Below are 230686 nucleotides of genomic sequence, written 5' to 3' on the forward strand. Positions count from 1 at the left end.
ATTTGCCTGGCGGCACTAGCGCGGTGGTCCCACCTGACCCCATGCCGAACTCAGAAGTGAAACGCCGTAGCGCCGATGGTAGTGTGGGGTCTCCCCATGCGAGAGTAGGGAACTGCCAGGCATCAAATTAGTAAGATTTGCTTTAAAGCAAATTGTTATAAGAATAAGCGTGCTGATATGGCTCAGTTGGTAGAGCGCACCCTTGGTAAGGGTGAGGTCCCCAGTTCGACTCTGGGTATCAGCACCAGTAATAAGCGTAGAGTTCGGTAAATTAACAGAATTTGCCTGGCGGCAGTAGCGCGGTGGTCCCACCTGACCCCATGCCGAACTCAGAAGTGAAACGCCGTAGCGCCGATGGTAGTGTGGGGTCTCCCCATGCGAGAGTAGGGAACTGCCAGGCATCAATAAAAGACAAAAGCCCCGTACGCAAGTACGGGGCTTTTGTCTTTTATGTGATCAGGTAATTTACTCCACGATGAGAAAGCTCTGCCATGACTTGCAGTTTTTAGTGTGTGGAAGTTGAAGATATATCTGTAAATAAAAGGCCACCTTGTCGGTGGCCTTTTGTATTTTTACCGCTTATTAAGCATAAATCAGTGATTAGAGCTTTGTGATATGCCGATCCCGGTCTGTGAACGAACAAATTGAGGATAAAAACGCTCCCTTTCTTTCTGTCCTTCCAGAGAATTATCGGTGATCGAGAAGAACCAGGTGCCGACAAATGCAACGATCATGGAGAACAATGCCGGATACTCATAAGGATAAATTGGTTTCGCATGTCCCAAAATCTGTACCCAAATCGTAGGTCCAAGAATCATCAGGATCACTGCCGTCAGTAATCCGAGCCATCCCCCAACCATTGCTCCACGCGTTGTCAGTTTCGCCCAATACATCGAGAGTATGATGATCGGGAAGTTGCAACTTGCTGCAATCGAGAATGCTAATCCCACCATGAAGGCAATATTTTGTTTTTCAAACAAAATACCCAATCCGATAGCGACAATACCCAGAATAATCACGGTTACTTTCGACACACGTAATTCATCTTTCTCCGTTGCTTTACCGTCTTTGATTACGCTCGCATAGAGGTCATGAGATACCGCTGAAGCACCTGCCAGCGTTAAGCCGGCGACTACCGCCAGGATCGTGGCGAATGCGACAGCAGAGATAAAGCCGAGGAAGAAGCTACCACCGACGGCATCTGCCAGATGCACAGCGGCCATGTTGTTCCCGCCAAGCAAGATGCCGCTTGCATCTTTGAAAGCCGGATTAGACCCCACCAGCACTATCGCACCAAAGCCAATAATGAAGGTCAGAATGTAAAAATACCCAATAAATCCAGTGGCATAGAACACGCTTTTACGGGCTTCTTTGGCGTCGTTAACGGTGAAGAAACGCATTAAAATGTGTGGCAGACCTGCGGTCCCGAACATCAGCGCAAGACCCAGCGACAATGCCGATATGGGATCAGAGACTAGCCCTCCAGGGCTCATGATCGCGATACCTTTCGGATGGGCTGCGACCGCCTGGGTGAAGAGCGTATTGAAGTTAAAGTTGACGGACTTCATGACCATGACGGCCATAAATGTGGCACCGGCTAACAGCAGGATCGCTTTGATGATCTGAACCCATGTGGTTGCCAGCATGCCGCCGAAGAGGACGTAGAGCACCATCAGGATCCCAACCAGCACGACAGCCACGTGATAGTTCAGGCCGAACAGGAGTTGAATTAACTTACCGGCACCCACCATCTGAGCAATCAAATACAGAGCGACGACAACCAGTGAACCGCAGGCAGAAAGTACGCGGATAGGCTTCTGTTTAAGGCGGTAAGATGCCACATCTGCGAAGGTATATTTGCCCAAATTACGCAGACGTTCGGCGATCAGGAACAAAATGATCGGCCAGCCAATCAGGAAACCGATGGAGTAAATTAATCCGTCGTAACCTGAGGTATACACCAGCGCGGAGATCCCGAGGAAAGAAGCCGCAGACATAAAGTCCCCGGCAATTGCCATACCGTTCTGCAACCCGGTGATCTTACCGCCTGCAGTGTAATAATCCTGACGAGAACGGGTTCGTTTGGAGGCCCAATAGGTGATGTACAGCGTGGCGCCAACGAAGAGCAGGAACATCACAATCGCTTCAATATTGAGAGGCTGAGCCTTCACTTCGCCGGAAATACCTTCTGCAGCGAATACGCTAAAAGGAAAGGTCAGAGATAACAACAGAAGCAGGGAACCACGACGAGCACTCATGGCTGCACCTCACGGACGATATCTGCTGTCAGCCGGTCAAATTCACCATTTGCGCGAATAACATAAATACCGGTGAGTATGAAAGAAATCACAATCAATCCGACGCCGACAGGAATGCCCCGCGTAATGGTGGCTCCTTCATACAAGGGCGTTCCCAGCCATTGCGGGTCGAATGCGATCAATAAAATAAAGGCGACGTACATGACCAGGGTAATACCTGAAAGCAGCCAGGCAAAACGGCTGCGCTTTTGCACCAACTCCCTGAAACGCGGATTACTTACAACTCTCTGATAAATGAGATCATTCATCTCAGTGACTCCTTTGAGGCATTGATAGAGTTCACCGCGCCAGGGCGGTGAAAATTAGGACGGCACTTTCATTGATTGTTTTTCTTCCAACAGTTTCTCGACAACGCCCGGATCCGCCAGCGTTGAGGTATCTCCCAGATTGCTTGTGTCACCGGCTGCAATTTTGCGCAGAATACGTCGCATAATTTTGCCGGAACGGGTTTTTGGTAAAGAATCCGTCCAGTGAAGAATGTCCGGGGTGGCAATCGAACCAATCTCCTTTCGCACCCAGTTTCTGACTTCCGAATACAGCTCAGGGGAAGGTTCTTCGCCATGATTCAGCGTGATGTATGCGTAAATTGCCTGACCTTTAATGCTGTGCGGAATGCCCACAACTGCGGCTTCTGCAATTTTAGGATGAGAAACAAGCGCAGATTCAATCTCTGCCGTGCCCAAACGGTGGCCAGAAATGTTCAGAACATCATCCACACGGCCAGTTATCCAGTAGTAACCGTCTTCATCACGGCGGGCACCATCTCCGCTGAAATACATGTTTTTGAAGGTGGAAAAGTAGGTTTGCTCGAAGCGTTCATGGTCACCGAACAGAGTGCGTGCCTGACCAGGCCATGAATCGGTGATCACCAGATTGCCTTCGCAAGCGCCTTCCTGAGGCACGCCCTCGTTATCCACCAGCGCAGGTTGAACGCCGAAGAAAGGACGCGTGGCGGAACCGGCTTTCAGTTCAGTCGCGCCAGGCAACGGCGTGATCATGAATCCGCCGGTTTCGGTTTGCCACCAGGTATCGACAATCGGGCACTTACTGTTCCCGATAGTTTTGTAATACCACTCCCATGCCTCCGGATTGATCGGTTCCCCGACGGAGCCCATGATCCTCAGCGATTCGCGGCTGGTGCCTTCAATCGCTTTATCCCCTTCAGCCATCAGTGCACGAATTGCCGTGGGTGCGGTATAAAGAATATTCACTTTATGCTTATCAATAACCTGCGCCATGCGCGCCGGTGTCGGATAATTTGGCACTCCTTCGAACATCAGGCTTATCGCCCCGCAGGCCAGCGGGCCATAGAGTAAATAGCTGTGGCCGGTCACCCAGCCGACATCAGCGGTACACCAGTAAATGTCGCCGTCATGGTAGTCAAAGATGTACCTGAAGGTCAGCGCGGCATAAACAAGGTAACCGCCGGTGGTATGCAGCACGCCTTTCGGTTTGCCGGTGGAACCTGAGGTATAGAGGATGAACAGCGGGTCTTCGGCATTCATTTCTTCGGCCGGGCAGTCTGCCGGCACGCCTGAGATCGCGTCATGCCACCAGATATCACGTCCTTCCTTCCATTCACCCTGTTTGCCGGTGCGTTTGAAAATAACGGAGTGAGTCACCGTCGTGACGGAAGGATTTTTCAGAGCGTCATCTACGTTTTGTTTCAGTGGAATGGTTCTGCCTGCACGCAGGCCTTCATCCGCAGTGATCACGACTTTAGCGCTTGAATCTACAATGCGTCCCGCCACGGCTTCCGGTGAGAAGCCCGCGAAAATCACAGAATGCACGGCACCAATACGGGCACAAGCCAGCATTGCCACCGCCGCTTCCGGCACCATAGGCATATAGATAGCCACGACGTCGCCTTTCTTAACGCCCAGATTTTTCAGCACATTCGCGAACTGACAGACGTCATGATGCAGTTGTTTGTAGGTGACGTGCTTATTTTCAGCGTTGGGGTCATCGCCTTCCCAGATTAATGCGGTCTGATCGCCTTTCTCTGCCAGATGACGATCCAGACAGTTGGCGGCGAGATTCAGAGTACCGTCCTCAAACCAGCGAATATCGATATTTCCCGGCGCGAAAGAGGTGTTCTTCACTTTTGTGAAAGGTTTAATCCAGTCGAGAACTTTCGCCTGTTCTCCCCAGAATGCCTGCGGATCTTCTACAGACTGTTGATAAAACTGCTGATATTTCTCAGGTGTGATCAGGGTACGTTCTGCAACAGAGGCAGGAATAGGATGCTTGTAAACATGGCTCATGGTTTTTCTCCTTTGATTTGTTAATGATATGTCAATCAAAGGTTAAGTGTAGTTTGCGTCAGGCCTTTGTTTGCTTTTTGGGTGTCAGATCACGCAAGTCGCGCTAAACCGGCAAGACATTGGCAAGGCCGCTGCGGTACATGCCACATAAATAGACAATATAAGCGTGATCCTTTAATGGCCGGTGGCAGTAAAAACCACTGAAAAATATCCTTACTCATGAAGTCGCATTAATAATGAAATAAGAAAGAAGCCGAATATGATCTCTGCCGAAATAGGGAATATTCCTGACAAGCGAGTTTTTTGACCTGCATGAAGGTTTTTCCGACATCTGACCCCAAAAATGTATCAATGCCGGTTCGAAAGTGAAAATAATTTAGATTAAAAGTAAATATTTGGTTAAATAAAGCTTAACCTGGCACATTAACCGAAGTGATTTGCCTTCATGGCGTAACATTTAATGTTAATAATTTTTACCTATAAGTTAATTTTCCTTCATAAAGATGAGATTTAAATATTAATGTAAGACTAAAGTTCTTAATATTTGCATTATGCAAATTATTATAACGTTAAAAAGCAAATATCAGTATATTGATCTGGCAAGAGAGGGGTGCTCTCTTCGGTACAGCGAAAAATATCGCTTAATAGCTTATGGCTTAATAACTACCGTTAAAATCTCAAGGACAAATTATGTTTAACGCCAAGAACAAGACACTGATTATTGCTTTATCTGCCTTTATTTCTTCTTCAGCTTTTGCAGAAGATGCGACCGGAACGCCTCCTGTGGGTGCTGACCAGGGCTCAGGCCGTATTCATTTCACCGGAACCGTGATTAATGCGCCATGCTCAATTGCTGCAGGCGATGAAGACATTAATGTCAATATGGGCCAGGTCGCGAATAAAGTATTGGAAAGCGGCAATAAATATTCTCAGAACGTTAACTACACCATCCATCTGCAAGATTGTAACCTGACCGCGCAAACCGCGGGTTCAGTTGAGTATCCGGCTATGTCTAAAGTGGCGGTTTCCTTTGCCGGTACGCCAGACAGCAGTGCCACTGAATTGCTGGCAAACACCGGCAGCGCGAAAGGCGCGGGCATCCGTTTAATTGATGCCAACGGTGACTTGCTGAAAGTGGGTGATACCTCTAAAGACATCAATCTGGTCACCGGTAACAACGAGCTGGTCTTTGCTGCGCGTGTGGAAGCGAATACTCAGCCGGTTTCAACCGGTACGATCGTTTCTCAGGCTACTTACGCGCTGAATTATAAGTAATCGTCTTTTTTATTAAGGGGAGTTTTCTCCCCTTTATTTTCAGGTGCATCGGGGTTCCGTGCTGGATCTATAAAAATAAAAAAGTGGCGTAATTATGTTGTTTGCCTTGGACAGAGCGTCAGCAGTAAAGAGGATCACTTCAGGATGTATTTTCCTCTTCTCAGGATGCCTTATTTCAATCAAAAGCTTCGCGGTAGAGTTTAACGTTAACTTTATTGATTCTGCTGATCGTAATAATGTCGATCTCTCACGCTTTCAGACTGCAAATTACATCGCCCCCGGAGAATACCTGTTAGATGTGGTATTGAATGGCCGTACCCTGGGCGATCAAAGCCTCATAAAATATATTCCGACAGACGATAGTTCTGTTAACAACCAGAACAGCCGTTTGTGCATACCGCTATCACTGGTCGATAAATTCGATCTGACCCCGGCTGCGCGGGAAAAACTTACGCTCTGGCATCAGGGCCAGTGCACTTCTCTGGATCAGCAGAAGGAAGTGGCTGCGCGTTACGATCAGGAAAAACAAACGCTGAATATCAGCATTCCGCAGGCCTGGTTAACCTTTCATGATGAAAACTGGGTGCCACCCTCGCAATGGGATGAGGGCGTGAATGGCGCGTTACTCGATTACAACCTGCTGGGCAGTAAATATATGCCGCAGCAAGGAGACAGCTCGACCAGCGTCAGCAGTTACGGGACCACCGGATTCAATCTGGGGCCGTGGCGGGCACGCGCGGATTATCAATATTCAGCCTCACGCACCTCTGGCAGCCCGGCTAACGATAAATTCACCTGGACGCAGACCTACCTGTTTCGCGCGCTGCCTTCCATCGGTGCACGTCTCACCGCCGGCCAGACTTATTTCAATTCCGACATCTTTGATTCATTTCGTTTTATCGGGGCTTCTGTGAACAGCGATCAGCGAATGCTGCCGCCATCCCTGCGCGGTTATGCACCGCAGGTCACGGGTATTGCAAAAACCAACGCCAAAGTGAGTATCAGTCAGAATGGCCGTGTGATTTATCAGACGAACGTTTCTCCGGGGCCGTTCGTGGTTCAGGATCTGACAGAAGCTGTGCAGGGCGCGCTGGACGTAAAGATTGAAGAGGAAAATGGCAGCGTCACAACCTATCAGGTGACGACCGCGACTATTCCGTTCCTGACCCGTAAGGGCCAGGTGCGCTTCAAGACCGCGATGGGTAAACCAACAACCGGCAACAATAACCGCGTTTTACAGCCAGGCTTTTACAGCGGCGAAATGTCGTGGGGCGCGTTGAATGATTTCTCGTTATACGGCGGGCTGATTTCGACCACCGGTAATTATCAGGCGCAGGCACTGGGCGTCGGGCAAAATCTGCAAAAACTGGGCGCAGTCTCTTTCGACGTGACGCGTTCATCGGCAACGGTTCCGGTGGCGGGCAGGCAGACGGGGTTCAGTTATCGCGCCAACTATTCGAAGCGTTTTGATTCCACGGGCAGCCAGATCACCTTTGCCGGCTATCGTTTCACTGAAAAAACCTTCATGTCGTTCAGTCAGTATCTCGACAAAGTGAATGGCGACGGCTATTCCCGCGACGATAAACAAACCTATACCGTGACTGCCAACCAGTATCTGCCGTGGCCGGCGATCACCCTGTATCTGTCAGCCACGCACAAGGTTTACTGGAACGAAAATCCAAGCAACAACTACAGCGTATCGGTGAGCAAAATTTTTGATATCGGACGTTTCACCGGTATTTCAGCCACCTTCTCGGCCAGTAAGCTGAAATACCGGGATACCGATGAAAACCAGATGTTCCTGTCATTCAGCCTGCCGCTCTCTTCCGGGCAACAGGTCAGCTACGACGCACAACAAGATTCGCAGGGCGGTTTCTCGCAAACCGCGTCGTATTACAACAGTCAGGATCCAAATAACACCTGGCGCGTCGGCGCAGGGGGCAGCAGCCCTGATCTGCAAAAAGGCGATGGCGTCTTCCGGGCCAACTATCAGCACATGTCGCCTTACGGCCAGTTTGGTGTGAACGGCAGCGTCAAAAATAATGATTACCGGTCGGTGAACGCCAACTGGTATGGCTCGATGACGGCGACAGCGGCTGGCGCGGCATTGCATCAAAGCAGCGCGGGCAGTGAACCGCGAATGATGGTGTCCACCGGCGTAAAAGGTATTCCAATCAGCGACGGTGCGTCGATCACCAATGATTACGGCATCGCCGTGGTGAACGGCGTATCCAGTTATCAGACCTCCGATATCCGCGTTGATGTAAACCATTTACCGGATGACGTAGAGGTGTACAGCTCGGTGGTCAGTAAGACACTGACCGAAGGAGCAATTGGTTTTCGCAAAATTCGTGCGATCAAAGGTGAACGTCTGATGGCGGTGATCCGTCTGGCCGACGGCAGTCATCCGCCTCTGGGAGCTTCTGTCACCGACAACAGTTCCGGGTTTGAAGCGGGGCTGATTGGCGATGGCGGGCTGGCCTACCTGGCCGGGGTTTCCGGGGAGAAATCGCTGACCGTACGCTGGGGAGATGAAAACCAGTGCCGCATTCAGGTGCCATCAGACACCGCAACGCAAAGCGGCCAGGTGTTATTACCGTGCACCTGAGCGCGCCAACAACCATGAAACAGAGCTAATCAGCAAAGGAATGACCGGATGAAGAACCTGATATTACGATTCAGTGGCGCACTACTCATGTTAACCGGAGTGCTCCAGCCGGTGCTGGCCGCCGTGAATCTTGACCGGACACGCATCATTTATAACGCCAGTGATAAGTCTGTCAGCGTAATGCTTGAAAACCAGAGCAAGGATTTACCTTATCTGGCGCAGGTCTGGCTGGAGAATGCACAGGGTGAAAAAATCACGTCTCCCCTGGTGGCGCTGCCGCCGATGCAACGCATTGATGCCGGTCAGAAGAGTCAGATCCGTATCTTGCAGTTACCCGAGGCGGCCGCACTCCCTAAAGACCGTGAGTCGTTGTTTTATTTTAACGTGCGAGAAGTGCCGCCAAAGAGCGAGATGGCCAACGTCATGCAGGTGGCGATTCAAAGTCGGGTGAAATTGTTCTTCCGCCCTGCTGAATTACGCAAGTTGGTAAAGGGCAACTGGCAGGAGCAGCTTCAGATAAGCCGTCTCAATGACGGGCTGAAACTGACGAATCCCACTCCGTTCTATATCACCGTCGGGTATTTGGGCAAAGACAACAAAGGCAACGTGCCGGGTTTTGACAGCGTCATGCTGGCGCCGTTTGCCACAGAATCACTCACCGGCAGTCAGTATGTCAGTGCCGCTTACAGCATCGGTTATATGGACGACTACGGCGGCCTGCAGATAAATCAGTACACGTGTACCGCCATGCAATGTCAGCGCATCAGCAAGGATGCCAAAAAATAACCCTAGTGCGAACTCTGTGTGAATGAGCCGGTTTATCTGAAAGGTAGGGAGAGTTATGCCTGAAATTTATAAATTAGTCCGGGTGCGGGTGACGCTATTCCTCCTGCTGTGCCTGTTTTCCGGCAGTGCGCTGGCGCTCGATTGCGTGGAAAAAGGCACCGGCATAGTGGATAAACCGGCCATTCCGGTCGGCCAGCTGGCGATCCCCGCTAACGTACCTGTCGGCACTAAAATTTGGGAATCGAACGACATTAATGTGACGGCCTATTGCGACAATGTGCTCGGCTCGATCATTGACGTCGTCCATTTCTACTTCAACCCAAAATCCCAGTCGATTGGTGAAGGGTTGCTGCTGGGTGTCAGTTATAACGGGCAGGATTTGGAGCAAAACGAGCAGCGCCTGAGCACCAACAGCGCGCCCATCAAAAGAGGGCAGAACGTCACGGTGAATGTCACGTTCCGCTTGTACATCAAAGTCAGCGGTAATGCGCCTTCCAGCGGGCATTATCAGGGGGCCGATCAGTTCACGGTATTCCAGCTCGACGGCAGCAGAGGCATCAACAAATCACCGGGGGCTAAAAACCTCAAATACAACCTCTCGGGATTACAGGGGATCCGTTTTCTGGCCTGCGGTTCAGATTTGAAGGTTTACCCGGAATCGCAGATCGTTGATTTTGGCGCGATTCAAAGCACCACGCTTTCGCGTTCCTCCGGGATTTCTCTGCCCTTTGCTATCAAGGCGGTGAAGCAGGGATGTCTGGATAACTTCTCACTTCAGGCCGAATTCTCAACGGCCAGTCCTTTACTTGATAACACCGCTATTGACCTGTCGAACGGCGCGAAGCTGATGCTTTACAACGAGAAAGAACAGGCGATTACCTTCAATCGCTATGACAACTTTGCTGAACTGAACAACGTCAATGAAGTCACCAAAAACTTCACAGCAAAACTCAGCGCGATACCCGGGAAAACACTTTCACTTGGGCAGTTTGACGCGTCAGTGATCGTCAAGATCAACTATTACTGACCTATTTCAGTACAGGGAGAACGACATGTTTAGAACCGCCAAGCTGCGCGCGCAAGCGCTGGAAGAACCGGTTTACTCAGCACAGGCACCGGAACTCATAGCCGAAACTCAGATTCACGCGATGCTGCAAACCCTGCGGGAAGATGCGGGGTTAAGTAAAACCGAGCTGGCCAGGCGTCTCGGCGTGACGCCTCCGGCGATCACGCGCCTTGAAAAGCGTCCGGCGCAGGCCAGCTTTAACACCCTGACACGTTATGCGCAGGCCTGCGGCTTCCATCTTTACCTGTATTACAAATAACTCAGAGATCGTTTTTAAATACGCACATGGTCAGCGGTGACTGGTTGCTCTCGATCAACATGGTGTTGTCATCGTATTTCTTGAGCACCAGCGTGTCAGTCTGGCCCGCCATAAAAAAACTGTTCATCAATAAAAGCGAGGACATCTTCCAGTCCATATTATCAACGCTGTCGGTATTTATTTGGGTACTGGTAAGTGAGTAGGTGTTAGTGTATTTACTCTCATGCACATAACGATAATAAATATTCCTAAGGATCGTTTTTCGCTCAATCACCTTACCGCTGCGATCATACAAATACCCCGTGCCGCTGAGAGAGATCAAAATTTTATTATTGTCGAGAAAACTAAAGTAGAAGGATGTCGTCATCCGTGCCCGTTGATCATCATAAAGGGCGTCAACAATCATATTTCCCCGGCAGGAGGTGTTGACAGGAAAGGCGGCTTTATCATTCTTCAATGAATTGCCGTATATAACTATGCCAGGCAATAACCCAACCAGTAATAATGTAAGCAGAATGTTCTGCAGACCGGGCGATGGCCATTTTTTAAAACTGATCATGCGTTGTCCTGTCATTTGCATAATAGCTGATGCAAATGTTGATGTTATGCGATTCATTAGTGCTGCACTGCGCCATAAAGTCACGAACTGATCCTGTATCAACAGGCGTAATGAATTGCTCACTTTGAAATATGAAAATATTTCCGGGAGAGCAGAGGATTTTTTGTTTCATCATAAAGGTTTGTGCCAGTTGGAGGAACTCCGCCTTTCTGGCCCCGGAAACTGGCGCGGTGGAGTAAAGTTCACAGGCACCGATGTTAGCTACCAACAGCTTGGCTTTAGGATCAATCATCACGCTGTGTAAAATATACAGCCCCCAGGTTGTCAGAGTGATCAACGTAAAGATACTGATAATTAAGTATATTTTACGATGTTCTTTATGTGTGGCTGCGAATGTTGGCTCCTGAGCTTCTGATGTTTCAGGTACTGAAGGTGCCGTTTCGTGCAGGGTGACAGGGGGTTCAGGCGCACTGAACGCTTCCTCCGGAAGTAAAGTGTCTTTTTCCTGCGGCAGGTCCAGCCCCGACTGCAGCGTAATAGTCGTTTCTTTTTTGATGATAAAACCGACCTTAGGCACAGTGACGATGAATTCATCGACATAACCTAGTGTGGAAATCACTTTACGTAATTTGCTGATGCAATGATTGAGGTTATTATTACTGGCTGTCAAACCATAGTCATCCCATACTTTTTTAAAGAATGTTTCACGCTGTACAACGGTACCCTGTTGCTCAATTAACAGGGATAATATTCTCCGCGCAGGATTGGATACCGTGATGTTACTTTCAGCGTCGCTCAGTAATGAAAGTGAGTTATCCTCCGGATTAAAGACTATTTGATTTTCAATCAGATAAATCATATGCATCCCTTTCTCCCTGTCTTGAATATCCTGAATTTTCACTGCATCAGGTAATTAAGTGCCATTATGCTGTTGTCATTTGCCTTTATATACCGTGAGTACGGCCAGCCAGTATAAACCCGTTCTATTAATGAAATAGAATTGCGTCCGAATAGTTTACACGTGACCTGAGATAAGTCTTAACGACATAACATATTTTTTTGGCGGGACGATATTGTGATAAAAGCTATAAATCACGTACGGAATTTTAGTAGTGCGTGATTTATCAGGACCAGGGAGAGGGCATGACGGGGGGATATGGTGTTGTTACGCAGAGCAAATGCCATAAACCTCAGAAAGCAAAAAACCCGCCACAGGCGGGTTTCTTTAACCAGGATGCGGGACCCGGACAAAGGCGCGCAGCGTCTTTGAGCAGCGCTTGCGCTGACCCCGCAGGGGTGAGTCTCAGTATGAGACGAATAATCGAACGCAGTTCGATGGAGAGTCCGCATCTCAGAAAGCAAAAAACCCGCCACAGGCGGGTTTCTTTAAACAGGGTGCCCGGACTCGGACAAAGGCGCGCAGCGTCTTTGAGCAGCGCTTGCGCTGACCCCGCAGGGGTGAGTCTCAGTATGAGACGAATAATCGAACGAAGTTCGATGGAGAGTCCGCATCACAGAAAGCAAAAAACCCGCCATAGGCGGGTTTCTTTAAATATGGTGCCCGGACTCGGAATCGAACCAAGGACACAGGGATTTTCAATCCCTTGCTCTACCGACTGAGCTATCCGGGCAACGGGGCGCATTAAACCGTATTGGGCATGTGCCGTCAACGGCTTTGTCATCTAAAACACATAAAACGCGTTTGTTTGCTGGCTTTTCATTCAAAAACTATCAAATTCCCTGTTTTGCCGATCAGAAAATCAGGAAAGTGCGCCATGTTCGCGACAACGTGCAATATTCAAAACGTCTTCTGCCAGCCTGCGGGCGACTTCCACGTCGTTCAGCTGACGTTTGACCAGCAGTTTGCTCAGGCAACCCTCCAGGATCAGCTCCATCTGCTGGGCCACCATCTCGGCATCATCGGAGCCCATCTCTTGCAGCAGCGACAGCGTGTACTCATAGGAGGCCAGTTTCTGTTGCTGTGCTAACTGATGAATTGGCATATCGCTGTCAGGAAATAGCGTGCAGGCAGCGATAAACAGGCATCCCGGATAGCGCTGCTGGCGAACTTGCTCATCCAGCACTTTATAACGGGCCAGTAACTTCTGCGATGCGCTGAGAGACTCGTCCAGCATCAGCTGGCGGCGCCAGACGTCAATTTGTTCACCGTGATAGCGCAGGCTGTCGTAGAGCAACGCTTGCGCATCTGGCCAGAAACGGCGTAACTCATTGAGCGGAACATCGACCCTTTCAGCGACGTACTCCAGTGACATGGTTGCAAGGCCACGTTGTTCCAGGATATTTAAGGTTTGATCAAGAACTTGTTCGCGTAGCACGTTTGCCTCCTCGCAATTCGCGTCATTCAAAAACCAGTGTCGTTTAATGACAGGCTTTCTGCAAATGCGCGGTGAATTCCGCTGCATTCATAAATCCGGTAACCCTGGATTGCGGCAATTCTCTGCCATCAGGGCCGAAGAATAAAATCGTAGGCAATCCCAGCACTTCCAGGCGTTTAAGCAACGCCTTTTGTTCCGGCGAATTTTTGGTGACATCTGCCTGAAGCAGTAAGGTATTCGCCAGTTCATGCTGCACGTCTGGCGCAGAGAACGTATATTTTTCAAACTCTTTGCAGGCGACGCACCAGTCCGCATACAAATCCAGCATCACGCGTTTGCCCTGAGCACCCTGAAGAGCCGCATTGAGTTCATCAACGTTGTGGATCTTCTGAAAACTCAGTGCGTGTTGTGGCGCGGAACTGCTTGCGGTGGGGGCAAAAGCCCAGTCCTGTAACGGACGGCTGACCACCAGCGCGGCCGCGAGGAAGACCAGTTGCAGGACCCGGAACACGCCGCGCTGGCTTTTCAGGCAAAGCACAAAGGCCCAGCCAAAGAACGCGATGCCGAGCAGGCTCCATAAACGCAGCCCCCACACATCACCGACCACACGCTCAAGCAGGAAAACGGGCAGCGCCAGAATCACAAAACCAAAGCCTTCTTTGACGTTATTCATCCAGGGGCCGCTGCGTGGCAGCAGTTTGTTGCCAAACAGGGTCACGATAATCAGCGGGATGCCCATGCCCAGCGCATACAGATACAACGTGCCAGCACCGGCCAGAAGATTACCGCTCTGGGCGATATACAACAAAATGGCGCTCAGCGGCGCGGTGGTGCAGGGTGAACAAATCAGCCCGGCCAGCGCACCCATAATAAAGACGCCGGGCAGCGAGCCGCCTTTTTGTTCATTACTCCACAACGCCAGCCGGGTCTGTAATGAAGAAGGAAGTTGCAGGCTGAAGGTGCCAAACATCGACAGTGCCAGCGCGATGAACATCACCGACAGCACAATCAGCACCCACGGACTTTGTAATGCGGCCTGGAATTGCAGACCGGCAGCGGCCACTGCCATGCCGAGCAACGTGTAGGTCAGCGCCATGCCCTGAACGTAAATCAGCGACAGCATGAAAATTCGCTTCATGCTGTGAGGACGCTGTCGGCCAAGAATAATGCCGGAGATCAGCGGATACATCGGTAATACGCAAGGTGTAAAAGCAATGCCGATGCCAATCAACAACGCCCACAGCGGCGAGAACGGCAGTGGTGTGCTGTGCGGCGCGGGCGTGGCGACGACAGGCGCTGCGTCGATCACCGGCGGGCTGGCGGGTGGCGCATCCGTCACCTCGCTGACCGGCACTTCGCGGGTTTCCGGCGGATAACAAAATCCAGCAGCGGCACAGCCCTGATAGGTCACGCGTACCGTGGCGTCGGCGCTGGCCTGTCGCAAAGGGACGGTGATGTGCAGAGCCTTTTCATAGACTTCGCTGTCACCGAAAAACTCATCGTGATGCTCACGCCCTTTCGGCAGGAAGAACGCAGCGAGATCGGCGTTCTTCGGTTCCAGCTCAATTTTGCTGCGGTATAAATAATACCCGTCACGGATTTGCCAGTTCAGCTTGAGGTCGTGACCCTGCTGCTGGAAGTCAAAGCTGAACGCCTGATCCACGGGCACAAACTGCGGTGCTGCGGGCTGACTGAATAATGATGCCTGAGCCTGCAGCGGCGCGATGCACAGGCTGCAGAGCAGGAAAAAAATACGAAAAATGCGGTGATCCATGCGGAATTCAAGTCTCTTTGTCGCGGCGCAGACACTCAGCCGCTGGGTGATTCGACAGAAGATGCGGACGGCTTCATGCCGTGGCGCGATTAGGAGTAATGAGTATACCCCGCGCCATCGTTGAGCAGAAAGTCTTGCGGATATTTTACAAATATCAGAAGGGGAGCGGATGGCGGGGGCCGGAGCCCCCGCTTAAGGTCAGAGGATAACGCTGCCGAGGCCAAATGCGAACAGCACCGACAGGAAGACGCCCACAGTGCCTGGAATAAAGAACGGATGGTTGAACACGAAGCGCCCGATGCGGGTGGTGCCGGTGTCATCCATCTGCACGGCCGCGACGAGCGTCGGGTAGGTCGGCAGAATAAACAGGCCAGAAACGGCTGCAAACGATCCGACGGCAGTCAGCGGAGACACGCTCAGCGCCAGTGCCATCGGCAGCAGGGCTTTGGTGGTCGCCGCCTGAGAATAGAGCAACGCAGAACTGAAGAAGAAAATCACAGCCAGCAGCCACGGGTGTGCCTGAATAATGCTGCCTGCTGTTTCTTTGATCCAGCCAAGATTCGCCTGCACGAAGGTATCGCCCAACCACGCCACGCCGAGGATACAAATACAGGCGCTCATTCCCGCTTTAAACGTGCCGGAAGTCAGGATCGAATCGGTATCAACCCGGCACAGCAGGGTGATTAATGTTGCCACGCTGAGCATGATGATCAGAATCGCGCTGGTGGTGGTCATCAGCGGTGTGGCGACCAGCCCGAGGCTCGGACTGTTAATCACCGCGTAACCGACCACGGATAAAACACCGAGCAGGAACAACATCACAGAGAGTTTTGCCCGTGGTTTGATTTCGACAATGCTGTCGCCACGCAGCGTCACCAGCCCTTCTTCGTAACGCTTCAGATAGACCGGATCGTTAGACAGTTTGGAGTCAAAGCACCAGGTGACCATCAGAGACATCACGATAACGGCCGCCAGTGTCGAAGGGATCATCACCATCAGAAGGTGCAGATAGCTGACGCCATGGTCTTCCATCACCGATGACATATACACCACCGCCGCTGAAATAGGAGACGCCGTGATCGCAATTTGCGCTGCCACCACCGCGGTGGATAAAGGACGTGAAGGTTTGATGCCTTGCTCTTTGGCGACTTCAGAAATTACCGGTAACGCCGAGAGGGAAATGTTGCCTGTTCCTGCGAGGATGGTCAGGAAGTAGGTGACGATGGGGGCGAGCAGAGTGATGTGTTTCGGGTTGCGGCGCAGCAGTTTCTCGGTTTGCTGAACCAGATAATCCATGCCGCCTGCGACCTGCATGGTCGAGATGGCGGCGATAACAGCCATAATGATGGAGATGACGTCGAAGGGGATGGAGCCCGGTTTTACGCCGATCATGGCGAGCACCAGTACGCCGAGTCCACCCGCGAAACCAATCCCGATGCCGCCTAATCGCGCCCCGAGAAAGATCGCCAACAGTACAATAATGAGTTCGATGATTAACATGGTTGTCCGTCCATTTTTCCCGTATTCCTTAAGGAATTGATAATTATTTGTTATGTAATTGTTGTGTCGTGCAAAGTAAAAAGGCCCGCTGTTCCGCAGAACAACGAGCCTTTAAAAGGTCAGTGATGGAGCCTGTTACTGTTCATTTTCATCCGTGTAGCGTTTCGCTTTATAAGCCGGGTGTTTAAGATTCTCTATAGAGAAAATATCGTCCAGCTCTGCTTCTGTCAGCAGGCCACGCTCAAGCACCACTTCCCTGACACTCTTGCCGGTTTCTGCACAAATCTTCCCGACAATATCGCCATTGTGGTGGCCGATGAACGGGTTGAGATAGGTGACGATGCCGATAGAGTTGAATACGTAAAATTCACACACTTCTTTATTTGCGGTAATGCCGTTGATGCATTTTTCCAACAGATTGTAACAGGCGTTAGTCAGAATATGAACTGACTCAAACATCGCCTGGCCGATCACCGGTTCCATCACGTTCAGCTGAAGCTGACCGGCTTCTGCCGCCATAGTGACGCAGACGTCGTTACCGATGACTTTAAAGCACACCTGATTAACGACTTCCGGGATCACCGGGTTGACCTTGGCGGGCATGATTGAAGAACCGGCCTGAAGTTCTGGCAGGTTGATTTCGTTCAGGCCAGCGCGCGGGCCGGAAGAGAGCAGGCGCAGGTCGTTACAGATTTTGGAAAGCTTTACTGCCAGGCGTTTCAGGGAGCTGTGAACCATGACGTAGGCGCCACAGTCAGACGTCGCTTCGATCAGGTCTTCGGCCGGAACGCACGGCAGATTGCTGACTTCCGCCAGTTTCTCCACGGCAAGTTGCTGATACCCTTCCGGCGTATTCAGGCGTGTGCCGATGGCCGTCGCACCGAGGTTCACTTCCAGCAGTAACTCGCCGGTGCGGATCAGGTTGCGGGTTTCTTCTTTCAGCAGCACGTTGAATGCGTGGAATTCCTGACCGAGCGTCATCGGTACCGCATCCTGTAACTGGGTACGGCCCATTTTGATGACGTTCTCGAACTCTTTCGCTTTACGCTCGAAGCCGTCGCCGAGTTGGGAAATGGCATCGACCAGTTTCAGCAATGAGGCATACACGGCGATACGAAAACCGGTCGGATAAGCATCGTTAGTGGACTGGCATTTGTTGAGATGATCGTTGGGATTGAGGAACTGATAATCGCCTTTCTGGTGTCCCATCAGTTCCAGACCGATGTTCGCCAGCACTTCATTCGTGTTCATATTTACCGAGGTTCCCGCGCCGCCCTGATAGACGTCGATAGGGAACTGGTCCATGCATTTACCTTTATCAAGCACTTCGTCACACGCCTGAATAATGATGTCGGCAATGTGACGTGGAATTGTGCGCAGCTCTTTGTTTGCCAGAGCGGCCGCTTTTTTCACCATTACCATGCCACGGACAAATTCAGGTACATCGCTGATCTTGGTGTTGCTGATATAGAAGTTTTCAATCGCCCGCAGGGTATGAATGCCGTAATAAGCGTCTGCAGGGACTTCGCGCGTGCCCAGCAGGTCTTCCTCGATACGAATGGTGTTTGACATGAGAACCTTCTCTTCGGTACTAAACGCGTTATGCGATGTTTAAAATTATGTTACTTACCGTGGTAAATTTAAAACGATCAACCGTTGTTTTGGCAACGAAGGCGATCATATGCTGCTTCAAACGAATTGCACGTACTAAGATCACTATCCTGCCCTATTGTTGTGCATGTATTTTTGTATCTGTGAGAATTCTCACAAATCATTTAGTTGCTCAATTAAATCAGGTCTGGCGCTTGAAATCATTGGGATGGAGCACCATCTCAGTGTAGTCAGCCTGTATGCCTTTGATGGCAAAGTTCGTGAGCGGGCCCTCATTCATGGTTGCGGAATGTTCTCTCTGAGAATTTCCGCAACCTTATTACAAGGAGAACGCGGTGCGCTGGTTACCGTTAATCGTATTATTTCTGCTGGCTTACATTGAGATCACCTTATTTATCAAGGTGGCCGCAATCGTCGGCGTTGCTACCACGCTGCTGCTGGTGGTGTTCACCTCTTGCGTGGGTGTCTCTCTGGTGAAAAACCAGGGTATGAAAACGTTTATGCAGTTACAGCAAAAACTGGCCGTGGGCGAAAGTCCGGCGGCGGAAATGGTGAAAAGCGTGTCACTGGTGATTGCAGGTTTTCTGCTGCTGGTGCCCGGGTTCTTTACGGATTTCCTCGGTTTGCTGCTTTTACTGCCTCCGATCCAGAAACGCCTGACGCTGAAACTGATGCCTCATCTGAATATCGTCCGCTCTGGCGGCAACTGGGGTAACAGCGCGCCAACGGGGAATACCTTTGACGGCGAATTCAAGCGCACTGATGAAACGCCGGAGCGTCTGGTTTCTTTAAAAAAAGATGACGACACAGAGCACCGCGATCGCTAATCTCTGTGGCCTTGATTGTTAAAAAATTGTTTTTGACTAGGAAAAACAGGGGGGAAGGGCATTTTTTGCCGGTCTTAATGGCAGGAATGTGAAAGAAAAAGGGAAATTTTTTTCTCTTCTTCCCCTTGAAGGGCGATGTATCGCCCCCATTAAACAAACCACGAGGCCGGGCAGTGTTCTGCCGGGCATTCAACCCTAAAATTGAGTTAGACCCGCTCACAGGAGAGTTATCAATGAAAATTCGTCCATTGCATGACCGCGTTATCGTCAAGCGTAAAGAAGTAGAATCTAAATCCGCTGGCGGCATCGTGTTGACTGGCTCCGCTGCAGGTAAATCTACCCGCGGTGAAATCCTGGCTGTCGGCCATGGTCGCATTCTGGAAAACGGTGAAGTGAAAGCGCTGGACGTGAAAGTTGGCGATATCGTCATTTTCAACGACGGCTACGGCGTGAAAGCTGAGAAAATCGACAATGAAGAAGTGTTGATTATGTCTGAGAGCGACATCCTGGCAATCGTAGAAGCCTGATCCTCGACCCACTTTTTTCTGAACTGAACGAATTGAAGGGAAATTAACAATGGCAGCTAAAGAAGTTAAATTCGGTAATGACGCACGCGTAAAAATGTTGCGTGGCGTAAACATCCTTGCTGATGCAGTAAAAGTGACCCTGGGCCCTAAAGGCCGCAACGTGGTTTTGGACAAATCTTTCGGCGCACCAACCATCACTAAAGACGGCGTGTCCGTTGCACGTGAAATCGAACTGGAAGACAAGTTCGAGAACATGGGTGCACAGATGGTGAAAGAAGTGGCGTCCAAAGCGAACGATGCAGCAGGTGACGGTACCACTACCGCAACTGTTCTGGCACAAGCCATCATCACCGAAGGCCTGAAAGCTGTGGCTGCGGGCATGAACCCGATGGACCTGAAGCGCGGTATCGACAAAGCTGTGATTCACGCCGTTGAAGAACTGAAAAAACTGTCTGTACCTTGCTCTGACTCTAAAGCCATTGCACAGGTGGGTACCATCTCTGCTAACTCCGATGAAACCGTCGGTAAACTGATCGCTGAAGCGATGGAAAAAGTCGGCAAAGAAGGCGTCATCACTGTTGAAGAAGGCACCGGTCTGCAAGACGAGCTGGACGTTGTTGAAGGTATGCAGTTCGACCGCGGTTACCTGTCTCCGTACTTCATCAACAAACCAGAAACCGGTTCAATCGAACTGGAAAGCCCGTTCATTCTGCTGGCTGACAAAAAGATTTCTAACATCCGCGAAATGCTGCCAGTTCTGGAAGCCGTTGCGAAAGCCGGTAAACCACTGCTGATCATTGCTGAAGACGTTGAAGGCGAAGCCCTGGCGACTCTGGTAGTGAACACCATGCGTGGCATCGTGAAAGTTGCTGCGGTTAAAGCACCAGGCTTCGGCGACCGCCGTAAAGCTATGCTGCAGGACATCGCAACCCTGACTGGCGGTACCGTTATCTCTGAAGAGATCGGTCTGGAGCTGGAAAAAGCGACGCTGGAAGACATGGGTCAGGCTAAGCGTGTTGTGATCAACAAAGACACCACCATCATCATCGACGGTGTTGGCGAAGAAGCGACCATTCAGGGCCGTGTTTCTCAGATCCGTCAGCAGATCGAAGAAGCGACCTCTGATTACGATCGTGAAAAACTGCAAGAGCGTGTGGCTAAACTGGCAGGCGGCGTAGCTGTTCTGAAAGTTGGCGCAGCGACTGAAGTTGAAATGAAAGAGAAGAAAGCCCGCGTTGAAGATGCGCTGCACGCAACCCGTGCTGCTGTTGAAGAAGGCGTGGTTGCCGGTGGTGGTGTTGCGCTGATCCGCGTTGCTCACACCCTGGCTGGCCTGAAAGGCGATAACGAAGACCAGAACGTGGGTATCCGCGTTGCTCTGCGCGCAATGGAATCTCCACTGCGTCAGATCGTTGTCAACGCAGGCGAAGAAGCTTCTGTCATCGCCAACAAAGTGAAAGCAGGCGAAGGCAGCTTCGGCTACAACGCTTATACCGAAGAATACGGCGACATGATCGCAATGGGTATCCTGGATCCAACTAAAGTGACCCGTTCTGCTCTGCAGTACGCGTCTTCTGTAGCTGGCCTGATGATCACCACTGAGTGCATGATCACCGACCTGCCTAAAGACGATAAAGTCGATATGGGCGGCGCTGGCGGTATGGGTGGAATGGGCGGCATGGGCGGCATGATGTAATCATCATCCCCCTGCGCTCATCCGCAGGCAGGCGAAATCAGCAGACGTTTTTGTTTACTGATTAACCTGCTGAAGAAACCCGGTCTGAAAAGGCCGGGTTTTTTTATTTGACCCTTTTTTGTCAGGTTCAGTAAGATAACTCTCATTGTCGCCGGCCTTTAACGTGTAGACTCGTTTCTGCGTGGTTTTCGGATTTTTACCGATAGCGCGAACTTGGGTATGCGTGGCAACGGATGCCTAAGAGAGCCAGGTGTTTTCTGATAGGCTTTATGTGATTACAAAAACAAATGGGGAAAGTGATGCGGATTAAAATGTTACTGGGCCTGTCAGCTATCGCGCTGCTTGCCGGGTGCAGTACCACTCATCAACTGGATGCTGCAGGCCAGCAGGTGAAATTCACCGACGATAAGCCAGGCGCTGAATGTCAGCTGATCGGCCAGGTAACCGGTGCCCAAAGCAACTGGTTCTCAGGTACCGGTGGTGACGGCAGCTCCATGCGTGGTGCAGCCAACGACCTGCGTAACAAAGCAGCAGCCATGGGCGGCAACACCATTTATGGTGCTAACAGCCCGTCTCAGAACTTCCTGTCCAGCTTTGCACCCGTTGACAGCAAAATGGTCGGCCAGGTTTATAAGTGCCCATAATCGCGCCTTGCGCGTTATGATCGCCTAGAAATAATAAAGGGATGCCATCGGGCATCCCTTTTTGCATTCTCTGGTCGTCGTCAGGACTGCTTCAGACGTAAATCCAGAATCGTTTTGCTTGGCTCGCCGCCAATTTCACGCGTCAGTTTCGGCACCATATAACCCGACACCTGACTCATCAGCCCTTTCATAATGACGCGCGCTTCGTCGTCGCTCACCATGAAATGTGCTGCGCCCTGGACTTTATCCAGCACGTGGATGTAGTAAGGCAAAATACCGGCGTCGAACAGCGCATTGCTCAGCGCGGCCAGCACCTCAGCGGAATCATTCACATCACGCAGTAATACGCTTTGATTGAGCAGGGTCACGCCGTGCTTTTTCAGCTTAGCCATACTGGCGCGCAACGCATCATCAATCTCGTTGGCGTGATTGATGTGCGTCACCATCAGCACCTGCAAACGCGATTGTTCAAGACGCTGACAGAAAGCATCGGTAATGCGAGCTGGGATCACGACCGGTAAACGGGTATGAATACGCAGACGTTTAATGTGCGCGATCCCTTCCAGTTCGCCGATCAACCAGTCGAGTTCGTGATCCTTTGCCATCAGCGGATCGCCGCCAGAGAAAATAATTTCATCGAGTTCGGGGCATGTACGGATATAATCCAGCGCCTGAACCCAGTTGGCTTTATTCCCCTGGTTGTCCTGATACGGAAAATGACGGCGGAAACAGTAGCGGCAATTCACCGCGCAGCCGCCTTTCACCAGTAGCAGGGCCCGATTGCTATATTTGTGCAACAGACCCGGAACAACGCTGCGTTGTTCATCAAGCGGGTCAGTGGTAAACCCCGGCGCGGCGATAAACTCTTCGCGGGCGGTTAATACCTGAAGCAATAAAGGATCCTGCGGATCGCCCGGTTTCATTCGTGCCAAAAAGGCGCGGGGCACTCGTAGCGGGAACAAACGACGGGCTTCACGCCCTTTTTGCAGCTCTGCATTATCGTTAAGTGCCAGAAGAGTAAGCAGTTCATCCGGGTCTGTAATAACATCGCCGAGTTGATACAACCAATCTTCTCTAAATGGCGTATTTAGGGTTACAATGTTTGCCATTTTTTGGCTAATACCAGTTTAAAATTAGAGGGCCATCATGGCGACTTATTCTAGCAACGATTTCCGTCCGGGTCTTAAAATCATGTTCGAAAGCGAGCCTTACGCGATCGAAGACAGTGTGTTCGTAAAACCGGGCAAAGGTCAGGCTTTCGCACGCGTGAAAATGCGTCGTCTGCTGACCGGTTCACGTGTAGAAAAAACCTTCAAATCTACTGACTCCTGCGAAGGCGCGGACGTGGTAGATACCAACATGACTTACCTCTACAACGACGGTGAGTTCTACCATTTCATGCACCCTGAGACTTTCGAACAACACGGCGTTGAAGCAAAAACCGTGTCTGACGCGTCTAAATGGCTGCAAGACAATGCGGAATGTATCGTCACTCTGTGGGATGGTCGTCCTATCGCGGTACAGCCACCAAACTTCATCGAAGCAGAAGTGGTGGATACTGATCCAGGCCTGAAAGGTGATACAGCGGGTACCGGCGGCAAGCCTGCAACCCTGAGCACCGGTGCCGTGGTTAAAGTGCCATTGTTCGTACAGATCGGTGAAATTGTTCGTTGTGACACCCGTTCTGGCGAATACGTTTCCCGCGTTAAATAAGTTTCCCTGCTTATTTTGCCGGATGAGAGCTGCCACAGGTAAACGCCTGTTGCAGCTTTCCTGCCTCAACGAATTGAATCGGATGTTATTGATCATGTTGAAAAAGATGATGCTTATCGTGGTTTCAGTGATGGCGCTGGCTTCGTTATCCGGCTGCAACACGGTTCATGGTTTTGGTGAAGACATCCAGCATCTGGGTGGGGCAATTTCACGCGCAGGCTGATCCCTTCAGCCTTGTTAACCTTCCATTTCTTTTTTCCAATTTTCTTAAAAGCCTTCCTGATTTCCTGCATTTCCTAAAAGTTAACTACACTTAAAGGGTTGTACTTTACATACTCCTATAGGAAGGAAATTTATATGCTGAAGAAAAGTATCCTCGCTATCTTATCTGTTCTTGTTCTGTCTTCTGCGTTAACCGCCTGCAATACCACGCGTGGTGTGGGTGAAGATGTGTCTGCCGGCGGGCAAGCGATTCAGAAAAGCGCGCAATAGCGGCTGAACGACCTGAAGTAAACTGAAGTCTGCCTGCACATTGATGCAGGCAGTGTTGTTTCTGAAGGGCGGAAAACTTACGGTTGTTTGACCCACACCAGCTTGCTGGTGTCGAAGCCGTATTGTTGCGCGGTTTTCAGCAACTGCTGTTTCACGCTGTCATCCAGCGTTGGGGTGCGTGAAAGGATCCACAGATAACTCTTGTCCGGGCCGCAGACCAGCGCGTAGCGATAGTCTTTATCCAGCTCGATGACATTATAACCGCCATAAAACGGACCGAAGAAAGAAACCTTGAGCGCGGCACGCGCTGTCGATCCGGTGAAGTATCCTTTCCCTTCACTTTCCTGCCATTTGTTTTTCTTAGGATTAAATCCACGGTTAATGACTTTAACGCCGCCATCATCGCGCAGGCTGTAGTTCGCGGTAACGCGTTCAAGCCCGCTCTCAAAACTGTGATCCAGTCTGGCAACTTCATACCAGGTGCCAAGATAACGGTTGAGTTCGAAATTATTGACGACTTTGACATCTTTCGGTGGGGTAACGCTGCAGGCGACAGAGAGCAGTGCCGTGACGATGACACCCAGTTTTGACCAGATACGCATAAATATTCCTTCCTTAGGTAAGCATCTAAGTGTAGGTAACATTTGAGAAAAAAGGAAAAGAACAGAGAGGAAAAATCAGCGGCCAGAGAGCAGGCCGCTGTGAGGTCAGATCGTCAGGGATCAGAGACGGATCAATACGATAAGGGTGACAATAGTTAAGATCGACGCCAGACCGTAGAACACCCATTTCCCGGCGGGAACGTGGATCTTCAGGTCATGCATGGCGTGATGGATCCTGTGCAGACCGCACCACAAAGGCAGCACGATCATCAGCAGCAGGAACAGACGGCCGATCCAGCTTTGTGCGAAAGCCAGTACGCGCGGGTAGCTCAGTGCTTCACCGGGAAAGAAACCCAGCGGCAGCAGGAAACACACCAGCAAAATCATCACCGGCGCGAAGATTGCGCTCCACATACCCCCGGCGCCAAACAGCCCCCAGAATACCGGTTCATCTGAACGTTTAGGCAGAGTATTTTTCATTTCGCCTCCTCAAAGAAACAGCGCGATGGCAAGGATCACCAGCGTCACAACCACGGTCACGCCCCAAAAACCGGCAATCACCGGCTCCGGCCCCATCTTCCTGTCTTTGATAATCACGATGGAGGCTTTAGGCGCCAGCTCGAACCAGGTTTTGGTGTGCAGCAGCGCCGCCAGCAGGGCGATCAGGTTGATCAACATAACCACCGGATTTTGCAGAAAATGCACAAAACCCGCCCAGCTTTCAGGCCCGTTACGTAGCGAGAAAACGCCAGCCAGCAGCAAAAGGCTGAACCAGACGGCCGGAACCGACGTGCCTTCGCGCAGCATATAAAAACGGTAGAAAGGCAGGCTTTTCCACCAGCTGGCTTTCATCTCACGCACGTAGGGTTTGCGCTTGCTGCCCGTACTTTGAGTCGTCATATTTTCCTCCCTCATTGCGGTCTGAGCCTCGCGATCATGAAGTCTTTAGCGCTTTCGACTTTGCCTTGCTGAATGGCGGCGGCAGGGTCTACGTGCTTTGGACAGACTTCGGAGCAATACCCGACAAACGTACAGCTCCAGACACCGTTCTGACTGTTAAGCTGCGGCATACGCTGCGCTTTACCCTGGTCGCGGTTATCGAGGTTGTAACGGTGTGCCAGCGTGATGGCGGCCGGGCCGATGAACTCCGGATTTAACCCGAACTGCGGGCAGGCGGCATAACACAAACCACAGTTGATACAGCCGGAGAACTGATGATATTTCTCCATCTGCGCCGGTGTCTGATTACCCGGCCCCTGATCGACGGTACGTGAATTACCGATGATGTAAGGCTTAATGGCTTCGAGGCTTTCAATAAAGTGAGTCATATCGACCACCAAATCGCGTTCCACCGGGAAGTTGCCCAGCGCTTCAATCTGCATCCCTTGCGGGTATTCACGCAGGAAGGTTTTACAGGCCAGTTTGGGCACGCGATTGATCATCATGCCGCAGGAGCCACAAATTGCCATGCGGCATGACCAGCGGTACGAAAGGTCTGGCGCAAGGTGATCTTTGATATAACCGAGGGCATCGAGAACGGAGGTTGTCTCATCGAAAGGGACGTCATACACCACCGGATGCGGCGCGCTGTCCGTCTCCGGGTTATAGCGCATGATTTCAACCTTCAGGCTGTGCATTTTAGCCACGGGATTGCTCCTTATCTTTTTTATCCTGAGTGTCGCCTGCACTACCGTAAACGCGTTTGGCTGGCGGCAGCGTGGTGATTTTCACGTCCCCGTATTCCAGACGCGGCGAGGAATCAGGCTGATAAAATGCCAGGGTGTGCTTAAGGAAATTGACGTCATCGCGCTCGGTGCAGCCTTCATCCAGACGCTGATGCGCCCCGCGAGATTCACGACGGTTGATGGCGGAGTGCGCCATACATTCGGCCACTTCCAGGCCGTGGCCAAGCTCAATGGTGTACAGCAGATCGGTGTTGAAGACGCTGGAAGTGTCGTGGATTTTGACCCGTTTAAAGCGCTCTTTCAGCTCTGCCAGCTTGTCGATGGTTTTCTGCATAAGCTCAGTTGTACGGTAAATCCCGCACCCTTCTTCCATCGCCAGACCCATTTCATCACGGAGAGTCGCCCAGTTTTCATCCCCTTCCTGCTGCATCAGCGCTGACAGGCGATTTTCAATATCACGCACCTGAGCATCCAGCGCGGCGGTATTGCCAAAGTCTGTGGCCTGCGCAGCGCGCAGCGCGGCCTGTTCACCGGCCATGCGTCCGAAGACCACCAGTTCTGCCAGTGAGTTGGAACCTAAACGGTTAGCGCCATGCAAGCCGACGGAAGAACATTCGCCGACGGCAAACAGCCCTTTAATCCGGGTTTCGCACTGTGCGTCAGTTTCGATGCCGCCCATGGTGTAGTGGGCGGTAGGGCGTACCGGGATCGGATCCGTGATCGGGTCAACGCCGACGTAGGCTTTTGCCAGCTCGCAGATAAACGGCAGACGTTCGCGTAATTTTTTCTCGCCAAGATGGCGCAAATCCAGATAAACCACGTCACCGCGCGGGGTTTCGATGGTGCGTCCGGCGCGCCATTCGTGCCAGAACGCCTGCGACACTTTGTCGCGAGGGCCGAGTTCCATGTATTTATTTTTCGGCTCACCCAGCGGTGTTTCCGGCCCCATGCCGTAATCCTGCAGATAACGGTAGCCGTCTTTGTTCACCAGAATACCGCCTTCACCACGACAGCCTTCAGTCATCAGGATGCCGGAGCCCGGCAGACCGGTAGGGTGATATTGCACGAATTCCATATCACGCAGCGGCACGCCGTGACGGAATGCCATGCCCATACCATCGCCGGTCACGATACCGCCGTTGGTGTTGTAACGGTAAACACGGCCTGCGCCACCGGTCGCCATGACAACCGCGTTAGCGCGGATCTGCACGCGGGTACCTTCCATCATATTGATGGCGACCACGCCGCGCACCTGACCGTCATCGACCAAAATATCAAGGACGAAATGCTCGTCGAAACGTTTGATTTGTGGGTATTTCAGGGAGGTCTGGAACAGGGTGTGAAGCATGTGGAAGCCGGTTTTATCGGCGGCAAACCAGGTGCGTTCGATCTTCATGCCGCCAAAACGACGGACGTTGACCGAGCCATCTTCTTTGCGGCTCCACGGGCAGCCCCAGATTTCCAGCTGAGCCATTTCTGTCGGACATTGATGAACGAAATGATCCACCACATCTTGTTCACACAGCCAGTCGCCGCCGGAAACGGTATCCTGGAAGTGCAAATCAAAACTGTCATGATCCTGCGTCACCGCGGCAGAACCGCCTTCGGCGGCGACAGTATGGCTGCGCATTGGGTACACTTTCGAAATCAATGCGATGTTCAGGTCAGGATTGGCTTCCGCTGCGGCTATTGCTGCGCGTAAACCCGCCCCACCTGCACCTATAATTGCAATATCGGCGTTAAAGGTTTGCACTGCATTCCTCCACTATCATCAAAAAGATCGGGTTTGAAACACCCGCGAAACGCCTTCGGAATCGAAGGCTTAGTGAACCCTGATGACATACAGGCACTGTCCCAGAGGGTAATATTCTTATTGTTTGTAAGGGAATTAGTATACCTAAGGGGTAGAAGGGGTAATTTGATGTGAACGCGGATTTAGGCTTTCTCTGCGTTGTGCTTCGCAAAATGAGATATTTGTTTGCCCACAGGGATGCAGGTAGACTGCATGACTTTTCTGCATTCGGAGTAAATCACCATGAGCGAAACAGCCAGCTGGCAACCCAGCGCCTCCATCGCCAATCTGTTGAAGCGTGCGACTATCCTCACTGAGATCCGCCGTTTCTTTGCCGATCGCGGCGTGCTGGAAGTGGAAACGCCAGCCATGAGCCAGGCCACGGTGACCGATATTCATCTGGTGCCTTTCGAGACGCGTTTCGTCGGGCCCGGAGCCGCAGAGGGCAAAACGCTGTATCTGATGACCAGCCCGGAATACCACATGAAACGCTTACTGGCGGCGGGCAGCGGTCCTATTTATCAGATGGGGCGCAGTTTTCGCAACGAAGAAGCCGGCATTCATCACAATCCTGAGTTCACGATGCTGGAGTGGTACCGTCCGCGTTATGACATGTACCGGCTGATGAATGAAGTGGATGATTTACTGCAACAGGTACTCGACTGCAACAGTGCAGAAACGCTCTCCTACCAGCAGGCGTTCACCCGCCATCTGAATGTTGATCCGTTGTCTGCCGACAAAGCGGAACTGCGCGAAGCGGCAGCGAAGCTGGATTTGTCGAATATTGCTGACACCGAAGAAGACCGCGACACATTATTACAACTGTTGTTCACCATGGGCGTGGAACCTCACATAGGCCGCGACAAGCCCGCGTTCGTGTATCACTTCCCGGCGACGCAGGCCTCTCTGGCGGAAATCAGCACGGAAGATCATCGCGTGGCCGAGCGTTTCGAGGTGTATTACAAAGGCATTGAACTGGCGAACGGTTTCCGCGAACTGACGGATGGGCGTGAACAGCGTCAGCGTTTCGAACAGGACAACCGCAAGCGAGCAGCGCGCGGCCTGCCGCAGCATCCTATCGATAACAACCTGCTGGATGCGTTAGAACACGGTATGCCGGAGTGTTCCGGTGTGGCGCTGGGCGTTGACCGCCTGATTATGATTGCGCTCGGCGCTACCAGCCTGAGCGACGTGCTGGCGTTCCCGGTGACGCGCGCCTGATCAGTGTTTGAGTCCTGACCGCCCGGTCAGGACTTTTTATCTTCCCTTCCTTTTTCCCTTGCCCTTTTTTTGTGCATAAACCCGTTAACCGCGCATTTCATGAAACAAAAGTACCCAAATGGCGCAACACTGATTTTAAAGTTTCAGTGCGCCTCTTTTTCGGCTGGCCGCAGAAACCGGGCGTTGCAGGACGTTAAGGCAAATTTTTTCGTCACTGGCCTGCTTTATGCATAACAGGGTTATCACTCATTATCCCGGAAACCCGTTATGTCTGAATCCAATGAAAAAGAACTGCTTTATGGACTGGAAGAGCGTATCGCACCGGCGCCGGCATTCCTCACGGCGGTTCAGCACGTGCTTGCCAGTGTGGTGGGGATCATCACTCCGCCGCTGATTATCGGCTCGGTTCTCGGGCTGAACGCCTATTTACCTTATCTGATCAGCATGTCGCTGCTGGCTTCAGGCATCGGAACCTTTCTTCAGGCGCGCCGGTTTATGTCGGTTGGCGCGGGCATGATTTGCCTGCAGGGCACCAGCTTTGCTTTTCTGGGGGTGATCTTGTCCGGAGGGCTGCTGGTGAAAAGCCGTGGCGGATCCCCCGAAGACATTATGGCGATGATATTTGGTGTGAACTTCGTGGCAGCCTTCATTCCGCTGCTGGTCAGCCGATTTATTGGTCAGATGCGCCGGGTTTTCACCCCGCTGGTGAGCGGTACCGTTATCGCGCTGATTGGCATCAGCCTGATTAAAGTCAGCATTACTGACTGGGCTGGCGGACACGGCGCGGCGAATTTCGGCGCACCGGTCAATATTGGCCTTGGGGCGCTGACGCTGCTGGTTATCGTCGCCTGTAACCGAATCAACGTGCGCTGGGTGCGTCTGTCTTCCATCGTATCAGGCATCGTGGTGGGCTGCGTTGCGGCGTACCTGAGCGGGCATCTGCCACTGAAACCGCTACAGGGTGACTGGTTTGCGCTGCCGCAGTTATTCCGCTTCGGCTTCAGGTTTGACTGGATCATCTTCGTTCCCATCGCGCTGGTTTCCTTTATCAGCATTCTGGAAGCGGTTGGGGATCTGACCGCAAACTGCATGCTGTCACAGCAGCCGATTGAAGGGGAAAGCTTCCGTAAACGCCTCAAGGGCGGAATTCTGGCGGACGGCGTCAGTTGTATGATTGCGGCGATGTTTTCGTCATTCCCGAACACCACGTTTGCGCAGAATAACGGCGTGATCCAGATGACCGGCGTCGCCAGTCGCTATGTCGGCATGTACATCGGCGGCGTTTTAGTTGTGCTGGGGTTGTTCCCGTTTATCGGCGGCATTCTGCAGCAAATACCCGCGCCGGTGCTGGGCGGGGCGACGCTGGTGATGTTTGGCAGCGTGGTGGCCGCCGGCATCCGCATCATGACCCAATCGCCGGTAGGACGCCGTGAAATGCTGATTATCGCCATTTCATTCGGTATCGGTCTGGGCATTGAAGCGGTACCCGAAGCGCTGGGGCAATTCCCGCCGATCGTCGGCAATATCTTTGGGCATGCGGTCACCAGCGGCGGTGTTGTCGCCATCCTGCTCAATTTACTGATGCCCGCAGAACGCGTCAGCGTGCTCGCAGAGGAAATGAAAGTTCACTGATATACCGCGCCTGCGCCCCTGGATCAGCAGACAGGGCATAACTGAGCTGACTCACTTTTTGAAGTTACATCCGGACCAAAAAAGGACGTCAGATATGTCAGAGCTACGCACGTGGATCAAAAATCCGCTGGCTGTTTTTACCTCAAACACCCTGGAAGCACGCGGGGGCATTGTCATCGAAGGCGCGAAAATCGTCGAATTGCTGCCCCCCGGCCAGCCACCTTCACAACCGGTGGATCATATTTTTGATGCCTCAGAGAGTGTTTTGCTACCGGGCCTGATTAACACCCACCATCATTTTTATCAGACACTGACCCGGGCCTGGGCGCCCGTGGTCAATGTGCCGTTATTTCCGTGGCTGAAAAAATTGTATCCGGTCTGGGCGCGTTTGCAGCCTGAAGCGCTCGGGCTGGCAAGCCGCGTGGCGATGGCCGAACTGTTGCTGTCTGGCTGCACCACCACCACAGATCACCATTACTTGTTTCCGCAAGGGATGGAAGAGGCTATCGATGTGCAGGTGGACGTGGTCCGGGAACTGGGCATGCGTGCTTTACTGACGCGGGGCTCAATGAGCCTCGGTGAAGCGCAGGGCGGGCTGCCACCGGAACAGACGGTTCAGTCGGGCGAAACCATTTTGCGCGACAGTCAGCGGTTGATTGACCGCTATCACCAGCGCGGCGAAGGGGCATGGATGCAGATTGCGCTGGCGCCGTGCTCGCCTTTTTCCGTCACGACAGAAATTATGCGCGAAAGCGCCCTGATGGCCCGGCGGGAAGATGTCCGTTTACACACGCATCTTGCGGAAACGCTGGATGAAGAGGCGTTCTGCCTGAAGATGTTCGGCCTGCGCACGGTGGATTATCTGGAAAGCGTCGGCTGGCTGAGTGACCGGACGTGGCTGGCGCACGGCATTCACTTTAACGACGATGAAATCCGCCGCCTCGGCGCGGCAGGAACCGGCATCTGTCATTGCCCGGTGTCGAATATGCGGCTGGCGTCCGGCATGTGTCCGACGCGTGACCTGGAGGCCGCAGGCGTGCCGATTGGACTGGGCGTTGATGGTTCTGCATCAAATGACGCCTCGAATCTGATGTACGAAGCGCGGCAGGCACTGTATCTGCAACGGCTGAAATACGGTGCGGAATATGTGACGCCGGAAAGAGTGCTGGGCTGGGCGACGCGGGGTTCGGCGACGCTTATCGGGCGTGATGATATCGGACAGATCGCCGTGGGCAAGCAGGCCGATCTGGCGCTGTTTAAACTTGACGAGTTACGTTTCAGCGGCAGCCATGATCCCATTGCCGCCTTGTTACTGTGCGGCGCGGAGAAAGCCGATCGCGTGATGGTCGGCGGAAAATGGCGCGTCATCGACGGCCAGATTGTGGATATGGATATGGCATCGCTGATATCACGACACCGTAAAGCCGCGGCGGCGCTGATCGCGGATCTGTAAACTCAGGGCGTAAAAAAGGGCAGAGAAATCTGCCCTTTTAGGTTTATAAATCGCCCGGCGAACGCGAGCTTGTACCGCTGCGGCCACTGCCGCTGCTGCTGGTAAAGGTCGCGTTGTTGCCATTTTGCGCGCGGTGCAATGTTTCCATTCGCACCTGGAATGGCGGGAAGGGCAGCGTAATGCCGTGCTCGCGGAATCCGGCCAGAATTAGCTGATGAATTTCGTGGCGCAGGGGCATACGGTGCGCCATTTCAGCGGCATGCATACGCAATTCGAAAATCTGGATCCCCTGCTGCAAATCCACCAGATAGGCTTCCGGCACCGGGGTGTCGAGCACCAGGGAGCAGCGGTGCGCGGCGTTAAGCAGGATTTCAGTCACTTCTTCACTGTTGGCTTCCGACGGAGCCGGTACGGTCAGTACCACACGCGTCACGGAATCCGACAGCGACCAGTTGATGAACTGCTCAGTGATAAAGGCCTTGTTCGGCACGATAATCTCTTTACGGTCCCAGTCGGCAATGGTCGTGGCACGGGTGTTGATCTTAGTGATGCTGCCCGTCAGGTTGCGGATCGTCACGGTATCGCCGATACGGATCGGTTTCTCGAACAAAATGATCAGGCCGGAAATAAAGTTGGCGAAAATCTCCTGCAAACCAAATCCAAGCCCCACACCCAGCGCAGCGACTAACCATTGCAGTTTTGCCCACTCGATGCCAATGAGCGAGAAGCCCACCAGCCCGCCGATCAGCAGCAGCACATATTTGGTGATGGTCAGTACGGCGTAACCGGTACCCGGTGTCAGATCCAGATGTTGCAACAGCGCCAGTTCCAGCAGCGCCGGTAAATTACGCACCAGCTGCGTGGTGATGATCAGCACTAAGATCGCGATCAACACCGATCCCAGCGTGATCGGCTGCATGCTCTCAACGCCCTGAACGGTGGACGCCACCTGCCAGAGATGAATATTTTCCAGGAATGAGAAGGCCGAATGGATCTCCGACCACAGGAAGATCACCGAGATCAGCGCGATAAGCGTCAGCAGCGAACGCACCAGACGAAGTGACTGCGCGGAGATGGCATCCAGATCGACGACCGGCTCTTCAATTTCAACCGTACCTTCGTTACTGCTGTTGGCGTGATTCGCGTCTTCTTCGCCACGGGCGCGCTGATTGAGCATTTCGGCCCGACGCTGTTTGGCGCGTTCAAAGGCAATGCGGCGGCGCTGAATCAGCATCCAGCGGCGGATGATGTGATAAATCACCAGCAGCACAAACCAGATGGCGACCGAGGTTTCCAGACGTGCCAGTAATGCCTGTGAGGTGGCGAGAAAGCCCATCAGGGAGGCGAGTGCCGCGACTATCGGCGCGCCAAGCAGCATCCACCACAGCGTATTGTTGAGCATGTTCTCGCTGTTGCCTTTTTTATCAAGGTACAGCGGGATCCCCGCACGTTTCAGACTGTGAGTGACCAGCGCCACCACCAGACACAGAATGACGAAGCACAGACGGCCCAGGGTGTTGGAGAATTCGCGGTCATTGAGATTATCGAATGTAATCAGCGCCATGATCAGCGGCACTATCACCCAGATAGACAACGCGTAGTAGCGCAACGCGCGGGAAACGGCGCGCTGCGGCCAGCCGAAGTGGGTGACAAACAACCCCTGCGGATGCGCCAGCGCGGCGCTCACCATGAACGCCCACAGAATCGGCAGCGTTGCGGTAACCCCATCGCCAATCGCCACGGCAATCGGATATGGCCAGGCGCTTTGTAGCCCGAAGCCCAGAGCCGCCCACAGCACCGGCAGCGGCATCGCCACCAGAATCGACCAGAATACCGTGCGCATTGTCAGCGAGAAGTGATCCTGCGTGACTTTGCCGACTTTGCTGCTGGCACGCGCCAGAAAGGCGTAATAGTGCTTACGGGAGCTGATGCTGATAATGACCAGAATCAGTGCGCCAAACAGCGGCAGCAAGGTTTCTTTGCTGGTGACCATCATCATCGATGCGCCGCCGAGCTGGCTCAGGGAGTCGAGGGACACCAGGCGTTTCACGTCATGCGCCAGCATGACAGGGTAGGAAAGCCCGACCGGGCTGACGTCGGCCACCCAGAACAGATAACGGTGCGCGGCCTCATGGACGTCGTTCAGCGCTTCCACCAGCTGGCTGTTGGCGACTTTCAGTTTGGTCAGTTCGAGAATCTGCGTATCACAGCCTGAGAGCAGTGAATTGAGTAAATCGCGCTGGGTGCGAAGCTGCGCGTCGAGAATTTTTTGCTGCGCAGCCGTCAGCGGTTTGCCGTCGTCCTGACGCCCCTGGCGGTAAACCGCCTGCTTATCGAGTAAATCTTCATAGTGCAGACGCTGAACGCGCAACTGACCCATGTCGCGGTCGAGCTGTTGCGGTTTTGGCATGTCCGGCAGACGGGAAACCTGCGCCCGCAGCGTTTCACCTAACAGATTGGATGCGCCCAGCCACTGTGCCTGTTCGCGAATGGTATTGATCGCCTGACGCACCTGCTGCGTTTGCGCGGCGGCCTGACGCTGCTGGGAGGAGATCAAATCCATTCGCTGCGCCTGCTGATTTAACGCCAGCGACAGTTCACGGTTGGATTGCAACTGCTGGCTGATGGAGTGGGGCAGTTCGCCGCTCTGTTCCGCCAGCAGCTCGGTTTTTTCAAGCGCCTGTTCCGCTTCACGCTGGCGCTGATTGTTCAGCGTATTGCGCAGAGCCTGCAATTGTTGATCGAGATAATCGGCGCGCTTCTTGTAGAGATCGGCGCGCATCCGCGACAGTTCCTGCCGGTTATTGGAAGAAAGCTGTGCCAGTTCAAGCTCATCCACTTTCGCCTTGCGTGCGGCAGATTCGGCCTGCAGTGCGCTCAGCTGGGCTTGCGCGAGGATGGACGATGTGGCCGCCGCAGTCGCTGACTGGATCCGCTGATCGATGTCGCCGAGCGCGTTACGCGCTTCCGACTGTTGCTGCGGGATTTGGCTGAGCGAGTCGCTGATATCGCGGGAGCGATCCTGCTCCTGGCGGAGCTGGCGGGTTTCTTCCAGTTGCTGGCTGCTGATTTGCAGAATTTGCTGGTCGAGCTCGGCGCTGGATAAATCTGTGCTGATCGCAGGCGGCTTTTCGGGCTGATTTTGCAGTTCCTGACGCAAAGACTGCGTCAGTTTAGGAAAGTCATCGATGACTTTTTGATATTCCGCCGTGCGCCCGGCAGAGACTTTCGCCTCATTCAGCCAGTTGAGGGCACTTTGCAGCGCCTCAACAACCTGCGCCTGGTTGGCCATTTCTTTATTGGCTTCCGCCTGTTTCAGTTCCTGTTTGAGCTGATCTTCAGTCGGTGCGGCACCTGCCATGAGCGGCAGAGACAGCAGTAAACTCATCAGCAAGGCGGGGATCAGGCGCACTCGGTCACATCCTTTTTTCAGTTCTTTTCGTCAGTTCAGGGCGAAATCAGAAGTCTTTAGGGACTTGCGGTTCAGCCGTTGCCACACCTGCAGGTACTTCAGGCACTTCAGTTGCTTGAGTAACTTCAGGTATTTCAGTTACTTCAGGCGCTTCAGGCACTACTGCGGATGCACGCAGCGCTTCGGCGAAAGGTTCGCCCATGCGGGTTACGGTACCGTTGCTCAGGTTCGGCATGAAGCGAATCTGACTGGCGGTAAACAGGTTAATCACGGTGGAGCCCAGTTTGAAACGGCCCATTTCCTGGCCTTTTTCCAGCGCGATGGCGCCTTCTTCACCGGCAGCAGGGTAGGTCCAGCGCTTGATGATGCCTTCGCGCGGTGGCGTAACGCAGCCCGCCCACACGGTTTCGATGCTGCCGACAATGGTCGCACCGACCAAAATCTGTACCATCGGACCAAATTCAGTATCGAACACGCTGATGACGCGTTCATTACGGGCGAACAGGTTAGGGACGTTGGCGGCGGTCAGCGGGTTCACTGAGAACAAATCGCCCGGCACATAAATCATTTCGCGCAGAACGCCGTTGCACGGCATATGCACGCGGTGATAATCACGGGGTGCCAGATAGATTGTGGCGAACTGACCCCCCTGGAACTTCTCAGCCAGCTGATAATTTCCCGCCAGCAACGCTTCGAGACTGTAAAAATGGCCTTTTGCCTGGAACAGCTTGCCGTCAGTGATCGCACCCAACTGGCTGACTGCACCGTCGGCAGGCAGGCAGAGCATGTCCAGACCACTGACAACAGGGCGCGCGCCGTCACGCAGTGGGCGAACAAAGAATTCATTGAACGTCGCGTAAGATTTGATATCCGGATTTTGTGCTTCTTTCATGTCCACGCTGTAAAAGCGCGCAAAGGCTTTAATGACCCAATGGGTCAGCGTGGCTGCACGTTTTTCCGCGCCCCAGCCCGCCAGACGGGTCAGACCTTGTTTAGGAAGTAAGTATTGAAGTTTGATTTTGATACTGTCCAGCACGGGAAAAACCTCTTGGATGGTATGAATGGCCGGCATGACCGGCCATTTTGCAGGGGACCGTCCATCAGCGGGACGGTCACACATTGTATGATTGCGCAGGAGCCTGTTAATCGACGCCGATTGTAACGATGAGAAATCAACGGTTCAACTTCCGTTAATCTCACTCGTTTCTTATTTGCTCATGAACTCAACGGGTTAACGTTAAAGTGCGTCGAAGTTTTTACGCGTTTTTACGTCTTCCATACTTTCCAGAATACGATGGTAGTTGTCGAAACGCTCTTCAGCGATGTCGCCACGGTCTACGGCATCACGGATGGCACAGCCCGGATCGCTGCCATGTTTGCAGTCGCGGAATTTGCAGTAGCCGAGGAAAGGACGGAATTCGACGAACCCCTGAGTGATCTGCTCTGGCGCAAGGTGCCACAAGCCGAATTCACGTACGCCGGGGGAGTCGATGACGTCGCCGCCGCGCTGGAAGTGATACAGGCGCGCCGCGGTGGTGGTGTGCTGGCCCAGACCGGAGTTGTCTGACACTTCATTCACCACGATCTGTTTCTCTTCCGGCGGCAGTAGGGCGTTCAGCAGGCTGGATTTCCCCACACCTGACTGACCGGCGAAAATGCTGATGCGGTCGGTCAGTGCGGTTTCAAATGCAGGCATGCCTTCACCGGTCTGGCTGGAGACTTCGAGTACGCGGTAGTTAATTCTGCGGTAGATATCCATCATACCTTCGACGAACTTGCGGCCTTCGTCGTCAAGCAGATCGATTTTATTGAGCACAATCAGCGGCTCAACTTCAACGGTTTCGCACGCCACCAGATAGCGGTCGATGATGTTCAGCGACAGCTCTGGCAAGATGGCGGAGACAATGACGATCTGGTCAATGTTGGCAGCGATAGGTTTCACGCCGTCGTAGAAATCTGGGCGGGTCAGCACGGATGTGCGTTCATGCACTGCTTCAACGATACCTTTTACGCTGGTGTTCTCGCCGGCGCGCCATACAACGCGGTCACCGGTGACCAGAGAACGAATGGTACGGCGGATATTGCAACGGTGCTGGCTGCCGTCGGCCGCTTCAACGTCCGCATGCATCCCGAAACGGCTGATGACAATGCCGTCCTGCGGTTCGCCGTGCAGAGAATCGTCCAGCTCTTTGCGTTTGTCGGTCTGAGTCAGACGACGCTGGTGGTTAGTCTGAACGCGACGTTGTTGCCCTTTAGACAGTTTTGATTTAGTCACTGCGCCTCACTTAACTGGCTTTAATCGCTCGGTGCGACCAAAAAGACTATGATACCAGCTATTTTATATTAATTGCCCGAATGACGGAGATCTCCGTCAACTCTCTACTTTAACAGGACACATCATGGCTGCTAATGACTCGAACTTAATCTGGATCGACCTCGAAATGACCGGTCTGGATCCTGAACGTGACCGTATTATTGAAATCGCCACGCTGGTGACCGACGCGCATTTAAACATTTTGGCCGAAGGCCCGGTGATGGCTGTGCATCAGTCTGATGCGCAACTGGCGCTGATGGATGACTGGAACGTGCGTACGCACACCGGCAGCGGCCTGGTTGACCGTGTAAAAGCCAGCCCGTTTGATGACAATGCAGCACAGCTGAAAACCATTGAGTTCCTGCGCGAGTGGGTGCCGGAAGGCAAATCGCCTATTTGTGGCAACAGCGTCGGGCAGGATCGCCGTTTCCTGTTTAAGTACATGCCGGAGCTGGAATCCTATTTCCATTACCGTTATCTGGATGTCAGCACGCTGAAAGAGTTGGCGCGTCGCTGGAAACCGGAAATACTGGGCGGCTTTAAAAAGCAAAATACCCACCAGGCTCTGGATGATATTCGTGAATCCGTGGCTGAACTGGCGTATTACCGCGAACATTTTATTAATCTCTAAAATACCTGAAATCTTTTTTATTGCGCCGTGGAACACAAAACCGCCGGGTTTCGCCGCTTAAATCGCCGCTTTGATGGTTTAATCGGCACTTGAACGAAAAATTCATTTTTTTGCTTTCAGGGGGTTGCGGCTAAAAGGATTTCTCGTATAATGCGCACCCCGTACCGATGAAGAATTTCGTTGAGTGCGCAGAGCGGGAATAGCTCAGTTGGTAGAGCACGACCTTGCCAAGGTCGGGGTCGCGAGTTCGAGTCTCGTTTCCCGCTCCAAATTTTTAAGTTGTGCAGTTTTAAAGAGTTAAGACGTAAAAAATGCAGTGCCATGCGACGCGGGAATAGCTCAGTTGGTAGAGCACGACCTTGCCAAGGTCGGGGTCGCGAGTTCGAGTCTCGTTTCCCGCTCCAAAAAATTTCAAATGCTGTAAGTTTACAGCCGATGCACCTAGCATCTCAAAGCGGGAATAGCTCAGTTGGTAGAGCACGACCTTGCCAAGGTCGGGGTCGCGAGTTCGAGTCTCGTTTCCCGCTCCAATTTTCTTCTTCAGTACACAATCATTTCCTGTCAGTTCCCACATGCATAATTCGTGCGTGATTAATACGATCCTTACACGATTTGTAGTAATGTTTTAAACAGACTTATCCACAGGTTTAGCTGTTTTTTTAAACTGTCTGTTTTTTGCACCCTCCATATTGCCAATTTGTAATCACTTGTTTTAAAACAAAATAAATTTATGACGAAACGTTATGGTGATCACTTGCTCTTTTTTTTGCACTTGATTGGCAAAGCATTTTTATTTTTATGCACAGAAAATCTGGCTTTTTAATCTGAGCGCTTCACGACGCGTTATGCATCTCGCGGCAAACCTTTTTCCACCGCGCGGATCAGTCGTTTCTGCTGGGATGTTTGCACTTCGACCCGATGTTCACTTCTTCTTTCCACTTGTTGCCGGATGGCCCAGTCGATATGTTCATCGAGCAACACATTTTCGCCTGCCCGTGACTGCAACGCATTCAACACCTCTTCCGAGTACGGCGCATTGCCCAGCGCCACAGAAATATTACGCAGCCAGCGCAGGTGGCCAATGCGGCGGATGGGTGAACCTTCGGTAATGCGCAAAAATTTCTCTTCCGTCCAGGCGAACAGCGCTATCAGTTCCGGCGCATGCAACGCGGCGCGCGGGCTGAAATCCTCTTCATCTGTCAGCTGCGAATAACGGTTCCACGGACAAATCAGCTGACAGTCGTCACAGCCATAGATGCGGTTGCCCATCATTGGCCGGAATTCCTCCGGTATCGCACCTTCCAGCTCGATGGTCAGATAGGAAATACAGCGACGGGCGTCAATGGTATAAGGCGCGACAATGGCGCCGGTCGGGCAGGTGGTGATGCAGGCGACGCACTTTCCACACTTCTCTTCCTGCGGCTGATCAACGGGCAGGGGCAAATCAATCAGCAGTTCGCCGAGGAAAAACCAGGAACCGGATTCCCGGTTCAAAATAAGTGAGTGTTTACCAACCCAGCCCAGTCCGGCTTTCGCAGCCAGAGGGCGTTCCATCACCGGAGCAGAATCGACAAATGGCCGGAATGCCACCTGATGATCAGATTGTTGTTCCGTGCAGTAGGTCTGAATCATGTCGCCAAGCTTTTTCAGGCGCTGACGAAGCACTTTGTGATAGTCACGGCCCAGCGCATAACGGCTGACGTAGCCGAGTTGCGGGTTATTAAGGGTTTTGGCAAAGGCAGCGTTGGCAGGCAAATAGTTCATGCGCACGCTGATCACCCGCAACGTACCGGGCAGCAGTTCATGTGGACGGGCGCGCAACATGCCGTGGCGCGCCATCCAGTCCATCTCGCCATGATATTGTTTATCAAGCCAGTCCTGCAGTCTGGGCTCTTCTGCAGATAAGTCTGTATCGCAGATGCCAACCTGCTGGAAGCCTAGCGATTGGCCCCATTGCTTGATATGTTGAGCCAGTTGAACGAGATCGAGAGGGAGTGTCATGACGAACCAACGTGAAAAACGAAACGAGGCGAGTTTACCACATTCCGTCTTTTCTGCTGACTGGCTGCGTCAGAATGAAGGTCATGCTGCGCAGGAAACGGGGATTTCTCTGTTTTCGCTGATGCAGCGTGCAGCACGCGCGGCTTTTTCGCTTGCTCAGCGTGAGTTTCCGCAATCGCGACACTGGCTGATTTTATGCGGCCACGGAAATAACGGTGGCGACGGTTTTGAAATGGCGCGTCTGGCGAAAAGCGCGGGTATACGCGTGACGCTGCTGGCCGTCGAAGGCGGTAAGCCCTTGCCTGACGAAGCGGAAACCGCGCGTCAGGGCTGGCTGAAAAGTGGTGGCATGGTTCACCCGGCGGATTCTGCCTGGCCGCACGACGCCGATCTGATTATTGATGGCCTGCTCGGTACCGGTTTATCCTCCGCGCCGCGCGCCCCTTATGACGCGTTGATTGATGCTATCAACGCGTCGTCATTGCCTGTCATCTCTCTGGATATTCCTTCGGGTCTGAATGCGCAAACCGGCCAGGCCGCGGGCAAAGCGGCAGTGGCCACGCACACGATCAGTTTCATTGCCCTGAAGCCGGGTTTACTGACCGGGCAGGCGCGCGATTACACCGGCAAATTACACTGCGATGCCCTGGGGCTGGAAAGCTGGCTGGCCGGACATCGTGCAGTGTTAAAACGGCTTGATGCGTCACAATTAAGCACCTGGTTGCACCCGCGACGCCCGTGTTCTCATAAAGGCGATCACGGGCGTTTGGTGGTGATTGGCGGGGATACCGGCTTTGCGGGCGCGATCCGCATGGCGTCGGAAGCCGCGCTGCGTGCCGGAGCCGGATTGGTGCGAGTGCTTACTCACAAAGAACACGCAGGCCCCTTACTGACCGCCAGACCTGAACTGATGGTGCAGGAACTCAGCGCGGAGTCGCTTGATGAAGCGCTTGAATGGGCCGACGTGGTGGTGATTGGGCCGGGGCTCGGCCAGAAAGCCTGGGGCAAACAGGCGCTGGAGCGGGTGGCAAAATGTGAGAAACCGGCCTTATGGGACGCCGATGCGCTGAACCTGCTGGCAATCACACCGGAGAAACGGCAAAATCGGGTGCTGACGCCTCATCCTGGTGAAGCCAGCCGTCTGCTCGGTTGTACCGTGAAGGAAATTGAGAGTGACCGCTTACTTTCTGCCAGGAAACTGGTTGAGCAATACGGTGGCGTGGTGGTGCTTAAAGGCGCCGGCACACTGATTGCCACGGCGCAGGGTGAGATGGCCATTGCCGATGTAGGAAATGCCGGTATGGCATCAGGCGGTATGGGCGACGTGCTTTCTGGTATTATCGGCGGCCTGCTCGCTCAAAAACTGAATATATTTGATGCGGCCTGCGCGGGAACTGTGGTTCACGGCGCTGCCGCAGACGAAATCGCCCGGCAGCAGGGAACGCGCGGTATGTTGGCGACTGATCTTTTAGCGGTGATTGCCCCGTTAGTTAATCCAGACCTGAAGAAATAGATATCACTGAATGAATCAACTTAATATCTCATTACCCGACGAAGCGGCGACGCTGCAACTAGGTGCTTCACTGGCGAAAGCTTGCGAGGGCTCAACGGTTATCCATCTCTATGGCGATCTGGGTGCCGGTAAAACCACCTTTAGCCGGGGTTTTCTTCAGGCATTAGGGCATCAGGGTAATGTGAAAAGCCCGACTTACACCTTGGTCGAGCCCTATCAGCTGGAAAATATCGCGGTGTATCACTTTGATTTATACCGTCTTGCCGACCCGGAAGAGCTCGAGTTTATGGGCATTCGCGATTATTTCGCGCAAGACGCCATCTGTCTGGTCGAGTGGCCGCAAAAAGGTGAGGGCGTGTTGCCTGAACCTGATATCGAACTGACGCTGGACTATCAGCCTCAGGGGCGTACGGCGACGCTGGTGGCCGTTTCTGAATCTGGCATAAATTTGCTGCATCGTGTTCAACAGCAAGGATGATCACGCGATGAATTCACGTATCACTTCTCTCTTTTCTACAGCGACGATGTTTTTATCGGCGCTGATGCTTTTTGCCGGACTGACGTCCTCCGCCGTTTTTGCGGCCGGCATGAAAAATATCAATGTTTCCAACGGTCCATCGCAATCTACCGTCACCATTACCTTTGACGGTTCGCCTGATTATTCCTTTTTCCCGCTGCATAATCCTGAACGCGTGGTGATGGATATCCGTCAGGATGGCGTGATGAAAGGTTTACCGCTGACCTTTAACGGACAGAATCTGGTGACGCGCGTGCGCGCCAGTACCCCGCCGAACGCGCAAAGTCAGCGTCTGGTGTTTGAACTGAATCAAAAGGTCAGAACCAACGCCACCAAACAGAAAGATGGCAGCCAGTACACCGTGGTGCTGACCATGAATGCGTCGGCTCCGGCACGCCAGAGCGCGCCGGTTACCGTGGCAACGAACACGCCTTCGCCAAACGCAGGCAGAATAGTCACGCCTTCCGCGAAATCAAATCCGTTTACCAATGATAAAACCACGGTCGCTTCGACGGCCGTGGCGTCAGACAACTCGCGATCTTCCACGATTTCCACCAGCGACAGCAAAATCATTGTCGCCATTGATGCCGGACACGGCGGGCAGGATCCGGGCGCTATCGGCGCGGGTGGCCTGAAAGAGAAAAACGTGACCATCGCGATTGCCCGTAAATTACAGGCGATTTTAAATGCTGACCCGATGTTCCAGCCGGTGTTAACCCGCGACGGCGATTACTTTATTTCCGTGATGGGGCGTTCAGATGTGGCGCGTAAGAAAAATGCCAACGTGCTGGTGTCTATTCACGCCGATGCTGCGCCAAGCCGCAGTGCGCGCGGGGCATCCGTCTGGGTGCTGTCTAACCGTCGCGCCAACAGTGAAATGGGTAACTGGCTCGAGCAGCACGAGAAACAATCCGAACTGCTGGGCGGTGCGGGGGATGTGCTGGCGAATACCGCCTCTGACCCGTATCTGAGTCAGGCCGTGCTGGATTTGCAATTCGGCCATTCACAACGCGTCGGTTATGACGTCGCCACCCGCGTATTGCGCGAACTGCGCAGCGTCGGTTCGTTGCATAAAGCGAAACCGGAGCACGCCAGTTTAGGGGTGTTGCGTTCGCCGGATATTCCTTCCCTGCTGGTGGAAACCGGCTTTATCAGTAACTCAACTGAGGAGCGGCTGCTGGGCAGCAGCGCGTACCAGGATAAAATTGCGAGGGCCATTCACGTCGGTCTGCGTAATTATTTCCAGTCGCATCCGATACAAAACGGCCCAAAGGTCGAAAACCGTCCGCTGCTGGCCTCATCAGCAGCGGCGGTAGACAGTAGCGCAAAGACCAGTAATCAGCCGGGCCCGATTGAAGTGACGGCCGGTGCAGCCGGTGCCACGCAGATCCACAAAGTGACCCGTGGCGAAACCCTGACGGGGATTGCGAACAGTTACGGTACGACCAATGCGGCGCTGCGCGATCTCAACAAACTGAAAAAAGACGGTGTCTGGGTCGGCCAGCGATTGAAAGTTCCCGCAGGTACCCGCACATCCTCTGTCACCGGCGCGTCGGCCTCGACGGCGAAAGCCACGAAAAAACCGTCGAAACATACCGTCAAACGCGGCGATACGCTGTCGGCGATTGCCAGCAAATACGGTGTCAGCATGACGGAAATTAAAACGGCGAACCACATGAAGTCTGGCGAGGTACAGCTCGGCCAAACCTTAACTATTCCACAGTCTTAACGGCGGTCTGACAGACCGCTTTCCACTGGAGCCGCTATGCCGATCAAGGTACTGCCCCCGCAACTGGCTAATCAGATAGCCGCGGGTGAAGTTGTCGAAAGGCCGGCTTCCGTGGTGAAAGAGCTGGTGGAAAATAGCCTTGATGCCGGAGCCACGCGCATTGATATCGATATTGATCGCGGTGGCGCCAAGCTCATCCGTATTCGCGATAACGGCTGCGGAATAGGCAAAGATGATTTAGCGCTGGCGCTGGCGCGTCACGCCACCAGCAAAATTACCTGTCTCGACGATCTGGAAGCGATTCTCAGCCTCGGATTTCGTGGCGAAGCGCTGGCGAGTATCAGTTCTGTTTCACGTCTGATTCTGACCTCACGCACCGCAGATCAAAGTGAAGCCTGGCAGGCTTACGCGGAAGGGCGCGATATGGCGGTGACGGTGAAACCGGCGGCGCATCCGCAGGGCTCGACCGTTGAAGTGCTGGATCTGTTTTACAACACGCCCGCCCGACGCAAGTTTATGCGCACCGAGAAAACCGAATTTACCCATATTGATGAAGTCGTCCGCCGGATCGCTCTGGCGCGTTTTGACGTTTCCGTCAATCTGAGTCACAACGGTAAACTCATCCGGCAGTACCGCGCCGTGAAAGATCCCTCCCAGTCATCGCGGCGTCTGGCCAGCATCTGCAGCCCGACGTTTGTTGAACATGCACTGGAAGTCGAATGGACTCACGGTGATTTGGGGATCCGTGGCTGGGTCGCCGATCCTGCCGGATCGCGCAGTCTCACGGATATGCAATATTGTTATGTGAACAACCGCATGATGAAAGATCGCCTGATTAATCATGCGATCCGTCAGGCATACCAGGATCAGTTAAAAGACGATCAGCAGCCTGCGTATGTGCTGTATCTGGATGTCGATCCGCATCAGGTCGATGTGAATGTGCATCCGGCCAAACACGAAGTGCGGTTCCATCAGTCCCGGCTGGTGCACGATTTTATCTACCAGGCGGTGATGTCGGTATTACAACAGGCCGGCAATCCTGTTCTGGCACAACAGCAGACCCAGGAAGACGCACCGCGCTGGCAACCGGAGAATCGTCAGGCCGCCGGCGGTAATCATTTCTCACAACCCGCAGAAAAACCGGCGAACTCGCAACGTGAAAAGCCAGCAGCGCGTGAGAACGTGTTTCCTGAAACGTCCCGTGCCGGCCATCCGCGCGAACCCATTAGCCACAGCAATGAACCGGCATATAACCGCTCAGAAGGTAAAGCCTATCAACGGTTGTTGCAGCCTTCATCGGACGTATTCTCCTTGCAGGAGCCTGCGCCCGACGCGGCACAGGCCGCTAAGCCGGTAGCGCCGGCGGCTCGTACACTCGCTGAACCGGCTCTGGAATCCCATAGCCAAAGTTTCGGGCGCGTCCTGACGGTGTGTGCGGCAGAATATGCGTTGCTCGAAAGAGGCAAACAACTGGTGATGCTGGCGTTACCTGTCGCCGATCGCTGGCTTAAATGGGCACAGATGACGCCACCCGATGAAGGGCTGCGTCCGCAGCCCCTTTTGATTCCGCTGAAGCTGACAGTCAGCAAAGATGAAATTGCCGTGCTGGCAAAAAATCAGCCGCTTTTACAGCATTTTGGTTTAGAAATGTTCAGTGAGTCGCAGCGTGTGACGGTACGCGCAGTACCTTTACCATTACGCCAACAAAATTTACAAAAGTTGATACCCGACCTGTTAGATTACCTTGCTGTTCAGCAGGAGGTGACTTCTGATGCGGTAGCTATGTGGTTTGCCCGCCACTGTGGCTGCGAGCACGAGGTCTGGACCATTTCCCAAGCCATACAATTACTCACGGATGTTGAGCGTCTTTGCCCGCAGTTGGTGAAATCACCTCCGTCCGGACTTCTGCAACCTCTTGATTTACAGCCCGCGCTGGCGGCTTTTAAGCATGACTGATTCTGAAAAACACTCCGCTCCCCCGGCGATCTTTATTATGGGGCCGACCGCATCGGGTAAAACCGCACTGGCGATGTCGCTGATGAAACATCTTCCGGTTGAACTGATCAGTGTCGATTCCGCACTTATCTATCGCGGAATGGACATCGGTACTGCCAAACCCACAGCGGAAGAGCTGGCGGATGCTCCCCATCGTCTGATTGATATCCTTGATCCTACCCAGGCCTATTCGGCGGCAGATTTTCGAGCTGACGCTTTGCGCGAAATGGCAGAAATAACTGCACGCAATAAGATCCCGTTATTGGTGGGTGGGACTATGCTTTATTTCAAGGCGTTGCTCGAAGGGTTGTCACCTTTACCGCAGGCCGATGCCGCGGTGCGTGAGCGCATTGAAAAGCAGGCGGAAGAGCAGGGCTGGAACGCGTTACACGATCAATTAAGCGAGATTGATCCGGTTGCCGCTATGCGAATTCATCCGAATGATCCGCAGAGACTGTCCAGAGCACTGGAAGTTTTTTATATTTCGGGTAAAACTTTAACGGAACTGACTAAAATTTCGGGTGAAACGTTGCCCTACCGCGTTCACCAGTTTGCGATTGCTCCAACGCGCCGTGAATTATTACATTCGCGGATTGAGGAACGTTTTAGTCAGATGTTGTCCAATGGTTTTGAAGACGAAGTCAGAACGCTGTTAGCTCGGGGCGATTTGCATACGGATTTGCCTTCCATTCGCTGTGTCGGCTATCGCCAGATGTGGTCCTATTTATCTGGTGAATTCGATTACGATGAAATGGTTTATCGTGGTGTTTGCGCGACACGACAGCTGGCCAAACGTCAGATGACCTGGTTACGAGGGTGGGATAACGTCGAATGGCTGGATTCCGAAAAGCCGGACGATGCCTTAAGCCGTGTAATTCAGGTTGTTAGTGCATAGGTTGGGTGATTGTGTACAATTGATCAGTACTCAGCGCGCAAATTTTTTATGTGATTTATTTTCGAGCCGATAGGCTCAAAGTTACAAACAACAAACTAATAAGGAAAAGATAGAATGGCTAAGGGGCAATCTTTGCAAGATCCGTTCCTGAACGCATTGCGTCGTGAACGTGTTCCGGTTTCTATTTACTTGGTGAATGGTATTAAGCTGCAAGGCCAGATTGAGTCTTTTGACCAGTTTGTCATTCTGTTAAAAAATACGGTAAGCCAGATGGTGTATAAACACGCTATCTCCACCGTAGTGCCTTCCCGCCCGGTGTCACATCATAGCAATAATCCAGGTACGGGCAGCACCAACAACTATCATCAAGGCAGTACTCCGTCTGCGCAGCAACAGCCGCAGCAGGAAAACGATGACGCTGAATAAAGCGCAACGTTGGTCAACCACGAAGGGGTTCATAAGTATTCCGATTATGCTTATGCACCCCCGGCTGTCGAATTTAATCCAAATGAGAGGTCGCAAGCTTGTTTGACCGTTATGAAGGCGGCGAACAGGCCGTTCTGGTTCATATCTATTTCTCGCAAGACAAAGACACGGAAGACCTGAGCGAATTCGAATCGCTGGTTTCTTCTGCCGGTGTAGAGGCGCTGCAAGTCGTCACCGGGAGCCGTAAGGCACCGCACCCAAAATACTTTGTCGGTGAAGGAAAAGCCCAGGAAATTGCAGACGCAGTCAAAGCAACGGGCGCTTCTGTTATTCTCTTTGATCACTCGTTATCTCCTGCCCAGGAACGTAACCTGGAAGCATTATGCGAATGTCGCGTTGTCGACCGCACAGGATTGATTTTAGATATCTTTGCCCAGCGGGCACGAACACACGAAGGTAAGTTACAAGTAGAACTGGCGCAATTACGCCACATTGCTACCCGACTGGTTCGTGGCTGGACACACCTTGAGCGTCAGGGGGGAGGCATCGGGGCACGTGGCCCGGGTGAAACCCAGCTCGAAACTGACCGCCGTTTACTGCGTGACAGAATTACCCTGATCCTCAGCCGTCTTGAGAAAGTGGCTAAGCAGCGTGAAACAGGTCGTCGTTCGCGCGTCCGTGCGGATATTCCAACGGTGTCTTTGGTGGGGTATACCAACGCCGGAAAATCCACACTCTTTAACCGTATCACTCAGGCCGATGTTTACGTGGCCAATCAGTTGTTTGCTACGCTGGATCCTACGCTGCGACGCATTATGGTTGCAGATGTCGGGGAAACAGTTTTGGCGGACACCGTAGGGTTTATTCGTCACCTGCCCCATGATTTAGTTGCCGCCTTTAAAGCAACATTGCAGGAAACCCAACAGGCATCTCTGTTATTACATGTCATCGATGCAGCGGACATCCGCGTTCAGGAAAATATTGACGCGGTGAATACGGTGCTGGCAGAGATCGAAGCAGATGAAATTCCTGCGCTGTTAGTGATGAACAAAATAGATATGCTGGATGATTTTGTTCCGCGTATCGATCGCAACGAGGAGAATTTGCCGATCAGGGTGTGGCTATCAGCCGTGACCGGGGAAGGTATTCCGTTGCTCTTTCAGGCATTAACGGAGCGACTCTCTGGCGAAATCGCGCAGCATGAATTGTGCCTGCCGCCGGAAGCAGGACGCCTTCGTAGCCGTTTTTACCAGCTTCAGGCGATAGAAAAAGAATGGATTGAAGAGGATGGTAGTTTTGGTCTTATGGTGCGAATGCCCATTGTTGACTGGCACCGCCTCTGCAAACAAGAGCAGGAACTGGCCAGCTATATCCGCAACCAGAGTCTGTCTGATTTGTCCTGAAGAACACCAATCATAGAATAATGGAGCTATAACATGGCGTGGAATCAGCCCGGTAATAACGGACAGGACCGCGACCCCTGGGGCAGCAGCAATAATAATAGCGGCAACTCTGGTGGAAATTCTGGTGGTAATAATGACAACAAAGGCGGCCGAAATCAGGGGCCACCTGACCTGGATGATATCTTCCGTAAACTCAGCAAAAAGCTGGGCGGTTTCGGTGGAAAAGGTTCAGGCAACAACAATAACAACGGCACGCCATCGGGTTCCGGTCACGGAATGAGTGGTAGCCGGATAGCTGGCATCGCGGTCGCCGCGGTAGTGGTTATCTGGGCTGCAACTGGCTTCTATACCATTAAAGAAGCCGAGCGTGGCGTGGTCACCCGTTTTGGTAAGTTCAGCCATCTGGTTGAACCGGGCCTGAACTGGAAGCCAACCTTCATCGATCAGGTCCGCGCAGTGAACGTAGAATCGGTACGTGAACTGGCCGCGTCTGGCGTGATGCTGACGTCTGATGAAAACGTGGTGCGTGTCGAGATGAACGTACAGTACCGCGTGACCGACCCTGAAGCCTATCTGTTCAGCGTCGCCAACCCTGACGACAGCCTGAGCCAGGCAACGGACAGCGCATTGCGTGGTGTTATCGGTAAATACACGATGGATAAAATCCTGACTGAAGGCCGTACCACCGTGCGTAGTGACACCCAACGCGTACTGGAAGAAACCATTCGTCCTTACAAAATGGGTATTACCATTCAGGACGTCAACTTCCAGACGGCGCGTCCGCCTGAAGAAGTCAAAGCCTCCTTCGATAACGCGATTGCTGCCCGTGAAAGGGAACAACAGTCTATTCGTGAAGCAGAAGCTTACGCTAACCAAATCCAGCCTCTGGCAAACGGTGAAGCACAGCGCCTGCTTGAAGACGCGAAAGCTTATAAAGACCGTACCGTGCTTGAAGCGCAGGGTGAAGTTGCCCGCTTTGCAAAACTGTTGCCTGAATATAAAGCCGCGCCGGAAATTACCCGCGAGCGTCTGTATATCGAGACAATGGAAAAAGTTCTCAGTCACACCCGTAAAGTTCTGGTGAGTGACAAAGGGAACAACCTGATGGTGTTACCTCTTGATCAAATGCTGCGTGGCACTAATCCAGCCGCCAATGATACCAAGAGTGACGAAACAGGTTTGTTGCCTTCCGTTCCGGGTTTAACTGGCAATAATGGCAAAAGCAGTGCCGATAACAGCAGTTCCCGTTCGTCTGGCAGTGTCATGGATCAGCGTCGTGTGAATGCACAACGTGACGATACACTTCGCGTAGGGAGAGAATAACAATGCGTAAGTCCATTTTACTTATCGTCGTTGTGGTGCTGGTGGCGCTTTATGCTTCACTGTTCGTCGTTCAGGAAGGCCAGCGTGGCATCGTGCTGCGTTTCGGCAAAGTCCTGCGTGACAACGATAACAAACCTCTGGTGTATGCGCCGGGCCTGCATTTTAAAGTTCCTTTCGTGGAATCCATTAAAATGCTCGACGCACGTATTCAGACCATGGATAACCAGGCTGACCGTTTCGTTACCAGCGAGAAGAAAGACTTAATCGTCGATTCTTACCTGAAATGGCGTATCAGCGATTTCAGCCGTTACTATCTGGCTACGGGCGGCGGTGACGTCTCTCAGGCTGAAATTCTGCTGAAACGTAAATTCAGTGACCGTCTGCGTTCAGAAATCGGTCGTCTTGATGTGAAAGACATCGTGACCGATTCCCGTGGTCGTCTGACGATGGATGTGCGTGATGCACTGAACACCGGTAGCGTCGGCGATGAGCCTGAAGCGACCACAGAAGCCGATGATGCTATCGCTTCTGCAGCAAAACGTGTTGAGCAGGAAACCAAAGGCAAACAGCCTGCGGTGAACCCGAACAGCATGGCCGCGCTGGGTATTGAAGTGGTCGATGTGCGTCTGAAACAGATCAACTTGCCGGAAGAAGTGTCCAGCGCGATTTACGATCGTATGCGTGCTGAGCGTAATGCGGTTGCATTGCGTCACATCTCTCAGGGTAAAGAAGAAGCCACCAAGATTCAGGCTGCGGCAGATTACGAAAGAACCCGTACTGTTGCAGAAGCGGAACGTACCGCACGTATTACCCGCGGTGAAGGCGATGCTGAAGCGGCGAAACTGTTTGCTGATGCATTCAGCCAGGATCCTGACTTCTATGCATTCATTCGTAGCCTGCGTGCTTACGAGGCCAGCTTCAAGAGCGGTAATGATGTCATGGTGTTAAGCCCTGACAGCGATTTCTTCCGTTTCATGAAGTCACCTGAAAAAAATAAATAATTGCTGATGCAATTTCCAAAAGGCCCTGCGGGGCCTTTTGTCTTTTCTAAACCCTGCTGTTTTAAATCAGGGGAAGCACAGAGAAACACTGACCATGAATTCCACTATTTTGCTGGCGCTGGCATTAGTTTTAGTTCTTGAAGGCCTGGGGCCGATGATTTATCCAAAATCATGGAGAAAAATGATCCTGGCTCTGGCAAATCTTCCGGACCCGGTTTTACGCCGTTTTGGAGGGGCACTTGTGGTTGCCGGCTTCGTAATTTACTACATGTTGCGTGGTCGTCTGGGTGGCTGAGCTTTTGTTACACCCCTCGTGTCACTTCTGGCAGAGACGAGTAGCACGCAATTGAAATTTTTCCCGCAAACGTGTGCTAAAAGTACTGGAAAGCACAGAATGAGATGTTAGAATCCTTTTTTAAGCAACCTGGTGATTCTTGAGATGGGTAAGAACGTCGTCGTACTCGGCACTCAATGGGGTGATGAAGGGAAAGGCAAGGTCGTAGACCTGCTTACTGAACGGGCTAAATATGTTGTGCGCTATCAGGGCGGTCACAACGCCGGTCACACTCTGGTTATCAACGGTGAAAAAACCGTTCTTCATTTAATTCCTTCTGGCATTCTGCGTGAAAATGTCACCAGCATCATCGGTAACGGTGTTGTTCTGGCGCCTGACGCCTTAATGAAAGAAATGGGCGAACTTGAAGCTCGTGGCATCCCTGTACGCGAACGTCTGTTACTCTCTGAAGCCTGCCCGCTGATCTTGCCTTACCATGTCGCATTAGACATGGCGCGCGAAAAAGCGCGTGGCGATAAAGCTATCGGTACTACCGGTCGCGGCATCGGTCCTGCTTATGAAGATAAAGTTGCCCGTCGCGGTCTGCGCGTAGGTGATCTCTTCAACAAAGAAACTTTCGCTATCAAGCTGAAAGAAATCATCGATTATCATAACTTCCAGCTGGTCAACTACTACAAAGTAGAAGCCGTTGATTTCCAGAAAACGTTAGACGATGTCATGGCTATCGCCGACATCCTGACCGCAATGGTCGTTGACGTGTCTGAGCTGCTGGATGGCGCGCGTAAGCGTGGCGATCTGATCATGTTTGAAGGCGCGCAAGGCACGCTTCTGGACATCGACCACGGGACTTATCCGTACGTAACCTCTTCCAATACCACCGCGGGCGGCGTCGCTACCGGTTCTGGTATTGGTCCACGTTATGTCGATTATGTCCTGGGTATCGTAAAAGCCTATTCCACCCGCGTGGGTGCAGGTCCGTTCCCGACTGAACTGTTCGATGAAACGGGCGAGTTCCTGCGTAAGCAAGGTAACGAGTTTGGCGCGACCACGGGTCGTAGCCGTCGTTGCGGCTGGCTGGACATCGTTGCTGTGCGTCGTTCTGTGCAGATTAACTCCCTGTCTGGTTTCTGTCTGACCAAACTGGACGTGCTGGACGGTCTGAAAGAAGTGAAGCTGTGTATCGGTTACCGTATGCCTGATGGCCGCGAAATGACCACCACTCCGCTGGCAGCAGAAGGCTGGGAAGGTATCGAGCCAATTTACGAAATCATGCCAGGCTGGACCGAAACGACCTTTGGTGTGAAACAAGTAGATAAACTGCCACAAGCGGCACTTAACTACATCAAACGCATCGAAGAGCTGACCGAAGTGCCGGTTGATATCATTTCAACAGGCCCTGACCGTAGCGAAACCATGATTCTGCGTGACCCGTTTGATGCATAACAGCGCGAGCTGAGTATGTAAAAACGTCATAACCGGGCAAATTTGCCCGGTTTATTTTTTTCTGCCTGTCTGCGCTTGTTTACTTCCCATAAAGCATCCACTATTTAAATGATTAGCCGCAAACTTGCCGGCTGGTTTATCATCATTGTGCTTTCTTAAAAAAATCAATTTTTCCCTTCGTCTCGGTCGACGCGGGAAGAGCGGGTAAAAAACTACCCAGAGGTATGTGTGCAGTTAACGAGTTTTACTGATTATGGTTTGAGAGCGTTGATTTATATGGCGTCGTTGCCTGACGATCAGATGACCAATATCTCGCAGGTTACCGATGTTTACGGTGTGTCGCGAAACCACATGGTGAAAATCATTAATCAGTTAAGCCGCGCAGGTCTGGTCACCGCCGTTCGCGGCAAGAACGGTGGCATAAAGCTGGGTAAACCGGCACAAACAATCCGCATTGGCGATGTGGTTCGCGAACTCGAGCCGCTTTCACTGGTCAACTGTGACAGTGACTTTTGCCACATCACGCCCGCATGCCGGCTAAAACAAGTCCTGCACACTGCTGTAGAACATTTTCTTGATGAGCTGAATCAGTACACTCTGGCCGATATGGTCAAAGATAACTCGCCGCTCTATAAATTATTGCTTGTTGAATGAAAGACTCTCAACAAACTGCTGATGGCAACGGAGGAACCGCTATGTCACAAGATCCATTCCTGGAACGAGAAGCAGAAAAATACGACTCACCTATTCCCAGCCGTGAATTTATTCTGGAACACCTCGCGAAACGTGAAACACCAGCCAGCCGGGAAGAAATCGGTAACGAACTGAATTTGTCTGGTGAAGAGGCGCTGGAAGCCTTGCGCCGTCGACTGCGCGCCATGGAGCGTGATGGTCAGCTGGTCTTTACGCGCCGCCAGTGTTACGCACTGCCTGAACGCCTGGATTTGCTGAAAGGCACGGTCATCGGTCATCGCGACGGTTACGGATTCCTGCGTCTTGAAGGCGTGAAGAAAGATGACGTTTATCTTTCTGCTGAACAAATGAAAATGTGCATCCACGGTGACGTGGTACTGGCACAGCCGGTCGGCACCGATCGTAAAGGCCGCCGCGAAGCGCGCATCGTACGTGTGCTGGTGCCGAAAATGAGCCAGATCGTGGGCCGTTACTTTACTGATGCCGGCGCCGGTTTTGTGGTCCCCGACGACAGCCGTCTGAGCTTCGATATTCTGATCCCGTCCGACGCCATCAATGGTGCGCGCATGGGATATATGGTCGTGGTCGAGCTGACTCAGCGTCCGACCCGCCGTACCAAAGCGGTCGGTAAAATCGTCGAAGTGCTGGGCGATAAAATGGGTACCAGCATGGCGGTGGATATCGCACTGCGCACCCATGAAATTCCGCACGTCTGGCCGCCGCAGGTTCTGAAACAGGTCGAAGATCTGAGTGAACAGGTACCGGAAGAAGCGAAAAAAGGCCGCGTGGATTTACGCAGTCTGCCGCTGGTCACCATCGATGGTGAAGATGCCCGCGATTTCGATGACGCCGTGTACTGTGAGAAAAAACGTGGTGGCGGCTGGCGTCTCTGGGTGGCGATTGCTGACGTCAGTTATTACGTCCGCCACGGCACTGCGCTCGACGATGAAGCACGCAGCCGCGCGACGTCTGTGTATTTCCCGTCGCAGGTTGTCCCGATGCTGCCGGAAGTGCTGTCTAACGGCCTGTGTTCCCTGAACCCGCAAGTGGACCGTCTGTGTATGGTCTGTGAGATGACTATCTCTGCGCAGGGCAAGCTGACCAGTTCTAAATTCTATGAAGCGGTGATGAGTTCTCATGCCCGTCTGACGTACAACAAAGTCTGGCGCATCATTGATGGTGACGAAGAGCTGCGTGAGCAATATTCGCCGCTGGTCAAACATCTGCAAGAACTGCATACCATGTACAAAATGCTCGATCAGGCGCGTGCCGAGCGTGGCGGTATCGCCTTCGAAACCGAAGAGGCGAAGTTCATTTTCAACGCCGAACGCCGTATCGAACGTGTTGAGCCCACCGTGCGTAACGATGCACACAAACTGATTGAAGAGTGCATGATCCTCGCTAACATCGCGGCGGCGCGTTTTGTTGAAAAACATAACGAACCCGCGCTGTTCCGTGTTCATGACCGTCCAAGCGATGATCACATCTCCGCGCTGCGAAGCGTGCTGGGTGAACTGGGTCTGGTGATGGGCGGCGGCCTCAAGCCTGAGCCGAAAGATTATGCCCAGATTATGGATGAACTGGCGGATCGTCCTGACCGCGAAATGCTGCAAACTATGCTGCTGCGTTCCATGAAACAGGCGATTTATGATCCGGAAAACCGGGGTCACTTCGGTCTGGCGCTGGCGTCATACGGCCACTTTACGTCGCCAATCCGCCGTTATCCGGATCTGGCATTGCATCGCGCAATCAAATATCTGCTGGCGAAAGAGCACGGCACGCTGAAAGAACGCTGGACGCCAACCGGTGGCTGGCACAGTGATTACGAAGACATGTTGCAGCTGGGCGAGCATTGTTCGATGGCAGAACGCCGCGCCGACGAAGCCACCCGCAACGTGGCTGACTGGCTGAAATGCGACTTTATGCAAGATCACGTCGGTGAAGTCTTTACCGGCACCATCGCCAGCGTGACCGGTTTTGGTTTCTTCGTGCGTCTGAACGATCTGTTCATCGACGGTCTGGTGCACGTCTCCTCACTGGACAACGATTATTACCGTTACGACAACATCGGACAGCGTCTGGTGGGCGAATCTTCCGGCGCGGTTTACCGCCTGGGTGATACGGTTGAAATTCGTGTTGAAGCCGTGCATATGGACGAGCGTAAAATCGACTTCGCTCTGGTTTCCAGCACCCGCAAAGCACGTGGTGAAGGCAAAACCGCACGCGATCGCGCGAAAAACGGAGGGGAGCGCTCCATGCGTTCCACGGCGCCCGCCAATGCAGGACGTCGTCGCACAGGCAAGAAAGGCGCTAACTTCGAGCCGGACAGCGCGTTCCGTAAAGACGATGCGAAGCCTGCTAAGCCGAAGAAAGAAAAAGCGGTGAGCGCAGTCGGTAAAGACGGCAAGCCGAAGAAAGCTAAAAAGCCTTCTGACCAGACGCAGAAAATCGCTTCCGCGACCAAAGCCAAGCGCGCGAAGAAAAAACCGGCGCAAAGCTGACGGTCACGCGTCTGCACTAACGGGCGGTCATTTATTCACTGATGCTTTTTTCAGTCGATGATAGAATCGCCCGCAATCCTTCGTTAAATTGCGGACAGCATGCTGTCCGCAAGTCTATTTTAAAGAGCATCATGAGCGAAATTATCTACGGTATTCATTCCGTTAAAGCTTTACTCGACAACGATCCGCAACGCTTTCTGGAAGTTTTCATTCTGAAAGGCCGCGATGATAAACGTCTGAAACCGCTGATCGACGAACTGGAAGCCAGCGGGATTGTTATTCAGGTCGCGAACCGTCAGTGGCTGGATGAAAAATCCGAGGGTGCCGTACACCAGGGGATTATCGCGCGCGTTCGTGAAGGCCGTCAGTATCAGGAAAACGACCTGCCAGCGCTGCTGGAAAGTCTCGAATCCCCGTTCCTGCTGGTCCTGGACGGCGTGACTGATCCGCATAACCTCGGTGCATGTCTGCGTACCGCAGATGCGGCAGGTGTTCACGCGGTGATCGTTCCCCGTGACCGTTCTGCCAAACTGAACGCGACCGCCAAAAAAGTCGCCAGCGGTGCGGCTGAAAACGTGCCGTTGATCAACGTGACCAACCTGGCGCGCACGCTTCGCGTTTTACAGGAGCACAATGTCTGGATCGTCGGTACCGCCGGTGAAGCCGATCACGACCTGTATCAGAGCAAAATGACCGGCCCGATGGCGCTGGTGATGGGTGCAGAAGGTGAAGGTATGCGTCGTCTGACCCGTGAACATTGCGATGAGTTGATCAGTATTCCGATGGCGGGCAGCGTGTCTTCACTGAACGTCTCTGTGGCGACCGGCGTTTGTCTGTTTGAAGCCGTGCGCCAGCGCGGTCTGAAGAAGAGCTGATTTCAGTTTCTTTAGCTGTGCCTTCAACGGGAGCCTTCGGGCTCCCGTTTGCATTCCTGTCTTTGTGATCTGCCCGCCTGTTAATTCCCCGATTTTTACCATACTGATGCCATGTCCTTTAAAAGGAGCAGGCGATGAACTGGGAAACACACCGGGTTTTCAATCAGCCCAAACCGTTGAGCAACAGCAATTTATTTTTGTCCGATACTCCGCTTCGTGAGTCTGTTATGCGGCATCAGGCCGGATGGGATGCCGATGTGTTGGCCTCTCTGGGGCAGCAGTTAGGTTCCGCGGAGTCGCTCGAGCTTGGCCGGCTGGCCAATGCCAATCCGCCCGATCTTCTGCGATATGACACCACCGGCGAGCGGATCGATGATGTGCGTTTTCATCCGGCGTGGCATTTACTGATGCAGGGGTTAATCGCTAACCGCGTACACAATCTGCCGTGGCAGGAAGATGCGCGAATCGGTTCGACGGTGTCGCGCGCTGCACGGTTTATTCTCCATGCGCAGGTTGAGGCCGGGACGCTGTGCCCGGTGACCATGACTTACGGCGCTGTCCCGCTGCTACAAGAATATTTACCCGCAGAATTTCGTGGCTGGATGAAACCGTTGTTATCCGACCGCTACGATCCGCATCTGCAATCCGGCGATCAGAAAAAAGGCGTGCTGATCGGCATGGGCATGACGGAAAAACAGGGCGGATCGGATGTGATCAGCAACACCACGCGGGCGAGCGCGCTGGAAGGACGGGGCAGCGGCAAACCCTATCATCTGGTCGGGCATAAATGGTTTTTCTCGGTGCCGCAAAGTGATGCGCATCTGGTGCTGGCGCAGGCCGATGGCGGGCTTTCCTGCTTTTTCCTGCCGCGCGTATTGCCGGACGGCGAGCGCAACGCCGTGCGGATTGAGCGCCTGAAAGACAAACTGGGCAATCGCTCCAACGCCAGCAGCGAAGTGGAGTTTCAGAATGCCACCGGCTGGCTGCTGGGCGAAGAGGGCGAAGGGGTCCGCCATATCCTGAAAATGGGCGGTCATACGCGCTTTGACTGCGCGCTGGGCAGCCACGCCATGATGCGGCGGGCGCTGTCGGTGGCGTTATACCATGCGTTTCAGCGTCAGGTTTTCGGCAAGCCGCTGATCGAACAACCGCTGATGCGCCAGACGCTGAGCCGCATGGCGCTGCAACTGGAAGGGCAAACCTTGTTACTGATGCATCTCGCCGCCGCTTCGGGTGAACAAAATCACTCCGCCGGACAACTGCTTTGCCGGTTGCTGACGCCCGCCGCAAAATTCGAGATCTGTCGTCAGGGCATGCCTTTTGTCGCCGGGGCGATGGAAGTGCTGGGTGGGATTGGGTATTGCGAAGACAGCGAGTTGCCGCGTTTATACCGTGAAATGCCCGTCAACAGCATCTGGGAGGGCTCGGGCAACATTATGTGCCTTGATGTATTACGTACGCTTCGCAAGCTGCCAGCCAGCGGAGAGATGCTGCAACAGCTGCTGCATCATGCGCGGGGACAAAACCGGGTATTTGATCGCGCCGCCCGTCAGTTTCTGCAACGCCTGCGCCAGCCGGAGGAAGCGCAGGGCCGGTGGCTGACCGGCCAGTTATGTCAGTTGCTGACGGCGACGCAGATGCTGGAATTTGCATCACCGCCAATGGCCGATGCTTGGTGCCGGATGGTGCTCGATCCGCGCGGCGAAACGTTGCTGCCGGAGCGGTTGTGTCAGTTGCTGATCAACCGGGCAATTGGCGCAGAGTAGGGCTGAAACCGGCGTCTCAACGGTAAAGCGTGGCCTGGGAATACCAGCGTCCGGGCACAATGGTTTCACTGTTAAACATGATGACGTAATAGCGTGCGCCCGCTTCATCGGCTTTGCGCTGAATTTCTGCTTCTGCATCCATCGGGCTGCCAATGACATCTGCGGTGATACTGCCGATTTTGGTCAGTGTGGACGTTTGAGCACGGGTGATTTCCTGCGCGTTGGCCGCTGGCGCAGGCGGAGGAACCGGCGTGGTTTTCATCAGGTTACTGCAACCGCTAAGCGCTGCCAGTAAAAGCAGGGCGGCAGGGATTCGGAGGGATTTCATCGTGATATCCGGTAAAAGGGCGATAGCGTAAGTGTAGCCCTTTCACCGGTCTGCTGGCGAGTTTGCGCGGCGTTTATTGCCGCGCCCTGCACGTCCTAACGTTCGGAAATCTTAAACACGCTGACCAGTTGAGAAAGATGGCGACCCTGTTCACTGAGCGCGGCGGCCGTTTGCTGTGAGTTTTCCACCAGCGTGGCGTTCTCCTGCGTCGCTTTGCCAATCTGCATGATGGCGATGTTCACCTGAGAAATCCCTGACGACTGTTCGTGCGAAGCGATATCAATATCGCTCATCAGCACTTTTACCTGACGGATCCCCTGCAGGATATGGTTCATGTTCGACTGCGTTTTGGCCGCACTCAGATGGCCTTCTTCCACTTTACTCAGGGAATCTGCCACCAGATTTTCAATCTCTTTCACCGCATTCGAACTGCGCTGTGCCAGTGCCCGGACTTCTGACGCCACCACGGCGAAGCCGCGCCCGTGCTCACCGGCACGCGCGGCTTCCACGGCAGCGTTCAGCGCCAGAATGTTGGTCTGGAAGGCGATACCCTCAATGACCGTGGTAATGGCCGCGATACGGGTAGAGGCGTGCCGGATAGCTTCCATACTTTCAACGGACTGATCTACCGCATCGGCGCCGACGGTGGCGGCTTTATCGGTCTGTTGCACCAGCCGGGTGGCCTGTGTGGCGTTATCCGCTGTGTTCTGAACCGTGGCGGTGATCTGCTCCATGCTGGCCGACGTTTCTTCCAGGCTGCTGGCCTGAGTGCCGATCTGCTGGTTTATCTGATCGCTGTCTGAGGAGAGCGCCTGCGTGTTGTGCATGATTTCAGATGACACCTGACGCACTTCGCCGACGATTTTCTCCAGTCCGTGTCCGATGCCGTCGATGGCGTGCATCAGCGCACCAATTTCGTCAACGCGCCGGGTTTGTGCCCGCGCACGCAGATCGCCGCTGGCATACTGCTGCGCGATGTGGACGACGTCGCTGAGTGGACGGCTGACCAGCTTACGCGTCAGCCAGATAAACAGTGCGGCAAAACAGGCCAGTGCCAGCAAGCTTATCATCAGGAAATGGTTACGCGTGCGGGTCACCTGTTCCATCAGGCTGTCTTTGTCCGTGCTGCCGACCACCACCCAATGCCAGGCGGGGACGTTGGCATAAACGATAAATTGCTGATGCTGACTGGTGGCGTCGGTGTATTCACGTTCACCGCGCGATTGCGACATCACCTGTTCCAGCACGCCCTCTGGCCATGCCGGGGTTTTTCCTTCCTCGGTGGCATGAACCAGATATTTCCCCAGATCATTGCCCGGCACGCTGTTAAGCACGAAGAAATAGCCCTGCTCGCCGATGCGTTTTGAGAGGATCTTCGCCCGCATGTCCGCGTATTCTGACGTGATATCCACGCCCACAAACAGAATGCCAATCACGCTGCCTTGCGCATCGCGTACCGGCTGATATTTAGTGATGTATTTTTTGCCGAACAGCGTCGCCAGCCCGCTGAAGGATTCGCCTGCCATGATTTTTGCATAAGCCGGGCTGGTGTTGTCGAGCAAGGTACCGATGGCGCGGGTGCCGTCCTGCTTTTTGAGGGACGTCGTCACGCGGATGAAATCATCGCCACGGCGGGCGAAAATGGTGGAAATCGCGCCGGTGCGCGCCAGAAAATCATCGGGGATTTTACTGTCCAGATTCAGCGGATTGCCGCCCGCTTTGATAACCGGTGCAGACTGGTCGCCGATCATCACCGGGTTGCCGGTATCCAGTTCAAAATTTTCCGGCAGGAAATGGCTGAACAGGCGCGTATAACTGTCTACTTCGGCGTTAAGACTGGCGTTGTACATTTCTATCATGTCCACCACGCCGGTCACCTGCTCGGAAATGGCGTTAACCGCCAGTTCATTTACCTGCCTGCCAGCGGAATGCGTCAGTGACAAGGTGAAAATAATAAATAAGAGGCCGACCAGCAGGGAGGCGAAACTTGCCAGTTTTGCCCCTATGCTCCATCGGCGAAATGAGCGTTTTGATGCCGTTTTCATGGGGTTTCCCGTTAGTTTTCGATAGCGCACTAACGGCGTAAAAACGGAAAGGATTAATGATCAAATGTAACCACTTATTTCAATAAAAATTGATCTGAATCAATGAAATAATTATGAATGTATGAATTTGAATTAAAGCTGGTGAGAAGAATATGGCCGATGTGAAGTAACCGGTTATAAATCATACGAAAAAGGTTGTAGTCGCCGGTTTTCAGACCCGTAGAATGTCGGTTCGCACTGAGGCCGACATTTTTTTCCATATGCGCAGGGGAAGTTACGATGGTTGAGATGTATGAAGAGAATATTGAAGGGATCCAGGTGATTCATGCTGTGCCTGCCGGACAGTATCAGCAGCAGCTTCCGACGATTTTTTTCTATCACGGCTTTTTATCCTCCAAAGAAATGTACTCGTATTTCGGCTATACGCTGGCGAAGGCGGGTTTTCGCGTCATTCTGCCGGATGCACTCATGCACGGTGCCCGTACAGAAAGTGACGAAGCCAAATGCGTGGCCCATTTCTGGCGTATTTTACAAAACAACGTCGAAGAGCTGGCGATGCTGAAGGAATTGTTTGTCGGACGCGGTCTGGCGGATCCGCAACGCCTGGGCGTCGGCGGGGTATCGATGGGCGGAATGACCACCATGGCCGCGCTGGTGAAATACCCGTGGGTGAAGGTTGCGGCAAACCTGATGGGATCGGGCTACTTTTCGCGTTTATCACACCATCTTTTCCCTGCATTTACCGCCGGTGACACAGCACAGCGCAACGTTTTTGAACGTGATGTTGCTCCGCTACTTAGCCTGGATATCACTGGTAAAACGGCATTATTCGCCGATAAACCGCTGTTTGTCTGGCACGGCGAGCAGGACGACGTGGTGCCGTTTGGCGAAAGCCTGCGGTTGCAACAGGAACTGGCTGCCGGCGAAGCGACCGCCAATCTGACCTTCATTTCTGAGTCTGAGGCGAAGCATAAAGTCACGGTGCACGCACTGTCAGAAGCCACCGCTTTCTTCGCTCAAAAGCTGTAGAGAAATTAATCTGCCTTTCTCCTTGAGTTTCACAGTGGCTGTACATATAATTGCGCGTCATTTTTTCGACCGCACACATAACACGTTCCTTGCTTCCATGGGCCGCGGTTGACCCTGACAGGAGGCTGAATAATCCGTAAGGAGCAATTCTATGCGTCATTACGAAATCGTATTTATGGTACACCCTGACCAAAGCGAACAGGTTCCGGGCATGATCGAGCGTTACAGTGCAGTAATCACTAACGCTGCTGGTCAGATTCACCGTCTGGAAGACTGGGGCCGCCGTCAACTGGCTTACCCGATCAACAAACTGCACAAAGCTCACTACGTTCTGCTGAACGTTGAAGCCCCGCAGGAAGCGATCGATGAGCTGGAAACAAACTTCCGCTTCAACGACGCCGTTATCCGTAGCATGGTTATGCGTACTAAACACGCGGTAACTGAAGCATCTCCAATGGTTAAAGCGAAAGACGAACGTCGTGATCGTCGTGAAGATTTCGCTGAAGCTAATGATGATGCTGAAGCTGGGGATTCTGAAGAGTAATTGCCGTGACGGCGAATCGTCTGGTGTTGTCCGGCACAGTGTGCAAGACCCCCATTCGTAAAGTCAGTCCTTCGGGCATTCCTCACTGCCAGTTCGTGCTAGAGCACCGCTCGCAGCAGCAGGAAGCCGGATTTAACCGACAAACATGGTGCAGAATGCCTGTGGTTGTCAGTGGACAAGCGTCACAAGCATTAACTCACAGTATAACGGTCGGCACGCAACTCACTGTTTCTGGATTCATTAGTTGCCATCAAGGGCGCAATGGACTGAACAAAGTGGTGTTACATGCCGAGCAGATTGAATTGATAGATTCTGGAGACTAGCCTAATGGCACGTTATTTCCGTCGTCGCAAGTTCTGCCGTTTCACCGCGGAAGGCGTTGTAGAGATTGATTACAAAGATATCGCTACGCTGAAAAACTACGTTACCGAAAGCGGTAAAATTGTCCCGAGCCGTATTACCGGTACTCGTGCAAAATACCAGCGCCAGCTCGCTCGTTGTATCAAGCGCGCTCGCTACCTTTCTTTGTTGCCATATACTGATCGTCATCAGTAATAGGCCACTGTCCATAAACGACTTTGAGAGGTTAAGGTAATGCAAGTTATTCTGCTTGATAAAGTAGCAAACCTGGGCAGCCTGGGTGATCAAGTTAACGTTAAAGCGGGCTATGCTCGTAACTTCCTGGTACCACAGGGCAAAGCTGTTCCTGCTACCAAGAAAAACGTTGAGTTCTTCGAAGCACGTCGTGCTGAACTGGAAGCCAAACTGGCTGACGTTCTGAACGCTGCTGAAGCTCGTGCAACTAAAATCAACGAACTGGGTTCAGTCACCATCGCGTCTAAATCAGGCGACGAAGGCAAACTGTTCGGCTCTATCGGTACTCGCGATATTGCTGATGCAGTGACTGCAGCTGGCGTTGAAGTTGCAAAAAGCGAAGTTCGTTTGCCGAATGGCGTTCTGCGTACCACTGGTGAACACGAAGTTGAGTTCCAGGTACACAGCGACGTATTCGCTAAACTGAATGTCGTTGTGGTTGCTGAAGCGTAATAACGCTGAAGTTAACCCTGAGACGCCGGCCTAGTGCCGGCGTTTTGCTTTTCTGCATCAGGGAATGCTGAGCCCACAAGCATTAAGAACGGGCGGAGTATTTCAGAGGCGAACCCTTTACTGGATTCACTCAGTTTTCGCGCTGAAAACTGCCATCTGACTGACGGGTAAACGTCACGGTGACGTTCTGTTCGGTCGTGACCTGCAATGCCTTCACCACACCCTGAGCATCACGCTGTATCTTCACTTCCTGTCCGGTTTTCAACGTACTCAGCGGTTTCTCCGCGCCCTCTACCCGCGCCATAGAAAACACATCGTTCACAGCCATATTGTTATCGCGGAACAGCTGCGCCAGCGTCTGGCCAGACTGCACCTGATAGCTACGCCATGTGCCGCCGTTGTCATTACTCTGCGGCTGCACAGGTTCCGGCTGCGCCATTTGCGTGGTACGGCCCTGATCGTTGCGCAAATCGGCCTGCATCGGGATGCTGGTCGGCTGTTGCGGTTGTGACGGCGCGTAAGTATTTTCCGGCGTATACGGCCACAGCAGTGCCAGAAGAATGACCAGCACAGCCAAAATAATGCCGCGACGATGTGGGTAAGGGAGTGGCGACATCCAGTGGAAGCCGTCGCTTATGTGCCAGATCCTGCTCAGCAACGTTTTGCCTCTGGTTGCAGCAGACGTTCCGGTTTCAGTTTCAGCAGAAGTGATTTCACTTTCGCTTTCGCTCTGCGGTGCTGTCGTATCTCGCATCGGCCTTTTCATAATGGCAATCCAGGATCTCAACATGGGTTGATAAATACGGATGGCTTTCCTTCTCCTGGGCGGGATTCTGCCCATGACGACCTCTCTTGTTAACTGTCGCATTTTCGACTGTCTGTTGCTGCCTAGTATAGCTGTTTAACTGCTTGATGCGGAAAGGGACAAAGCATAAATATCATCCAAACGATGCGCTAAATGGCGTCAAATGCGAAAAATTTATCGAAAAGTGGGATGAACTGCGCCCGCCGTCATGTTGGCTCACAGAGGATTTTACCCAAAAGCTTTGCGCTGCTATGCTGCGCCTTCGACATTTTTAAGAGCTAAGGAAAATTCATGACTACCCCTTCATTTGACAGCGTAGAAGCGCAGGCAAGTTACGGTATCGGCCTGCAGGTCGGTCAACAGTTGCAGGAATCAGGTTTGCAGGGCTTAGAGCCTGACGCACTGCTGGCAGGCTTACGCGACGCGCTGGAAGGGAATACGCCAGCCGTTCCTGTTGACGTGGTTCACCGCGCACTGCGTGAAGTCCATGAACGTGCTGATGCTGTTCGTCGTGAACGTCAGGAAGCACTGGCTGTTCAGGGGCAGGAATTCCTGGCTCAGAACGTACAGCGCGAAGGCGTGAGCAGCACCGAGTCCGGTCTGCAATTCTCTGTGATTACCCAGGGCGAGGGCGCTATTCCGGGCCGTCAGGATCGTGTACGCGTTCACTACACCGGTAAACTGATCGACGGCACTGTCTTCGACAGCTCCGTACAGCGTGGCGAACCGGCTGAATTCCCGGTTAACGGCGTAATCGCAGGCTGGATCGAAGCACTGACCCTGATGCCGGTGGGTTCTAAGTGGGAGTTGTACATCCCTCATAACCTGGCTTACGGCGAGCGTGGCGCAGGTGCGTCCATCCCGCCATACAGCGCGCTGATCTTCGAAGTTGAGCTGCTGGAAATTCTGTAATTCTCTGCAGATAACAGAAATGAAAAGGGCGCTGATGCGCCCTTTTTTACGTCCGGAATCCGGCTTATTCGCCACGCAGCGCGCGCGGAAACAGCAGGTTATTCTCCAGATGGATATGCTCCATCAGGTCGGTGATGAATTCGTTAATCCCGGCGTACAGCGCCCGCCACGTCACACAGGCGCCTTCCGGCGGCGTCACGTTATTGGTCAGACGTTTAATCTCTTCCAGAATGAGCCCCGCATCATCATGTTCACGTTCCATCACTGAAATCGGACCGGCAGCCTGACGGCCCATTCCGCCACGGATCATCGGGAACAGGATCTGCTCTTCTTTCATCATGTGGCTGGTCAGTTCTTCGAGGATCAGTTGCAGCTGAACCGCCAGACCGTGCGGACAAGGCGCTTTATCGCCATGGACCTTTTCCACTTTCTCTGCCATCAGCACCAGTTCAGGCAATTCCTGACGGTGACGATCGTGGTAGCGCGGAATAATGAAATCGATGATCTGCGCCAGCGGAGCGGTTTTCCAGTCGGTTGAAGTATCCGGCAGTTGGGCAATCTCTGCAATTTGCTGCTCGATAAGATCGATATCCAGATCTTTTTTAGTGACGGCGCGTAACAGCGTTTGCTTACCGCCACAGCAGAAATCGAGATCGTACTGACGGAACAGACGGGTAGCGCGTGGAATGGCAACAGCCAGAGCGCCAAGGGGTTGGTCGCGATAGTCCATGATGAAGCCTCGTTAAATGAAAGAATCTATAACATGTATTATAAATGCATGTTTAAAGCGAAGCTATAGCTCAAAGGAAGTACAGAAAGAAAAAACGCCCCGCAGGGCGTTTGAATGCGCGTTATTTTTGCAAATCGACCTGATAAATCTCAAAGCCAATAGCGTCTGTGCCTTTCGCGGTCAGCGGATACTGAGCATGAGACTTAATGAAAGCCGCAGCTTTGTCACCCGGCGAGGTTTCGAAGCGGATATCCAGCGGTTGCGGGGCCTTGAGCGTTGCCAGCTTCCAGTTGTTGTCCGCCGTCGGGGTGACCGCGCCAGCTTTTTTGGTTTCAGCACTGATGTAAGCGGCGACAACGGAACGGTTTTCATCCGGTGATGCGAAAGCAATGTGCTTATCGCCGGTACCCGCAAATTTCCCGCCGTAAGCCCGGTAGTTATTCGTCGCGACCAGGAAGGTGGCCTTCAGGTCGATCGGCTTGCCGTTGTAAGTCAGATTTTTGATGCGTTCTGCATCTTTGTTGACCAGCGTGCATTCACCGTCGAATTTCGCCTGCTGGCTGACATCAATCTGATAATTCACACCGTCGATGACGTCGAAATTATAGGTACGGAAACCGTCCCAGTTAATCAGCGACTGCGGTTTGGTGCTGTTCAGGTCAATCTGATTAAACTGCCCGGCGGAACATTCCAGCCAGTCTTTCACTTCCTGCCCGGTGACTTTCATCACTACCAGCGTGTTCGGATACAGATACAAATCTGCCGCGTTACGGAAAGTCAGCTCGCCTTTTTCCACTTCGACGAAGCTGGCCGGATCGTTTTTACGTCCGCCGACTTTAAACGGCGCTGCTGCCGATAGCACCGGCAGATCGGCTAAATCCGGGTCGCCCTGAATGAAGTGTTCGGTATAGGCTTTTTGCGCATTATTGACGATCTGCACCGTCGGGTCGTCCTGCACCAGCGCCAGATAGCTGTACATGTTGTCGGTAGATTTACCGATCGGCTTGCTGACAAATTCACGCGTGGCGTCATGAGAAGGGGCGAGCACTTTCACCAGATCCTGATCTTCCGCCGCCAGTGATTTTTTCTGTTCTTTATCGTAAATCGGCCGCGCCTCGGCTTTGGCGGTTTCGACTTTCCAGTTGCCGCCGTCGTTACTGAGCACCATATCGACAACGCCCAGATGGTCGCCCCACATGCCCGGCATCACGGCAGGCACGCCGTTCAGCGTACCTTGTTTGATATCTGCCCCTTTGATGCTGGCGAATTCCTCACTCGGGAAAACAGCATGCGCATGGCCGAACATGATGGCGTCGATGCCTTTTACCTGGCTCAGGTAATAGACCGAGTTTTCCGCCATCGTTTTGTAGGGATCGCCCGACAGGCCGGAGTGCGGGATGGCGACAATAATGTCGGCACCCTGTTTACGCATTTCCGGGATCCACTTTTTGGCGGTTTCGGTGATATCTGCCACGGTCACTTTGCCCTGCAGATTGGCTTTATCCCAAACCATGATCTGCGGTGGCACAAAACCGATGTAACCAATGCGCAGATTATGGGTTTTGCCGTCGCGGTCTTTAACTGCGTTATCGGTGATCAGGAACGGCGTGAACAGCGGTTTCCCGGTTTTATCGTCGATGACGTTAGCATTCACGTAAGGGAATTTCGCGCCAGCCAGCGCTTTTTTCAGATAATCAAGACCGTAGTTAAACTCATGATTGCCGAGGTTACCGACCGCATAATTCAGCGTGTTCATGGCCAGATACACCGGATGCACATCGCCTTCTTTCAGGCCTTTTGCCGCCATGTAATCGCCCAGCGGACTGCCCTGAATGATGTCGCCGTTGTCGACTAACACGGAGTTGGTGACTTCGTTTCGCGCCGCGTGGATCAGGCTGGCAGTACGTACCAGTCCAAACTTCTCGGTCGGTTTATCTTTGTAGTAGTCGAAGTCCATCATGTTGCTGTGCAGATCCGTGGTTTCCATGATGCGCAGATCCACCTGTGACGCCTGAACGGATGCCGCCGTCAGTGTCGCCAGCAGGGATAACGTCAGATGACGCGTATTCATTGCCTTGCCTCCAGAGAAAAAGATGATGCCCGGAATAAAAAACCGGATATGTATCTCAAAATTTGCTGAGAATGTAATCAGTTGTCATAAATAAATGTGAGATGTAACAACTTTATGAATCCTTAGCATGACGGGATGGCTATTCAGGACAAAAAAAACTAGGCTTGAGAAATGAGAATCAAAGCACTGAGGTAAAAGATGTTAGAGCAAATTTGTCAGCTGGCGCGCGATGCAGGCGATGCGATTATGGCGGTCTATGACGGCGAGCAGCCGCTCGACGCACGTCAGAAAAAAGATGATTCACCGGTGACGGCGGCTGATATTGCCGCGCATGATGTGATCAAAGCCGGTTTGCAACAGCTGGATCCGCACACGCCAATGCTCTCGGAAGAAGATCCGCAAAGCTGGAGTGAACGTCAGAACTGGACGCGTTACTGGCTGGTGGATCCGCTGGATGGCACCAAAGAATTTCTCAAACGTAATGGCGAGTTCACAGTGAACATCGCGCTTATCGAAGACGGCGTGCCGGTGCTCGGCGTGGTCTATGTGCCGGTCACGAAAGTGATGTACAGCGCGGCAGAAGGAAAAGCCTGGAAAGAAGATCAGGGTCAGCGCCGTCAGATTCACGTCAGCGAAGCGCATCCGCCGCTGGTTGTGGTGAGCCGTTCACATTACGACAACGATCAGGAACTGAAAGACTATCTGGCCCAGCTGGGTGAACATCAGACGGTTTCTGTCGGTTCCTCCCTGAAGTTCTGTCTGGTTGCCGAGGGCTCGGCACAACTTTATCCGCGTTTCGGACCAACGAACATCTGGGATACCGGAGCCGGACATGCGGTTGCCATTGCCGCGGGTGCAAAAGTGAATGACTGGACAGGGCAGACGCTGCTGTACACGCCGCGCGAATCGTTCCTGAATCCGGGCTTCCGCGTTTCTCTGTTCTGACGCTGGCCCGCACTGCACCTGCCCCGGCCTGCGCGCCGGGGTTTTTTATGCTGTTATTCTTTGACCAGTTGATCGACCAGCGTAATCACCTGCTGAACTTCCTGCGGCGACAGCTGCCCGTCTTTGGCGAATTTAATCACCCCGTTTTTATCCAGCACAGCGACAGCGGAGCTTTCCGGTTGCAGCTGCCACGCCTTTTTCACCACGCCGTTACTGTCGACGATGATCTGCGACCAAGGGAATTCCCGCTTACCGCTCTCAATACTTTTACGCACGAACAGACTGGTGCCGATTATCGCGTCATCAATGTTGACGATGGTCGTGGTCTGGTAGCGGTCGTGCGGCAGATTCGCCGCCCTGATGGCCTCAATAAGTGGCTCGTTCAGCGCCTTTGCACTGCTTCTGCCCGCCATATGCTGCACGATACGTACTTTTCCCGGCAATCTGGCGCTGTTCCATTTGCTGTAGCTGAAGGTGTCATTCACGTCATTCAGCTCGCCTTTGTCGTCGACGCCGACCGGTGCCAGACGCTGACCAACCGTAAAGTTATGGGCTGACGCAAAAAGCGAAAATGTCATAAAACTGATCACACACAGACTTTTTAAAAGCATAGATTCTCCGGGGCACAAAAGGGCAGACCTGCTCATCATAGGATCGCTCAAGTGGTCTGTCCTGTTGGCTTGTTAAATTTGTGTTGCTGGTTACAAAATTGACACATAGAGCAGGGTTATACTGCCAAGTAGTGTCAGGGATTAAGACAATACTGAAAAGCAATGTAAAAGCAGTTAAATACACTGGCAATACCTGAGTGCCCTGCTATGTTATATGTCTCATCACTGCAAATGTTCCTTTTCTGTTCCGGTATCTGTCGCCTTGCGACGTGGCCGGCGCATGCAGTGATTTAACGGAGAAAAGTAGAAAAATGAGAATCTTTCAGCGTTACAATCCGATGAAAGTCGCAAAGTACGTTAAGACACTGTTTCGTGGACGTTTGTACATCAAAGACGTCGGCGCTTTTGAGTTTGACCAAGGCAAAATTTTATTGCCAAAGGTTCGTGATAAGCGCCATTTTAGCGTGATGTCTGAAGTTAACCGTCAGGTTACGCATTTGCAGACAGAAATGGGTTAAACGCCCTGCGCGTAGTCGCTGCCCCCACTGGGGCAGCAGGCGCAAAAAAAACGGCCCCTCTGAAAGGGGCCGTTCGTGTTTCTGGTATCCGGAATATTGCGCGGGGATGTTTTATGAAGACTGCGCCTGCGCTTTCTTCTCGTCTTTGATCTCCTGCGGCGTTTTCGGCAGCAACGGAGTCACGGGCTGATCGACAATACGTGTCACCAGCAGCTGATCAATCTTGTAGCTGTCGATGTCGACCACTTCAAATTTGTAGCCTGAGAATTTCACAAAGTCCGTACGCTTAGGAATTTTACGCAGCATAAACATCATGAAACCACCGATGGTTTCATAATTACCTGCCTGCGGAAATGCTTCAATGTGCAGCACGCGCATCACGTCTTCGATTGGCGTACCGCCTTCAATCAGCCACGAGTGCTCGTCACGGGCCACAATCTGCTCTTCCATACCCTGGCCGACCAGATCGCCCATCAGCGTGGTCATCACGTCATTGAGCGTGATGATGCCGACCACCAGGGCGTATTCATTGAGGATCACCGCGAAGTCTTCACCGGCGGCTTTAAAGCTTTCCAGCGCTTCCGACAGCGTCAGTGTGTCAGGCACGATCAGCGCGTTGCGGATCTGCACGCCGCTGCTCAGCATTAAACTCTGATTACCCAGCACACGGTTCAGTAAGTCTTTGGAATCGACGTAACCCACCACCTGATCGATATGGCCGTCGCAGACCAGGAATTTGGAGTGCGGATGCGTCGAGATTTTTTCTTTGATGCTTTCTTCGCTTTCGCGCAGATCGAAGAAGATGACGCTTTCACGCGAGGTCATGGAAGAGGGAACGGTACGCGATTCCAGCTCGAACACGTTTTCAATCAGCTCGTGCTCCTGTTTACGTAACACACCGGCCAGTGCGCCGGCTTCCACCACCGCATAAATATCGTCAGAGGTGATGTCGTCGTTACGCACCATTGGCAGTTTAAACAGGCGGAAAATCATGTTCGCCATGCCGTTGAAGAACCACACCATCGGGCGGCACACCAGCAGGCAGAAACGCATCGGGTTGACTATACGGACCGCAACCGACTCAGGTGAAATCATACCGATGCGCTTCGGAGTGAGGTCAGCGAACAGAATAAACAGACTGGTGACCAGGACGAAGGAACAGATAAAGCTGATTTGATCCGCCATTTCCGGCGACATAAAGCGAATGAAAAAGGACTGGAACGCAGGGGAGAAAGCGGCATCGCCGACAATACCACCGAGGATGGCAACGGCATTCAGGCCGATTTGTACCACGGTGAAGAACAGGCCAGGGGTTTCCTGCAGTTTCATGACGCGGGAGGCATTGACGTTTCCTTCGTCTGCCAACTGTTTGAGTTTTATCTTTCGGGACGCGGCCAGCGATATCTCAGAAAGCGAGAAAAAGGCACTGATCGCGATGAGTAAGAGAATCAGTAAGATACTGTTTAACATAATCTATCCGTTTAACACCGGTATGAACCAGCAGGGAAAGGCACGTATTATTTTTGTTGCTTATTTATTGCTTAACTCAACATCGTTTTACTAACAGATTAAAAGTCGGTTCAGAAGAAAGAAGCATTAAGGATGAAAAAACAAAGATAATTGCCAGAAATAGTTTCAAAAGGCCACATTTGTGACCCGCATAGTATAGCAGCAGCACTGAGACTGCCGCCAGCGCTTAAAAATCCCGCATTATTGCGGTGGCAGACAGACGCCGATACCGCCTAAACCGCAGTAGCCTTCCGGGTTTTTAAACAGGTATTGCTGATGATCGTCTTCGGCGTAATAGAACGGCAGGGCTTCGCTGATTTCGGTCGTGATGGTGCGTTTGTCGTTCGCTTCGTCCATCGCCTGCTGGAAGCTCGCCAGACTGGCCAGAGCCTGATCCTGCTGCGCCGCGCTCAGCACATACAGCGCCGAACGATACTGAGTGCCGATATCACCCCCCTGACGCATGCCCTGTGCCGGATCGTGATTCTCCCAGAAGATCTGCAACAGCTTCGCGTAGCTGATGACGGAAGGATCGAAGACCACGCGCACCACTTCCGCATGGCCGGTCTGGCCGGTGCAGACTTCGCGGTAGGTCGGGTTAGGCGTAAAACCGCCACTGTAACCGGCCGCCGTGCTGTGAACCCCTTCCAGTTGCCAGAACAAACGCTCCACACCCCAGAAGCATCCCATCGCAAAAAGAGCGACTTCCATATTGTCAGGAACATATGTCATCGAATGACCATTCACGGCGTGAGTGGTTGCCACAGGCATCGGGGTTGTTCTGCCAGTCAACGCATCTTCTTGATTAACCACATGCGTTTTGTCGGAAAGTTGCACCACAGGAGACTCCATTTGTTGCATTAGTGAACAAAATTAGTAACAGACATTAGTGACCAACGGGTCACTCTTAGTTGTATCTGATTGCGTCTTTGCACACAATACGAGGAACGTTGCGCCGTCGTTGAACATTTTCAGAAGATTGGCACTAAACTGCCTTCATCAGACATTAGAAAGAGGAATCTGCCAAAGATGGGCGGATTTTCTCCGGCGGGCATCTGATATTTTAACAGGACAGCAAAATTAGCAGGAGTGCGTGTGCCACGATATCGTGAACTGGGTTTGTTATGTGTACTGCTCGCCCCCTCACTTTCCATGGCAGCGAAAGTGCGTTTGCAGCTGGAAGGCCTGGATGGCGATCTGGAAAAAAACGTCCGCGTGCGTTTATCGTCAATAGAAAGTGATGAAGTCGGCGCAAACGGGCGGTTTCGTGCGCGCGTCAGTGCCGCGATTGAACAGGGGCTGCGGCCACTGGGCTATTATTCCCCGACGATTGATTTCGACTACCGTGAGACGCCCCCGCCGGGACGTCCGGTGCTGATTGCCAAAGTGACGCCGGGCACACCGGTTAAAATCGCGGGCACCACCGTGGTGATCACCGGCCAGGCGAATAAAGATAATGAATTCGAACAACTGAAGAAAACTCAGGTTCCCGCCGTGGGCACCATTCTGAACCACGGAACCTACGAGCATTTTAAAAGTTCCCTTACCGGTGTGGCACTGCGCAAAGGGTACTTTGATGCCAACATGTTGAAAAGCCAGCTGGGCGTCATCGAAGATGAGCATAAAGCGTTCTGGGATATCCAGTTCGACAGCGGCCAGCGTTACCGCTTTGGCGATGTGCATTATCAGGGCTCGCAAATCCGTGATGATTACCTGCAAAATCTGGTGCCTTTCCACAAAGGGGATTATTACACCTCCGCCCAGCTGGCCGAGCTGAACCGCCGCCTGTCTGCCACGGGCTGGTTTAATTCCGTCGTGGTTTCCCCGGATTTCACCGATGCTAAAGCCAGTAAAACATTACCGCTGAACGCCTTAGTCTCGCCGCGCACCGAAAACACCATCGAGACGGGTGTCGGCTATTCGACGGATATCGGGCCGCGTGTGACGGCCAACTGGAAAAAACCTTGGGTGAACGATCGTGGCCAGAGCTTTGAAACCTCGACCACGCTGTCCGGCCCGGAACAGTCTTTAGATCTCAGCTATAAAATTCCGCTGCTGAAGTCACCTCTCGAACAATATTATCTGGTTCAGGGCGGCTTCAAACGTGAAGACCTCAATGACACCAATTCGGACTCCACCACGGTCAATCTGGCGCGCTACTGGGATCTTTCCAGCGGCTGGCAACATGCGGTAAATCTGCGCTGGAGCCTTGACCACTTTACGCAGGGCAGTGTCACCAACACCACGATGCTGATTTATCCGGGCGTCAGCCTCAACCGTACGCGTCAGCGCGGCGGCCTGATGCCGACCTGGGGCGACTCTCAGCGTTATTCTCTGGATGTCTCGGACACTACCTGGGGTTCCGACGTCGATTTCGCCGTGGTTCAGGCACAAAACGTCTGGATCCGTACGCTGGAAGAGAAACACCGCTTCGTTATGCGCGGCAATCTGGGCTGGATCGAAACCAACGATTTCGAACGCGTACCGCCATCGCTGCGCTTCTTTGCCGGTGGCGATCGCAGTATTCGCGGCTACAAATACAAATCAATCTCTCCGCGCGATGATGAAGGCAAACTGACCGGTGCGTCCTATCTGGGCACCGGCTCGCTGGAATATCAGTACAACGTCACCGGAAAATGGTGGGGAGCGGTCTTTGTCGATTCCGGCGAAGCGGTAAATGACATCACGAAAAACGATTTCAAAACCGGCGCGGGTGTGGGTGTGCGCTGGGCTTCACCGATCGGTCCGGTGAAATTAGATGTCGCCGCGCCGGTTGGCGATAAAGATGAGCATGGATTGCAGTTTTACATCGGCCTGGGTCCGGAATTATGAGTTTATTTAAGAAAATCTGCCTGGGAACCTTAATCTTCCTGGTGCTGCTGATTGGCCTGGTGGCCTTCCTGATCGGTACGCAAACCGGTCTTCATCTGATGATCAACGGTGCCAACCGGTTCGTGCCGGGGCTGAACATCGCCAGTACCGAAGGCGGATGGCGCGACCTGACGCTGAAAGGCGTGCATTACGAAATGCCGGGTGTGGATGTGAAAGCCGGGGAGTTTCATCTCTCCCTCGATTTCTCCTGCCTGAAAAACAGCGCGTTATGTGTGAATGCGCTGCGGGTAAAAGACGTCAACGTGGTGGTGAACACCAAAGAAATGACGCCCGCTCAGCCACAGCCTGAACCAGAAAACAGCGAGCCGCTGACCAATCTCAGTACGCCGTATCCGATCACGCTGCGCGTCCTGACCCTGGAAAATATCAACGTAACCCTGGATGACCGTGCCATTTCTCTGGCGTCATTTCGGACCGGTGCGCACTGGGAAGGACGTGCGATCCAGCTGATGCCAACAAACATTGGCGGATTACTGATCGCGTTGCCGAAAACACCGGTCAATCCGTTGCCGGAGGTGGTGCAGGCCGCGCAGGACAAAGCGGTGGAAAAAGCCACCGGTAAACCGGCGGAGCCTGCGGTCGTCGTGCCGGAAAAACCGCTGGGTGAGACGCTTCAGGAACTGTTTGCTAAACCCCTGCTGCCTGAGTTACCCGATTACCGGCTGCCGGTTGATCTCGATATTCAGCAGATTGTCGGTGAAAACCTGCGTCTGACCGGTGATACCGATGTGCTGATCACCCGTTTCGAATTAAAGGCCAGTACGCAGGATCAGGTTGTCAGGTTAGACAAATTACAGATCCGCTCGCCGCAGGGCACGCTGGACGGGACCGGGCAGGCGACGCTGAATCAAAACTGGCCGGTGGACATGACCATCAACACCGCCATGAATGTCGATCCGCTTAAAGGCGAGAAGGTCAAACTGAAGGTCGCAGGCGGTTTGCGTGACAAACTCGACGTTGGCCTCAATCTCTCCGGGCCTGTACGTGCGCAGCTGGCGTTGCAAACCCAGCTGGCGGAAGCCGGCTTACCCCTTAATCTGAAGCTGACCAGTGATGCTTTGCAGTGGCCGCTGACCGGTACGCCGCAGTATCAGGTGAAAGGCTTTACATTTAACGTCAGCGGAAAAGCGACCGATTACGCACTGTCGCTGCGTTCTGATTTCAAAGGCGATCAGATCCCGCCCGCCACGCTGACCCTTGACGGCAAAGGTAACGTGGAGCAGTTCAACCTGACGCTGCTGCGTCTGGCAGCGCTGCAAGGCAATACCGATCTGACCGGCGTGGTGGACTGGAGTAAAGCCATCAGCTGGAACAGCCAACTGACGCTGACCGGCATTAATACTGCCAAACAGTATCCGGACTGGCCGGCGAAGTTGCAGGGTAAAATCACCACGCGCGGCAGCCTGTATGGCGGCACATGGCAGGTGCAGGTACCGGTGCTGGATCTGAGCGGTAACGTGAAACAAAACGCCGTCAAAGCGCAGGGCAATGTGCGCGGAAACAGTTACGGTCAGTGGGATATTCCACAGCTTCACCTCGAACTGGGGCGCAACAATCTGGATGTGAAAGGTAAGCTCAGCGATACCTGGGATCTGGATGCCAAAGTGGATGCGCCACATCTGGATGGCGCCTTGCCGGGACTGGGCGGCGTGGCGAAAGGGATGCTGCAACTGCGCGGCGATCTGAAAGCGCCGAAGCTGCTGGCGGATCTGACCGCAACGGGGCTGAAATGGCAGGCACTGACCGTCCGGCGCGTTGACGTCAAAGGCGATGTCAGCTCCACCGATCAGATTCAGGGCAATCTGGCGGTGCGCGTGCAGCAACTGAAACAGGACGCGCTGGATATCTCCGATATCAGTCTGGACGCCAAGGGTAACGAAAAACAGCATCAGCTGACGCTGAAAGTCGAGGGTAAACCCGTTTCCGGGCGTCTGGCGCTGAAAGGCAGTTTTGACCGCGCGACCGAGGAATGGAAGGGCACCGTCGATAACACGTTGTTCGATACGCCGGTCGGCGAATGGCGTCTCAACCGGACGATCGCACTGGAGTATTTCAACAAAGAGCAACGAATCACCGTGGGGCCGCATTGCTGGCAGAACCCGAACGCCAGTCTTTGCGTGCCGAAAACCATTGATGCCGGTGCCAGCGGGCAGGCCAGCGTGGTGCTTAACCGCTTTGATCTGGCGATGGTTAAACCCTTCCTGACCGATGACACGCAGCTTAGCGGCGTTTTCACCGGTAAGGCCGATGTGAGTTGGAAAGCAGAGGGCGGATTGCCTCAGGCCAGCGTCTCGCTGGTGGGCAAGGGCGTGAAAGTACAGCAACTGGTGCAGGGAAGTCCGTTGCCGGTGGCGTTTGACACGCTGAACCTGAATGCCGGTCTTAATAATGGCCGTGCGACGCTGGACTGGCTGATCAAGATTGCCAATAACGGCCAGCTGGACGGCAGTATTCAGATTGCCGATCCGCAGGGAAAACGTAATCTGACCGGCAACGTCAATATTACCCGCATCTCGATGGCGCTGTTGCAGCCAGCCCTGATGGACGGAGAAAAGGCGTCCGGCATCCTGAACGCGAATCTGCGACTGGGAGGCGACGCACAGAAACCGCAGGTGTTTGGCAAACTGGCGTTGAGCGGCGTCGATTTCGACGGTCAGTTCATGCCGTTTGATATCACCGACGCGAACATCAATATCAATTTCAACGGCATGTCATCGCTGATGGAAGGGGTGATCAAAACGGCGCACGGCCAGCTGGAGCTTAACGGCAACGCCGACTGGAGCGAGCTGAACGCCTGGCGCGCCCGCATTGCCGCACGCGGCGATCGCGTGCGGGTGTCGGTACCGCCGATGGTGCGTCTCGACGTCTCGCCGGATCTGGTGTTTGATGCCACGCCGCAGCTGTTCTCACTGAACGGTTCGGTGGATATTCCCTGGGCACGCATCACGGTGCAGGAGTTGCCGGAAAGCGCGGTCGGGGTTTCATCAGATGAGGTGATGCTCAACGATCAGCGTCAGCCGATTGAACCGGTGTCAGCGTCAATTCCGATCAACAGCAATCTGATGGTGAATATCGGCAAAGATGTGCGTCTGGATGCGTTCGGCCTGAAAGCCCGGCTTGAAGGGGCGTTGAAAGTGGCGCAGGACAGTCGCGGTCTGGGGCTGAATGGGCAGATTAATATTCCTTCTGGCCGGTTCCATGCGTACGGGCAGGACTTAATTGTGCGTAAAGGCCAGTTACTGTTCTCCGGTCCGGCGGATCAGCCACTGCTGAATCTGGAAGCGATTCGTAATCCGGAAGCGACAGAAAACGACGTTGTGGCCGGTTTACGGGTGACCGGCGAGGCCGATGCACCGAAACTTGAGATATTCTCAGATCCGGCGATGTCACAGCAGGAAGCCTTGTCCTACCTGCTTCGCGGGCAGGGATTAGACAATTCTGGCGGTGACAGCGGCGCAATGACCTCAGCTCTTATCGGGTTGGGGGTTGCGCAAAGTGGTAAACTTGTGGGTAAAATCGGCGAGGCGTTTGGTGTCAGCAATCTGGCACTGGATACTCAGGGCGTGGGAGACAGTTCCCAGGTGGTGGTCAGTGGTTATGTTTTACCGGGTTTACAGGTGAAATATGGTGTCGGGATCTTCGACTCACTGGCAACACTCACTTTACGCTACAGGTTGATGCCGAAGCTCTATCTGCAGGCGGTATCGGGCATCGATCAGGCCTTGGATTTGCTCTATCAGTTTGAGTTTTAATTCATGTGACTTTTACTATACGAATATAAACATGCGAATAATTGTTTACGGTAGTCTGCGACGCAAGCAAGGCAACAGTCATTGGATGACTAACGCTCAATGGCTGGGTGACCATGAGCTGGAAGGGTATGCGCTCTATAATCTGGGGCATTACCCTGCTGTGATTCCAGGGGAAGGAAAGGTCTACTGCGAAGTTTACCGCATAAACTCGTCTATCTTAGCCGAGCTGGATGAACTGAAAAGTAATACAAAAGATTATCGTCGCGAGCTGATTTCGACGCCGTACGGCAGTGCCTGGATTTATCTCTACATTCGCTCACTGGATGGTGTGCCGAGAATAGAGGGTGGCGACTGGGTAAAGCGTAACGATGCAGCAGAGTGAGTAATCTGAGCAAGGTCGTCTAAAAATAAACGTTGTGTTTCAACGCGTAATACATAAAAAAACACCGCCATCTGGCGGTGTTTTTTTTCGTTCGACAGCGAAAAACTTATTTGTTTTTAGCGCGTTCGAAAGAAGCCACGATTTCAGCTTTTGCAGCAGCAGCGTCAGCCCAACCGTCAACTTTTACCCATTTGCCTTTTTCCAGCGCTTTGTATTGCTCGAAGAAGTGGGTGATCTGGCCGCGCAGCAGTTCTGGCAGGTCGTTCACATCCTGGATGTGATCGTATTCTTTGCTCAGTTTAGTGTGCGGAACCGCAACCAGCTTCGCATCTTCACCCGCTTCGTCGGTCATTTTCAGCATGCCAACCGGACGGCAACGGATCACAGAACCCGGTTGCAGTGGGTAAGGCGTTGGCACCAGAACGTCAACCGGGTCGCCATCCAGAGACAGAGTGTGGTTGATGTAGCCGTAGTTGCACGGGTAGAACATCGCTGTAGACATGAAACGGTCTACGAACAGTGCGCCGGTGTCTTTATCTACTTCGTATTTGATCGGATCAGCATTTGCCGGGATTTCGATAACAACGTAGATATCTTCTGGCATATCTTTGCCAGCAGGTACATTCAGTAAGCTCATGGTTGGTTTCCTTCATTGAACCAGGAATAGAGTGCCGCACATTATAGCCAAGTCTCCCGTGATTTCCCGCCCTTTTCACCGAATGTCGCTTTCCAATTTTTCCGCATGACCTGCTGTTGCGAACCTGCAAAAACTTCAGGTTCGGCAGTAAAATTCACCGCCAGGTCATTTCACCGCGTAACTGCCTGTTTTTGCTTTTCTTATCAAGAAATTCAGTCAATTGCCGATAACTCTATTCAAATAAAAGTCGGGATAAACCTGACCCCTACCGCGATATGCACTTCTCCTTTTCACCTGAATGACTGGATAACACCGTATGTTGAATAAGCTGAGCGTAAAGGCCGGTCTGATCGGCCTGTTAGTGTTTATGACCCTGATTTTACTGTTGGTGAGCGTACTGGGCGCCAATGCCATCAGGCAAAGTGCGACCTCGCTGCAAAAGATTAATCAGCTGCAGGGCGAGGAGTTGGGCTCGCTGGCTGACAGCTACAGTTACTCCCTGCGCACCCGTGTTGCCAGCGGTGTGGCTGTCCGTCAGCTGGAAATCGGCATGATGGATGACGCGAAAGCAACGTCCGACCGCATTGCCGGTTACATCAAACAGGCAGATGCGGATCTGGGAAAATTCGTCAGCATAGTGGATGACACTCAGCACGGCAGGGATTTATCCGCGGCGGTGCAAAAAACCTACGAAGCGTACAAAACTAATGGTCTGGTCCCCATTCTTCAGGCGTTGCAGTCGCAAAGCGCCGACAGTTATTACGATGTGCTGGAGAATAAAATCACGCCCTACAGCAATGCTTACGACAAAGCGCTCGCGGATTTCCGCGCGTATGCGGTGGATAACACCCGTCAACGCATTGAGCAGGCGCGGGCAGAGGCGCGTATCCAGCTGACTGTCATCGTCGCGGCTTTTGTGGTGGCGCTGACGATTGCAATCCTGGCGTGGTTTGCATTGCAGAAACTCATTATGCGTCCGCTGACGTTTTCCATCGCGCAGCTGGAATTCATTGCGCAAGGCGATCTGACACACGATATCGACGACTCTCACAACAACGAAATGGGACGCCTGCTGAAAGCCATGAAGCAAATGCAGGATTCTCTGGTGTTATCGGTTGGCCGCGTCCGCGATGCGGGTAACCAGATTGACGTGGGCTCGCGCGAACTGGCGGCCGGTAATGTGCATCTGGCGCAGCGCACCGAAGAGTCTGCGGCCTCTCTGGAAGAAACTGCCGCCAGCATGGAGCAACTGACCTCGACCGTGCGGATGAACGCCGCAAACTCTGAACAGGCGAACCAGCTGGCGCACAGCGTTTCATCGATCGCGGACAAAGGCAGTCAGGTTGTTAATCAGGTGATGGAGAAAATGCAGGGCATCACCGACAGCTCCAAACGTATCGGCGATATCATTACTGTCATCGACGGCATCGCTTTCCAGACCAATATTCTGGCGCTGAATGCCGCCGTTGAAGCCGCACGTGCCGGTGAGCAGGGGCGCGGATTTGCCGTCGTGGCGGGGGAAGTGCGCAGCCTGGCACAGCGCAGTGCGCAATCAGCCAAAGAAATCAAAGAGCTGATTGGTGATTCAGAAAGCCGGGTGGCGGAAGGATCCAGCATGGTGAAATCTGCCGCGGCGACGATGCTGGAAATTTCCAGCGAAGTGACGCGCGTGACCAGCCTGATGCGGGAAATCTCGATTGCCACCAGCGAGCAAACGCACGGCATCGAGCAGGTGAATGTCGCGATCACCCAGATGGATCAGGTGGCACAACAAAACGCCGCGTTAGTTGAACAGGCGACGGCGGCGACGCGTTCTCTGGAAGAGCAGGCTCAGCTGCTGGCGGCGAGCATGGCCGTGTTCAAACTGAATCAGTCTGAGCAGTACCGATCGTAAAACCGCATTTTGCAGGAAATAAAAAAGGTGGCTTAAAAAGCCACCTTTTTACGTTCAGAACAACGGTAAGGCTAAGTTACAGAGGTATCACGTTCATTCTTTGATGTTTTATTGTCGTGCCGCGCAGGGCTTATTCATCAGGGAATTGAGCGATAAAGCGTTCTGCATCTTCCACCATTGAGCAGTTACCGACGAAGAACGGCGCGCGTTCATGCAGTTTCTGCGGAATGATATCCAGAATGCGGTTTTTACCGTCGCTGGCTTTGCCACCGGCCTGTTCAGCCAGGAACGCCATCGGGTTGCATTCGTACAGCAAACGCAATTTTCCGTTGGGATGGGTCGCCGTACTTGGGTAAATGTAAATGCCACCTTTGAGCAGGTTACGGTGGAAATCTGCCACCAGAGAACCGATGTAACGTGAGGTGTAAGGGCGCAGCGTAGCTTCGTCCTGCTCCTGACAATATTTGATGTATTTTTTTACGCCGAGCGGGAATTTGATGTAGTTGCCTTCATTGATCGAATACATGCTGCCGGTTGCCGGGTAGCGTACTTTTTCATGGGAGAGGCAGAATACACCGAGTGAAGGATCGTAAGTGAAGGCATGAACGCCAACGCCGGTGGTGTATACCAGCATGGTGGACGAACCGTAAACCACGTAGCCCGCAGCGACCTGACGGTTGCCCGGTTGCAGGAAGTCAGCTTCGGTCACCGACTGGCCCAGTGGCGTGGTACGACGGTAGATGGAGAAGATGGTGCCGACCGAGACGTTAACGTCGATGTTTGAAGAGCCATCGAGCGGATCCATCAAAATGACGTATTTTGCATTCTCAGCGCGTTCGCCCTCGAAAATAACAATTTCGTCTTCTTCTTCCGACGCGATACCGGCAATTTCGCCGCGCGCTTTCATGGCTGCTTTTAACTTCTCATTCGCATACAGATCGAGCTTCATCTGTACTTCGCCCTGAACATTTTCTGCGCCGCTGGTACCGAGAATATCGACCAGACCCGCTTTGTTGATGTCACGGTGAATGATTTTAGCGCCGAGTTTTATTGCTGAGAGCAAGGCGGTGAGTTCACCGGTTGCATGAGGAAAGTCTTGCTGTTTTTCAACAATAAATTCGCCTAACGTTTTCATAACACGTTCCCTGAATCTAGGATGGATAACGGTTCGTTAATAAAACCTTTACAAGAGCGTGGGCAGTTTAGCCCAAATATATGGATGAATCATAGGCAAATCCATTTCTTCTGAAGGATTCTGAGCGGTAGAATGGCGGCTGACTTAAAGGCATTAATGGAAAACATATGCGCATTCATATTCTTGGGATTTGCGGCACGTTTATGGGCGGGCTGGCGATGCTGGCTCGTGCTCAGGGGCATCAGGTTACAGGTTCGGACGATAACGTTTATCCACCGATGAGTACGCTGCTGGAAAATCAGGGTATTGAGCTGATTACGGGGTACGATCCTGCACAATTAGACCCTCAGCCGGATCTGGTGATCATTGGCAATGCGATGACGCGCGGAAACCCGTGCGTTGAAGCCGTGCTGGAACAGGGGATCCCTTACGTGTCTGGCCCGCAATGGCTGCACGACCACGTTCTGCCTGGGCGTTGGGTGATTGCCGTTGCCGGTACACATGGCAAAACCACCACGGCGGGTATGGTGACGTGGATCCTCGAAGCCTGTGGTTATGAGCCGGGTTACGTCATTGGTGGTGTGCCGGGTAACTTTGAGGTGTCTGCGCGTCTGGGCAACAGCCCGTTTATGGTGCTGGAAGCTGATGAGTACGATTGTGCTTTCTTTGATAAGCGCTCGAAATTCGTTCACTACAGTCCACGCACGCTGGTGCTGAACAACCTTGAATTCGATCACGCCGATATCTTCGACGATCTTAAAGCCATCCAGAAACAGTTCCATCATCTGGTGCGTCTGGTGCCGGGCAAAGGGAAAATCATCCTGCCCGAGCACGATACTCCGCTTAAGCAAGTGATGGCGATGGGGTGCTGGAGTGAACAGGAATTTGTGGGTGAAACGGATGCCTGTTCGTGGGATGCGAAAAAACTGACGCCGGATGCCAGCTCTTTCAATGTCTACCTGAAAGGCGAAATCGTCGGGCAGGTGGACTGGAATCTGGTCGGTGAACACAACATGCATAACGGGCTGATGGCGATTGCCGCCGCGCGTCATGTCGGTGTGAAACCGGAAGACGCCTGTAAAGCCCTGGGCGAATTTATCAACGCGCGTCGTCGTCTCGAGCTGCGCGGCGTTGAAAATGGCGTCAGCGTTTATGACGACTTCGCGCATCACCCAACGGCGATTCTGGCAACGCTCTCCGCATTGCGCAGCAAAGTGGGCGGCACGGCGCGTATTCTGGCAGTGCTTGAACCGCGGTCAAACACCATGAAAATGGGCATGAGCAAAAACGAACTGGCGCCGTCGCTGGGGCGTGCAGACGAAGTTTTCCTGCTGCAGCCGCAGCATATTCCGTGGCAGGTAGCAGAAGTGGCTGAACACTGTATACAGCCTGCGCACTGGAGTGCTGATGTGGATTCGCTGGTGGATATGGTGATCAAGGCCTCGCTGCCGGGCGATCATATTCTCGTCATGAGTAACGGCGGTTTTGGTGGCATCCACGGAAAACTGCTGGAGGCACTGGCCGCGAAAGCGAGCCTGATACAGCAGCCATAATCTCTTCCTCAACGGCCTCAAAGCACAGCATCCGCTGTGCTTTTTTTTGTCTTTATTCCGGGCAATGGCTTATCAACAGACAAAAAAAAGCTCCCAAAAAAAGCGTGGGAGCCAAAGGGTGTCGTCGGACAGGACGACGAGGGTATCGTTAGCAAGAGAGCACGGCAGTGGCAGTGTCAGCTCTCTCCCAGCCTCAACAGCATCGTTTTATTGAGACGATCTGTGGCTGTTGAAACCCGGTAACGCTAATTCATATAAATACTCAAGCAGTGGCTTTAGTTCTGGGTAACGTACAGAAAATCTTACTGATAGATTTCTGCTGTCGCGTGATAAGCGCCTTCATTATGGGCTTCGATCACGCGATAAGATTTAGCGCCTTTGGCATCAGCCTTGTCAGACAGCTGCTGGCGAATATCGGTGGGTGCACCATTCACTCCGCTCACGCTGATCACGCCCATAGGTTGCAGATTTTCTGCTTGCTGATTCGTGATGAGTTGCGCAGCAGACGCACCGAAAGACACAGCAGACAACAGACTAAGAGCGGCGATAGTAGTGATGATTTTCATGATAATTTCCTGATTTCACTGACGTTGATGCAATTTGAGAGAGCAACGTCGATTCAAATATAGATTTATCAGGGCTGTTAACTGCAGTTCAGGGCGCTCAAAGCGTGCGGGAACGTAAAACGGGCAGTGATAAATCTGTTTATTCACGGGCCTGATTTATTCAGGCCCCTTCGCGATGGCTACCGGAAAGTTACTGGTAGATTTCTGCGGTTGCGTGGTAGTTACCTTCCTGACGCACTTCAATAACGCGGAAAGCTTTAGCGCCTTTTGCATCGGCTTTGTCAGACAGTGCCTGGCGGATATCAGAAGGTGCACCGGCAACGCCGCTGACGCTGATCATCCCTTTCGCCTGCAGATTGGCAGCTTGTTCCTGACTAACAGGTTGTGCTGCAAATGCACCAAATGACAGAGCAGAGAGAATGCTTAATGTTGCGATTGTAGTTTTAACGTTCATGATTTGACCTCGTCGATTTTATTATGTGTTCCAACAACTGGTGTCTCACACCACGGAAATGAGTATACATCTAGTCACTCAGAATATTAATAGTTTGCTAATAGTTATTTGAGTGGTTATGTGTGTCCTATTGGTTTTTTTAATAACGGAAAGTAATAAAAAACGTCTATAAATTGTTCAAACGGTGTTGATTTTTAGTAAAATCAATAGATTGAATGAATTTGATTATCTGTGCTTATTTTTGGTGTGAATCACATCATTGAAATATTTATGTGACGGAAATGAGCCTGTTGTGACCGGCGTTAACAGAAGAGGGCATGCGCCTTGTACCCGTTAATGGTAGAAAACCGGTATTTTTGTGCGGCATTTGAAATGTGAGCAATATAAAGGAAGGGTAAAGAGGCTGGCCTGAGGTCAGAAATTCTGTTCTTCTGACCCCCTGCACAGAAAGGGCGCTTACACCCTTGTACTATTGAGGCGGCTTATAACTCTTGTTCGAACAAACTCAGGATTGCATCGTGCAGTTGTTTAACGCTGAAACTGCGGGCAGGCGTAATGAAAATCGTATCATCACCCGCGATAGTTCCGAGGATACCCTCTGATTTTCCGAGTGAATCAAGCAGGCGGGCGATCAGCTGTGCTGCCCCCGGACTGGTGCGGATGACCACCATGGCTTCATTGTGATCAATGTCCAGTACCAGGTTCTTCAGCGGACTGGTCGTTGTTGGCACACCGATTTCAGCGGGCAGGCAGTACACCATTTCCATTTTCGCGTTGCGCGTACGCACCGCACCGAACTTGGTCAGCATCCGTGAGACTTTGGACTGGTTGATGTTTTCGAAGCCCTCCTCCTGGAGTGCGACGACAATTTCGCCCTGAGAACTGAATTTCTCTTCCTTCAGTAATGCTTTGAAGGCTTTGATTAAATCTTCCTGTTTGGCAGGATTACGCATTTTGCACCCTGGTCTCTTGATCAATGTTTGGCTGATTATGCAGATAATTGCATTTTTATGCAACAACGCAAGACATGGAAAATCCAGAACTCACCGTTCTGCAAGGAATGTGACGGGTGTCGCGTTAGTGGGTTTTTCATGAATATGCCGAAATTGTGAATTTTGAGTAAGCCTTCCGCAGGAAGTTGGGCTCAACCGATTTCGATTCAGCTCACACAATGAACCAAATTTAACCATTTATTAACCTGACGTCTTTTGCGGTGCTACTTTTAAGGGGTAGCTTTCCGATAAAAGTCATAAAAGACCGGATAAGGGCGCTTAGGTGTATTTTTTTACTTTCTAAACGACCAACCTCAGATTCTCTGCAGGTGAGCGATTGTTTTTAACAGCGTAAGTGATTAAGGTCACAACCAAAATAATTCCACGACACTTATAAGTTAATGATAAAAAAGGAGTATAGGATGAAAGTTGCAGTTCTCGGTGCTGCGGGCGGTATCGGTCAGGCCCTCGCGCTTCTGCTAAAGACCCAGCTACCTTCCGGTTCCGAACTCTCATTATATGATATCGCTCCGGTGACGCCGGGCGTTGCTGTCGATCTCAGCCATATCCCTACCGCTGTGAAAATCAAAGGCTTCTGTGGCGAAGACGCCACACCTGCTTTGGAAGGCGCAGATATTGTCCTGATTTCAGCGGGTGTGGCGCGAAAACCAGGGATGGATCGCTCAGATCTGTTTAATGTTAACGCGGGTATCGTTCGTAATCTTATTCAGCAAGTGGCGAAAACCTGTCCGAAAGCCTGCATTGGCATTATCACCAACCCGGTCAACACGACGGTTGCTATTGCGGCAGAAGTGCTGAAAAAAGCGGGCGTCTATGACAAAAACAAACTTTTCGGCATCACAACGCTGGATGCGATCCGTTCTAATACTTTCGTTGCGGAGTTAAAAGGTAAGCAACCGGAAGACATTGAAGTGCCGGTGATCGGTGGACATTCTGGTGTCACCATTCTGCCGCTGCTCTCTCAGGTACCTGGTGTGACGTTCAGCGAAAGTGAAATCACTTCACTCACCAAGCGCATTCAAAACGCAGGCACTGAAGTGGTAGAAGCAAAAGCGGGTGGTGGATCAGCAACGCTGTCGATGGGGCAGGCGGCTGCGCGTTTCGGACTTTCATTACTGCGAGCTATGCAGGGTGAAAGCAACGTTGTGGAATGTGCGTATGTCGAAGGCAATGGTGAGTATGCTCGCTTTTTCGCACAGCCTGTTTTGCTTGGCAAAAACGGGATCACCGAATTGCTGGACATCGGTAAACTGAGCGCATTTGAACAGCAGTCACTGGAATCAATGCTGGAGATCCTGCACAAGGATATCGAACTCGGCGAACAGTTCATTAATCACTGATTGCGTCTCTTTATAGATAACCGCCGGCTTATCCCGGCGGTTTTTTTCTTTTATCTCCCCTCGGATTTACTCTTGCGCAGCATTGGGTGTGCGGCAACGGCGTTCAATGATCTGAAAAGTCCTGGCGTCGAAATAGCGGCTTGGCCAGATAATTGAAGGATGTAGCCCCAGCGCATTCGCGATGAGCAATTCGCCCTTTGGCCATGGCCGTGTCAGAGCGTTTGATAAGGTGGAAGAGCTCAAACCTGCAGAGCGCGATACTGCCGCCAGGGTGGTTCCTTTCTTTCTGAGTGCAGCAATAATATCGGCCTGATGCCAGTCTTCGTTCCTTGTATTCATGATGGCTTCCTTATTTGTTTAATTTTATTCCGCGGGCATATTTATCGCACTTATACATTTAACGAGGGTTTGATTTATTTACGATCATTTAAATCTATGTTTCTTAAAAACCCTCATTGCTTTCATTTAGAAAAATACATTCTTATTGTGATTTAAACAAACAAGTAAATTCATGTTGCTTTTTGTGATTCATGTCTATTTTCATGATGTATCACGTGCAAAGTTGAAATTGATTAAAGTGAATGCGTTATCGGTATGCGTGTTTTTTGATCTTTAGCATTTATAAAAATAATAATTAAATATTTTGAGTAGTGAATTTATTATAGTTGAATGGCATTTAATTATTGATTTTTATCTTAAGGCTTTGTTTTATAGTTATATTTTAAGGGTGTTGATGTTTTTCTTTCGACATTATAATGCTTCTTTCTAAAAAACTTCCTTTAAGCATATTCATGGTTTATTGATAAAGATAATTCATGGAAACTTTTAAAGCAGCAGTGGACTCATTTCGAAAAATTGAATATCTTCTTTCCGTTAAATAGACGTTTTCCTTAAGTGGTGGCGTTAATATCTTCTCTAAAATAAACGTCGCCCGTGTCAGGAAAGCATCGTCATTATTCACATGGATTTATAACAGCAACTTTCTTATTGGTTTGAATGAGAAAGACAAGGAACGTTATGAAAAAAGAGTGGTTTGCAGCAAAGGAGTTGACCGGTAAAGAAGGGCTTCCGACTTCGACACAAGGCGTGCACGGAATGGCGCGCAGGTTATGCTGGATAAAGCGAAGGAGGCGAGGTGTACAGGGGCGTGCGGTTGAATATCACATAGACAGTTTGCCAGGTAATACCGTCGCCAGTCTGGCGATGAATGAGCACTCGGCAGAGTATGTTTATACGTCGCATCAGGATCCCCTGGCGATATGGATTGAAAGCTATAAGCAACTGAGAGAGCCGGAACGTGAAACAATGATCTCGTTTATTGTGAGAGAAGGTGTTTCGGAAATATTAAACAGGTTACGCAAACCTGACGAAAGCTAGCGTTGTAACGCTGTCGTACCTGCCGTGGTCATGCAGGTACGACAGAAAACATCAGAAGTCGCGTTTCACAGAAAGGTGCGCCAAACCTTCAAGCGCGGAGCGGTAGACAGACTCCGGCAATACCTGAAGGGCTTTAATCGCTTTGTCTGCTTCTTCTTCAGCGCGCTGACGGGTGTACTCCAGTGAGCCCCACTGGTGCATGGCTGCCAGGACGGGTTCCAGTAAATGGCGCCCATTACCTTCTTCGATAGCTTTACGGATCATGGCTGACTGTTCTTCATCACCATGCTGCATTGCATGCAAAAGCGGTAATGTCGGTTTGCCTTCATCAAGATCATCACCGGTATTTTTACCCAGCGTTTCGCCGTCAGCATCATAATCGAGTAAATCATCAATCAGCTGGAACGCAGTACCCAGATAGCGACCGTAATCCTGCAACGCGACAATCTGCTCCTGAGTTCCGCCAGCCAGCATGGCAGAAGACTGGGATGCCGCTTCGAAGAGGCGCGCTGTTTTGCTGTAAATAACCTGCATGTAGCTCTCTTCGCTAATGTCAGGATCATTGCAGTTGATCAGTTGCTGTACTTCGCCTTCGGCGATCACATTCACCGCTTTTGCCATCAGGGCTAAAACGGGGAGTGATTCCAAATCAGTCATCATCTGGAAGGCACGGGTGTAAATGAAATCGCCCACCAGTACGCTGGCAGCATTACCAAAAGCCGCATTGGCAGTGGCTTTGCCCCGACGCATGTCGGATTCATCCACAACGTCATCGTGCAATAACGTGGCGGTATGGATAAACTCAATCAACGCAGCCACTTTGATGTGCTTGTCGCCTTCGTAAGAGAGCGCACGGGCAGTCAATACTGCAATCATTGGACGGATGCGTTTACCGCCACCGCTGATGATGTAATATCCCAGTTGATTGATGAGTGAAACTTCGGAGTTCAACTGTTCAAGGATGGATGCGTTGACCGCAGCCATGTCGTCCTGAGTAAGATCGATAATCTGTTCTAGGTTCATTGTGTTTTTTCGGCTGTTGTTCTCTTCACCGCAATGAGATCTGGCTCACATTGGCACATGGCGCTAACTGTAAAGGGGATTGTACTTGAAAAACAGTGTAGATAAATGATAACGAAAGAACTGCGCTTTTTTTCTTCTTTTGTGGTCATTGTGCTCTTGTCTTACTCTGATTTTTTGCGTAGAATTCGCGCCCTATTGTGAATATTTATAGCGCCCTCTGAACTATACAAAGTTGAGTGCGCGGAAAGCGGAGTTTTATATGTACGCGGTTTTCCAAAGTGGTGGTAAACAACACCGTGTCAGCGAAGGGCAGACTATTCGCCTTGAGAAGCTTGACATCGCAACTGGCGAAACGATCGAGTTTGATCAGGTTCTGATGATTGCAAACGGTGAAGAAATTAATATCGGCCTGCCTTTAGTTGCTGGCGGTATCGTTAAAGCTGAAATCGTTGCTCACGGTCGTGGCGTTAAAGTCAAAATCGTTAAGTTTCGTCGTCGTAAGCACTATCGTAAGCAGCAGGGCCACCGTCAGTGGTTCACTGACGTTAAAATCACCGGCATCAGCGCTTAAGATTAGGAGAGCGGAACAATGGCACACAAAAAGGCTGGCGGCTCCACACGCAACGGTCGCGATTCAGAAGCTAAACGTCTGGGCGTAAAACGCTTTGGCGGCGAAGCAGTACTGGCAGGCAGCATCATCGTTCGTCAGCGCGGCACCAAATTCCACGCTGGTATCAACGTGGGTTGCGGCAAGGACCACACTCTGTTTGCTTTGGCTGACGGTAAAGTCAAGTTCGAAGTTAAAGGCCCGAAAAACCGTAAGTACATCAGCATCGAAGCTGAATAAGTTTTTCTCGTCTTAGTAAATAGATGTAAGCCCCGCAACTCGTTGCGGGGCTTTTTACATTCTGGTTAGCCCATTCTGGCGGATAATGGATACTAAATCGCAGGCACCTGTCGGGATCATGTTAGCGCTGATCACTGCCATGAGTTGGGGATCTTTGCCCATCGCTATGAAGCAGGTATTGGTCGTCATGGATCCCTTTACGGTGGTCTGGTATCGGTTTTCCATGGCTGCAATTGTGCTGGGATGCATTCTTGCCGCGAAGCGCCGCTTACCGCCAAGAGTGATTTTAAGCAGGCCACGCTGGCTTATTCTGGTGTTAATTGCCACCGCAGGGCTGATGGGGAACTTTGTTCTTTTTAGTTCTTCACTGAAGTTTCTCAGTCCGACGGCTTCTCAGGTTATCGGTCAGCTTTCGCCTGTGGGTATGATGCTGGCCAGTGTGATAATCCTGAAAGAGAAGATGCGTGTCACGCAGGTTATTGGCGCCATTATGTTGATTTTGGGACTGATATTGTTCTTCAATGTCAGCCTGATTGAAATATTTACCCGTCTTACCGATTACACCCTCGGTGTGATTTTTGGTGTCGGGGCAGCAATGGTTTGGGTGATTTATGGTGTGGCGCAAAAGGTTCTGTTGCGTCAGCTGGCCTCGCCGCAAATCTTGTTTTTGCTGTACACTTTATGTTCTATCGCATTGCTCCCGCTGGCCAGTCCGGCGATGCTTTCACAGCTCAGCGGCTGGCAGTTTGCCTGTTTGTTGTTTTGCGGCGCGAATACCTTAGTAGGATATGGCGCCTTAGCGGAAGCGATGGCGAGATGGCAGGCATCGCAGGTCAGCGCAATAGTGACGCTGACGCCCTTGTTTACCCTGCTATTTTCAGATCTGTTAGCACTTGCCTGGCCGGGCTATTTCGCCGCACCAGTGCTCAATTTTGTAGGTTATCTTGGGGCATTTGTGGTGGTGGCGGGTGCAATGTTTTCCGCAGCAGGCCATCGTTGGTGGCCTCGTCGGACAGAGCAAAACCTGGTAGCTAAACTATAGCTGCCCGGCGAATGATTTACGGAGACAGTACAAATGAAGTTTGTTGATGAAGCCACAATATTGATCGTGGCAGGTGACGGCGGTAACGGTTGTGTGAGCTTCCGTCGTGAGAAATATATTCCCCGTGGCGGCCCTGATGGCGGCGACGGTGGCGATGGTGGCGACGTTTTCCTGCTTGCTGATGAAAACCTCAATACGCTGATCGATTTCCGCTTTGTGAAATCATATCGCGCGGAGCGCGGCACAAACGGTCAAAGCAGCGACTGTACCGGTAAACGCGGTAAAGATATTACGATCAAAGTTCCCGTTGGTACGCGCGTTCTGGATCAGGCCACCGGTGAAGTGCTTGCTGATATGACCAAACACGGTCAGATCAATATGGTGGCTAAAGGCGGTTTCCACGGTCTTGGCAATACCCGCTTCAAATCGTCGGTTAACCGTTCCCCACGCCAAAAAACCATGGGCACGAAAGGCGAAGAGCGTGATATCGCGCTGGAGCTGATGCTGCTGGCTGACGTGGGTATGCTGGGGCTGCCAAATGCGGGTAAATCGACCTTCATTCGTGCCGTTTCCGCAGCGAAACCAAAAGTTGCTGACTATCCATTTACCACCCTGGTACCAAGCCTTGGTGTTGTTCGTATGGACAGTGAGCAAAGCTTTGTGATCGCCGATATCCCGGGTCTGATTGAAGGGGCATCTGAAGGTGCTGGTTTAGGTATTCGCTTCCTGAAACACCTTGAGCGTTGCCGCGTGTTACTGCACCTGATCGATATCGCGCCGATTGATGAATCTGATCCGATCGAGAATGCGAAAGTTATCATCAACGAGTTGCAGCAATACAATGCAAAACTGGCTGAAAAGCCACGTTGGCTGGTATTCAACAAAGTTGATCTGATCGAAAAAGAAGAAGCTGAGACCCGTGCTAAAGCCATTGCAGAAGCGCTGGGTTGGGAAGGTAACTACTACCTGATTTCAGCCGCTAATCGCGAAGGCGTGAATGCACTGTGCTGGGATGTGATGAAATTTATCAATGAAAATCCTAAGCACATGGCGATTGAAGAAGCTGCGCCAGAAAAAGTTGAATTCATGTGGGATGATTATCACCGTGAACAACTGGCTGAAGTGGAATCTGAAGCTGACGACGACTGGGATGATGACTGGGATGAAGACGACGACGAAGGCGTTGAAATCATTTACGAACGTTAATCCGGCGTAGATCTCAATCCGAAAGGCTGCCAGTGGCAGCCTTTTTTAATACATATTTTTCGTGGTGCTGGCAGAAAGTGAAAGGGCATTTTCCAAAATCACATCGGGCAGCCAGCATTGCGCACTCAGCCCGTGACCTGAGGCACGATTACGCAACGTCAACGTTCCGCAGTGAAGTTGAGCAATGCGTATCACAATGTTCAAACCCAACCCGCTGCCGCCATAACGTTGATCCATACGTTTGAATGCCTGGGTCAGCTCACACGCTTTTGTCTCATCAATCCCCGGACCTTCATCGTCAATTTGTATCAGGAAACCCTTGTTCTGTGGCTGCACTGTAATGAGTATTTCACTGTTCTCAGGGCCGTAGCGGAAAGCATTTTCCACCAGATTCCTCACCAGTAAACGAAGCAGAACGGCATCTCCCTGAAGCGTGGCATGTTGCGGAAGCCTCAAAATCAGCTTTTGTTGGCGATCTTCAAGCATCTCGCAGAACTCTTCACGCAGCGGTTCGATGACGTTTGCCACAAGATCCACTTGCTGATATTCACCTTTAGCAAAATTTTGTCCGGCGCGGGATAACATCAGTAATTGTTCAATGGTATGCATAAGCTGATCGATGCGACCAATCAGGGTATCGCTGCCGGTGATGCCATTTTTTTGCATGATCTCAAGATGCAGACGCACTCCGGCAAGTGGCGTTCGTAATTCGTGAGCGGCATCGGCGGTGAATAATCGTTCCTGCTGAATCGTATTTGAAAGGCGCGAAAACAGCTGATTGAGGGCGTTTGTCACCGCCACCACCTCGCGAATTTCGCTGTTCAGAGGCAAAGGCGAAAGGTTATCTGCCGAACGGGTTTCCAGACGTTTTTGTAACTGGTTTAACGGACGAATAATCCAGCTGATCGCCCAGAAGGAGAGCACCAGAGTAATGGTCATCATCAGCAAAGAAGGCGCAATCAGCGAGGCAATCGCTTCGGCAATTTCCTTCTCAACATGCGCATTGCGAACTTTGGCGGAAAGCGTGTCATTCACCAGCAAATTAATCTGCTCCTGACTTTCATGCCAGAGCCAGAAAATGCTGGTGAGTTGGGTGACAAAAAGAATCAACGCCAGCATGACCAGAAGACGGCGGCGCATACTGGTCACGGTGCTATCTCCAGCCGGTATCCAATACCGCGCACTGTGCGGATGAGTTCCTTACCCAGTTTGCGGCGCAGGTTATGGACGTGAACTTCCAGCGTGTTGGATCCTAAATCGTCCTGCCAGGTATAGAGATCTTGCTGAAGTAACTCACGGTTGACCGTTTGCCCGGCGCGCATCATCAGCCGGGTTAAAATCGCAAATTCCTTCGGCGTGACTTCCACCTGAGCATCACCCAGATAGGTTTGCTGCGACGAGAGGTTAATTTTCAAATTGCCAACGGAAATCTCGTTATCACTTTGTCCCTGATAGCGGCGAATAAGCGCACGAACCCGCGCCTGGAGCTCGGCCAGGGCGAAAGGTTTGATCAGGTAATCATCGGCACCGGCGTCCAGGCCATCGACGCGGTCTTCAAGAGCATCACGGGCGGTCAAAATGAGGACGGGGAGGGAAATTCTTTGGCGACGCCATTGACGCAGAAGCGTGGCGCCATCTTTATCTGGCAACCCTAAATCAAGGATCACCAGACTGTATTGACTGGTCTGGATGAGGCTTTGCGCTTCTGCCGCGGTGGATGCGCAGTCGCACACATAATTATCGCTGGTTAATGCCAGCGATAAACCCTGCCGCAAAAGTTCATCATCTTCAACTATCAGCAGTTTCATCGTCTGGCACTTCTCCAGGGTTAATTATTTTGGTAGACGTCCTTATAGAGACGGCTCTCAAAGCGTACCAGCGGAGCGCGACGCGTACGCTGGTCTTCCGGAGGCACTGCGTATCCGGAGAGGAACTGAACAAACGCCATGCGCTGCCCGCTGGCGGTGGTGATAAAGCCTGCCAGGTTGTATACGCCAGACAGTGAGCCTGTTTTCGCAGACACTTTGCCGTCCACTCCGGCTTCGTGCAGACCACCGCGATACTGCAGCGTACCGTCATGACCGGCCAGTGGAAGCATTGAGATAAAGTCTAAATCCTTATCATTCTGCGCGATGTATTGCAGTACCTGCATCATCGTCGCCGGTGACAGCAAATCGTGACGTGACAGGCCTGAGCCATCAACCTGAATAGAGTTGCCTAAATCGATGCCCGCTTTCTGGCGAAGGATTTGGCGCACAGCATCTGAACCGGCACGCCAGGTTCCCGGCACACCAAACCGCTGATGACCAATCGTACGAAATACCGTATCGGCAATCATGTTGTCGGATTTCTTCAGCATGATGCGCAGCAGATCATGCAACGGGGCAGACTGCGTTTGTGCAAGCACTGTCCCGGCAGGTGTCTGGCGCGTCTGACGTTTCAGCGTGCCATCAATCTGAATATCTGCCTGCAAGAGTTCGTCTTTCAAAATTGCACCGGCATAGCTGGCACCATCCTGAATGGCGAAAGCCAGTGGCAAAGGTTCACTACGTTGGGTCAGACAACCGGTCAATGTGTAGCGATTGAATTCTCCCGGCACCACATCCAGTTCACAATACTGTGCATCCGGAGAACCTTTTGCCAGCGTGCGGACCTCACTGAACATATGCACCGGATAATAGGAGGCTACGCGGATAAAGGCGTTTTCATCAGGTTTAGGCGCGCTGTAAAGGGACACCGAGAAACAGTTGCGATCGACAATCGCCGCGGCGGGCGGCGCACTGAAGCACTGTGTGATGTCATTCCATGGCCAGCCGGGGGCTTTGTCATGGCTGGCAAACACTGACGTGTTCACGACCACATCACCACTGATCTCTTTAATGCCCTGTTTTTTCAGCACCGCGACCATATTCCGAATATTCTGACGCTTCAGCGTCGGATCTCCGGAAAAACGCGCGACCAGATCCCCTTTTAAGACGCCATCTGAAACGGAGCCCGGGGTTTCAAGGGTGGTAGTGAATCGGAAATCTGGACCCAACTGAAGTAAGGCCGCCAGCGCGGTCAGGATCTTCATGGTACTGGCGGGCAACGCCATCTGGGAACCGTGATAGTCGATGGCAGGCGCGGGAGCGCCTATTTTCTGTACCAGCACAGCCAGATTCGTACCGTCAGGCAGATATTCTGTGTAATTTTCGATCTGAGCCGCATTTGTATTCAGAACAAACGCGCATGCTAATCCACTGACTATTCGTATAAAACGCATTATTTTGAGTAAAGGCTCTGGGTAACAACAGGATAATGTGGTGCCATACTACGATGCTACGAACCCAGGCGCAACGTGGCTGAAAGTAAACGATGATCCTCAAGGAACTCTACGTTAAAATACGAATCATAATGCAAAATGAATCCTGGCCTGGTGGCAACTCCGGGTGAGGTTTTTTTTGTTTTTCGCCAGAGTGAGTAGGTCAAAAGAGCTGGCTTAATTTCTTACCTGATTCAATCAGGACGGTGTTTACCGAAAGGACCAAGTTAGAGGTAATGAATATATGAAACCGATTCCGATGACGTTGCGTGGCGCAGAAAGATTACGTGAAGAGCTGGATCATCTGAAGGGCGTACGTCGTCCAAAAATTATTGCTGATATTGCCACTGCGCGCGAACACGGCGATCTGAAAGAGAATGCTGAGTATCACGCTGCCCGCGAACAGCAGGGCTTCTGTGAAGGCCGTATTCAGGAGATCGAAGCCAAGCTTTCAAATGCTCAGGTGATCGACGTGACAAAAATGCCGGCGACGGGTCGTGTCATTTTTGGTGCCACGGTGAAATTGATGAACCTGGACAGCGAAGAAGAACAGACCTACCGTATCGTGGGTGACGACGAAGCTGACTTTAAGCAAAATCTGATTTCTGTGAACTCACCTATCGCACGCGGTTTGATTGGGAAAGAACAGGATGACGTGGTTGTGATCAGCACCCCAGGCGGGGATGTTGAGTTTGAAGTGCTGAAGGTCGAGTACCTCTAAAAATCTGCATTAAAAAGGGCGAAACGTAATGTTTCGCCCTATAAATCACCCATTCATGAAGTGAATGACTTCACATTAAATTGAAAACTAACGTAAAAAGACCAGTGATAGCCTTTTCCTGAACGTGATTTCGTGGCACCTTTCCGAAAATCTAAAGCGTTTTTCGTTAAACTCTGACGAATTAACGCGGTAAGATAATTTTGCGGTCTTCGGTAGAAGGGCGATAAAGTACCAGCATATTGCCGATAACTTGCACATTACACGCCTTGGTTTCACGCACGATAGCGTCTACGATCAAGGTCTTCGTTTCGCGTTCTTCTGCCGCGACTTTAATCTTGATCAGTTCGTGATGCTTCAGTGCCTGTTCGATTTCGGCAAGCACGCCTTCTGTCAGGCCGTTGTTACCCAGCATGACAACCGGTTTCAGTGGATGTGCCAGACCTTTCAGGTACTGTTTTTGTTTATTGTTAAGATTCATCGTCTTTTTTGCTTAAGTTGGGATTGAAAACGGGTCATTCTACCGCCATCTCATGTATATGACCAACCCGCACTGCTTCGGGATGTGATTTATACTGACTTAGCCATAGACGTCATGACGCTAACAGCTTGTTCCAAAAGCTCTAACACAGGGTAGTTGGAAAACTATATGGTTACTAAATAATGTCTATTAAAAAGCGTTCTGCAAGTTCCACACGCTGGCTGCAGGAACACTTTAGCGATAAATACGTGATTCAGGCACAGAAAAAAGGGCTGCGTTCCCGCGCCTGGTTTAAGCTTGATGAGATACAGCAGGGCGATAAGCTGTTCAAACCCGGGATGACCGTTGTGGATTTAGGCGCAGCACCCGGCGGATGGTCGCAGTTTGCCGCCACGCAGATCGGTAGCAAAGGGCGCATCATTGCTCTTGACCTTTTACCTATGGATCCTATTGTTGGAGTCGATTTCCTTCAGGGGGATTTTCGTGATGAATTAGTTCTCAAAGCGCTGCTTGACCGCGTGGGAGAAAACAAGGTTCAGGTGGTCATGTCCGATATGGCCCCGAATATGAGCGGTACACCGGCAGTCGATATTCCAAAATCGATGTATTTGGTTGAGTTAGCGCTGGATATGTGTCGGGATGTATTAGCACCAGGCGGAAGTTTCCTGGTGAAGGTGTTCCAGGGAGATGGCTTTGATGAATACCTGCGGGAAATTCGCTCCCTGTTTACGAAGGTGAAGATTCGTAAGCCAGACGCTTCCCGAGCACGTTCGCGAGAAGTGTACATCGTAGCGACAGGGCGGAAACTGTAGTACCCTAACGCTGTTTGTTAACACAGTTGTAATATGAGGTTGATCCCTTGAGTGACATGGCGAAGAACCTGATTCTCTGGTTAGTCATCGCAGTAGTATTGATGTCTGTATTTCAGAGCTTTGGGCCCAGCGAGTCTAATGGCCGTAGGGTAGATTATTCTACCTTCATGTCCGAATTGACCCAAGACCAGATTCGCGAAGCGCGTATCAATGGACGTGAGATTAACGTTGTTAAAAAAGACAGCAACAAGTACACGACCTATATTCCAGTTGAAGACCCTAAGTTGCTGGATACGCTGCTGAGCAAAAATGTAACCGTAGTGGGTGAGCCACCAGAGCAACCAAGCTTACTGGCCTCTATCTTTATTTCCTGGTTCCCAATGTTGTTGTTGATTGGGGTCTGGATCTTCTTTATGCGGCAAATGCAGGGCGGCGGCGGCAAAGGGGCGATGTCCTTTGGCAAGAGCAAAGCGCGCATGCTGACAGAAGATCAAATTAAAACGACTTTTGCGGATGTTGCAGGTTGCGACGAAGCCAAGGAAGAGGTTAGCGAGCTGGTTGATTACCTGCGCGAACCTAGCCGTTTCCAGAAACTGGGCGGTAAAATTCCTAAAGGCGTCCTGATGGTCGGTCCTCCGGGTACCGGTAAAACCTTGCTGGCGAAAGCCATCGCAGGTGAAGCCAAGGTTCCTTTCTTTACTATTTCTGGTTCTGACTTCGTCGAAATGTTCGTGGGTGTCGGCGCATCCCGTGTGCGTGACATGTTCGAACAAGCGAAGAAAGCTGCTCCATGTATCATCTTCATCGATGAAATTGACGCCGTTGGCCGTCAGCGTGGTGCAGGTTTAGGCGGCGGTCACGATGAACGTGAGCAAACGCTGAACCAGATGTTGGTTGAGATGGACGGCTTTGAAGGTAACGAAGGCATTATCGTTATTGCTGCGACTAACCGTCCTGACGTTCTTGACCCGGCATTGCTGCGTCCGGGCCGTTTCGACCGTCAGGTTGTGGTTGGCTTGCCAGACGTGCGTGGCCGCGAACAGATCCTTAAAGTTCACATGCGCCGCGTTCCTCTGGCAACAGATGTTGATGCTTCAGTGATTGCACGTGGTACACCGGGCTTCTCCGGTGCTGATCTGGCAAACCTGGTCAACGAAGCCGCTCTGTTCTCTGCACGTGGTAATAAACGTGTGGTGTCTATGGTTGAGTTCGAAAAAGCCAAAGACAAAATCATGATGGGTGCGGAACGTCGCTCCATGGTGATGACAGAAGCACAGAAAGAATCCACCGCGTATCACGAAGCGGGTCACGCCATCATTGGCCGCCTGGTTCCTGAACACGATCCTGTGCACAAAGTCACGATTATTCCTCGTGGCCGGGCATTGGGTGTGACGTTCTTCCTGCCAGTAGGTGATGCGATCAGTGCCAGCCGTCAGAAACTCGAAAGCCAGATTTCCACGCTATACGGTGGTCGTCTTGCTGAAGAGATCATCTACGGTGTAGAAAAAGTCTCTACCGGTGCATCTAACGATATCAAAGTGGCGACATCCATTGCCCGTAACATGGTTACGCAGTGGGGCTTCTCAGACAAATTAGGTCCGTTGCTGTATGCGGAAGAAGAAGGCGAAGTCTTCCTCGGCCGTTCAGTAGCAAAAGCAAAACACATGTCTGATGAAACGGCGCGAATCATCGATCAGGAAGTGAAATCTCTGGTTGAACGCAACTATGCACGTGCGCGTACTTTGCTGATGGAAAACATGGATATCCTTCATTCAATGAAAGATGCCCTGATGAAATATGAAACCATCGATGCACCACAGATAGACGATCTGATGAACCGTACTGAAGTTCGCCCGCCAGCTGGCTGGGATGACGTCGGCGGTAAAAATGGTAATGGCAATTCTAACGACGGTGGTTCGCCAAAAGCACCAACGCCGGTTGATGGGCCTCGTACGCCAAATCCTGGCAATACGATGTTTGAACAATTCAGCGGCAAATAAGTCGCTGGTTGGAAAAATGCTGATTACATACTACCCCGGGCTTGCCCGGGGTTTTTTATGCGTGCATTCTTTGCCCCGGAATTTAGATATTACGACCACTGACCGATCAAACGAGACATGACGTATGCAACTCACAGCCAGAGAATCGATTCTAAACCTCACTTTTCCTCAGGTAATGGGGATCCTGAATGTTACGCCGGATTCATTTTCCGATGGAGGAAGGCATAACTCGCTGGATCTCGCACTCAGGCATGCTGAGGCGATGATCAATGCCGGGGCAACCCTTCTTGATATTGGCGGAGAGTCGACGCGTCCAGGTGCTGCTGAAGTCAGTGAAGATGAGGAACTGGCGCGTGTGGTGCCGGTTGTTGAGGCGATTGCCCGTCGCTTTGATGTCTGGATTTCAGTGGATACATCAAAAGCGATCGTTATCCGCGAAGCTGCCCGCGCAGGTATGCATCTGATCAATGACATTCGCTCTTTACAAGAGCCGGGTGCATTGCAGGCAGCCGCAGAAACAGGGTTGCCCGTTTGCCTGATGCACATGCAAGGGCAACCGAAAACAATGCAGCACTCCCCAAAATATGAGGATGTGGTTGCTGAAGTCGCGGAGTATTTTGTTGAACAAATTGCACGCTGTGAGAATGCCGGCATTCCGAAAAGCAAATTGTTACTCGACCCGGGCTTTGGTTTCGGTAAAAATCTGAACCACAATTACCAGTTGCTCGCCAGACTGGCTGAGTTTCATCATTTCGGCTTGCCTCTTCTCGTTGGCATGTCGAGGAAATCCATGGTCGGCCAACTGCTTCATGTCTCACCAGAACAACGTGTGACGGGAAGTGTTGCCTGTGCTGTTATCGCAGCCATGCAGGGCGCTCAGATCGTCCGTGTACATGATGTAAAAGAAACCGTCGAAGCGATGCGTGTCGTCGAAGCTACACTTTCTGCAAGGGATAAAAAATAACTATGAGCAACCGTAAATACTTTGGCACCGATGGCATTCGCGGAAAAGTAGGTGATAACCCAATCACGCCAGATTTCGTTCTCAAACTCGGCTGGGCAGCGGGAAAAGTTTTAGCGCGCCACGGCTCTCGTAAAGTGATTATTGGTAAAGACACACGCATCTCGGGCTATATGCTGGAATCTGCTCTTGAAGCAGGGCTGGCGGCTGCGGGCTTATCGGCATCCTTTACCGGACCGATGCCCACCCCTGCGGTGGCGTATCTGACGCGTACTTTCCGTGCAGAAGCTGGGATCGTGATTTCTGCTTCCCACAATCCTTATTACGATAACGGCATCAAATTTTTCACCATCGATGGGACAAAGCTGCCAGATGACGTGGAAGAAGCCATCGAAGCCGAACTGGAAAAACCGCTGACCTGCGTTGAATCGGCAGAGTTAGGCAAAGCCAGTCGTATAGTGGATGCGGCAGGTCGTTACATCGAATTTTGCAAAGGGACTTTCCCGAGCGAACTCAGCCTTAACGGTCTGAAAATTGTGGTCGATTGTGCTAACGGTGCAACTTATCACATTGCGCCAAGTGTCCTGCGCGAGCTGGGCGCGAAAGTCATCGCTATCGGCTGTGAGCCAGACGGCATGAATATTAACGAAGAGTGCGGCGCAACGGACGTTCGTCAGTTGCAACAGCGCGTTCTGGCAGAAAAAGCTGACGTCGGTTTGGCATTTGATGGTGACGGCGATCGTCTGATCATGGTTGACCACGAAGGTAACAAAGTTGATGGCGACCAGATTCTTTATATCATCGCGCGTGAAGGTCTACGTCAGGGGCAACTTAAAGGCGGTGCGGTAGGCACGCTGATGAGTAATATGGGCCTCGAACTTGCGCTCAAGCAGCTCGGCATTCCTTTCACACGTGCGAAAGTCGGCGACCGCTACGTTCTGGAAAAAATGCAGGAAAAAGGCTGGCGTATTGGTGCTGAAAACTCCGGTCATATCATCTTGCTGGACAAAACGACCACAGGAGACGGTATTGTTGCAGGTTTGCAAGTACTCACCGCAATGGTCCGTAACCACATGACTCTTCATGATTTGTGCAGCGGTATGAAATTATTGCCCCAAATTCTGATTAATGTGCGATTCGCTGGCGAACATGATCCGCTGGAATCTGATGAAGTGAAGCAGGTAACCGCTGAAGTTGAAAAGCAACTTGCAGGCCGTGGCCGCGTTTTATTGCGTAAATCAGGCACAGAACCTTTGTTGCGTGTCATGGTGGAAGGTGAAGATGCGGCGCTGGTAGAAAAATTAGCCAATCGCATTGCCGATGCAGTGAAAGCGGTCAAGCCGTAACCCGATAAGAAATGGCGAATTTTTCTGCTCTGCGCCGTTGTCTCCTCATCAGATAACGGCGCAGATAATACCTGATTAAGGTTTTTTGGATGAATTTGCCGTTTTTTTCCGCAAACGAACATTCCATTGCAAATTGCTCTTGCGCGGCCATACGGCTTTGGTTAGTATTCACACCCGCTTCAGTGGGTCCTTAAATGGCCTGCTAAATTGGTGAGAAGCAATTGGCATGCGGTGAACCCGCGAGGATACAGGTACTACTATGTACGACGCTCTTCTGGTGATTTTCCTTATCGTAGCAATCGGCCTTGTGGCTTTGGTTATGCTGCAACAAGGTAAAGGCGCTGATATGGGAGCCTCTTTCGGAGCAGGTGCTTCAGGCACATTGTTCGGTTCGAGTGGTTCCGGTAACTTCATGACCCGTATGACCGGCGTGTTGGCCGCTTTGTTCTTTATCATTAGTTTGATTCTTGGGAACATGAGCACCAATAAAGGCCAAAAAGGCAGTGAGTGGGAAAACTTAAGTCAGCCAGCGCAAACTGAGCAGACAACTGCACCGGCAGCTCCAGCAGCGCCGAACAGTGATGTTCCTCACTAAGCAGTAACCTTCTTACCTAAAGAAGTGAAAAGTTTTAAACAGTGGCTTGAACTTGGACAGTACAAGCGATTGTGAAAAAAAAGAGTGCCGAGGTGGTGGAATTGGTAGACACGCTACCTTGAGGTGGTAGTGCCCGAATGGGCTTACGGGTTCAAGTCCCGTCCTCGGTACCAATCTTTGTGATAATTTGCTTTTTAGCGATTATCGGCGTAGTATTTGCCACGTTTTCGGACGCGGGGTGGAGCAGCCTGGTAGCTCGTCGGGCTCATAACCCGAAGGTCGTCGGTTCAAATCCGGCCCCCGCAACCACTTTCCCTAAGTGTTTATTTCAAATAGACTTTCAGTATCTTCCTGTGATGTTCTGCAGTTCCCATTTGAAAGCTTCAATTTGAAAATAACACTTCGAAAGTTGTACCGAAGCCGCTATGCGGCAAATAGGGTCCAGTTGCATAAAGCCCCGATTTATCGGGGTTTTTTGTTATTTGGCAACAGAATCACTGGGCTATTTAGCCCTTTTTTTATGTCTTGGGGGTGGGCTTGTCCACATTAGAACAAAAATTAACAGAGCTGATTACAGCACCAGTCGAGGCACTTGGCTTTGAGCTGGTGGGCATCGAGTTCGTTCGGGCTCGCCAATCGACGTTGCGCATCTATATTGATAGTGACGCCGGGATCAATGTTGATGATTGTGCTGATGTCAGCCACCAGGTGAGCGCTGTGCTGGACGTTGAAGATCCAGTCACCGTCGCCTATAACCTGGAAGTTTCCTCTCCAGGCCTTGATCGTCCTATGTTCACCGCTGAGCATTATCAACGTTTTATCGGTGACGAAGTCAGCATGGTACTGCGTATGGCGGTCCAGAATCGTCGCAAATGGCAGGGCATCATCAAAGCTGTCGAAGGCGAAATGATCACGGTGACTGTGGAAGGGAAAGACGAAGTGTTCGCACTGAGCAACATCCAGAAAGCGAACCTGGTACCCCACTTTTAAAGAGTTTGGAAGAGGCAACTAGGATGAACAAAGAGATTCTGGCTGTTGTAGAAGCAGTTTCTAATGAAAAATCCCTCCCGCGCGAGAAGATTTTTGAAGCGCTGGAAATTGCATTATCAACAGCGACCAAGAAAAAATACGAGCAGGAAATCGAAGTCCGCGTCAGCATTGACCGTAAAACAGGTGACTTCGATACCTTCCGTCGTTGGGTTGCAGTCGACGAAGTGACTCAGCCAACGCGTGAAATCACCCTCGAAGCAGCACAGTATGAAGAACCGTCTATCGAACTCGGCGGTTACATCGAAGATCAAATCGAGTCAGTCACATTCGACCGCATCACCACCCAAACCGCAAAACAAGTTATCGTACAGAAAGTACGCGAAGCTGAACGCGCGATGGTTGTTGAGCAGTTCCGTGAACAGCAGGGCGAAATCGTCACTGGCGTCGTGAAAAAAGTTAACCGCGACAGCATCGCCCTGGATTTAGGCAGCAATGCTGAAGCTGTGATCCTGCGTGAAGATATGCTTCCGCGTGAAAACTTCCGCTCTGGCGACCGTATTCGTGGCGTTCTGTATGATGTTCGTCCTGAAGCACGTGGCGCACAGCTGTTTGTCAGCCGTTCGCGCAACGAAATGCTGATCGAACTGTTCCGCATTGAAGTGCCAGAAATCGGTGAAGAGCTGATCGAAATTAAAGCGGCAGCCCGCGATCCTGGCTCCCGTGCAAAAATCGCAGTGAAAACCAACGACAAACGCATCGATCCTGTCGGTGCTTGTGTCGGTATGCGCGGTGCACGCGTTCAGGCCGTTTCCAGTGAACTGGGCGGCGAACGTATCGATATCATCCTTTGGGATGACAATCCTGCGCAATTCGTTATCAACGCTATGGCTCCGGCAGATGTTGCCTCCATCGTGGTTGATGAAGATAAATGCACCATGGATATCGCCGTTGAAGCCAGCAACCTGGCACAGGCGATTGGCCGTAATGGTCAGAACGTACGTTTGGCTTCCCAGCTGTTGAAACAACATCGTGGTGATGACAGATGGGAACTGAACGTGATGACAGCAGACGACCTTCAGGCCAAACATCAGGCTGAGGCACACGCTGCGATTGAAACCTTTACTAAATACCTGGCCATTGATGAAGATTTCGCCACGGTTCTGGTAGAAGAAGGTTTCTCTACTCTCGAAGAACTGGCTTATGTGCCAGTGAACGAACTGCTTGAAATCGACGGCCTGGATGAAGACACCGTGAATGCGCTTCGCGAACGTGCGAAAGAAGCGCTGACGACGTTGGCTTTAGCCCAGGAAGAAAGTCTCGGTGACAACAAGCCTGCTGACGATCTGCTGAACCTGGCGGGTCTGGAACGTAGCATGGCGTTTAAACTGGCTGCACAAGGCGTTTGTACGCTGGAAGATCTTGCCGAGCAGGGTGTCGACGATCTGGCTGATATTGAAGGTCTTACTGACGAGCAGGCTGGTGAACTTATCATGGCCGCGCGCAATATCTGCTGGTTTGGCGACAACGCGTAATAAACTGTAGCAGGAAGGAACAGCATGACAGATGTAACTGTAAAATCGCTGGCGGCAGAGATTCAGACCCCGGTAGATCGCCTGGTACAGCAATTTGCTGATGCAGGGATCTCGAAGTCCGAATCTGACTCTGTGACCCAGCAGGAAAAAGAAACATTGTTGGCGCATCTGAATGGCGGAAACGCTGGTGCGACAAACAAACTGACGTTACAACGCAAAACGCGTAGTACACTGAATATTCCGAGCACCGGCGGGACGAGTAAATCGGTGCAAATCGAAGTCCGCAAGAAACGCACTTATGTTAAACGTGATATGACCGAAGCAGAACTTGCCCAGGCCGAAGCGGAAGAGCAGGCGAAGCGTGACGCGGAAGAACAGGCACAGCGTGCAGCAGCAGAGCAAGCCCAGCGCGAAGCTCAGGAAAAAGCCAAACGCGCCGCCGAAGAGCAAGCTAAACGTGAGGCCGCTGATAAAGCTAAGCGTGATGCAGCGGAAAAAGATAAAGTGACGAATCAACATACTGACGAAGTAACCAAACCAGCTCAGGCAGAGAAAGCACGCCGTGAAGCTGAAGCCGCAGAGCTGAAACGCAAAACGGAAGAAGAAGCCCAGCGTAAGCTTGAAGAAAACGCCAAGCGCATCGCAGAGGAAGCCCGCAAAATGGCTGACTCAGGTGTCTGGACTGAAACTGTCGCGCCAAGCGAATCAGAATCTGCTGACTATCATGTCACCACTTCTACCCACGCCCGTGCAGCTGAAGACGAAAATGACGCCAAAGTTGAAGGCGAACGTCGTAGTCGTACCCGCGGTGGCAAAGCGACCAAGCAGAAGAAAGGCAATAAACTGTCTGAATCTAAAGCGGATCGCGAAGAAGCACGTGCCGTTGGCCGTAATGGTAAAGGCAAGCGTAAGCCAAGCACACTGCAACAGAGCTTCAACAAGCCTGTCGCTGCTGTGAATCGTGACGTTGTTGTGGGTGAAACCATTACCGTTGCTGAGCTGGCGAACAAAATGGCAGTTAAAGGCTCTCAGGTCATCAAAACGATGATGAAACTGGGTGCGATGGCTACTATCAACCAGGTTATTGATCAGGAAACTGCTCAACTGGTTGCTGAAGAAATGGGCCATAAAGTTATCCTGCGTCGTGAGAACGAACTGGAAGAAGCGCTGATGAGCGACCGTGATACCGGCGCTTCAGCTGCCGCTGAGCCACGTGCTCCGGTTGTGACCATCATGGGTCACGTTGACCACGGTAAAACCTCCCTGCTTGACTACATTCGCTCAACGAAAGTTGCTGCGGGCGAAGCCGGTGGTATTACTCAGCACATCGGTGCTTATCACGTTGAAACAGAAAACGGCATGATCACCTTCCTGGATACTCCGGGACACGCCGCGTTTACTTCAATGCGTGCACGTGGTGCCAAGGCAACTGACATCGTGGTTCTGGTTGTTTCAGCCGATGATGGCGTGATGCCACAGACCATTGAAGCAGTTCAGCATGCGAAAGCGGCTGGCGTGCCAATCGTGGTTGCAGTGAACAAAATTGATAAGCCAGATGCTGATCCAGATCGCGTTCGCACCGAGCTTTCTCAGTACGGCGTTATGCCGGAAGAGTGGGGCGGTGAATCTCAGTTCATCCATGTTTCTGCGAAAGTCGGTACGGGTATCGACGATCTGTTGCAAGCCATCTTGCTGCAAGCTGAAGTATTGGAACTGAAAGCGGTACGTACCGGTATGGCAAGTGGTGTTGTGATCGAGTCCTTCCTGGACAAAGGTCGCGGCCCGGTAGCAACAGTTCTGGTTCAGGAAGGTACGCTGAATAAAGGCGATATCATTCTGTGCGGCTTCGAATACGGCCGTGTTCGTGCGATGCGTGATGAACTGGGACGTGACATTCTGTCTGCAGGTCCTTCTATTCCTGTCGAAGTGTTGGGTCTGTCCAGCGTTCCGGCTGCGGGTGATGAAGTGACTGTTGTTCGTGATGAGAAGAAAGCTCGTGAAGTTGCTCTGTATCGTCAGGGTAAATTCCGCGAAGTGAAACTGGCTCGTCAGCAGAAATCTAAACTGGAAAACATGTTTGCGAACATGACCGAAGGTGAAGTTTCTGAACTGAACATCGTTCTGAAATCTGACGTACAGGGTTCTTGCGAAGCGATTTCCGATGCACTGCAGAACTTGTCAACCGACGAAGTGAAAGTCAAAATCGTAGGTATGGGTGTCGGTGGTATTACCGAGACTGATGCAACGCTGGCAGCCGCTTCCCGTGCGATCATCCTGGGCTTCAACGTGCGTGCGGATGCTTCTGCCCGTCGCGTCGTAGAAAGCGAAAGCCTGGATCTGCGTTACTACTCCGTCATCTATAACCTGATTGATGAAGTCAAACAGGCGATGAGCGGTATGTTGGCGCCAGAGTACAAACAGCAAATCATCGGCCTGGCTGAAGTTCGTGACGTGTTCAAGTCACCGAAATTTGGTGCAATTGCAGGTTGTATGGTTACTGAGGGTATGATCAAACGTAACAACCCAATCCGTGTACTGCGTGACAACGTGGTGATCTACGAAGGCGAGCTGGAATCCCTGCGTCGCTTCAAAGATGACGTTGCTGAAGTTCGTAACGGCATGGAATGTGGTATCGGCGTTAAGAACTACAACGATGTGCGTACTGGTGATGTGATCGAAGTCTTCGAAATCATCGAGATCAAACGTACTATCGCTTAACGTTTGCGAAGTAGCTGATATCCAGATGGGGGCCTTGCGCCCCCTTATTTGTCTGGAGCAAGTGGAGAAAGAATCATGGCAAAAGAATTTAGCCGTACTCAGCGTGTCTCTCAGGAGATGCAAAAAGAAATCGCGATTATTTTACAGCGCGAAGTCAAAGATCCACGCGTTGGCATGGCCACCGTGTCCGGCGTAGAAGTGTCACGTGACCTGGCTTATGCCAAAGTGTTCGTCACCTTCCTCGATGTGTTGACCACCGATAATCACGATCCCGATCGTGTGAAAAACGGCATCAGAGCCTTACAGGATGCATCAGGTTTCATTCGTACCCTGATCGGTAAAGCGATGCGTTTGCGTGTTGTTCCGGAACTGACCTTTGCTTACGATAACTCCCTGGTTGAAGGCATGCGTATGTCTAACCTGGTGACTAACGTCGTGAAGAATGATGCTGAACGTCGTTCAGCTGCAGGCGACGACGAGGAAGCATAATGAGCCGCCCACGTCGCCGCGGCCGTGATATTCACGGCGTTCTGCTACTGGACAAATCTTACGGCTTGTCTTCCAACGATGCCCTGCAAAAGGTGAAACGCCTTTACAACGCGAACCGCGCAGGACATACCGGTGCGCTCGACCCTCTGGCAACTGGCATGCTGCCATTGTGTTTAGGTGAAGCGACCAAGTTCTCACGTTTTCTGCTGGATTCTGACAAGCGTTATCGGGTCATTGCCCGCCTCGGCCAACGCACTGATACGTCTGACGCTGAAGGTGAGATCGTTTCCGAACGTGAAATAACCTTTACGCCGCAGCAACTCGACGACGCACTCGATAGCTTCCGCGGGGAAACCCAGCAAATTCCTTCTATGTATTCTGCTTTAAAATACGAAGGCAAGAAGCTGTATGAATACGCACGCCAGGGTATCGAAGTTCCCCGTCAATCTCGCAGTATTACGGTGTATGAACTGAAGTTTATCCGCTGGGAAGGCGTTGAGGTTGAACTGGAAATCCATTGCTCAAAAGGCACTTACATTCGCACTATTGTGGATGATTTAGGTGAAAAATTGGGTTGTGGCGCACACGTCACTTATTTGCGTCGTTTGCAGGTGGCTACGTATCCCCTTGAGCGCATGGTCACAATGGAAAAACTCCATGAGTTGATTGCTCAGGCAGAAGAGCAGGGCATCGAGCCACGCTTGCTGTTGGATCCGTTGTTGCTGCCTATGGACAGCGCATGCGAAGACTTCCCGGAAGTGAATTTGCTGCCTGTGGTGGCCGGATACGTTAAACAGGGTCAACCTGTTCAGGCATCGGGCGCACCGACGAGCGGCATGGTTCGCATTACGGAAGGTGAAGAACATAAGTTTATCGGCATTGGTGAAATTGACGATGATGGCCGCATTGCGCCACGTCGTTTAGTCGTCGAATACGCCGAATAAGCGCTTTTTGCCCACCTTGCGATCATATATAGCAAAGGGTAGAATAGCGCAGCTTATGCATTGGGTAGCTGAATTAGAGATCGGCACCCGTTTAAACTATCTATAATATTTTGGAGTATAATTATGTCTCTAAGCGTTGAAGCTAAAGCTCAAATCGTTTCCGACTTTGGTCGCGGCACTAACGACAGTGGTTCTACCGAAGTTCAGGTTGCTCTGCTGACTGCTCAAATTAACCATCTGCAAGGTCACTTTGCAGAGCACAAAAAAGATCACCACAGCCGTCGTGGTCTGCTGCGTATGGTTTCTCAGCGTCGTAAACTGCTGGACTACCTGAAGGGTAAAGATGTAGCGCGTTACACCAGCCTGATCGAACGTCTGGGTCTGCGTCGCTAATCAAGCGAGTTTCAGTGTAAAGGGGCCAATAGGCCCCTTTATTCTAGGAAGCAACACCAAATCAGGGTACTGTATGGCTGTTGTTTCTGCTGTTTTTCTAAGAACATGAACTTCCGTTACAGATGTTTTCGCGCGGCTAATGAGAGACTTTATTGCCACATTGTCAGGTCAATAAGGATTGTCATTAGTCGCGAGAATGTAGTGAGAAGCTCGGATATCTATCGGCGTGAACTGCTGTCATAACAGCTGCGTGCCACAATTAAGGACATTACATTGCTTAATCCGACTATTCGTAAATTCCAATACGGCCAGCACACCGTTACGCTGGAAACCGGCATGATGGCGCGTCAGGCGACTGCAGCCGTGATGGTTAGCATGGACGACACCGCGGTATTCGTTACCGTTGTTGGCCAGAAAAAAGCCAAACCAGGTCAGAGTTTCTTCCCACTGACGGTTAACTACCAGGAGCGTACTTATGCTGCTGGTCGTATCCCGGGTAGCTTCTTCCGTCGTGAAGGCCGTCCAAGCGAAGGCGAAACACTGACTTCACGTCTGATCGACCGTCCAATTCGCCCACTGTTCCCGGAAGGTTTCCTGAATGAAGTTCAGGTTATCGCGACCGTGGTTTCCCTGAACCCGCAAGTAAACCCTGACATCGTTGCGATGATCGGTGCGTCTGCTGCCCTGAGCCTGTCTGGTATTCCTTTCAGCGGCCCAATCGGTTCAGCACGCGTGGGTTACATCAACGATCAGTACGTTCTGAACCCAACCGCAGATGAATTGAAAACCAGTAGTCTTGACCTGGTCGTTGCCGGTACTAAAGGCGCGGTTCTGATGGTTGAGTCTGAAGCTGACGTTCTGAGCGAAGACCAGATGCTGGGCGCTGTGGTGTTCGGCCACGAGCAACAACAAATCGTTATCGATAACATCAACTCTCTGGTTGCTGAAGTCGGTAAAGCGAAATGGGATTGGCAGCCAGAAGTGGTTAACGCAGAGCTGCACGCTCGCGTTGCAGCGCTGGCAGAATCTCGTTTAGGTGATGCTTACCTGATCACTGATAAACAAGACCGTTACGCTCAGATCAACGTCATCAAAGCGGAAGTGGTTCAGACCCTGCAAGCAGAAGATGAAGCGCTGGACGCTGGCGAAATTTCTGACCTGCTGGGTAGCATTGAGAAGAATGTGGTGCGTAGCCGTGTTCTGCGTGGCGAGCCACGTATCGATGGTCGCGAAAAAGACATGATCCGCGGTCTGGACGTTCGTACTGGCGTTCTGCCACGTACTCACGGTTCAGCGCTGTTTACGCGTGGCGAAACTCAGGCACTGGTTACTGCCACTCTGGGTACTGCCCGTGACGCGCAAAACCTGGATGAACTGATGGGCGAGAAGTCTGACAGCTTCCTGTTCCACTACAACTTCCCTCCGTACTCCGTTGGTGAGACCGGGATGGTGGGTTCACCAAAACGTCGTGAAATTGGTCACGGCCGCCTGGCGAAACGCGGCGTGCTGGCGATGATGCCAAAACCAGAAGACTTCCCGTACACCGTACGTGTCGTGTCTGAAATTACTGAATCTAACGGTTCATCTTCTATGGCTTCTGTTTGTGGTGCATCTCTGGCCCTGATGGATGCAGGTGTGCCGATCAAAGCCGCTGTTGCAGGTATTGCAATGGGTCTGGTTAAAGAAGGCGAAAGCTTTGTTGTTCTGTCTGACATTCTGGGTGACGAAGATCACCTGGGCGACATGGACTTCAAAGTGGCCGGTAGCCGCGATGGTATCACCGCGCTGCAGATGGACATCAAAATCGAAGGTATCACCCGCGAAATCATGCAGGTGGCTCTGAACCAGGCTAAGGGTGCGCGTCTGCACATTCTGGGCGTAATGGAACAGGCTATCAGCACTCCGCGCGGCGATATCTCTCAGTTTGCTCCACGTATCCACACCATCAAGATCAGCCCGGACAAAATCAAGGACGTGATCGGTAAAGGTGGTTCTGTGATCCGTGCCCTGACTGAAGAAACGGGTACAACCATTGAAATCGAAGATGACGGTACTGTGAAGATCGCAGCAACCGACGGCGAGAAAGCAAAATACGCTATCCGTCGTATCGAAGAGATCACCGCAGAAATCGAAGTTGACCGTATCTATCAGGGTAAAGTGACCCGTATCGTAGACTTTGGTGCGTTTGTTGCCATCGGCGGCGGTAAAGAAGGTCTGGTTCACATTTCTCAAATCGCTGACAAGCGTGTAGAGAAAGTGACTGATTACCTGCAAATGGGTCAGGAAGTACCGGTTAAGGTACTGGAAGTTGACCGTCAGGGCCGTGTGCGTTTGAGCATCAAAGAAGCCACTGCACCGACTCAGGACGATACAACTAAGCAACCTGACGCAGAATAATCTGTAACAGAAGTTTTACAGCTCCTTTCCATCCGGAGAGGAGCTGTTCGTATCACGAGCGTAGGACGCGTTTGTGTTAAGCAAGCGGATGACAGGACGTCTATCCAATGTTTGTCTCCGGGAGTAGAAATGAAGCCTTTCTTGCGCTGGTGTTATGTTGCGACAGCACTTATGTTGGCAGGATGCAGCAACCATGATTGGCGTAAAAATGAAGTTCTGGCGATTCCTTTGCAGCCAACGTTGCAGCAGGAAGTCATCCTGGCACGCATGGAACAAATTCTTGCCAGCCGGTCATTAACCGATGATGAGAGAGCACAGCTATTATATGAGCGCGGTGTGCTGTATGATAGTCTCGGGCTAAGAGCACTGGCGCGTAATGATTTTTCACAAGCGCTGTCTGTTCGTCCTGATATGCCAGAAGTTTTTAACTACCTGGGGATTTACCTAACGCAGGCAGGCAATTTCGATGCTGCCTATGAAGCGTTTGATTCTGTACTAGAGCTTGATCCAACTTACAACTACGCGCGTTTGAACCGAGGTATCGCCCTGTATTACGGTGGCCGATTCTCGTTAGCGCAGGATGATCTGCAGGCGTTTTATCGAGACGATCCAAATGATCCCTTCCGTTCATTATGGCTTTATCTTGCGGAGCGAGAAATCAATCCAAAGGATGCCGACGTAGCGCTTCAACAGCGTTATGACAAAGCGGACAGAGGGCAATGGGGATGGAATATCGTCGAATTCTACCTGGGCAAAATCAGCGAATCTACGCTGATGGAACGTCTCAAGGCAGAAGCAACGGATAACACTTCGCTCGCTGAGCATCTCAGTGAAACTGACTTCTATTTAGGTAAGCACTACCTAAGTCTGGGGGACAAGAACAGCGCTGCGGCACTGTTCAAACTGACGGTAGCTAACAACGTTCACAACTTTGTTGAGCACCGCTATGCATTGTTGGAATTGGCGCTTTTGGGCCAAGAGCAAGACGACCTATCAGAATCGGACCAGCAATAGCTGACGACACCAATCAGCCTGATTAATCATGGTTTTTACCATTTTTAAGCGCCTTAACGGGCGAGGGTTGCTTTGTTCGTTTTATAATCTAATTTGAGCCGGTTCACACTTTTCAATGAAAATGACTGAAAATTTTCTCGACGAGTTATGTAGACTGGCTGCCATTATTAATGAGGCACGTGTACATGACTACTGAGCTTGAAACCTCTTTTGCTGACCTGGGGCTGTCTGCTCCGATCATTTCTGCCCTGACTGATTTGGGCTACGAAAAACCTTCACCAATCCAGGCTGAGTGTATTCCTCACCTGCTGAGTGGCCGCGACGTTCTGGGTATGGCGCAGACCGGTTCCGGTAAAACTGCTGCATTCTCTTTACCTTTGCTGCACAACATTGATGCTTCACTGAAAGCACCACAAATTCTTGTTCTGGCTCCGACCCGCGAACTGGCGGTTCAGGTTGCTGAAGCAATGACCGATTTCTCTAAACATATGCATGGCGTGAATGTGGTTGCCCTTTACGGCGGCCAGCGCTATGACGTTCAGCTGCGCGCACTGCGTCAAGGTCCACAAGTTGTTGTGGGTACCCCGGGCCGCCTGCTGGACCACCTGAAACGCGGCACCCTGAACCTCTCTAACCTGAGCGGTCTGGTGCTGGACGAAGCTGATGAAATGCTGCGTATGGGCTTCATCGAAGACGTTGAAACTATCATGGCGCAGATCCCGGCTGAACATCAGACCGCATTGTTCTCTGCAACCATGCCAGAAGCGATTCGTCGCATTACGCGTCGCTTCATGAAAGATCCACAGGAAGTGCGTATCCAGTCAAGCGTGACTACCCGTCCGGACATCAGCCAGAGCTACTGGACTGTGCACGGCCTGCGTAAAAACGAAGCACTGGTGCGTTTCCTGGAAGCAGAAGACTTTGATGCAGCCATCATCTTCGTTCGTACTAAGAGCGCGACCCTTGAAGTGGCCGAAGCTCTGGAACGTAGCGGCTACAGCAGCGCTGCACTGAACGGCGACATGAACCAGGCGCTGCGTGAGCAAACCCTGGAGCGTCTGAAAGATGGCCGTCTGGACATTCTTATCGCAACCGACGTGGCAGCACGTGGTCTGGATGTAGAACGTATCAGCCTGGTTGTTAACTATGACATCCCGATGGACTCTGAGTCTTACGTTCACCGTATCGGTCGTACCGGTCGTGCAGGCCGTGCTGGTCGCGCATTACTGTTCGTCGAAAACCGTGAACGTCGCCTGTTGCGTAACATTGAACGCACCATGAAGCTGACCATTCCAGAAGTTGAAATTCCTACTGCTGATGTCCTGGGCGAGCGTCGTCTTGCTAAGTTCGCAGCAAAAGTTCAGCAACAACTGGAAAGCAGCGATCTGGATCAGTACCGTGCATTGCTGGCTAAACTGCAACCTGCAGAAGAGCTGGACATCGAAACGCTGGCTGCTGCACTGCTGAAAATGGCACAGGGCGAACGTCCTCTGATCGTTGCTGCTGACCCAATCTTCAAAAGCCGTCCACCGCGTCGTGAATTTGAAGAACGTGGCGATCGCGGTGACCGTGGCGATCGTCGTGACCGTCCGGCTCGCAGTAACGACCGTCCTGCACGTGATGGCGACAGCCCACGTCGTGAGCGTCGTGACGCTGGCGAAATGGAACTGTATCGCATCGAAGTGGGTCGTGATGATGGTGTTGAAGTTCGTCACATCGTTGGCGCGATCGCTAACGAAGGCGACATCAGCAGCCGTTACATCGGTAACATCAAGCTGTTCGGTACGCACTCTACTATCGAACTGCCGAAAGGTATGCCGGGCGAGATTCTGTCTCATTTCACCCGTACTCGTATCCTGAACAAACCGATGAACATGCAGTTGCTGGGTGATGCTCAGCCACAGGCTGCGCGTCGCGAACGTCCAGCAGGTGCAGGTGGTGAGCGTCGTGGTAACGGTGCTCCGCGTCCTTTCAACGGTGACCGTCCTGCGGGTGCAGGTGGCGAACGTCGTGGTAACGGCGCTCCACGTTCTTTCAGCGGCGATCGTCGTGAAGGTTCTTCTGCTGCAGGCGAACGTCGTCCGCCAAGCCGCGCACCACGTCGCACGACTGACGCATAATTTATCGCACCTGGTTTTACTCAGGTGCAGATAATAAAAAACCAGCCTTAACCGGCTGGTTTTTTTTCGTCTTAAATTTGTGAACGCGATTAACTGATGCGCTGTTCTTTTACCAAATCATCCTGTAAACCGGCCACAATCTCGAAGGAATGCAAACGCGCCTGATGATCAAAAATCTGACCGTTAATCATCAGCTCATCCGCTTGTGTCTCACGCAGAATGGACTGCAATCCCTGACGTAGCGTGTCTTTATTACCGACGACCGACATACGCAGTGCATTATCCACCCCAAATCGCTCTGACGCGGACCACAGACTTTCAATGTTATCCACGGGTGCTGGCAGTTTGCCCGGCATACCGCGACGCAGATTGATGAACTGCTGCTGATTTGAGGTAAACATCCGTCGCGCTTCCTCATCCGTATCCGCGCCAATCGCGTTAATACACACCATGGCATACGGCTTCTCAAACTGGGCAGAAGGCTGGAATTTACTGCGATAGATGGCCAATGCCTGATAGAGCATATCCGGCGCAAAATGCGAGGCGAAGGCAAAAGGCAATCCCAGTGCGGCGGCCAGCTGAGCGCTGTACAAGCTCGATCCCAGCAGCCAGATCGGCACATGCAATCCCTGACCCGGCACGGCCTGCACTGCCTGCTGTGGCTGAACTTCGCCGAAGTACAACTGTAATTCCTGCACATCTTTCGGGAAATTATCGACTTCACCGGAGAGATGGCGGCGCAGTGCAATCATTGTGCGCTGATCGGTACCCGGCGCGCGGCCAAGGCCAAGATCGACACGGTTCGGATACAGCGTCGCCAGTGTGCCGAACTGTTCGGCAATGACCAGCGGGGAATGGTTGGGCAGCATGACCCCGCCGGAACCGACGCGAATCGTTTTAGTGCCGCCCGCGATGTATCCCAGCAACACCGACGTCGCCGCACTGGCGATGCCGGTCATGTTGTGATGCTCAGCCATCCAGTAACGTTGATAGCCCCATTTTTCAGCATGTTGTGCCAAATCGAGGGAATATTTAAAGGCCTGCGCTGCGTCGGCACCTTGTGGAACGGGTGCTAAATCCAGCACGGATAGGGGAACGGTGTGTTTATCAGACATAGTCACGGCTCACTCGTTGATGGGCGAAACACAAGCAGTTCGCCCGCTAAAAATGCTCATAATTAGAACGAGTATTACCCATTCACCGTGGATTGAATACTGCATTTGTGCCTTTCCTGATCCTCCAACTCATGCGTGACGACTATGAATTGCGTTTAATTTATCGTTTCAGTCAATATGTTGTTTTGTGTTAAAAACTCTCTGTCAGCGCCGCTATGATTGAACGCCTCCTGTGATGTATCGATCACTCCGAAAACAGAGTGCGGCGAAAGGACACTCAAGGAATGGAAAACCAATGCCTCTGAAGAACACTGGCGAGAAAAAAAAGGATCAGGCAACACATGAGTAAACGAATTTTATTGACCCTTCTGCTGGTCTTCGTGGCGGTTTCTTTAGCCGTGTTGTTCCGTGCGAACAATCAGGACTTATTGCTGCAAGGCGAAGTCGATGCGCCGGAAGTCATTGTCGCGTCCAAAGCCAAGGGCCGCGTGATTGAACGTCACGTTGAACGCGGTGACGATGTCAAAGCCGGTCAGCTACTGATCACCCTCGACAGCCCTGAAATGATGGCGCAGTTGCGCGCCGCCGAAGCTGCCCGCGATCAGGCAAAAGCCCAGCTCGATCTCTCTGTTAACGGCACCCGCGAAGAGAGCATCCGCAACCTGAAAGCCACGCTGGCCCAGTCTCAGGCGGAATATGTTAACGCCCGCGACCTCTATAACCGCAACGCCAAAGTGGCGGCGAAAGGGTTTATTTCAGCGTCTGATTTAGAAGATTCCCGCCGCGCCCGTGACAGCGCATACGCACAAGTTCTCGTCGCCAAAGCCAATCTTGATGAAGGTGTCAATGGCGACCGCGTGGAACAGCGCGAAAGCTATGCCGCGCAGCTGCGTCAGGCGGAAGAAGACTTACTGGAAATCAAAGCGCAAACCGATGACTTGCAGGTGAAAGCCCCGGTCGATGGTGAAGTGGGGCCGATCCCGGTGGAAGTCGGCGAACTGGAAAGTGCGAACAGCCCGTTGCTGACGTTAGTCCGTCTGCCTGACGCCTATTTCGTTTTTAACCTGCGAGAAGATATTCTGGCCGGCGTGCGCAAAGGCGACAAAGTACAAATGCGCGTGCCTGCGCTGAACAACCAGATGATCGAAGCCGAAGTGCGCTACATCGCACCGCTCGGTGATTACGCAACCAAACGCGCCACGCGTGCGACAGGTGATTTCGATCTTAAAACCTTTGAAGTGCGTCTTTACCCTGCGAAACCGGTGCCCGGATTGCGGCAGGGCATGAGTGCGCTGTGGCAGTGGAAGGCGAAGTGAAGCGGGTCAAAGCGCCGCGCAGTGAAAGAATAAAAGCCGGATGGCGCTGTTTTAGCCGGGCATTTAACCGTGAAGTCAGCCATGCATTCCGCAAGCCGGTGATCCACTGGCTATGCTGGATTTTCCCGTTGTTGCTGTTTGGCCTCATCAGCAGCAATTTCTCTGAAGGCACCCTGCTGAATTTACCGGTGTCGGTCATCGACAACGATCACAGCAGCCTGTCGAAGACCCTGACCCGCAAACTGGACGCCGGTTCCCATGCGCATGTTCAGGCCTTCAGTGGCGGATTGCAGGAAGCTGAGTATCGCCTGCGTACCGCGCAGGATTATGCGTTGCTGTATATTCCGGTTAATTTCGAAGCGGATGTGCTGGCCGGAAAACAGCCGAGTGCAGTTCTGTACTACAACGCTTTGTTCTACGGTGCCGGACTGTATTCCACGCAGGATTTCAGCGGGTTGATCACTGAACTCAATACCCGTTACCGTTCGATTATCGCGACTGAAATCGGCAAAACGTTGCCGTCGCTGGCGAGCGTGGATTTGTCCTACGGCAGCCTGTTCAACGCCAGCGGAAGCTACATTTATTACCAGCAGTTTGCTGCGACCATTCATCTGCTGCAACTGTTTACCGTCACCTGCATGATTTACGTCATGGCGCGCAGTCAGGCGTTGATCAGCACGCCGTCGTTTACGCTGGCACTGCTGGGCAAACTCGCGCCTTACACGCTGTGTTTCACCACGTTACTGATGGTCGAGATCGCCATGCTGGTCGGCTTTTTTGACGCGCGCGTCAGCGGTAACCCGTTATATATGCTGCTCATCGGTTTCTTTTATGTGATTGCCGCTCAAAGCCTCGGGCTGTTGCTGTTCACCTTTACCAAAACCACGATTACGGCCTACACCATGATGGGGATTTTCGTCAGTATCGCGCTGACCTTCTCCGGTATGGCGGTCCCGGTGCTGTCGATGCCCTTGCCTGCGCGGATTATTTCCGGCATCGAACCGCTGAGCTACGCCCTGGCCGCGATGTTTGACGTCTTCCTGCGTGAAGTGTCCGTGCGCGGTATTTTAATGGTCTGCGCCATCCTGCTGATCTATCCGCTGGTCACCAGCCTTCTGGTGCGTAAACGCTTATATCTGCGGCTGAAACAACAGGAGCCAGGAAAATGACCCGTCGCGAATGGTTCAGGACCTGGTGGGGGACTTTCAGCAAAGTGCTGACGGGCCTGCTTGATAAACCGATGTGGATGATGTTGCTGATTTCCTTGTGCGTGATGAGCATGGTCTACGCCAACCGCACAGTGTGGGACTTGCCGGTCGCCGTCGTCGATCAGGATCACAGTACCGCCAGCCGGATGCTGACCCGCCAGCTCGACGCGACCTCGAAAGTCGCCACGGTGCACTATGAAAATCTGGCGGAAGCCGAGCACGATCTTGCGCTGCGCAAACTGTTCGCCGTGATCATCATGCCGGTCGATCTGGAGAAGAAGATCCTCGCCGGTCAAAATATCGTTATTCCGGTGTACGGCGATGCCACCAACCGTCTGGCAAACGGGCAGATCCAGCAGGATGTGCTGGGGGCGTATCAGGCGATCCTCACCCAATACAACACTGATCTGTTGTTGAGCAACGGCTTCAGCGAGCGTCAGGCCAGCGTGGTGCTCTCGCCGATGGTGGGGCAGACGCTGGATCTGTTTAACCCCGGCATCAGCTTTGCGGCAATCATTTTCCCCGGCCTGCTGGTGATGTTGTTACAACACTCCCTGCTGATTGCCAGTGTGCGTGTGAGTATTGTGCTCAACAGCGCTCCCTCCGGAAAACCGACCATCCCGGCATTTCTCGGCGGGATTTCGGCGCTGATCCCGGTCTGGCTGTTTTTATCGATCGTGCTGTTTGTGCTTTGGCCGTGGATATTAGGCTACCGGCAAACGGCCAGCATTCCGGAGATTCTGCTGCTGACTTTCCCGTTCCTGTTGGCCGTTTTAGGGCTGGGCAAACTGGTTACGGAATGTCTGCGCAGCGTCGAGCTGATTTACCTGACGCTGGCTTTTCTGACCACGCCGGTGTTTTACATCTCCGGCACTATCTGGCCCTTACAGGCAATGCCGGCATGGGTTCGGGCAATCTCTTCTATGCTGCCTTCGACGTGGGCGACCAAAGCGATTGCCGGGGTGAATCAGATGGGGCTGCCGTTCAAAGACGTGGGCGGCGATATTCTGATGCTGCTGATCCTGTGCGCGTTTTACACCTTCACCGGTATTGCCGTGGGCATGCTGCGCGACGGTGTTCGCCTGCGGGCGATGTTCAGGCGAAAACATAAAAAAGCGTGATAAAAAAGGGATATCGCCGCAAAGCCATATCCCTTTTCATTTTCGCACGGGCTGAAATTACTGGCGCAGCTCCAGTCCGGCGACGCGCTGCCAGTAACCGTTACAGTCAGCCTTATCGGTCAGCGTCAGCGGCGCTAATCCGTGCTCATTACGGCGAAACGCCTCCAGCGTGGCAAGTGCTTCGCTGCTTTCCGGCGACAGCCTGACGATATCCACCAGCCCCTGCATCGAGGTCAGTTCATTACCGAGATTGTAACAATAGCCACTTTGCGTCTGAATACCGTTGAGCACGAACACCTGCTGATTTTCCTGTGACAGCACCTTGCGGCCCTGCGGATACTCGATGCAGCAGGTTTCACACTCATCCTTGGCTTTGTTCTCTGAACGCGCGGTAAAACAGCGTGCCGAATAAGCCAGCGGCAGATGCCCGTAAGACAGCACTTCCACTTCAAACTTATCGCGAATACCCAGATCCTGACACTGGTTCAGCAGGTTCGCCAGCCAGTCGCGGGAAAGCTCAACCGGCATACACCAGCGCACCATGCCTTGTTTTTGCAGGATTTTTAGCGTGACGGCGTTATAGCAGTTCAGCGCATGGCCAACCACAAACGGCAGATTGCGCTCAGCAGCCATATTCACTGCGCCAAAATCATTGGCTTCCAGCAGAAACTCGCCGTTCTCGACATAGCGTTTCAGTTCATTGAGTTCAGACGGTGCCTGCAACAACGCCAGCGTGGAGATCACCACCTGTTTGCCGGTCGCTGCCAGCTGGCGCGCGACCTCCAGCCAGTCGTTAACCTTCATTTCACGGCGTTTGGTACAGACATTTTCACCCAGATAAATGATGTCTGCGCTGCTTGCGGCGGCGGCCTGATAAAACTCTTCCACCTGCGCTTTCGGCCAGTAATAAAGGATGGCGCCTAAAGAATATTTCATCATTGTCTCTTCGGTTACTGCCATTTGCGGTGATAGGCACCGAGCGTCGTTTGTGTCCCTTCAGACATTGCGCCCAGCGTGCTCATCCAGGCGGCATCGGTTGTAAAGTGCGCCGGATCGGCCATGCAACGGTCTATCGCCGCACGCCAGACGCGGGCGACCTGGCTGACGTAGGCCGGGCTGCGCTGCCTGCCTTCAATTTTCACCGAGGCAATATTGGCGGCGAACAGCTCGGGCAGTAATTCCAGCGTATTCAGGCTGGTGGGCTCTTCCAGTGCATGATATTTCGCGCCATCCACCAGATAACGGCCTTTGCACAGCGTCGGATAACCGGCGTTTTCGCCTTCCTCGTAACGATCTATCAGCACATCGTTCAGGCGTGATTCCATGCCCTGCGCGGTTTGCTGCCAGCGCACGAACCGCGCCGGAGAACAGGCTCCGACGGTATTGGGTGATTCACCGGTCAGGTAGGAAGACAGATAGCAGCGGCCTTCGGCCATAATGCACAGGCTGCCGAAGGCGAACACTTCCAGCGGCACCACCGATGTACGCGAGAGCTGGCGCACCTGATGCATGGAAAGTACGCGCGGTAACACCACGCGGGCGACGTCGAAGTTACGTTTATAGAAACGGATCGCTTCATCGTTGGTGGCCGAAGCCTGCACCGAAACATGGCGCTCGACGTGAGGATATTTATTGGCCGCGTAATCCAGCATGGCGATATCGGCGAGGATCAGCGCATCTGCGCCGAGTTGCGCGGCCATATCCACGGCGCGTTCCCAGCGCTGATACCCGTCCGGATGTGCAAACGTATTGATGGCGATATGCAGTTTACGTTGGCGGCTGTGCACGTAACTGACCGCTTCCTGGAGTTTTTTATCTGTGAAATTCAGACCCGCAAAATGGCGCGCGTTGGTGTCGTCTTTCAGGCCGATATAAACCGCATCGGCCCCGTTATCGATCGCCGCTTTCAGCGCAGGTAAATTCCCTGCCGGACAAAGTAGCTCCATGATCATTCCTTGCTGCAACCGGACAGCGTAGCTGAAGGGTTGATAGTGATGAGAAGCGATATGCCGACGTAATTCATTCATCAGCGAGGGCTTCGGTTGGCGAACTATTTTAGAGAAGCTATAGATGCAATATTTTGATTTGAGGCAGTTTCTGCGGTATTGAGCGGTGAGTTAGGGCCGGGGAGGTTGTACGTGAGGTTTTTCTGTAGCAGTATTTATTGATGCAGGCCGCTGAATGAGTCTGGCGATGTGGCAAAATAGACTGACGTGTTGCCCAAAAAGTTACCGAAAGGAGTAGTGCGAGTGTTGCAAAAACTACGTGCACGTATAGTTCGTCAGGGGCCATCCCTGTTAAGTGTGCCTTTAAAATTCACCCCTTTCGCCGTGTCGCGTCAGGTTTTGCAGCAGGTGTTGAGCTGGCAGTTACGTCAGGCACTGGCCGACGGCGAACTGGATTTTCTGGAAAGTCGCTGGTTAAAAATTGAGGTTTCCGATCTCAACCTGAGCTGGCAGATGTCCGTCAGCGAAGGCAAACTGATCATCCGCGAACAAGGCGAAGCCGACGTCAGTTTCAGCGGTCAAGCCAACGATCTGATCCTGATCGCGGCGCGTAAGGAAGATCCGGATACGCTGTTCTTCCAGCGTCGTCTGCGCATTGAAGGTGACACTGAACTCGGTCTGAACGTGAAGAATCTGATGGATTCTATCGACCTTGATACGATGCCTGCACTGCTGAAAAACGGTCTGCTGCGTCTGGCCGACTTTGTTGAAGCAGGTCTGCAAGAGGGCCGTGAGCCACAAGCTCCGGTAGCTGAACCATGTTAATTCGAACTGAAATTCCTGTAGATGCGGCGGGCATAGACCGCCTGTTGCGCTCTGCGTTTCCGACCGGTGCCGAAGCCGATTTAGTCCAGGAACTGCGCGAAGACGGCCTGCTGACGCTGGGCGTTGTGGCAACGGATGATGAAGGTGGTGTGGTGGGTTACGTTGCGTTTTGCCCGGTCGATATTCAGGGTGAAGATCGTAACTGGGTGGGGCTGGCTCCGCTGGCGGTAGAAGCCTCACTGCGCAAGCAGGGGCTGGGGCAAAAACTGGTGTACGAAGGGTTAGATTCCCTCAACGAGTTTGGCTATGCCGCTGTGGTGGTATTAGGTGAACCGGCATATTACCGCCGTTTTGGCTTCAAACCCGCCGCGCCACACGACCTGCATTGCCGCTGGCCGGGCACGCAGGATGCTTTCCAGTTGTTTACCCTGTCAGACGATGCGCTCACTCATGCCAGCGGAGAAGTGGTTTTCCCGGCGGCATTTAACCGTTTCTGATTTCCCAGCGGGCCTGTCATCAGGCCCGTCAGCACTCTTCCTGAACACCGCTCTCCGGCAAGCCAAAATACCTTTCCAGACACGGCGGCGCATTTTTTACCAGTAACTCCTTTTGCGCCTTGCTGAGCTTCTTCACTCTGATTTCCAGCTTCGATGCCAGCGAACGGTTGCCCGCAGGGCAATGGAACGCCAGCCGTAACTCGCCTTTTCCCCGCAGCGCTTTCGCCCCTTTTCCGGACTGATGCTCCGCCAGACGCCGCGTCACGTCGGTGGTGATCCCGGTGTACAGCACGCCGGTCGGGGTTCTCAACATATACAAATACCAGTTTGGTGGGGCTGACATAGGCTCATGGCGTTTAATAAAGTTTGCGTAAGTTTACCCGAAGCGCACAAAGGAGTGACGTAAAACCTGTTGGCAGCGCGTTACACTGTGCGCAAAGAATGGAAAGGGCACCGTTGATGAATAATCCCGACGATCTGAAACACATCCTGAAGTTTCTCAATAAAAACCACGTTCTGGCGCTGTGCGCCGCCGCTGATGGCGACATGTGGAGCGCCAACTGTTTTTACGTCACCGATTCAGAAAGCCTGTCGCTCTATTTCATGACTGAAATGAAAACGCTGCATGGCACGCTGATGGCGAAATCGCCGCAGGTGGTCGGCACCATCGCGCCGCATCCGAAAACCATCGCCCTGATCCAGGGGATTCAGTTTCGCGCAGAGGCCACGCTGCTCAGTGGTGAAGAAGAGGGGCGCGCGCGCCATCTTTATTGCACGCATTTTCCCGTGGCCGTGGCGATGAAAGCGCCGGTGTGGCGGCTTAAACTCAATTACATCAAGATGACTGACAACACGCTCGGCTTTGGGAAAAAGCTGCTGTGGGATCGGGGGATGTCTGACATTCATCCGTAACAGGATATGTCTTATAGCGCTGCTTTAGCGATCAGGTAACACTGAAAAATCTGCTGATAAAAGCTATCTGAAACGCCGATGTTTAAAAGGAAGTGATATGGCAAAAGTTCTTCTTCTTGGTGGGAGTGGTCTGGTGGGGCGAGAGCTTCTGCGCCTGCTCCAGCTGGATCCGCGCGTCAGCCGCATTGTTGCGCCGAGCCGCCGTCCTTTGCCGCCGGGCAGTAAAGTGGTCAATCCGCTGGGAGCCAATCTGACCTCACTGGTGGTCGCGCTGGATGAGCCCATCGATTTGCTGTTCTGTTGTCTGGGCACCACCCGCAAACAGGCTGGCAGTGCGGCGGCCTTCCGGGCCGTCGATTACGACCTGGTTGTCGACAGCGCCAAAGCCGCCCGGGAACTGGGCGCACGCCATTGTCTTACCGTCAGTGCCCACGGTGCCGATGCGCGTTCGCGTTTTTTATATAACCGGACCAAAGGCGAAATGGAACAGGCGCTGATGCAACAGGGATGGCCGCTGCTGACGCTGGTCAGACCGTCTTTGCTGGTGGGAAAACGCCATCCGCCGCGCCTGCTGGAACAACTTAGTGCGCCATTGTTTAAATTATTGCCGGGAAAACTGAAAGCCATTGATGCCGATATCGTGGCCAGAGCGTTGCAGGAGCAGGCATTCAATGCCGGGCTAGGCGGAATAACGGTGCTGGAATCCGATCAGATTGCCGCCAGTATTGAAGATCTTTAATCCGCGTGATCCGCTCAGGCGGATCCTTGTGATAAGGTATCAGGCAAAAAACGTGAATTTTCTGCCTGTCTGACCTGGCGCTTCCTCCCGGTCGATCTTTACAGATATTTTTCCGCAAATACCGCCAGATCCCTGAAGTCCGGCATCCTTTCTTTCAGCGTTTCATGATCCCAGTTCCACCACTGACTTTTTTCGATCCTGTCGATCATCTTATCGTCAAAGCGCATGCCAATCTTCTTCGCCGGGACGCCCGCGACGATGGAATAAGGCTCGACGTCTTTGGTGACCACTGCCGACGTGCCGATCACCGCGCCATTGCCGACGTTCACGCCCGGCATCAGCACCGCGTTATGGCCGATCCACACATCATTGCCCACGGTGACGTGATGCTCACGCCGCCAGTCGAAAAAGGCCTGATCGTCTTCACCCAGCCCATACACCGAACTGCGGTAGGTGAAATGGTGCTGCGCCACACGCTGGTAGGTCGGATGATTGCCGGGATTGATCCGCACATAAGTGGCGATCGACACAAACTTGCCGATCGTCGCGTAGAAGATCTGGTTATTTCCGGCAGTGTAAGAGTAATCGCCGATCTGCGTTTCTTCGATGATCGCGTTATCCGCGATGTGCACATAGTGCCCGAGCTGCGATCCGTTGAGCTCAACCTGCTGACCAATTTGAGGCCGGGAAAAATCGTGTTCATCAGCCAGCGAAAAGGGAGAAATGATGTCTGTCATAGGATCCTTCATCGTAACGTCACGGGATAAGCCGGGGCACTGACCGGCAGCGAAAGCACCGCCAGCAGATGCTGTAATGTTTCCTGTAATGCGCCGTCATTATTCAGCAGATGGCATTCGGCGGGCAGCGCGCTGGCATACTCTCTGGCGCGCTGAAGCCGACAGGCAATCTGCGCCGCATCTTCGCGTCCGCGTTCCGTAAGACGTGCGGCCAGCACTTCGTCTGAAACCTGCAAACACACCGGCAGCAGCCGCTTGCCATAACGCTGACGGGCGATGTCCAGATGCGCGCGTGAGCCGTTGACCACCACATGACAGCCCAGTTGCATCCAGCTGTCGATTTCAATGCCCACGCCATAGCGGCACTGGTGTGCATGCCATTCAAGGGCAAATAAACCGAGCTGGCGGCGCTGAATAAACTCGGTTTCACTCAGCGCAATGTGGTTCTCGGCGCCCGCATCGGCAGGGCGCGTAATGTAGCGGTGCGCCACGGCGACATCAGTGGGTAAATGCTGGCGCAACGCGTCCAGAAGACTGTCTTTGCCTGAACCCGACGCGCCCATCAGATAAAGTAAACGACTCATCCTTTCTCCCCTCAGAACACCTGAATGCCCTGACGCCAGACGTTTTGAACGTAGTGATGTTCGCCGTGCGCACGTGCCAGCACCAGGTCCGCGCGTTTGCCCTCGGCAATTTCCCCGCGATCCTGCAAGCCCAGCGCATTAGCCGGATTACGCGTCACCAGCTTCACCGCCTGCGGCAGGCTGAAGGCATTATTTTCATCCGTCGCGATGCGGAAGACCGCGTCGAGCAGGCTGGCGGGATAGTAGTCGGAGGAGAGAATATCCAGCAGGCCGAGCGAGGCCAGCTGGTGCGCCGCGACGTTGCCGGAATGCGAGCCGCCACGCACGATATTGGGTGCCCCCATCAGCACCTGCAACCCGTTAGCATGAGAAGCCCGCGCCGCTTCTTCGGTGGTCGGAAATTCAGCGATCACGCTGCCGAGCGCCAGCGATTCTTCGACATGTGCGGCGGTGGCATCATCGTGGCTGGCCAGTGAAATCCTGCGCTCACGGCAGTGTGCAGCAATGGCTTCACGGTTTGGCTGTGCCCAGCGGCGCGACAGGGCGATTTGCTCTTCCTGATAGTCGTCCATCTGCTCATCGTTAAGGTTGTATTTGCCCTGATAATATTCGCGATATTTCTGCGGCGTGGCGAACTGGCGCTGGCCTGGCGAGTGGTCCATCAGCGATACCAGCGACAGCACTGACGTGTCCATCAGCTTCTCGAACAGCGGCAACGTGGTTTCATGCGGCAGTTCGCAGCGCAGATGCAGACGGTGTTCGGCGCGGTTCAGCCCGGCGTTCTGGCTGTTCACAATCGCGTCGATCATCTTTTGCAGATTCTCCAGACGATGCCCGCCGTCGCGCACATCCCCGACCGCCACGGCATCCAGCACCGTGGTGATACCGCTGGCGACCATCAGCGCATCGTGGCTGCTCATTGCGGAATGTGCCGGCCAGTCAACTTTCGGGCGCGGCGTGAAAAATTTGTCCAGATTATCGGTGTGCAGCTCGATAAAACCGGGCATCAGCCAGCCGCCCTGCGCATCCAGCGCCTGTGGTAACTGACTGCGGGTGTCAGCGAAGGCGCTGATCACGCCGTTTTGCATCTCAAGGGATCCTTCAACAACCTGATCGTCGAGCACCAGTCTGACGTTATTAATGATCATGCGGACATCTCCGGAGCCGTTTCCGGGCTCATTTCATATAAACGATCGGCAACGCGTTCGCGTACATCCGCATCATGGAAAATCCCGACCACCGCCGCGCCGCGCGCTTTGGCCTGTTCAATCAGCGTGACGACCGCCGCGCGGTTGGTGGCGTCCAGCGAAGCCGTCGGCTCGTCGAGCAACAGCACCGGATAATCGACCACAAAACCGCGGGCGATGTTCACGCGCTGTTGTTCGCCGCCGGAAAACGTCGAAGGCGCGAGGTGCCACAGGCGTTCCGGCACGTTCAGATGGCGCAGTAAGGCGCTGGCGCGGACTTCGCTTTGGGCTTTATCCACGCCCAGTTCCAGCAGCGGTTGCATCACCAGGTTCAGCGCGCTGATACGTGGGATAACCCGCAGAAACTGGCTGACCCAGCCGACCGTATGGCGGCGAACCGCCAGGATCTGCCGCGCTTCGGCGCTGACCATGTCAATCTGCTGGCCCTGATGTTCCACCCAGATTTTGCCGCTGTCCGGCAGATAGTTGCCGTATAAAGAGCGCAGAAGGGTAGATTTCCCGCTGCCGGAATGGCCGTGCAGCACCACGCATTCCCCGGCATTTACTGTCAGGCTGGCGTTGCTGAATACCGGCAATCTGGCGCTGTTCTGGTTATGCAGAACAAACGTTTTACTGAGATTTTCGACCCTGAGCTTCGTCGTCATTTTGGTCACTCTTTCTCTTAAATAAGGTTCAGGACAGCACGGAAGAAACGAGCAGCTGTGTATAAGGATGATGCGGATCGTCGAGCACGCGGTCGGTTAATCCACTTTCCACCACCTGACCCTGCTTCATCACCAGCAGACGGTGCGCCAGCAGGCGGGCGACGCCCAGATCGTGGGTGACAATCACCACCGCCAGCTGCATTTCCACCACCAGCGTGCGCAGCAGATCCAGCAGACGCGCCTGCACGGACACGTCGAGTCCGCCGGTTGGTTCATCCATAAACACCAGACGCGGATGCGTCACCAGATTGCGGGCGATTTGCAGACGTTGCTGCATGCCGCCGGAAAACGTGGTTGGGAGGTCATCAATGCGCGACACCGGAATTTCGACATCCTCCAGCCACTGACCGGCTTTCTTGCGGATATCGCCGTAATGACGTTCGCCCACGGCCATCAGACGTTCGCCGATGTTGCCCCCGGCAGACACCTGACGGCGTAAACCGTCCATCGGATGCTGATGCACCACGCCCCAGTCGGTGCGCAGCAAACGGCGGCGGTCGCTTTCGGCCATGTCATACAACGACTGTGCGGCAACCTGGCCGTTGTTGTAGATGACCTGTCCTTGCTGTGGCGCGAGGCGGGCAGAAATCGACTGCAACAGCGTGGTTTTACCCGAGCCGGATTCACCGACAATGCCCAGCACTTCGCCCGGATACAGATTGAACGACACATCGCTGAAGCCTTTGCCCGGCGCATAAAGGTGGGTCAGGTTATTCACCGACAACAGGGGTTCGGCGGCGAGATTTAAGGGAGTGGTCATCAGCGGTTACCCTCGTTGGAAGCCTGTTGCTCAACCTGCTGAGCACAAAAATCGGTATCGGAGCACACGAACATGCGGTTGCCCTGATCGTCGAGCACCACTTCATCGAGATAACTGTGGCGCGAGCCGCAGAGGGCGCAGGGTTCATCCCATTGCTGGACGGTGAACGGATGATCGTCGAAATCCAGACTTTCCACTTTGGTGAACGGTGGCAGGGCGTAAATGCGTTTTTCACGGCCGGCACCGAACAGTTGCAAAGCGGGCATCATGTTCATTTTCGGGTTATCGAATTTTGGGATCGGCGACGGATCCATCACGTAGCGGTCATTCACTTTTACCGGATAGGCGTAGGTGGTGGCGATATGGCCGAAGCGCGCGATGTCCTCGTAAAGTTTCACCTGCATCACGCCGTACTCTTCCAGCGCGTGCATTTTTCGGGTTTCCGTTTCACGCGGTTCGATAAAGCGCAGCGGCTCCGGGATCGGCACCTGAAAAATCAGGATCTGATCTTCCTGCAACGGCGTCTCCGGGATGCGGTGACGGGTCTGGATCAGGCTGGCTTCCACGGTTTTCTCGGTGGTTTTCACCCCCGCGACACTCTGGAAGAATTTGCGGATTGACACGGCATTGGTGGTGTCGTCGGCGCCCTGGTCGATCACTTTCAGCACATCGTTTTCACCGATCACGCTGGCGGTCAGCTGGATCCCGCCGGTGCCCCAGCCGTAAGGCATCGGCATTTCGCGTCCGGCGAACGGTACCTGATAACCGGGGATCGCCACGGCTTTGAGGATCCCACGGCGGATCATGCGTTTGGTCTGTTCATCGAGATAACCGTGGTTGTAGCCGGACAGTGTGCGGACGGTATTATTGTTCATTGGCAGGATCCTGTTCTTTCGCGGCGCGCAGGCGTTTTAGCAACTCCAGTTCGGCCTGGAAATCGACGTAATGCGGCAGTTTGAGGTGCGAAACAAAACCGGCGGCTTCGACGTTATCGGCGTGCGACAACACGAATTCTTCGTCTTGCGCCGGGCTGCTGATCTGCTCGTTGTATTCACGGGTTTGCAGTGCGCGATCCACCAGCGACATCGACATCGCCTTGCGCTCGGCACGGCCAAACACCAGCCCGTATCCACGGGTAAAGTGCGGCGGTTTGTCTTCCGGGGCGACAAAACCGTTCACCATCTCGCATTCGGTCAGCAGGATTTCGCCGATATCAATGGCAAAACCCAGCTCCTCCGGCACAATGTCGACGGTTAGCCAGCCGGTGCGGATTTCTCCGGCAAACGGATGCGTGCGACCGTAACCGCGCTGGGTGGAATAGCTCAGCGACAGCAGAAAACCTTCGTCGCCGCGCACCAGCTGTTGCAGACGCGCCGCGCGGGACGCCGGAAATACCGGCGGCGTGCGGGTGATATCTTCCGGCTCACTTCCGTCGTCTTCTTCACGAACGGCCAGCTGTTGCTGTGTCAGCAGATCAAATACGTGCCCGCAGTCTTCCGGCTGCGGTTCATCGGCAATCGGGGTAAACGGCGCTTCGCCTTCGGCCAGCAGGGCAAAATCCAGCAGACGGTGGGTGTAATCGTAGGTCGGCCCGAGCACCTGGCCGCCTGGCAAATCTTTGTAGATGGCGGAAATGCGGCGTTCAAGGCGCATCGCCTGAGTGTTCAGCGGCTCGCTGGTCGCCAGACGCGGCAACGTGGTGCGGTAAGCGCGCAGCAGGAAAATCGCTTCTACCAGATCACCGCCGGACTGTTTGATCGCCAGCGCCGCCAGCTCGCGGTCGTAGATCCCGCCTTCGCTCATCACACGGTCAACCGCCAGCCCCAGCTGTTGTTCAATCTGATCACAGCCCAGTTCATTCACATCGGCGTTGCCACGGCGTTCGTGCGCCAGCAACTGATGGGCGGCGGCAATCGCCTTCTCACCCCCTTTAACGGCGACGTACATCAGCACACCTCCACGCGCGTAGTGCGCGGTATGGCAATCAATTCTTCGCCGCAGGTGAACATAAAGTCCAGGCCCAGCGGGAAGCGGTGAGGGCGGTTGAGCAGATAATCGCGAACGGAATCGGGCAACTGCGGCGTGATCATCCGGCTGCTTTCGATGCCCGGCCCGCTCAGACGCAGCGGCGTGCCGCCGGTGAGACTTTCCAGCTGAACAATCACGCTGGTCGCCAGCTCCGGTGACATTTCATCCCCGCACGGGAAAGCCAGCAGGGTGGCGCTGTCGAGCGCCGGATCGGCCAGCGCAAAACTGACGGCAGAGGCATCGTCGGTCAGCACGGCACCGGTATGAAAACGCAGGTTTTTACGCAGGATTTCATCGTTGAGCGACGCGCTCAGCCACAGCGGCGTGTCTTTATCGATAAGCGTCAGCAGCACGCAGGCGCTGGCAGAGCCCAGCGCGCCAAAACCGAGCATGGCGGGCAACTGCACGCTGACGCCGGGCTCGCTTAACGCCTTGAGAATACGACGAAAGCTGTACTGCGCATCGGCAACGGGATGTTGAAAACTGGCAACAAGTGACATGAATTATTCTCCGCGAACCAGGGTAAAGAAATCGACGCGGCTGGAAGCCACTTCACGGGCGCGTTGCTGATGGCGCTCCTGTTGCAGTGCAGCCAGCGGTGCAATCACACGTTTATGCAGCAGTTCGTCCATGCCCTGCATTTGCAGTAAGGCGTCGATGACCGCGCACAGTTCGGCGTGCGGTTTATTGCGCCCGCTGACGTAGCTGTAGCCATAGACGCCGCCATCTAACTGAATGACTGCGCGGGTGATGGTCATGTCGCCCATCACGAAACGTTTTCCGGTGCCGCCCATGCGGCCCTGAAGCTGCGTCAGACCAGTTTCGGCAGCGCGGATGCGTTCAAACTGTGGTGATAAATTTAACGTTTGCCAGTGCGCGAGCAGTTCGTCGGGGCGGCTGTGAGCCAGCACCGACATCCAGCGCTGGCGGGTTTGCAGGTGATCCATTCAGTGCTCCATGGTCAGTTCGATCATGTCGGCGCGCGTCAGGCTGACGGAGTATTCCGCCACCATGTCGCTGCCTTCACGAATGTTCAGGGTACGCACACACAGCAGCGGTGCCTGCGGTACGATTTCGAGTAATTTGCTCTCTTTCGCCAGCGCGCGGCGGGCATTGATACGGGTGGTGCGGCGGCTGAGTTTTTGCTTAATTTCTTCGCGGATAAAATCGTGCAGCGAGCCGCTGTGGAAGTTTTGCAGCGCAGGCCACCAGTCGAGATCCGGCAGGTAGTGGTCAATCACGCAGACCGGCACACCGTTAACGCGGCGCAGTGTGCGCAAATGAATAATCGTGTCGCCTTCCTGGCGGGACAGCGCCGCCGCGACGTGATCGGTCGCCGGACGCAGCACCGCCAGCAGACGTTCGCTGGTCGGGTGACTGCCCTGATCCAGCAGGTTCTGGCTGAACCGCGCCTGCGAGTGCAGCGGATAATCGTAAGGCCGCATCAGCACCAGCGTGCCAATGCCCTGACGGCGTTGCAGCCAGCCGCGATCCACCAGCTCATCCACCGCACGACGCAGCGTGTGGCGGTTCACCTGAAAACGTTCGGCAAGCTGTTGTTCCGGCGGCAGATAATCACCGCAGCGGTAACCGTTACGCAGTTCCTGTTCCAGTTCGGCAGCGATTTGCTGATACACCGTGGTGTGACTGGTCGGATGTCTAGATAAGTTCATCACAATGAATACCTCGCACGGGATAAACGGGCTATGGCAGGGGAAGTATGAAAGCGGTCTGAAAGGGTCATGATGCAAACCTCAGTGTGGCGTTGGCATCATGTTGGCGGAGCTTAATGACAGTTGGGTGAAGGTCTGATTGCAGGGAAATGAAGAGTTGGAAGGCATCGCGCAGGAATGAAAGAGAGTGATTTACCCCGGATACGCAGGCAATTACATTTCTCCCGCGCCATTGGCGGGAAGCAGCGTAGGGTGATTTCCCCTTCGGTTATATAAAATTTTGTATATTTCATCCGGGAAGGTAAGATGAAAAGGATTTTCTTTGTCGACAGCAGTTTGGCGGATTTACAGCGTTTTCCCTTACAGGCTCGTCGGGAAGCAGGACACCAGTTATATCGGGTGCAACATGGCGAGATGCCTTTTGACTGGAAACCCATGCCAAATGTGGGGATGGGTGTCCGCGAAATACGGATTAAAGACGCGGAGGGTATTTACCGGATTTTATATATCGCCAAATTCAAAGAAGCCGTTTATGTGCTTCACTGCTTTCAGAAAAAATCTCAGGCCACGAGTCATCATGATCTTGAGTTGGCTAAAAAACGCTATAAATCAGAAGTAAGCCGGAGGAAGAATGATTCAGAGTTTTGATAATGTCTGGGATGCCATCGAAGATACGCCGCAGCAAGCCGAGAATATGAAAATACGCTCCAGATTAATGATGGTTCTCACTGCACACATCGAGAAAAACAAAATGACCCAGGCCCAGGCTGCGCAGTTTTTTGGGGTAACTCAGCCACGGATATCGGATCTGATGCGCGGTAAAATCTCGGTATTCAGTATTGATATGCTGGTGAACATGCTGGCGAGTGCCGAGTTGCACATCACCCATATTGAAATCGGTGGGCAAGCCGTGGCGTGAAAACGAAGAGTTGGAAGGTGCCTCGCAGGAATTAACAGTGGTGATTTACGGGATTAACCGTACAAATTACACTCTGATTGTCGGGTCGGTTTTCAATCACTATTTACATAAGGACTGTGTATGTCTGAAGTACTAAGTACGGAATTCAATGAGTTATCTGTTCCTCTACAGCCTGAAACGCCTGCGGAAAAATGGCGGCGTGAAAACCAAAAAGGAATTGAGGCGATAAATAAATACGCTGAAGAATATGGTTCGTTTTCTGACTATCAGCGTGCATTTTGATGAATCAATACGCTGTTTATGAAAACAGAGGTAGTGGAAAGGTTGCTTATCCATTTTTGCTGAATATTCATCATTCGTCTGCCAGCGGATTCGGCAATACGGTAATGGTTCCTCTGGTTCCCCTGGCAAGATTGATCGACTTCCCGCCTAAGAAGCTTTGCCCGCTGCTAAAGATTGAGCATCATCATTATGTGGCAATGACGCATATGCTGGGTGGCGTTAAGTCACGAGAAATTGGCGATCAGGTCAGGCAGCTCGATGGCGAAATCTATGAAGTGAAAAATGCTTTTGATTTTTTACTGAATGGAATTTGAATCAGAGGAGAGGGGAATGATTTCCCCTCTGAATGGAATCTAACGTAAGTAATGGATCACCTGATTGCCGCTGCCGCGCCAGATAAGTGACGGGTCTTTCAGTTCCTGCACGAATTTCCCGTCGACCAGCACGTTGATTAATGCCGTCACTTCCTGCTGTTCAGCGCTCAGTTCATCCAGCGTGTAACCGGTCCACATCCACACATCTTTACCCGGACATTCTGCCTGCACGCGCAACAACAACTGGTGCACGGCGGAAAGATTCTGCGGATGCAGCGGGTCTCCGCCGGAGAGCGTCAGCCCCTGACGTGGAATGACGGTATTTTGCAGGTCGGCGATGATGCGGTCTTCGTCTTCCTGCGTAAAGGGTTTGCCGGAGTCCAGCCGCCAGGTGCTTTTGTTATAGCACCCGCGGCATTCGTGGACGCAGCCGGAAACGAACAGCACGCAGCGCGTTCCCGGCCCGTTGACGACGTCTATCGGGTAATACTGATGGAATCTCAACGCATTAACCCAGCTGGCCGTTACCCAGATGTTTAATCCGGCGCTTCACTTCTTCCTGCTTACCGGCGTTAAACGGACGGGCGTCCGGGCTGCCGAGATAACCGCACACGCGGCGGGTGACTGACACGCGGGAAGGTTCGTGATTGCCGCATTTCGGGCAGGTGAAGCCTTTGCTGGTGCACTCAAATTCGCCGGTGTAGCCACAGTCGTAGCACTCATCGATGGGCGTGTTGGTGCCGTAATACGGCACGCGGGTGTAGCTGTAATCCCACACGTCTTCCAGCGCTTTCAGGTTGTGCTGCAGGTTCGGGTATTCGCCATAGCAGATGAAACCACCGTTGCTCAGTGGCGGATACGGCGCTTCGAAGTCGAGTTTTTCGTACGGATTCACTTTCTTCTCGACGTCCAGATGGAAGCTGTTGGTGTAATACCCTTTATCAGTGACCCCGGCCACCAGCCCGAACTCGGCTGCATCCAGACGGCAGAAGCGGTCGCACAGGTTTTCGCTCGGCGTGCTGTACAGGCTGAAACCGTAGCCGGTTTCATCTTTCCAGCTCTCGGTGGCGGCTTTCAGTCGGGCAACAATCGCCTCGGCTTTTTCGCGCAACTGGCTGGCGTCGAAGACATGAGTCTCGTCACCGAACAGCGCGTTGATGGTTTCATGCACGCCGATGTAACCCAGTGAAATCGATGCGCGGCCATTTTTGAAGATACCTGAGATATCGTCGTCGGCTTTCAGACGCACGCCGCACGCCCCTTCCATGTACAGGATCGGCGCCACGCGGGCTTTGATGCCTTCGAGGCGGGCGATGCGCGTCATCAGCGCTTTTTTCGCCAGCAGCAGGCGCTCGTCGAGCAGCGCCCAGAACGCGGCTTCGTCGCGTTTCGCTTCCAGCGCGATGCGCGGCAGGTTCAGGCTAATTACGCCGATATTGTTGCGGCCTTCGTGGATCATCTCGCCATTTTCTTCATAAACGCCCAGGAAACTGCGGCAGCCCATCGGCGTTTTGAAGGATCCGGTGACTTTCACCACCTGATCGTAATTGAGGATATCCGGATACATGCGCTTGCTGGCGCATTCCAGCGCCAGTTGCTTGATGTCGTAATTGGCGTCACCGGCTTTATGATTCAGGCCATCGCGGATGGCAAAGACCAGTTTCGGGAACACGGCGGTTTTGCGGTTTTTGCCAAGCCCCGCAATGCGGTTACGCAAAATGGATTGCTGGATCAGGCGGGATTCCCACGTCGTACCCAGCCCGAAACCGAAGGTAACAAAAGGCGTCTGACCGTTAGCGGTGTGCAGTGTGTTGACTTCATATTCCAGCGACTGGAAGGCGTCATAACACTCTTTCTCGGTGCGGTTGTGGGCAAAGGCTTCGACATCGGCAATCTGCCACTCTTCGGCGGTCTGGCGATGTTTGTTGAAGCTGGCGGTGACGAACGGTGCCAGCACTTCATCAATACGGTTAATGGTGGTGCCGCCGTAAATATGGCTGGCGACCTGCGCGATAATTTGTGCGGTCACGGCGGTAGCGGTAGAAATTGACTTCGGCGTGTCAATTTCGGCATTGCCCATTTTGAAACCGTGATTCAGCATGCCTTTCAGGTCTATCAGCATGCAGTTAAACATCGGGAAGAACGGCGAGTAATCGAGGTCATGATAGTGGATTTCGCCGCGCTCGTGCGCCAGCACCACTTCACGCGGTAAAATATGTTGTTTGGCGTAATGCTTCGCCACAATACCGGCCAGCAGATCGCGCTGGGTCGGGATGACTTTGCTGTCTTTGTTGGCGTTCTCGTTGAGCAGCGCCATATTACTTTGCTCAACCAGACCGCGGATTTCCTGGTTCAGGCGCCCGCGCATTTCACGTTTCACGTCGCGGTCGTGGCGGTATTCAATGTAGGCACGCGCCAGTTTTTTGTACGGCCCCGCCATCAGCTGGTTTTCAACCGCATCCTGAATTTCGTGGATATCGACGCGTGCCTGGTCTTGCAGATTTTCGGCAACAACGCGGGCGACCTGTTCGCAATAGCCAATGCTGTCGATACCGGCAGCCGCCGCCGCGCGTTGCACCGCTTGTTTGATCAGAACTTCATCGAAAGGGACCTGACAACCATCCCGCTTAATCACGATGGGTTGCATTTTCTTCGTATTAGCGGGAACGGATTCCAGTCTGTCTGCCTTCACAATGACACTCCTTTTTTGCGCACCCCGCGCCCCACAAGGCCTGAAGGCCTGTTGTGCGGGTTTTACAGGTAAACGCTATATATTGGGTTGGGTGTGTACTATACACACTAGATGTAGGATTCGCGCGAGCGTTAATTCTCGTTTTATTGACCTGAAACAAAGAATTTTTTCAGCGGAAGAATTGATGACCAAATGTAAATTCTGGCCTCATTTTTGCCTGTTGTTTTTTAAGGAGATGCATAAAAAACAAACGGGTCAGCCACGAGTGTGACTGACCCGACAGAACAGAAAATTCAGACTATATGGCGAGTTGCCAGAGGCATTCATAAGGACGAAGGATGCCGGAAGTGGCGGAGGTGTCGTAATTACTCAGCAGCGTTTCGCCGGTGCATTCCGTGAGATCCAGCGCCTGATCCTGTGCGCTCAGGTTGGCCACCACGCGCAGGGTTTTACCGCCTGCGGTACGCGTATAACACCAGAGTTGCGGATGCTCCGGCAGCAAGTCCTGATAATCGCCGTCCGTCAGCACCGGCAAGGTTTTGCGCAGGCCGATCAGTTGCTGATAGAGATAAAACACCGAGTTTTTATCCGCCAGCGCCTGTTCGGTATTAATTTCCTGCGCGTTGTGGCTGACGGAAATCCACGGCGTGCCGGTGGTGAAGCCTGCCTGTTCTCCGGCGTTCCACTGCATCGGCGTGCGGCTGTTATCCCGTGATTTCTTCGCCAGAATGCGCAGCAGTTCTTCGTTGCTGCGCCCGTCAGACTTCAGCTCGGCAAACATATTCAGGCTTTCCACATCGCGGTATTGCTCGAGATGTTTAAAGCCCGGATTGGTCATGCCGATTTCTTCGCCCTGATAAATGTAAGGCGTGCCCTGCAAACCGTGCAGCACCATCGCCAGCATTTTGGCGGACGTCGTGCGCAGTGCGCCTTCATCGCCAAAGCGCGACACGATGCGCGGCTGATCGTGGTTACACCAGAACAGCGCATTCCAGGCGTGGCCGTGCATTCCCTGCTGCCATTCGCGGAAAATCTGCTTGAGCTGGATGAAATCCGGCGGCGCGTCGGTCCACTTCTCGCCGTTCGGGTAATCGACTTTCAGGTGATGGAAATTAAAGGTCATCGACAGTTCACTGCCGTCGTTGGCGGCGTAACGGCGGCAATGTTCGAGCTGAGTGGAAGACATTTCGCCGACCGTCATCAGCCCGAGCGGTGTGAACACGTCGCGGCTGAATTCCTGCAGGAACTCATGAATGCGCGGTCCGTCGGTGTAAAAACGGCGGCCATCACCTGCGTCGTCAGCGGGGAAATCCTGCTGTTTGGAGACCAGATTAATCACGTCCAGCCGCAGTCCGTCGACGCCTTTATCCGCCCAGAAATGACAAACTTTTTTCAGTGCCTCGCGCACCGGCGGGTATTCCCAGTTGAGATCGGCCTGTTCGGTCGCGAACAGGTGCAGATAATACTGGCCGCTGTTTTCATGCCACTGCCAGGCGCCGCCACCGAATTTGGAGCGCCAGTTGTTCGGCGGCCCGCCTTCGGCAGCGCCATCACGCCAGACATAGAACGGGCGGAAGGTGCTGCCCGGATCCTGCGACTGGCGGAACCATTCGTGGTGGGTCGAGGTGTGGTTAAACACCATGTCCATCACGATGCGCATTCCGCGCTGATGTGCCTCTGCGGTCAGCCGCTCGAAATCTTCCAGCGTGCCGTAAGCCGGGTCAATCGCGCAGTAATCGGCCACGTCGTAGCCATTATCAATTTGCGGCGAGAGGTACATCGGCGTCAGCCACAGGGCATCAACGCCCAGCGTTTTCAGGTAATCCAGACGCCGGGTGATACCGTTGATATCACCGGTGCCGCTGCCCGTGGTGTCCTGAAAACTCTTTGGATAAATCTGGTAAATCACGCCGTTTTTCCACCACGGCAATTCGCTATTCATTCCATTTTCCTTCTTGAAAGTCTTACACCACTGCCAGTTCGCCACGGCGGGCTTTACGCTGATAAACCAGCACGGTCAGGATAATTGGCACCACAATTGCCACCAGCATCGCCAGTCCATAGATGCTCCAGAACTGCGGTTTGATGGACAAAATGCCCGGCAACCCGCCGACGCCAATGCCATTGGCCGTGACGTGGAACAGGCCGCAGATAAGGCCAGCTAAGGCCGAGCCGATCATCGCGCACAGCATCGGGAAGCGGTATTTCAGGTTGATGCCGTACATCGCCGGTTCGGTGACGCCGAGAAAGGCGGAAATCGCCGCAGGCACGGAAATCTCACGCTCGTTATGTTTACGGCTGACAATAATCACGCCGACGACCGCAGCCGCTTGCGCAATGTTGGAGAGGGCGATCAGCGGCCAGACCGGGGTGCCGCCGGTGCTTTGCACCATCTGCATGTCGATGGCGAGCGTCGTCTGATGCACGCCGGTAATGACCAGCGGTGCGTAGAGGAAACCAAACAGCGCGGCACCTATTGGTGCGAGGCTGCCGGTCATCACGAATTTCACCGCGAAGGCCACGCCGTCGCCGATCATGCGGCCAAACGGCCCGATCAGCGTATGCGCCAGGAACACGGCAATAATCAGTGAAGTGACGGGCACAATCACCAGATACAGGTAATTCGGGATGATGCGTTTCAGGCCATTTTCGATCATCGCCAGCGCCATACCGGCGAGAACGGAAGGAATAACCTGCGCCTGATAACCGACTTTTTCGATGGTGAACCAGCCGAAATTCCACACTTCAGGAATTTGCTGCCCGAGGTTGTAGGAGTTCATTAACTGTGGCGACACCAGCGTGATGCCGAGCACGATCCCGAGGATTTCCGTCCCGCCCATTTTTTTGACCGTTGACCAGCAGACCGCCACCGGCAGGAACATAAACACCGCTTCGCCGAGCAGCCACAGGAAGTCATAAATCGACTGCCACAGCGGATGCATCTGCGCCAGCGTCTGGCCGCCGCTCATCGGGATTTCACCGATAACGTTGCGGAAACCGAGGATCAAACCGCCGCTGATCAGCGCCGGTAACAGCGGGAAGAAGATTTCCGCGAAGTGAGAAATGCTGCGCTCAAACCAGCTCATATTCTGGCGGGCGGCGACTTTCGCCTGTTCTTTTCCGGCCGCACTTTTCCCGGTGCTGGCGATCAGGACTTTATAGTAATCATCCACTTCCGGCCCGATCACTACCTGGAACTGACCGGCGTTGGTGAAGCAACCTTTCACCATCGGCAGGGCTTCGAGGCCTTTCGGGTCGGCTTTGGACGGATCATTGAGGACAAAACGAAGACGCGTAATGCAGTGAGTCACCATCGCGATATTGTCGCTGCCGCCAACGAGGGCGATCAGCTGATCAACATCCTGTTGCTTAACTTTGCTCATGAGATGTGGCCTGTGATTTAGCGTAAGGGTGTAGGGTAGGGTTCAAGAATAGCGAAGGCGGTGGGAACTTGTCCGGGAACGTTCCCGGTTTTGCCGGGACGATCACAAAGTTTCTGTTTTTAAGAAAGGCAGAGCGCTGAAAGCAGGGGAGATCAGGCGGAGAGTTTTCCGGGAATAATCAACTGCTGCACGGTCGCGGAACCGCCAAGCTGAGCCAGCAGTTGCGTTGCCGCCGCTTCACCGCCCGCGCCGTAACCGAGTTCCACCGAATAAGATTCAGGGAAAAGGAAATGCAGCAGCGGGTTGTTGCCGATCCCGCAGACCTGCACGTCGCGGATTTGCTGCTGTTGCAGGTATTTTTGTGCGCCGATGGCGATAGTGTCCGAGGCACATACCACGGCCTGAATGTCATTTTTCAGTAACTGCGGGATCAGATCGAAGCCGCTCTGATAGGTGAGCTCGCCCAGCGCCACGTGCGGCGTCAGGCCGTGCGCCTGACAAAATGCCTGATAGGCCGCGCTGCGCCGCTGGCCGGTGGTGGTGTCTTGCGGGGAGACGCCGATAAAGCCGATCCGGCGCAGGTTCTGTGCCAGCAACTTTTGCATCAAAAGCTGTACCGCGCCGGCATCGTCATAACAGACAGAGGACAGCCCCGGCATATCGCGCGCCAGTATCACCATTTTATCCTGCCACGGCGTCAGCATCTGCGCGGATAAGCCGGTGAAACCAAACAGCACCACGCCGTCAATGTTGCGCTGTTTGAGCACCTGCAAATGTTCTTTAACGCGTTCGGCGCTGAACTGACTTTCCAGCACGATCGGATCGTAACCCTGCTGATAAAACAGCGGCAGCATGGCGCGCACCGCCAGGTTTTCTGACGGCGAATCGAGACGCGACACGATGATCGCCACAATTTTATCGCTGAACCCGCGCATGGCCCGCGCCGATTTCGACGGGCTGAAATGCTGCTGTTCAATCACCTGTAATACCCGTTCACGGGTTTGCGGGCTGACGTTGCCTTCGTTATTTAAAACGCGGGAAACCGTGGATTTTCCGACGCCGCTCAGGCGGGCAATATCATTAATAGTCAGGCGATTTTGCATGGTGATTTTTTTAGCTAAAAATGCTCAGGTTTAAAAACGGTTGTAGTTGGTGAGCGTATGATCCGCTCAAATATCGACGCTTCGCAATATCGAATCGATACCCTAACGGATTTTCCTGCCTGATGCGTATGAATTTCCAGACCGTTCCTTACCGGAGGTGAAAACCCATGGAACCCGACCCCAATTCAGTAGGTCCGTTGTGATCCGGTAAGCACCCGCATTTTCGCTGCTGCTTGCCGTGACGTTACCTGGCAGGCAGCGGCGCACGTCTTTTCGTTCGCCCTGTTTTTAACAACCCTTTTGCCACGCTCATGGCGGCTTCGCCGTGGGTGCAACAAAGGTGCGAATGATGTTCAAAAATCTCACTTCCCGGCTGCTCAATGCGCTCAGCCGTAATTTACCGCGCCGTTTAGTCCGCCGCGATCCGATGCTGGAAAACGTGCCAGCCCGTGCGTCGCAGGCGATCCCTGCGGCGATGTCCGCCCATTGTCAGGCCTGTGCCCGCGCAACGGAAGACCAGCTCTACCTGCAATTTGCCAGCCATCCGGAAGGGCTGACCGCGCAGGAAGCAGAGGCTATCCGCGACGTTTCCGGCCTCAATCAGACCGGCGATCAGCAACCTGCGCCGTGGTGGCTGCACCTGTGGCACTGCTACCGCAATCCGTTCAACCTGCTGCTGACCGTGCTCGGGCTGGTGTCTTATGCCACCGACGATCTGACGGCTGCGCTGGTGATCGGCGCGATGGTGTTTATTTCCACCTTCATGCATTTCATTCAGGAAGCCCGCTCCAATAAAGCCGCCGATGCGCTGAAAGCCATGGTCAGCAACACCGCCACGGTGCTGCGCAGCGACGCGCAAACCGGGCGCAGTGAAACGGTGGAAATCGCGATCAGCCAGCTGGTGCCGGGCGATCTGATCAAGCTTTCTGCGGGGGATATGATCCCGGCAGATTTGCGTATTCTCTCCGCCAAAGATTTGTTTATCAGCCAGGCAGCGCTGACCGGTGAATCCCTGCCGGTGGAAAAACATGCCTGCGAGAAAACCCCGGTTGCCGCTGATCCGCTCGAACTGAACACCCTGTGCTTTATGGGCACCAACGTGGTGAGCGGCACGGCGATTGCGATGGTGATTGCCACCGGCAGCAAAACCTGGTTCGGCCAGCTTGCCGAGCGCGTGGTGCAGGAAGACACCCAGCCTAACGCCTTCCAGGCCGGGATCAGCAAAGTCAGCTGGCTGTTGATCCGCTTTATGATGGTGATGACGCCGGTAGTGCTGGTGATCAACGGCTACACCAAAGGCGACTGGTGGGAAGCGGCGCTGTTTGCGCTTTCGGTGGCGGTCGGCCTGACGCCGGAAATGCTGCCGATGATTGTCACCTCGACGCTGGCGAAAGGCGCGGTCAAACTTTCGCGCCAGAAAGTGATCGTCAAACGTCTGGACGCCATCCAGAACTTCGGCGCGATGGACATTCTCTGCACCGATAAAACCGGCACGCTGACGCAGGATAAAATCGTGCTCGAGCGCCACACCGATGTGCTTGGCGTGACCAGCGACGACGTGCTGCATCTGGCGTGGCTGAACAGCCATTATCAGACCGGCCTGAAAAATCTGCTGGACGTGGCGGTGCTGGACGCCGGCGATCCGCATCAGGGCCATAGCTCGCTGAAAGTGGACGAAATCCCGTTCGATTTCGACCGCCGCCGTATGTCTGTGGTGGTGGCTGAAAACGACCAGAATCACCGCCTGATCTGCAAAGGCGCGCTCGAGGAAATGCTGTCGATTTGTACGCTGGTGCAGCTCAACGGTGAGATTGTGCCGCTGACCGATGTGCTGCTGGCGCGCATCCGCCGCATTACGGATGACCTCAATCAGCAGGGGCTGCGCGTGGTCGCCGTGGCACATAAAGTGATGCCTGCCCGCACGCAGGGTTACGCGGTGCCGGATGAATCCAGCCTGATTCTCGCCGGTTACATTGCGTTCCTCGATCCGCCAAAAGAGAGCACCGCACCGGCGCTGGACGCCCTGCAACGTAAAGGCGTGACGGTGAAAATCCTCACCGGCGATAACCCGCTGGTAGCACGCAAAGTCTGCAAAGATGTCGGTTTACAGGCCGATAACGTGGTGATCGGCAGCGATATCGACGTTCTTGATGATGCAGAGCTTCTGCGCGTTGCCCGCGAAACCACGGTGTTTGCCAAACTGACGCCGATGCATAAAGAACGCATTGTGCGCGTGCTGCGCGGCGAAGGGCATGTGGTCGGGTTTATGGGCGACGGCATTAACGATGCCCCGGCGCTGCGTGCGGCGGACATCGGGATTTCCGTGGATTCCGCGGTGGATATCGCCAAAGAGGCGGCTGATATTATTCTGCTGGAAAAAAGCCTGATGGTGCTGGAGCAGGGCGTGACGGAAGGGCGCAGAACTTTCGCCAACATGCTGAAATACATAAAAATGACCGCCAGTTCCAACTTCGGTAACGTGTTCAGCGTGCTGGTGGCCAGCGCCTTCCTGCCGTTCCTGCCGATGTTGCCGCTGCATCTGCTGATTCAGAACCTGATTTACGATGTGTCACAGGTGGCGATCCCGTTTGATAACGTGGACGAAGAACAGCTGGCTAAGCCACAGCGCTGGAACGCCGGGGATATTGGCCGCTTTATGGTGTTCTTCGGTCCGATCAGCTCCGTATTCGACATCCTGACCTTCAGCCTGATGTGGTGGGTGTTTAAAGCCAATACGGTGGAAGCGCAGACGCTGTTCCAGTCCGGCTGGTTCATCGAAGGGTTGCTGTCGCAGACGCTGATTGTGCATATGATCCGCACCCGCAAAGTGCCGTTTATTCAGAGCCGCGCCTCCTGGCCGCTGTGCATCATGACGCTGATGGTGGTGGTCACCGGTATCGCGCTGATCTACTCGCCGGTCGCCGGGTTCCTGCAATTGCAGGCGCTGCCGCTGAGTTACTTCCCGTGGCTTATCGCGATTCTGGCGGGCTACATGGTGCTGACGCAGTGCGTGAAAGGCTGGTTCGTGCGCCGTTACGGCTGGCAATAATCGCAGCGCATTCATCATAAAGGCGGTGATTGTTAACGCAGTCACCGCTTTTTTTTTATCCAGAGACTATAGTTATTCCTTTAGATTCAGCGGGCTAAGATGGCGCGCTTTTTTACTCTGAGGAACTTCACCGATGCGAGCGCCTTTCCGCCGTACCTTTCTGGCTTCATCCCTGCTGCTTTGTGTTTCCGCCTATGCCGCTCCGGCCGGTAATTTACCGCTGATGCCGTGGCCGCAGCAGGTGGATGTCACCTCACCTGCGGGTAAATTTGTTCTCAATGATGCGTTGCAGATTCAGGTCAAAGGCGATGCGCTGATGCCTGAAGTAAACCGCTGGCGAGAGCGTCTGGCGCAGCAAACCGGCTGGTATCTGTTGCCGCAAAACAGCGAAACGGCCAGCGGTCCGGCGGCGATCACTGTCACCATTAAACAGAAAATCGCTGCACAGCCGATGCCGGACAGCGACGAAAGTTATCAGCTGGATGTCACGCCGCAGGGCGCGGTGCTGACCGCCAACACCCGTTTTGGCGCGTTACGCGGCATGGAAACGCTGCTGCAACTGGTGCAGAACGACGGCGAAAATACCGTTATTCCGCTGGTCAGTATTCACGACCAGCCGCGTTTTGCCTGGCGCGGCGTGCTGCTCGATTCCGCCCGTCATTTCCTGCCGGTGCCTGATATCAAACGTCAGCTCGACGGCATGGCGGCGGCAAAACTCAACGTGCTGCACTGGCATCTGAGTGACGATCAGGGCTGGCGCTTTGCATCGCAAAAGTATCCAAAATTACAGGAACTCGCCAGCGACGGGCAGTTTTACACCGTCGCGCAAATGAAAGACGTGGTGGCTTACGCCACGGAACGGGGGATCCGCGTGGTGCCGGAAATCGATATGCCGGGGCACGCGTCGGCGATTGCGGTCGCGTATCCTGAACTGCTGAGCGCGCCGGGGCCGTACAAAATGGAACGATCCTGGGGTGTGCACGCCCCGACCCTCGATCCCACCAATGAAAAAGTCTATGCCTTTGCGGAGGCCATCGTCGGTGAACTGACGCAGATCTTCCCCGATCCCTACCTGCATATTGGCGGTGATGAAGTGGACGCCACGCAGTGGAAAGCGTCGAAGCCGATCCAGGCATTTATGAAAGAGAAGGGCATCGCCGACACGCACGCCTTACAGGCTTACTTCAACACCCGTCTGCAAAAGATCCTGCATCAGCACCAGCGCAAAATGGTCGGCTGGGACGAGATTTTCCATCCGGATCTGCCGCATGACATCGTGATCCAGTCGTGGCAGGGGCCGGATTCGCTCGGTGCCAGCGCGCAGCAGGGCTATCAGGGCATTTTGTCCACCGGCTTCTATCTCGATCAGCCGCACAGCGCGGCCTATCATTACCGCAACGAAATTCTGCCGCAGCCTTCAGGTGTGGATCAGAACATAGCGGAAGGGGAAAAAGCGCAAAGCTGGTCATTCACTATGCCGCGTCTGAAAGGCAAACCGGTAGACGGCAGCTTTACGCTGATTGAGGGAAAAGACGGCTGGCGCGGATTTATCGATTTCACCGGCAAAACGCGCCGCGCGGTGCGTGGCATTGTCTGGCGCAGCGATGGGCCGGTCAGCTTTGCGGTCGATACCTGGATGGGCGATACGCGGCCTGTATTGCGCCTCAAAGACGGCGCATTGTCGGGCTATTTCATCATCGGCAACGCGCGATATCCGGTGACCGGCGCGCCGCTGAGTCAGGTGCCGGACGGCCTTCCGCCGGTGGTGCCTGACGCGCAAGGCATGAAAAATATTCTCGGCGGCGAAGCGGCGCTTTGGCAGGAAAATATCACGGCGCAGATCCTGGATCTCAAACTGTGGCCGCGCGGCTTTGTGGTGGCGGAACGGTTGTGGTCGGCGCAGGACGTCAAAGACACCGGCAATATGTACCAGCGGCTGGCGAAAATCGACGCCTGGTCGGTGGTGTCTGTCGGGCTGCAACAGCATGTGGAAACCGCACGGCTGATGACGCGTCTGGCGAACAGCACCGACATCGCGCCGCTGCTCAGCTTCTCCACCGCGCTGGAACCGGCGCAGTATTACACCCGTCAGCACATCAAATTCCAGGCGGGGCATTACACGCAATCCGAACCGCTGAACCGGCTGGCGGATGCGCTACCGGCAGAAAGCAACGCGGTGCGCGAGTTTGCAGCCCAAATCACTGGGCTGGTGAAGGATCCGAAAAACGCGCAGGTCGCGCAATCCGTGCGTGAACAGCTGGAAAGCTGGCAGCGCAGCGCGGATTTGGTGAAACCGGTACTGGCGCAAAATAGCGTGCTGAAACCGTTGCAGCCGGTGGCGGAAAAGTTAGGCGATTTGTCTTCACAAGGGCTGACATGGCTGGAGAAACTGCAAAAAGGCGAAACGCTGACAGCGCAGGAACGCCAGCAGGCGCAGGCGAAACTGGACGACGCGGCAAAAGTGCAGGACGAACTGGTGATCGCCGTGGTGTATCCGCTGGAGGTATTGCTTAACGGCGTAGCGGGGCAGCAGCAGGGCCAGTAATAAAAAAAGCGCGACCGGTGAAGCGGCCGCGCTTTGCATTAATCTGTCGAAAATATTAAGACTGTGCGTTGTTCCTGCGATCGTTACGGCGATTCACCCAGGTGTTAATCAGCAGGGTGATGATCAGAATCGAAGCAATCACGCCCAGCGAAACGCCGACCGGAATATGGAACACGTCGAGCAACAGCATCTTGATACCGATGAAAATCAGGATCACCGCCAGACCGTATTTCAGCATCGAGAAACGTTCCGCCACGCCCGCCAGCAGGAAGTACATCGCACGCAGGCCGAGGATGGCAAACAGGTTAGACGTCAGCACGATGAACGGGTCGGTCGTCACGGCGAAGATGGCCGGAATACTGTCGACCGCGAAAATCACGTCGCTCAGTTCCACCATAATCAGCACCAGCAGCAGCGGTGTGGCGAACAGAATGCCGTTACGGCGTATAAAGAATTTCTCACCGTGCAATTCGTCGGTCATGCGCATTTTGCTGCGCAGCCAGCGGATCACCGGCTTCTCGCCCACCTCGCCGTCATCTTCTTTGGTCAGCGCCATTTTAATCCCGGTGAACAGCAGAAACGCACCGAACACGTACAAAATCCAGCTGAACTGACCCACCAGCCAGCTGCCCGCGAAAATCATGCCGGTACGCAGCACGATCGCACCCAGTACACCGTAGATCAGCACGCGGCGTTGCAGGTTGGCCGGAATGGAGAAGTAGCTGAACAGGATCAACCAGACGAAGACGTTATCCACCGCCAGCGCTTTTTCCAGCAGATAGCCGGTCAGGAACATCGTGGCCTGGGCGTCTGCGACTTCGCGTCCAAACTCGCCGTTGAGATACCACCAGAAGCCGACGTTAAATAACAACGACAGGCCAATCCACACCAGCGACCAGACAGCGGCGCTTTTCATGGTCATGACCTGCGCGCCTTTGCGGCCCTGCAACAGCAGATCGAACGCGAGCATAATCACCACAACAACGGCAAATGCGCCCCATAACATCGGGTTGCCTACTGAATTCATCATTACGTTGTCCTCCGAAAAACATCAAAAAAAAACGGCCAGCGTCGGAAGACGTTAGCCGCTCTCTCTGAGCTGTAAGCAAACCTCGCCATCCGGCAAGGTCTCACTTACAACGAGATGTATTCATCCAAAGAATACGATTCTGGTTGCCCCGGTAACCGGGTGACTGAGACAGCGCTGCTGTGAGCGCGGGTCCAGACACCGTAATGACGATTATCCGACGAAGAAGTTACTCCCCTTTGCGATCCAAAAATTAATTCAAAGTGTAACTGCTGTCAACATTTTGACATATCTTTGCACTTTATCCCGCCAGTGCCTGTCGCTTACCCAAGGCACCGACGAAGGCCCGCAGCAAACCCTGACTGAGAGGTGTTTCGCTAAGTTGCTGAGCCTGATGGGCAAAGTCTACACGGTCGTCTTCGGCGATCGAACTCAGCCAGGTCAGATAGGTCTTCATCACCGCCAGACTGAATTCCGGATGGAACTGCGTGCTGATGGCGTTCGGGCCGTAGCGCAAAATCTGATGCGGGTCGTGCTGCGTTTTCGCCAGCACCGTTGCCGTCGCGGGCGGAGTAATCACGGTTTGCAGGTGGATCAGGTTCGCCGCGAACTGCGCCGGAAGCTGCGATACCAGCGGATCAAGATGTCCGGCAGGCGTCAGCGTGACTTCATGCGTACCGAGTTCAATGCCCTGCGGATGGTAATCCACCTCGCCGCCCAGCGCGTAGGCCATCAGCTGATGACCGTAGCAGGCACCAAACATCGGCAATTCCTGCAACATCCCGAGGCGTACCCAGTCCGCCGCTTCTTCGCTCCAAGCCAGATGCTCCGTCACCATGCTGCGCGAACCGGTAATGATCGCTCCGCAATAGTGTTCCGGCGGCAGCGGGCGCTCACCGGCCTGTAAATCCACAATCACCACCTGCTGCGCGTCGATATTGCCCTGACGAATAAACATCTGCGGGAAATTATCGTGCGCCCGACGGACAGGCTCCGGCGCGTGGCCGGTTTGCAAAATCAACAACGGCTTCAGACTGGGTGCGGTCATCTGTGACTCCCGAATGGGTGATAATCGTTAAGGCTGATGGTCGGCAGGGAACACCACCCCGGTCTGACGGCGGATTTCCGTCAGCACTTTGGCAGTGATGCGCGAGACTTCCAGCCCCGGATGCGCGACAAACTGGTTATCCACCAGAATCGCAAACGTTTCTGCTTCATACAGCATGGTGTTGATGTGCTGTGGCTGCGTCAGATCCAGCTTCTGGCTGCCTCTCGGCGTCAGGCTCAGCGTCTGGCATTCGGAAATTTTTTCCATTTGCAGCGTCCCTTCCTCACCCTGAATCTCGCTTGGCAGATGAGAGTCGCTGATTTTGGAATGGTTAATGACCACGACGAAGTCATCGGCATAAGACAAGATCACCGTCCCCTGGCCGTCGACACCGCTTTCCAGCAAGGTGGCGGTGGCATTGATGGACAACGGTTCGCCAAACAGCGCCACGGCACTGGCCAGGCAGTAATAGCCGATATCCATGATCGAGCCGTTGGAAAACGCCGGGTTAAAGGTGTTTGGATTTTCACCCGCCAGATAACGCGGATAACGCGATGAATACTGGCAGTAATTCAGAATGGCTTTACGCAATTTACCGATGCGGTTCAGCGCCCCTTTCATGTGCAGGAAGTTCGGCAGGTACGCGGTTTTAAACGCTTCGAACAGCACCACATTGTTCTCTTTCGCACAGGCCATCAGGCTTTCAACCTCACGCAGATTAGAGGCCAGCGGCTTTTCACACATCACGTGTTTTTTATGGCTGAGGAACAGCAGAGACTGTGCGTAATGCAATGAATTCGGGCTGGCAATGTAGACCGCATCAATCAGGTCAGACGCCGCCATTTCTTCAAGAGAATCAAAATAGTGCCCGACCGGATAATCCTCGCCCAGCTTTTTGGCACCTTCCAGCGTGCGTGAATAAATCGCCGTGAGCTTCATTTTTCCGCTCTCGTGCGCGGCATCAATAAAACGTTGGGTGATCCAGTTGGTGCCGACGACAGCAAAGCGAATCATGCGTGTTCCCTATTGGTAGGTTAATTATTGATACAACTTGCCGAATATTTCCAGATGCGTCAGATACATGCGCGTGTCGAATTCTAACTGATGATAGTCGGGCGTCATATGACAGCACAGGCTATAGAAGGCTTTGTTGTGATCTTTCTCTTTAAGATGCGCCAGCTCGTGCACCACGATCATTTTCAGAAAAGCTTCCGGCGCGCTTTTAAACACCGTCGCCACGCGGATTTCCGCTTTGGCTTTCAGCTTGCCGCCCTGAATACGCGAAATCGCCGTATGCAGGCCGAGCGCGTGCTTCATCACGTGGATTTTATTGTCGTAGGCCACTTTGCTTAACGGTGATGAACTGCGCAAAAACTGATTTTTCAGGTCCAGCGTATACTGATAGAGCGATTTATCGGTGGTCAGCTCGTGCGGTTGCGGATACCGCGTCAGCAAGACTTTACCTAAACGTTCCTGGTCGATTAACTGACGCACCTGAGCCTGAAGGTGCTCGGGATAGCCTTGCAGATAGGTCAATTCAGGCATAACTGTTTGCTTTGTCTCTTATTGACGGGGAAAAGATGCCGTAACGATAAACGTGGATTTTAGCGCGATCGCAGGGATCCGGCAGATAAACCCCTTTTTAACTGAAAAAACATTTTACTGATAGCCCAATTTAGGGGATAAACAGCGCAAATTGAATATTGAGGAGGGCCAATGAGCCAATTCGAAACCGAAGTAGGTGGGCAGTTACTGCAACTGGATCTGGAACGTTATCCGCAGGACGAAGCGGCAACGCAGTTGCAGGCATGGGAAGCTGCTGATGAATATCTGCTGCAAACCCTGAACACCGGTGAGCTCAATGGCCGTCCGCTGCTGATTTTCAACGATGCTTTTGGCACGCTGGCGTGCGCATTGCAGGCGTTCAGTCCGACCAGCATCAATGACTCTTTCATGAGCCAGTTGGCCACGCGCCACAACTTGCGTCTCAACGGTTTTGACGAAGACGCCGTGGCAGCGCAAAGCAGCCTGGTGCCGTTGCCGATCAATCCGGGTCTGGTCATCATCAAGGTGCCAAAAACGCTGGCGCTGCTGGAACAGCAACTGCTGGCGCTGCGCGAAGTCGTGACGCCGGACACCCAGATTATCGCCGGAGCGAAAGCCCGTGATATCCACACCTCCACGCTGCAACTGTTTGAAAAAATCCTCGGCCCGACCAAAACCAGTCTGGCGTGGAAAAAAGCGCGTCTGATCCATTGCGAAGCCACCTTGCCAGCACAGGCCGCCGAACCGGTGATCGCCGAATGGGCGCTGGACGACAGTGAGTTCCGTATCTCCAACCACGCGAACGTCTTCTCGCGCGGCGGTCTGGATATCGGTGCGCGTTTCTTCATGCAACATTTGCCGGAAGGCATTGAAGGACGCATGGTGGATTTAGGCTGCGGTAACGGCGTCATCGGCATGACAGCCCTGGCACTGAACCCGGACGCGGAAATGCTGTTCGTCGATGAATCCTACATGGCGGTGGAATCAAGCCGTATCAACGTCGAAAACAACTTGCCGCAGGATGTCAGCCGCTGTCATTTCGAAGTGAACAACATGCTGGCCGGTGTTGAACGCGAAACCCTGGACGCGGTGCTGTGTAACCCGCCATTCCATCAGGGCACGGTCGTCAGCGATGACACCGCATGGCGCATGTTCTGCGATGCCAAACGTTGCCTGCAAACCGGCGGCGAACTGCGCATCGTCGGCAACCGTCATCTGGATTACTACCAGAAGCTGCGTCGCCTGTTCGGTAACTGCACGACTATCGCCACCAACCAGAAATTCGTCATTCTGCGCGCGGTGAAAACGGCGTCGCATCACTGATTGATGCCTTAGCCTGAAGTCCTGAAGTAAAAAAGCCGCTCACGCGGCTTTTTTTTCGTCTGTGATTCTCCAGGGCGGTTGTCTACATGTTCAGTGCCAGCCGCGTGCCCTGATCGATTGCCCGACGTGCATCCAGCTCGACGGCGATGTCTGCGCCGCCAATCAGATGCACGGTTTTACCCGCCGCCTGTAATGGCTGATACAAGGCCCGCTGCGGCTCCTGTCCGGCGCAGATAATCACGTTATCCACTTCCAGACATACCGGCTGACCGTTCATGACAAGGTGCAAACCTGCGTCGTCGATGCGCTCGTAACTCACGCCGCTTTGCATTTTCACGCCTCGCTGCAACAGGCTGGCGCGGTGGATCCAGCCGGTGGTTTTGCCCAGTCCTGCACCCACTTTAGTGGTTTTGCGTTGCAGCAACACGATATCCCGCGCGGCGGGTTCCGGTTGCGGGCCAGACGGCGCGAGCCCGCCACGGTGCGTCAGGCTCTGGTCGATCCCCCATTCGTGGCTGAAGGCCTGAGCACTCAGGCTCGACGACGGACCGTTATGCATCAGGTATTCGGCAGTATCAAAACCAATGCCGCCTGCACCGATAATGGCGACGCGCTGGCCGACCGGTTTTTTATCCCGCAACACGTCGAGATAGGTCAGCACGCACGGATGATCTATGCCCGCAATGTCCGGCAGGCGCGGTGAAATACCGCAGGCGAGGATCACTTCGTCATAGCCGGTCAGCTGGCTGGCGCTGACGGTTTCGCCGAGGCGCAGCGTCACGCCAAGCAGCGTCAGCTGGCGCGAGTAATAGCGCAACGTCTGATAAAACTCTTCTTTGCCGGGGATCTGTTTGGCGATATTAAATTGCCCGCCGATTTCATTGTGTGCGTCGAACAGGGTGACGTGATGCCCGCGGCTGGCGGCAGTGGTGGCAAAGGCCAGCCCGGCGGGGCCCGAACCGACGACGGCCAGGCGTTTGGGGACCTGCGCGCGGATCACCGGCAACTGCGTTTCCCGGCAGGCACGCGGATTCACCAGACAGGACGTCACTTCGCCAGCGAAAATCTGATCCAGACAGGCCTGATTGCAGCCGATGCAGGTATTGATTTCATCAGCCCGGCCCTGTGCGGCTTTTTCCACAAACGCCGGATCGGCGAGGAACGGACGCGCCATCGACACCATGTCCGCGCAGCCTTCGGCGAGAATTTTCTCAGCCACGTCGGGGTCATTGATGCGGTTGGTGGTGATGAGCGGAATGCCGACTTTGCCCATCAGTTTTTGCGTCACCCAGCTGAACGCGGCGCGCGGCACCATGGTGGCGATGGTCGGGATCCGCGCTTCGTGCCAGCCGATACCGGTATTGATGATGCTCGCGCCCGCCTGTTCAATCCGCTGCGCCAGCGTTTCGACTTCCTGCCAGTCCGAGCCTTCTTCGACCAGATCCAGCATGGATAAGCGATAAATAATGATGAATGCCTGCCCGCAGGTTTCACGCACGCGGCGCACGGCTTCGATAGCAAAACGCATCCGGTTTTCAGCCGAACCGCCCCAGCGGTCGCTGCGCTGATTGGTTCTGGCGGCCAGAAACTGATTAATCAGATAGCCTTCCGAGCCCATAATTTCCACGCCGTCGTAACCTGACTCCTTCGCCAGCGCTGCGCAGCGCGCGAAGTCTTCCAGCGTTGCCTCGATCTCTTCTTCGCTCAACGCATGGGGCGTAAAACGGTTAATCGGTGCCTGCAGGGCAGAAGGCGCGACGGGATTTGGCTGATAGCTGTAGCGTCCGGCGTGCAGAATTTGCAGCGCGATTTTTCCCCCGGCGGCGTGCACCGCGCGGGTCACCACACGGTGGTGGGTGATGTGTTGCTGTTCGGCAAGGATCGAACCGCCCTGATAAACCACGCCCTGCGCATTAGGCGAAATACCGCCGGTCACAATAAGCCCGACGCCCGCTGCGGCACGCTCGGCATAAAAAGCCGCCAGCCGTTCCGGCCCGTCTTCCAGCTCTTCAAGACCAGTGTGCATGGATCCCATCAGCACGCGGTTTTTCAGCTGGGTAAAGCCTAAATCCAGCGGCGCCAGCAGGTGCGGATAAAACAGCGAAGCGGGTTCAGTCATGGAATTCTCTTAAGTGGTCGGAGGAGATGATTTCAATTTAGCGGGTGGCGGAAGAATTGGAAAGCGGGCGCGCCATGATTGTGACGTGTATCACTGTGGCAAAACGGAAAGGTTTTATTAACTCTTCCTCATATTATTAATCAGGTTTATTTAATTAACAGATTATTACTGAGGAGGCGAACGAGTGCTTTTTTGCGGGGGAAATCATTATTTCACTGTTTTTACACAACATTGATTGATTGCAGGTTGTTTATTTTTAACATTTTTTTATTGAATTTCGTGTATTAGGAATATTCTTATAAAAACACCTCGAATCGATTCAGTTCGGGTTAGAGCTGGACTAGGCTGGAGCTGCTTCACCCTAAAATTCAATTCTAACCTGGATATATACTATGAATCTTATTGACCATACAGCCTGCCGTCCGTTTACCGAAGCCGGGCATTTGTCGCAAATTGCTGCCTATTATGAAGAAGGCCGTAATGTCATGTGGATGATGCTCAGGTCTTATCCACGTCCTTGTTTTAATCAGGAGCTTATCGAAGACATCATGACGCTGACCTACGCCGCGAAAGCGTCGGGGCTGCGTTTCGACTTTTGGGTCACCGGCTCGCTGGTCCCCAATATGTACAACGTCGGTGGCGATCTCAGCTTCTTTGTCGATTCCATCGTAAACAACAAGCGCGAAGCATTGCGCGCTTACGCCAGAGCCTGTGTGGACTGCGTACACGCCGCCGCGCGCGGGTTCGATGTCGGTGCCATCAGTTTGTCGATGATTGAAGGAACGGCGCTGGGAGGCGGGTTTGAAGCGGCACTGGCGCACCATTACGTGCTGGCGCAGAACACGGCCAGGATGGGGTTTCCTGAAATCGCGTTTAACCTTTTCCCCGGTATGGGGGGATATTCGCTGGTATCACGTAAAGCCGGGATGCGGCTCGCGGAGGAACTGATCACTACCGGCGAATCGCATACGGCGGAATGGTTCGAAAGCCGGGGACTGGTGGATGTCCTGTTCCAGCCCGGTGAGGCGTTTAACGCCACGCGTACCTTTATGGATACGTTGCGGCCAAAACTTAACGGGATACGTGCGATGCTCCGCGCACGCCAGCGTGTATTGCAGCTGTCGCGTTCGGAACTGATGGATATCACGGAGGATTGGGTGGATGCGGCATTTACGCTGGAGGAGAAAGATCTGAGTTACATGGAGCGGCTGGTCATGCTGCAAAACCGGCATACGGCGTCATTGCGTAAAACCGGCTAGCAGCAAACGGAAAAAGCCCGTCACTGGTGCTATTTCTGTTTGGCTTTATGTTTAAACACATTGGGTGAAGCAACGTTTTTATCATCAAGCCAGTGCTCGAGTTCCGTTGCGGGCATTGGCTTGGCGTAAAGAAAACCTTGTTTGCTGTCCACGCCAATTTCGTCGATCAGCTTTTCTTCTTCCGCCGTTTCAACCCCTTCTGCCACCACCGTCAGTTGCAACGTTTTTGCCACCGCAACAATGGCCCGCACCAGCGCCTGAGACACCGGATTGTCATTGATTCCCCGCACAAAACTTTGATCGAGTTTGATGCAGTCCAGCGGGATGCGTGCAAGTTGTGACAACGAAGAATACCCGGTGCCAAAGTCATCCAGATGCACCTGCGCGCCCAGCTTATGTAACTGATTAATCATGGTGACCGCTGCGCCTTCGTCTTCCACCAGGCAACTTTCTGTCAGCTCAAAATCGAGCAAACAGCCTTTCATGCCTGACGCTTTCATGGCCTCTGCCAGCGTGGTGATGAACGACCCGTTATTGAGCTGACGCCCGGAAAGATTAACCGCCACGCGCAGGTTGAGGCCTTTTTTCTGCCATTCTGTCGCCTGACGGGGGGCGGTTTCGATGACCCATTTTCCAAGCGGCGTGATAAGCCCGGACTCTTCAGCGTAGGGAATGAAACTTTGCGGCTGAATCAGACCGCGCTCCGGGGACTGCCAGCGCAGCAGCGCCTCGACGCTGTTGACGGCGCCGTACAGCGACACCTTCGGCTGGTAATACAGCACCAGCTGATCTTTTTCCGCCAGCGCTTTACGCAGATGGGTGTCCAGCCACATGTATTCCGCCGCTTTCTGATTCATTTCCACAGAGAAAACGCAGTGCGAGTTTTTGCCCTTTTCCTTCGCCACGTACATGGCGGTATCGGCATTTTGCAGCAGGGTATCGCCGTCGGTGCCATGTTCCGGGCAAATGGCAATACCGCCGGAACAGCCGGTGTAGACTTCAATCAGCCCGATACGAAACGGCATGCTCAGACGGTGTAAAACACGCTGACTCAGCGCTTCCATCGTTTTAATTTCAGCATTTGAGCTGAGAATGATGAATTCATCGCCGCCAAGACGGGCCAGTTTATCGTTGGCTGAAAGGCAATCCTGAATCGCATCTGACACCGCGCGCAGCAGGTGGTCGCCAAACATATGCCCGTAGGCGTCGTTAACTTTTTTGAAGTTGTCGAGATCGAGGTAAATCAGCCCGACTTTCGTGTCACCCCTGTCTTTCAGCGCTGTCGCCAGAGATTCCTGCAACGCGTTACGATTCGCAAAACCGGTAACAAGATCGGTGTTTGCCAGCACGCGTAAGCGCTCCTGCGCTTTACGTTCGTCGGTGATGTCTGAGCCTGAGCAGATCAGAAATTTTTGCTGCTTTCCGCTGCCGCTGTGGACGAATTTATTGCGAAACAGGAACAGCCGCTGGCCTTTGACGGTATTGATCCAGCGTTCGACTTCGTAGGATTGCTGGTGCTGAAAGAAACTGCTGATGTTCTGACGTGAGGCCAGCCCTTCTTCCATCGACATGAATAAATCGTAGGCGCTGCGCCCGATAACATCCTCTTCACGCAGGCCGGTGTACTCTTCGCTCAGCCGGTTAAAACGGTGGATTTTGCCTTCCTGATCGATAATGACGATCACGGAATTGGCTTCGGAAACGACCTGCTCTGCAAAGGTCAGGCCGACCTCTAAATCGTGCGCGACGGACTCGGTGTCCTGATAGGCCGACGCAGTGCCGGCCCAGACCTGACCATCAATTTTTCGGCCCACCAGATACAGGCGCACCTGTGATCCGAAAAGCGTGATGTCCAGCGTAAAACTTGAGGTAATCCCGGTCAGTTGCCTGATCTTTCCTGCCTGCCATTGGGTCAGGGAGATCGCCACGTTGACGATGCCTTTCTCAGCAGATAACTCCAGCGCGTTGCTGTCTGAACCCAGTCGCCAGTATGGGCGGGGCGTACCAAAATGCAGGTACAGGATGGAGGCATCTTGTGAGTCGACCATGGAATGTTTCTCCGCAAAGAACGCAAAACGCCGTCAGCGCAGTGACCTGGCGACAGTCAGCACAGACGGAGCTTACTCTGTTGAGCCCACTCGCAACGCTCCGCATCCGGCGGATAAAGGCAAAAGGGCATAACACATTGAAATTAAGGTTAGCAACTGTCCGTTATATATCCAGTTTACGGGCAGAAATTGCCGCCCAGTGCTGACGACACACGTTGCCGGATGCCGTCAGCACTGAGGGGCTTTTGACCGATCTCCGGGCGAGCATGCCGCCCGGAGATCGCTTTCGAGATTACTTCAGCAGGAAGCTGGTTTGTTTGACGTTTTCTGAATCCAGCCCAACGAAGACGTTGAACTTGCCAGGCTCGGAAGCCCATTTCAGCTGATCATTGTAGAAACGCAGATCCTGTTCGTTCACTGTAAAGGTGACGACTTTTTGCTCACCCGGCTGCAACTCGATTTTCTCGAAGTTTTTCAGCTGCTTGACCGGACGGCTGATGGACGCGGTGACGTCCTGCAAATACAGCTGCACGATGGTCGCGCCGCTGCGTTTACCGGTATTTTTCACCGTCACGCTGGCGGTCAGCGGGTGTTTGGCATCCATGGTGGTGGAAGACAGGCTGACGTCAGAGACACTGAAGTCGGTATAGCTCAGACCATAACCGAACGGGAACAGCGGGCCGTTAGTGATATCAAAATAGCGGGTGGTGTATTTATCCGGATGCTGCGGATTAAACGGACGGCCTGTATTAAGGAAGCTGTAATACAGCGGGATCTGACCCACTGCGCGCGGGAAGGTCATCGGCAATTTGCCTGACGGGTTGTAATCGCCAAACAGCACGTCAGCAATCGCGTGACCACCTTCGGTGCCGCTGAACCAGGTTTCCAGCATCGCGTCGGAGATTTCATTTTCCCATGACAGCGTCAGCGGACGGCCATTCATCAGAACAATGACCAGCGGTTTGCCGGTCGCTTTCAGGGCTTTCAGTAAGTCGCGCTGGCTTTGCGGAATGTTCAGTTCAGAACGGCTGGACGCCTCGTGCGCCATACCTTGCGCTTCACCAACGACCGCGACCACAACGTCAGATTTTTCAGCGGTTTTCACGGCTTCATCAATCATTTCCTGCGGTTTACGTGTGTCGTTGATCACCTGCTTGTCGTAAGAGTTGAGGAAATCCACCATGGCCTGATCGTCAGTAACGTTAGCGCCGCGTGCATAAAGAACGTTGCCTTTATCGCCGAGCACATCTTTCATGCCCTGCAGGACGGTTACCGCCTGAGCTGCTTTACCGGCGGCAGACCAACTGCCCATGACGTCACGTTTGCTGTCAGCCAGCGGTCCGATCACGGCGATGGTGCCCGCTTTCTGCAACGGTAATGTCTGATTGCTGTTTTTCAGCAGCACCAGCGAGGTCCGCGCCACTTCGCGCGCTTCGTTGCGGTGCAGGCGGCTTTCGGCGTTGGTATCCGCCGGGTCACTCGACTGCGGCCCTAAATGACGGTACTCATCCACAAACAGGCCCATGTCCCATTTTGCGGCCAGTACGTCACGCACCGCGCGGTCGATATCATTCTGGCTGACCATGCCGTCGGCGAGCAGGCCTTTCAGATACTTGCCGTACATGTTATCCGCCATGTCCATATCGACACCGGCTTTCAATGCCATGGCCGCCGCCTGACGATCGTCTTCGGCTACGCCGTGTTTGACCAGGCCGCCGATAGCGCCGTGGTCGCTGACGGTCAGGCCTTTGAATTGCCAGTCGTCACGCAGAATGTCTTTTAAAAGCCAGGTGTTGGAGGTGGCAGGCGTGCCGTTGATACTGTTCAGCGCCACCATCACACCGCCCGCACCCGCATCGACAGCGGCTTTGTACGGTGGCATGTAGTCGTTGAACATGCGCGTCAGGCTCATATCCACAGTGTTGTATTCCCGGCCGCCTTCGACAGCGCCGTACAACGCGTAGTGTTTGACGTTTGCCATCACAGCGTCAGGGGCAGACGGGTCTTTGCCCTGGTAACCGGTAACCATTTCATGCGCAAGGCGTGAAGTGAGATAGGTGTCTTCACCGAAACCTTCGGAAACACGGCCCCAGCGTGGATCGCGGGTCACATCTACCATCGGCGAGAACGTCATGTTCAGGCCATCGGCTGCGGTTTCTTTTGCAGAAATGCGTGCGCTGGTGGCCACGGCCTGCATGTCCCAGCTGGCTGCCAGACCGAGGCTGATCGGGAAAATAGTGCGCTGGCCGTGTACCACGTCATACGCATAGAAAGGAGGGATTTTCAGGCGGCTGTTTTTCACCTCATCCTGAAGGCGGCGGATATCGGGTTTGGTCACGGTATTAAATACGCCACCGACTTTGCCGTCGCGAATATCGGCCATGATCGCTTCTTTCGGATAATCAGTCCCGACGGTCACCAGATTCAACTGACCAATTTTTTCATCAAGGGTCATTTTTTTCATCAGATCAGCAATGAACGCGTTGCGCTCTTTTACCTGATTCTGAGGTATACCCGCCGTTTCTACTGCCAGAGCAGAAGCAGAACTTACCAGTAGCACAAACGCGCCGAGCATGTGATGCGTATTCATCGGAATTCCTTCAGCCATAAGCAGGGATGCCAAAACAGAGAAAATTCAGCAGCCTGAAGCAAACAAATCAATGATCATTCTAAGAAAAGTATAGTGTGAGAATCTAATACGACCCTTCAACTATTAGCAATCAATAGTTTTATCGTGCGGCACATTATCTTTTACCTGTGGAGACAGATCGCAATTTACAGGTAATCGGGCAGATGGCTACTAAAAGACGTTCGATATACCACGCAATTTCAGACAATTAGGATTAGATGACAAATCGGTTCAGTAATGAGCGATGAAATAGCGCAGGAAGGGAGATTTTTGCACAATGAGCCGGGCAGAGCGTGATGCTCAGCCCGGGAAAAGCCGATCAATCTGTCAGGCAGGAATCAATAATAAAACGGTATTAATAATAGAACGGCATATCGGTGGGGGTTTTACTCATCACATCGAAGAAAACGTCTTTGGTCATTGACCAGAATTGCGCAATGGCAGCGGCGTTGTAAGTCATGCCCATCAGGCTCATGACAAAGAAACAGGTCACCGTCAGGCCAAGACCGCTACAGACGAACGCCATGGTGTTGCGGCTCGACTGGCGGCACAGAATATTGAGCTGGCTGGTGCAGAACATCAAAAAAGCGCTCAGCAATTCCCAGCGCATCATGACTATTCCGGCAGTTAACGTTCCCATTGATAAAATCCTTACTCACTACAGCCGGTTGCACGATGCCAAAATCAGCCGTAAAGGCTGTTCAAACAGGGTGGGCAATGGGCTTACTGAAGAAATGAAGAAACACAATAATGTGATGTATGTCACATTATATCATCAGATTTTCGTCATGAGCAGGGGCGATGAGCAAAAATTGCTCGCTAATGCATTTTATGTATAACGCACAGCTGATTCATGGCCGTGCGTTATTAAAGGCGGGAATGAAGTAAAGGAATTACGCGCCGTAGCCCATCACCTGCAACAGATGCTGAGCCTGTTGCACAGCTTCCTGGCGGTGTGCGACGCCGAGTTTTTGATACAGGTTACGGATATGCGTTTTGATGGTGGTGGACGCCACATCCAGCTCACCGGCGATCTGATCATTGCTGTAACCGGAATAGATCAGCCCCAGTACCTGCCACTCGCGCTGGGTCAGCGGGCTGGTGCGAATGAGTTCCGGCACCTGCGGGTGGGTCAGCAGCTTATTAACGAAACCTTCGTCGAAATGTGCAAACTTGTGGCGGTGATGCTGGTTAATCTCGCGCAGGATTTGCTGGGCGCGGCGCTGTTCCAGCTCGGGCAGCAAATTAAGCTGAATCAGCTGACGAAGTTGCTGCGCCATCATTTCGCCTTCGATGACGAAGTGGCTGACAAAGCCGGTGCGGTTCGCCAGCCCGAGCGCTTCGATCAGGACTTTCTGCGCGTCGCTTTTGCGCCCGGTATGCCAGTACAGCAGATTACTCAGCAGCAGATTGCGGTTCAGATCGCTGGTCAGACGCAGCTGGCGGGCGTTCTGGTTCAGTTCATCCAGCACCACTTCGGCTTCATCAAACTTCTCCAGCAAAATCTGCACGCGGGCAATATTGCGCCACTGCCCCTGCTGGAAATGGTTGTCCGCCATGTCCGGTTTTCTGGCCTGTTGCAGCCATTGTCGCGCGGCGGCTTTATCGCCGATCATCTGCCAGTAAATCACCCGTGGCTTGTCGGTGTTGGTCAGCCAGTCAATATGGTACTGACCGGTTTTAAGCAGGGCCTCGCAGCGCTGTAAATGGTGGTGCGCGTTGTCGAGCTGGCCGCGCGCCAGCGAGCATTTCGCCAGCATCGCCAGACATTGCAACTGCTGCTGCGGCTGGAAATTGGTCAGCACGTTGAGCCCTTCACGGGCGGCCTCTTCGGCATCGTCAAGCCGCGACCACGACCACAATAACTGTGAACGCAGACGCAGCAGGAATTCATGCATCGGTAGCTGTTCGAGATGTTGCTCGCGCACCAGTTCAAACGCGCGATCCTGCATTTCATAGGCCGCCTGCAAATAGCCCTGAGCAATCAGGATTTCACTCTGTTGCAGCAGCGCCCATAACGCGTAGTGATACGCTTCGTACCGGCGGGCGATCTGTTCAGTTTGCTGCATCAGCGGCAGCGCGCGGGTGAGATCGCCTTTGCAGTGCTGAATCTCACCGGTGACTGAGGTGGCGACGATGCGGCTGTAATAACTTTCATACGGCAGGAAACGCAGGGCATCGGCGGCCAGTTTTTCCGCCTCATCCTGACGACCATCGTTGATCGCCACCTGCGCGCGCAGGGCGTCGAACTCGGCGGTCATGTCCTGCTCCATCACAATGCTGCGCTGTTGCATTTCACTTTCCGCGCGCACCAGCAGAGTTTCCACTTCGGCATAACGATGCTGACTTTGTGCCAGCCAGGCCTGCAACAGGACCAGCTTGGGATTTTGGATCAGGCGCTCATACGGCAGCGCGTTCAGACACTCTTCCAGCAAGGCCAGTTCGCTTTGATTAAACAGCGCCCAGGCGTGTTGCAGCAGAATATCCCGCAGCATATCGGTGTCTTCGGCTCCCAGCGCGTGATGAATGGCTTCGGCGGGGAAGCCTTGCGCCAGCCAGCCTTCGGCGGCCGCGCGATGAATGGCGGGCAGTTCAGCCGCCAGTTCCCACTGGCAGCGCTGACGCAGGAAGGTGGCAAACAAAGGGTGGAAGTTAAACCATTCGCCCGTGTCATCCATGCGATGGATGAATAATCCCTGGCGCTCTAATTCTTCCAGACGCTGCTGGCCATTGTCTCCGCCGGTCAGACGCACAATCAGCGCGTCATTCATTGAGCGCAGCAGCGAGCAGCGCAGCAGGAAATCACGCGTTGGCGCATCCACGCGATCCAGCACTTCATCCACCAGATACTCGGATAAATGGCTGGCATTTAGCCCGGCAAGTTTACGGGCGGATTGCTGAGTTGACTGCTGGGCAGGCGTGGTGGACTGGCGCGCTGAGAGCGCAATCAGTTGCAGCGCGGTGGCCCAGCCCGCGACGTCATCACACAGACGGCTGCTGTCAGCCTGATCGATCGGATCCCTGAGACGGCAGTCGAAGAATTGTTGTGTTTCGGGGTGGGTAAAGGCCAGATGGGAAGCGTTCAGCTCGAGCAACTGGTCGCGCACGCGCAGATTGGCGATGCCCAGCGGTGGCAGGGTACGCGAGAGCACCACCAGCGACATATTCTCCGGCTGATGGCGCAGGAAAAAGCGCATGCCTTCATGAATGGCATCGTTAGAAATCAGATGGTAGTCGTCGATCACCAGCAACAGCGGGCGGTGCCAGTCGGAAAGCTCCACGAACAGTTGCCCGAACAACGCGGACAAACTGGCGTACTGATGCTTCTGGCTCAAGGCTTCGCTCTTCACGCAATGACCGCCGCAGGCCTGCTGAACGGCGGCGATCAGGTAGCTGGCAAAACGCTCCGGCTGATTGTCGCTTTCATCCAGAGAATACCAGCCCAGATCGCTTTTACCCGCCGCCCAGTGTGCCACCAGCGTCGTTTTCCCATAGCCCGCCGGGCTGGCGACCAGGGTCAGACGATAATTAGGCGCAGTCGAGAGTTTCGTCAGCAGACGATCGCGAACCACAGTATTTTGCTGCCGCACCGGGCGGCTCAGTTTTGACGGGATCAGCATTTTTTTCGATTCTTTTGACGATAATCTGGGGGCGGCTTAATTATTTCACAGCGTGTAATTAATCACTTTTCCTAAAGTCCTCCTTTGAAACATTGATTGCAAGAATGTTACGTCTTTACATGCCGTTAAGTTGCTCTGCATCACACTTCTTAATACAAATTTTCCGCCGTTCGCCCTGACCCCCTGTCTCCTCCGGCTACGCCCCGTTTCTCCTCCCCGCCTAATCTGTGACGGGATGATGCCGCTCACCGACACAAGCGTCAGCATAGTGATAATCAACATCAGACTTCCCTACAAATTCCCGGATAAAGAGGCATGTGATGCAGGTGACTTTGGATAAAACGCAGTTTTTAGCCGCGCTGAAACGCCAGTGGCAGGGGTTCGGTTTACAACAGGCGCAGGACATGACGCCGCATCAGTGGTGGCAGGCCACCAGTGCCGCGTTATCCGAACAACTCAGCGCGCAGCCGGTGCCCGCAGCGACAAAGCAGCCGCAGCGGCACGTGAACTATATTTCGATGGAATTCCTGATCGGGCGCCTGACCGCGAATAACCTGATCAACCTCGGCTGGTATGACACCGTGCAACAGGCGCTGAAAGAGCAGGGCGTTGAGCTGGCAGATGTGCTGGAGCAGGAAACCGATCCGGCGCTGGGCAATGGCGGATTAGGCCGTCTGGCGGCCTGTTTCCTCGATTCAATGGCGACCGTCGGGCAACCGGCGACCGGCTACGGCCTGAATTATCAGTACGGGTTATTCCGCCAGTCGTTCAGCGAAGGCAAACAACAGGAAGCGCCGGACAACTGGCACCGGGAAAGTTATCCGTGGTTCAGCCACAACAGCTCACTGTCGGTTGATGTTGCCTTTGGCGGCAAGCTGACCAAGAACGAAAAGGGCGAAGAACAATGGCATCCGGCGTTTACCCTGCGCGGTGAAGCCTGGGATCTGCCGGTGGTCGGTTACAAAAATGGCGTCACCCAGCCGCTGCGTTTGTGGCAGGCGACTGACGTACATCCGTTTGATCTGACCCTGTTCAACGACGGTGAATTTCTGAAAGCGGAGCAAAAAGGCATTGATGCCGCGAAGCTCACCAAAGTGCTGTATCCGAATGACAACCACGACGCCGGTAAACGCCTGCGCCTGATGCAGCAGTATTTCCAGTGCGCCTGTTCGGTCGCCGATATCCTGCGCCGCCATCATTTCCTGGGGCGCAAAATTCAGGATCTGCCGAAATTCGAAGTCATCCAGCTCAACGACACGCACCCGACCATCGCTATTCCGGAGCTGCTGCGTATTTTGCTCGACGAACACCAGCTGGACTGGGACGCCGCCTGGGCGATCACCAGCCAGACTTTTGCCTACACCAACCACACGCTGATGCCGGAAGCGCTGGAATGCTGGGATGAAAAACTGGTCCGCAGCCTGCTGCCGCGCCACTTCTCGCTGATCAAAGCCATCAACGCCCGCTTCAAAAAAGTGGTCGAAAAACAGTGGCCGGGCGATAAAGCCGTCTGGGAAAAACTGTCTGTTCACCAGAACAAACAAGTGCGCATGGCGAACCTGTGCGTGGTCAGCGGTTTTGCGGTGAACGGCGTGGCGGCGCTGCATTCTGAACTGGTGGTCAAAGACCTGTTTCCGGAATATCACCAGCTATGGCCGAACAAATTCCACAATGTCACCAACGGCATCACGCCGCGCCGCTGGCTGAAACAGTGTAATCCGGCGCTGTCATCGCTGATTGATGAGACGCTGAAAACCGAGTGGGTGAACGATCTCGATGCCCTGAAAGGGCTGGAACGTTTCGCCGAAGATAAAAAATTCCGCCAGCGTTATCAGGACATTAAGCGCCAGAACAAAATCAAACTGGCGGATTACGTGAAAAACGTCATGGGGCTGACGCTCAACCCTGACGCGATTTTCGACGTGCAGATCAAACGCCTGCACGAATACAAACGTCAGCATCTGAACCTGCTGCACATTCTGTCGCTGTACCGCCAGCTGCGCGATAACCCGGAAATGGACATGGTGCCACGTGTGTTCCTGTTCGGCGCGAAAGCGGCACCGGGTTATTACCTGGCGAAAAACATCATTTACGCCATCAATAAAGTGGCGGAAAAAGTGAATAACGATCCGCTGGTGCGTGACCGCATCAAAGTGGTGTTTATCCCGGATTACCGCGTCTCCGTGGCTGAACTGATGATCCCGGCCGCCGATGTTTCCGAGCAAATTTCTACCGCCGGGAAAGAAGCCTCCGGCACCGGCAACATGAAGCTGGCGCTGAACGGCGCACTGACCGTCGGCACGCTCGACGGTGCGAACGTCGAGATTGCCGAAGAAGTCGGCGAAGACAATATCTTCATCTTCGGAAATACCGTTGATCAGGTCAAAGCACTGCAGGCAAAAGGCTACGATCCGCTGAAGATCCGCAAGAAAGACAAGCATCTGGATAAGATCCTCAAGGAACTGGAAAACGGCTTCTTCAGCGACGGCGACAAACAGGCGTTCAGCCTGATGCTCGACAGTTTGCTCGGCGGCGGCGATCCTTATCTGGTGCTGGCCGATTTCGCGGATTACTGCGCGGCGCAGCAAAAAATCGATGCCCTGTATCGCGATCAGCAGGAATGGACGCGTAAAACCATTCTCAACACAGCCCGCGTAGGGATGTTCAGTTCCGACCGCTCGATCCGCGATTATCAGCAGCGGATCTGGCAGGCGAAGCGATAAGGAGCCCGCATGGAGAACAAAGCACTGGAGCAGGCCGCCAGGGAGGCGGGAATTTCCTCTGGTTTTATTAACGCGCACGGCAAGCAGCAGGCGATTGCCGCTGAAACCAAGCGCGAGCTGTTATCGGCGATGGGCTGGGTGGCAGAACGCCACCCGGCAGTCACGCCGGTGCCGTTGGTGAAAGTGTTCGTCACCGGCAGCCGTCTGGCGTTGCCGGTGGGGGGAGACGGTGAATACGGCTGGACGCTGCGCCTGGAAAGCGGAGCCACTTCTCACGGGCGCGTGAGCGGAAAAATGACGCTGGCGCTGCCGGGGAAAATTCCCACCGGTTATCACCAGCTGACGCTGACGCAGGACGCACAGCAGTGGGATTGCCGGGTCATCGTTGCGCCGAAACGCTGTTACGAACCGGACGCTTTGCTGGCCGGTAAAAAACTGTGGGGCGCCTGCGTGCAGCTTTATACGCTGCGTTCGGAAAATAACTGGGGTATCGGCGATTTCGGCGATCTCAACGTCTTACTGAAAAACGTCGCTGAACGCGGCGGGGCGTTTGTCGGCCTGAACCCGATCCACGCGCTGTATCCGGCCAATCCGGTGGCGGCCAGCCCGTACAGCCCGTCGTCCCGCCGCTGGCTGAACGTCATTTATATCGACGTCGGCGCAGTGGACGATTTCAGGCTGAGCGACGCCGCGCAGCAGTGGTGGCATCAGCCGCTGACGCAGCAACGTTTGCAGGCCGTTCGCGCCAATGACTGGGTCGATTACGCCGGCGTGATGCCGCTGAAACTGGAAGGTTTACGGTTGGCGTACGCCCATTTTCTTGGCCGGAAAACGCAGGATCCGCAGATGAAATCCCTGGCGAATTTCGTCAAACAGGGCGGTGAAAGTCTATATCTTCAGGCGGCGTTTGATGCGCTGTACGAGCATCTGGCGAAAGAAACCGATGTGGCGCTGGGCTGGAACCGCTGGCCGGAGAAATATCACAATGCACGCGGGCCAGCCGTGCGGGCATTTTGCGAGCAACATGCGCAAGATGTGGAATTTTATCTGTGGCTGCAATGGCTGGCGGAAACCCAGTTCGCCCGTTGTTATCACACCAGCCAGCAGCAGGATATGCCGATGGGGTTGTATCGCGACCTGGCGGTCGGCGTCGTCGAAGGCGGATCCGAAACCTGGGGCGATGGCGAACTCTATTGCCTGAAAGCCTCGGTCGGCGCACCGCCGGATATTCTCGGCCCGCTCGGTCAGAACTGGGATCTGCGTCCGATGGATCCTCACGTGATGGTCAGGCGCGGCTATCAGCCGTTTATCGATCTGCTGCGTTCCAACATGACCAGCTGCGGCGCATTGCGTATCGATCATGTGATGACGTTGCTGCGCCTGTGGTGGATCCCGGCCGGCGAAACGGCGGATAAAGGCGCGTACGTGCAATATCCGGTGGACGATCTGCTGGCGATTTTAGCGCTGGAAAGCCAGCGTCACCGCTGCATGGTGATCGGTGAAGATCTGGGCACGGTACCGGTGGAGATCGTCAGTAAGCTGCGTGAAAGCGGCGTCTATTCCTACAAAGTGCTGTATTTCGAGCGCGATGAGGAAAACAACTTCCGCGCGCCGCAGTCGTATCCGGTACAGGCGATGGCGACCATCACCACGCATGACCTGCCGACGCTGCGCGGATACTGGCAAAGCGATGATCTGGCGCTGGGCAAAACTCTGGGGTTGTACCGTGACGACGCGGTTTTAGAAGAGCTGTACGCCGACCGCGCCCGTGCGCGTCAGGGTCTGCTCGACGGGCTGCATCATTACGACTGCATCCCGAAGAAAACCGGGCGTAAAGCCGCGCTGATGGAGATGACCCCGGTGCTTAACCGTGGCCTGCAACGCTACGTCGCCGACAGCGCCTGTGCCCTGCTCGGCCTGCAACCGGAAGACTGGCTGGACATGGACGCACCGGTCAACGTACCCGGCACCAGCGACGAATATCCGAACTGGCGTCGCAAGCTTTCCCACACGCTCGAAGAGATGTTTGCCGACGAGCAGGTGAATAAGCTGATCAAAGACCTCGATAAACGCCGCCGGAAAGTGTCGGTGAGCTGAAGTTGAGTAAGGATCAAGAAAGCCCCGCAAGGGGCTTTTTTACGTATGGCCTAACAGGAAGAATGCGCTGCTGTTTCTTCGCCTTGAGCAAGAATGCCCACCAGAATGTCGCAGGGATCGAGGATGGTAAACATCATGTCGCCAACGATGCGGCGTTGCTCTTTATTTCTATGATAATTAGCCACTATTTCAGGGGGTAACGTTTTTAAAATCTCATCAATTGTTCTCATAACTCTTCCTTAAGTGTGATTTTTGAACACTCTACTGTTTTAATAATGCATTTCCTATACCGGTTCAGCTAAGCCCCGCGTCAGGCCACTCAAAATCATGCACTCCACCTCGCTGACCTAAATGGCGTAATTTATTTAACAAGTGCGATTTGTTAACTCTCATATCCCCATGCTCGTCATAAATAAATCCCCAGTACTGGTAAAAAGAAGCCAGCCCCGGAACAGGTCTGCTTATTTTCAGGACTTTTACATCAACGATATCTGCAAACATAAAAAAAAGGCGGCTTATTCAGCCGCCCAAGACACAGGGAATCTTACAAGTGGAACAAGCGCATTAGCCTTACGTTAACCTTTCACCCCGCCTGCCGTTAAGCCGCCGACCAGCCAGCGTTGGGCAATCAGGAACACTGCCGTAATCGGGATGGCGGACAATATGGCTGCCGCCGCGAAATCGCCCCACAGGTAGTTTTGCGGGTTCAGGTATTGCTGCATCCCGACTGCCAGGGTGTAGCTGTTGACGTCACGCAGCAGTAACGACGCCACCGGCACTTCGGTGATGGCCGCGATGAACGACAGAATAAAGACCACTGCCAGAATCGGTACCGACAGCGGCAGCAGCACCAGACGGAAAGCCTGCCACGGGGTGGCGCCGTCCAGCGCGGCGGCTTCTTCCAGCGAGCCGTCGATGGTTTCGAAATAGCCTTTGATGGTCCAGACGTGCAGGGCGATGCCGCCCATGTACGCGAAAATGACGCCGCCGTGGGTGTTCAGGCCGAGGAACGGCACGTACACGCCGAGGCGGTCGAACAGGGCGTATAACGCCACCAGCGACAGCACCGCCGGGAACATCTGGAAGATCAACATTCCTTTGAGCAGCGAACTTTTACCGCGGAATTTCATGCGGGCAAAGGCGTAGGCGCAGGTGGTGGAAAGGGCGACGATCCCGATCGCGGTAATCACGGCGATTTTGATCGAGTTCCACAGCCACAACATTACCGGGAACGGCGGCGGCGTGATGCTGCCGTCGCTGTTAGTGACGGCGATACCGAGCGCCAGTTTCCAGTGATCCCACGACACCTGATCCGGGATCAGGCTGCCGGTGGCGAAGTTACCCGGCCGCAGCGAGATGGCGAATACCATCAGCAGCGGGAACAGGATCAGCGCCAGAAAGCACAGCAGCAAAAGATGCGTCACCAGCAATCTGACTTTCTGCGACTTAGGTTTAACCATGGGCATTGTCTGTTTCTCCTTAGTCGAATTTCATGCGTGAGGCTTTCAGGTTCACGATAGCCAGCGCACCGACCAGCAGGAAGATCAGCGTGGCAATCGCCGCCGCCAGCCCGAAGTCCTGCCCGCCGCCGCCTTCGAAGGCGATGCGATAGGTGTAACTGACCAGCAAATCGGTATGGCCCGCTGGCGTGGTGGTGCCGAGCATGTCCGGTCCGCCGTTGGTCAGTAACTGAATCAGCACGAAGTTATTAAAGTTAAAGGCAAAGCTGGCAATCATCAGCGGCGTCAGCGGTTTGATGAGCAAAGGCAGCGTGATGCGGAAGAAGTTCTGCATCGGCGTCGCGCCGTCCATCGCCGAGGCTTCGTAAAGATCGTCGGGAATGGCTTTCAGCAGGCCCATACACAGGATCATCATGTACGGATAACCGAGCCAGGTGTTGACGATAATGATCATGCTTTTGGCGGTCCACGGGTCGCTGAACCATGCCGGTTTGATGCCAAACAGCGCGCTGAGCATCAGGTTGATCTCACCAAAACTCTGGTTGAATAACCCTTTGAAAATCAGAATCGAGATGAACGCGGGAACGGCGTAAGGCAGGATCAGCAGGATGCGGTACGCCGCTTTGCCTTTCAGCTCTTCCCACTGCACCACGCAGGCCAGCACCATGCCGACAGCCACCGTCAGCACCACGGTCAGCAGGGCAAACACCACGGTCCAGACGAAAATCGACAGGAAGGGTTTTTGGATCCCTTCGTCATGCAATACGCGCAGGAAGTTGCCCCAGCCGATGCCGACGGTAAAGCCGGGGCTGAGTTTTTCTGCCTGCCATTCACCCTGAGCGTTCACTGCCTGATAGAAACCGGTGTCCATGTTCGGACGGTAAATGGTGCCGGTTTGTACGTTGGTCAGCTCTTTCCCATCTTCACCCCGTTTGTACAACGACTGCGTGCCGGAGAACTGGCGCAGGGAACTCATGCGCAGCGTTTCTCCGTCGGGTAATTTCGCCAAAATCTGGCCCAGAGCCAGGCGGTTTTGCGTCACCACCCGCAGCCCGGCTTTTTCAGCGGAAGGGGCGGTCTGCGGCAGCATCTCCAGCGTTTGCGGCGCGGAGGCGTTAAAGGCAAAAGGCGGAGAAACCAGCGTCTCGCTGTTATCTGCCAAAGTCAGTGCCAGCTGCCATTTGTCACCGGCAGGGTAGAGCGCAAAGTTCAGTGCTTTTCCGCCCTGGAATTCACGGCCCATCAGCACCGACTGCGCGCGCTCAAAGGTCAGCTGGTTGGTGCTGCTGTAGTTGGTGAAGGCAATCGCGATGGTGCAAACCAGCGGGAACAGCACAAATAACGACATCCCGGCCAGGCCGGGGTAGACGTAGCGCCACGAGTAGGCGCGGCGGTTGCCATAAATATACAGGCCGAGGCTGGAGAGAATCAGCGCCAGAACGGCAAAAAGGGTTTCGCCCTGCGCATACATCAGCACGATCAGATAACCGGATAAGCAGGCGAGCAGGGCGATGACCAGCCACTTGAACGCATTGCCCAACGGTCTTTTTTTGGCTACTGGCATAAGGACAATCCTTGTGGTGGCGGTGCGCAACCCGAAGGCTGCGCACCGTTCATTGAGCTAATGCTTTGGCATTACTTGGTAATGCGTGTTTCTACGTCTTTCAGCGCTTGCGGAACGGTCTGACGGCCATTCACCGCGTTGATGATTGCGCTGCGTTCTGCATACCAGAAGGCGCTCATCTGCGGGATGTTCGGCATGATTTCGCCGTTCTGCGAGTTAGCCATGGTGGCGGCAATGCGCGGGTCTTTTTCCAGCTGTTCCTGATAAGACTTGAGCGCCACGGCACCCAGAGGTTTGTCCTTGTTCACGACAGCCAGACCTTCGTCGGTGATCAGGTAGTTTTCCAGGAACTCTTTCGCCAGTTCTTTGTTCGGACTGGCGGCGTTGATACCGGCCGTCAGCACGCCGACGAACGGTTTAGACGGCTTGCCGTGGAAGGTTGGCAAGAGCGTCACGCCGTAGTTGATTTTGCTCTTGTCGAGGTTTGACCACGCCCACGGGCCGTCGATGGTCATCGCGGTCTGGCCTTTGTTGAAGGCGGCTTCGGCGATGGAATAATCGGTATCGGCGTTGATGTGTTTGTTTTTCACCAGATCGATGATGAATTGCAGGCCAGCCTGCGAACCTGCGTTATTCACGCCGGTATCTTTGATGTTGTATTTGCCGTTTTCATACTTGAACGCATAACCGCCGTCAGCCGCGATAATTGGCCAGGTAAAGTACGGCTCCTGCAGGTTCCACATGATGGCGCTCTTGCCTTTGGCGCGCAGCTCTTTGTCCAGCGCCGGGATCTCTTCCCAGGTTTTTGGCGCTTCTTTAATGATGTCTTTGTTGTAAATCAGTGACAGCGCTTCCACCGCGACCGGGTAGCCGATCAGCTTGCCGTTGAAGGTAACGGCATCCCAGGTGAACGGGAACAGTTTGTCTTTGAAGGTTTGGTCCGGGCTGATTTCAGCCAGCAGGCCGGACTGTGCGTAGCCGCCAAAACGGTCATGCGCCCAGAAGATGATGTCAGGGCCGCCGCCGGTCGCTGCGACTTGCGGGTATTTCTCTTCCAGCTTGTCCGGATGTTCTACCGTGACTTTAATGCCGGTGTCTTTTTCGAATTTCTTACCGACTTCCGCCAGGCCGTTATAGCCCTTGTCACCGTTGATCCAGATGACCAGCTTCCCTTCTTCTATTTTAGCGAAGGCGGAAGATGACAGCACCAGCGTAGCCAGCGCCGAGAGTGCCAGTGTGTGTTTCACGACTTTCTTGATGAAAGGAGCCTTAATGCTGAGGGTCATAATCCAATCCTTTTGTAGTCGGTTTTTTTAACGTCTTAGACGGAAAATTCAGGGTACGCCGCCAGTGTGGATTCAACCCGGCAGCGCTTCATCATCCCCCCGTCTACGCCCCCGGCTCTCAGAATGTGATCCCGCCGACACTCTCAGGCGTTATGTGGTTCATCACTCAAAAATATGCTTCGTTTTTTGCCATTCAGATCACGAATTTGATTTTTGCTGTGAACTTTCATCCGGTTGCGCGAAAGCGTCATCCTCCCTGCTCCTCCCCCATGAAAAACTTTGTTACGGATGATTACGCTTAGCCGCTATTCCTTCACTCTTCGTTGCATTGAGTTTCATCGCTGGCAGCAAGTACAGGAGTTCAGGATGGCGAGCGTTTCCCTTAACAGCGTGTACAAAGCCTTTGGCGACACTGTGATTTCCAGCGACATCAATCTGGAAATAGAAGAAGGCGAGTTTGTGGTGTTTGTCGGGCCGTCCGGCTGTGGCAAATCAACCCTCCTGCGCATGATTGCCGGTCTGGAAGACATTACGTCCGGCGAACTGAAGATTGGCGATAAACGCATGAACGAAGTGCCCCCTGCCGAACGCGGCATTGGCATGGTGTTTCAGTCTTATGCGCTTTATCCGCATCTGTCGGTGGCAGAGAACATGTCTTTCGGCCTGAAGCTGGCCGGGACGAAAAAAGCAGAGATCACTCAGCGGGTGAATCAGGTGTCCGAAGTGTTGCAACTGGCGCACCTGCTGGATCGGCGTCCGAAAGCCCTTTCCGGCGGACAACGTCAGCGCGTGGCGATTGGCCGTACGCTGGTGGCTGAACCGACCGTATTCCTGCTCGATGAGCCACTTTCCAACTTAGATGCCGCGCTGCGTGTGCAAATGCGTATTGAGATTTCACGCCTGCATAAGCGCCTGAAACGCACCATGATTTACGTGACTCACGATCAGGTCGAAGCGATGACGCTCGCCGATAAAATCGTGGTGCTCGACGCCGGACATATCGCGCAGGTCGGTAAACCGCTCGAGCTGTATCACTATCCTGCCAACCGTTTTGTCGCCGGTTTTATCGGCTCCCCAAAAATGAATTTCCTGCCGGTGAAAGTCACCGGTACTGAGCCTGCGCGCGTGCAGGTCGAGTTGCCAAACCGCCAGCAAGTCTGGCTGCCCGTCGAAGGCACCGACGTGAAAGTCGGCAGCAACCTGTCACTGGGTATCCGTCCTGAACATCTTCTGCCAAGCGACGTCGCTGAAGTGACGCTTTCCGGCGAAGTGCAGGTCGTCGAGCAACTGGGTAACGAAACACAGATCCACATCCAAATTCCGGCAATTCGTCAGAACCTGGTGTACCGCCAGAACGACGTGGTGCTGGTAGAAGAAGGTGCAACATTCGCCATCGGTTTGCCGCCACACCGCTGCCATCTGTTCCGCGAAGACGGAACAGCCTGTCGCCGGTTACACCCCGAACCTGGTGTTTGAAAGCACGCGATCCCCTACAGGAGAAAATGATGATCACAATGCGTAGTTCTTCCCTGGCGCTGGCAGTGGCTGCTGGCATCCTTTCTACACAAGCAATGGCGGTTGATTTCACCGGTTATGCCCGTTCGGGTATTGGCTGGACCGGCAGCGGTGGCGAGCAGCAATGTTTTAAAGCGACAGGCGCAGACAGCAAATATCGTCTCGGTAACGAATGTGAGACGTACGCAGAGTTAAAACTCGGCCAGGAAGTCTGGAAAGAAGGGGATAAGAGCTTCTACTTCGACACCAACGTGGCGTATTCCGTATCACAGCAAAACGACTGGGAGTCAACCGATCCGGCTTTCCGCGAAGCCAACGTGAAGGGTAAGAACCTGATCGAATGGCTGCCGGGTTCCACCATCTGGGCCGGTAAGCGTTTCTACCAACGTCATGACGTTCACATGATCGACTTCTACTACTGGGATATTTCAGGTCCTGGTGCGGGTCTGGAAGATGTGGATCTGGGCTTCGGTAAACTGTCTCTGGCAGCCACCCGTAACACCGAAAGCGGCGGCTCCTACGGCTATATCGCCGATCAGCGCAACGAAGTGCCAACCTCCAACGACGTGTTCGACGTTCGTCTGGCAGGCCTGCAAACTAACCCGGGCGGCGTGCTGGAGTTAGGTGTGGATTACGGTCGTGCCAATGCGCGTGACGGTTATTCCTTCGCTGACAATGCCACCAAAGACGGCTTCCTGGTGACTGCGGAACACACGCAGAGCATCTATAACGGCTACAACAAATTCGTCCTGCAATACGCTTCTGATTCCATGACCGATCCGGGCCAGGGCGCAGCAAACGGCCACTCTAACGGTGCGGCCATCGACAACAACGGCAGCATGATCCGCGTTCTCGACCACGGTGCTATCGACTTCAACGACACCTGGAGCCTGATGTATGTGGCGATGTATCAGGACGTTGACCGCGATAACAACAACGGCACCACCTGGTACACCGTCGGTGTTCGTCCGATGTACAAATGGACCCCGATCATGAGCACCTTGCTGGAAGTCGGTTACGACAACGTGAAGTCTCAGCGTACCAGCGATCGCAACGGTCAGTACAAAGTCACCCTCGCACAACAGTGGCAGGCTGGCGACAGCATCTGGTCACGTCCGGCCATCCGTGTGTTTGCAACCTATGCAAACTGGGATGAAAAATGGGGCTACGACACCGACAGCGGTTCAAACAATGGCTTAGCCATGAACGACACCAGCACCCGTACCTTCAGCCGTGGTAATGACGATGAAGTGACGTTCGGTGCCCAAATGGAAATCTGGTGGTAATTTTTTCCTTCCTCCTTCGCGCTGCCGATGCGTTGGCTGCGCGTCCTCGCCCCGGTCACGTAGTGGTCTACGCTCCCGGGGACTTGGACGCTTGCCGCCTTCCGGCAACCCGAAAGAGTTTGGAAAAATGGCAATGTAAGCTTTAAAAAAAATCGCAGTAAAGAAGATGTGCTGGCTGGCGGATTATCGCTGATGACCGCCAGCCTTCATGGTGATTTCAAAGGAAACAATAATGAAAAAGAATCTGCTGTCACTGTGTCTGTCGCTGAGCCTGCTGGCTGCTGCCCCTGCGGTGGTGAATGCCGCGCAGAATGATGCGAATACCGCTCCGGCGATTTCCAGCCAGACCTTACGCAACCTTTCATGGACGCCGCTGGTGCCGCCAGTGACGCAGGATGTGACGCTCGGGACGACCAGCGTACAGATTAATCAGGGGCAAATTCAGGGCGCCGTCGGGGCATTCGCATTGCCTGCCGACCGTGGCTCGCTTGAGATCACGCTGACCAGTATCGCGACCGGGAAAACCCTGTATGCGCCAAATGTTCTGGTGCTGGATGAGCAGATGCGTCCGGCGGCCTTTTATCCTTCCAGCTATTTCCCGTATCAGAAACCGGGGATCGTCTCCAGCGACCGTCTGGAAGGCACGCTGAAACTGACGCCAGCCCTGGGTCAGAAACAAATTTATCTGCTGGTGTACACCACCCGTCAGGATCTGGCAGCGACCACGCAGATGGTCAACCCGGCCAAAGCCTTTGCCGCTGGCGTGGGCAACGCGGTACCGGATATCCCGGATCCGATTGCCCGTCATACACCGACCGGCACACTGAGCCTGAAAGTCACCGCCGAGCAGAAAACCGGTAACGTGATGATTGGTCAGATCTTCCCGTCTTCCGCCCCTGCGGCGGCCGCGCCGGTCGTTGTCGGCAGCACACAAGCTCCGGCACCTGCACCAGCCCCGGCCAAACCGTCTGAGCCAATGCTCAGCGATTCAGAAACCTACTTCAACGACGCAATCAGGAAAGCGGTGAAAGCAGGGGATGTCGATAAAGCCCTGAAACTGCTGGATGAAGCTGAACGCCTGGGTTCAAAAACTGCCCGTAAAACCTTTATTGAAAGCGTGAAGCACTGAGTTTTTCAGCGCCTCCCCCTGTGAAGGGAAAGGCGCTACATCTCTCCCTTTCTCTTTCCCCCACCTGTTTGTTACCCTGTTGTTAATTCAATCAGCGGGGGATTTATGGCGTCTGCAAACTGGGTCGATTTATCGAAAGATAAAGACAGCGGGATCGAGACGATCCACGCCCATTTCGAAGGCCATGCGTACGATCCTCACTGGCATGACAGCTATTTAGTCGGCGTGACCCAATACGGATTGCAGCAGTTCAGCTGTCGTCGTCAGAAACATCAGAGCCTGCCGGGGAAAGTCTTTATGCTCGAGCCGGGCGAAATCCACGATGGCGATGCCGTGCAGCCCGGCGGTTTTACTTATCAGATGTTATATCTCGATCCGCAATGGCTGAGCCGCGAACTGGCGGCACGACGCGATTTCCTTTCTTCTGCCGGTGATCCGAGTTTCGAAAATACCTTAGCGCAGGATCCGCAGCTGGCGCAGGCGACGTTGCTGGCGTTTCAGGCGCTGCACGGCAAGGAGCTGCGCATTGTGCGTCAGACCGCGCTCGACGGATTACTCAGCGCGCTGGGCGGGCATCTCACCTGGCAGCCGCCGCGTTTGCAGGGCGAAGCGCCGTGGTCACGCGTGGCGCATCTGGCGCGCGATTATCTGCATGCGCATCTGCATGAAGACATTGGCCTTGAGCAACTGGCGGCGGCGACCGGTGAAAGCCGTTTTGTGGTCAGCCGTGCGTTTAAAGCTGAATTTGGTTTACCGCCGCACGCCTATCTTATTCAGCTGAAACTGACCCGTGCGCGGGAAGGGCTGGCGCTCGGGCGTACACCAGCAGCCGTCGCAGCCGATTTAGGGTTTGCCGATCAAAGTCATCTCGGGCGCTGGTTCCGCCGCGCCTATCAGCTCACGCCGGCTCATTACCGGCGTCTGTGCACAAATCTTCCAGATTGAGAAAAAGTGACGGGTTAAGCTCAGATTTCAACTGAAACGGAGCCTGTCATAATGAATACGCCTGCCACCCTTTTACCTTCGCTGCCTGAACGCTGCGTGATTGTCATCAACCAGCAACTGGCCGCCGGACACGCCGCCAATGCCGCAGCAGTACTGGCGCTGACGCTCGGACAACGCCATCCGTCGCTGGTGGGCGCGCCGCTGATCGATGCCGATAACCGCGAGCATCCGGGGCTGATCCCGATCGGTATCAGCGTGTTAGTGGCCGATACTGAACAACTGACGCAACTGCATCAGCATCTGCTCAATGACGATGAAATGGACGGCATTATTTTCCCGGTAGAAGGGCAGCAAACCACCGACTACGCAGCCTTTCGTGAGGCGGTTTCAGCGGTGCCGACAGAAAGCCTGCAACTGCTGGGGATCGCGCTGGCCGGAAATAAAAAAGGGGTCCGCAAGCTGACCGGCAAACTGGGATTACTGGGCTGATGCCTGTCATTTAACCGTCACATTCCTTCTCTACTCTCCTGATATTCACACTAATATCAGGAGTTTCACCGTGCGTAAGTCCCTCATTGCTCTGCTGCTTTTCACCCTCGGTTCTACCTTTGCCGTTCAGGCTGCTGACGAAGCCAAACCTTTTATCACTGCTCAGGAACTGGATCTGACCAAATATCTGCCTGCGCCGCCGGCGGATGATTCTGCAAAGACCAAAGCGGAACTGAAAGAATTGCTGGAGATTCAGGCCACCCGCACGCCGGAGCAGGAAAAAGCGGCGATTGCCGATGCTGAAGAAAACGTCTGGCGTTTTGCCGATGTGATGGGGCCGGATTTTGACGCCGCGAAACTGCCGAAAACTGCCGCGCTGTTTGACCGGATTATCGCGACCGAAGACGTGGTGGACGATCACGCCAAGAAAGCCTTCAACCGCCCGCGCCCGTACATGCTCGATGAACAAATCCATCCGCTGCTGAAAAAATCCAAATCCGGTTCATGGCCTTCCGGCCATTCGACGGTAGGGTATCTGATGGCGACGGTGCTGGGCGAAATGGTGCCGGAAAAACGCAACGCGCTGTTTACCCGTGCGGCCGGTTACGCGGAAAACCGTCTGGTGGCCGGTTTCCATTACCGTTCTGATACCGTCATGAGCCGCACCGGTGCTGCGTTGATCGCACAAAAAATGGAAGAGCAGCCGGATTTCAAAACGGAATTCGATGCGGCAAAAACAGAACTTCGCACCCAGCTGGGCCTGAAATAATTTTCGTCAGTTCCTGCCTTTCCGGTAAAGTGTGGGGCGTAAAACTCGCAGAGGAAGGGACTGATGGAATACAGATTCAAGCGAATGGCGTCACCGGTCGGGTTGCTGACCCTGGCGGCGAAAGGCGACAAACTGACGGCTATTTTGTGGGAATGTGAAATCGACGGACGCGTGCCTCTGGGTGAGATGACCGAAGACCCGGCGTTTCCCATCCTGCTGAAAACCGAGCAACAGCTGAACGAATATTTCGCCGGCGAACGCACGCGTTTTGAGCTGGAGCTCGATTTTACCGGCACCGCATTCCAGAAAGAAGTCTGGGCGGCGTTGCTGGAAATCCCGTTTGGCGAGACGCGCAGTTATAGCGATATTGCCCGGCGTATCGGCCGCCCTAAAGCGGTTCGCGCCGTCGGTGCCGCCAATGGCCGCAATCCCATTTCTATTGTGGCGCCTTGCCACCGTGTGATTGGCGCTTCCGGTAAGTTAACCGGCTTTGCAGGCGGGCTGGATAACAAGGCATTGTTATTAAAACTGGAAGGTCGTAAATCGTAAGGTTTTTATCGGGAAATAAATTGCTTGAAGTCCGCTTGTCAGTCGATGCATAGTCAAAAAATAAGCAGTAAATAAAAAAGACAACATCACTTACAGACGGAGTTCTACATTAATGGATCAGATTCAATCCCTCGAACAGTTCTTATCCTCAGTCCAGCAACGCGACCCGCATCAGGTCGAATTCTCCCAGGCCGTACGCGAAGTCATGACTACGCTGTGGCCTTTCCTCGAACAACATCCGCAATACCGCCGTTCTGCTTTACTGGAGCGTCTGGTGGAGCCGGAGCGTGTCATTCAGTTTCGCATCGCCTGGGTGGATGACAAAAATCAGGTGCAGGTGAACCGTGGCTGGCGCGTGCAGTTCAGCTCGGCCATCGGCCCGTACAAAGGCGGAATGCGTTTCCACCCGTCGGTTAATTTATCGATTCTCAAATTCCTCGGCTTTGAACAGACTTTCAAAAATGCGCTGACCACGTTACCGATGGGCGGCGGGAAGGGCGGCAGTGATTTCAACCCGAAAGGCAAAAGCGAAGGCGAGATCATGCGTTTCTGTCAGGCGCTGATGCTGGAGCTGTATCGTCATCTCGGGCCGGATACCGATGTGCCTGCGGGCGATATCGGCGTCGGCGGGCGTGAGGTCGGGTATATGGCGGGGATGATGAAAAAGCTCTCCAACAATACGGCCAGCGTGTTCACCGGCAAAGGCTTGTCGTTCGGTGGCAGTCTGATCCGCCCGGAAGCCACCGGTTACGGCCTGATTTATTTCACTGAATCGATGCTTAAACGCCACGGTCTGGATTTTGAAGGCATGCGCGTAGCGGTATCCGGCTCCGGTAACGTCGCGCAATATGCGATTGAAAAAGCCATGTCACTGGGTGCGCGGGTGATCACCGCATCTGATTCTAACGGCACCGTGGTCGATGAAGCCGGTTTCACCCCTGAAAAACTGGCGCTGCTGACGGAAATCAAAGCCAGCCGCGATGGCCGCGTAGCCGATTACGCACAAAAACTCGGGCTGACGTATCTCGAAGGCCAGCAACCGTGGAATGTGCCGGTGGATATCGCGCTGCCATGTGCCACGCAAAATGAACTGGATGCCGCAGCGGCGCGCGTGCTGATTGCCAATGGCGTGAAAGCGGTAGCCGAAGGCGCGAACATGCCGACCACCATTGAAGCGACCGACTTGTTCACCGACGCGGGCGTTTTGTTCGCGCCGGGCAAAGCGGCGAACGCCGGCGGCGTGGCGACGTCCGGGCTGGAGATGGCACAGAACGCCGCGCGTCTGAGCTGGAAAGCCGAAGAAGTGGATGCGCGTTTGCGTCACATCATGCTGGATATTCATCAGTCGTGCGTCGAGTACGGCGGCGAAGGCCGGCAGACGCAGTATGTGCGTGGCGCAAATATCGCAGGCTTCGTCAAAGTGGCGGACGCGATGCTGGCGCAGGGCGTGCTCTGATTTTAGGGCGTCACTTTTGGGGCAATGAATTTAGCTAACAAAAAAGCCACTTCGCGAGAAGTGGCTTAATTATATGATTTTAAAGCTAAAATTTGGTGGCCCTTGCTGGACTTGAACCAGCGACCAAGCGATTATGAGTCGCGTGCTCTAACCAACTGAGCTAAAGGGCCGAGGTGCGGGATTATACGGTAAACTTTGCTCAGAGGTCTATATGTGTTCGGTGTGTATGCGCGTTTTGTGCGCAGTTGCAGCATATTGTGATCGTTAACTATTTTATCGATAATCACTGCAAATACGTTTCAGGGCAAGATTATGATTACTGATATTATTGATAAGGATCTGACCGTGGTTTTTTGCGGTATCAATCCTGGTCTGTCGACGGCGCACCACGGTTATCATTTTGCTAATGCCAATAACCGCTTCTGGAAAGTTATCTATCAGGCCGGGTTTACTGAGCGTCTTCTTAAACCTGAAGAAGAGCAGCATCTGCTGGATACCGGTTGTGGTATTACCATGCTGGTAGAGCGCCCTACAGTGGAAGCGACTGAGCTGGTGCGCGATGAGCTGCGGGAAGGCGGGGCGGCACTGACAGAGAAGATTGAACGCTATCAGCCGCGGGCGCTGGCGGTGCTGGGCAAGCAGGCTTTCAGTAAAGCGTTTGGTATCAGCAAGGTGAACTGGGGTCGTCAGGCTCTGAAAATCGGTGACACAGAGGTCTGGGTGCTGCCTAATCCCAGCGGGCTGAATCGCGCGACACTCGACAGTCTGGTCGCGTCTTACAAAGAATTGTATGACGCACTGAACGCCTGAGACGTCAGATAGACAGAATAAAAAAGCCCCGCCACTTCCAGAGAAGGGCGGGGCTTTTTAATGGCTGTCAGCCTGGGGACGACTAGTCGTCCAGGAAGCTGCGCAGCACTTCAGAGCGGCTTGGGTGGCGCAGTTTACGCAACGCTTTCGCTTCGATCTGACGGATACGCTCACGGGTTACGTCGAACTGTTTGCCCACTTCTTCAAGCGTGTGGTCAGTGTTCATATCGATACCGAAACGCATACGCAGAACTTTCGCTTCACGTGCGGTCAGGCCAGCCAGTACGTCGTGCGTTGCAGAACGCAGGCTTTCAGACGTGGCAGAATCCAGTGGCAGTTCGAGGGTGGTATCCTCGATGAAATCACCCAGATGCGAATCTTCATCGTCGCCGATTGGCGTTTCCATGGAAATTGGCTCTTTCGCAATTTTCAGCACTTTGCGGATTTTATCTTCCGGCATCAGCATACGTTCAGCCAGCTCTTCCGGCGTCGGCTCACGGCCCATCTCTTGGAGCATCTGGCGGGAGATACGGTTGAGTTTGTTGATCGTCTCAATCATATGCACCGGGATACGGATGGTACGCGCCTGGTCGGCGATGGAGCGGGTGATAGCCTGACGGATCCACCAGGTCGCATAAGTTGAGAACTTATAACCACGGCGATATTCAAACTTATCAACGGCTTTCATCAGGCCGATGTTACCTTCCTGAATCAGATCAAGGAACTGCAGACCACGGTTGGTATATTTCTTCGCGATAGAAATAACCAGACGTAAGTTTGCTTCAACCATCTCTTTCTTGGCGCGACGGGCTTTCGCTTCGCCGATCGACATGCGACGGTTAATGTCTTTGACCTGTTCAATCGTCAGGCCCGTTTCTTCTTCGATCTGACGCAGTTTCATCAGGCCGCGTTGCACGTCTTCGGTGACTTCTTTCAGCTTCTCAGACCATGGTTTACCCATTGCCAGAGCCGCATCAAACCAGGTATCGCTGGTTTCGTTACCGGCGAACAGATTGACGAAGTTTTTCTTCGGCATTTTGCACTGTTCAACGCACACCTTCATGATCAGACGTTCCTGAGTACGGACGCGATCCATCATGGAACGCATGCTGTTGACCAGGAAATCGAACTGTTTAGGCACCAGACGGAACTGTTTAAACACATCGGACAGCTTCAGAATTTCTTCAGCAGCGCTTTTGTGGTTGCGGCCATTTTTCTTGATAACGGCACGGGTCGCTTCGTGTTGCTCACGCAGATCGGTGAACTTCTGGCGCGCCAGTTCAGGATCGATGCTGTTGTCGTCTTCAGCATCGTCGTCATCTTCTTCATCGTCGTCGTTGTCGTTCTGCTCTTCGGTGGTCAGTTCAGAACCCACGTGAGTGGCGGTCGGCGCGATTTCTTCTTCAGCGTTAGGATCAACAAAACCGGTGATCAGATCAGACAGACGAGCTTCACCTGCTTCCACACGGTCATATTGTTCTAACAAATAGGTGATAGCTTCAGGGTATTCAGCTACGGAGCACTGCACCTGATTGATACCGTCTTCGATACGTTTAGCGATGTCGATTTCGCCTTCACGGGTCAGAAGTTCAACGGTACCCATTTCGCGCATGTACATACGCACAGGATCGGTAGTACGACCAATTTCGGATTCAACGCTTGAAAGTACCTGTGCCGCGGCTTCTGCAGCATCTTCATCGGTATCAGGGCGGTTTTCGGCCAGCATCAAATCATCGGCGTCCGGCGCTTCTTCAAGAACCTGGATGCCCATGTCGTTAATCATCTGGATGATGTCTTCGATCTGATCGGAGTCGACGATATCTTCCGGCAGATGGTCATTGACCTCAGCAAAGGTCAGATAGCCTTGCTCCTTACCACGGGTGACAAGTAGCTTAAGCTGTGACTGCGGGTTTTGCTCCATAAGACGGTATCCACACTTCAGAGTATTTGGGTTCGTGTCGGTCGGGTGATATCGCCAACAATAACGTTAGGGGCGTTTATTGTGCCGCGGCCCACCAGGGCGGCTCTGCGCAGGGCCATGCCCCGCTTTTAATCGGCACTTAAGCCGTGTTCTGAGATAGCGCCTCACGCGCTACCGATATGTTCTAATTTTTAGTTCTTTCTCGCTAATACCTGATTCAGGGAACTGACTTCTGTGCGTTCCTCCGGGCTCAGGCCGTGCGTCCTGGCTTTTGCTATCAAGGTTTCAAGCCGTTGCTCTAAAATTGAGTCATACAGGCTGGCGAGCGTGGCACGAAATTCTTCTTCGACCATGTCCTCAACGATCATGTGGTTCCATGTCGCCAGAGTTTCAAGCTGTTGGTAGAACTTATTGTCGCGATAAAGTTCCAGTAACTGGCCGGTTGTCAGCCCCGGTTGGGCTAAGCAAGTGCTGACTAAGTCGCTGAACAAATCCAGTCCAGGTTGCTTCGCTTGTTCCAAACCTTGCAGCGAGGGTATAAGTGTAGCCAGTTGTGGATTTTGTACCAGTAACCCTATAAGTATACGCATGGTTGTGCGTTTTAGCTGGGGCGCCTGATAGCTATTGCCATTCTCAGCCTGTTTGGGCATCAGCTTTTCTAGCTGACTGTCATCCAAAATGCCGAGCTTGTTCCCTAACTGCTGACGCAAATACATGCGCAATGTTTCACCGGGTACCTGACGGATCAGCGGCAATGCCAGCATACTCAATTTGGTCCGCCCGTCAGGGCTGCTCAAATCGACCTGCGGCATCAGCGAATCAAACAGGAATGTCGACAGCGGCATCGCCTGTTCCATTCGTTGTTCGAACGCGTCTTTACCTTCTTTGCGCACCAGAGTGTCCGGATCTTCGCCGTCGGGTAAAAACATAAACCGCAGCTGACGCCCATCATTGAGATACGGCAACGCTGTTTCCAGCGCACGCCACGCGGCTTCGCGCCCTGCACGGTCACCGTCATAACAGCAAACGACGGTATCCGTACTGCGGAACATCAGCTGAATATGGTCGGCCGTGGTGGATGTCCCCAGTGATGCGACGGCATAATCAATGCCGAACTGCGCCAGTGCCACGACGTCCATATACCCTTCAACCACCAGCAAACGCGTCGGAGTCGGGTGTTTCAATTGCGCTTCATAAAGGCCATAGAGCTGGCGGCCTTTATGGAAAATTTCAGTTTCCGGTGAATTGAGGTATTTCGGGGTACCGTCACCCAAAACCCTGCCACCAAATGCAATCACGCGGCCACGCTTATCGCGGATCGGGAACATGACCCGTTCGCGGAAGCGATCATAGCTGCGTCCGTTGTCATTGGTGACCAACATACCGGCGTCAATCAGTGATGCTTTGTCATCGGCATTTTTACCAAAACGCTTTAGGGCGTTGTCCCAACCCGGCGGGGCGAAACCGATGGCAAAATGTTGGATGACGTCTGCACTTAAACCACGCTGGGCAAGATATTCCCTCGCGGGTGCACCTGCAGGTTGTTTAAGCGACTGTTGATAGAACTCGCTGAGCGGGGTCATCAACTGGTAGAGGCTTTGACGCTGGTGGCGTTCCATCTGGCTTGGACCCGTGCCTGCTTCATACGGCACTTCCAAACCTTGCATTGTCGCCAGTTCCTCAATGCTTTCGACAAACTCAAGTCTGTCATAGTTCATCAGGAAATCGACGGCATTGCCGTGGGCACCACAGCCGAAACAGTGATAAAACTGCTTATCGCCATTAACGGTAAATGAGGGTGTTTTCTCATGGTGGAAAGGGCAGCACGCGTGATAGTTTTTACCCTGTTTCTTGAGCTTTACTCGGGCGTCGATCAAATCGACGATATCGATGCGGGCCAGCAAGTCATTGATAAATACGCGCGGAATTCTCCCAGCCATAAGCCCCTTACTCACTAGCCTATAAACGAGAACAAGCCGCGCATCCCTTTCGGAAAGCACGGCCTTCGTATGCTACTACGCAGTCTGCGCGTTCTTAATATTGCAAATCACGCGATTGGGGTTACCCCCGAAGATTAATACAGACGAGTGCGACGTGCGTTTTCGCGAGCCAGTTTCTTGGCGTGGCGTTTTACTGCAGATGCTTTAGCGCGTTTACGTTCAGTAGTCGGTTTTTCATAGAACTCACGACGACGAACTTCGGCTAATACACCTGCTTTTTCGCAGGAACGTTTGAAGCGACGCAGAGCTACGTCGAACGGCTCGTTTTCACGTACTTTAATTACAGGCATGTGCCTCTCACCTCGATAAAATCGGTTTGTTTGCTGATGTTGTACCAGCACATTTCAAAATGGTGCGGAATTTTACTCCAATTCGCGTCGCCTTGTAAAGCATAACGGCAAATTGAAACGGGTGCTTTCTGCAACCCTTCTGCAACATTGTGCGCTCGCTTTTGCGTCGGGCGCCGATTATATACCAATCAACCCAAATTGCTCGACATTAATTGGCCGTAACGATGATTGATACTGAGGGGGGAAGTAACTGGCAGGAATGACCACGCGGATGCAGCGCCCGCAGGTGCTTGTGTGCTAAACTGCGCGCCGCAAGTTAGCCTGAAACTATGACGGAAAGAGTGATGCGAGTACTGGGTATTGAAACGTCCTGCGATGAAACCGGAATTGCAGTTTATGACAGCGAAGCCGGTTTGTTAGCTAACCAATTGTATAGTCAGGTAAAACTGCATGCAGATTACGGCGGCGTCGTGCCAGAACTGGCCTCGCGAGATCACGTCCGTAAAACAATACCTCTGATTCAGGCTGCGCTCAAAGAAGCCGGGCTGACCGCACAGGATATTGATGGTGTCGCGTATACCGCAGGCCCTGGCCTGGTCGGCGCGTTGCTGGTGGGGGCGACCATTGGCCGCTCTCTGGCATTCGCCTGGAATGTGCCCGCAGTGCCCGTACATCACATGGAAGGCCATCTGCTGGCGCCGATGCTTGAAGATAATCCCCCTGACTTTCCGTTCGTTGCGCTGCTGGTGTCCGGCGGTCATACGCAGTTAATCAGCGTCACAGGGATCGGTGAATACACCTTGCTGGGCGAATCCATTGATGATGCGGCAGGCGAAGCGTTTGATAAAACGGCAAAATTGTTAGGTCTGGCTTATCCCGGCGGCCCGCTTTTGTCGAAAATGGCGTCCGAAGGCGTGGCTGGGCGATTTACGTTCCCGCGTCCGATGACCGATCGTCCCGGACTGGATTTCAGCTTCTCGGGCCTGAAAACTTTTGCGGCGAATACCATTCGCGGCAATGACAGCGATGCGCAAACGCATGCGGATATCGCGCGTGCTTTCGAAGATGCCGTCGTGGATACGCTGGCGATTAAATGTAAACGCGCGCTGGAACAGACCGGTTTTAAACGGCTGGTCATGGCCGGTGGTGTCAGTGCAAACCGGACGCTGCGCGCGAAATTAGCCGAAATGATGACCAAACGCGGTGGCGAAGTTTTCTATGCCCGCCCTGAATTTTGCACCGATAACGGCGCGATGATCGCCTATGCGGGTATGGTTCGGTTGAAAACCGGTGCAACGCCAGACCTGGGCGTAACGGTTCGCCCGCGCTGGCCTTTGGCTGAATTACCGCCGGTCTGAGCAAACCTAAGCTGTCAAATTCAGGCTGTACAAGGGTATAAACCCATAAAAAAACGACCCACATGAGGTCGTTTTTTTTATGTCTGCAATGCGGGGTTATTCGTCTTTATTGTCTTTCGCCGCTTTACGTTTCTTTTTCAGCTTATCCCAGATTTTGCCTTCCTGACCACGCCACAGGCGCTGAATATTGTCGTGATGGCGCAACAAAATCAGACATGAAAGCATGGCCACCGGGAAGGTGAATTCGGGTTTAAACCACCAGACATAAAACGGTGCAATCAGCGCGCTCACGATGGCGCCAAGTGACGAGTAACCACTCAGCAGCACTGTCAGCAGCCATGTACCGGTCATCAGGCCGGTCAGGTCCCAGCCGATAGGGGCGATAGCACCGAAGGCTGTCGCCACGCCCTTGCCACCTTTAAAGCGGAAGAAGACCGGGTAAATGTGGCCGAGGCAGGCCGCAATGGCCGTCAGGCCAAGATACATTGGTGGAATGTGGAAACTGTAGGCAAGCCAGACGGGAAGCATACCCTTGAGCACGTCGAAGATCAGGACGGCAGCGGCAGCCAGGCGTCCGCCCAGTCGCAACACATTTGTCGCGCCGGGATTACAGGATCCTGCGGTGCGTGGATCAGGCAAACGGGCTACCCGGCAGACCAGAATCGCACTGGAAATCGAGCCGCAAAGGTAGGCGAAAATAATCATTCCAAGCGCGGTAGCACTCATAAAGCCGTTCCGTCTAATAAGGGTCGTTTTAATCGCAACATCCATGGATAATACGCATTTTCTGCTGGAAGTGGTATCCGGCTTGGCTAAAAACAGAGAAACGCGTGATGGATATCGTATTTATTGAGCAACTAAATGTAATCACTACTATTGGTGCCTACGATTGGGAACAGACCATTAAACAGAAACTGGTGTTCGATATCGAAATGGCGTGGGATAACCGCAAGTCGGCTTCCAGCGATGATGTGAATGACTGTTTAAGCTACGCGGATGTCAGTGAAGCCGTGATCGCGCATGTTTCCTCGCAAAACTTTGCCCTGGTGGAACGTGTCGCAGAAGAAGTGGCGACGCTGCTTCTGCAACGATTTAATTCTCCGTGGGTGCGGATCAAACTCAGCAAGCCCGGCGCAGTGGCGCAGGCGGCGAACGTCGGGGTGATCATCGAGCGCGGCCAACGTTTTTAATTCCGGTGATGGATAGAAATCAGAAACTGCTTGTCTATTGATTGTCATAAAGAAGCGTTAAAAGTAGATGCCGGTTCACAGGCCTCTGCTGATTGAAGCGGCTCAGTACGATGTCGCTTTTTTATTGTCTGCTGTGCAGCATATTTTCCCGCAAGCGGGTATCTGATGGGGTTGGGTAAGCTAATGATTGCTGAAAGTCATTCTTTGCTGGTTGCCGTTATTATGGGAGTGGTGGAAGGGCTGACCGAGTTTTTACCGGTTTCCTCCACCGGGCATATGATCATTGTGGGTAATCTTTTAGGGTTCACCGGGGATAAAGCGAAATCATTCGAAGTGATCATCCAGCTGGGTTCTATTCTGGCGGTGGTGGTGATGTTCTGGCGTCGCCTGTTCGGCATGATTGGTTTGCACTTTGGTAAGCCACCGGTTCACGAAGGCACAGGAACCCGCCGTCTGAATCTGCTGCATATCCTTCTGGGCATGATCCCGGCGACAGTGCTGGGGTTGTTGTTGCACTCGCAGATCAAATCGTTGTTTGAACCTAAAAATGTGATGTATGCGCTGGTCGTCGGCGGCTTTTTACTGATTGCCGCCGAACTGTTCAAGCCGAAGAAGCCGCGCGCTGAAGGGCTGGATGACATGACTTACGCACAGGCATTTTTGATCGGTGTGTTCCAGTGTCTGGCGTTGTGGCCGGGGTTCTCCCGTTCGGGAGCGACCATTGGTGGCGGAATGTTACTCGGCGTCAGCCGTTTTGCCGCGTCCGAATTCTCCTTCCTGTTGGCCGTGCCGATGATGCTGGGCGCCACGGTGCTGGATGTGTATAAAAGCTATGGTTTCCTGAGCATGGCCGATTTGCCGATGTTCGCCACTGGCTTTGTGACGGCGTTTATCGTCGCGCTGTTTGCGATCAAAACCTTCCTGGCCGTGATCAAGCGAATCTCGTTTATTCCGTTCGCGATCTACCGCTTCTTCGTGGCACTGGCGGTTTACTTCGTCTTCATTGCCTGATTTCAGCGAATATAAAAAAGCCCCGTGACAGCGTCCGGGGCTTTTTTTCATGGGTTTTTCGCCACAACGGAAGATCAGATTGCGGGTTCCTGCGCGGCTTTCCATTGTGCCAGAATCTGCGTCCGTCGCTTTTTCAGCTCATCGCGGATTTCTATCCCCTGAAAACCGTCATCGAGCACTTCTTTATTCGAAATACTGCTTGCGATGTTAAAGGCTTCACGCAGGTAATCTCCCTGCGGATAGGGATTGTTTTCAAAGGTTGTACGTCCGCGAGCATCGGCTTCACTGGTCATGATCATTTGCTCAAGACGCTGCGGTTTACGCCAGACATCGATGGTATCAAACAGTTTTAACAGGGTTTCCGGGCGCAATTTATTCACGGTATGGATGAGATCGTGGAACTCTGCCACCAGCTTCGCCAGATCACGAATATGCGTCGGGATTTTCAGCCGCTGGCAGAGGTTCTCCACCAGTTTCACGCCTGCCGGGCCGTGGCCGTGATGGGCTGGCCAGAATTGCGGCGGGGTCAGGGCCTTGCCCAAATCATGGCAAAGCGCCGAAAAACGCACATCAACATCTGGCGTCAGCTGGCTGGCTATTTTCAGCGTCATCAGGGTGTGTATGCCGGTATCGATTTCCGGGTGCCATTTCTCCGGCGCGGGAACGCCAAACAGCGCGTCAATTTCCGGGAACAGGACTTTCAGGGCGCCGCAGTCGCGCAGCACCTGGAAAAACACCTGCGGATCCTGCGTCTGCAACGCTTTCTCCGTCTCCTTCCACACACGTTCAGGCGTCAGGGCTTCCAGTTCGCCGCTTTCTGCCATCTGCTGCATCAGCGTGCGGGTTTCCGGGGCAACCGTAAAACCCAAATGCGCAAAGCGGGCGGCAAAGCGGGCAACGCGCAGAACACGCAGCGGATCTTCGCCGAAAGCGTCGGAAACGTGGCGCAACAGGCGCAGCCCGATATCACGCTGGCCGTGGTAAGGATCGATAAGTTCGCCTTCTTTGCTTTTGGCGATGGCATTGATGGTCAGATCCCGACGCATCAGATCCTGTTCCAGCGTCACGTCCGGCGCGGCGTAACAGGTAAATCCGTTGTAACCGGCACCTGATTTCCGTTCCGTTCTCGCCAGCGCGTATTCATCGCGGCTGACCGGATGCAGGAAGACCGGAAAATCTTTACCGACCTGCTGATAACCGTTTTCAAGCATGTATTCAGGCGTAGCGCCTACGACCACCCAATCGTGTTCAGACACAGGCAGGTTTAATAAACTGTCTCGGACTGCGCCGCCAACCAGGTAAATCTCCACGCGATAACTCCTGAAGTAAGGTCAATTCAGCACATCTCGGCGCTGAAAATAAAGAAGGGACTCTGACGTTATCATAGCAAACCTGGTCTTCATCATCGCCAGTAACTGCTGTTTGTTTACCGGATAATGGAAACAAGAAAAGGCACCGAAGTGCCTTAGCGTTAACTCTGAACAGGAACCCGTGAAGGCGTTAGCCTGTCAGCTCATCCAGCGATCTTTTTTCTTGCGGCGCGGGATCAGGTGCGGTAACAGCAGACCCAGAACCAAACCTACGCCCGCCACACCGCCACCGTACATGAACCACTGTAAAATGATGGTGCGTTGCTTGTCGTCGAGCTGAACATTCACCGCGTTAACTTTCTTCTCGGCGATGATCTTCTGGTTTTTCAACTCCTGATTTTCTTTCTTCAGGGCGTTGATAATGCTGTCACTGGAGGCCACTTTGCTCTGCATTTCCGCAGTACGCTGGTTCCAGCTGGAATCGATATTCGTCAGCTTGTCCGTCAGCGTTTTCACCTGATTTTCGAGATCAGGTACGCGGGTACGGATGCTCGGCAGATTGCTTAACTGATCGAGAGGGATCCAGGCGGTTTTCCCTTTTGAGTCAATGATTTCACCGTACTTAGTGCTGTCATTGACGCTGCGTAAGGTGACTTCATCACCGGCATTTAGCGTGCCAACAATGCGATACTGATTACCCGGACCACTGTGGATATAAGTAATCAAATCGTCGGAAATGTAGCGCTTCTCATCGGCATGAGCGCCCCAAGTGATGCTTAAGCCAAGCAAAGCGAAACCAATCAGGCGTAATTTATGCATTATTTCATCGTTTCTTTGTGAATTTAGGGAACGTGAAGTGTGGATCCGTCTTATCAGGATACGTCTTCTGGCAACCGCAGTTATTAGCGATCGCATTAATTTGGTGACCGATAGTAAGGGCAACAGTGTGACGACGCAATGCATAAACCGGAATGAGAACTATCTTACAATCCCGCAACATGCGGCTTGCGCGCAGTGCTTATGGTAGAATTGGACAGACGCATTTATCCCTTTTGGCAGCAAAGAATCGGTGTGAAGACCCTTATGACCGTAGAAATAGAATTAAAATTTATCGCCACCCCGGCCACCATTGCCGAGTTACCCGCGCAACTTGCTCGTTTTACCACTGAGCACACCGCGCCTTCGAAACTCACCAACATCTATTTTGAGACTGCGGAAAACTATTTACGTTCGCACGACATTGGCTTGCGTATCCGCGGTTTCGACGATCAGTATGAAATGACCCTTAAAACTGGCGGCAAAGTGGTGGGCGGTTTACACCAGCGGCCGGAGTATAACGTTGAGCTGAAAAAGCCGGTGCTTAAGCTCAGCGCATTCCCGAAAGATATCTGGCCGGAAGGCTGCAAGGTAGCAGCGCTGCAAAAAGCGCTGGCACCGTTATTCCGCACGGATTTCACCCGTGAGAAGTGGGTGATCACTTACGGCGAAAGCGAGATCGAACTGGGTCTTGATTTGGGCGAGGTGGTGGCGGGTGAATTGTCTGAGCCGCTGTCTGAAATCGAACTTGAGCTGAAAAAAGGCAACACCGCAGATTTACTGGCGCTGGCCGCAGAAATCGCTGAGCACGGCGGTTTACGTCAGGGTGGGTTCAGCAAAGCCGCGCGCGGTTACCATCTGGCGAAAGGCAATCCGGTACGTGAAATCAAACCGTTGCCGGTTTTCCAGGCCAAACCGAAAGCCACCGTGGAACAGGCGATGGCGGGCATGTTCGAGCTGGCGCTTGACCACTGGCAGTATCACGAAGAACTGTGGGCGCGCGGCGATAAACTGGCGCGTCCGGCAGTGTTGCAGGCCGTAGAGACTGTGCGTCAGATTCTGGTGCTGTTTGGCGGACTGGTGCCGCGTAAGGCTTCTGCTGAGCTGCGCACCTTGCTGACTGACCTGGTGCCGGTGCTGGAACAGAAATCCGCCGATGCGCAGGAAGTCTGCTTTAGCGCTGCCTATCTGAAATGTAAGTTAGTGCTCACCTCATGGCTGACAATGTCGGGCTGGACGCCGTTTATCGATGATAAATCAGCGAAGAAGCTCGAAGGTTCTTTCAAACGCTTCTCCGACATCATGCTTGGCCGTACCGCTGCCGACCTGAAAGAAGCCTTTGCACAACCGCTGACCGAAGAAGGTTACCGCGACCAGCTGGCACGCCTGAAGCGTCAGATCATCACCTTCCATTTGCTGTCAGGTGCCTACCCTGAGCGTGACGTTGCCGCGTATCTGGCGGGCTGGACCGAGCTGCAACAGGCGATTATCCAGAAGCAACTGGCGCTGGAGGATTCTGCCCGTTCGCAGGCGTTGATGATGGATGCCTTCTGGCTAAACGGCCAGCCACGTTAATTGACTGATAAGCCTGGGCTCATTGCCCGGGCTTTTTTTTGCAAGGAATCTGATTTCATGTTGCCACTTTCCCCTGTTTTGCAAAGCCACGCCCGGAGTTTGCTTGAGCAATGGCGTGAACATCCTGAACATCTGCCCCTTCCCGACGAGGCTGCGCTGGCGGTGCTGACCAGCAGTCAGTTCGTGACGGACAGCCTGCTGGCGTTTCCGCAGTGGTGGCATGAAATCGAACAAAATCCGCCGCAGTCGCAGGAATGGCAGTTTTACCGCCAGTGGCTGGAAGCCTCGCTAACCGGCGTCAGTGATGAAGCCGGTTTAATGAAGGCGCTGCGCCTGTTTCGCCGCCGGATTCTCACCCGCATTGCCTGGTCGCAGGCGGCACAAACCAGCGAAGCGAAAGACACGCTGCAACAGCTGAGCGAGCTTGCGGAGTTACTGATCGTCAGCGCCCGCGACTGGCTGTATGACGCCTGTTGCCGTGAGTTTGGTACGCCGGTGAATGCGGCGGGTGAACCGCAGCGAATGCTGATCCTCGGCATGGGGAAACTGGGTGGCGGTGAGCTGAATTTCTCTTCGGATATCGATTTGATTTTTGCATATCCGGAAAACGGCCAGACGCGCGGTGGTCGCCGTGAGCTGGAAAATTCGCAGTTTTTTGTGCGTCTCGGGCAGCGCCTGATTAAAGCGCTGGATCAGCCGACCATCGACGGTTTTGTATACCGGGTCGACATGCGCCTGCGTCCGTTTGGTGAAAGCGGGCCACTGGTGATGAGTTTTTCTGCGCTGGAAGATTACTACCAGGAACAAGGACGTGACTGGGAGCGGTACGCGATGGTCAAAGCGCGTCTGATGGGCGGCGCGGAGGAAAGCAGCAGCCAGGAACTGCGCAAGATGCTGAAGCCGTTCGTGTTCCGCCGTTATATCGACTTCAGCGTGATCCAGTCCCTGCGCAACATGAAAGGGATGATCGCCCGCGAAGTACGTCGCCGTGGTCTGAAAGATAATATTAAGCTGGGCGCCGGTGGTATCCGCGAAATCGAATTTATCGTGCAGGTTTTCCAGCTGATCCGTGGCGGGCGTGAACCGGCCTTGCAACAACGTGCCCTGCTGCCGACCTTGCAGGCGCTGGAAAAACTTGGATTGCTGCCCGTTGAGCAGGTTCTGCAACTGCGCGGCAGCTATTTGTTCCTGCGTCGTCTGGAAAACCTGTTGCAGGCGATCGCCGACGAACAAACCCAGACTCTTCCGGCGGATGAACTGAATCAGGCGCGTCTGGCCTGGGGAATGAATTATCCGGACTGGCCGCAGCTTCTTGATGCCGTGAATGCTCACATGCAGGCCGTGCGGGCGGTATTTAATGATCTGATTGGTGATGACACACCGGACGTCGACGACGATCAGCAGCAGTCGCAATTCAGCAGTTTGTGGATCGATACGCTGGAGCCTTCCGAGCTGGCGCCGTGGGTGCCGCTGCTGGATGACAATGCTCAACGTCATATCCTGCAGCAGATTGCCGAATTCCGTCGTGATGTCGATAAAAGGACCATCGGACCGCGTGGACGAGATCAGCTTGATTTGCTGATGCCGCGTCTACTGGCGCAGGTGTGTACCTATAAAAATGCCGATGTCACCCTGCAACGTCTGATGCAATTGCTGCTGAACATCGTCACGCGCACGACCTATATAGAACTGCTGGTGGAGTATCCCGGCGCACTCAAACAGCTGATCCGGCTGTGCGCCGCCTCACCGATGGTCGCCTCGCAGCTGGCGCGACACCCGCTGTTGCTCGATGAACTGCTCGATTCCCGCACCCTTTATCATCCGATTGAGCCCGGCGCGTACCGTGATGAATTGCGTCAGTACCTGATGCGTGTGCCGACGGAAGACGAAGAGCAACAGCTGGAAGCTGTCCGGCAGTTCAAGCAGGCACAACATCTGCGCATCGCCGCCGGTGATATTTCCGGCGCACTGCCGGTCATGAAAGTGAGCGACCATTTAACCTATCTGGCCGAAGCCATTCTGGACGTGGTTGTGCAGCAGGCATGGGATCAGATGGTCGTAAAATACGGCCAGCCGGCGCACCTTCAGCAGCGCGAAGGGCGCGGTTTTGCCGTGGTCGGGTATGGAAAACTGGGCGGCTGGGAGCTGGGTTACAGCTCAGATTTGGATCTGGTCTTCCTGCTTGATTGCGCGCCAGAAGTGATGACTGACGGCGAACGCAGCATCGACGGACGTCAGTTTTACCTGCGTCTGGCGCAACGCATTATGCATTTATTCAGCACGCGTACCGCCTCCGGCATTCTTTATGAAGTCGATCCGCGACTGCGTCCTTCCGGTGCTTCCGGCATGCTGGTCAGCACCATCGAAGCTTTTGCCGATTATCAGGCCAGTGAAGCCTGGACCTGGGAACATCAGGCGCTGGTGCGCGCGCGGGTGGTTTACGGCGATCCGCAGCTGGCGCAGCAGTTCAACGCCACGCGTCACGATATTCTCTGCCGCGAGCGTGAGGGGGAGGGGCTGCGAAAAGAAGTCCGCGAGATGCGGGAAAAAATGTATGCCCACCTCGGCAGTAAAAAGTCCGCTGAATTCGATCTGAAAGCCGATCCGGGTGGCATCACCGATATTGAATTCATTGCACAATATCTGGTCTTACGCTTTGCACATGAGAAGCCGAAACTGACACGCTGGTCAGATAACGTCCGTATTTTCGAACTGATGGCGCAAAATGACATCATGCCTGAAGACGAAGCGCGAAATCTGACGCAGGCTTACGTCACGCTGCGCGATGAAATCCATCACCTCGCGCTGCAGGAACACGGCAGCAAAGTCGCCGCAGGCACTTTTGCGACAGAACGTGAGCAAATCCGCGCCAGCTGGGCGAAATGGCTCGGCTGAGGGTTTTTAGTGGGGGAATAGGTGCTTGTGATATTATCCGGCGCACTATTTTTCTCTGTTTGGTTTTACCTGTTTTGGAGTCTTGGGATGAAAGTGACTTTGCCTGATTTTCACCGTGCCGGTGTGCTGGTGGTCGGTGATGTAATGTTAGACCGCTACTGGTATGGCCCGACCAACCGAATCTCACCGGAAGCGCCGGTACCGGTCGTGAAGGTGAATACCATCGAAGAACGTCCCGGCGGCGCGGCTAACGTGGCGATGAACATTTCATCCCTGGGTGCCTCTTCGCGTCTGATCGGCCTGACCGGTGTGGACGATGCGGCGCGCGCCTTGGGCGAGCGTCTTGCAGAAGTGAAGGTTCACTGCGATTTTGTCGCCTTACCGACGCACCCCACCATTACCAAACTGCGTATTTTGTCGCGCAACCAGCAACTGATCCGCCTCGACTTTGAAGAAGGTTTTGAGGGCGTCGATCTGCAACCGATGCTGACTAAAATCGAACAGGCTTTGCCGGAAAGCGGCGCGCTGGTGCTGTCAGATTATGCCAAAGGCGCACTGACAGAAGTGCAGAAGATGATTCAGCTGGCGCGAAAAGCCGGTGTGCCGGTACTGGTCGATCCTAAAGGATCTGATTTTGAGCGTTATCGCGGTGCCACGCTGCTGACGCCAAACCTGTCTGAATTTGAAGCGGTCGTCGGTCGCTGCAAAAACGAAGAAGAAATCGTCACGCGCGGTATGCAACTTATCGCCAGTTTCGAGCTTTCCGCATTGCTGGTCACGCGGTCTGAGCACGGTATGACGTTGTTACAGCCGGGCAAAGCACCTTTCCATATGCCTACGCAGGCGCAGGAAGTGTATGACGTGACCGGCGCCGGTGACACCGTCATTGGTACGCTGGCTGCGGCGCTGGCGGCAGGCAATACGCTGGAAGAATCCTGTTTCCTGGCTAACGCCGCGGCAGGCGTGGTGGTGGGTAAACTCGGAACATCAACTGTATCTCCGGTCGAACTGGAAAATGCTATCGGTGGCCGTTCTGACGTCGGTTTCGGCGTGATGACTGAAGAGCAACTGAAAGCCGCTGTGGCCATGGCGCGCCAGCGCGGCGAGAAAGTGGTAATGACCAACGGCATTTTTGACATCCTGCATGCCGGCCACGTTTCCTATCTGGCGAACGCGCGCAAGCTGGGCGATCGTCTGATCGTCGCGGTGAACAGCGATGCGTCCACCAAACGTCTGAAAGGGGAAACCCGTCCGGTGAATGCGCTGCAAAACCGCATGATCGTGCTGGGCGCACTGGGCGCAGTGGACTGGGTTGTGGCGTTTGAAGAAGACACCCCACAGCGTTTGATCGCCGGGATCTTGCCGGATCTGCTGGTCAAAGGCGGCGACTATAAACCGGAGCAGATTGCCGGCAGTGAAGAAGTCTGGGCTAACGGCGGCGAAGTCCGCGTGCTGAATTTTGAAGACGGATTATCGACCACCAAAATAATCAATCAGATCAAATCACAGGAGTGATCCTGTCATCCACACGCTGACCGAAGGGCTTATCTGATAAGCCCTTTTTTTTAGCTTTTGAATTACAGACGCCAAAAGGAAATGACTCAGTTGTGAGCGGATTAAAACAGGAATTAAGTCTGGCGCAGGGCGTCGGATTGCTTTCCACCTCGTTACTCGGTACCGGTGTTTTCGCCGTGCCCGCGCTGGCGGCACAGCTGGCGCAAAACGACAGCCTGTGGGCATGGCCGGTGCTGATCCTGCTGGTGTTTCCCATTGCCATTGGTTTTGCCGCGCTCGGACGACATTTCCCCAGTGCAGGCGGTGCGGCACATTTCGTTGGCAAAGCCTTTGGACCGCACATGGCGAGGGTCACCGGCTGGCTGTTTTTGTCGGTGATCCCGGTCGGTTTGCCTGCCGCGCTGCACATCGCCGCTGGCTTCTGGCAGGCAGCATTTGGCTGGAGCAGTGAAAATCTGCTGCTTGTCCAGCTTGGCACACTGCTGGTCATCTGGTTCCTCGGCACGCGCAGCGCCGGTTCCAGCGCCAATATTCAGACGCTGATTGCAGCGCTGGTGATCGCGCTGGTTGTTGCGATCTGGTGGAAAGGTGATATTTCATTGCCGCAAATTCCGCTGCCCGCCATTCGCGATATCTCGCCATCGAACCTGTTTGACGCGCTGGCCGTGATGTTCTGGTGCTTCGTCGGCCTGGAAGCTTTTGCCCATCTGGCGACGGAGTTTCGTCATCCGGAACGCGATTTTCCGCGCGCGTTACTCATCGGTATGCTGGTCGCCGGCGCGGTCTACTGGGGATGTACCGTGGCGGTGCTGAAATTCCACGCCTGGGGTGAGGGACGGGAAGCGGGCGCGTCATTACCGGGCATCGTGGTGCAATTGTTCGGGCAGAAAGCGTTGTGGGTGGCCTGTATTATTGGCTATCTGGCGTGCTTCGCCAGCGTCAATATTTATACTCAAAGCTTCGCCCGGCTGGTGTGGTCACAGGCGCAACTGAAACCGCAGAGCAAGCTGGCACAACTTTCGGCTCAGCGCGTGCCGGTGGCGGCACTCAATCTGGTGGTCGGCTGCTGCGTGCTGTTTACCTTGCTGATTTACTGGCTCCATTTGCCGCTCGATGCGCTGATCACTTATGCCAACGGGATCTTCATTCTGATCTATTTATTGTGCATGCTGGCGGGCTCGCGGATCCTGAAAGGGCGTTCGATCTGGATGGCGCGGCTTGGCGCGGTGCTATGTTGCGGATTGCTGGCGATGGTGGGCTGGAAAGCCTCGTATGCGTTGATCATATTTGCCGCGCTGTGGCTGCTGCTGCCCCGCGCGAAAACCGTGCTTCACACGCGATAATTTCTGAGTGCGATAAAAGCAAAAGGCCTGCTGTGCAGGCCTTGGTTATTTCTGGGGTACTGAAAAATCAAACCGGATCTTGTGGTTTCTCTGCGTCAGCCAGTTTCGTTTCCAGCGCGGCCAGACGTTGCTCCAGCACAGCCAGTTTTTCGCGGGTGCGCAGCAGAACCTGCGTCTGTACGTCAAACTCCTCGCGATTGACTAAATCCATGCGGCTGAACTGTGCCTGCAATACCTGGCGGATTTTCTTTTCGGCATCCTCACCAAACTCACGGAACCCTTTTGGCAGGGATTCGTGAACCTGGCGGGCGATTTGTTCAATTTTTTTCGGGTCAATCATATTATTTCCTTTTCTCGAAGGAGATGCTTTTGACTAGTGTAATCGCTGATGACGTTTCTATAAACCTTTCGGGGCACTAATTGGCCAAACCGCAGGATTGCTCTGGTCATTTATTGGCGTTATAGTTGGTTTGCTTATTCTCAGGGCGGGGTGAAAGTCCCCACCGGCGGTAAACCACAGCGTACCGGAAGGCCATAAATCCTTCCACGTGGAAGCCCGCGAGCGCTCAATCCTTCGGGGTTAGAGGTCAGCAGATCCGGTGTAATTCCGGGGCCGACGGTTAAAGTCCGGATGGGAGAGAGTAACGATTCAAGCCGGACAAGCTTTGTCCGCTGCGTTATTTTTTATAACTGTAGCACGCCATCAGGCCGCTGCAGCTAGCCTCCTCAAGACGCCCTGATTCTGGTAATCCACATACAGAACATGAGGTTATTTTTACCATGAATCAGACCCTACTTTCCGAATTCGGTACACCCGCTGAACGCGTTGAGCGTGCTATTGACGCTATTCGTAACGGCGTTGGTGTGATGGTACTGGATGACGAAGATCGTGAAAACGAAGGCGATTTAATCTTTGCCGCTGAAAACATGACCGTTGCACAAATGGCGCTGACCATTCGTCACGGCAGCGGGATTGTGTGCCTCACCATGAACGAAGACAGCCGTAAAAAGCTCGATCTGCCGATGATGGTGGAGAACAACTCCAGCCAGTTCCAGACACCTTTTACCGTGACCATTGAAGCAGCTGAAGGCGTGACGACCGGTGTTTCTGCCGCTGACCGCATCACCACCATTCGCACCGCCATCAAAGATGGCGCGAAACCTTCCGACCTGAGCCGTCCGGGGCATATCTTCCCGCTGCGCGCGCAGGCTGGCGGTGTGCTGACCCGTGGCGGCCATACCGAAGCGTCTATCGATCTGGTGACACTGGCCGGGCTTAAACCTTTCGGCGTGCTGTGTGAGCTGACCAACGATGACGGCAGCATGGCGCATGCGCCTGAAGCCATTGTCTTTGCGAAACAACATAATATGCCCGTTGTTACGATCGCGGACCTGGTGGAATATCGTCAGGCGCAGACCCGTCAGGCAAGCTGACAGAGCGTTATTCCCGTTCGAAGGCCGCTTATGCGGCCTTTTTGCTTTTTATTCCCGAATTTTGTCTTTACCGCCTTTTTTAACGTCATGTCTGCGCATCACCTTTGATTTTTCCCTTCAAATTTATTGAACATCTCCTTCATCGTTATCCGGCTGTCACCGCCAGTCAAAAAGAGTACCGTAATGGCATTACGCGGAAGGTGGTTCACCACCCGCTCTCTTTCATTTGCGGTAAGGAATTCATGATGACGACTCAACGTATGCCCGCACTTTTCTTAGGTCACGGCAGCCCGATGAACGTGCTGGAAGATAATACGTATACCCGTGCCTGGCATGCGCTGGGCGAATCACTGCCGAAACCAAAGGCGATTCTGGCGGTATCAGCACACTGGTTTACCCGTGGGACCGCCGTGACGGCAATGGAAAACCCGCGCACCATTCACGATTTCGGTGGTTTTCCGCAGGCGTTGTTCGACAAACGTTATCCAGCCCCGGGCTCACCGGCACTGGCAAAACGCGTCCAGGAATTGCTCAGCCCGATAAATGTTCTGTCTGATACCAGTGAATGGGGCTTCGACCACGGAACCTGGGGTGTGTTGATCAAGATGTATCCGCAGGCCGATATTCCGGTGATCCAGTTGAGTATCGACGGAACCCAACCGCCGGAATATCACTATGAGCTGGGTAAAAAACTTGCTGTTCTGCGTGACGAAGGGGTGATGATCGTCGCCAGCGGTAACGTGGTTCATAACCTGCGCATGGTGAAATGGGACGGAAAGGGCGAGCCTTATCCGTGGGCGACTTCTTTCGAGAAGTTTGTGAAAGATAATCTGAGCTGGAAGGGTGAGGCGAAGGATCATCCTCTGGTGAACTTTATGGATCATGAAGGGGGGGCGTTATCGAATCCGTCACCGGATCACTATTTGCCATTGTTATATATTTTAGGGGCATGGAACGGTGAAGAGCCGATCACGCAGCCAACCGACGGGATCGTCATGGGATCGTTATCGATGTTGTCCGTTCAGGCAGGTTAATTCGGTGAATAAAAGGGATAATGAAAGATCACATTATCCCTTTTTAGTTTTTTTATCCGACGATGGTATGCGGATAGAAACGTGACAGATCCTGTGTGATCAGCGCTTTATCTTCACGGATGCCGATCCCGCAAGGCTGATCGTTGACCAGCCAGCTGCCGATCAATGTGTAACTGCCTTCAAACACCGGCAGCGGGTGGAACTGCTGCACAATCATCCCTTCCGCGCCATACGGCCCCTCGACACGGGCCACTTCCTGACCTTTCTCGATGACCTTGATATTAGCCCCTTCGCGTGAAAACAGCGGTTTCACCACGTAGTGATCCAGTTCAGGATGCGCGTCTTCGGCAAAATACGCCGGTAACAGATTCGGGTGATCCGGGAACATTTCCCACAGCAACGGCAGTAATGCTTTGTTGGAAAGAATGGCTTTCCAGGCGGGTTCCAGCCAGCGTACACCGGCATCTTCCAGCTTGGTGGCGAAGATCTCGCGGAACATAAATTCCCACGGATAAAGCTTAAACAGATTGGAAATTACCTGATCCTGCGGATCGGTAAATTGCCCGCGCTCGCCCAGGCCGATCTCTTCGATATACAGAAACTCGCTCGCCAGTTCCGCTTCCAGCGCACAATCCTGCAGATATTGCACCGTGCCGCGATCTTCTTCCGTGTCCTGACAGCAGGCGATGTGTAAGAGTGAGAAACCATGCTGATTTTTCAGCTCGGCAAACCGTGCGATCAGTTTTTCCTGCAGACTGTTGTACTGATCCGCGTCCTGCGGCAAATTGCCTGCCGCGATCTGATCTTCAAGCCAAAGCCACTGAAAGAATGCTGCCTCGTACAAGGACGTTGGCGTATCGGCGTTATTTTCCAGGAGCTTAGGCGGATTGATGCCGTCATAGGCCAGATCCAGACGCGAATACAGCGAAGGCTGATGGGTCCGCCAGGAATGGCGAACAAATTCCCAGACGTGTTTTGGGATCTGAAACTTCGCCATAAGCGCATCGTCGCCCACCACGCGTTCGACCACTTTCAAACACATCTGATGAATGTCAGCGGTGGCATCTTCAATCTCTTCGATTTGCGCCAGCGTGAACTGATAATAGGCATCTTCACACCAGTACGGTTCGCCATACATGGTGTGAAAATTGAAGCCAAACTCGGTGGCTTTTTCGCGCCAGTCCGGGCGCTCGGTAACAGGTAAACGTTTCATCTGTGCCTTAGCCACCCATGCTGCGGCCAGCGCTGCGCGGAGCGGCGGTTGAGCTACGTTGCATCGATGTCTGTTTTGCTACGCTTTCACCAAAACCGCCACGGGTGATGGTTTTGGTCACGGCTGGTTTCGGCGCCATCGCGGTTTTAGGCACGTTCATGGTTCGGCCGCCGGCCGTTGCAGGACCGTAGTTTTTACCGGTTGCATCAACGAATTTACCGTTCGCCGGGCTTGCCGGATTTTTAGAACTGAAGAGTGGCTGCTGTGCATACGCGCCGCCACTCATCATGCGGCCCATCATGTAGCCTGCCATCAGTGGCATCCACATGCTGCCACTGCTCTGGCCTTCGGCGGAAGCCACACCGGCCTGAGCCGGCGTTTGTGTGCACTGACCTTCGCCGAATTCGGCAATACAGTCTTCGCGGCTGGCGTATTTCGGGGCGGTTTTTTCGGCGTCTTTTTTCGCGGCATCATAAGCTGCGACACACTGCGCGCTGCCGGACGGATTCGCTTTAGAGCAGTCATCCGCGTTCTGATACAAAGAAACCGTTTCGTCGGTTTTTTCACAGCCAGACAGCATAAATACGGCGCTGACCGCCAGTGCGACAGGCGTCATTCGAGAGCTGCGCCAGGATTTTCGGAAGGTTGCCAGGTTGACGTGTTGTGTCCGTTTCATCGTTCTTATCCCATTCACAGGGCTTTTTCGCCCTTTCCCAGTAGGGTTTAAGGATAGGGGAAAGCGGGTTATTGTTAAAGCAGCGAAAGCCAATTGTTACCAGACTTTACAGAGGGACGTGACGGAGACAAAAAAAAGCAGCCTTTTCAGGCTGCCTCAGGGGATTTCGCTCAACAAAACGGTGTCTTTCAGACTCAGTTTTGGAAAGGATTTCTGCTTTTCTGCGCAACTGGCGCTGTGGTGGTCGCGCTGGCTCTTTCAGTGCGCGGTGCAGTTGCCTGCGTGCCGTCACTGTTATAGCCGTCAGCCGCCGCATCCTGATTTGGCGTTTCAGGCGCAACCTGATCCGGCGCCGTAGGTACCGGTTTACCCAGCGCACCATTGAGTGCCAGCAGGTCACTTTCGTTCAGTGTACCCAGCGCTGACTTGATGTTCAGCTGGTTAATCAGATAGGTATAACGCGCGCTGGAAAGCTGTTGCTTGGCGTTGTACAGCGTGGTGGTGGCATCGAGCACATCAACGATAGTTCGGGTACCGACCTGGTAACCGGCTTCCATTGCATCTAAAGAACTCTGAGCAGAAACAACGGCTTGTTTATAAGCGTTGATGCTGCTGATGGAAGCAGAGATGTTGTTGAAGGAGGAACGAACGGTTTGAACCACGCTACGGTGTGCGCTTTCAAGCTGTTCGCTTGCACCCACGAAGTTGTACTGAGCCTGTTTCACCTGAGACGTGACAGAACCGCCGCTGTACAGTGGCAGAGAGAAGCTCAGGCCAATTTTATTCTGGCCAGCGTCGGCATCCTGATAGCTTGAAGCGCCACCGGTTTTGTCGCCGTTGTATTTGGTGTTGCTGATGCCGGTAGAGGCGGTCAGATCCACCGTTGGCATATGACCGGTTTCAGCATAACGGATTTGCTCGCGAGCCAGGTCTTGTGACAGACGTGCTGACAGCAAGCTCAGGTTACGGCTTTCGGCTTCTTTCAACAGCGTGGCGACCGGTTGCGGGCGCGTGGTGTTGAAATTGTCAACGTTGAGAGAAGACAGCTGCGGGTAATAAGTCCCGGTCACCTGACGCAGGGATTCCAGCGCATTATCCAGGTTGTTGCGTGCGGTAACTTCATTCGCCAGCACGGTGTCGTATTGTGAACGGGCGTTCTGCACGTCAGTGATGGCAACCAGACCCACGTTAAAACGCTGAGTGGTTTGATCTAACTGACGGTAAATAGCCTGTTTCTGCGCTTCGGTATAAGAGAGTGAATCGATCGCACTCAATACATTAAAATAGGCCGTCGCAGAATTAAGGATCAAAGATTGTTGATCCGTCTGATAAGACACATCCTGAATACCTGCAGTTTTTTCCTGCAACGTCAGGGCGCGCCATTTTGACATATCAAAAAGGGTCTGCGTTAATTGCAGGCTGGCGCTGCCAACATTGCTGTTTACGCCATTCGCATCGCGGTAACCATTGGTATAACCATAATCCGCACCCAAACCGAGTTGCGGTAATAAAGGACTGCGGCTTTCGTTAATTTTTTCGAATGCGGCATCCCGGTCAGCAGCTGATTTACGCAGGTCGGGGTTACTCGTCCTGGCCTGCTGATAGACCTGCATCAGGTTTTCGGCCTGGCTTATCGTACTAAAGCCGCCCAGGCTGAGTCCGATGAGAAGGGGGAGCAGTTTCTTCATTTGCATTCCTTGTTGTGCAGCAATGTTGTTATGTATGGTGACGCAGTCAAATAATCGAATAGACGCGGATTCTAGCAGAGACAGGCTAGCGGGTAGGTTGGCTTAACGTGCCTTACCCGCGGAATGAGCCTAAATCTATCACAAACAACCTTGATTATTATTAACGCATTTTCATCAAATTGACCTCAAAAGGCGATAAATTACCTTTATGAGGCATTAAAGGAGAACGCTCCATGTCTTCATTTAAAGGTTCACCGGTAAGTTTCGGCAAAGATGATGTAGAAATTATTGCACGTGAGCCACGATATAAAGGTTTTTTTTCTATTATTGCATATCGGTTTCGCCATCGTTTGTTTAACGGCGAAATGAGTGGCGAGGTTGTACGTGAGGTTTTTGAACGCGGGCATGCCGCGGTGTTATTACCTTATGATCCGTCACGCGATGAGGTGGTGTTGATCGAGCAGATCCGCATACCATGTATTGATTCCAGTGATACACCATGGCTTCTGGAGATGGTCGCCGGTATCATTGAAGAGGGCGAAACGGTAGAAGAAGTCGCCCGCCGTGAAGCGCTGGAAGAGGCGAACATTGTGGTGAAGCGTTGCAAACCGGTGCTGAATTATTTAGCCAGCCCCGGCGGGACCAGCGAACGTCTTTCCATTATGGTCGGTGAAGTCGACGCCACAACGGCAGAAGGAATTCACGGTCTGGAAGCAGAGAATGAAGACATCCGGGTACACGTCGTCAGCCGCGAGCAGGCTTACCGCTGGGTGGAAGAAGGAGCGATAGACAATGCGGCATCAGTGATTGCTCTGCAATGGCTGCAACTGCACTATGAATCCCTGAGAAAAGAGTGGGCCAACGAATGATTAAGCGCTATACCCCTGATTTCCCTGAAATGATGAGATTGTGTGAAACCAATTTCGCACAATTGCGACGTTTAATGCCGCGCACCGATGAGCCCGGCGAAACAGTGACATATCAGGTAAGTAGCGCCAAGTATCGTCTGACGATCCTCGAATCGACACGCTATACGTCTCTGGTGGAGATAAAACAAACGGCACCTGCGGTCAGTTACTGGAGTCTGCCGTCGCTGACGGTTCGGCTTTATCATGATGCGATGGTGGCTGAAGTGTGTGCAAGTCAGCAGATTTTCCGCTTCAAAGCACGTTATGATTATCCTAATAAAAAGTTGCATCAGCGTGATGAAAAGCATCAAATTAACCAGTTTCTTGCGGACTGGCTGCGTTATTGCCTTGCGCACGGAGCGATGGCAATTCCGGTTTGTTAGACAGACTTCAATAACAAGGGAAACGATTTGGAAAGCCTGTTTAAACTGCCTTTGGTAAATGGGGCCAAAGTCAGAGTTCTACAGATTACAGATACCCATCTTTTTGCCGGTGAAGATGAAACGTTGTTGGGCGTGAATACGTTTAACAGCTATCGCGCGGTGCTGGACGCTATAAAGGCGCAGCAGCGTGAAGTCGATATCATCGCCGCGACGGGGGATTTGGCTCAGGATCAGTCGGTGGCGGCATACCAGCAATTTTGCCGTGGCATCAGTGAACTGCCTGCGCCTTGTGTCTGGCTTCCGGGAAACCATGATTTCCAGCCAGCGATGTTTGACACCCTGCGCGAAGCCGGGATCATCCCGTCGAAGCACGTGCTGGTTGGCGAACACTGGCAAATCATTCTGCTTGATACTCAGGTATTTGGCGTGCCTCACGGCGAGCTGAGCGAATATCAGCTGGAGTGGATGGAGCGCTGCCTGCAGGCCTGGCCTGACCGCTACACCCTGCTGATGCTGCATCATCATCCGTTGCCCTCCGGGTGTACCTGGCTCGATCAGCATAGCCTGCGTAACGCGCACATGCTGGCCAATACGCTGGTGAACTACCCGAAAGTGAATACGCTGCTGTGCGGGCATATTCATCAGGAACTGGATCTCGACTGGTATGGTCGTCGCTTGTACGCCACGCCATCAACCTGCGTACAGTTCAAACCTCACTGCACCAATTTTACGATTGATACCGTTGCACCGGGCTGGCGTTATCTGGATTTGTATCCGGATGGTCGCGTTGAGACGCAGGTATTTCGTCTCGAATCCACAGAGTTTCATCCCGATACGGAATCGGACGGATACGAATGAATACCCTTTTGTATCTGCACGGGTTTAACAGTTCGCCTAATTCCGCGAAAGCCACGTTAATGAAAAACTGGCTGGCGGAACATCATCCGGCCATCGAGATGGTGATCCCCCAGCTTCCGCCGTATCCGTCCGAAGCGGCAGAACAACTGGAAACACTGGTGATTCAACATGCCGGTAAAAAACTGGGCATTGTCGGCTCCTCGCTCGGCGGGTATTACGCGACCTGGTTGTCGCAGTGTTTTGCCGTCCCCGCGGTGGTGGTGAACCCGGCGGTGAAGCCTTATGAGCTGCTGATCGACTTTCTCGGGCAAAATGAGAACCCCTACACCGGCCAACAATATGTGTTAGAGTCACGCCACGTTTACGATCTGAAAGTGATGCAGATCGAACCGCTGGAGTCACCGGATTTACTCTGGTTATTACAGCAAACGGGCGATGAAGTTCTCGATTACCGTCAGGCTGTGGCCTATTACACCACCTGTCGCCAGACGGTCGAACCCGAGGGAAATCATGCATTTGTCGGCTTTGAACGCTATTTTTCGCCGATTGTCGATTTCCTCGAACTGGCCGCAGACTAATATCGCAGGGTGACGTTTTCCCCGGATTTTTGGCGTCTGCGCGCTGCCAGTGCTTTCCTCCCGCCCACATACTGTATCGTTAGCCCACAAACCTATGAGCCACGAATAATCAACGATGAGCCAATCTACTTATAACGCGGATTCCATAGAGGTCCTCAGCGGACTCGAACCGGTGCGCCGCCGTCCGGGCATGTACACTGATACCACCCGGCCAAACCACCTCGGCCAGGAAGTTATTGATAACAGCGTGGATGAGGCATTAGCCGGCCACGCCAAACGCATCGAAGTGATCCTTCATGAAGACCAGTCGCTGGAAGTCATCGATGATGGCCGCGGCATGCCGGTGGATATCCACGCCGAAGAGGGCGTGCCCGCAGTCGAACTGATTTTCTGCCGTCTGCACGCAGGCGGTAAATTCTCCAACAAGAACTACCAGTTCTCCGGCGGCCTGCATGGCGTGGGGATCTCAGTGGTTAACGCCTTATCGAAACGTGTCGAAGTGGCGGTAAAACGCGGCGGCGAAGTGTATGAGATGGCGTTCGAAAATGGCGATAAAGTGCAGGATTTGCACGTTACCGGTACCTGCGGCAAACGCAATACCGGCACCAGCGTACATTTCTGGCCAGACGTCAGTTTCTTCGACAGCCCGCGTTTTTCGGTCAGCCGCCTCAGCCATTTGCTGAAAGCCAAAGCCGTACTGTGCCCTGGCGTTGAAATCATTTTCAAAGACAAGGTGAATAACACCGAGCAACGCTGGTGTTACGAAGACGGGCTGACCGACTACCTGATGGAAGCGGTAAACGGCCTGATCACGTTGCCTGAAAAAGCCTTTGTCGGGGCCTTTGCCGGTGATATCGAAGCGGTAGACTGGGCGCTGCTGTGGCTGCCTGAAGGCGGCGAGCTGCTGACGGAAAGCTACGTTAACCTCATCCCCACGATGCAGGGCGGGACGCATGTTAACGGACTGCGTCAGGGCCTGCTGGATGCAATGCGTGAGTTTTGCGAATTCCGCAATATTTTGCCGCGCGGCGTCAAACTCTCGGCGGAAGATATCTGGGAGCGCTGTGCCTATGTGCTGTCGGTAAAAATGCAGGATCCGCAATTCGCCGGTCAGACCAAAGAGCGTCTCTCCTCGCGCCAGTGCGCAGCATTCGTTTCCGGTGTGGTGAAAGATGCTTTCAGCCTGTGGCTAAATCAGAACGTGCACGCAGCAGAACAGCTGGCGGAGCTGTGTATTTCCAGTGCGCAGCGTCGTTTGCGTGCCGCGAAAAAAGTGGTGCGTAAGAAACTCACCAGCGGCCCTGCGCTGCCGGGCAAACTGGCAGACTGTACGTCACAAGACCTGAACATGACCGAACTGTTCCTGGTGGAAGGGGATTCCGCAGGCGGTTCTGCCAAACAGGCGCGCGATCGCGAATACCAGGCGATCATGCCGCTCAAAGGTAAGATCTTAAATACGTGGGAAGTCTCTTCTGACGAAGTGCTGGCGTCTCAGGAAGTGCACGATATATCTGTGGCGATCGGTATTGATCCCGACAGTGAAGACCTCTCACAACTGCGCTATGGCAAAGTCTGTATTCTTGCGGATGCGGACTCCGACGGTTTACACATCGCCACGCTGCTTTGCGCGCTGTTTGTCCGCCATTTCCGTTCACTGGTTCGCGGCGGTCACGTGTATGTCGCCATGCCGCCTCTTTATCGTATCGATCTGGGCAAAGAAGTGTTCTATGCGCTGGACGAGCAGGAAAAAGAGGGTGTGCTGGATCAGCTGAAACGCAAAAAAGGCAAACCGAACGTACAGCGCTTTAAAGGGCTGGGTGAGATGAACCCGTTGCAGTTGCGCGAAACCACGCTCGATCCGAATACCCGTCGTCTGGTTCAGCTGACCATCGACGAAAATGATATCGACCAGACGCTGCGCATGATGGATATGCTGCTGGCGAAAAAACGGTCGGAAGATCGCCGTAACTGGTTGCAGGAAAAAGGCGATACAGCCGAACTGGACGTCTGATCCCTCAGCATGTTCCAAAAAAAATGCCGGACGCTTTGCAGCTCCGGCATTTTTGTTTTCTGATCCGCGCAGATCTTACGATTACGCTTTTTCGATAATATGGATCACTACATCCAGCACGTCGGCTTTAATGTTTTCGCGGTGTTTGTCCATGTGCGCTGCCTGCTGATGCGCTTCAAGATGCGCCAGGCTTTCCCAGTCTTCCAGCATGAAAATGGAATCAGGTACGGTTTTACGCCATGGGATCTGGCCGTTGAAATCAATGTAAGGCTCATAGCGATGGCAGCCTTTCTCTTCGAGAACGCTGGGCAACAGCGCGGTAATCTTTTCCATAACCGACTCGCGACGGCCCGGTTTTACTTTGATTTCGGCGATAACAGTGATCATAACTACCTCATTACACGAATGACTTTTTACCTTAGGCCTGACCGAACACATTTTCAAGGTGTGCACGATAACGGGCGAAATCACCTTCGACGTCAGGTTGCTTGATCACATCGTTACACATGAACGTCGGCAGGGTGTCCAGGCCGATGAACTGGTTGGCTTTATGCTGCGCCAGGTACACGCCGTCAACGCCCACACCGTGGAAGAACTGTTCTTTATCTTCGAACGCTTCCAGCGGTGCGTTCCAGGTGACGGAAAGCATGTAGCATTTGCCCTGTAACAGGCCGCCGGAACCGTATTTTTTCGCGGCATCAGAACGGGTACGGCCATCGCTGGCGTACAGTTTACCGTGGCCTTCGGTGAAGACTTCATCAATGTATTTTTTCAGCGTCCACGGCATACCCATCCACCAGCCCGGTTGCTGATAAATGATGGCGTCGGCCCACAGATAGCTTTCGATTTCGGTTTGCACGTCGTAACCCTCTTCCAGGACAGTGACGCGCACGTCATGGCTTTTATCGCGAAGAAAACTGGTGGCGACGTCGGTCAGGCTGTTGTTCAGCGCGCCTTTTGAGTGGGCAAAGGTTTTACCGGCATTGATGATCAGGATGTTGCTCATGGAGTTTTCCTTAAATTGAATTCTGGGCGTCAGGCTGTTACCACACAGTGTACCCAACCCGGTATCGCGAAAAAATGTGATATTGCGCACAAGACTATTGACGCAGATGCAATAATTGACCGTTTTAGCTGACAAATGAGCGCGATGCCTGTCCGGTAATTGCTTAAAAACAACGCATAAACACAGCAACTGTGACAGCAATACGGCAGATGATGTACTATCGCGGACATCATTGCCTCGCGGCGGGTGCCTTTGCATGCCCGCGCGGCAAGCTTCCTTAATTTCCAAAACGATAACGCCACGGGTCTGAGGATTAAACATCAATGAGCGAAATGACTCATGACGGAACAGAGCGTTTAGCACTGCACACGTTTACTGAGAACGCCTATCTCAACTATTCCATGTACGTCATCATGGACCGCGCGCTGCCGTTTATCGGTGACGGCCTCAAGCCGGTGCAACGCCGTATTATTTACGCGATGTCCGAACTGGGCCTGAGTAATAACGCCAAATTTAAAAAATCCGCCCGTACGGTGGGTGACGTGCTGGGTAAATACCATCCGCACGGCGACAGCGCCTGTTATGAAGCGATGGTGCTGATGGCTCAGCCGTTCTCCTACCGTTATCCGCTGGTTGACGGACAGGGTAACTGGGGTGCGCCGGATGACCCGAAATCCTTCGCGGCGATGCGTTACACCGAATCACGTCTGTCTAAATATGCAGAAGTGCTGCTGCGTGAGCTGGGTCAGGGTACGGTGGATTATGTCCCGAACTTTGACGGCACCATGCAGGAGCCGAAAATGCTGCCTGCGCGTCTGCCGAACATATTGCTGAACGGCACCACCGGCATTGCCGTGGGGATGGCGACGGATATTCCGCCGCACAACATCCGGGAAGTGGCGGCCGCGGCAGTGGCGCTGCTGGAAAAACCGGGCAGCTCGCTGGATGACCTGCTGGAATTTGTGCAGGGTCCGGATTTCCCGACCGAAGCCGAAATCATTACGCCGCGCAGCGAAATCCGCAAAATGTACGAATCGGGCAAAGGCTCGGTGCGCATGCGTGCGGTCTGGCATAAAGAAGACGGCAGTGCGGTGATCACCGCGTTGCCGCATCAGGTGTCTGGCGCGAAAGTGCTGGAGCAAATCGCCAGCCAGATGCGGGCTAAAAAACTGCCGATGGTCGAAGATCTTCGTGACGAATCCGATCACGAAAACCCGACCCGCCTGGTGGTGGTGCCGCGTTCCAACCGTATCGATCTCGATCAGGTCATGAATCACCTGTTCGCCACCACCGATCTGGAACGCAGTTACCGCATTAACATGAATATGATCGGCCTGGATCATCGTCCGCAAGTGAAAGGACTGGTGGAAATTCTGACCGAATGGCTGGCCTACCGCCGTGATACCGTGCGCCGCCGCCTGAACTTCCGTCTGGATAAGGTGCTTAAGCGCCTGCATATCCTGGAAGGTTTACTGACGGCGTTCCTGAATATTGATGAAGTTATTCACATCATCCGTACCGAAGACGAACCTAAACCGGTGTTGATGCAGCGTTTCGAACTGTCGGATACGCAGGCTGAAGCCATCCTTGAGCTGAAATTACGCCACCTGGCAAAACTCGAAGAAACCAAAATTCGGGGTGAGCAGGACGAGCTGGCGAAAGAACGCGATCAGCTGCAGGCGCTTCTGGGCTCTGAACGCAAACTCAGCACGCTGATCCGCAAAGAAATTCAGGCTGATGCCGAATCCTTTGGTGATGAACGCCGTTCGCCAATAACGGAACGCGAAGAAGCCAAGGCGATGAGCGAGCATGACATCCTGCCGTCAGAGCCGGTGACTATCGTCTTGTCTGAATCGGGTTGGGTACGCAGCGCCAAAGGCCACGACATTGACGCCGCCGGGCTGAGCTACAAAGCCGGTGACAGCTTCCGCGCTGCCGCCAGAGGCAAGACCAATCAGCCGGTGGTGTTTATCGACTCCACCGGGCGCAGCTATGCACTCGATCCAATGACGCTGCCTTCCGCTCGAGGGCAGGGTGAGCCGCTGACCGGGAAGCTGACACCGCCGCCGGGCGCCACCATCGAACACGTTCTGATGGCGCAAGACGATCAGAAACTGCTGATGGCCTCCGATGCGGGCTACGGTTTTGTCTGTACTTTCAACGATTTAGTGGCGCGTAACCGTGCCGGTAAAGCGATGATTACTCTGCCGGACAACGCCAAAGCCTTTGCGCCAATCGAACTCAATGGCGCCGACGACATGCTGCTGTCCGTGACGGCGGCGGGGCGCATGCTGTTATTCCCGGTGGCTGATTTGCCGCAGTTGTCGAAGGGCAAGGGTAACAAAATTGTTTCAATCCCATCGGCGCAGGCCGCTTCCGGCGAAGACAAACTCGCCTGGTTGCTGGTGTTGCCACCGCAGACGTCGATCACGTTGCACGTTGGAAAACGCAAACTGGTGCTGCGTCCTGAAGATTTGCAGAAATTCCGCGCTGAACGCGGGCGCAAGGGAACCCTTCTGCCACGTGGCCTGCAACGAATCGATCGCGTCGAAGTGGATGCGCCGGTTCGCAGCAAAGGTGGCGACAGCGAAGAATAACGCGCGGGCTTCATGGCACTGACAGGGCACATTTGTGCCCTGTCTACGTTGTAGAGTTCAGCTATTGTTTGAGACTGTTGTGCAGTGCAAAGATTTTACATTTGTATAAACAAAACCGTTGTATAGCGTTGAATCAGGCTTGAGAATAGCTCAGCGCACGGGATCTGAACTGCAAAGGTTTCTTACCGGCTTCGGCTGTAGTTTTAAGAGGATGTTATGTTATTTATTTTACGACTGATAATCGTGGTGATTTACTCGATCCTGGTGAGTATTTTTGGCTGTATTTATTGTCTGTTCAGCCCGCGTAATCCGAAGCATGTGGCGACGTTTGGTAAGTTATTTGGCCATCTGGCCCCCGTTTTCGGCCTGACCGTCGAAAAGCGTATTCCCGCACAAGCGCCAAATAACGGTAAATGTATTTATATCGCCAACCATCAAAACAATTACGACATGGTGACCGCGTCATCGGTTGTGATGCCGGGCACCGTGACCGTGGGCAAAAAAAGCCTGGTCTGGATCCCTTTCTTTGGCCAGCTGTACTGGCTTACCGGCAACCTGCTGATTGACCGTAATAACCGCGCGAAAGCCCACGGCACGATTTCGCAGGTTGTGAATCAGATTAAGAAAAAAGATCTGTCGATCTGGATGTTCCCGGAAGGGACACGCAGCCGGGGACGCGGTCTGATGCCGTTCAAAACCGGTGCTTTCCATGCCGCGATTTCCGCCGGTGTGCCGATCGTGCCGATTTGTGTGTCGAACACCAATGGCAAGGTCAAACTCAACCGCTGGTACAACGGCCACGTCATTGTTGAAATGCTGCCGCCTGTCGATACTACCGGCTATACGAAAGACCGTTTGCGCGAGTTGTCTGAGCACTGCCACAAGCTGATGGCGGATAAAATCGCCGAGCTGGACGCCGAAGTGGCACAGCGCGAAGCCGCAGATAAGAAATAAAATTCACTACCTACCACACCCGCTGCCATTGATGGCGACGGGGCTTACTTATGTTTTCATGGAGAAGATATGTCACTCAGTCGTCGCTCGTTCCTGCAAGCCTCCGGCGTGGCACTTGCCGCAGGTGCTCTGCCATTTAAAGCAGAAGCGAGTGGTTCGCAACCGGCCCTGCCCGTTCCGCCGCTGCTTGAATCGCGTCGTGGACAACCCCTGTTTCTCACTTTGCAGTCAGCCCACTGGTCGTTTCTGGGCGGTGCCAAAGCCCCGGTCTGGGGGATTAACGGCATGTATCTCGGGCCGACGGTGAAAGTGCACAGTGGTGATGACGTTAAGCTGATTTACAGCAACCGTCTGGCAGAACCGGTGTCGATGACCATCAGCGGTTTGCTCGAACCGGGTACGCTCACCGGTGGCGGCGCACGCATGATGTCGCCGGGCGTTGACTGGTCGCCGGTATTGCCTATCCGCCAGCCTGCTGCAACCTGCTGGTATCACGCCAACACCCCTAACCGCATGGCACCGCATGTCTATAACGGACTGGCGGGAATGTGGATTGTGGAAGACGAAATCAGTAAAAATCTGCCGCTGCCGAACCATTACGGTGTGGATGATTTCCCGCTGATCATTCAGGACAAACGCCTGGACAGTTTTGGCGTGCCGCAATACGACACGCCCGCTTCCGGCGGATTCTTCGGCGATACCATGCTGGTGAATGGCGTGCAAAGTCCGTTCGTGGAAGTTTCACGCGGCTGGGTGCGTCTGCGTTTACTCAATGCCTCAAATGCCCGCCGTTACGAACTGAACATGAGTGATGGCCGCCCGTTCCACGTGGTTGCCTCGGATCTCGGGTTCCTGCCTGCCCCGATGACCGTGCAGCGTTTATCGCTGGCGCCGGGCGAACGCCGCGAAGTGCTGGTGGATATGTCGCAGGGTGAAGAAGTGTCGATTACCGCCGGTGAAGCCGCGGGCGTGATGGAGCGTTTACGCGGGTTGTTTGAACCGTCGAGCATTCTGGTTTCCACGCTGGTGCTGACGCTTAAACCGACCGGCCTGCTGCCGCTGGTGACAGATAATCTGCCGATGCGCTTGCTGGCGGATCAAATCCTTTCCGGCAACGTGATCCGCACCCGCGACCTGCGCCTCGGCGACAGTCAGCCGGGTGTGAACGGCGCGACCTGGGATATTAACCGGATTGACCTCACGGCCCAGCAGGGGACGTGGGAGCGCTGGACAATCCATGCGGATATGCCGCAATCGTTCCATGCCGAAGGGGTGTCTTTCCTGGTGAAAAGCGTCAACGGCGCAGCGCCGCTGGTGGAAGACGCCGGCTTTAAAGATACGGTGTGGGTCGATGGCGATGTGGAGCTGCTGGTGTATTTCAACCAGCCGTCGTACGAGCATTTCCCGTTTGTGTATCGCAGCGGGGCGCTGGAACTGGCCGACCGGGGTTCCGCCGGAAATATGCTGGTTCAGCCGTCGATGTAACGGCGTTTTGCCCGATAAAAAACCCGCCGCGGCGGGTTTTTGTTTTATGACGTTAAACGACTGGTTTACAGATCGTTTTTCGGATCAGGCCCAAGACGCTGGCTCTTGTCGAGCTTGGTAACTTCCGCCAGCTCTTCCTTCTCCAGCTTAAAATCAAACACGTCGAAGTTTTCAAGGATGCGTTTTGGCGTCACGGATTTAGGGATCACAATCAGCCCGTTATCCAGATGCCAGCGGATCACGATCTGCGCCGGCGTTTTGTCATACTTTTCCGCCAGTTTTTGAATCAGAGGTTGATCAAATACGCCTTCACCGCCCTGTGCCAGCGGGCTCCAGGATTCGGTCGCAATATTGTGCGTTGCGTTCCACGCATGCAACTGACGCTGTTGCATCAGCGGGTGCAGCTCAATCTGGTTAACGACCGGGAAAATACCGGTTTCATCTTTCAGTTTCTGCAAATGCTCGAGAGGGAAGTTACACACGCCGACGCTCTTCGCCAGACCTTGTTCTTTGAGCTTGAGCAGCGCCTTCCAGGCGTCCACATAGTGGCCTTGTTGCGGTTGCGGCCAGTGAATCAGATACAGATCAACGTAATCTGTTTGCAGTTTTTTGAGGCTGGTTTCCAGCGCTTCAGGTGCGTTCAGCTGATCGTCATTCCACAGTTTGGTGGTGATGAACAGCTCTTCACGAGGAACGAGACGGGCGGCAAGGGCTTCGCCGACGCCTTCCTCATTCTTATAAATGGCGGCGGTATCGATGTGGCGATAGCCGGTTTCAATGGCGGTTTTCACCGCGGCACTGGCTTCCTGATTACTGGCTTTCCATACGCCAAGTCCTAACTGAGGCATCAGGTTGCCATCGTGAAGTTTTATGATGGGTTGCGTTGCCATGAGTTTCTCCTTAATGGGCAGAGTGCCCGCAAAATGCGCGGGCACAGAGAGGGATGGGGCTTTAGCCTGTGACTAAGTCTAGTTAACGAAACAGCATCTTGCTGAGCAAGCTACTGATTTTATTTTCAACGCAAAGCCAGCCGGACCGTTTTTACTGTAAGGCCAAATCGTCGCGCGGAAGATGCTCATTCCTGCTTAAGGCTTGCCTGTTTCTGCTTGTCTCTGTAGAAACCGGGGGGAATATGGCACTATTGATGCCGGTTTATCGAAGGCGGAGAGCAGGAATTATGGAAAATGTGGACAGCTTATGTGCCCGCATGTCAGCACGCGTTGCGCAGCTCAGCGGGGACAAAATACTCAGTAAATCTGCGGTACCGCAGGTCACGCTGATGTACACCACGCAGTACCATGCAAGGCAGCCGGTGCTCTATAACCCTGGCGTGGTGATCCTGTTTCAGGGGCGCAAAGTCGGTTATCTCGGTAAGAAAACCTTCTCCTACGATCCGCATAATTATCTGATGCTGACGGTGCCGCTGCCGTTCGAATGCGAAACCTTTGGCAGCCCGGATCAGCCAATGGCCGGTATACAAATCAGCATCGATAACACGATGTTGCAGGACTTGCTGATGGACATGGGTGATGAAGCGATGGCCAGCCAGCGGGAGTCTTCCACCGGGATCAACTCCGGTATTCTTGATGACGATATTCTGTGTGCCACTGAACGTCTTCTGGATGTGATGGATAAGCCGTTGCACGCCCGCGTGCTGGGGCCGAAGATTATCCGCGAAATCCTGTTCTTCATCCTGACCAGCGAGAATGGCGGGGCATTGCAGGCGCTGGTTAACCGTCATACGCATTTCAGTCAGATCACCAAATCCCTGCGCCGCATTGAGGCTCAGTACGCAGATAATCTCAGCGTGGAAATTCTGGCGAGTGAAGTGAACATGAGCGTGTCGGCGTTTCATCACAACTTTAAAGCGGTCACCAGCACGTCACCGCTGCAATATCTGAAAACCTATCGTTTGCATAAAGCGCGCATGATGATGATTTACGACGGACTCAAAGCCAGCTCAGCGGCCCTGCAGGTGGGGTACGAAAGTGCGTCGCAGTTCAGCCGGGAGTTTAAGCGTTATTTTGGGGTGACCCCAAGCGACGAGATTGCGCGCCTGAGGGAAAGTACGTTTGGTGCATCGGCCAGCGCCGATGCCTCCTTTAAAGCCGTATTCTGACCGGGCGATCCGTGGCGATCATGCGTGGGCTTTGCGGTTTTTCCACAGCACCACGACGCCGCCCGCAAGGCCAATGACCAGCAACACCACCGGTAAAATCATCAGCCCGGCCATGACCTGGTCTTCATGACGTTTAACCAGCGGAATGTGACTCATGGCGAACCCCAGTGTGATCACCGCGCCTACCCACAGAATAGCGCTCAGCCAGTTAAAGAACTGGAAACGGGCGTTATTCAGGCCGGAAATGCCCGCCATTGTCGGCAGCAGAGTGCGCACGAAAGCCAGAAAACGGCCTACGAGCAGCGCCATTAATCCGTGCTGAGTGAACATCCGGTGGGCGCGCTGATGATAATGCGCCGGAAGCTGCAACAGCCAGCCCCTGACCACGCGGGTATGCCCAAGCCAGCGCCCCTGTATGTAACTCAGCCAGCAGCCGAGGCTGGCGGCAATCACCAGAATAATCAGCGTCGGGAAAAAGCTCATCACCCCTTTGGCGATAAGCGCGCCGGTCAGCAGCAGCAGGCTGTCGCCGGGCAGGAAGGAAGCAGGAAGCAATCCATTTTCAAGAAATAGCGTGGTGAACAGGACAGCATAAATGACCCAAAGGAGATTGGGGTCGGCGAGCATAGTAAAATCATGCCGCCAGAGTGCATGAAAAATGTCGCAAATCACTGCCATATTCTTTCCTGTTGCTGTCGTGTGCTTTTCGTAACAATCGCTGTCACTTGCCAGTGTACCGCGGATCCCGCCCGGAGACGTTGATCTGAGATCACTTCAAAAAAGATCGCCTGCCCCGGTAGTGTTCACCGGTACAGGGAGAGCTTACAGATTATTCTCATTTTGCGAATGAAAATCCGACAGATACCTTAACGATCTGCGCGGTACGTCGCAATCCCTGAGGCTCAGGCAGTGCCGATTCGTTCAAACGCCAGGGTCAGATCGGCGATCAAATCATCACAATGCTCCAGCCCGATGTGCAGCCGCACCAGCGTACCGGTGAAATCAACGGTTTCAGCCGGACGGATCGCCTGAATTTCTTCCGGCTGATTGGCTAACACCAGCGATTCAAATCCGCCCCAGGAGTAGGCCATGCTGAAGTGTTCAAAGTGATCAAGGTAATCGGAAAGCTGCTGCGTGCTCAGGCGCTGTTTCAGCACGAACGAGAACAAACCGCAGCTGCCGGTGAAATCGCGTTTCCAGAATTCATGACCTTTACTGCCAGGCAGGGCAGGATGGTTGACTACCGCCACTTCCGGACGCTCTGCCAGCCACTGCGCGATACGAAGGCTGCTTTCCTCATGTTGCCTGAGGCGGATGCCCATGGTGCGCAGCCCCCGGCTGGCGACGTAGGCCGTATCGGCATCGACCATCTGCCCCATCAGATAAGAATGCTCGCGCAACTGTTCCCAGCAGCGGGCATTGGAAACGGCCGTGCCTATCATCGCATCGGAATGCCCGACGATATATTTGGTACCCGCCTGAATCGAAATATCGATGTCAAACTCCAGCGCCTTAAACAAAATGCCCGCCGCCCAGGTATTGTCGATCATGATGACAACATCAGGGTTCACCGCGCGCACGGACGCCACCATGGCCGGGATATCGGGCACTTCCATCGTGATAGAACCGGGTGATTCGAGAAACACGACCTGGGTGTTCGGTTGCATCAGAGAACCGAGATCTGCGCCGATATCGGACGGGAAATAGGTGGTGGAAACGCCGAGTTTTTTCAGCACTTTTTCGCAGAAATCTTGGGTCGGTTCGTAAGAGGAACCGGCCACCAGAATGTGGTCGCCGGTGCTGACAAATGACAATACCGCATTACTGACCGCCGCGGCGCCGCAGGGATAAAGCGCGCAGCCCGCGCCGCCTTCCAGTTCGACCATCGCTTCCTGCAGCGAGAAATGCGTCAGGGTGCCACGACGACCGTAAAACAATTCTCCGTTAGCGCGGTTGGCGGTGGCGTTTTTTTTATCCGCCACGGTGTTAAACACCAGCGAGGAGGCGCGCTGAATGACGGCATTGACCGAACCTTGCGTGAACTTCTTGTCCCGTCCGGCGCTTATCAGCGCGGTTTCGATTTTCTTCGACGACATAATCCGTGTTTCACCCTGTTTTGTAGAGCGATGCTCTCTGGCATCCGCTGATATCTCATTAACTTAACATGATGAAATCACAGGATCAGGTTTTTGCCGGTTGAATGAGAAAATTTCAGCCAATCTTTTATACAAGGAAAGGCCCGTCAGAAATGACGGGCCTGGCAGAGGTTTTATCCGGTGTAGACGCCGAACAGTTTGGGGAGGAAGAGCGAAATCGAAGGAATATAGGTCACCAGCATCAGCACCAGGAACAACACGCAATAGAACGGCAGCATGGCTTTGACGACTTTCTCAATGCTCTGTTTACTGACCGCGCTGGCGACAAACAGCACCGACCCGACCGGCGGGGTGATAAGCCCGATCCCCAGATTCACCAGCATGATCATGCCAAAATGAACCGGATCGATGCCCAGTGATAACACCACCGGCAGCAGGACCGGCGTCAGGATCAGAATGATCGGCGCCATGTCCATCAGCGTACCGATCAGCAACAGCATGATGTTGATCCACATGAGGATCACGTACTTGTTGTCGGAGATCGAGGTGAAGAATTCGGTGATGCGCATCGGCAATTGCATGTAGGTCATCACGGCGCCAAAGCTGGCCGCGAAGCCAATCAGGATCATGACGATACTGACGGTTTTCACCGTGCGGTACATCAGTTTCGGCAGTTCACTCCATTTGTAATCGCGGTAAATGAACATCGTGACGAAAAATGACCACAGACAGGCGATGGCGGCAGATTCCGTGGCGGTGAAAATACCGCTGAGAATTCCGCCCATGATGATGACGACGGTCATCAGGCCCCACAGCGTGTCGATAAAAATCTTCAGTGCCTGACGAAACGGCACGCGTTCACCTTTCGGATAACCGCGCTGATGCGCAAAGACGACGCACATCACCATCAGGGTCAGGCTGAGCAGCAAACCGGGCAAAATACCGGCGATGAACAGTGCGGCGATCGACACCGTACCGCCCGTGGCGAGCGAGTAAATGACCGAGTTATGGCTCGGCGGCGTGAGGATCGCCTGCACCGAGCCGCTGGCCGTGACCGCAGCGGCAAAATCGCGCGGATAACCTTTCTTCTCCATTTCCGGGATCATCACCGAACCAATCGACGCGGTATCCGCCACCGATGAGCCGGAGATCGCGCCGAAAAAGGTTGAGGCGACAATGTTCACCAGCGACAGACCGCCGCGAATGAACCCGACAAAGATATAGGCAAAACTCACCAGCCGGCGGGCAATGCCTCCTTCAGCCATGATCGCGCCGGCCAGAATAAAGAACGGGATCGCCAGCAGTGAAAACTTATTCACGCCGTTGGTCAGCTGGATCATCAGTGCTTCAAGCGGCAGATCGATCCACCAGGCACCGGCCAGCGCGCTGAGGCCAACGGCGTAAGCCACCGGCACGCCGATCGCCAGCATCACCCCCAGCGTTAACAGTAAAATGAGTGCATCCATAAGTCTCTCCGGGTCAGGCGTCGGAATTTCCCAGCATCACGACAGGGCGCTGATGCTGCGGCCCGGCAATGATCTGCTCAATGATGAATAAGATCGTCAGGGCAGAGCCCACGGGCAGCGGTAAATAGGTTTCTCCGGCGGTCAGCAGCGGGAATTCCGCCACTGGCTGGAGCCACAGTTCGCTGCACAAATGCAGGCTGTACCAGAAAATGAAGATGCTGATCGCCAGCATCATCAGATCTGACAGCAGCGCCGAGAACTTTTTCAGTGCAGGAGGCAGACGGTCGGTGACCATCGCGACCACGATGTGAGAACCCGCGCGATAACTTACGGCCGCGCCGATAAAGGTGAACGTTACCATACACATGATGGCAACCGGCTCAGGCCATGACAGTGCGCTGTTCATGACGTAGCGGGCGAATATCCCGATGGGGATCACCGCGACCATCAGTAATAATGCAATCCCGGCAAGCCACATTGCGGCGCGGTAAAGAATGTCCATCAGGGTGTGATATCCGGAAATCATAAAGTCTCCCCCGGTGAGTGTCGGAAAAGGGCAGCGGGAGCTGCCCGTGTCAGAGACAGTGGTTATTGAACGTCAGCGATTTGCTGCATCAGATCTTTATGGTCTTTACCGAACTCATCACGAACGGACTGGGTGGCCTGAACATAGGCCGCCGGATCGATGTCGTAAAATTTCACGCCGCCCGCTTTCATGGTGGCGAGGGCTTTTTCGTTATAGGCTTTCCACAGTTCACGCTGCTCATCCTGGGCTTCTTTTGACAGTTTCAGGATTAATTGCTGATCTTCCGGTTTCAGCTTGTCCCATTTCACTTTTGAGTACAGGAACAGCTCAGGAATAATGAAATGACGGCTGTAGGTGTAGTTTTTCACCACCGGCAGGTAGTTGTGCGCGACGAAGGTTGGCGGATTGTTTTCCGTGCCGTCGATAACCCCGGTTTGCATACCGCTGAACACTTCACTGACGCCCATAGCGACCGGGTTTGCTCCCATGGCTTTCAGCGTTGCCAGCGCAATCGGGCTGCCCTGAACGCGGATCTTCATGCCTTTCAAATCTTCCGGTTTGACGACCGGTTCTTTGGTGATCAGATTGCGGGTCCCGCCATCCATCCAGCCGAGAAATACCAGCCGGGAGTTCGGGTTATTGGTAATTTTATCGCCGATCTCTTTGCCAATCTGACCGTCGAGCACTTTGTGCATGTGATCTTCATCGCGGAAAATATAGGGCAGGGTGAACACGTTGATTTCGGGCAGGATCGACGCCACCGGGGTCATTGATACGCGAATAATATCCAGCGCACCGAGCTGCGCCTGTTCAATTTCCTGCTTTTCGTCGCCCAGCACACCGCCGGGGAAGGTTTTGATTTCAAGGCGTCCGTCTGTTTGTTTTTGCAACTTTTCGCCCATATGCTGGACGGCAACGACGTTCGGGTAACCTTGCGGATGCACGTCGGCGGCTTTCAACGTTTGTGCTGACAGGCCGGAAGTGAATAACAGGGTCGCGGAACTCAGGCAAAGGCTGAGAAGTGCTTTTTGCATTTTCATCAGTTTGTCTCCAGGGGAATTCAGTAAGGGAATGAAAAGTTACAGCGAAAATGAACCGGTCTGGCGCGCCGTGCGCTGACGGAACCTCATGCGAATCTTATAAATTGTCTTATAAATTAAATGGATACTGGAAATCCCGGTGTGTGGTCTTTCCCGGTACATAGACCTTACCTTATTTATAACTGCCGGGTATTTGAGCGTTATCACAAATTAATAACAAATGTAAAATGCTGTTACTTAATATTTAAAACATTGTTTTGTCTTTGATAATTATGTTCAGGCGATTGATTTACCGCGGGATTTTTTGCAAAAGTGTGACCCGTGTATAACTGTTGAAGTATTGACCAAAGACTCAAAACCTTGTCATCCGTCAAGGACACCCGCGTCAGCAGGCGGGACAATGTAAATAATAATGAGAACGACTATCAATTAGGTCTTTTTATTTGATACAATTCGGCGTTATTTAACCCATATACACTGATTCTGGCTGGAGGCGACGCGTGAAAACGGCTCGCAATAAGATGAAAAAAACGACCTCAGTATTGATGTCGTTAATGTTGGTGGTTGGCCTGAGCGGTAATGCAATGGCTGCACCTGCGACGCCGGCGGCGAATGCTGTCACTTCTGAAACCACGCAACCGGCACCTGCTGCGGCAGACACCACGCCCGCGCCGGTTATGCAATCCGCACCAGCGGAAGCTCCTGTCATCCCTACCGATCTGTCCGTATTAGGCATGTACCATCATGCTGACGTGGTGGTGAAAACTGTCATGATCGGCCTGCTGCTGGCGTCCGTTGTCACCTGGGCTTTGCTGTTCAGCAAAGGCTCCGAAGTGTTCAGCGCTAAACGCCGTATGCGCCGTGAATTTGATGCGTTGTCTTCCGTGCGTACGCTGGACGAAGCTGCCGAGCAGGCTGAGAGTTTCGCCGCCAGCAGCATCAGCGCACAAATGATCCGCGATGCGCAAAATGAACTCGAGCTGTCTGCCGGTTCCACCGACAACAACGGCATTAAAGAACGTACCGGTTTCCGTCTGGAGCGTCGTGTGGGTGCTGCCGGGCGTCACATGGGCCGGGGCAATGGGATCCTCGCCACTATCGGCGCGATCTCTCCGTTCGTCGGTCTGTTTGGTACCGTGTGGGGCATCATGAACAGTTTCATTGGTATCGCCCAAACCCAGACCACTAACCTTGCCGTTGTGGCACCCGGTATTGCAGAAGCTCTGCTGGCGACCGCGGTGGGTCTGGTTGCTGCGATCCCTGCAGTGGTTATCTACAACATTTTCGCCCGTACCATCACTTCCTATCGTCATCAGGTTGGCGACGTGGCGGCGCAGATTATCCTGTTACAGGGCCGTGATTTGGATCTGGCTGCCAGCGAAGGCGATGCGCCGCGCGGTCAGACAGGTCAGTTACGCGTAGGATAAGAACAGATTATGGCTATTCGGTTAAACGACGATATCGACGAAAGCGGTGAAATGCATGACATCAACGTCACGCCTTTTATCGACGTTATGTTGGTTCTGCTGATCATCTTCATGGTCGCCGCGCCACTGGCCACCGTAGATGTGCGGGTAGATTTACCGGCTTCCACGGCGAAAGCGCAGCCGCGTCCTGAGAAACCGATCTTCCTGACGGTGAAATCGGACAAACAGCTGTTCCTCGGCGACAGCCCGGTAAATAGCGACAACCTGACTGCCATGCTCGATCAGCGTACTCAGGGCAATAAGCAGAGTACGATTTTCTTCCGTGCAGATAAGACGGTGGACTACGAAACGCTGATGAATGTGATGGATAACCTGCGTAAAGCCGGTTATCTGAAAGTCGGGCTGGTAGGTGCAGAACAGACGGGCGCAGCAGCGGCTCAGTAAGTTATCCTTCAGATCCGAAGCATAAAAAAGGCCAGCATTGCTGGCCTTTTGCTTTGGTGATGTGGCAGATCAGGTCACCGGCGCCGGGTTAAATACCGCCAGCGCATTGTGAATACCCCAGGTATCGGACCAGGTTTTTTTACGACCGCTGGCGATGTCCAGAATAAAGTGGAACAGCTCCCAGCCGACGTCTTCAATGGTGGCATCCCCGGTGGCGATCGTACCGGCGTTGATGTCCATCAGGTCATGCCAGCGGTTCGCCAGCGTGGTGCGGGTAGCCATTTTTATCACCGGCACCGCCAGCAGGCCGTACGGCGTGCCGCGCCCGGTGGTAAAGACCTGCACAGTGATGCCCGAGGCCAGTTGCTGCGTTCCGCAGACGAAATCACTGGCTGGCGTCGCAGCGAAAATCAGGCCTTTTTTGGTCGGACGTTGCCCCGGAGACAATACTTCTGAAATTGCGCTGGTGCCCGATTTCGCAATCGAACCGAGTGCTTTTTCGACCACGTTAGCCAGTCCGCCTTTCTTGTTGCCCGGCGACGGGTTGGCGCTGCGGTCGGTTTGTCCGAGGGACAGATAATTATCGTACCAGGCCATCTCTTCCAGCAGGCGTTTACCGACGCTGACGTCAGCAGCACGCGGAGTCAGCAGGTGGATCGCATCGCGCACTTCCGTCACTTCAGAGAACATCACCGTGCCGCCGCAGCGAACCAGCAGATCCGAGGCAAAGCCCACGGCAGGATTGGCAGTCACGCCGGAGAAAGCGTCGCTGCCGCCACACTGCATGCCGACCACCAGGTCAGAGGCCGGACAGGTTTCGCGCTGACGACGGTTCAGCCGTTCCAGATGGAACTGCGCGACAGTCAGTATATCGTCAACCATTGACTGGAAGCCGACGTGCTGCTCATCCTGCAAACGGACGATATGGGTGTCGTCGAGGGAAATGGCTTGCACATCCGGCGTGCCTTCCAGCAGGCGTTCAGGTTGTAATTTCTCACAACCTAAGCCGACCACCATGACTTCGCCGCCAAAGTTCGGGTTCAGTGCCAGATTGTGAATGGTGCGGATCGGGACGACCGCTGCCGGTGCGTTGATCGCCACGCCACATCCGTACAGATGATTCAGCGCCACCACGCCATCGACGTTAGGGAATTTGGGCAGTAAATCACGCTCGATGATTTTTACTACGTAATCCACCACCCCCGCCACACAGTGAACGCTGGTGGTAATGCCGAGCAGATTTTTAGTGCCTACGCTGCCGTCTTCGTTGCGGTAGCCTTCAAACGTGAAGCCTTCCAGCGGCGGCAACGCAGGGGGAACGCGGGTAGCCAGCGGCAGGCTGTTCAGTTCCGGAGCGACCGGCAGTTCGACCAGAGATTCGTCGATCCAGCCGCCCTGGGCGATTTCCCGCACGGCATAACCAATCACTTCACCATAACGAATAATATCGCCGCCTTTGGCAATGGTTTGCAAAGCAACTTTATGGCCCTGAGGAATATGCTCAATTAATTCCAGACCATTTGAAAATCGGGTGCCGGCTTTTAAGCCGTTATCATTCACAATAATGGCAACGTTATCGTTTTCATGAACTTTAATGAAAAGTGCGTCGGTTGCATGCTCTTTATCTTTATTACGTGACATAACTGTCTCCGCGTTTATTAAACATCCCGAAAAAAGAACCTTCGGTTAATTCTCTGAATTCGTAGCGTACAAATGTTGCGTTTTGTCTTTTCGGCAATACAGGGTATGCATCCATTATAAAACAGCTGTCCGGGAACCTCATTGTGCAACTGACCAGCTTTTCACCCGCTGAACGTCATTCTGTGTGGCAGGTGACAGAATAAATGTGATGAATATCACCCTTTGATCTGTGCGGCTTCAGCGGCCGCGTGAACTGTGATTATCCTCCCACAATGATGTGTGAATGCAAAAGAATAGTCGTTTTCAACCGGCGTATTCTTGTGCGAATGCACAGTGTTATTTGAGGCATCGTTTTTTATACTGTGTTGGCCCTCTGAAGGTAGCGTTCAAAGCAATACAGGTAAATTTCAGACATAAATAAATAATTATGAAATGTCTGTCTCATATAAAGGAAAACCGCAGGCGAAAAGTAAAAACGTTATTTCGGTAACTGTAATTTCTCTGCGAATGATTCCGTAATAGTAAAATGAGGGTCACCATGAGCGTTCAATCCCAGTCCCGAGTGCTGGCGCAAAGTAAGACGCGAACACATATTCGCTATTATATTTTGCTGATTATATTTCTTATCACGGCGGTGAATTATGCCGACCGTGCAACGCTTTCCATTGCCGGTACCGAGGTCGCGCGTGAGCTGGGCCTGGATGCCGCTGATATGGGGCAAATCTTCGCGGCGTTTGGCTGGGCGTATCTGATCATGCAGTTGCCTGGCGGCTGGCTGCTGGACAAATTCGGTTCCAAAAAAGTCTACACCTACAGCCTGTTTTTCTGGTCACTGTTCACACTGTTACAAGGTTTTGTGGGCTGGTTCCCGCTGGCGTACGGCGCGCTGACGTTGTTCATCCTGCGCTTTATGCTCGGTTTCTCCGAAGCGCCTTCCTTCCCGGCCAACGCCCGTATCGTGGCGGCCTGGTTCCCGACGAAAGAACGCGGAACGGCTTCGGCGATTTTTAACTCCGCACAGTATTTCTCGCTCGCGCTGTTCTCTCCGCTGCTCGGCTGGCTGACCTACGCCTGGGGGTGGGAACATGTCTTTATCGTGATGGGGGTGATTGGTTTTGTGCTGACGCTGGTGTGGATCAAATTTATCCACAACCCGCCGGAACACCCTGGCATATCGAAAAGCGAGCTGGAATTTATTAAAGAAGGCGGCGCGGTGGTCGACATCGACCACAAGAAAGCCGACGGCGCGAAAAGTGGCCCGAAATGGAGCTATGTGCGCCAGATGCTGAGCAACCGCATGATGCTTGGGATCTTCTTCGGCCAATACTTTATTAACAGTATTACGTGGTTCTTCCTGACCTGGTTCCCGATTTATCTGGTTCAGGAAAAAGGTATGTCTATCCTCAAAGTGGGGATGATTGCGGCCATTCCGGCGCTGTGCGGCTTTGCCGGTGGCGTACTCGGCGGCGTGTTCTCCGATTACCTGCTCAAACGCGGTTTCTCCCTGACCGTGGCGCGTAAAATTCCGATTGTGCTGGGCATGCTGTTAGCCACCAGCATCATTTTATGTAACTACACCGATAACAATACTCTGGTCGTTACCCTGATGGCGCTGGCGTTCTTCGGTAAAGGCTTCGGTGCGCTGGGCTGGCCGGTGATTGCAGATACCGCGCCGAAAGAAGTGATTGGCCTGTGCGGCGGTATCTTCAACGTCTTTGGCAACGTCGCGTCAATCGTTACTCCGCTGGTCATCGGTTATATCGTTAAAGGGTTGCATTCTTTCAACATGGCTCTGATTTTCGTCGGCTGTTCCGCCCTGATGGCGATGCTGTGTTACCTGCTGGTCGTCGGTGAAATCAAGCGTCTCGAACTTAAGAAACAGTAAATTGCGATGGCGGGCAGACGGGAACTCCCGCGCCCGCCCTATAACGAGGTCAACTATGAGTAATCCAATGATTCCAAACCGGTTCCGTCAGGACTTACTGCAAGGCAAAACGCTGATCGGATGCTGGGCCGCATTGTGCAACCCGATTGCCACAGAAGTGTTGGGTGTCGCAGGATTTGACTGGCTGTTGCTCGACGGGGAACACGCACCCAATGACATCAGCACTTTTGTTCCACAGCTGATGGCGCTTAAAGGCAGTAAAAGCGCGCCGGTCGTGCGACCACCTTTCAACGAGCCGGTGGTGATTAAACGTCTGCTCGATATCGGTTTCTACAATTTCCTGATCCCGTTTGTAGAGACGCAGGAGCAGGCCGAACGTGCCGTCGCCTCCACGCGCTATCCGCCGGCAGGGATCCGCGGCGTGTCCGTTTCGCATCGCAGCAACATGTTTGGCACGGTGCCGGACTACTTCACCAGCATTAACGACAACATCACGGTGATGGTGCAAATCGAGAGCCAGCAGGGCGTTGATAACCTCGATGCGATTGCCGCTACCGACGGCATTGACGGCATATTTGTCGGGCCAAGCGATCTGGCCGCTGGCATGGGGCACCTCGGCAACGCCGGTCATCCGGAAGTACAGGCTGCCATTCGTCACATTTTTGAACGCGCAAAAGCCCACGGAAAATCCAGCGGCATTCTGGCGCCGGTCGAAGCCGATGCGCGCCGCTACATGGAATGGGGCGCGACCTTTGTGGCCGTTGGCAGCGACCTGGGTATTTATCGCGCAGGAACGCAGGCGCTGTGTGATCGCTTCACTAAGTGATCTCATCACATCAATAATCAGAGGATATTCGAATGAAAATTGGCTTTATTGGTTTAGGCATCATGGGCAAGCCTATGAGTAAAAACTTGCTCAAAGCAGGGTATGAACTGGTGGTCATGGACCGCAATCTTGATACCGTGGGCGAAATTGTTGCGCTGGGTGCCACCGCCGCTGACACGCCTAAAGCGGTCGCTGAACAGTCTGACGTGATCATTACTATGCTGCCAAATTCGCCTCAGGTGAAAGACGTGGCGCTGGGCGAAAACGGCCTGATCGAAGGCGCGCGTCCCGGGACGATTTTCATCGACATGAGTTCCATCGCACCTCTGGCAAGCCGTGAAATCAGCGAAGCGCTGGCAGCGAAACAGATTGCGATGCTGGATGCACCTGTCTCCGGCGGCGAACCAAAAGCCATCGATG

Annotated in this window: 206 protein-coding genes, 8 tRNA genes, 2 rRNA genes and 1 riboswitch (1 of these 217 cut by a window edge); of the genes, 123 read left to right on the forward strand and 93 right to left on the reverse strand. The window is 53.5% G+C overall.

The features are described from left to right. The first annotated feature begins 5 nt into the window (after positions 1 to 5). The 3 genes from rrf (ACO0U8_RS18430) (at position 6) to rrf (ACO0U8_RS18440) (ending at position 400) form a co-directional block, all read left to right on the forward strand. A 5S ribosomal RNA gene (gene rrf / locus ACO0U8_RS18430) occupies positions 6 to 121 on the forward strand. 50 nt (positions 122 to 171) lie between these two features. Next, positions 172 to 247: transfer RNA gene (locus tag ACO0U8_RS18435), tRNA-Thr, on the forward strand. A gap of 37 nt (positions 248 to 284) precedes the next feature. Continuing rightward, positions 285 to 400, forward strand: a 5S ribosomal RNA gene (rrf, locus tag ACO0U8_RS18440). 193 nt (positions 401 to 593) lie between these two features. Here the strand turns inward: rrf (ACO0U8_RS18440) and actP are convergent. The 3 genes from actP to acs are packed head-to-tail and all read right to left on the reverse strand — an operon-like array spanning position 594 to position 4582. Further along, entirely contained in the window at positions 594 to 2258 is a 1665-nt protein-coding gene (gene actP / locus ACO0U8_RS18445) for a cation/acetate symporter ActP (protein ID WP_217202861.1), read from the reverse strand. Beyond that, complete coding sequence (locus ACO0U8_RS18450) at positions 2255 to 2566, reverse strand: DUF485 domain-containing protein (RefSeq protein ID WP_056782518.1); 312 nt, start codon at positions 2564 to 2566, stop codon at positions 2255 to 2257. The genes actP and ACO0U8_RS18450 overlap by 4 nt, the downstream gene beginning before the upstream one ends. A 54-nt stretch (positions 2567 to 2620) precedes the next feature. Beyond that, positions 2621 to 4582, reverse strand: coding sequence for an acetate--CoA ligase (gene acs, locus ACO0U8_RS18455; protein WP_421671400.1), 1962 nt, complete (start codon positions 4580 to 4582; stop codon positions 2621 to 2623). A 690-nt stretch (positions 4583 to 5272) separates the two neighbouring features. Here acs and ACO0U8_RS18460 point away from each other — a divergent pair. From ACO0U8_RS18460 to ACO0U8_RS18480, 5 genes are all read left to right on the forward strand, one after another. Further along, positions 5273 to 5857, forward strand: a complete 585-nt coding sequence (locus ACO0U8_RS18460) for a fimbrial protein (RefSeq protein ID WP_421671401.1) — start codon at positions 5273 to 5275, stop codon at positions 5855 to 5857. 94 nt (positions 5858 to 5951) lie between these two features. Next, positions 5952 to 8465 (forward strand): fimbria/pilus outer membrane usher protein, encoded by a 2514-nt coding sequence (locus ACO0U8_RS18465; protein ID WP_421671402.1) that lies wholly within the window; start codon positions 5952 to 5954, stop codon positions 8463 to 8465. A gap of 48 nt (positions 8466 to 8513) precedes the next feature. Beyond that, positions 8514 to 9251 carry a fimbrial biogenesis chaperone gene (locus ACO0U8_RS18470; protein WP_122094098.1) on the forward strand — a complete coding sequence of 246 codons (738 nt, stop codon included), beginning with the start codon at positions 8514 to 8516 and terminating at the stop codon, positions 9249 to 9251. Between the two features lie 55 nt (positions 9252 to 9306). Beyond that, on the forward strand, positions 9307 to 10278 hold the full coding sequence (locus tag ACO0U8_RS18475) for a fimbrial protein (RefSeq protein WP_122094096.1): 972 nt from the start codon (positions 9307 to 9309) through the stop codon (positions 10276 to 10278). Between the two features lie 25 nt (positions 10279 to 10303). Further along, the gene (locus tag ACO0U8_RS18480; protein WP_056782512.1) at positions 10304 to 10576 is read left to right on the forward strand and encodes a helix-turn-helix domain-containing protein; all 273 of its coding nucleotides are present in this window, start codon (positions 10304 to 10306) and stop codon (positions 10574 to 10576) included. Between the two features lies 1 nt (position 10577). Here ACO0U8_RS18480 and ACO0U8_RS18485 read toward each other — a convergent pair whose 3' ends face one another. From ACO0U8_RS18485 to aspA, 7 genes are all read right to left on the reverse strand, one after another. Continuing rightward, the gene (locus ACO0U8_RS18485; RefSeq protein ID WP_136377207.1) at positions 10578 to 11135 is read right to left on the reverse strand and encodes a FidL-like protein; all 558 of its coding nucleotides are present in this window, start codon (positions 11133 to 11135) and stop codon (positions 10578 to 10580) included. Beyond that, positions 11122 to 11994 (reverse strand): winged helix-turn-helix domain-containing protein, encoded by an 873-nt coding sequence (locus ACO0U8_RS18490; protein WP_421671403.1) that lies wholly within the window; start codon positions 11992 to 11994, stop codon positions 11122 to 11124. Before ACO0U8_RS18490 ends, ACO0U8_RS18485 begins: the two co-directional genes overlap by 14 nt. Before the next feature lie 696 nt (positions 11995 to 12690). Continuing rightward, positions 12691 to 12766 (reverse strand) — tRNA-Phe (locus tag ACO0U8_RS18495). Between the two features lie 129 nt (positions 12767 to 12895). Continuing rightward, complete coding sequence (gene dicD / locus ACO0U8_RS18500; RefSeq protein ID WP_421671404.1) at positions 12896 to 13471, reverse strand: division control transcriptional repressor DicD; 576 nt, start codon at positions 13469 to 13471, stop codon at positions 12896 to 12898. Positions 13472 to 13514: 43 nt separating this feature from the next. Beyond that, positions 13515 to 15245 (reverse strand): protein-disulfide reductase DsbD, encoded by a 1731-nt coding sequence (locus tag ACO0U8_RS18505; protein WP_421671405.1) that lies wholly within the window; start codon positions 15243 to 15245, stop codon positions 13515 to 13517. Positions 15246 to 15443: 198 nt separating this feature from the next. Beyond that, complete coding sequence (locus ACO0U8_RS18510; protein ID WP_183849990.1) at positions 15444 to 16745, reverse strand: anaerobic C4-dicarboxylate transporter; 1302 nt, start codon at positions 16743 to 16745, stop codon at positions 15444 to 15446. Positions 16746 to 16880: 135 nt separating this feature from the next. Then, positions 16881 to 18317, reverse strand: coding sequence for an aspartate ammonia-lyase (aspA, locus tag ACO0U8_RS18515; RefSeq protein WP_056782506.1), 1437 nt, complete (start codon positions 18315 to 18317; stop codon positions 16881 to 16883). Between the two features lie 374 nt (positions 18318 to 18691). Between aspA and ACO0U8_RS18520 the strand changes: the two genes are divergently transcribed. From ACO0U8_RS18520 to ACO0U8_RS18535, 4 genes are all read left to right on the forward strand, one after another. After that, positions 18692 to 19183, forward strand: a complete 492-nt coding sequence (locus ACO0U8_RS18520) for an FxsA family protein (protein ID WP_056782505.1) — start codon at positions 18692 to 18694, stop codon at positions 19181 to 19183. 233 nt (positions 19184 to 19416) lie between these two features. Then, the gene (locus ACO0U8_RS18525; protein WP_009636718.1) at positions 19417 to 19710 is read left to right on the forward strand and encodes a co-chaperone GroES; all 294 of its coding nucleotides are present in this window, start codon (positions 19417 to 19419) and stop codon (positions 19708 to 19710) included. 49 nt (positions 19711 to 19759) lie between these two features. Then, positions 19760 to 21406 carry a chaperonin GroEL gene (gene groL, locus ACO0U8_RS18530; protein ID WP_056782504.1) on the forward strand — a complete coding sequence of 549 codons (1647 nt, stop codon included), beginning with the start codon at positions 19760 to 19762 and terminating at the stop codon, positions 21404 to 21406. A 299-nt stretch (positions 21407 to 21705) separates the two neighbouring features. After that, positions 21706 to 22050 carry a DUF4156 domain-containing protein gene (locus ACO0U8_RS18535; protein WP_122096303.1) on the forward strand — a complete coding sequence of 115 codons (345 nt, stop codon included), beginning with the start codon at positions 21706 to 21708 and terminating at the stop codon, positions 22048 to 22050. An 80-nt stretch (positions 22051 to 22130) separates the two neighbouring features. Here ACO0U8_RS18535 and epmB read toward each other — a convergent pair whose 3' ends face one another. After that, positions 22131 to 23159 (reverse strand): EF-P beta-lysylation protein EpmB, encoded by a 1029-nt coding sequence (epmB, locus tag ACO0U8_RS18540; RefSeq protein WP_183849994.1) that lies wholly within the window; start codon positions 23157 to 23159, stop codon positions 22131 to 22133. 37 nt (positions 23160 to 23196) lie between these two features. On the opposite strand from epmB, the gene efp reads away from it, so the two are divergent. The 3 genes from efp to ACO0U8_RS18555 all read left to right on the forward strand — a co-directional run bounded on the left by efp (position 23197) and on the right by ACO0U8_RS18555 (position 24255). Then, positions 23197 to 23763: an elongation factor P gene (gene efp / locus ACO0U8_RS18545; RefSeq protein ID WP_056782502.1), complete on the forward strand. Its 567-nt coding sequence runs from the start codon at positions 23197 to 23199 to the stop codon at positions 23761 to 23763. 94 nt (positions 23764 to 23857) lie between these two features. Beyond that, positions 23858 to 23986 (forward strand): entericidin A/B family lipoprotein, encoded by a 129-nt coding sequence (locus ACO0U8_RS18550; RefSeq protein WP_056782525.1) that lies wholly within the window; start codon positions 23858 to 23860, stop codon positions 23984 to 23986. Positions 23987 to 24120: 134 nt separating this feature from the next. After that, positions 24121 to 24255, forward strand: coding sequence for an entericidin A/B family lipoprotein (locus tag ACO0U8_RS18555; RefSeq protein WP_014333643.1), 135 nt, complete (start codon positions 24121 to 24123; stop codon positions 24253 to 24255). A gap of 77 nt (positions 24256 to 24332) precedes the next feature. Here the strand turns inward: ACO0U8_RS18555 and blc are convergent, their stop codons facing one another. From blc to frdA, 5 genes are all read right to left on the reverse strand, one after another. Beyond that, a complete protein-coding gene (blc, locus tag ACO0U8_RS18560; protein ID WP_056782501.1) occupies positions 24333 to 24857 on the reverse strand; it encodes an outer membrane lipoprotein Blc in 525 nt (174 codons plus the stop codon). Between the two features lie 120 nt (positions 24858 to 24977). Beyond that, positions 24978 to 25337, reverse strand: coding sequence for a fumarate reductase subunit FrdD (frdD, locus tag ACO0U8_RS18565; RefSeq protein ID WP_056782500.1), 360 nt, complete (start codon positions 25335 to 25337; stop codon positions 24978 to 24980). A 9-nt stretch (positions 25338 to 25346) separates the two neighbouring features. Then, complete coding sequence (frdC, locus tag ACO0U8_RS18570; protein WP_122096300.1) at positions 25347 to 25757, reverse strand: fumarate reductase subunit FrdC; 411 nt, start codon at positions 25755 to 25757, stop codon at positions 25347 to 25349. Positions 25758 to 25768: 11 nt separating this feature from the next. Beyond that, entirely contained in the window at positions 25769 to 26503 is a 735-nt protein-coding gene (locus ACO0U8_RS18575; protein ID WP_056782498.1) for a succinate dehydrogenase/fumarate reductase iron-sulfur subunit, read from the reverse strand. Further along, the gene (gene frdA / locus ACO0U8_RS18580; RefSeq protein ID WP_122096298.1) at positions 26496 to 28295 is read right to left on the reverse strand and encodes a fumarate reductase (quinol) flavoprotein subunit; all 1800 of its coding nucleotides are present in this window, start codon (positions 28293 to 28295) and stop codon (positions 26496 to 26498) included. The genes ACO0U8_RS18575 and frdA overlap by 8 nt, the downstream gene beginning before the upstream one ends. A 282-nt stretch (positions 28296 to 28577) precedes the next feature. Here frdA and epmA point away from each other — a divergent pair, with 282 nt between their 5' ends. The 3 genes from epmA to ACO0U8_RS18595 all read left to right on the forward strand — a co-directional run bounded on the left by epmA (position 28578) and on the right by ACO0U8_RS18595 (position 32640). Then, a complete protein-coding gene (gene epmA, locus ACO0U8_RS18585; RefSeq protein ID WP_056782496.1) occupies positions 28578 to 29555 on the forward strand; it encodes an elongation factor P--(R)-beta-lysine ligase in 978 nt (325 codons plus the stop codon). Between the two features lie 267 nt (positions 29556 to 29822). Continuing rightward, positions 29823 to 31187 (forward strand): nucleobase:cation symporter-2 family protein, encoded by a 1365-nt coding sequence (locus ACO0U8_RS18590; protein WP_183850000.1) that lies wholly within the window; start codon positions 29823 to 29825, stop codon positions 31185 to 31187. A gap of 94 nt (positions 31188 to 31281) precedes the next feature. Further along, positions 31282 to 32640: an 8-oxoguanine deaminase gene (locus tag ACO0U8_RS18595; RefSeq protein WP_421671406.1), complete on the forward strand. Its 1359-nt coding sequence runs from the start codon at positions 31282 to 31284 to the stop codon at positions 32638 to 32640. Between the two features lie 43 nt (positions 32641 to 32683). On the opposite strand, the gene mscM is transcribed toward ACO0U8_RS18595, so the two are convergent. From mscM to rsgA, 3 genes are all read right to left on the reverse strand, one after another. Beyond that, positions 32684 to 36052: a miniconductance mechanosensitive channel MscM gene (mscM, locus tag ACO0U8_RS18600; protein WP_183850004.1), complete on the reverse strand. Its 3369-nt coding sequence runs from the start codon at positions 36050 to 36052 to the stop codon at positions 32684 to 32686. A gap of 46 nt (positions 36053 to 36098) precedes the next feature. Continuing rightward, positions 36099 to 37088: an archaetidylserine decarboxylase gene (gene asd, locus ACO0U8_RS18605; RefSeq protein ID WP_056782524.1), complete on the reverse strand. Its 990-nt coding sequence runs from the start codon at positions 37086 to 37088 to the stop codon at positions 36099 to 36101. 201 nt (positions 37089 to 37289) lie between these two features. Further along, positions 37290 to 38327 carry a small ribosomal subunit biogenesis GTPase RsgA gene (gene rsgA, locus ACO0U8_RS18610; RefSeq protein WP_056782492.1) on the reverse strand — a complete coding sequence of 346 codons (1038 nt, stop codon included), beginning with the start codon at positions 38325 to 38327 and terminating at the stop codon, positions 37290 to 37292. Between the two features lie 124 nt (positions 38328 to 38451). Between rsgA and orn the strand changes: the two genes are divergently transcribed. The 4 genes from orn (at position 38452) to ACO0U8_RS18630 (ending at position 39527) form a co-directional block, all read left to right on the forward strand. Further along, positions 38452 to 38997, forward strand: coding sequence for an oligoribonuclease (gene orn, locus ACO0U8_RS18615; protein ID WP_056782491.1), 546 nt, complete (start codon positions 38452 to 38454; stop codon positions 38995 to 38997). A gap of 193 nt (positions 38998 to 39190) precedes the next feature. Next, positions 39191 to 39266 (forward strand) — tRNA-Gly (locus ACO0U8_RS18620). A gap of 59 nt (positions 39267 to 39325) precedes the next feature. Then, positions 39326 to 39401: transfer RNA gene (locus tag ACO0U8_RS18625), tRNA-Gly, on the forward strand. Positions 39402 to 39451: 50 nt separating this feature from the next. Then, positions 39452 to 39527, forward strand: a tRNA-Gly gene (locus ACO0U8_RS18630). A gap of 313 nt (positions 39528 to 39840) precedes the next feature. On the opposite strand, the gene queG is transcribed toward ACO0U8_RS18630, so the two are convergent. Continuing rightward, the gene (gene queG / locus ACO0U8_RS18635; protein WP_421671407.1) at positions 39841 to 40998 is read right to left on the reverse strand and encodes a tRNA epoxyqueuosine(34) reductase QueG; all 1158 of its coding nucleotides are present in this window, start codon (positions 40996 to 40998) and stop codon (positions 39841 to 39843) included. Between queG and nnr the strand changes: the two genes are divergently transcribed. The 15 genes from nnr (at position 40997) to ACO0U8_RS18710 (ending at position 59373) form a co-directional block, all read left to right on the forward strand. Further along, a complete protein-coding gene (gene nnr / locus ACO0U8_RS18640) occupies positions 40997 to 42511 on the forward strand; it encodes a bifunctional ADP-dependent NAD(P)H-hydrate dehydratase/NAD(P)H-hydrate epimerase (protein WP_421671408.1) in 1515 nt (504 codons plus the stop codon). The genes queG and nnr overlap by 2 nt on opposite strands. 10 nt (positions 42512 to 42521) lie before the next feature. After that, positions 42522 to 42989: a tRNA (adenosine(37)-N6)-threonylcarbamoyltransferase complex ATPase subunit type 1 TsaE gene (tsaE, locus tag ACO0U8_RS18645; protein WP_056782488.1), complete on the forward strand. Its 468-nt coding sequence runs from the start codon at positions 42522 to 42524 to the stop codon at positions 42987 to 42989. A 7-nt stretch (positions 42990 to 42996) separates the two neighbouring features. After that, a complete protein-coding gene (gene amiB / locus ACO0U8_RS18650; RefSeq protein ID WP_122096293.1) occupies positions 42997 to 44757 on the forward strand; it encodes an N-acetylmuramoyl-L-alanine amidase AmiB in 1761 nt (586 codons plus the stop codon). 36 nt (positions 44758 to 44793) lie between these two features. Beyond that, positions 44794 to 46713 carry a DNA mismatch repair endonuclease MutL gene (gene mutL / locus ACO0U8_RS18655; protein ID WP_421671409.1) on the forward strand — a complete coding sequence of 640 codons (1920 nt, stop codon included), beginning with the start codon at positions 44794 to 44796 and terminating at the stop codon, positions 46711 to 46713. Then, positions 46706 to 47647 (forward strand): tRNA (adenosine(37)-N6)-dimethylallyltransferase MiaA, encoded by a 942-nt coding sequence (gene miaA, locus ACO0U8_RS18660; RefSeq protein ID WP_122096291.1) that lies wholly within the window; start codon positions 46706 to 46708, stop codon positions 47645 to 47647. The genes mutL and miaA overlap by 8 nt, the downstream gene beginning before the upstream one ends. 114 nt (positions 47648 to 47761) lie before the next feature. Beyond that, on the forward strand, positions 47762 to 48073 hold the full coding sequence (gene hfq / locus ACO0U8_RS18665; RefSeq protein ID WP_056782484.1) for an RNA chaperone Hfq: 312 nt from the start codon (positions 47762 to 47764) through the stop codon (positions 48071 to 48073). Positions 48074 to 48171: 98 nt separating this feature from the next. After that, positions 48172 to 49476 carry a ribosome rescue GTPase HflX gene (gene hflX / locus ACO0U8_RS18670; protein ID WP_056782483.1) on the forward strand — a complete coding sequence of 435 codons (1305 nt, stop codon included), beginning with the start codon at positions 48172 to 48174 and terminating at the stop codon, positions 49474 to 49476. Between the two features lie 33 nt (positions 49477 to 49509). Next, positions 49510 to 50799 carry an FtsH protease activity modulator HflK gene (hflK, locus tag ACO0U8_RS18675; protein WP_217202876.1) on the forward strand — a complete coding sequence of 430 codons (1290 nt, stop codon included), beginning with the start codon at positions 49510 to 49512 and terminating at the stop codon, positions 50797 to 50799. 2 nt (positions 50800 to 50801) lie between these two features. Beyond that, a complete protein-coding gene (gene hflC, locus ACO0U8_RS18680) occupies positions 50802 to 51800 on the forward strand; it encodes a protease modulator HflC (protein ID WP_056782481.1) in 999 nt (332 codons plus the stop codon). A gap of 94 nt (positions 51801 to 51894) precedes the next feature. Next, positions 51895 to 52095, forward strand: a complete 201-nt coding sequence (locus ACO0U8_RS18685) for a DUF2065 domain-containing protein (RefSeq protein WP_056782480.1) — start codon at positions 51895 to 51897, stop codon at positions 52093 to 52095. Between the two features lie 144 nt (positions 52096 to 52239). After that, positions 52240 to 53538 carry an adenylosuccinate synthase gene (locus ACO0U8_RS18690; RefSeq protein WP_056782479.1) on the forward strand — a complete coding sequence of 433 codons (1299 nt, stop codon included), beginning with the start codon at positions 52240 to 52242 and terminating at the stop codon, positions 53536 to 53538. 228 nt (positions 53539 to 53766) lie between these two features. Next, the gene (gene nsrR / locus ACO0U8_RS18695; RefSeq protein ID WP_056782478.1) at positions 53767 to 54192 is read left to right on the forward strand and encodes a nitric oxide-sensing transcriptional repressor NsrR; all 426 of its coding nucleotides are present in this window, start codon (positions 53767 to 53769) and stop codon (positions 54190 to 54192) included. Between the two features lie 41 nt (positions 54193 to 54233). Beyond that, the gene (gene rnr, locus ACO0U8_RS18700; RefSeq protein ID WP_414070393.1) at positions 54234 to 56732 is read left to right on the forward strand and encodes a ribonuclease R; all 2499 of its coding nucleotides are present in this window, start codon (positions 54234 to 54236) and stop codon (positions 56730 to 56732) included. Positions 56733 to 56863: 131 nt separating this feature from the next. After that, positions 56864 to 57607, forward strand: coding sequence for a 23S rRNA (guanosine(2251)-2'-O)-methyltransferase RlmB (rlmB, locus tag ACO0U8_RS18705; RefSeq protein ID WP_056782476.1), 744 nt, complete (start codon positions 56864 to 56866; stop codon positions 57605 to 57607). Between the two features lie 134 nt (positions 57608 to 57741). Then, complete coding sequence (locus tag ACO0U8_RS18710; RefSeq protein WP_421671410.1) at positions 57742 to 59373, forward strand: isovaleryl-CoA dehydrogenase; 1632 nt, start codon at positions 57742 to 57744, stop codon at positions 59371 to 59373. Positions 59374 to 59389: 16 nt separating this feature from the next. Here the strand turns inward: ACO0U8_RS18710 and bsmA are convergent, their stop codons facing one another. Then, complete coding sequence (gene bsmA / locus ACO0U8_RS18715; protein WP_056782474.1) at positions 59390 to 59701, reverse strand: biofilm peroxide resistance protein BsmA; 312 nt, start codon at positions 59699 to 59701, stop codon at positions 59390 to 59392. A 95-nt stretch (positions 59702 to 59796) separates the two neighbouring features. Further along, a complete protein-coding gene (locus ACO0U8_RS18720; RefSeq protein ID WP_421671411.1) occupies positions 59797 to 61746 on the reverse strand; it encodes a methyl-accepting chemotaxis protein in 1950 nt (649 codons plus the stop codon). A 279-nt stretch (positions 61747 to 62025) separates the two neighbouring features. Between ACO0U8_RS18720 and yjfP the strand changes: the two genes are divergently transcribed. The 5 genes from yjfP (at position 62026) to rplI (ending at position 64366) form a co-directional block, all read left to right on the forward strand. Then, a complete protein-coding gene (gene yjfP / locus ACO0U8_RS18725) occupies positions 62026 to 62775 on the forward strand; it encodes an esterase (RefSeq protein ID WP_421671412.1) in 750 nt (249 codons plus the stop codon). A 151-nt stretch (positions 62776 to 62926) separates the two neighbouring features. Continuing rightward, entirely contained in the window at positions 62927 to 63319 is a 393-nt protein-coding gene (rpsF, locus tag ACO0U8_RS18730) for a 30S ribosomal protein S6 (RefSeq protein WP_013573776.1), read from the forward strand. 5 nt (positions 63320 to 63324) lie between these two features. Then, positions 63325 to 63642 (forward strand): primosomal replication protein N, encoded by a 318-nt coding sequence (gene priB / locus ACO0U8_RS18735; protein WP_072158217.1) that lies wholly within the window; start codon positions 63325 to 63327, stop codon positions 63640 to 63642. A 4-nt stretch (positions 63643 to 63646) separates the two neighbouring features. Beyond that, positions 63647 to 63874 carry a 30S ribosomal protein S18 gene (rpsR, locus tag ACO0U8_RS18740; protein ID WP_004392491.1) on the forward strand — a complete coding sequence of 76 codons (228 nt, stop codon included), beginning with the start codon at positions 63647 to 63649 and terminating at the stop codon, positions 63872 to 63874. Between the two features lie 39 nt (positions 63875 to 63913). Next, positions 63914 to 64366 (forward strand): 50S ribosomal protein L9, encoded by a 453-nt coding sequence (rplI, locus tag ACO0U8_RS18745; RefSeq protein WP_013573778.1) that lies wholly within the window; start codon positions 63914 to 63916, stop codon positions 64364 to 64366. Between the two features lie 130 nt (positions 64367 to 64496). Here the strand turns inward: rplI and ACO0U8_RS18750 are convergent, their stop codons facing one another. Continuing rightward, positions 64497 to 65207, reverse strand: a complete 711-nt coding sequence (locus ACO0U8_RS18750) for a LysM-like peptidoglycan-binding domain-containing protein (protein WP_056782470.1) — start codon at positions 65205 to 65207, stop codon at positions 64497 to 64499. A gap of 255 nt (positions 65208 to 65462) precedes the next feature. Between ACO0U8_RS18750 and fklB the strand changes: the two genes are divergently transcribed. Further along, the gene (fklB, locus tag ACO0U8_RS18755; protein ID WP_056782469.1) at positions 65463 to 66083 is read left to right on the forward strand and encodes an FKBP-type peptidyl-prolyl cis-trans isomerase; all 621 of its coding nucleotides are present in this window, start codon (positions 65463 to 65465) and stop codon (positions 66081 to 66083) included. Positions 66084 to 66147: 64 nt separating this feature from the next. Here the strand turns inward: fklB and ytfE are convergent, their stop codons facing one another. Both ytfE and ACO0U8_RS18765 read right to left on the reverse strand, forming a co-directional pair. Next, a complete protein-coding gene (ytfE, locus tag ACO0U8_RS18760) occupies positions 66148 to 66813 on the reverse strand; it encodes an iron-sulfur cluster repair protein YtfE (protein ID WP_056782468.1) in 666 nt (221 codons plus the stop codon). A gap of 121 nt (positions 66814 to 66934) precedes the next feature. Further along, positions 66935 to 68884, reverse strand: coding sequence for a bifunctional 2',3'-cyclic-nucleotide 2'-phosphodiesterase/3'-nucleotidase (locus tag ACO0U8_RS18765; RefSeq protein ID WP_421671413.1), 1950 nt, complete (start codon positions 68882 to 68884; stop codon positions 66935 to 66937). Between the two features lie 198 nt (positions 68885 to 69082). Here ACO0U8_RS18765 and cysQ point away from each other — a divergent pair, with 198 nt between their 5' ends. Continuing rightward, positions 69083 to 69829 (forward strand): 3'(2'),5'-bisphosphate nucleotidase CysQ, encoded by a 747-nt coding sequence (cysQ, locus tag ACO0U8_RS18770; RefSeq protein WP_056782466.1) that lies wholly within the window; start codon positions 69083 to 69085, stop codon positions 69827 to 69829. A gap of 53 nt (positions 69830 to 69882) precedes the next feature. On the opposite strand, the gene ACO0U8_RS18775 is transcribed toward cysQ, so the two are convergent. Beyond that, entirely contained in the window at positions 69883 to 70440 is a 558-nt protein-coding gene (locus ACO0U8_RS18775) for a YtfJ family protein (protein WP_056782465.1), read from the reverse strand. 311 nt (positions 70441 to 70751) lie between these two features. Here ACO0U8_RS18775 and ACO0U8_RS18780 point away from each other — a divergent pair, with 311 nt between their 5' ends. Then, positions 70752 to 70958, forward strand: coding sequence for a DUF1107 domain-containing protein (locus ACO0U8_RS18780; RefSeq protein ID WP_056782464.1), 207 nt, complete (start codon positions 70752 to 70754; stop codon positions 70956 to 70958). Between the two features lie 111 nt (positions 70959 to 71069). On the opposite strand, the gene ACO0U8_RS18785 is transcribed toward ACO0U8_RS18780, so the two are convergent. Together ACO0U8_RS18785 and msrA are read right to left on the reverse strand one after the other, a co-directional pair. Beyond that, entirely contained in the window at positions 71070 to 72428 is a 1359-nt protein-coding gene (locus ACO0U8_RS18785) for a hemolysin family protein (RefSeq protein WP_056782463.1), read from the reverse strand. Positions 72429 to 72668: 240 nt separating this feature from the next. Then, the gene (msrA, locus tag ACO0U8_RS18790) at positions 72669 to 73304 is read right to left on the reverse strand and encodes a peptide-methionine (S)-S-oxide reductase MsrA (protein WP_056782523.1); all 636 of its coding nucleotides are present in this window, start codon (positions 73302 to 73304) and stop codon (positions 72669 to 72671) included. A gap of 315 nt (positions 73305 to 73619) precedes the next feature. Here msrA and tamA point away from each other — a divergent pair, with 315 nt between their 5' ends. Genes tamA through ACO0U8_RS18805 form a run of 3 tightly spaced genes read left to right on the forward strand, consistent with a single transcriptional unit; the run spans position 73620 to position 79493 of the window. After that, a complete protein-coding gene (tamA, locus tag ACO0U8_RS18795) occupies positions 73620 to 75299 on the forward strand; it encodes an autotransporter assembly complex protein TamA (RefSeq protein WP_421671457.1) in 1680 nt (559 codons plus the stop codon). Next, positions 75296 to 79111, forward strand: a complete 3816-nt coding sequence (gene tamB / locus ACO0U8_RS18800) for an autotransporter assembly complex protein TamB (RefSeq protein WP_421671414.1) — start codon at positions 75296 to 75298, stop codon at positions 79109 to 79111. The genes tamA and tamB overlap by 4 nt, the downstream gene beginning before the upstream one ends. 31 nt (positions 79112 to 79142) lie before the next feature. Continuing rightward, entirely contained in the window at positions 79143 to 79493 is a 351-nt protein-coding gene (locus ACO0U8_RS18805) for a gamma-glutamylcyclotransferase family protein (RefSeq protein WP_122096280.1), read from the forward strand. Between the two features lie 106 nt (positions 79494 to 79599). Here the strand turns inward: ACO0U8_RS18805 and ppa are convergent, their stop codons facing one another. Further along, positions 79600 to 80130, reverse strand: coding sequence for an inorganic diphosphatase (gene ppa / locus ACO0U8_RS18810; RefSeq protein ID WP_056782459.1), 531 nt, complete (start codon positions 80128 to 80130; stop codon positions 79600 to 79602). 316 nt (positions 80131 to 80446) lie between these two features. Between ppa and ACO0U8_RS18815 the strand changes: the two genes are divergently transcribed. After that, a complete protein-coding gene (locus ACO0U8_RS18815) occupies positions 80447 to 82024 on the forward strand; it encodes a methyl-accepting chemotaxis protein (RefSeq protein WP_421671415.1) in 1578 nt (525 codons plus the stop codon). A 130-nt stretch (positions 82025 to 82154) separates the two neighbouring features. On the opposite strand, the gene fbp is transcribed toward ACO0U8_RS18815, so the two are convergent. Further along, a complete protein-coding gene (fbp, locus tag ACO0U8_RS18820) occupies positions 82155 to 83159 on the reverse strand; it encodes a class 1 fructose-bisphosphatase (protein ID WP_056782457.1) in 1005 nt (334 codons plus the stop codon). Positions 83160 to 83326: 167 nt separating this feature from the next. On the opposite strand from fbp, the gene mpl reads away from it, so the two are divergent. Beyond that, positions 83327 to 84712 carry a UDP-N-acetylmuramate:L-alanyl-gamma-D-glutamyl-meso-diaminopimelate ligase gene (gene mpl / locus ACO0U8_RS18825; RefSeq protein ID WP_056782456.1) on the forward strand — a complete coding sequence of 462 codons (1386 nt, stop codon included), beginning with the start codon at positions 83327 to 83329 and terminating at the stop codon, positions 84710 to 84712. A 302-nt stretch (positions 84713 to 85014) separates the two neighbouring features. On the opposite strand, the gene yhcN (ACO0U8_RS18830) is transcribed toward mpl, so the two are convergent. The 3 genes from yhcN (ACO0U8_RS18830) to argR all read right to left on the reverse strand — a co-directional run bounded on the left by yhcN (ACO0U8_RS18830) (position 85015) and on the right by argR (position 86685). Beyond that, on the reverse strand, positions 85015 to 85278 hold the full coding sequence (gene yhcN / locus ACO0U8_RS18830) for a peroxide/acid stress response protein YhcN (protein ID WP_056782455.1): 264 nt from the start codon (positions 85276 to 85278) through the stop codon (positions 85015 to 85017). A gap of 190 nt (positions 85279 to 85468) precedes the next feature. Beyond that, positions 85469 to 85732, reverse strand: coding sequence for a peroxide/acid stress response protein YhcN (yhcN, locus tag ACO0U8_RS18835; RefSeq protein ID WP_056782454.1), 264 nt, complete (start codon positions 85730 to 85732; stop codon positions 85469 to 85471). Between the two features lie 482 nt (positions 85733 to 86214). Then, complete coding sequence (gene argR / locus ACO0U8_RS18840) at positions 86215 to 86685, reverse strand: transcriptional regulator ArgR (protein ID WP_056782453.1); 471 nt, start codon at positions 86683 to 86685, stop codon at positions 86215 to 86217. 461 nt (positions 86686 to 87146) lie between these two features. Here argR and mdh point away from each other — a divergent pair, with 461 nt between their 5' ends. Continuing rightward, positions 87147 to 88085 (forward strand): malate dehydrogenase, encoded by a 939-nt coding sequence (mdh, locus tag ACO0U8_RS18845; RefSeq protein ID WP_056782452.1) that lies wholly within the window; start codon positions 87147 to 87149, stop codon positions 88083 to 88085. A 66-nt stretch (positions 88086 to 88151) separates the two neighbouring features. On the opposite strand, the gene ACO0U8_RS18850 is transcribed toward mdh, so the two are convergent. Further along, positions 88152 to 88424 (reverse strand): helix-turn-helix domain-containing protein, encoded by a 273-nt coding sequence (locus ACO0U8_RS18850; RefSeq protein ID WP_056782451.1) that lies wholly within the window; start codon positions 88422 to 88424, stop codon positions 88152 to 88154. A 678-nt stretch (positions 88425 to 89102) separates the two neighbouring features. Here ACO0U8_RS18850 and ACO0U8_RS18855 point away from each other — a divergent pair. After that, a complete protein-coding gene (locus ACO0U8_RS18855; protein WP_056782450.1) occupies positions 89103 to 89462 on the forward strand; it encodes a DNA-binding protein in 360 nt (119 codons plus the stop codon). A gap of 51 nt (positions 89463 to 89513) precedes the next feature. Here the strand turns inward: ACO0U8_RS18855 and ispB are convergent, their stop codons facing one another. Further along, positions 89514 to 90485, reverse strand: coding sequence for an octaprenyl diphosphate synthase (ispB, locus tag ACO0U8_RS18860; protein WP_056782449.1), 972 nt, complete (start codon positions 90483 to 90485; stop codon positions 89514 to 89516). A gap of 259 nt (positions 90486 to 90744) precedes the next feature. Here ispB and rplU point away from each other — a divergent pair, with 259 nt between their 5' ends. The 4 genes from rplU to cgtA all read left to right on the forward strand — a co-directional run bounded on the left by rplU (position 90745) and on the right by cgtA (position 93580). Beyond that, positions 90745 to 91056: a 50S ribosomal protein L21 gene (rplU, locus tag ACO0U8_RS18865; RefSeq protein WP_056782448.1), complete on the forward strand. Its 312-nt coding sequence runs from the start codon at positions 90745 to 90747 to the stop codon at positions 91054 to 91056. 18 nt (positions 91057 to 91074) lie between these two features. After that, positions 91075 to 91332, forward strand: a complete 258-nt coding sequence (gene rpmA / locus ACO0U8_RS18870) for a 50S ribosomal protein L27 (RefSeq protein WP_013573805.1) — start codon at positions 91075 to 91077, stop codon at positions 91330 to 91332. Between the two features lie 85 nt (positions 91333 to 91417). Beyond that, positions 91418 to 92374, forward strand: a complete 957-nt coding sequence (locus ACO0U8_RS18875) for a DMT family transporter (protein ID WP_056782447.1) — start codon at positions 91418 to 91420, stop codon at positions 92372 to 92374. A gap of 33 nt (positions 92375 to 92407) precedes the next feature. Beyond that, positions 92408 to 93580, forward strand: coding sequence for an Obg family GTPase CgtA (gene cgtA, locus ACO0U8_RS18880; RefSeq protein WP_056782446.1), 1173 nt, complete (start codon positions 92408 to 92410; stop codon positions 93578 to 93580). Positions 93581 to 93625: 45 nt separating this feature from the next. On the opposite strand, the gene pmrB is transcribed toward cgtA, so the two are convergent. The 3 genes from pmrB to dacB are packed head-to-tail and all read right to left on the reverse strand — an operon-like array spanning position 93626 to position 96842. Further along, on the reverse strand, positions 93626 to 94729 hold the full coding sequence (gene pmrB, locus ACO0U8_RS18885) for a two-component system sensor histidine kinase PmrB (RefSeq protein ID WP_136375215.1): 1104 nt from the start codon (positions 94727 to 94729) through the stop codon (positions 93626 to 93628). Continuing rightward, positions 94726 to 95388, reverse strand: coding sequence for a two-component system response regulator PmrA (gene pmrA / locus ACO0U8_RS18890; RefSeq protein WP_056782444.1), 663 nt, complete (start codon positions 95386 to 95388; stop codon positions 94726 to 94728). The genes pmrB and pmrA overlap by 4 nt, the downstream gene beginning before the upstream one ends. 20 nt (positions 95389 to 95408) lie before the next feature. Then, positions 95409 to 96842, reverse strand: a complete 1434-nt coding sequence (gene dacB, locus ACO0U8_RS18895) for a serine-type D-Ala-D-Ala carboxypeptidase (RefSeq protein ID WP_056782443.1) — start codon at positions 96840 to 96842, stop codon at positions 95409 to 95411. A gap of 283 nt (positions 96843 to 97125) precedes the next feature. Between dacB and greA the strand changes: the two genes are divergently transcribed. Beyond that, positions 97126 to 97602 carry a transcription elongation factor GreA gene (greA, locus tag ACO0U8_RS18900; RefSeq protein ID WP_056782442.1) on the forward strand — a complete coding sequence of 159 codons (477 nt, stop codon included), beginning with the start codon at positions 97126 to 97128 and terminating at the stop codon, positions 97600 to 97602. A 181-nt stretch (positions 97603 to 97783) separates the two neighbouring features. Here greA and yhbY read toward each other — a convergent pair whose 3' ends face one another. Then, positions 97784 to 98080: a ribosome assembly RNA-binding protein YhbY gene (gene yhbY, locus ACO0U8_RS18905; RefSeq protein WP_056782441.1), complete on the reverse strand. Its 297-nt coding sequence runs from the start codon at positions 98078 to 98080 to the stop codon at positions 97784 to 97786. A 182-nt stretch (positions 98081 to 98262) separates the two neighbouring features. Between yhbY and rlmE the strand changes: the two genes are divergently transcribed. The 4 genes from rlmE to glmM all read left to right on the forward strand — a co-directional run bounded on the left by rlmE (position 98263) and on the right by glmM (position 103199). Next, positions 98263 to 98892, forward strand: coding sequence for a 23S rRNA (uridine(2552)-2'-O)-methyltransferase RlmE (gene rlmE / locus ACO0U8_RS18910; protein ID WP_056782440.1), 630 nt, complete (start codon positions 98263 to 98265; stop codon positions 98890 to 98892). A 47-nt stretch (positions 98893 to 98939) separates the two neighbouring features. After that, positions 98940 to 100892: an ATP-dependent zinc metalloprotease FtsH gene (gene ftsH / locus ACO0U8_RS18915; protein WP_421671416.1), complete on the forward strand. Its 1953-nt coding sequence runs from the start codon at positions 98940 to 98942 to the stop codon at positions 100890 to 100892. Positions 100893 to 101016: 124 nt separating this feature from the next. Next, a complete protein-coding gene (gene folP, locus ACO0U8_RS18920) occupies positions 101017 to 101856 on the forward strand; it encodes a dihydropteroate synthase (RefSeq protein WP_056782438.1) in 840 nt (279 codons plus the stop codon). 2 nt (positions 101857 to 101858) lie between these two features. Then, the gene (glmM, locus tag ACO0U8_RS18925) at positions 101859 to 103199 is read left to right on the forward strand and encodes a phosphoglucosamine mutase (protein WP_390973355.1); all 1341 of its coding nucleotides are present in this window, start codon (positions 101859 to 101861) and stop codon (positions 103197 to 103199) included. On the opposite strand, the gene ACO0U8_RS18930 is transcribed toward glmM, so the two are convergent. Beyond that, positions 103189 to 103371, reverse strand: a complete 183-nt coding sequence (locus ACO0U8_RS18930) for a hypothetical protein (protein WP_421671417.1) — start codon at positions 103369 to 103371, stop codon at positions 103189 to 103191. The two genes, glmM and ACO0U8_RS18930, sit on opposite strands and share 11 nt — an antisense overlap. Before the next feature lie 87 nt (positions 103372 to 103458). Between ACO0U8_RS18930 and secG the strand changes: the two genes are divergently transcribed. From secG to ACO0U8_RS18995, 13 genes are all read left to right on the forward strand, one after another. Continuing rightward, positions 103459 to 103794: a preprotein translocase subunit SecG gene (gene secG / locus ACO0U8_RS18935; RefSeq protein ID WP_056782436.1), complete on the forward strand. Its 336-nt coding sequence runs from the start codon at positions 103459 to 103461 to the stop codon at positions 103792 to 103794. 86 nt (positions 103795 to 103880) lie between these two features. Continuing rightward, positions 103881 to 103967: transfer RNA gene (locus ACO0U8_RS18940), tRNA-Leu, on the forward strand. Positions 103968 to 104026: 59 nt separating this feature from the next. Next, positions 104027 to 104103 (forward strand) — tRNA-Met (locus ACO0U8_RS18945). Positions 104104 to 104331: 228 nt separating this feature from the next. Beyond that, the gene (gene rimP, locus ACO0U8_RS18950; protein ID WP_056782522.1) at positions 104332 to 104784 is read left to right on the forward strand and encodes a ribosome maturation factor RimP; all 453 of its coding nucleotides are present in this window, start codon (positions 104332 to 104334) and stop codon (positions 104782 to 104784) included. Between the two features lie 23 nt (positions 104785 to 104807). Then, the gene (nusA, locus tag ACO0U8_RS18955; protein WP_056782435.1) at positions 104808 to 106316 is read left to right on the forward strand and encodes a transcription termination factor NusA; all 1509 of its coding nucleotides are present in this window, start codon (positions 104808 to 104810) and stop codon (positions 106314 to 106316) included. 24 nt (positions 106317 to 106340) lie between these two features. Continuing rightward, positions 106341 to 109034 (forward strand): translation initiation factor IF-2, encoded by a 2694-nt coding sequence (infB, locus tag ACO0U8_RS18960; protein WP_056782434.1) that lies wholly within the window; start codon positions 106341 to 106343, stop codon positions 109032 to 109034. A gap of 75 nt (positions 109035 to 109109) precedes the next feature. After that, positions 109110 to 109523 carry a 30S ribosome-binding factor RbfA gene (gene rbfA, locus ACO0U8_RS18965; RefSeq protein WP_056782433.1) on the forward strand — a complete coding sequence of 138 codons (414 nt, stop codon included), beginning with the start codon at positions 109110 to 109112 and terminating at the stop codon, positions 109521 to 109523. Then, positions 109523 to 110467: a tRNA pseudouridine(55) synthase TruB gene (gene truB / locus ACO0U8_RS18970; protein ID WP_056782432.1), complete on the forward strand. Its 945-nt coding sequence runs from the start codon at positions 109523 to 109525 to the stop codon at positions 110465 to 110467. The genes rbfA and truB overlap by 1 nt, the downstream gene beginning before the upstream one ends. A 123-nt stretch (positions 110468 to 110590) precedes the next feature. Then, a complete protein-coding gene (gene rpsO, locus ACO0U8_RS18975; RefSeq protein WP_056782431.1) occupies positions 110591 to 110860 on the forward strand; it encodes a 30S ribosomal protein S15 in 270 nt (89 codons plus the stop codon). Positions 110861 to 111133: 273 nt separating this feature from the next. Further along, the gene (pnp, locus tag ACO0U8_RS18980; RefSeq protein ID WP_056782430.1) at positions 111134 to 113257 is read left to right on the forward strand and encodes a polyribonucleotide nucleotidyltransferase; all 2124 of its coding nucleotides are present in this window, start codon (positions 111134 to 111136) and stop codon (positions 113255 to 113257) included. Positions 113258 to 113386: 129 nt separating this feature from the next. Next, a complete protein-coding gene (gene nlpI / locus ACO0U8_RS18985) occupies positions 113387 to 114271 on the forward strand; it encodes a lipoprotein NlpI (protein WP_056782429.1) in 885 nt (294 codons plus the stop codon). Between the two features lie 121 nt (positions 114272 to 114392). Then, a complete protein-coding gene (gene yrbN, locus ACO0U8_RS18990) occupies positions 114393 to 114467 on the forward strand; it encodes a protein YrbN (protein ID WP_223499600.1) in 75 nt (24 codons plus the stop codon). Then, entirely contained in the window at positions 114457 to 116391 is a 1935-nt protein-coding gene (locus ACO0U8_RS18995; protein ID WP_122096272.1) for a DEAD/DEAH family ATP-dependent RNA helicase, read from the forward strand. Before yrbN ends, ACO0U8_RS18995 begins: the two co-directional genes overlap by 11 nt. An 89-nt stretch (positions 116392 to 116480) precedes the next feature. Here the strand turns inward: ACO0U8_RS18995 and ACO0U8_RS19000 are convergent, their stop codons facing one another. Next, entirely contained in the window at positions 116481 to 117506 is a 1026-nt protein-coding gene (locus tag ACO0U8_RS19000) for a luciferase-like monooxygenase (protein WP_421671418.1), read from the reverse strand. A gap of 341 nt (positions 117507 to 117847) precedes the next feature. Between ACO0U8_RS19000 and ACO0U8_RS19005 the strand changes: the two genes are divergently transcribed. The 3 genes from ACO0U8_RS19005 to ACO0U8_RS19015 are packed head-to-tail and all read left to right on the forward strand — an operon-like array spanning position 117848 to position 121151. Continuing rightward, positions 117848 to 118822, forward strand: coding sequence for an HlyD family secretion protein (locus tag ACO0U8_RS19005; RefSeq protein ID WP_056782426.1), 975 nt, complete (start codon positions 117848 to 117850; stop codon positions 118820 to 118822). After that, on the forward strand, positions 118819 to 119991 hold the full coding sequence (locus ACO0U8_RS19010; RefSeq protein WP_056782521.1) for an ABC transporter permease: 1173 nt from the start codon (positions 118819 to 118821) through the stop codon (positions 119989 to 119991). The genes ACO0U8_RS19005 and ACO0U8_RS19010 overlap by 4 nt, the downstream gene beginning before the upstream one ends. Further along, a complete protein-coding gene (locus ACO0U8_RS19015) occupies positions 119988 to 121151 on the forward strand; it encodes an ABC transporter permease (protein ID WP_421671419.1) in 1164 nt (387 codons plus the stop codon). The genes ACO0U8_RS19010 and ACO0U8_RS19015 overlap by 4 nt, the downstream gene beginning before the upstream one ends. A 57-nt stretch (positions 121152 to 121208) precedes the next feature. Here ACO0U8_RS19015 and ACO0U8_RS19020 read toward each other — a convergent pair whose 3' ends face one another. Both ACO0U8_RS19020 and ubiU read right to left on the reverse strand, forming a co-directional pair. Continuing rightward, complete coding sequence (locus ACO0U8_RS19020; protein ID WP_056782520.1) at positions 121209 to 122087, reverse strand: U32 family peptidase; 879 nt, start codon at positions 122085 to 122087, stop codon at positions 121209 to 121211. A gap of 14 nt (positions 122088 to 122101) precedes the next feature. Next, positions 122102 to 123097, reverse strand: a complete 996-nt coding sequence (ubiU, locus tag ACO0U8_RS19025; RefSeq protein ID WP_056782424.1) for a ubiquinone anaerobic biosynthesis protein UbiU — start codon at positions 123095 to 123097, stop codon at positions 122102 to 122104. A gap of 303 nt (positions 123098 to 123400) precedes the next feature. On the opposite strand from ubiU, the gene ubiT reads away from it, so the two are divergent. Then, positions 123401 to 123922: a ubiquinone anaerobic biosynthesis accessory factor UbiT gene (ubiT, locus tag ACO0U8_RS19030; RefSeq protein ID WP_136375208.1), complete on the forward strand. Its 522-nt coding sequence runs from the start codon at positions 123401 to 123403 to the stop codon at positions 123920 to 123922. After that, positions 123916 to 124419, forward strand: a complete 504-nt coding sequence (locus ACO0U8_RS19035; RefSeq protein ID WP_056782422.1) for a GNAT family N-acetyltransferase — start codon at positions 123916 to 123918, stop codon at positions 124417 to 124419. The genes ubiT and ACO0U8_RS19035 overlap by 7 nt, the downstream gene beginning before the upstream one ends. A 28-nt stretch (positions 124420 to 124447) precedes the next feature. Here ACO0U8_RS19035 and ACO0U8_RS19040 read toward each other — a convergent pair whose 3' ends face one another. Then, positions 124448 to 124762 carry a GIY-YIG nuclease family protein gene (locus ACO0U8_RS19040; protein ID WP_122096269.1) on the reverse strand — a complete coding sequence of 105 codons (315 nt, stop codon included), beginning with the start codon at positions 124760 to 124762 and terminating at the stop codon, positions 124448 to 124450. 116 nt (positions 124763 to 124878) lie between these two features. Here ACO0U8_RS19040 and ACO0U8_RS19045 point away from each other — a divergent pair, with 116 nt between their 5' ends. Together ACO0U8_RS19045 and ACO0U8_RS19050 are read left to right on the forward strand one after the other, a co-directional pair. Then, positions 124879 to 125331: a YhbP family protein gene (locus ACO0U8_RS19045; protein ID WP_183850040.1), complete on the forward strand. Its 453-nt coding sequence runs from the start codon at positions 124879 to 124881 to the stop codon at positions 125329 to 125331. A 97-nt stretch (positions 125332 to 125428) separates the two neighbouring features. Further along, entirely contained in the window at positions 125429 to 126070 is a 642-nt protein-coding gene (locus ACO0U8_RS19050) for a hypothetical protein (RefSeq protein ID WP_056782419.1), read from the forward strand. A 98-nt stretch (positions 126071 to 126168) separates the two neighbouring features. On the opposite strand, the gene ACO0U8_RS19055 is transcribed toward ACO0U8_RS19050, so the two are convergent. From ACO0U8_RS19055 to phnF, 10 genes are read right to left on the reverse strand one after another with little or no spacing between them, the layout of a single operon-like run. Beyond that, entirely contained in the window at positions 126169 to 126807 is a 639-nt protein-coding gene (locus ACO0U8_RS19055; protein WP_056782418.1) for an acetyltransferase, read from the reverse strand. An 8-nt stretch (positions 126808 to 126815) separates the two neighbouring features. Continuing rightward, positions 126816 to 127391: a ribose 1,5-bisphosphokinase gene (phnN, locus tag ACO0U8_RS19060; protein WP_390973339.1), complete on the reverse strand. Its 576-nt coding sequence runs from the start codon at positions 127389 to 127391 to the stop codon at positions 126816 to 126818. A gap of 11 nt (positions 127392 to 127402) precedes the next feature. Further along, positions 127403 to 128539 carry an alpha-D-ribose 1-methylphosphonate 5-triphosphate diphosphatase gene (gene phnM, locus ACO0U8_RS19065; RefSeq protein WP_056782416.1) on the reverse strand — a complete coding sequence of 379 codons (1137 nt, stop codon included), beginning with the start codon at positions 128537 to 128539 and terminating at the stop codon, positions 127403 to 127405. Next, positions 128536 to 129243 carry a phosphonate C-P lyase system protein PhnL gene (gene phnL, locus ACO0U8_RS19070; protein WP_421671420.1) on the reverse strand — a complete coding sequence of 236 codons (708 nt, stop codon included), beginning with the start codon at positions 129241 to 129243 and terminating at the stop codon, positions 128536 to 128538. The genes phnM and phnL overlap by 4 nt, the downstream gene beginning before the upstream one ends. 28 nt (positions 129244 to 129271) lie before the next feature. Next, positions 129272 to 130063: a phosphonate C-P lyase system protein PhnK gene (phnK, locus tag ACO0U8_RS19075; RefSeq protein WP_056782414.1), complete on the reverse strand. Its 792-nt coding sequence runs from the start codon at positions 130061 to 130063 to the stop codon at positions 129272 to 129274. Further along, positions 130063 to 130938, reverse strand: coding sequence for an alpha-D-ribose 1-methylphosphonate 5-phosphate C-P-lyase PhnJ (locus ACO0U8_RS19080; RefSeq protein ID WP_421671421.1), 876 nt, complete (start codon positions 130936 to 130938; stop codon positions 130063 to 130065). Before ACO0U8_RS19080 ends, phnK begins: the two co-directional genes overlap by 1 nt. Then, positions 130928 to 132010, reverse strand: a complete 1083-nt coding sequence (locus ACO0U8_RS19085; protein WP_056782412.1) for a carbon-phosphorus lyase complex subunit PhnI — start codon at positions 132008 to 132010, stop codon at positions 130928 to 130930. The genes ACO0U8_RS19080 and ACO0U8_RS19085 overlap by 11 nt, the downstream gene beginning before the upstream one ends. Further along, complete coding sequence (gene phnH / locus ACO0U8_RS19090; RefSeq protein WP_421671422.1) at positions 132010 to 132591, reverse strand: phosphonate C-P lyase system protein PhnH; 582 nt, start codon at positions 132589 to 132591, stop codon at positions 132010 to 132012. The genes ACO0U8_RS19085 and phnH overlap by 1 nt, the downstream gene beginning before the upstream one ends. A 3-nt stretch (positions 132592 to 132594) precedes the next feature. Further along, positions 132595 to 133038 carry a phosphonate C-P lyase system protein PhnG gene (gene phnG / locus ACO0U8_RS19095; RefSeq protein ID WP_421671423.1) on the reverse strand — a complete coding sequence of 148 codons (444 nt, stop codon included), beginning with the start codon at positions 133036 to 133038 and terminating at the stop codon, positions 132595 to 132597. After that, on the reverse strand, positions 133039 to 133764 hold the full coding sequence (gene phnF / locus ACO0U8_RS19100) for a phosphonate metabolism transcriptional regulator PhnF (protein ID WP_056782409.1): 726 nt from the start codon (positions 133762 to 133764) through the stop codon (positions 133039 to 133041). Positions 133765 to 134070: 306 nt separating this feature from the next. Here phnF and ACO0U8_RS19105 point away from each other — a divergent pair, with 306 nt between their 5' ends. The 4 genes from ACO0U8_RS19105 (at position 134071) to ACO0U8_RS19120 (ending at position 135279) form a co-directional block, all read left to right on the forward strand. Further along, entirely contained in the window at positions 134071 to 134412 is a 342-nt protein-coding gene (locus tag ACO0U8_RS19105) for a type II toxin-antitoxin system RelE/ParE family toxin (RefSeq protein WP_421671424.1), read from the forward strand. Continuing rightward, entirely contained in the window at positions 134396 to 134683 is a 288-nt protein-coding gene (locus ACO0U8_RS19110) for a helix-turn-helix domain-containing protein (RefSeq protein ID WP_056782407.1), read from the forward strand. The genes ACO0U8_RS19105 and ACO0U8_RS19110 overlap by 17 nt, the downstream gene beginning before the upstream one ends. A gap of 120 nt (positions 134684 to 134803) precedes the next feature. Continuing rightward, positions 134804 to 134965, forward strand: a complete 162-nt coding sequence (locus ACO0U8_RS19115; protein ID WP_183850055.1) for a type II toxin-antitoxin system CcdA family antitoxin — start codon at positions 134804 to 134806, stop codon at positions 134963 to 134965. Beyond that, positions 134965 to 135279, forward strand: coding sequence for a CcdB family protein (locus ACO0U8_RS19120; protein ID WP_183850057.1), 315 nt, complete (start codon positions 134965 to 134967; stop codon positions 135277 to 135279). The genes ACO0U8_RS19115 and ACO0U8_RS19120 overlap by 1 nt, the downstream gene beginning before the upstream one ends. 39 nt (positions 135280 to 135318) lie before the next feature. Here ACO0U8_RS19120 and nrdG read toward each other — a convergent pair whose 3' ends face one another. The 5 genes from nrdG to treR form a co-directional block, all read right to left on the reverse strand. Continuing rightward, the gene (nrdG, locus tag ACO0U8_RS19125) at positions 135319 to 135783 is read right to left on the reverse strand and encodes an anaerobic ribonucleoside-triphosphate reductase-activating protein (RefSeq protein ID WP_421671425.1); all 465 of its coding nucleotides are present in this window, start codon (positions 135781 to 135783) and stop codon (positions 135319 to 135321) included. A gap of 4 nt (positions 135784 to 135787) precedes the next feature. Next, entirely contained in the window at positions 135788 to 137926 is a 2139-nt protein-coding gene (gene nrdD / locus ACO0U8_RS19130) for an anaerobic ribonucleoside-triphosphate reductase (RefSeq protein ID WP_183850151.1), read from the reverse strand. Between the two features lie 343 nt (positions 137927 to 138269). After that, the gene (gene treC / locus ACO0U8_RS19135; RefSeq protein WP_421671426.1) at positions 138270 to 139913 is read right to left on the reverse strand and encodes an alpha,alpha-phosphotrehalase; all 1644 of its coding nucleotides are present in this window, start codon (positions 139911 to 139913) and stop codon (positions 138270 to 138272) included. 22 nt (positions 139914 to 139935) lie between these two features. Continuing rightward, on the reverse strand, positions 139936 to 141354 hold the full coding sequence (treB, locus tag ACO0U8_RS19140; RefSeq protein WP_421671427.1) for a PTS trehalose transporter subunit IIBC: 1419 nt from the start codon (positions 141352 to 141354) through the stop codon (positions 139936 to 139938). 152 nt (positions 141355 to 141506) lie between these two features. Next, the gene (treR, locus tag ACO0U8_RS19145) at positions 141507 to 142457 is read right to left on the reverse strand and encodes a trehalose operon repressor TreR (protein ID WP_183850065.1); all 951 of its coding nucleotides are present in this window, start codon (positions 142455 to 142457) and stop codon (positions 141507 to 141509) included. Between the two features lie 346 nt (positions 142458 to 142803). Here treR and mgtA point away from each other — a divergent pair, with 346 nt between their 5' ends. Both mgtA and ACO0U8_RS19155 read left to right on the forward strand, forming a co-directional pair. Beyond that, positions 142804 to 145506: a magnesium-translocating P-type ATPase gene (gene mgtA / locus ACO0U8_RS19150; protein ID WP_421671428.1), complete on the forward strand. Its 2703-nt coding sequence runs from the start codon at positions 142804 to 142806 to the stop codon at positions 145504 to 145506. Between the two features lie 133 nt (positions 145507 to 145639). Beyond that, the gene (locus ACO0U8_RS19155; protein WP_421671429.1) at positions 145640 to 148051 is read left to right on the forward strand and encodes a beta-N-acetylhexosaminidase; all 2412 of its coding nucleotides are present in this window, start codon (positions 145640 to 145642) and stop codon (positions 148049 to 148051) included. A gap of 55 nt (positions 148052 to 148106) precedes the next feature. On the opposite strand, the gene ACO0U8_RS19160 is transcribed toward ACO0U8_RS19155, so the two are convergent. From ACO0U8_RS19160 to ACO0U8_RS19175, 4 genes are all read right to left on the reverse strand, one after another. After that, a complete protein-coding gene (locus ACO0U8_RS19160; RefSeq protein WP_274388803.1) occupies positions 148107 to 149081 on the reverse strand; it encodes a TerC family protein in 975 nt (324 codons plus the stop codon). A 298-nt stretch (positions 149082 to 149379) separates the two neighbouring features. Then, positions 149380 to 150126: a glutamine amidotransferase gene (locus ACO0U8_RS19165; protein ID WP_056782397.1), complete on the reverse strand. Its 747-nt coding sequence runs from the start codon at positions 150124 to 150126 to the stop codon at positions 149380 to 149382. Between the two features lie 27 nt (positions 150127 to 150153). Continuing rightward, positions 150154 to 151140: a Gfo/Idh/MocA family protein gene (locus tag ACO0U8_RS19170; protein ID WP_056782396.1), complete on the reverse strand. Its 987-nt coding sequence runs from the start codon at positions 151138 to 151140 to the stop codon at positions 150154 to 150156. 24 nt (positions 151141 to 151164) lie between these two features. Next, the gene (locus ACO0U8_RS19175) at positions 151165 to 151671 is read right to left on the reverse strand and encodes a M48 family metallopeptidase (protein ID WP_056782395.1); all 507 of its coding nucleotides are present in this window, start codon (positions 151669 to 151671) and stop codon (positions 151165 to 151167) included. 171 nt (positions 151672 to 151842) lie between these two features. Between ACO0U8_RS19175 and rlmG the strand changes: the two genes are divergently transcribed. Next, on the forward strand, positions 151843 to 152994 hold the full coding sequence (gene rlmG / locus ACO0U8_RS19180) for a 23S rRNA (guanine(1835)-N(2))-methyltransferase RlmG (RefSeq protein ID WP_056782394.1): 1152 nt from the start codon (positions 151843 to 151845) through the stop codon (positions 152992 to 152994). Positions 152995 to 153076: 82 nt separating this feature from the next. On the opposite strand, the gene ACO0U8_RS19185 is transcribed toward rlmG, so the two are convergent. Continuing rightward, positions 153077 to 155113 carry an FAD-dependent oxidoreductase gene (locus tag ACO0U8_RS19185; RefSeq protein ID WP_421671430.1) on the reverse strand — a complete coding sequence of 679 codons (2037 nt, stop codon included), beginning with the start codon at positions 155111 to 155113 and terminating at the stop codon, positions 153077 to 153079. 392 nt (positions 155114 to 155505) lie between these two features. On the opposite strand from ACO0U8_RS19185, the gene ACO0U8_RS19190 reads away from it, so the two are divergent. Further along, entirely contained in the window at positions 155506 to 156372 is an 867-nt protein-coding gene (locus ACO0U8_RS19190) for a crotonase/enoyl-CoA hydratase family protein (protein WP_056782392.1), read from the forward strand. Between the two features lie 29 nt (positions 156373 to 156401). Here ACO0U8_RS19190 and pdeR read toward each other — a convergent pair whose 3' ends face one another. The 4 genes from pdeR to malT all read right to left on the reverse strand — a co-directional run bounded on the left by pdeR (position 156402) and on the right by malT (position 164669). Beyond that, a complete protein-coding gene (pdeR, locus tag ACO0U8_RS19195; RefSeq protein ID WP_421671431.1) occupies positions 156402 to 158420 on the reverse strand; it encodes a cyclic di-GMP phosphodiesterase in 2019 nt (672 codons plus the stop codon). Between the two features lie 292 nt (positions 158421 to 158712). Beyond that, positions 158713 to 161010: a beta-glucosidase BglX gene (gene bglX, locus ACO0U8_RS19200; RefSeq protein WP_056782390.1), complete on the reverse strand. Its 2298-nt coding sequence runs from the start codon at positions 161008 to 161010 to the stop codon at positions 158713 to 158715. A gap of 394 nt (positions 161011 to 161404) precedes the next feature. Next, positions 161405 to 161689: a YjcB family protein gene (locus tag ACO0U8_RS19205; RefSeq protein WP_056782389.1), complete on the reverse strand. Its 285-nt coding sequence runs from the start codon at positions 161687 to 161689 to the stop codon at positions 161405 to 161407. A 253-nt stretch (positions 161690 to 161942) separates the two neighbouring features. Continuing rightward, positions 161943 to 164669 (reverse strand): HTH-type transcriptional regulator MalT, encoded by a 2727-nt coding sequence (malT, locus tag ACO0U8_RS19210; protein ID WP_056782388.1) that lies wholly within the window; start codon positions 164667 to 164669, stop codon positions 161943 to 161945. Between the two features lie 320 nt (positions 164670 to 164989). Here malT and malP point away from each other — a divergent pair, with 320 nt between their 5' ends. After that, entirely contained in the window at positions 164990 to 167392 is a 2403-nt protein-coding gene (gene malP / locus ACO0U8_RS19215; protein ID WP_421671432.1) for a maltodextrin phosphorylase, read from the forward strand. Between the two features lie 9 nt (positions 167393 to 167401). Next, entirely contained in the window at positions 167402 to 169489 is a 2088-nt protein-coding gene (gene malQ, locus ACO0U8_RS19220) for a 4-alpha-glucanotransferase (protein WP_421671433.1), read from the forward strand. A gap of 50 nt (positions 169490 to 169539) precedes the next feature. Here the strand turns inward: malQ and ACO0U8_RS19225 are convergent, their stop codons facing one another. The 5 genes from ACO0U8_RS19225 to malE form a co-directional block, all read right to left on the reverse strand. Continuing rightward, entirely contained in the window at positions 169540 to 169719 is a 180-nt protein-coding gene (locus tag ACO0U8_RS19225) for a hypothetical protein (protein WP_421671434.1), read from the reverse strand. Positions 169720 to 169783: 64 nt separating this feature from the next. Continuing rightward, positions 169784 to 169990: a hypothetical protein gene (locus ACO0U8_RS19230; protein ID WP_156362068.1), complete on the reverse strand. Its 207-nt coding sequence runs from the start codon at positions 169988 to 169990 to the stop codon at positions 169784 to 169786. Positions 169991 to 170064: 74 nt separating this feature from the next. After that, on the reverse strand, positions 170065 to 170955 hold the full coding sequence (gene malG / locus ACO0U8_RS19235) for a maltose ABC transporter permease MalG (protein ID WP_056782385.1): 891 nt from the start codon (positions 170953 to 170955) through the stop codon (positions 170065 to 170067). Between the two features lie 13 nt (positions 170956 to 170968). Continuing rightward, complete coding sequence (gene malF, locus ACO0U8_RS19240; protein WP_390973307.1) at positions 170969 to 172513, reverse strand: maltose ABC transporter permease MalF; 1545 nt, start codon at positions 172511 to 172513, stop codon at positions 170969 to 170971. A gap of 71 nt (positions 172514 to 172584) precedes the next feature. Continuing rightward, on the reverse strand, positions 172585 to 173799 hold the full coding sequence (gene malE, locus ACO0U8_RS19245; RefSeq protein ID WP_056782383.1) for a maltose/maltodextrin ABC transporter substrate-binding protein MalE: 1215 nt from the start codon (positions 173797 to 173799) through the stop codon (positions 172585 to 172587). Positions 173800 to 174165: 366 nt separating this feature from the next. Here malE and malK point away from each other — a divergent pair, with 366 nt between their 5' ends. The 8 genes from malK (at position 174166) to gdhA (ending at position 181937) form a co-directional block, all read left to right on the forward strand. Continuing rightward, positions 174166 to 175275 carry a maltose/maltodextrin ABC transporter ATP-binding protein MalK gene (gene malK, locus ACO0U8_RS19250; RefSeq protein ID WP_056782382.1) on the forward strand — a complete coding sequence of 370 codons (1110 nt, stop codon included), beginning with the start codon at positions 174166 to 174168 and terminating at the stop codon, positions 175273 to 175275. 26 nt (positions 175276 to 175301) lie between these two features. Continuing rightward, positions 175302 to 176600, forward strand: a complete 1299-nt coding sequence (locus ACO0U8_RS19255) for a maltoporin (RefSeq protein ID WP_162997873.1) — start codon at positions 175302 to 175304, stop codon at positions 176598 to 176600. Between the two features lie 232 nt (positions 176601 to 176832). Further along, on the forward strand, positions 176833 to 177729 hold the full coding sequence (gene malM / locus ACO0U8_RS19260; RefSeq protein WP_122096244.1) for a maltose operon protein MalM: 897 nt from the start codon (positions 176833 to 176835) through the stop codon (positions 177727 to 177729). 105 nt (positions 177730 to 177834) lie between these two features. Then, positions 177835 to 178674: an AraC family ligand binding domain-containing protein gene (locus tag ACO0U8_RS19265; RefSeq protein ID WP_421671435.1), complete on the forward strand. Its 840-nt coding sequence runs from the start codon at positions 177835 to 177837 to the stop codon at positions 178672 to 178674. 51 nt (positions 178675 to 178725) lie between these two features. Further along, on the forward strand, positions 178726 to 179163 hold the full coding sequence (locus ACO0U8_RS19270) for a DUF2000 domain-containing protein (protein ID WP_421671436.1): 438 nt from the start codon (positions 178726 to 178728) through the stop codon (positions 179161 to 179163). A gap of 70 nt (positions 179164 to 179233) precedes the next feature. Continuing rightward, complete coding sequence (locus ACO0U8_RS19275) at positions 179234 to 179932, forward strand: acid phosphatase (RefSeq protein ID WP_056782377.1); 699 nt, start codon at positions 179234 to 179236, stop codon at positions 179930 to 179932. A 63-nt stretch (positions 179933 to 179995) separates the two neighbouring features. Beyond that, on the forward strand, positions 179996 to 180481 hold the full coding sequence (locus ACO0U8_RS19280) for a methylated-DNA--[protein]-cysteine S-methyltransferase (RefSeq protein ID WP_136377411.1): 486 nt from the start codon (positions 179996 to 179998) through the stop codon (positions 180479 to 180481). A gap of 112 nt (positions 180482 to 180593) precedes the next feature. Then, positions 180594 to 181937, forward strand: coding sequence for an NADP-specific glutamate dehydrogenase (gene gdhA / locus ACO0U8_RS19285; protein ID WP_056782375.1), 1344 nt, complete (start codon positions 180594 to 180596; stop codon positions 181935 to 181937). 93 nt (positions 181938 to 182030) lie between these two features. Here the strand turns inward: gdhA and ACO0U8_RS19290 are convergent. Next, positions 182031 to 182107: transfer RNA gene (locus tag ACO0U8_RS19290), tRNA-Ile, on the reverse strand. A gap of 142 nt (positions 182108 to 182249) precedes the next feature. Here ACO0U8_RS19290 and mug point away from each other — a divergent pair. Then, positions 182250 to 182747, forward strand: a complete 498-nt coding sequence (mug, locus tag ACO0U8_RS19295; RefSeq protein WP_421671437.1) for a G/U mismatch-specific DNA glycosylase — start codon at positions 182250 to 182252, stop codon at positions 182745 to 182747. Positions 182748 to 182829: 82 nt separating this feature from the next. Here the strand turns inward: mug and rpoD are convergent, their stop codons facing one another. From rpoD to rpsU, 3 genes are all read right to left on the reverse strand, one after another. Continuing rightward, positions 182830 to 184668, reverse strand: coding sequence for an RNA polymerase sigma factor RpoD (gene rpoD, locus ACO0U8_RS19300; protein WP_056773019.1), 1839 nt, complete (start codon positions 184666 to 184668; stop codon positions 182830 to 182832). A gap of 191 nt (positions 184669 to 184859) precedes the next feature. Next, positions 184860 to 186608 (reverse strand): DNA primase, encoded by a 1749-nt coding sequence (dnaG, locus tag ACO0U8_RS19305; protein WP_421671438.1) that lies wholly within the window; start codon positions 186606 to 186608, stop codon positions 184860 to 184862. Positions 186609 to 186742: 134 nt separating this feature from the next. Then, positions 186743 to 186958, reverse strand: coding sequence for a 30S ribosomal protein S21 (gene rpsU / locus ACO0U8_RS19310; RefSeq protein ID WP_001144069.1), 216 nt, complete (start codon positions 186956 to 186958; stop codon positions 186743 to 186745). A gap of 344 nt (positions 186959 to 187302) precedes the next feature. Between rpsU and tsaD the strand changes: the two genes are divergently transcribed. Beyond that, a complete protein-coding gene (gene tsaD, locus ACO0U8_RS19315) occupies positions 187303 to 188316 on the forward strand; it encodes a tRNA (adenosine(37)-N6)-threonylcarbamoyltransferase complex transferase subunit TsaD (protein ID WP_421671439.1) in 1014 nt (337 codons plus the stop codon). 96 nt (positions 188317 to 188412) lie between these two features. Here tsaD and plsY read toward each other — a convergent pair whose 3' ends face one another. Then, entirely contained in the window at positions 188413 to 189042 is a 630-nt protein-coding gene (gene plsY, locus ACO0U8_RS19320; protein WP_122096473.1) for a glycerol-3-phosphate 1-O-acyltransferase PlsY, read from the reverse strand. 107 nt (positions 189043 to 189149) lie between these two features. On the opposite strand from plsY, the gene folB reads away from it, so the two are divergent. After that, a complete protein-coding gene (gene folB / locus ACO0U8_RS19325) occupies positions 189150 to 189506 on the forward strand; it encodes a bifunctional dihydroneopterin aldolase/7,8-dihydroneopterin epimerase (protein WP_056773007.1) in 357 nt (118 codons plus the stop codon). A 165-nt stretch (positions 189507 to 189671) separates the two neighbouring features. Beyond that, the gene (gene bacA, locus ACO0U8_RS19330; RefSeq protein WP_238485124.1) at positions 189672 to 190517 is read left to right on the forward strand and encodes an undecaprenyl-diphosphate phosphatase; all 846 of its coding nucleotides are present in this window, start codon (positions 189672 to 189674) and stop codon (positions 190515 to 190517) included. Between the two features lie 74 nt (positions 190518 to 190591). On the opposite strand, the gene ACO0U8_RS19335 is transcribed toward bacA, so the two are convergent. Next, a complete protein-coding gene (locus ACO0U8_RS19335; RefSeq protein WP_056773004.1) occupies positions 190592 to 191827 on the reverse strand; it encodes a multifunctional CCA addition/repair protein in 1236 nt (411 codons plus the stop codon). 198 nt (positions 191828 to 192025) lie between these two features. After that, the gene (locus ACO0U8_RS19340; protein WP_056773002.1) at positions 192026 to 192646 is read right to left on the reverse strand and encodes a TIGR04211 family SH3 domain-containing protein; all 621 of its coding nucleotides are present in this window, start codon (positions 192644 to 192646) and stop codon (positions 192026 to 192028) included. 264 nt (positions 192647 to 192910) lie between these two features. Here ACO0U8_RS19340 and ACO0U8_RS19345 point away from each other — a divergent pair, with 264 nt between their 5' ends. The 4 genes from ACO0U8_RS19345 to yjeH all read left to right on the forward strand — a co-directional run bounded on the left by ACO0U8_RS19345 (position 192911) and on the right by yjeH (position 199971). Beyond that, complete coding sequence (locus ACO0U8_RS19345) at positions 192911 to 194218, forward strand: CYTH domain-containing protein (protein ID WP_390973274.1); 1308 nt, start codon at positions 192911 to 192913, stop codon at positions 194216 to 194218. A 57-nt stretch (positions 194219 to 194275) separates the two neighbouring features. Continuing rightward, positions 194276 to 197113 carry a bifunctional [glutamate--ammonia ligase]-adenylyl-L-tyrosine phosphorylase/[glutamate--ammonia-ligase] adenylyltransferase gene (gene glnE, locus ACO0U8_RS19350; RefSeq protein ID WP_421671440.1) on the forward strand — a complete coding sequence of 946 codons (2838 nt, stop codon included), beginning with the start codon at positions 194276 to 194278 and terminating at the stop codon, positions 197111 to 197113. 87 nt (positions 197114 to 197200) lie between these two features. Beyond that, a complete protein-coding gene (gene hldE, locus ACO0U8_RS19355) occupies positions 197201 to 198628 on the forward strand; it encodes a bifunctional D-glycero-beta-D-manno-heptose-7-phosphate kinase/D-glycero-beta-D-manno-heptose 1-phosphate adenylyltransferase HldE (RefSeq protein ID WP_056772995.1) in 1428 nt (475 codons plus the stop codon). Positions 198629 to 198720: 92 nt separating this feature from the next. Next, complete coding sequence (yjeH, locus tag ACO0U8_RS19360) at positions 198721 to 199971, forward strand: L-methionine/branched-chain amino acid transporter (protein WP_122096470.1); 1251 nt, start codon at positions 198721 to 198723, stop codon at positions 199969 to 199971. A 67-nt stretch (positions 199972 to 200038) separates the two neighbouring features. On the opposite strand, the gene ubiK is transcribed toward yjeH, so the two are convergent. Then, positions 200039 to 200311: a ubiquinone biosynthesis accessory factor UbiK gene (ubiK, locus tag ACO0U8_RS19365; protein ID WP_056772986.1), complete on the reverse strand. Its 273-nt coding sequence runs from the start codon at positions 200309 to 200311 to the stop codon at positions 200039 to 200041. Between the two features lie 132 nt (positions 200312 to 200443). After that, positions 200444 to 200618, forward strand: a riboswitch (FMN riboswitch). 133 nt (positions 200619 to 200751) lie between these two features. On the opposite strand from ubiK, the gene ribB reads away from it, so the two are divergent. Further along, positions 200752 to 201405, forward strand: a complete 654-nt coding sequence (gene ribB / locus ACO0U8_RS19370; RefSeq protein ID WP_056772983.1) for a 3,4-dihydroxy-2-butanone-4-phosphate synthase — start codon at positions 200752 to 200754, stop codon at positions 201403 to 201405. Positions 201406 to 201650: 245 nt separating this feature from the next. Continuing rightward, positions 201651 to 202439 (forward strand): 4,5-DOPA dioxygenase extradiol, encoded by a 789-nt coding sequence (ygiD, locus tag ACO0U8_RS19375; protein ID WP_421671458.1) that lies wholly within the window; start codon positions 201651 to 201653, stop codon positions 202437 to 202439. Between the two features lie 52 nt (positions 202440 to 202491). On the opposite strand, the gene ACO0U8_RS19380 is transcribed toward ygiD, so the two are convergent. From ACO0U8_RS19380 to tolC, 3 genes are all read right to left on the reverse strand, one after another. Beyond that, complete coding sequence (locus ACO0U8_RS19380) at positions 202492 to 203652, reverse strand: glutathionylspermidine synthase family protein (protein ID WP_421671441.1); 1161 nt, start codon at positions 203650 to 203652, stop codon at positions 202492 to 202494. A gap of 7 nt (positions 203653 to 203659) precedes the next feature. Further along, on the reverse strand, positions 203660 to 204328 hold the full coding sequence (locus tag ACO0U8_RS19385) for a DUF1190 family protein (RefSeq protein WP_136374724.1): 669 nt from the start codon (positions 204326 to 204328) through the stop codon (positions 203660 to 203662). A 194-nt stretch (positions 204329 to 204522) separates the two neighbouring features. Further along, positions 204523 to 206016, reverse strand: coding sequence for an outer membrane channel protein TolC (gene tolC / locus ACO0U8_RS19390; RefSeq protein ID WP_056772971.1), 1494 nt, complete (start codon positions 206014 to 206016; stop codon positions 204523 to 204525). Between the two features lie 233 nt (positions 206017 to 206249). Between tolC and nudF the strand changes: the two genes are divergently transcribed. The 5 genes from nudF (at position 206250) to parE (ending at position 210754) form a co-directional block, all read left to right on the forward strand. After that, the gene (nudF, locus tag ACO0U8_RS19395; protein ID WP_056772968.1) at positions 206250 to 206885 is read left to right on the forward strand and encodes an ADP-ribose diphosphatase; all 636 of its coding nucleotides are present in this window, start codon (positions 206250 to 206252) and stop codon (positions 206883 to 206885) included. After that, complete coding sequence (locus ACO0U8_RS19400; RefSeq protein ID WP_072158072.1) at positions 206885 to 207307, forward strand: DUF1249 family protein; 423 nt, start codon at positions 206885 to 206887, stop codon at positions 207305 to 207307. The genes nudF and ACO0U8_RS19400 overlap by 1 nt, the downstream gene beginning before the upstream one ends. A gap of 27 nt (positions 207308 to 207334) precedes the next feature. Beyond that, complete coding sequence (cpdA, locus tag ACO0U8_RS19405) at positions 207335 to 208165, forward strand: 3',5'-cyclic-AMP phosphodiesterase (protein WP_122096466.1); 831 nt, start codon at positions 207335 to 207337, stop codon at positions 208163 to 208165. Further along, positions 208162 to 208743, forward strand: a complete 582-nt coding sequence (gene yqiA, locus ACO0U8_RS19410) for an esterase YqiA (protein WP_122096465.1) — start codon at positions 208162 to 208164, stop codon at positions 208741 to 208743. Before cpdA ends, yqiA begins: the two co-directional genes overlap by 4 nt. A gap of 115 nt (positions 208744 to 208858) precedes the next feature. Then, a complete protein-coding gene (parE, locus tag ACO0U8_RS19415) occupies positions 208859 to 210754 on the forward strand; it encodes a DNA topoisomerase IV subunit B (RefSeq protein ID WP_056772954.1) in 1896 nt (631 codons plus the stop codon). A gap of 81 nt (positions 210755 to 210835) precedes the next feature. Here the strand turns inward: parE and ACO0U8_RS19420 are convergent, their stop codons facing one another. Both ACO0U8_RS19420 and ACO0U8_RS19425 read right to left on the reverse strand, forming a co-directional pair. Continuing rightward, positions 210836 to 211141, reverse strand: coding sequence for a putative quinol monooxygenase (locus tag ACO0U8_RS19420; protein ID WP_056772951.1), 306 nt, complete (start codon positions 211139 to 211141; stop codon positions 210836 to 210838). Between the two features lie 31 nt (positions 211142 to 211172). Next, on the reverse strand, positions 211173 to 211760 hold the full coding sequence (locus ACO0U8_RS19425; RefSeq protein ID WP_421671442.1) for an NAD(P)H-dependent oxidoreductase: 588 nt from the start codon (positions 211758 to 211760) through the stop codon (positions 211173 to 211175). Between the two features lie 323 nt (positions 211761 to 212083). Between ACO0U8_RS19425 and parC the strand changes: the two genes are divergently transcribed. The 3 genes from parC (at position 212084) to ftsP (ending at position 216796) form a co-directional block, all read left to right on the forward strand. Then, positions 212084 to 214357, forward strand: a complete 2274-nt coding sequence (gene parC, locus ACO0U8_RS19430; RefSeq protein WP_056772944.1) for a DNA topoisomerase IV subunit A — start codon at positions 212084 to 212086, stop codon at positions 214355 to 214357. A gap of 216 nt (positions 214358 to 214573) precedes the next feature. Beyond that, the gene (locus tag ACO0U8_RS19435) at positions 214574 to 215311 is read left to right on the forward strand and encodes a 1-acylglycerol-3-phosphate O-acyltransferase (protein WP_183850091.1); all 738 of its coding nucleotides are present in this window, start codon (positions 214574 to 214576) and stop codon (positions 215309 to 215311) included. Between the two features lie 69 nt (positions 215312 to 215380). Continuing rightward, positions 215381 to 216796: a cell division protein FtsP gene (gene ftsP / locus ACO0U8_RS19440; RefSeq protein WP_056772937.1), complete on the forward strand. Its 1416-nt coding sequence runs from the start codon at positions 215381 to 215383 to the stop codon at positions 216794 to 216796. Between the two features lie 65 nt (positions 216797 to 216861). Here the strand turns inward: ftsP and dkgA are convergent, their stop codons facing one another. Then, positions 216862 to 217686: a 2,5-didehydrogluconate reductase DkgA gene (gene dkgA, locus ACO0U8_RS19445; protein ID WP_056772933.1), complete on the reverse strand. Its 825-nt coding sequence runs from the start codon at positions 217684 to 217686 to the stop codon at positions 216862 to 216864. Between the two features lie 287 nt (positions 217687 to 217973). Between dkgA and ACO0U8_RS19450 the strand changes: the two genes are divergently transcribed. Continuing rightward, entirely contained in the window at positions 217974 to 218915 is a 942-nt protein-coding gene (locus tag ACO0U8_RS19450; protein ID WP_056772930.1) for an AraC family transcriptional regulator, read from the forward strand. A gap of 18 nt (positions 218916 to 218933) precedes the next feature. Here the strand turns inward: ACO0U8_RS19450 and ACO0U8_RS19455 are convergent, their stop codons facing one another. From ACO0U8_RS19455 to ACO0U8_RS19475, 5 genes are all read right to left on the reverse strand, one after another. After that, positions 218934 to 219593 carry a DedA family protein gene (locus ACO0U8_RS19455; RefSeq protein WP_056772927.1) on the reverse strand — a complete coding sequence of 220 codons (660 nt, stop codon included), beginning with the start codon at positions 219591 to 219593 and terminating at the stop codon, positions 218934 to 218936. Positions 219594 to 219817: 224 nt separating this feature from the next. Then, positions 219818 to 221011, reverse strand: coding sequence for a cystathionine beta-lyase (gene metC, locus ACO0U8_RS19460; protein ID WP_421671443.1), 1194 nt, complete (start codon positions 221009 to 221011; stop codon positions 219818 to 219820). 173 nt (positions 221012 to 221184) lie between these two features. Beyond that, positions 221185 to 222477, reverse strand: coding sequence for a TRAP transporter large permease (locus ACO0U8_RS19465; protein WP_122096459.1), 1293 nt, complete (start codon positions 222475 to 222477; stop codon positions 221185 to 221187). Between the two features lie 13 nt (positions 222478 to 222490). Continuing rightward, entirely contained in the window at positions 222491 to 223003 is a 513-nt protein-coding gene (locus ACO0U8_RS19470) for a TRAP transporter small permease (RefSeq protein WP_136375494.1), read from the reverse strand. A 62-nt stretch (positions 223004 to 223065) separates the two neighbouring features. After that, complete coding sequence (locus ACO0U8_RS19475) at positions 223066 to 224043, reverse strand: TRAP transporter substrate-binding protein (RefSeq protein ID WP_056772916.1); 978 nt, start codon at positions 224041 to 224043, stop codon at positions 223066 to 223068. 521 nt (positions 224044 to 224564) lie between these two features. Between ACO0U8_RS19475 and exbB the strand changes: the two genes are divergently transcribed. Both exbB and exbD read left to right on the forward strand, forming a co-directional pair. Then, positions 224565 to 225470: a tol-pal system-associated acyl-CoA thioesterase gene (exbB, locus tag ACO0U8_RS19480; protein WP_221298272.1), complete on the forward strand. Its 906-nt coding sequence runs from the start codon at positions 224565 to 224567 to the stop codon at positions 225468 to 225470. Between the two features lie 9 nt (positions 225471 to 225479). Continuing rightward, the gene (gene exbD, locus ACO0U8_RS19485) at positions 225480 to 225914 is read left to right on the forward strand and encodes a TonB system transport protein ExbD (RefSeq protein WP_122096457.1); all 435 of its coding nucleotides are present in this window, start codon (positions 225480 to 225482) and stop codon (positions 225912 to 225914) included. A 69-nt stretch (positions 225915 to 225983) separates the two neighbouring features. Here exbD and garD read toward each other — a convergent pair whose 3' ends face one another. Beyond that, on the reverse strand, positions 225984 to 227555 hold the full coding sequence (gene garD, locus ACO0U8_RS19490) for a galactarate dehydratase (RefSeq protein WP_056772910.1): 1572 nt from the start codon (positions 227553 to 227555) through the stop codon (positions 225984 to 225986). A gap of 538 nt (positions 227556 to 228093) precedes the next feature. On the opposite strand from garD, the gene ACO0U8_RS19495 reads away from it, so the two are divergent. The 3 genes in view from ACO0U8_RS19495 to garR are tightly spaced (at most 55 nt apart) and all read left to right on the forward strand, a layout consistent with a single transcriptional unit that may run on beyond the window. Further along, a complete protein-coding gene (locus ACO0U8_RS19495) occupies positions 228094 to 229440 on the forward strand; it encodes an MFS transporter (protein WP_122096456.1) in 1347 nt (448 codons plus the stop codon). 55 nt (positions 229441 to 229495) lie between these two features. Then, positions 229496 to 230266, forward strand: coding sequence for a 2-dehydro-3-deoxyglucarate aldolase (gene garL, locus ACO0U8_RS19500; RefSeq protein WP_122096455.1), 771 nt, complete (start codon positions 229496 to 229498; stop codon positions 230264 to 230266). Positions 230267 to 230292: 26 nt separating this feature from the next. Then, positions 230293 to 230686, forward strand: partial view of a 2-hydroxy-3-oxopropionate reductase gene (gene garR / locus ACO0U8_RS19505; RefSeq protein WP_183850157.1) — the start only. It continues 497 nt past the right edge of the window; the window shows 394 of its 891 coding nt (coding positions 1-394); it begins with the start codon at positions 230293 to 230295; its stop codon lies beyond the right edge, outside the window.

This window comes from Rahnella sp. EDr1-12, from assembly GCF_049206505.1.
GTDB classification, from domain to species: Bacteria; Pseudomonadota; Gammaproteobacteria; order Enterobacterales; family Enterobacteriaceae; genus Rahnella; species Rahnella rivi.

Coding starts and splice junctions, on each gene's coding strand:
- actP (WP_217202861.1), bottom strand. CDS start 2,258: ATGAGTGCTCGTCGTGGTTCCCTGCTTCTGTTGTTATCTCTGACCTTT.
- ACO0U8_RS18450 (WP_056782518.1), bottom strand. CDS start 2,566: ATGAATGATCTCATTTATCAGAGAGTTGTAAGTAATCCGCGTTTCAGG.
- acs (WP_421671400.1), bottom strand. CDS start 4,582: ATGAGCCATGTTTACAAGCATCCTATTCCTGCCTCTGTTGCAGAACGT.
- ACO0U8_RS18460 (WP_421671401.1), top strand. CDS start 5,273: ATGTTTAACGCCAAGAACAAGACACTGATTATTGCTTTATCTGCCTTT.
- ACO0U8_RS18465 (WP_421671402.1), top strand. CDS start 5,952: ATGTTGTTTGCCTTGGACAGAGCGTCAGCAGTAAAGAGGATCACTTCA.
- ACO0U8_RS18470 (WP_122094098.1), top strand. CDS start 8,514: ATGAAGAACCTGATATTACGATTCAGTGGCGCACTACTCATGTTAACC.
- ACO0U8_RS18475 (WP_122094096.1), top strand. CDS start 9,307: ATGCCTGAAATTTATAAATTAGTCCGGGTGCGGGTGACGCTATTCCTC.
- ACO0U8_RS18480 (WP_056782512.1), top strand. CDS start 10,304: ATGTTTAGAACCGCCAAGCTGCGCGCGCAAGCGCTGGAAGAACCGGTT.
- ACO0U8_RS18485 (WP_136377207.1), bottom strand. CDS start 11,135: ATGATCAGTTTTAAAAAATGGCCATCGCCCGGTCTGCAGAACATTCTG.
- ACO0U8_RS18490 (WP_421671403.1), bottom strand. CDS start 11,994: ATGATTTATCTGATTGAAAATCAAATAGTCTTTAATCCGGAGGATAAC.
- ACO0U8_RS18505 (WP_421671405.1), bottom strand. CDS start 15,245: ATGGATCACCGCATTTTTCGTATTTTTTTCCTGCTCTGCAGCCTGTGC.
- ACO0U8_RS18510 (WP_183849990.1), bottom strand. CDS start 16,745: ATGTTAATCATCGAACTCATTATTGTACTGTTGGCGATCTTTCTCGGG.
- aspA (WP_056782506.1), bottom strand. CDS start 18,317: ATGTCAAACACCATTCGTATCGAGGAAGACCTGCTGGGCACGCGCGAA.
- ACO0U8_RS18525 (WP_009636718.1), top strand. CDS start 19,417: ATGAAAATTCGTCCATTGCATGACCGCGTTATCGTCAAGCGTAAAGAA.
- groL (WP_056782504.1), top strand. CDS start 19,760: ATGGCAGCTAAAGAAGTTAAATTCGGTAATGACGCACGCGTAAAAATG.
- ACO0U8_RS18535 (WP_122096303.1), top strand. CDS start 21,706: ATGCGGATTAAAATGTTACTGGGCCTGTCAGCTATCGCGCTGCTTGCC.
- epmB (WP_183849994.1), bottom strand. CDS start 23,159: ATGGCAAACATTGTAACCCTAAATACGCCATTTAGAGAAGATTGGTTG.
- efp (WP_056782502.1), top strand. CDS start 23,197: ATGGCGACTTATTCTAGCAACGATTTCCGTCCGGGTCTTAAAATCATG.
- ACO0U8_RS18550 (WP_056782525.1), top strand. CDS start 23,858: ATGTTGAAAAAGATGATGCTTATCGTGGTTTCAGTGATGGCGCTGGCT.
- ACO0U8_RS18555 (WP_014333643.1), top strand. CDS start 24,121: ATGCTGAAGAAAAGTATCCTCGCTATCTTATCTGTTCTTGTTCTGTCT.
- blc (WP_056782501.1), bottom strand. CDS start 24,857: ATGCGTATCTGGTCAAAACTGGGTGTCATCGTCACGGCACTGCTCTCT.
- frdD (WP_056782500.1), bottom strand. CDS start 25,337: ATGAAAAATACTCTGCCTAAACGTTCAGATGAACCGGTATTCTGGGGG.
- frdC (WP_122096300.1), bottom strand. CDS start 25,757: ATGACGACTCAAAGTACGGGCAGCAAGCGCAAACCCTACGTGCGTGAG.
- epmA (WP_056782496.1), top strand. CDS start 28,578: ATGAGCGAAACAGCCAGCTGGCAACCCAGCGCCTCCATCGCCAATCTG.
- ACO0U8_RS18590 (WP_183850000.1), top strand. CDS start 29,823: ATGTCTGAATCCAATGAAAAAGAACTGCTTTATGGACTGGAAGAGCGT.
- ACO0U8_RS18595 (WP_421671406.1), top strand. CDS start 31,282: ATGTCAGAGCTACGCACGTGGATCAAAAATCCGCTGGCTGTTTTTACC.
- orn (WP_056782491.1), top strand. CDS start 38,452: ATGGCTGCTAATGACTCGAACTTAATCTGGATCGACCTCGAAATGACC.
- nnr (WP_421671408.1), top strand. CDS start 40,997: ATGACGAACCAACGTGAAAAACGAAACGAGGCGAGTTTACCACATTCC.
- queG (WP_421671407.1), bottom strand. CDS start 40,998: ATGACACTCCCTCTCGATCTCGTTCAACTGGCTCAACATATCAAGCAA.
- tsaE (WP_056782488.1), top strand. CDS start 42,522: ATGAATCAACTTAATATCTCATTACCCGACGAAGCGGCGACGCTGCAA.
- amiB (WP_122096293.1), top strand. CDS start 42,997: ATGAATTCACGTATCACTTCTCTCTTTTCTACAGCGACGATGTTTTTA.
- mutL (WP_421671409.1), top strand. CDS start 44,794: ATGCCGATCAAGGTACTGCCCCCGCAACTGGCTAATCAGATAGCCGCG.
- miaA (WP_122096291.1), top strand. CDS start 46,706: ATGACTGATTCTGAAAAACACTCCGCTCCCCCGGCGATCTTTATTATG.
- hfq (WP_056782484.1), top strand. CDS start 47,762: ATGGCTAAGGGGCAATCTTTGCAAGATCCGTTCCTGAACGCATTGCGT.
- hflK (WP_217202876.1), top strand. CDS start 49,510: ATGGCGTGGAATCAGCCCGGTAATAACGGACAGGACCGCGACCCCTGG.
- hflC (WP_056782481.1), top strand. CDS start 50,802: ATGCGTAAGTCCATTTTACTTATCGTCGTTGTGGTGCTGGTGGCGCTT.
- ACO0U8_RS18685 (WP_056782480.1), top strand. CDS start 51,895: ATGAATTCCACTATTTTGCTGGCGCTGGCATTAGTTTTAGTTCTTGAA.
- ACO0U8_RS18690 (WP_056782479.1), top strand. CDS start 52,240: ATGGGTAAGAACGTCGTCGTACTCGGCACTCAATGGGGTGATGAAGGG.
- rnr (WP_414070393.1), top strand. CDS start 54,234: ATGTCACAAGATCCATTCCTGGAACGAGAAGCAGAAAAATACGACTCA.
- rlmB (WP_056782476.1), top strand. CDS start 56,864: ATGAGCGAAATTATCTACGGTATTCATTCCGTTAAAGCTTTACTCGAC.
- ACO0U8_RS18710 (WP_421671410.1), top strand. CDS start 57,742: ATGAACTGGGAAACACACCGGGTTTTCAATCAGCCCAAACCGTTGAGC.
- bsmA (WP_056782474.1), bottom strand. CDS start 59,701: ATGAAATCCCTCCGAATCCCTGCCGCCCTGCTTTTACTGGCAGCGCTT.
- ACO0U8_RS18720 (WP_421671411.1), bottom strand. CDS start 61,746: ATGAAAACGGCATCAAAACGCTCATTTCGCCGATGGAGCATAGGGGCA.
- yjfP (WP_421671412.1), top strand. CDS start 62,026: ATGGTTGAGATGTATGAAGAGAATATTGAAGGGATCCAGGTGATTCAT.
- rpsF (WP_013573776.1), top strand. CDS start 62,927: ATGCGTCATTACGAAATCGTATTTATGGTACACCCTGACCAAAGCGAA.
- rpsR (WP_004392491.1), top strand. CDS start 63,647: ATGGCACGTTATTTCCGTCGTCGCAAGTTCTGCCGTTTCACCGCGGAA.
- rplI (WP_013573778.1), top strand. CDS start 63,914: ATGCAAGTTATTCTGCTTGATAAAGTAGCAAACCTGGGCAGCCTGGGT.
- ACO0U8_RS18750 (WP_056782470.1), bottom strand. CDS start 65,207: ATGGGCAGAATCCCGCCCAGGAGAAGGAAAGCCATCCGTATTTATCAA.
- fklB (WP_056782469.1), top strand. CDS start 65,463: ATGACTACCCCTTCATTTGACAGCGTAGAAGCGCAGGCAAGTTACGGT.
- ytfE (WP_056782468.1), bottom strand. CDS start 66,813: ATGGACTATCGCGACCAACCCCTTGGCGCTCTGGCTGTTGCCATTCCA.
- ACO0U8_RS18765 (WP_421671413.1), bottom strand. CDS start 68,884: ATGAATACGCGTCATCTGACGTTATCCCTGCTGGCGACACTGACGGCG.
- cysQ (WP_056782466.1), top strand. CDS start 69,083: ATGTTAGAGCAAATTTGTCAGCTGGCGCGCGATGCAGGCGATGCGATT.
- ACO0U8_RS18775 (WP_056782465.1), bottom strand. CDS start 70,440: ATGCTTTTAAAAAGTCTGTGTGTGATCAGTTTTATGACATTTTCGCTT.
- ACO0U8_RS18780 (WP_056782464.1), top strand. CDS start 70,752: ATGAGAATCTTTCAGCGTTACAATCCGATGAAAGTCGCAAAGTACGTT.
- ACO0U8_RS18785 (WP_056782463.1), bottom strand. CDS start 72,428: ATGTTAAACAGTATCTTACTGATTCTCTTACTCATCGCGATCAGTGCC.
- tamA (WP_421671457.1), top strand. CDS start 73,620: ATGGCAGCGAAAGTGCGTTTGCAGCTGGAAGGCCTGGATGGCGATCTG.
- tamB (WP_421671414.1), top strand. CDS start 75,296: ATGAGTTTATTTAAGAAAATCTGCCTGGGAACCTTAATCTTCCTGGTG.
- ACO0U8_RS18805 (WP_122096280.1), top strand. CDS start 79,143: ATGCGAATAATTGTTTACGGTAGTCTGCGACGCAAGCAAGGCAACAGT.
- ppa (WP_056782459.1), bottom strand. CDS start 80,130: ATGAGCTTACTGAATGTACCTGCTGGCAAAGATATGCCAGAAGATATC.
- ACO0U8_RS18815 (WP_421671415.1), top strand. CDS start 80,447: ATGTTGAATAAGCTGAGCGTAAAGGCCGGTCTGATCGGCCTGTTAGTG.
- fbp (WP_056782457.1), bottom strand. CDS start 83,159: ATGAAAACGTTAGGCGAATTTATTGTTGAAAAACAGCAAGACTTTCCT.
- mpl (WP_056782456.1), top strand. CDS start 83,327: ATGCGCATTCATATTCTTGGGATTTGCGGCACGTTTATGGGCGGGCTG.
- yhcN (WP_056782455.1), bottom strand. CDS start 85,278: ATGAAAATCATCACTACTATCGCCGCTCTTAGTCTGTTGTCTGCTGTG.
- yhcN (WP_056782454.1), bottom strand. CDS start 85,732: ATGAACGTTAAAACTACAATCGCAACATTAAGCATTCTCTCTGCTCTG.
- argR (WP_056782453.1), bottom strand. CDS start 86,685: ATGCGTAATCCTGCCAAACAGGAAGATTTAATCAAAGCCTTCAAAGCA.
- mdh (WP_056782452.1), top strand. CDS start 87,147: ATGAAAGTTGCAGTTCTCGGTGCTGCGGGCGGTATCGGTCAGGCCCTC.
- ACO0U8_RS18850 (WP_056782451.1), bottom strand. CDS start 88,424: ATGAATACAAGGAACGAAGACTGGCATCAGGCCGATATTATTGCTGCA.
- ACO0U8_RS18855 (WP_056782450.1), top strand. CDS start 89,103: ATGAAAAAAGAGTGGTTTGCAGCAAAGGAGTTGACCGGTAAAGAAGGG.
- ispB (WP_056782449.1), bottom strand. CDS start 90,485: ATGAACCTAGAACAGATTATCGATCTTACTCAGGACGACATGGCTGCG.
- rplU (WP_056782448.1), top strand. CDS start 90,745: ATGTACGCGGTTTTCCAAAGTGGTGGTAAACAACACCGTGTCAGCGAA.
- rpmA (WP_013573805.1), top strand. CDS start 91,075: ATGGCACACAAAAAGGCTGGCGGCTCCACACGCAACGGTCGCGATTCA.
- ACO0U8_RS18875 (WP_056782447.1), top strand. CDS start 91,418: ATGGATACTAAATCGCAGGCACCTGTCGGGATCATGTTAGCGCTGATC.
- cgtA (WP_056782446.1), top strand. CDS start 92,408: ATGAAGTTTGTTGATGAAGCCACAATATTGATCGTGGCAGGTGACGGC.
- pmrA (WP_056782444.1), bottom strand. CDS start 95,388: ATGAAACTGCTGATAGTTGAAGATGATGAACTTTTGCGGCAGGGTTTA.
- dacB (WP_056782443.1), bottom strand. CDS start 96,842: ATGCGTTTTATACGAATAGTCAGTGGATTAGCATGCGCGTTTGTTCTG.
- greA (WP_056782442.1), top strand. CDS start 97,126: ATGAAACCGATTCCGATGACGTTGCGTGGCGCAGAAAGATTACGTGAA.
- yhbY (WP_056782441.1), bottom strand. CDS start 98,080: ATGAATCTTAACAATAAACAAAAACAGTACCTGAAAGGTCTGGCACAT.
- rlmE (WP_056782440.1), top strand. CDS start 98,263: ATGTCTATTAAAAAGCGTTCTGCAAGTTCCACACGCTGGCTGCAGGAA.
- folP (WP_056782438.1), top strand. CDS start 101,017: ATGCAACTCACAGCCAGAGAATCGATTCTAAACCTCACTTTTCCTCAG.
- glmM (WP_390973355.1), top strand. CDS start 101,859: ATGAGCAACCGTAAATACTTTGGCACCGATGGCATTCGCGGAAAAGTA.
- secG (WP_056782436.1), top strand. CDS start 103,459: ATGTACGACGCTCTTCTGGTGATTTTCCTTATCGTAGCAATCGGCCTT.
- nusA (WP_056782435.1), top strand. CDS start 104,808: ATGAACAAAGAGATTCTGGCTGTTGTAGAAGCAGTTTCTAATGAAAAA.
- infB (WP_056782434.1), top strand. CDS start 106,341: ATGACAGATGTAACTGTAAAATCGCTGGCGGCAGAGATTCAGACCCCG.
- rbfA (WP_056782433.1), top strand. CDS start 109,110: ATGGCAAAAGAATTTAGCCGTACTCAGCGTGTCTCTCAGGAGATGCAA.
- truB (WP_056782432.1), top strand. CDS start 109,523: ATGAGCCGCCCACGTCGCCGCGGCCGTGATATTCACGGCGTTCTGCTA.
- rpsO (WP_056782431.1), top strand. CDS start 110,591: ATGTCTCTAAGCGTTGAAGCTAAAGCTCAAATCGTTTCCGACTTTGGT.
- nlpI (WP_056782429.1), top strand. CDS start 113,387: ATGAAGCCTTTCTTGCGCTGGTGTTATGTTGCGACAGCACTTATGTTG.
- ACO0U8_RS18995 (WP_122096272.1), top strand. CDS start 114,457: ATGACTACTGAGCTTGAAACCTCTTTTGCTGACCTGGGGCTGTCTGCT.
- ACO0U8_RS19000 (WP_421671418.1), bottom strand. CDS start 117,506: ATGTCTGATAAACACACCGTTCCCCTATCCGTGCTGGATTTAGCACCC.
- ACO0U8_RS19005 (WP_056782426.1), top strand. CDS start 117,848: ATGAGTAAACGAATTTTATTGACCCTTCTGCTGGTCTTCGTGGCGGTT.
- ACO0U8_RS19015 (WP_421671419.1), top strand. CDS start 119,988: ATGACCCGTCGCGAATGGTTCAGGACCTGGTGGGGGACTTTCAGCAAA.
- ACO0U8_RS19020 (WP_056782520.1), bottom strand. CDS start 122,087: ATGAAATATTCTTTAGGCGCCATCCTTTATTACTGGCCGAAAGCGCAG.
- ubiU (WP_056782424.1), bottom strand. CDS start 123,097: ATGGAGCTACTTTGTCCGGCAGGGAATTTACCTGCGCTGAAAGCGGCG.
- ACO0U8_RS19035 (WP_056782422.1), top strand. CDS start 123,916: ATGTTAATTCGAACTGAAATTCCTGTAGATGCGGCGGGCATAGACCGC.
- ACO0U8_RS19040 (WP_122096269.1), bottom strand. CDS start 124,762: ATGTCAGCCCCACCAAACTGGTATTTGTATATGTTGAGAACCCCGACC.
- ACO0U8_RS19045 (WP_183850040.1), top strand. CDS start 124,879: ATGAATAATCCCGACGATCTGAAACACATCCTGAAGTTTCTCAATAAA.
- ACO0U8_RS19050 (WP_056782419.1), top strand. CDS start 125,429: ATGGCAAAAGTTCTTCTTCTTGGTGGGAGTGGTCTGGTGGGGCGAGAG.
- ACO0U8_RS19055 (WP_056782418.1), bottom strand. CDS start 126,807: ATGACAGACATCATTTCTCCCTTTTCGCTGGCTGATGAACACGATTTT.
- phnN (WP_390973339.1), bottom strand. CDS start 127,391: ATGAGTCGTTTACTTTATCTGATGGGCGCGTCGGGTTCAGGCAAAGAC.
- phnM (WP_056782416.1), bottom strand. CDS start 128,539: ATGATCATTAATAACGTCAGACTGGTGCTCGACGATCAGGTTGTTGAA.
- phnL (WP_421671420.1), bottom strand. CDS start 129,243: ATGACGACGAAGCTCAGGGTCGAAAATCTCAGTAAAACGTTTGTTCTG.
- phnK (WP_056782414.1), bottom strand. CDS start 130,063: ATGACCACTCCCTTAAATCTCGCCGCCGAACCCCTGTTGTCGGTGAAT.
- ACO0U8_RS19080 (WP_421671421.1), bottom strand. CDS start 130,938: ATGAACAATAATACCGTCCGCACACTGTCCGGCTACAACCACGGTTAT.
- ACO0U8_RS19085 (WP_056782412.1), bottom strand. CDS start 132,010: ATGTACGTCGCCGTTAAAGGGGGTGAGAAGGCGATTGCCGCCGCCCAT.
- phnH (WP_421671422.1), bottom strand. CDS start 132,591: ATGTCACTTGTTGCCAGTTTTCAACATCCCGTTGCCGATGCGCAGTAC.
- phnG (WP_421671423.1), bottom strand. CDS start 133,038: ATGGATCACCTGCAAACCCGCCAGCGCTGGATGTCGGTGCTGGCTCAC.
- phnF (WP_056782409.1), bottom strand. CDS start 133,764: ATGAACTTATCTAGACATCCGACCAGTCACACCACGGTGTATCAGCAA.
- ACO0U8_RS19105 (WP_421671424.1), top strand. CDS start 134,071: ATGAAAAGGATTTTCTTTGTCGACAGCAGTTTGGCGGATTTACAGCGT.
- ACO0U8_RS19110 (WP_056782407.1), top strand. CDS start 134,396: ATGATTCAGAGTTTTGATAATGTCTGGGATGCCATCGAAGATACGCCG.
- ACO0U8_RS19115 (WP_183850055.1), top strand. CDS start 134,804: ATGTCTGAAGTACTAAGTACGGAATTCAATGAGTTATCTGTTCCTCTA.
- ACO0U8_RS19120 (WP_183850057.1), top strand. CDS start 134,965: ATGAATCAATACGCTGTTTATGAAAACAGAGGTAGTGGAAAGGTTGCT.
- nrdD (WP_183850151.1), bottom strand. CDS start 137,926: ATGCAACCCATCGTGATTAAGCGGGATGGTTGTCAGGTCCCTTTCGAT.
- treC (WP_421671426.1), bottom strand. CDS start 139,913: ATGAATAGCGAATTGCCGTGGTGGAAAAACGGCGTGATTTACCAGATT.
- treB (WP_421671427.1), bottom strand. CDS start 141,354: ATGAGCAAAGTTAAGCAACAGGATGTTGATCAGCTGATCGCCCTCGTT.
- treR (WP_183850065.1), bottom strand. CDS start 142,457: ATGCAAAATCGCCTGACTATTAATGATATTGCCCGCCTGAGCGGCGTC.
- mgtA (WP_421671428.1), top strand. CDS start 142,804: ATGATGTTCAAAAATCTCACTTCCCGGCTGCTCAATGCGCTCAGCCGT.
- ACO0U8_RS19155 (WP_421671429.1), top strand. CDS start 145,640: ATGCGAGCGCCTTTCCGCCGTACCTTTCTGGCTTCATCCCTGCTGCTT.
- ACO0U8_RS19160 (WP_274388803.1), bottom strand. CDS start 149,081: ATGATGAATTCAGTAGGCAACCCGATGTTATGGGGCGCATTTGCCGTT.
- ACO0U8_RS19165 (WP_056782397.1), bottom strand. CDS start 150,126: ATGACCGCACCCAGTCTGAAGCCGTTGTTGATTTTGCAAACCGGCCAC.
- ACO0U8_RS19170 (WP_056782396.1), bottom strand. CDS start 151,140: ATGATTCGCTTTGCTGTCGTCGGCACCAACTGGATCACCCAACGTTTT.
- ACO0U8_RS19175 (WP_056782395.1), bottom strand. CDS start 151,671: ATGCCTGAATTGACCTATCTGCAAGGCTATCCCGAGCACCTTCAGGCT.
- rlmG (WP_056782394.1), top strand. CDS start 151,843: ATGAGCCAATTCGAAACCGAAGTAGGTGGGCAGTTACTGCAACTGGAT.
- ACO0U8_RS19185 (WP_421671430.1), bottom strand. CDS start 155,113: ATGACTGAACCCGCTTCGCTGTTTTATCCGCACCTGCTGGCGCCGCTG.
- ACO0U8_RS19190 (WP_056782392.1), top strand. CDS start 155,506: ATGAATCTTATTGACCATACAGCCTGCCGTCCGTTTACCGAAGCCGGG.
- pdeR (WP_421671431.1), bottom strand. CDS start 158,420: ATGGTCGACTCACAAGATGCCTCCATCCTGTACCTGCATTTTGGTACG.
- bglX (WP_056782390.1), bottom strand. CDS start 161,010: ATGAATACGCATCACATGCTCGGCGCGTTTGTGCTACTGGTAAGTTCT.
- ACO0U8_RS19205 (WP_056782389.1), bottom strand. CDS start 161,689: ATGGGAACGTTAACTGCCGGAATAGTCATGATGCGCTGGGAATTGCTG.
- malT (WP_056782388.1), bottom strand. CDS start 164,669: ATGCTGATCCCGTCAAAACTGAGCCGCCCGGTGCGGCAGCAAAATACT.
- malP (WP_421671432.1), top strand. CDS start 164,990: ATGCAGGTGACTTTGGATAAAACGCAGTTTTTAGCCGCGCTGAAACGC.
- malQ (WP_421671433.1), top strand. CDS start 167,402: ATGGAGAACAAAGCACTGGAGCAGGCCGCCAGGGAGGCGGGAATTTCC.
- ACO0U8_RS19225 (WP_421671434.1), bottom strand. CDS start 169,719: ATGAGAACAATTGATGAGATTTTAAAAACGTTACCCCCTGAAATAGTG.
- ACO0U8_RS19230 (WP_156362068.1), bottom strand. CDS start 169,990: ATGTTTGCAGATATCGTTGATGTAAAAGTCCTGAAAATAAGCAGACCT.
- malG (WP_056782385.1), bottom strand. CDS start 170,955: ATGCCCATGGTTAAACCTAAGTCGCAGAAAGTCAGATTGCTGGTGACG.
- malF (WP_390973307.1), bottom strand. CDS start 172,513: ATGCCAGTAGCCAAAAAAAGACCGTTGGGCAATGCGTTCAAGTGGCTG.
- malE (WP_056782383.1), bottom strand. CDS start 173,799: ATGACCCTCAGCATTAAGGCTCCTTTCATCAAGAAAGTCGTGAAACAC.
- malK (WP_056782382.1), top strand. CDS start 174,166: ATGGCGAGCGTTTCCCTTAACAGCGTGTACAAAGCCTTTGGCGACACT.
- ACO0U8_RS19255 (WP_162997873.1), top strand. CDS start 175,302: ATGATGATCACAATGCGTAGTTCTTCCCTGGCGCTGGCAGTGGCTGCT.
- malM (WP_122096244.1), top strand. CDS start 176,833: ATGAAAAAGAATCTGCTGTCACTGTGTCTGTCGCTGAGCCTGCTGGCT.
- ACO0U8_RS19265 (WP_421671435.1), top strand. CDS start 177,835: ATGGCGTCTGCAAACTGGGTCGATTTATCGAAAGATAAAGACAGCGGG.
- ACO0U8_RS19270 (WP_421671436.1), top strand. CDS start 178,726: ATGAATACGCCTGCCACCCTTTTACCTTCGCTGCCTGAACGCTGCGTG.
- ACO0U8_RS19280 (WP_136377411.1), top strand. CDS start 179,996: ATGGAATACAGATTCAAGCGAATGGCGTCACCGGTCGGGTTGCTGACC.
- gdhA (WP_056782375.1), top strand. CDS start 180,594: ATGGATCAGATTCAATCCCTCGAACAGTTCTTATCCTCAGTCCAGCAA.
- mug (WP_421671437.1), top strand. CDS start 182,250: ATGATTACTGATATTATTGATAAGGATCTGACCGTGGTTTTTTGCGGT.
- rpoD (WP_056773019.1), bottom strand. CDS start 184,668: ATGGAGCAAAACCCGCAGTCACAGCTTAAGCTACTTGTCACCCGTGGT.
- dnaG (WP_421671438.1), bottom strand. CDS start 186,608: ATGGCTGGGAGAATTCCGCGCGTATTTATCAATGACTTGCTGGCCCGC.
- rpsU (WP_001144069.1), bottom strand. CDS start 186,958: ATGCCTGTAATTAAAGTACGTGAAAACGAGCCGTTCGACGTAGCTCTG.
- tsaD (WP_421671439.1), top strand. CDS start 187,303: ATGCGAGTACTGGGTATTGAAACGTCCTGCGATGAAACCGGAATTGCA.
- plsY (WP_122096473.1), bottom strand. CDS start 189,042: ATGAGTGCTACCGCGCTTGGAATGATTATTTTCGCCTACCTTTGCGGC.
- folB (WP_056773007.1), top strand. CDS start 189,150: ATGGATATCGTATTTATTGAGCAACTAAATGTAATCACTACTATTGGT.
- bacA (WP_238485124.1), top strand. CDS start 189,672: ATGGGGTTGGGTAAGCTAATGATTGCTGAAAGTCATTCTTTGCTGGTT.
- ACO0U8_RS19340 (WP_056773002.1), bottom strand. CDS start 192,646: ATGCATAAATTACGCCTGATTGGTTTCGCTTTGCTTGGCTTAAGCATC.
- ACO0U8_RS19345 (WP_390973274.1), top strand. CDS start 192,911: ATGACCGTAGAAATAGAATTAAAATTTATCGCCACCCCGGCCACCATT.
- glnE (WP_421671440.1), top strand. CDS start 194,276: ATGTTGCCACTTTCCCCTGTTTTGCAAAGCCACGCCCGGAGTTTGCTT.
- hldE (WP_056772995.1), top strand. CDS start 197,201: ATGAAAGTGACTTTGCCTGATTTTCACCGTGCCGGTGTGCTGGTGGTC.
- ubiK (WP_056772986.1), bottom strand. CDS start 200,311: ATGATTGACCCGAAAAAAATTGAACAAATCGCCCGCCAGGTTCACGAA.
- ribB (WP_056772983.1), top strand. CDS start 200,752: ATGAATCAGACCCTACTTTCCGAATTCGGTACACCCGCTGAACGCGTT.
- ygiD (WP_421671458.1), top strand. CDS start 201,651: ATGACGACTCAACGTATGCCCGCACTTTTCTTAGGTCACGGCAGCCCG.
- ACO0U8_RS19380 (WP_421671441.1), bottom strand. CDS start 203,652: ATGAAACGTTTACCTGTTACCGAGCGCCCGGACTGGCGCGAAAAAGCC.
- ACO0U8_RS19385 (WP_136374724.1), bottom strand. CDS start 204,328: ATGAAACGGACACAACACGTCAACCTGGCAACCTTCCGAAAATCCTGG.
- tolC (WP_056772971.1), bottom strand. CDS start 206,016: ATGAAGAAACTGCTCCCCCTTCTCATCGGACTCAGCCTGGGCGGCTTT.
- nudF (WP_056772968.1), top strand. CDS start 206,250: ATGTCTTCATTTAAAGGTTCACCGGTAAGTTTCGGCAAAGATGATGTA.
- yqiA (WP_122096465.1), top strand. CDS start 208,162: ATGAATACCCTTTTGTATCTGCACGGGTTTAACAGTTCGCCTAATTCC.
- parE (WP_056772954.1), top strand. CDS start 208,859: ATGAGCCAATCTACTTATAACGCGGATTCCATAGAGGTCCTCAGCGGA.
- ACO0U8_RS19420 (WP_056772951.1), bottom strand. CDS start 211,141: ATGATCACTGTTATCGCCGAAATCAAAGTAAAACCGGGCCGTCGCGAG.
- ACO0U8_RS19425 (WP_421671442.1), bottom strand. CDS start 211,760: ATGAGCAACATCCTGATCATCAATGCCGGTAAAACCTTTGCCCACTCA.
- parC (WP_056772944.1), top strand. CDS start 212,084: ATGAGCGAAATGACTCATGACGGAACAGAGCGTTTAGCACTGCACACG.
- ACO0U8_RS19435 (WP_183850091.1), top strand. CDS start 214,574: ATGTTATTTATTTTACGACTGATAATCGTGGTGATTTACTCGATCCTG.
- ftsP (WP_056772937.1), top strand. CDS start 215,381: ATGTCACTCAGTCGTCGCTCGTTCCTGCAAGCCTCCGGCGTGGCACTT.
- dkgA (WP_056772933.1), bottom strand. CDS start 217,686: ATGGCAACGCAACCCATCATAAAACTTCACGATGGCAACCTGATGCCT.
- ACO0U8_RS19450 (WP_056772930.1), top strand. CDS start 217,974: ATGGAAAATGTGGACAGCTTATGTGCCCGCATGTCAGCACGCGTTGCG.
- ACO0U8_RS19455 (WP_056772927.1), bottom strand. CDS start 219,593: ATGGCAGTGATTTGCGACATTTTTCATGCACTCTGGCGGCATGATTTT.
- metC (WP_421671443.1), bottom strand. CDS start 221,011: ATGTCGTCGAAGAAAATCGAAACCGCGCTGATAAGCGCCGGACGGGAC.
- ACO0U8_RS19465 (WP_122096459.1), bottom strand. CDS start 222,477: ATGGATGCACTCATTTTACTGTTAACGCTGGGGGTGATGCTGGCGATC.
- ACO0U8_RS19470 (WP_136375494.1), bottom strand. CDS start 223,003: ATGATTTCCGGATATCACACCCTGATGGACATTCTTTACCGCGCCGCA.
- ACO0U8_RS19475 (WP_056772916.1), bottom strand. CDS start 224,043: ATGAAAATGCAAAAAGCACTTCTCAGCCTTTGCCTGAGTTCCGCGACC.
- exbB (WP_221298272.1), top strand. CDS start 224,565: ATGAAAAAAACGACCTCAGTATTGATGTCGTTAATGTTGGTGGTTGGC.
- exbD (WP_122096457.1), top strand. CDS start 225,480: ATGGCTATTCGGTTAAACGACGATATCGACGAAAGCGGTGAAATGCAT.
- garD (WP_056772910.1), bottom strand. CDS start 227,555: ATGTCACGTAATAAAGATAAAGAGCATGCAACCGACGCACTTTTCATT.
- ACO0U8_RS19495 (WP_122096456.1), top strand. CDS start 228,094: ATGAGCGTTCAATCCCAGTCCCGAGTGCTGGCGCAAAGTAAGACGCGA.
- garL (WP_122096455.1), top strand. CDS start 229,496: ATGAGTAATCCAATGATTCCAAACCGGTTCCGTCAGGACTTACTGCAA.